The sequence below is a fragment of the Streptomyces sp. NBC_01296 genome (assembly GCF_035984415.1).
Lineage (GTDB): Bacteria > Actinomycetota > Actinomycetes > Streptomycetales > Streptomycetaceae > Streptomyces.
This window is the reverse complement of the sequence record NZ_CP130720.1, coordinates 3,019,189-3,248,676: the sequence shown is the minus strand read 5'-3', so window position 1 is coordinate 3,248,676 and position 229,488 is coordinate 3,019,189. Positions and strand designations below refer to the sequence as shown.

At 71.7% G+C, this 229,488-nt stretch carries 203 protein-coding genes, 1 tRNA gene and 3 pseudogenes (1 of these 207 only partly in view); 119 read left to right on the top strand and 88 right to left on the bottom strand.

Annotated elements, in window-relative coordinates; genetic code table 11:
* Positions 1-24 precede the first annotated feature (24 nt).
* The 4 genes and pseudogenes from OG299_RS14380 to OG299_RS14365 form a co-directional block, all read right to left on the bottom strand.
* Complete coding sequence (locus OG299_RS14380) at positions 25-222, bottom strand: CstA-like transporter-associated (seleno)protein (RefSeq protein ID WP_327361690.1); 198 nt, start codon at positions 220-222, stop codon at positions 25-27.
* On the bottom strand, positions 219-2,372 hold the full coding sequence (locus OG299_RS14375; protein WP_266625648.1) for a carbon starvation CstA family protein: 2,154 nt from the start codon (positions 2,370-2,372) through the stop codon (positions 219-221). The genes OG299_RS14380 and OG299_RS14375 overlap by 4 nt, the downstream gene beginning before the upstream one ends.
* A 196-nt stretch (positions 2,373-2,568) precedes the next feature.
* Positions 2,569-3,366: pseudogene (locus OG299_RS14370) on the bottom strand (RNA-guided endonuclease TnpB family protein); the annotation flags it as partial.
* A gap of 182 nt (positions 3,367-3,548) precedes the next feature.
* On the bottom strand, positions 3,549-4,313 hold the full coding sequence (locus OG299_RS14365) for a GntR family transcriptional regulator (RefSeq protein WP_030153577.1): 765 nt from the start codon (positions 4,311-4,313) through the stop codon (positions 3,549-3,551).
* A 290-nt stretch (positions 4,314-4,603) separates the two neighbouring features.
* Between OG299_RS14365 and OG299_RS14360 the strand changes: the two genes are divergently transcribed.
* From OG299_RS14360 to OG299_RS14345, 4 genes are all read left to right on the top strand, one after another.
* Positions 4,604-5,887, top strand: coding sequence for an extracellular solute-binding protein (locus tag OG299_RS14360; protein WP_266625641.1), 1,284 nt, complete (start codon positions 4,604-4,606; stop codon positions 5,885-5,887).
* Between the two features lie 104 nt (positions 5,888-5,991).
* Positions 5,992-7,008, top strand: coding sequence for a carbohydrate ABC transporter permease (locus OG299_RS14355; RefSeq protein WP_266625639.1), 1,017 nt, complete (start codon positions 5,992-5,994; stop codon positions 7,006-7,008).
* Positions 7,009-7,070: 62 nt separating this feature from the next.
* Positions 7,071-7,907: a carbohydrate ABC transporter permease gene (locus tag OG299_RS14350; protein ID WP_327364519.1), complete on the top strand. Its 837-nt coding sequence runs from the start codon at positions 7,071-7,073 to the stop codon at positions 7,905-7,907.
* A 6-nt stretch (positions 7,908-7,913) separates the two neighbouring features.
* Positions 7,914-9,422 carry a glycoside hydrolase family 3 protein gene (locus tag OG299_RS14345; RefSeq protein WP_266625637.1) on the top strand — a complete coding sequence of 503 codons (1,509 nt, stop codon included), beginning with the start codon at positions 7,914-7,916 and terminating at the stop codon, positions 9,420-9,422.
* A gap of 104 nt (positions 9,423-9,526) precedes the next feature.
* Here OG299_RS14345 and nagB read toward each other — a convergent pair whose 3' ends face one another.
* A complete protein-coding gene (gene nagB, locus OG299_RS14340) occupies positions 9,527-10,312 on the bottom strand; it encodes a glucosamine-6-phosphate deaminase (protein ID WP_266625635.1) in 786 nt (261 codons plus the stop codon).
* Between the two features lie 190 nt (positions 10,313-10,502).
* Between nagB and OG299_RS14335 the strand changes: the two genes are divergently transcribed.
* Positions 10,503-11,558: an SIS domain-containing protein gene (locus OG299_RS14335; RefSeq protein ID WP_327361689.1), complete on the top strand. Its 1,056-nt coding sequence runs from the start codon at positions 10,503-10,505 to the stop codon at positions 11,556-11,558.
* A gap of 21 nt (positions 11,559-11,579) precedes the next feature.
* Here the strand turns inward: OG299_RS14335 and OG299_RS14330 are convergent, their stop codons facing one another.
* On the bottom strand, positions 11,580-12,341 hold the full coding sequence (locus tag OG299_RS14330) for an SDR family NAD(P)-dependent oxidoreductase (RefSeq protein ID WP_266625631.1): 762 nt from the start codon (positions 12,339-12,341) through the stop codon (positions 11,580-11,582).
* Positions 12,342-12,427: 86 nt separating this feature from the next.
* Between OG299_RS14330 and OG299_RS14325 the strand changes: the two genes are divergently transcribed.
* Complete coding sequence (locus OG299_RS14325; RefSeq protein ID WP_266625629.1) at positions 12,428-13,021, top strand: TetR/AcrR family transcriptional regulator; 594 nt, start codon at positions 12,428-12,430, stop codon at positions 13,019-13,021.
* Between the two features lie 422 nt (positions 13,022-13,443).
* Positions 13,444-14,913 (top strand): sensor histidine kinase, encoded by a 1,470-nt coding sequence (locus tag OG299_RS14320; protein WP_053784791.1) that lies wholly within the window; start codon positions 13,444-13,446, stop codon positions 14,911-14,913.
* Between the two features lie 137 nt (positions 14,914-15,050).
* Here OG299_RS14320 and OG299_RS14315 read toward each other — a convergent pair whose 3' ends face one another.
* Together OG299_RS14315 and OG299_RS14310 are read right to left on the bottom strand one after the other, a co-directional pair.
* Positions 15,051-15,308, bottom strand: a complete 258-nt coding sequence (locus tag OG299_RS14315) for a WhiB family transcriptional regulator (RefSeq protein ID WP_004937597.1) — start codon at positions 15,306-15,308, stop codon at positions 15,051-15,053.
* A gap of 321 nt (positions 15,309-15,629) precedes the next feature.
* A complete protein-coding gene (locus tag OG299_RS14310) occupies positions 15,630-16,595 on the bottom strand; it encodes a diacylglycerol/lipid kinase family protein (RefSeq protein ID WP_266625627.1) in 966 nt (321 codons plus the stop codon).
* 84 nt (positions 16,596-16,679) lie between these two features.
* Here OG299_RS14310 and OG299_RS14305 point away from each other — a divergent pair, with 84 nt between their 5' ends.
* Positions 16,680-17,117 (top strand): hypothetical protein, encoded by a 438-nt coding sequence (locus tag OG299_RS14305; protein WP_266625625.1) that lies wholly within the window; start codon positions 16,680-16,682, stop codon positions 17,115-17,117.
* Positions 17,118-17,121: 4 nt separating this feature from the next.
* Here the strand turns inward: OG299_RS14305 and OG299_RS14300 are convergent, their stop codons facing one another.
* The 3 genes from OG299_RS14300 to OG299_RS14290 all read right to left on the bottom strand — a co-directional run bounded on the left by OG299_RS14300 (position 17,122) and on the right by OG299_RS14290 (position 19,031).
* Complete coding sequence (locus tag OG299_RS14300) at positions 17,122-18,141, bottom strand: RNA polymerase sigma factor SigF (RefSeq protein ID WP_442817588.1); 1,020 nt, start codon at positions 18,139-18,141, stop codon at positions 17,122-17,124.
* 11 nt (positions 18,142-18,152) lie between these two features.
* Entirely contained in the window at positions 18,153-18,566 is a 414-nt protein-coding gene (locus OG299_RS14295) for an ATP-binding protein (RefSeq protein WP_030291315.1), read from the bottom strand.
* Between the two features lie 204 nt (positions 18,567-18,770).
* Positions 18,771-19,031 carry a UBP-type zinc finger domain-containing protein gene (locus OG299_RS14290; protein ID WP_266625619.1) on the bottom strand — a complete coding sequence of 87 codons (261 nt, stop codon included), beginning with the start codon at positions 19,029-19,031 and terminating at the stop codon, positions 18,771-18,773.
* A gap of 76 nt (positions 19,032-19,107) precedes the next feature.
* On the opposite strand from OG299_RS14290, the gene OG299_RS14285 reads away from it, so the two are divergent.
* Positions 19,108-20,685, top strand: coding sequence for a Na+/H+ antiporter (locus tag OG299_RS14285; RefSeq protein ID WP_327361687.1), 1,578 nt, complete (start codon positions 19,108-19,110; stop codon positions 20,683-20,685).
* A gap of 75 nt (positions 20,686-20,760) precedes the next feature.
* Complete coding sequence (locus OG299_RS14280; RefSeq protein WP_327361686.1) at positions 20,761-21,552, top strand: hypothetical protein; 792 nt, start codon at positions 20,761-20,763, stop codon at positions 21,550-21,552.
* Here the strand turns inward: OG299_RS14280 and OG299_RS14275 are convergent.
* The 4 genes from OG299_RS14275 to OG299_RS14260 form a co-directional block, all read right to left on the bottom strand.
* On the bottom strand, positions 21,536-22,444 hold the full coding sequence (locus OG299_RS14275) for a 1-aminocyclopropane-1-carboxylate deaminase/D-cysteine desulfhydrase (protein WP_327361685.1): 909 nt from the start codon (positions 22,442-22,444) through the stop codon (positions 21,536-21,538). The two genes, OG299_RS14280 and OG299_RS14275, sit on opposite strands and share 17 nt — an antisense overlap.
* Positions 22,445-22,542: 98 nt before the next feature.
* The gene (locus tag OG299_RS14270) at positions 22,543-23,133 is read right to left on the bottom strand and encodes a peptidoglycan recognition protein family protein (RefSeq protein ID WP_266625611.1); all 591 of its coding nucleotides are present in this window, start codon (positions 23,131-23,133) and stop codon (positions 22,543-22,545) included.
* 152 nt (positions 23,134-23,285) lie between these two features.
* Positions 23,286-24,482: a globin domain-containing protein gene (locus OG299_RS14265; protein WP_327361684.1), complete on the bottom strand. Its 1,197-nt coding sequence runs from the start codon at positions 24,480-24,482 to the stop codon at positions 23,286-23,288.
* A 121-nt stretch (positions 24,483-24,603) separates the two neighbouring features.
* Positions 24,604-25,059, bottom strand: a complete 456-nt coding sequence (locus OG299_RS14260; protein ID WP_327361683.1) for an RrF2 family transcriptional regulator — start codon at positions 25,057-25,059, stop codon at positions 24,604-24,606.
* 235 nt (positions 25,060-25,294) lie between these two features.
* Between OG299_RS14260 and OG299_RS14255 the strand changes: the two genes are divergently transcribed.
* The 4 genes from OG299_RS14255 to OG299_RS14240 all read left to right on the top strand — a co-directional run bounded on the left by OG299_RS14255 (position 25,295) and on the right by OG299_RS14240 (position 28,922).
* Positions 25,295-26,701, top strand: coding sequence for a family 2B encapsulin nanocompartment shell protein (locus OG299_RS14255; RefSeq protein ID WP_327361682.1), 1,407 nt, complete (start codon positions 25,295-25,297; stop codon positions 26,699-26,701).
* Positions 26,702-26,743: 42 nt separating this feature from the next.
* A complete protein-coding gene (locus OG299_RS14250; RefSeq protein ID WP_266625603.1) occupies positions 26,744-27,796 on the top strand; it encodes a family 2 encapsulin nanocompartment cargo protein polyprenyl transferase in 1,053 nt (350 codons plus the stop codon).
* Positions 27,797-27,969: 173 nt separating this feature from the next.
* Positions 27,970-28,593, top strand: coding sequence for a GNAT family N-acetyltransferase (locus OG299_RS14245; protein ID WP_266625601.1), 624 nt, complete (start codon positions 27,970-27,972; stop codon positions 28,591-28,593).
* 101 nt (positions 28,594-28,694) lie between these two features.
* A complete protein-coding gene (locus OG299_RS14240; protein ID WP_327361681.1) occupies positions 28,695-28,922 on the top strand; it encodes a hypothetical protein in 228 nt (75 codons plus the stop codon).
* On the opposite strand, the gene snpA is transcribed toward OG299_RS14240, so the two are convergent.
* Positions 28,919-29,584: a snapalysin gene (gene snpA, locus OG299_RS14235; protein ID WP_266625599.1), complete on the bottom strand. Its 666-nt coding sequence runs from the start codon at positions 29,582-29,584 to the stop codon at positions 28,919-28,921. The genes OG299_RS14240 and snpA overlap by 4 nt on opposite strands.
* A 207-nt stretch (positions 29,585-29,791) precedes the next feature.
* Between snpA and OG299_RS14230 the strand changes: the two genes are divergently transcribed.
* Positions 29,792-30,724 carry a LysR family transcriptional regulator gene (locus OG299_RS14230; RefSeq protein WP_266625597.1) on the top strand — a complete coding sequence of 311 codons (933 nt, stop codon included), beginning with the start codon at positions 29,792-29,794 and terminating at the stop codon, positions 30,722-30,724.
* A 34-nt stretch (positions 30,725-30,758) separates the two neighbouring features.
* Here the strand turns inward: OG299_RS14230 and OG299_RS14225 are convergent, their stop codons facing one another.
* Complete coding sequence (locus OG299_RS14225) at positions 30,759-32,783, bottom strand: transcriptional regulator (RefSeq protein ID WP_327361680.1); 2,025 nt, start codon at positions 32,781-32,783, stop codon at positions 30,759-30,761.
* 107 nt (positions 32,784-32,890) lie between these two features.
* On the opposite strand from OG299_RS14225, the gene OG299_RS14220 reads away from it, so the two are divergent.
* The 3 genes from OG299_RS14220 to OG299_RS14210 all read left to right on the top strand — a co-directional run bounded on the left by OG299_RS14220 (position 32,891) and on the right by OG299_RS14210 (position 35,654).
* Positions 32,891-33,709: an alpha/beta fold hydrolase gene (locus OG299_RS14220; protein ID WP_266625593.1), complete on the top strand. Its 819-nt coding sequence runs from the start codon at positions 32,891-32,893 to the stop codon at positions 33,707-33,709.
* Between the two features lie 102 nt (positions 33,710-33,811).
* Positions 33,812-34,726 (top strand): DUF4097 family beta strand repeat-containing protein, encoded by a 915-nt coding sequence (locus OG299_RS14215; RefSeq protein ID WP_327361679.1) that lies wholly within the window; start codon positions 33,812-33,814, stop codon positions 34,724-34,726.
* Position 34,727: 1 nt separating this feature from the next.
* Entirely contained in the window at positions 34,728-35,654 is a 927-nt protein-coding gene (locus OG299_RS14210; protein WP_327361678.1) for a PadR family transcriptional regulator, read from the top strand.
* A 58-nt stretch (positions 35,655-35,712) separates the two neighbouring features.
* On the opposite strand, the gene OG299_RS14205 is transcribed toward OG299_RS14210, so the two are convergent.
* The 4 genes from OG299_RS14205 to OG299_RS14190 form a co-directional block, all read right to left on the bottom strand.
* Positions 35,713-36,273, bottom strand: a complete 561-nt coding sequence (locus OG299_RS14205; RefSeq protein WP_266625587.1) for a Clp protease N-terminal domain-containing protein — start codon at positions 36,271-36,273, stop codon at positions 35,713-35,715.
* The gene (locus OG299_RS14200) at positions 36,273-36,482 is read right to left on the bottom strand and encodes a helix-turn-helix domain-containing protein (RefSeq protein WP_008741547.1); all 210 of its coding nucleotides are present in this window, start codon (positions 36,480-36,482) and stop codon (positions 36,273-36,275) included. Before OG299_RS14200 ends, OG299_RS14205 begins: the two co-directional genes overlap by 1 nt.
* Positions 36,483-36,549: 67 nt before the next feature.
* Entirely contained in the window at positions 36,550-37,512 is a 963-nt protein-coding gene (locus tag OG299_RS14195; RefSeq protein WP_053691791.1) for a zinc-binding dehydrogenase, read from the bottom strand.
* A gap of 452 nt (positions 37,513-37,964) precedes the next feature.
* The gene (locus OG299_RS14190) at positions 37,965-39,167 is read right to left on the bottom strand and encodes an NAD(P)-dependent malic enzyme (RefSeq protein ID WP_389867927.1); all 1,203 of its coding nucleotides are present in this window, start codon (positions 39,165-39,167) and stop codon (positions 37,965-37,967) included.
* Between the two features lie 523 nt (positions 39,168-39,690).
* Between OG299_RS14190 and OG299_RS14185 the strand changes: the two genes are divergently transcribed.
* The 3 genes from OG299_RS14185 to OG299_RS14175 are packed head-to-tail and all read left to right on the top strand — an operon-like array spanning position 39,691 to position 42,414.
* A complete protein-coding gene (locus OG299_RS14185) occupies positions 39,691-40,650 on the top strand; it encodes an ABC transporter substrate-binding protein (protein WP_327361677.1) in 960 nt (319 codons plus the stop codon).
* A 49-nt stretch (positions 40,651-40,699) separates the two neighbouring features.
* On the top strand, positions 40,700-41,650 hold the full coding sequence (locus OG299_RS14180) for an amino acid ABC transporter permease (protein WP_099889531.1): 951 nt from the start codon (positions 40,700-40,702) through the stop codon (positions 41,648-41,650).
* A complete protein-coding gene (locus OG299_RS14175) occupies positions 41,647-42,414 on the top strand; it encodes an amino acid ABC transporter ATP-binding protein (protein WP_323179023.1) in 768 nt (255 codons plus the stop codon). Before OG299_RS14180 ends, OG299_RS14175 begins: the two co-directional genes overlap by 4 nt.
* Positions 42,415-42,512: 98 nt before the next feature.
* Here the strand turns inward: OG299_RS14175 and OG299_RS14170 are convergent, their stop codons facing one another.
* Positions 42,513-43,268 carry a class I SAM-dependent methyltransferase gene (locus OG299_RS14170; RefSeq protein ID WP_266625576.1) on the bottom strand — a complete coding sequence of 252 codons (756 nt, stop codon included), beginning with the start codon at positions 43,266-43,268 and terminating at the stop codon, positions 42,513-42,515.
* Positions 43,269-43,350: 82 nt separating this feature from the next.
* On the opposite strand from OG299_RS14170, the gene OG299_RS14165 reads away from it, so the two are divergent.
* Positions 43,351-43,980: a CGNR zinc finger domain-containing protein gene (locus OG299_RS14165; protein WP_030291347.1), complete on the top strand. Its 630-nt coding sequence runs from the start codon at positions 43,351-43,353 to the stop codon at positions 43,978-43,980.
* Here the strand turns inward: OG299_RS14165 and OG299_RS14160 are convergent.
* Positions 43,884-44,243, bottom strand: a complete 360-nt coding sequence (locus tag OG299_RS14160; RefSeq protein ID WP_266633224.1) for a S24/S26 family peptidase — start codon at positions 44,241-44,243, stop codon at positions 43,884-43,886. The genes OG299_RS14165 and OG299_RS14160 overlap by 97 nt on opposite strands.
* 243 nt (positions 44,244-44,486) lie before the next feature.
* Here OG299_RS14160 and sodN point away from each other — a divergent pair, with 243 nt between their 5' ends.
* Positions 44,487-44,882: a superoxide dismutase, Ni gene (gene sodN / locus OG299_RS14155; protein WP_266625573.1), complete on the top strand. Its 396-nt coding sequence runs from the start codon at positions 44,487-44,489 to the stop codon at positions 44,880-44,882.
* A gap of 114 nt (positions 44,883-44,996) precedes the next feature.
* On the opposite strand, the gene OG299_RS14150 is transcribed toward sodN, so the two are convergent.
* Positions 44,997-45,182 (bottom strand): DUF6104 family protein, encoded by a 186-nt coding sequence (locus OG299_RS14150; RefSeq protein WP_266625572.1) that lies wholly within the window; start codon positions 45,180-45,182, stop codon positions 44,997-44,999.
* Between the two features lie 132 nt (positions 45,183-45,314).
* On the opposite strand from OG299_RS14150, the gene OG299_RS14145 reads away from it, so the two are divergent.
* From OG299_RS14145 to fxsT, 7 genes and pseudogenes are all read left to right on the top strand, one after another.
* Entirely contained in the window at positions 45,315-47,396 is a 2,082-nt protein-coding gene (locus tag OG299_RS14145; protein WP_327361676.1) for a VMAP-C domain-containing protein, read from the top strand.
* On the top strand, positions 47,368-48,474 hold the full coding sequence (locus tag OG299_RS14140) for a MoxR family ATPase (protein ID WP_266625568.1): 1,107 nt from the start codon (positions 47,368-47,370) through the stop codon (positions 48,472-48,474). The genes OG299_RS14145 and OG299_RS14140 overlap by 29 nt, the downstream gene beginning before the upstream one ends.
* 117 nt (positions 48,475-48,591) lie before the next feature.
* A complete protein-coding gene (locus OG299_RS14135; RefSeq protein ID WP_327361675.1) occupies positions 48,592-51,759 on the top strand; it encodes an SAV_2336 N-terminal domain-related protein in 3,168 nt (1,055 codons plus the stop codon).
* A gap of 60 nt (positions 51,760-51,819) precedes the next feature.
* The gene (fxsA, locus tag OG299_RS14130) at positions 51,820-52,014 is read left to right on the top strand and encodes an FxSxx-COOH cyclophane-containing RiPP peptide (protein ID WP_266625564.1); all 195 of its coding nucleotides are present in this window, start codon (positions 51,820-51,822) and stop codon (positions 52,012-52,014) included.
* 126 nt (positions 52,015-52,140) lie between these two features.
* Positions 52,141-53,379 (top strand): annotated as a pseudogene (locus OG299_RS14125) (FxsB family cyclophane-forming radical SAM/SPASM peptide maturase); the annotation flags it as partial.
* 293 nt (positions 53,380-53,672) lie between these two features.
* Entirely contained in the window at positions 53,673-54,929 is a 1,257-nt protein-coding gene (locus OG299_RS14120; protein WP_327361674.1) for an HEXXH motif domain-containing protein, read from the top strand.
* 64 nt (positions 54,930-54,993) lie between these two features.
* Entirely contained in the window at positions 54,994-58,002 is a 3,009-nt protein-coding gene (gene fxsT / locus OG299_RS14115; RefSeq protein WP_327361673.1) for an FxSxx-COOH system tetratricopeptide repeat protein, read from the top strand.
* A 179-nt stretch (positions 58,003-58,181) separates the two neighbouring features.
* Here fxsT and OG299_RS14110 read toward each other — a convergent pair whose 3' ends face one another.
* The 4 genes from OG299_RS14110 to OG299_RS14095 form a co-directional block, all read right to left on the bottom strand.
* Positions 58,182-58,556, bottom strand: a complete 375-nt coding sequence (locus OG299_RS14110; RefSeq protein ID WP_266625558.1) for a hypothetical protein — start codon at positions 58,554-58,556, stop codon at positions 58,182-58,184.
* Between the two features lie 149 nt (positions 58,557-58,705).
* Entirely contained in the window at positions 58,706-59,422 is a 717-nt protein-coding gene (locus tag OG299_RS14105) for a hypothetical protein (protein WP_327361672.1), read from the bottom strand.
* A 350-nt stretch (positions 59,423-59,772) separates the two neighbouring features.
* On the bottom strand, positions 59,773-60,345 hold the full coding sequence (locus OG299_RS14100; RefSeq protein ID WP_327364517.1) for an HD domain-containing protein: 573 nt from the start codon (positions 60,343-60,345) through the stop codon (positions 59,773-59,775).
* 69 nt (positions 60,346-60,414) lie between these two features.
* Positions 60,415-61,173: a GntR family transcriptional regulator gene (locus OG299_RS14095; RefSeq protein ID WP_327361671.1), complete on the bottom strand. Its 759-nt coding sequence runs from the start codon at positions 61,171-61,173 to the stop codon at positions 60,415-60,417.
* Between the two features lie 162 nt (positions 61,174-61,335).
* Here OG299_RS14095 and OG299_RS14090 point away from each other — a divergent pair, with 162 nt between their 5' ends.
* Complete coding sequence (locus OG299_RS14090; protein ID WP_327361670.1) at positions 61,336-61,575, top strand: hypothetical protein; 240 nt, start codon at positions 61,336-61,338, stop codon at positions 61,573-61,575.
* 896 nt (positions 61,576-62,471) lie between these two features.
* Here the strand turns inward: OG299_RS14090 and OG299_RS14085 are convergent.
* The 4 genes from OG299_RS14085 to OG299_RS14070 all read right to left on the bottom strand — a co-directional run bounded on the left by OG299_RS14085 (position 62,472) and on the right by OG299_RS14070 (position 70,437).
* Positions 62,472-66,377, bottom strand: a complete 3,906-nt coding sequence (locus OG299_RS14085) for a multifunctional oxoglutarate decarboxylase/oxoglutarate dehydrogenase thiamine pyrophosphate-binding subunit/dihydrolipoyllysine-residue succinyltransferase subunit (RefSeq protein ID WP_327361669.1) — start codon at positions 66,375-66,377, stop codon at positions 62,472-62,474.
* 259 nt (positions 66,378-66,636) lie between these two features.
* Positions 66,637-67,716 carry a HAMP domain-containing sensor histidine kinase gene (locus OG299_RS14080; protein ID WP_327361668.1) on the bottom strand — a complete coding sequence of 360 codons (1,080 nt, stop codon included), beginning with the start codon at positions 67,714-67,716 and terminating at the stop codon, positions 66,637-66,639.
* The gene (locus tag OG299_RS14075; protein WP_266625543.1) at positions 67,713-68,453 is read right to left on the bottom strand and encodes a response regulator transcription factor; all 741 of its coding nucleotides are present in this window, start codon (positions 68,451-68,453) and stop codon (positions 67,713-67,715) included. Before OG299_RS14075 ends, OG299_RS14080 begins: the two co-directional genes overlap by 4 nt.
* A gap of 214 nt (positions 68,454-68,667) precedes the next feature.
* Positions 68,668-70,437 (bottom strand): glycoside hydrolase family 3 protein, encoded by a 1,770-nt coding sequence (locus OG299_RS14070; RefSeq protein ID WP_327361667.1) that lies wholly within the window; start codon positions 70,435-70,437, stop codon positions 68,668-68,670.
* A 138-nt stretch (positions 70,438-70,575) separates the two neighbouring features.
* Between OG299_RS14070 and OG299_RS14065 the strand changes: the two genes are divergently transcribed.
* A complete protein-coding gene (locus OG299_RS14065; protein WP_327361666.1) occupies positions 70,576-71,244 on the top strand; it encodes a TetR/AcrR family transcriptional regulator in 669 nt (222 codons plus the stop codon).
* A gap of 468 nt (positions 71,245-71,712) precedes the next feature.
* Here OG299_RS14065 and OG299_RS14060 read toward each other — a convergent pair whose 3' ends face one another.
* Entirely contained in the window at positions 71,713-72,081 is a 369-nt protein-coding gene (locus tag OG299_RS14060) for a hypothetical protein (protein ID WP_327361665.1), read from the bottom strand.
* Between the two features lie 404 nt (positions 72,082-72,485).
* Here OG299_RS14060 and OG299_RS14055 point away from each other — a divergent pair, with 404 nt between their 5' ends.
* The 3 genes from OG299_RS14055 to OG299_RS14045 all read left to right on the top strand — a co-directional run bounded on the left by OG299_RS14055 (position 72,486) and on the right by OG299_RS14045 (position 74,942).
* Positions 72,486-73,766: a glycosyltransferase family protein gene (locus OG299_RS14055; protein WP_327361664.1), complete on the top strand. Its 1,281-nt coding sequence runs from the start codon at positions 72,486-72,488 to the stop codon at positions 73,764-73,766.
* A gap of 100 nt (positions 73,767-73,866) precedes the next feature.
* Positions 73,867-74,706, top strand: coding sequence for a helix-turn-helix domain-containing protein (locus tag OG299_RS14050; protein ID WP_266625533.1), 840 nt, complete (start codon positions 73,867-73,869; stop codon positions 74,704-74,706).
* Positions 74,703-74,942 carry a DUF397 domain-containing protein gene (locus tag OG299_RS14045; protein WP_266625531.1) on the top strand — a complete coding sequence of 80 codons (240 nt, stop codon included), beginning with the start codon at positions 74,703-74,705 and terminating at the stop codon, positions 74,940-74,942. Before OG299_RS14050 ends, OG299_RS14045 begins: the two co-directional genes overlap by 4 nt.
* Here OG299_RS14045 and OG299_RS14040 read toward each other — a convergent pair.
* The 3 genes from OG299_RS14040 to OG299_RS14030 are packed head-to-tail and all read right to left on the bottom strand — an operon-like array spanning position 74,939 to position 76,338.
* A complete protein-coding gene (locus OG299_RS14040) occupies positions 74,939-75,466 on the bottom strand; it encodes a GNAT family N-acetyltransferase (protein ID WP_266625529.1) in 528 nt (175 codons plus the stop codon). The two genes, OG299_RS14045 and OG299_RS14040, sit on opposite strands and share 4 nt — an antisense overlap.
* A gap of 30 nt (positions 75,467-75,496) precedes the next feature.
* The gene (locus OG299_RS14035) at positions 75,497-75,841 is read right to left on the bottom strand and encodes a hypothetical protein (protein ID WP_266625527.1); all 345 of its coding nucleotides are present in this window, start codon (positions 75,839-75,841) and stop codon (positions 75,497-75,499) included.
* Positions 75,838-76,338, bottom strand: a complete 501-nt coding sequence (locus tag OG299_RS14030) for a DUF6232 family protein (protein WP_266625525.1) — start codon at positions 76,336-76,338, stop codon at positions 75,838-75,840. Before OG299_RS14030 ends, OG299_RS14035 begins: the two co-directional genes overlap by 4 nt.
* A gap of 151 nt (positions 76,339-76,489) precedes the next feature.
* On the opposite strand from OG299_RS14030, the pseudogene OG299_RS14025 reads away from it, so the two are divergent.
* The 7 genes and pseudogenes from OG299_RS14025 to OG299_RS13995 all read left to right on the top strand — a co-directional run.
* Positions 76,490-77,347, top strand: a pseudogene (locus OG299_RS14025) (sulfurtransferase); the annotation flags it as partial.
* A 69-nt stretch (positions 77,348-77,416) separates the two neighbouring features.
* Positions 77,417-77,884 (top strand): DinB family protein, encoded by a 468-nt coding sequence (locus tag OG299_RS14020; RefSeq protein ID WP_266633222.1) that lies wholly within the window; start codon positions 77,417-77,419, stop codon positions 77,882-77,884.
* 89 nt (positions 77,885-77,973) lie between these two features.
* The gene (locus tag OG299_RS14015; protein ID WP_327361663.1) at positions 77,974-78,723 is read left to right on the top strand and encodes a DUF4097 family beta strand repeat-containing protein; all 750 of its coding nucleotides are present in this window, start codon (positions 77,974-77,976) and stop codon (positions 78,721-78,723) included.
* A gap of 147 nt (positions 78,724-78,870) precedes the next feature.
* Positions 78,871-79,134 carry a hypothetical protein gene (locus tag OG299_RS14010; RefSeq protein WP_327361662.1) on the top strand — a complete coding sequence of 88 codons (264 nt, stop codon included), beginning with the start codon at positions 78,871-78,873 and terminating at the stop codon, positions 79,132-79,134.
* Between the two features lie 95 nt (positions 79,135-79,229).
* Positions 79,230-79,967 (top strand): VOC family protein, encoded by a 738-nt coding sequence (locus OG299_RS14005; RefSeq protein ID WP_266625517.1) that lies wholly within the window; start codon positions 79,230-79,232, stop codon positions 79,965-79,967.
* 129 nt (positions 79,968-80,096) lie between these two features.
* Complete coding sequence (gene lon / locus OG299_RS14000) at positions 80,097-82,493, top strand: endopeptidase La (protein ID WP_266625515.1); 2,397 nt, start codon at positions 80,097-80,099, stop codon at positions 82,491-82,493.
* 103 nt (positions 82,494-82,596) lie between these two features.
* Entirely contained in the window at positions 82,597-83,049 is a 453-nt protein-coding gene (locus tag OG299_RS13995) for a MarR family winged helix-turn-helix transcriptional regulator (RefSeq protein ID WP_030303537.1), read from the top strand.
* A gap of 60 nt (positions 83,050-83,109) precedes the next feature.
* Here OG299_RS13995 and OG299_RS13990 read toward each other — a convergent pair whose 3' ends face one another.
* Positions 83,110-83,883, bottom strand: coding sequence for a protein phosphatase 2C domain-containing protein (locus OG299_RS13990; protein WP_327361661.1), 774 nt, complete (start codon positions 83,881-83,883; stop codon positions 83,110-83,112).
* A 400-nt stretch (positions 83,884-84,283) separates the two neighbouring features.
* Between OG299_RS13990 and OG299_RS13985 the strand changes: the two genes are divergently transcribed.
* The 5 genes from OG299_RS13985 (at position 84,284) to OG299_RS13965 (ending at position 90,356) form a co-directional block, all read left to right on the top strand.
* Positions 84,284-87,505, top strand: coding sequence for a sensor histidine kinase (locus OG299_RS13985; RefSeq protein WP_327361660.1), 3,222 nt, complete (start codon positions 84,284-84,286; stop codon positions 87,503-87,505).
* Positions 87,502-87,981 (top strand): roadblock/LC7 domain-containing protein, encoded by a 480-nt coding sequence (locus tag OG299_RS13980; RefSeq protein WP_266625506.1) that lies wholly within the window; start codon positions 87,502-87,504, stop codon positions 87,979-87,981. Before OG299_RS13985 ends, OG299_RS13980 begins: the two co-directional genes overlap by 4 nt.
* Complete coding sequence (locus OG299_RS13975; protein WP_327361659.1) at positions 87,978-88,418, top strand: DUF742 domain-containing protein; 441 nt, start codon at positions 87,978-87,980, stop codon at positions 88,416-88,418. Before OG299_RS13980 ends, OG299_RS13975 begins: the two co-directional genes overlap by 4 nt.
* Entirely contained in the window at positions 88,399-89,022 is a 624-nt protein-coding gene (locus OG299_RS13970) for a GTP-binding protein (RefSeq protein ID WP_327361658.1), read from the top strand. Before OG299_RS13975 ends, OG299_RS13970 begins: the two co-directional genes overlap by 20 nt.
* 68 nt (positions 89,023-89,090) lie before the next feature.
* The gene (locus OG299_RS13965; RefSeq protein ID WP_266625500.1) at positions 89,091-90,356 is read left to right on the top strand and encodes a styrene monooxygenase/indole monooxygenase family protein; all 1,266 of its coding nucleotides are present in this window, start codon (positions 89,091-89,093) and stop codon (positions 90,354-90,356) included.
* On the opposite strand, the gene OG299_RS13960 is transcribed toward OG299_RS13965, so the two are convergent.
* The 3 genes from OG299_RS13960 to OG299_RS13950 form a co-directional block, all read right to left on the bottom strand.
* Positions 90,302-92,101, bottom strand: a complete 1,800-nt coding sequence (locus tag OG299_RS13960; protein ID WP_327361657.1) for an NlpC/P60 family protein — start codon at positions 92,099-92,101, stop codon at positions 90,302-90,304. The genes OG299_RS13965 and OG299_RS13960 overlap by 55 nt on opposite strands.
* 539 nt (positions 92,102-92,640) lie before the next feature.
* The gene (locus tag OG299_RS13955; RefSeq protein ID WP_327361656.1) at positions 92,641-93,063 is read right to left on the bottom strand and encodes an SHOCT domain-containing protein; all 423 of its coding nucleotides are present in this window, start codon (positions 93,061-93,063) and stop codon (positions 92,641-92,643) included.
* Entirely contained in the window at positions 93,063-93,452 is a 390-nt protein-coding gene (locus OG299_RS13950; RefSeq protein WP_266625495.1) for a DUF6325 family protein, read from the bottom strand. The genes OG299_RS13955 and OG299_RS13950 overlap by 1 nt, the downstream gene beginning before the upstream one ends.
* Before the next feature lie 115 nt (positions 93,453-93,567).
* Between OG299_RS13950 and OG299_RS13945 the strand changes: the two genes are divergently transcribed.
* From OG299_RS13945 to OG299_RS13935, 3 genes are read left to right on the top strand one after another with little or no spacing between them, the layout of a single operon-like run.
* Positions 93,568-94,959, top strand: coding sequence for an FtsW/RodA/SpoVE family cell cycle protein (locus OG299_RS13945; RefSeq protein ID WP_327361655.1), 1,392 nt, complete (start codon positions 93,568-93,570; stop codon positions 94,957-94,959).
* Positions 94,956-96,434, top strand: a complete 1,479-nt coding sequence (locus tag OG299_RS13940; protein WP_327361654.1) for a penicillin-binding transpeptidase domain-containing protein — start codon at positions 94,956-94,958, stop codon at positions 96,432-96,434. Before OG299_RS13945 ends, OG299_RS13940 begins: the two co-directional genes overlap by 4 nt.
* Before the next feature lie 43 nt (positions 96,435-96,477).
* A complete protein-coding gene (locus OG299_RS13935) occupies positions 96,478-96,939 on the top strand; it encodes a DUF3291 domain-containing protein (protein ID WP_327361653.1) in 462 nt (153 codons plus the stop codon).
* Positions 96,940-96,971: 32 nt separating this feature from the next.
* Here the strand turns inward: OG299_RS13935 and OG299_RS13930 are convergent, their stop codons facing one another.
* Positions 96,972-98,102, bottom strand: coding sequence for a ferritin-like domain-containing protein (locus OG299_RS13930; protein WP_266625487.1), 1,131 nt, complete (start codon positions 98,100-98,102; stop codon positions 96,972-96,974).
* 169 nt (positions 98,103-98,271) lie between these two features.
* Between OG299_RS13930 and OG299_RS13925 the strand changes: the two genes are divergently transcribed.
* Genes OG299_RS13925 through OG299_RS13915 form a run of 3 tightly spaced genes read left to right on the top strand, consistent with a single transcriptional unit; the run spans position 98,272 to position 100,233 of the window.
* Complete coding sequence (locus OG299_RS13925; RefSeq protein WP_266625485.1) at positions 98,272-99,201, top strand: AurF N-oxygenase family protein; 930 nt, start codon at positions 98,272-98,274, stop codon at positions 99,199-99,201.
* 29 nt (positions 99,202-99,230) lie between these two features.
* Positions 99,231-99,947 carry a TetR/AcrR family transcriptional regulator gene (locus tag OG299_RS13920; protein WP_266625483.1) on the top strand — a complete coding sequence of 239 codons (717 nt, stop codon included), beginning with the start codon at positions 99,231-99,233 and terminating at the stop codon, positions 99,945-99,947.
* 10 nt (positions 99,948-99,957) lie between these two features.
* Entirely contained in the window at positions 99,958-100,233 is a 276-nt protein-coding gene (locus tag OG299_RS13915) for a DUF8847 domain-containing protein (protein ID WP_266625481.1), read from the top strand.
* A gap of 15 nt (positions 100,234-100,248) precedes the next feature.
* Here the strand turns inward: OG299_RS13915 and OG299_RS13910 are convergent, their stop codons facing one another.
* The 3 genes from OG299_RS13910 to OG299_RS13900 all read right to left on the bottom strand — a co-directional run bounded on the left by OG299_RS13910 (position 100,249) and on the right by OG299_RS13900 (position 103,064).
* Entirely contained in the window at positions 100,249-101,580 is a 1,332-nt protein-coding gene (locus tag OG299_RS13910; protein WP_327361652.1) for a histidine kinase dimerization/phospho-acceptor domain-containing protein, read from the bottom strand.
* On the bottom strand, positions 101,577-102,350 hold the full coding sequence (locus OG299_RS13905; RefSeq protein ID WP_266625477.1) for a hypothetical protein: 774 nt from the start codon (positions 102,348-102,350) through the stop codon (positions 101,577-101,579). The genes OG299_RS13910 and OG299_RS13905 overlap by 4 nt, the downstream gene beginning before the upstream one ends.
* Positions 102,351-102,461: 111 nt before the next feature.
* Complete coding sequence (locus OG299_RS13900; RefSeq protein ID WP_266625475.1) at positions 102,462-103,064, bottom strand: hypothetical protein; 603 nt, start codon at positions 103,062-103,064, stop codon at positions 102,462-102,464.
* A gap of 182 nt (positions 103,065-103,246) precedes the next feature.
* Between OG299_RS13900 and OG299_RS13895 the strand changes: the two genes are divergently transcribed.
* Positions 103,247-104,119, top strand: a complete 873-nt coding sequence (locus OG299_RS13895; protein WP_327361651.1) for a nuclease-related domain-containing protein — start codon at positions 103,247-103,249, stop codon at positions 104,117-104,119.
* Between the two features lie 23 nt (positions 104,120-104,142).
* Here OG299_RS13895 and ku read toward each other — a convergent pair whose 3' ends face one another.
* Positions 104,143-105,231 carry a non-homologous end joining protein Ku gene (ku, locus tag OG299_RS13890; protein ID WP_327361650.1) on the bottom strand — a complete coding sequence of 363 codons (1,089 nt, stop codon included), beginning with the start codon at positions 105,229-105,231 and terminating at the stop codon, positions 104,143-104,145.
* A 31-nt stretch (positions 105,232-105,262) separates the two neighbouring features.
* On the opposite strand from ku, the gene ligD reads away from it, so the two are divergent.
* The 3 genes from ligD (at position 105,263) to OG299_RS13875 (ending at position 107,662) form a co-directional block, all read left to right on the top strand.
* Positions 105,263-106,162 (top strand): non-homologous end-joining DNA ligase, encoded by a 900-nt coding sequence (gene ligD / locus OG299_RS13885; RefSeq protein ID WP_327361649.1) that lies wholly within the window; start codon positions 105,263-105,265, stop codon positions 106,160-106,162.
* A 204-nt stretch (positions 106,163-106,366) separates the two neighbouring features.
* Positions 106,367-106,657 carry a hypothetical protein gene (locus OG299_RS13880; RefSeq protein WP_327361648.1) on the top strand — a complete coding sequence of 97 codons (291 nt, stop codon included), beginning with the start codon at positions 106,367-106,369 and terminating at the stop codon, positions 106,655-106,657.
* Positions 106,658-106,759: 102 nt separating this feature from the next.
* Entirely contained in the window at positions 106,760-107,662 is a 903-nt protein-coding gene (locus OG299_RS13875) for an ATP-dependent DNA ligase (RefSeq protein WP_327361647.1), read from the top strand.
* A gap of 203 nt (positions 107,663-107,865) precedes the next feature.
* On the opposite strand, the gene OG299_RS13870 is transcribed toward OG299_RS13875, so the two are convergent.
* The 3 genes from OG299_RS13870 to OG299_RS13860 form a co-directional block, all read right to left on the bottom strand.
* Positions 107,866-108,645 (bottom strand): hypothetical protein, encoded by a 780-nt coding sequence (locus OG299_RS13870; RefSeq protein WP_327361646.1) that lies wholly within the window; start codon positions 108,643-108,645, stop codon positions 107,866-107,868.
* Positions 108,646-108,861: 216 nt separating this feature from the next.
* Positions 108,862-111,150 carry a hypothetical protein gene (locus OG299_RS13865; RefSeq protein WP_327361645.1) on the bottom strand — a complete coding sequence of 763 codons (2,289 nt, stop codon included), beginning with the start codon at positions 111,148-111,150 and terminating at the stop codon, positions 108,862-108,864.
* 9 nt (positions 111,151-111,159) lie between these two features.
* Positions 111,160-111,537, bottom strand: a complete 378-nt coding sequence (locus OG299_RS13860) for a hypothetical protein (RefSeq protein ID WP_327361644.1) — start codon at positions 111,535-111,537, stop codon at positions 111,160-111,162.
* Between the two features lie 494 nt (positions 111,538-112,031).
* Here OG299_RS13860 and OG299_RS13855 point away from each other — a divergent pair, with 494 nt between their 5' ends.
* Complete coding sequence (locus OG299_RS13855; RefSeq protein WP_327361643.1) at positions 112,032-112,928, top strand: ATP-dependent DNA ligase; 897 nt, start codon at positions 112,032-112,034, stop codon at positions 112,926-112,928.
* A gap of 79 nt (positions 112,929-113,007) precedes the next feature.
* On the opposite strand, the gene OG299_RS13850 is transcribed toward OG299_RS13855, so the two are convergent.
* Positions 113,008-113,409, bottom strand: a complete 402-nt coding sequence (locus tag OG299_RS13850; protein WP_327361642.1) for a DUF6479 family protein — start codon at positions 113,407-113,409, stop codon at positions 113,008-113,010.
* 143 nt (positions 113,410-113,552) lie between these two features.
* On the opposite strand from OG299_RS13850, the gene OG299_RS13845 reads away from it, so the two are divergent.
* On the top strand, positions 113,553-113,876 hold the full coding sequence (locus tag OG299_RS13845; protein WP_327361641.1) for a plasmid stabilization protein: 324 nt from the start codon (positions 113,553-113,555) through the stop codon (positions 113,874-113,876).
* Positions 113,877-113,906: 30 nt separating this feature from the next.
* Here OG299_RS13845 and OG299_RS13840 read toward each other — a convergent pair whose 3' ends face one another.
* Positions 113,907-114,887 carry an XdhC family protein gene (locus OG299_RS13840; protein ID WP_327361640.1) on the bottom strand — a complete coding sequence of 327 codons (981 nt, stop codon included), beginning with the start codon at positions 114,885-114,887 and terminating at the stop codon, positions 113,907-113,909.
* A gap of 239 nt (positions 114,888-115,126) precedes the next feature.
* On the opposite strand from OG299_RS13840, the gene OG299_RS13835 reads away from it, so the two are divergent.
* Both OG299_RS13835 and OG299_RS13830 read left to right on the top strand, forming a co-directional pair.
* On the top strand, positions 115,127-116,407 hold the full coding sequence (locus OG299_RS13835; protein ID WP_327361639.1) for an alpha/beta fold hydrolase: 1,281 nt from the start codon (positions 115,127-115,129) through the stop codon (positions 116,405-116,407).
* A 260-nt stretch (positions 116,408-116,667) separates the two neighbouring features.
* Positions 116,668-117,402 carry a collagen-like domain-containing protein gene (locus OG299_RS13830; protein WP_327361638.1) on the top strand — a complete coding sequence of 245 codons (735 nt, stop codon included), beginning with the start codon at positions 116,668-116,670 and terminating at the stop codon, positions 117,400-117,402.
* A gap of 69 nt (positions 117,403-117,471) precedes the next feature.
* Here the strand turns inward: OG299_RS13830 and OG299_RS13825 are convergent, their stop codons facing one another.
* From OG299_RS13825 to OG299_RS13815, 3 genes are all read right to left on the bottom strand, one after another.
* Positions 117,472-118,746, bottom strand: a complete 1,275-nt coding sequence (locus OG299_RS13825; RefSeq protein ID WP_327361637.1) for a glycosyltransferase — start codon at positions 118,744-118,746, stop codon at positions 117,472-117,474.
* Positions 118,743-119,327, bottom strand: coding sequence for a tetratricopeptide repeat protein (locus OG299_RS13820; protein WP_327361636.1), 585 nt, complete (start codon positions 119,325-119,327; stop codon positions 118,743-118,745). Before OG299_RS13820 ends, OG299_RS13825 begins: the two co-directional genes overlap by 4 nt.
* Before the next feature lie 450 nt (positions 119,328-119,777).
* Positions 119,778-119,849 (bottom strand) — tRNA-Arg (locus tag OG299_RS13815).
* A 153-nt stretch (positions 119,850-120,002) separates the two neighbouring features.
* Between OG299_RS13815 and OG299_RS13810 the strand changes: the two genes are divergently transcribed.
* The 25 genes from OG299_RS13810 to OG299_RS13690 all read left to right on the top strand — a co-directional run bounded on the left by OG299_RS13810 (position 120,003) and on the right by OG299_RS13690 (position 145,922).
* Complete coding sequence (locus tag OG299_RS13810; protein ID WP_405700785.1) at positions 120,003-120,425, top strand: response regulator; 423 nt, start codon at positions 120,003-120,005, stop codon at positions 120,423-120,425.
* A gap of 68 nt (positions 120,426-120,493) precedes the next feature.
* Complete coding sequence (gene nrtL / locus OG299_RS13805; RefSeq protein ID WP_327361635.1) at positions 120,494-121,429, top strand: ArgS-related anticodon-binding protein NrtL; 936 nt, start codon at positions 120,494-120,496, stop codon at positions 121,427-121,429.
* A 19-nt stretch (positions 121,430-121,448) separates the two neighbouring features.
* Positions 121,449-122,840, top strand: a complete 1,392-nt coding sequence (gene lysA / locus OG299_RS13800; protein ID WP_327361634.1) for a diaminopimelate decarboxylase — start codon at positions 121,449-121,451, stop codon at positions 122,838-122,840.
* A 167-nt stretch (positions 122,841-123,007) separates the two neighbouring features.
* Entirely contained in the window at positions 123,008-124,312 is a 1,305-nt protein-coding gene (locus tag OG299_RS13795) for a homoserine dehydrogenase (RefSeq protein ID WP_327361633.1), read from the top strand.
* Between the two features lie 6 nt (positions 124,313-124,318).
* Positions 124,319-125,389 carry a threonine synthase gene (gene thrC / locus OG299_RS13790; protein ID WP_327361632.1) on the top strand — a complete coding sequence of 357 codons (1,071 nt, stop codon included), beginning with the start codon at positions 124,319-124,321 and terminating at the stop codon, positions 125,387-125,389.
* Positions 125,390-125,707: 318 nt separating this feature from the next.
* A complete protein-coding gene (thrB, locus tag OG299_RS13785) occupies positions 125,708-126,634 on the top strand; it encodes a homoserine kinase (RefSeq protein WP_030295292.1) in 927 nt (308 codons plus the stop codon).
* Between the two features lie 434 nt (positions 126,635-127,068).
* Positions 127,069-129,168 (top strand): transcription termination factor Rho, encoded by a 2,100-nt coding sequence (gene rho / locus OG299_RS13780; protein WP_327361631.1) that lies wholly within the window; start codon positions 127,069-127,071, stop codon positions 129,166-129,168.
* 353 nt (positions 129,169-129,521) lie between these two features.
* Positions 129,522-130,628 carry an LCP family protein gene (locus OG299_RS13775; RefSeq protein ID WP_327361630.1) on the top strand — a complete coding sequence of 369 codons (1,107 nt, stop codon included), beginning with the start codon at positions 129,522-129,524 and terminating at the stop codon, positions 130,626-130,628.
* A gap of 183 nt (positions 130,629-130,811) precedes the next feature.
* The gene (gene rpmE / locus OG299_RS13770) at positions 130,812-131,030 is read left to right on the top strand and encodes a 50S ribosomal protein L31 (RefSeq protein ID WP_030153765.1); all 219 of its coding nucleotides are present in this window, start codon (positions 130,812-130,814) and stop codon (positions 131,028-131,030) included.
* Between the two features lie 111 nt (positions 131,031-131,141).
* The gene (prfA, locus tag OG299_RS13765; protein WP_266625418.1) at positions 131,142-132,221 is read left to right on the top strand and encodes a peptide chain release factor 1; all 1,080 of its coding nucleotides are present in this window, start codon (positions 131,142-131,144) and stop codon (positions 132,219-132,221) included.
* A gap of 62 nt (positions 132,222-132,283) precedes the next feature.
* Entirely contained in the window at positions 132,284-133,129 is an 846-nt protein-coding gene (gene prmC, locus OG299_RS13760; protein ID WP_030008688.1) for a peptide chain release factor N(5)-glutamine methyltransferase, read from the top strand.
* A gap of 49 nt (positions 133,130-133,178) precedes the next feature.
* On the top strand, positions 133,179-133,826 hold the full coding sequence (locus OG299_RS13755; protein ID WP_008738155.1) for an L-threonylcarbamoyladenylate synthase: 648 nt from the start codon (positions 133,179-133,181) through the stop codon (positions 133,824-133,826).
* The gene (locus tag OG299_RS13750) at positions 133,823-134,512 is read left to right on the top strand and encodes an arsenate reductase/protein-tyrosine-phosphatase family protein (protein ID WP_389869309.1); all 690 of its coding nucleotides are present in this window, start codon (positions 133,823-133,825) and stop codon (positions 134,510-134,512) included. Before OG299_RS13755 ends, OG299_RS13750 begins: the two co-directional genes overlap by 4 nt.
* Positions 134,513-134,588: 76 nt before the next feature.
* Entirely contained in the window at positions 134,589-135,818 is a 1,230-nt protein-coding gene (gene glyA, locus OG299_RS13745) for a serine hydroxymethyltransferase (protein ID WP_266625416.1), read from the top strand.
* A gap of 116 nt (positions 135,819-135,934) precedes the next feature.
* The gene (locus OG299_RS13740; protein WP_327361629.1) at positions 135,935-137,257 is read left to right on the top strand and encodes an MraY family glycosyltransferase; all 1,323 of its coding nucleotides are present in this window, start codon (positions 135,935-135,937) and stop codon (positions 137,255-137,257) included.
* Positions 137,258-137,542: 285 nt separating this feature from the next.
* The gene (locus tag OG299_RS13735) at positions 137,543-137,980 is read left to right on the top strand and encodes a Cg1360 family ATP-synthase-associated protein (RefSeq protein WP_266625414.1); all 438 of its coding nucleotides are present in this window, start codon (positions 137,543-137,545) and stop codon (positions 137,978-137,980) included.
* Positions 137,981-138,190: 210 nt separating this feature from the next.
* Positions 138,191-139,030 (top strand): F0F1 ATP synthase subunit A, encoded by an 840-nt coding sequence (gene atpB, locus OG299_RS13730; RefSeq protein ID WP_327364516.1) that lies wholly within the window; start codon positions 138,191-138,193, stop codon positions 139,028-139,030.
* 76 nt (positions 139,031-139,106) lie between these two features.
* Positions 139,107-139,343 carry an ATP synthase subunit C-like protein gene (locus tag OG299_RS13725; RefSeq protein ID WP_030153776.1) on the top strand — a complete coding sequence of 79 codons (237 nt, stop codon included), beginning with the start codon at positions 139,107-139,109 and terminating at the stop codon, positions 139,341-139,343.
* Positions 139,344-139,384: 41 nt separating this feature from the next.
* Positions 139,385-139,924, top strand: a complete 540-nt coding sequence (locus tag OG299_RS13720) for a F0F1 ATP synthase subunit B (protein ID WP_327361628.1) — start codon at positions 139,385-139,387, stop codon at positions 139,922-139,924.
* Complete coding sequence (locus OG299_RS13715; RefSeq protein WP_266625408.1) at positions 139,921-140,736, top strand: F0F1 ATP synthase subunit delta; 816 nt, start codon at positions 139,921-139,923, stop codon at positions 140,734-140,736. Before OG299_RS13720 ends, OG299_RS13715 begins: the two co-directional genes overlap by 4 nt.
* Positions 140,737-140,867: 131 nt before the next feature.
* The gene (gene atpA, locus OG299_RS13710; RefSeq protein ID WP_327361627.1) at positions 140,868-142,463 is read left to right on the top strand and encodes a F0F1 ATP synthase subunit alpha; all 1,596 of its coding nucleotides are present in this window, start codon (positions 140,868-140,870) and stop codon (positions 142,461-142,463) included.
* 20 nt (positions 142,464-142,483) lie between these two features.
* A complete protein-coding gene (locus OG299_RS13705; RefSeq protein ID WP_266625404.1) occupies positions 142,484-143,401 on the top strand; it encodes a F0F1 ATP synthase subunit gamma in 918 nt (305 codons plus the stop codon).
* Positions 143,401-144,843 carry a F0F1 ATP synthase subunit beta gene (gene atpD, locus OG299_RS13700; protein WP_266625402.1) on the top strand — a complete coding sequence of 481 codons (1,443 nt, stop codon included), beginning with the start codon at positions 143,401-143,403 and terminating at the stop codon, positions 144,841-144,843. Before OG299_RS13705 ends, atpD begins: the two co-directional genes overlap by 1 nt.
* A gap of 128 nt (positions 144,844-144,971) precedes the next feature.
* A complete protein-coding gene (locus OG299_RS13695) occupies positions 144,972-145,346 on the top strand; it encodes a F0F1 ATP synthase subunit epsilon (RefSeq protein ID WP_266625400.1) in 375 nt (124 codons plus the stop codon).
* 129 nt (positions 145,347-145,475) lie between these two features.
* Positions 145,476-145,922: a DUF2550 domain-containing protein gene (locus OG299_RS13690; RefSeq protein WP_030295266.1), complete on the top strand. Its 447-nt coding sequence runs from the start codon at positions 145,476-145,478 to the stop codon at positions 145,920-145,922.
* A gap of 185 nt (positions 145,923-146,107) precedes the next feature.
* Here the strand turns inward: OG299_RS13690 and OG299_RS13685 are convergent, their stop codons facing one another.
* The 3 genes from OG299_RS13685 to OG299_RS13675 all read right to left on the bottom strand — a co-directional run bounded on the left by OG299_RS13685 (position 146,108) and on the right by OG299_RS13675 (position 150,004).
* Positions 146,108-147,955: a glycosyl hydrolase family 18 protein gene (locus tag OG299_RS13685; protein WP_399847268.1), complete on the bottom strand. Its 1,848-nt coding sequence runs from the start codon at positions 147,953-147,955 to the stop codon at positions 146,108-146,110.
* A gap of 169 nt (positions 147,956-148,124) precedes the next feature.
* The gene (locus tag OG299_RS13680) at positions 148,125-148,778 is read right to left on the bottom strand and encodes a response regulator (protein WP_266625396.1); all 654 of its coding nucleotides are present in this window, start codon (positions 148,776-148,778) and stop codon (positions 148,125-148,127) included.
* Positions 148,775-150,004, bottom strand: coding sequence for a sensor histidine kinase (locus OG299_RS13675; protein WP_389869326.1), 1,230 nt, complete (start codon positions 150,002-150,004; stop codon positions 148,775-148,777). The genes OG299_RS13680 and OG299_RS13675 overlap by 4 nt, the downstream gene beginning before the upstream one ends.
* Before the next feature lie 178 nt (positions 150,005-150,182).
* Here OG299_RS13675 and OG299_RS13670 point away from each other — a divergent pair, with 178 nt between their 5' ends.
* The gene (locus tag OG299_RS13670) at positions 150,183-150,752 is read left to right on the top strand and encodes a hypothetical protein (protein WP_266625392.1); all 570 of its coding nucleotides are present in this window, start codon (positions 150,183-150,185) and stop codon (positions 150,750-150,752) included.
* Positions 150,753-150,755: 3 nt separating this feature from the next.
* Here OG299_RS13670 and OG299_RS13665 read toward each other — a convergent pair whose 3' ends face one another.
* On the bottom strand, positions 150,756-151,328 hold the full coding sequence (locus OG299_RS13665; RefSeq protein WP_266625390.1) for a cob(I)yrinic acid a,c-diamide adenosyltransferase: 573 nt from the start codon (positions 151,326-151,328) through the stop codon (positions 150,756-150,758).
* Positions 151,329-151,598: 270 nt separating this feature from the next.
* Between OG299_RS13665 and OG299_RS13660 the strand changes: the two genes are divergently transcribed.
* The 3 genes from OG299_RS13660 (at position 151,599) to OG299_RS13650 (ending at position 155,575) form a co-directional block, all read left to right on the top strand.
* Positions 151,599-152,447: a 3-hydroxyacyl-CoA dehydrogenase family protein gene (locus OG299_RS13660; RefSeq protein WP_030295254.1), complete on the top strand. Its 849-nt coding sequence runs from the start codon at positions 151,599-151,601 to the stop codon at positions 152,445-152,447.
* 187 nt (positions 152,448-152,634) lie between these two features.
* Positions 152,635-152,958, top strand: coding sequence for an STAS domain-containing protein (locus OG299_RS13655; RefSeq protein WP_030153791.1), 324 nt, complete (start codon positions 152,635-152,637; stop codon positions 152,956-152,958).
* 193 nt (positions 152,959-153,151) lie between these two features.
* Positions 153,152-155,575, top strand: coding sequence for an ATP-binding protein (locus OG299_RS13650; protein ID WP_327361625.1), 2,424 nt, complete (start codon positions 153,152-153,154; stop codon positions 155,573-155,575).
* Between the two features lie 43 nt (positions 155,576-155,618).
* Here the strand turns inward: OG299_RS13650 and nucS are convergent, their stop codons facing one another.
* Entirely contained in the window at positions 155,619-156,290 is a 672-nt protein-coding gene (gene nucS, locus OG299_RS13645; protein ID WP_266625384.1) for an endonuclease NucS, read from the bottom strand.
* Between the two features lie 220 nt (positions 156,291-156,510).
* Here nucS and OG299_RS13640 point away from each other — a divergent pair, with 220 nt between their 5' ends.
* Entirely contained in the window at positions 156,511-156,903 is a 393-nt protein-coding gene (locus OG299_RS13640) for an SCO5389 family protein (RefSeq protein ID WP_030153794.1), read from the top strand.
* A gap of 106 nt (positions 156,904-157,009) precedes the next feature.
* Here OG299_RS13640 and OG299_RS13635 read toward each other — a convergent pair whose 3' ends face one another.
* On the bottom strand, positions 157,010-158,029 hold the full coding sequence (locus OG299_RS13635) for an LLM class flavin-dependent oxidoreductase (RefSeq protein WP_266625382.1): 1,020 nt from the start codon (positions 158,027-158,029) through the stop codon (positions 157,010-157,012).
* A 229-nt stretch (positions 158,030-158,258) separates the two neighbouring features.
* Here OG299_RS13635 and OG299_RS13630 point away from each other — a divergent pair, with 229 nt between their 5' ends.
* Positions 158,259-158,585: an Rv1322 family protein gene (locus OG299_RS13630; protein ID WP_053784706.1), complete on the top strand. Its 327-nt coding sequence runs from the start codon at positions 158,259-158,261 to the stop codon at positions 158,583-158,585.
* 43 nt (positions 158,586-158,628) lie between these two features.
* Here OG299_RS13630 and OG299_RS13625 read toward each other — a convergent pair whose 3' ends face one another.
* The 7 genes from OG299_RS13625 to mce all read right to left on the bottom strand — a co-directional run bounded on the left by OG299_RS13625 (position 158,629) and on the right by mce (position 169,014).
* Complete coding sequence (locus OG299_RS13625) at positions 158,629-159,477, bottom strand: ABC transporter permease (RefSeq protein WP_266625380.1); 849 nt, start codon at positions 159,475-159,477, stop codon at positions 158,629-158,631.
* Entirely contained in the window at positions 159,474-160,601 is a 1,128-nt protein-coding gene (locus tag OG299_RS13620) for an ABC transporter ATP-binding protein (protein WP_327361624.1), read from the bottom strand. The genes OG299_RS13625 and OG299_RS13620 overlap by 4 nt, the downstream gene beginning before the upstream one ends.
* Before the next feature lie 187 nt (positions 160,602-160,788).
* The gene (locus OG299_RS13615) at positions 160,789-161,562 is read right to left on the bottom strand and encodes an ABC transporter permease (protein WP_266625376.1); all 774 of its coding nucleotides are present in this window, start codon (positions 161,560-161,562) and stop codon (positions 160,789-160,791) included.
* A gap of 2 nt (positions 161,563-161,564) precedes the next feature.
* Positions 161,565-162,587, bottom strand: a complete 1,023-nt coding sequence (locus OG299_RS13610; RefSeq protein ID WP_266625374.1) for an ABC transporter ATP-binding protein — start codon at positions 162,585-162,587, stop codon at positions 161,565-161,567.
* Positions 162,588-162,724: 137 nt separating this feature from the next.
* Positions 162,725-163,663, bottom strand: coding sequence for a coiled-coil domain-containing protein (locus OG299_RS13605; protein ID WP_266625372.1), 939 nt, complete (start codon positions 163,661-163,663; stop codon positions 162,725-162,727).
* A 193-nt stretch (positions 163,664-163,856) separates the two neighbouring features.
* The gene (gene scy, locus OG299_RS13600; protein ID WP_327361623.1) at positions 163,857-168,392 is read right to left on the bottom strand and encodes a polarized growth protein Scy; all 4,536 of its coding nucleotides are present in this window, start codon (positions 168,390-168,392) and stop codon (positions 163,857-163,859) included.
* A gap of 193 nt (positions 168,393-168,585) precedes the next feature.
* Complete coding sequence (gene mce, locus OG299_RS13595) at positions 168,586-169,014, bottom strand: methylmalonyl-CoA epimerase (protein ID WP_030153803.1); 429 nt, start codon at positions 169,012-169,014, stop codon at positions 168,586-168,588.
* Positions 169,015-169,151: 137 nt separating this feature from the next.
* Here mce and OG299_RS13590 point away from each other — a divergent pair, with 137 nt between their 5' ends.
* Positions 169,152-170,348: an acetyl-CoA C-acetyltransferase gene (locus OG299_RS13590; RefSeq protein WP_266625368.1), complete on the top strand. Its 1,197-nt coding sequence runs from the start codon at positions 169,152-169,154 to the stop codon at positions 170,346-170,348.
* Positions 170,349-170,411: 63 nt separating this feature from the next.
* Positions 170,412-171,371 (top strand): methylmalonyl Co-A mutase-associated GTPase MeaB, encoded by a 960-nt coding sequence (gene meaB, locus OG299_RS13585; protein WP_327361621.1) that lies wholly within the window; start codon positions 170,412-170,414, stop codon positions 171,369-171,371.
* A gap of 108 nt (positions 171,372-171,479) precedes the next feature.
* Here meaB and OG299_RS42730 read toward each other — a convergent pair whose 3' ends face one another.
* From OG299_RS42730 to OG299_RS13560, 6 genes are all read right to left on the bottom strand, one after another.
* A complete protein-coding gene (locus OG299_RS42730) occupies positions 171,480-171,554 on the bottom strand; it encodes a 50S ribosomal protein bL37 (protein ID WP_099895366.1) in 75 nt (24 codons plus the stop codon).
* A gap of 94 nt (positions 171,555-171,648) precedes the next feature.
* Positions 171,649-172,218, bottom strand: a complete 570-nt coding sequence (locus OG299_RS13580; RefSeq protein ID WP_327361620.1) for a PepSY domain-containing protein — start codon at positions 172,216-172,218, stop codon at positions 171,649-171,651.
* A 129-nt stretch (positions 172,219-172,347) separates the two neighbouring features.
* Positions 172,348-172,824 (bottom strand): MarR family winged helix-turn-helix transcriptional regulator, encoded by a 477-nt coding sequence (locus OG299_RS13575; protein ID WP_266633215.1) that lies wholly within the window; start codon positions 172,822-172,824, stop codon positions 172,348-172,350.
* 63 nt (positions 172,825-172,887) lie between these two features.
* The gene (locus OG299_RS13570; RefSeq protein WP_266625362.1) at positions 172,888-173,718 is read right to left on the bottom strand and encodes an AIM24 family protein; all 831 of its coding nucleotides are present in this window, start codon (positions 173,716-173,718) and stop codon (positions 172,888-172,890) included.
* Complete coding sequence (locus tag OG299_RS13565) at positions 173,715-174,365, bottom strand: AIM24 family protein (RefSeq protein WP_030295230.1); 651 nt, start codon at positions 174,363-174,365, stop codon at positions 173,715-173,717. The genes OG299_RS13570 and OG299_RS13565 overlap by 4 nt, the downstream gene beginning before the upstream one ends.
* Entirely contained in the window at positions 174,365-175,003 is a 639-nt protein-coding gene (locus tag OG299_RS13560; protein ID WP_266625360.1) for an AIM24 family protein, read from the bottom strand. The genes OG299_RS13565 and OG299_RS13560 overlap by 1 nt, the downstream gene beginning before the upstream one ends.
* Before the next feature lie 195 nt (positions 175,004-175,198).
* On the opposite strand from OG299_RS13560, the gene OG299_RS13555 reads away from it, so the two are divergent.
* From OG299_RS13555 to OG299_RS13540, 4 genes are all read left to right on the top strand, one after another.
* Positions 175,199-175,549: a DUF3817 domain-containing protein gene (locus OG299_RS13555; RefSeq protein WP_266625358.1), complete on the top strand. Its 351-nt coding sequence runs from the start codon at positions 175,199-175,201 to the stop codon at positions 175,547-175,549.
* Positions 175,546-175,836: an MTH1187 family thiamine-binding protein gene (locus tag OG299_RS13550; protein ID WP_030153812.1), complete on the top strand. Its 291-nt coding sequence runs from the start codon at positions 175,546-175,548 to the stop codon at positions 175,834-175,836. Before OG299_RS13555 ends, OG299_RS13550 begins: the two co-directional genes overlap by 4 nt.
* Before the next feature lie 161 nt (positions 175,837-175,997).
* Positions 175,998-177,773: a glycosyltransferase family 2 protein gene (locus OG299_RS13545; RefSeq protein WP_327361619.1), complete on the top strand. Its 1,776-nt coding sequence runs from the start codon at positions 175,998-176,000 to the stop codon at positions 177,771-177,773.
* Positions 177,774-177,776: 3 nt separating this feature from the next.
* Positions 177,777-179,768 carry a radical copper oxidase GlxA gene (locus tag OG299_RS13540; protein ID WP_327361618.1) on the top strand — a complete coding sequence of 664 codons (1,992 nt, stop codon included), beginning with the start codon at positions 177,777-177,779 and terminating at the stop codon, positions 179,766-179,768.
* 53 nt (positions 179,769-179,821) lie between these two features.
* Here OG299_RS13540 and OG299_RS13535 read toward each other — a convergent pair whose 3' ends face one another.
* Both OG299_RS13535 and OG299_RS13530 read right to left on the bottom strand, forming a co-directional pair.
* Positions 179,822-180,871 carry a glycoside hydrolase family 6 protein gene (locus tag OG299_RS13535; protein ID WP_266625350.1) on the bottom strand — a complete coding sequence of 350 codons (1,050 nt, stop codon included), beginning with the start codon at positions 180,869-180,871 and terminating at the stop codon, positions 179,822-179,824.
* Between the two features lie 123 nt (positions 180,872-180,994).
* Complete coding sequence (locus tag OG299_RS13530) at positions 180,995-181,990, bottom strand: ArsR/SmtB family transcription factor (RefSeq protein WP_327361617.1); 996 nt, start codon at positions 181,988-181,990, stop codon at positions 180,995-180,997.
* 251 nt (positions 181,991-182,241) lie between these two features.
* On the opposite strand from OG299_RS13530, the gene OG299_RS13525 reads away from it, so the two are divergent.
* The 5 genes from OG299_RS13525 (at position 182,242) to OG299_RS13505 (ending at position 186,815) form a co-directional block, all read left to right on the top strand.
* The gene (locus tag OG299_RS13525) at positions 182,242-183,534 is read left to right on the top strand and encodes an MFS transporter (protein ID WP_327361616.1); all 1,293 of its coding nucleotides are present in this window, start codon (positions 182,242-182,244) and stop codon (positions 183,532-183,534) included.
* A 21-nt stretch (positions 183,535-183,555) separates the two neighbouring features.
* Entirely contained in the window at positions 183,556-184,065 is a 510-nt protein-coding gene (locus OG299_RS13520; protein WP_266625345.1) for a MarR family winged helix-turn-helix transcriptional regulator, read from the top strand.
* Between the two features lie 113 nt (positions 184,066-184,178).
* Entirely contained in the window at positions 184,179-184,508 is a 330-nt protein-coding gene (locus tag OG299_RS13515; RefSeq protein ID WP_266625343.1) for a DUF3817 domain-containing protein, read from the top strand.
* 87 nt (positions 184,509-184,595) lie between these two features.
* Positions 184,596-186,296 (top strand): coenzyme B12-dependent isobutyryl-CoA mutase large subunit, encoded by a 1,701-nt coding sequence (locus OG299_RS13510; protein ID WP_327361615.1) that lies wholly within the window; start codon positions 184,596-184,598, stop codon positions 186,294-186,296.
* Between the two features lie 48 nt (positions 186,297-186,344).
* Complete coding sequence (locus OG299_RS13505) at positions 186,345-186,815, top strand: hypothetical protein (protein WP_266625340.1); 471 nt, start codon at positions 186,345-186,347, stop codon at positions 186,813-186,815.
* A gap of 27 nt (positions 186,816-186,842) precedes the next feature.
* Here OG299_RS13505 and OG299_RS13500 read toward each other — a convergent pair whose 3' ends face one another.
* Entirely contained in the window at positions 186,843-187,469 is a 627-nt protein-coding gene (locus tag OG299_RS13500) for a TetR/AcrR family transcriptional regulator (RefSeq protein ID WP_327361614.1), read from the bottom strand.
* A gap of 260 nt (positions 187,470-187,729) precedes the next feature.
* On the opposite strand from OG299_RS13500, the gene OG299_RS13495 reads away from it, so the two are divergent.
* The 4 genes from OG299_RS13495 (at position 187,730) to OG299_RS13480 (ending at position 191,931) form a co-directional block, all read left to right on the top strand.
* The gene (locus OG299_RS13495) at positions 187,730-188,734 is read left to right on the top strand and encodes a tetratricopeptide repeat protein (RefSeq protein WP_327361613.1); all 1,005 of its coding nucleotides are present in this window, start codon (positions 187,730-187,732) and stop codon (positions 188,732-188,734) included.
* Positions 188,735-189,342: 608 nt separating this feature from the next.
* On the top strand, positions 189,343-189,981 hold the full coding sequence (locus OG299_RS13490; RefSeq protein WP_266625334.1) for a DUF6230 family protein: 639 nt from the start codon (positions 189,343-189,345) through the stop codon (positions 189,979-189,981).
* 113 nt (positions 189,982-190,094) lie between these two features.
* A complete protein-coding gene (locus OG299_RS13485) occupies positions 190,095-190,667 on the top strand; it encodes a DUF6114 domain-containing protein (protein WP_266625332.1) in 573 nt (190 codons plus the stop codon).
* Complete coding sequence (locus tag OG299_RS13480; protein ID WP_405700755.1) at positions 190,657-191,931, top strand: hypothetical protein; 1,275 nt, start codon at positions 190,657-190,659, stop codon at positions 191,929-191,931. The genes OG299_RS13485 and OG299_RS13480 overlap by 11 nt, the downstream gene beginning before the upstream one ends.
* 129 nt (positions 191,932-192,060) lie before the next feature.
* Here the strand turns inward: OG299_RS13480 and pyk are convergent, their stop codons facing one another.
* The 3 genes from pyk to pta form a co-directional block, all read right to left on the bottom strand.
* A complete protein-coding gene (pyk, locus tag OG299_RS13475; protein WP_266625328.1) occupies positions 192,061-193,491 on the bottom strand; it encodes a pyruvate kinase in 1,431 nt (476 codons plus the stop codon).
* A gap of 61 nt (positions 193,492-193,552) precedes the next feature.
* On the bottom strand, positions 193,553-194,770 hold the full coding sequence (locus OG299_RS13470) for an acetate kinase (protein WP_327361611.1): 1,218 nt from the start codon (positions 194,768-194,770) through the stop codon (positions 193,553-193,555).
* Between the two features lie 61 nt (positions 194,771-194,831).
* Positions 194,832-196,916, bottom strand: a complete 2,085-nt coding sequence (gene pta, locus OG299_RS13465) for a phosphate acetyltransferase (RefSeq protein ID WP_327361610.1) — start codon at positions 196,914-196,916, stop codon at positions 194,832-194,834.
* A 308-nt stretch (positions 196,917-197,224) separates the two neighbouring features.
* On the opposite strand from pta, the gene OG299_RS13460 reads away from it, so the two are divergent.
* Positions 197,225-198,250, top strand: coding sequence for an ATP-dependent 6-phosphofructokinase (locus OG299_RS13460; protein ID WP_030295196.1), 1,026 nt, complete (start codon positions 197,225-197,227; stop codon positions 198,248-198,250).
* A gap of 18 nt (positions 198,251-198,268) precedes the next feature.
* On the opposite strand, the gene OG299_RS13455 is transcribed toward OG299_RS13460, so the two are convergent.
* The gene (locus OG299_RS13455; protein WP_266625320.1) at positions 198,269-198,961 is read right to left on the bottom strand and encodes a helix-turn-helix domain-containing protein; all 693 of its coding nucleotides are present in this window, start codon (positions 198,959-198,961) and stop codon (positions 198,269-198,271) included.
* A 348-nt stretch (positions 198,962-199,309) separates the two neighbouring features.
* Between OG299_RS13455 and OG299_RS13450 the strand changes: the two genes are divergently transcribed.
* Together OG299_RS13450 and trxA are read left to right on the top strand one after the other, a co-directional pair.
* A complete protein-coding gene (locus OG299_RS13450; protein ID WP_266625318.1) occupies positions 199,310-199,726 on the top strand; it encodes a MerR family transcriptional regulator in 417 nt (138 codons plus the stop codon).
* Positions 199,723-200,079 (top strand): thioredoxin, encoded by a 357-nt coding sequence (trxA, locus tag OG299_RS13445; RefSeq protein ID WP_266625316.1) that lies wholly within the window; start codon positions 199,723-199,725, stop codon positions 200,077-200,079. Before OG299_RS13450 ends, trxA begins: the two co-directional genes overlap by 4 nt.
* Here trxA and glgB read toward each other — a convergent pair.
* From glgB to OG299_RS13425, 4 genes are all read right to left on the bottom strand, one after another.
* A complete protein-coding gene (glgB, locus tag OG299_RS13440) occupies positions 200,069-202,390 on the bottom strand; it encodes a 1,4-alpha-glucan branching enzyme (protein WP_327361609.1) in 2,322 nt (773 codons plus the stop codon). The genes trxA and glgB overlap by 11 nt on opposite strands.
* A complete protein-coding gene (locus OG299_RS13435; protein ID WP_327361608.1) occupies positions 202,387-203,910 on the bottom strand; it encodes a maltokinase N-terminal cap-like domain-containing protein in 1,524 nt (507 codons plus the stop codon). The genes glgB and OG299_RS13435 overlap by 4 nt, the downstream gene beginning before the upstream one ends.
* 152 nt (positions 203,911-204,062) lie before the next feature.
* The gene (treS, locus tag OG299_RS13430) at positions 204,063-205,757 is read right to left on the bottom strand and encodes a maltose alpha-D-glucosyltransferase (RefSeq protein ID WP_266625310.1); all 1,695 of its coding nucleotides are present in this window, start codon (positions 205,755-205,757) and stop codon (positions 204,063-204,065) included.
* A complete protein-coding gene (locus tag OG299_RS13425) occupies positions 205,754-207,748 on the bottom strand; it encodes an alpha-1,4-glucan--maltose-1-phosphate maltosyltransferase (RefSeq protein WP_266625308.1) in 1,995 nt (664 codons plus the stop codon). Before OG299_RS13425 ends, treS begins: the two co-directional genes overlap by 4 nt.
* Positions 207,749-208,276: 528 nt before the next feature.
* Between OG299_RS13425 and OG299_RS13420 the strand changes: the two genes are divergently transcribed.
* Together OG299_RS13420 and glgP are read left to right on the top strand one after the other, a co-directional pair.
* Positions 208,277-211,018 (top strand): PKD domain-containing protein, encoded by a 2,742-nt coding sequence (locus OG299_RS13420; protein WP_327361607.1) that lies wholly within the window; start codon positions 208,277-208,279, stop codon positions 211,016-211,018.
* A 234-nt stretch (positions 211,019-211,252) separates the two neighbouring features.
* A complete protein-coding gene (gene glgP, locus OG299_RS13415) occupies positions 211,253-213,907 on the top strand; it encodes an alpha-glucan family phosphorylase (protein WP_327361606.1) in 2,655 nt (884 codons plus the stop codon).
* A 24-nt stretch (positions 213,908-213,931) separates the two neighbouring features.
* On the opposite strand, the gene OG299_RS13410 is transcribed toward glgP, so the two are convergent.
* Positions 213,932-214,936, bottom strand: coding sequence for an Lrp/AsnC family transcriptional regulator (locus OG299_RS13410; protein ID WP_327361605.1), 1,005 nt, complete (start codon positions 214,934-214,936; stop codon positions 213,932-213,934).
* Between the two features lie 159 nt (positions 214,937-215,095).
* Between OG299_RS13410 and OG299_RS13405 the strand changes: the two genes are divergently transcribed.
* Together OG299_RS13405 and OG299_RS13400 are read left to right on the top strand one after the other, a co-directional pair.
* Positions 215,096-216,643 carry an MFS transporter gene (locus OG299_RS13405; RefSeq protein ID WP_266625300.1) on the top strand — a complete coding sequence of 516 codons (1,548 nt, stop codon included), beginning with the start codon at positions 215,096-215,098 and terminating at the stop codon, positions 216,641-216,643.
* Positions 216,644-216,808: 165 nt separating this feature from the next.
* Positions 216,809-217,414, top strand: coding sequence for a hypothetical protein (locus tag OG299_RS13400; RefSeq protein WP_327361604.1), 606 nt, complete (start codon positions 216,809-216,811; stop codon positions 217,412-217,414).
* A 108-nt stretch (positions 217,415-217,522) separates the two neighbouring features.
* Here OG299_RS13400 and OG299_RS13395 read toward each other — a convergent pair whose 3' ends face one another.
* The gene (locus tag OG299_RS13395; protein WP_327361603.1) at positions 217,523-219,793 is read right to left on the bottom strand and encodes a M4 family metallopeptidase; all 2,271 of its coding nucleotides are present in this window, start codon (positions 219,791-219,793) and stop codon (positions 217,523-217,525) included.
* Positions 219,794-220,173: 380 nt separating this feature from the next.
* On the opposite strand from OG299_RS13395, the gene OG299_RS13390 reads away from it, so the two are divergent.
* Positions 220,174-221,661, top strand: a complete 1,488-nt coding sequence (locus OG299_RS13390) for a sugar transferase (protein ID WP_327361602.1) — start codon at positions 220,174-220,176, stop codon at positions 221,659-221,661.
* 25 nt (positions 221,662-221,686) lie between these two features.
* Here OG299_RS13390 and OG299_RS13385 read toward each other — a convergent pair whose 3' ends face one another.
* Positions 221,687-222,631, bottom strand: a complete 945-nt coding sequence (locus tag OG299_RS13385) for a GDP-L-fucose synthase family protein (RefSeq protein ID WP_327361601.1) — start codon at positions 222,629-222,631, stop codon at positions 221,687-221,689.
* Between the two features lie 338 nt (positions 222,632-222,969).
* On the opposite strand from OG299_RS13385, the gene gmd reads away from it, so the two are divergent.
* The 4 genes from gmd (at position 222,970) to OG299_RS13365 (ending at position 228,108) form a co-directional block, all read left to right on the top strand.
* Positions 222,970-223,983 (top strand): GDP-mannose 4,6-dehydratase, encoded by a 1,014-nt coding sequence (gmd, locus tag OG299_RS13380; protein WP_266625290.1) that lies wholly within the window; start codon positions 222,970-222,972, stop codon positions 223,981-223,983.
* A gap of 245 nt (positions 223,984-224,228) precedes the next feature.
* A complete protein-coding gene (locus OG299_RS13375; protein ID WP_266625288.1) occupies positions 224,229-227,006 on the top strand; it encodes a CBM96 family carbohydrate-binding protein in 2,778 nt (925 codons plus the stop codon).
* A gap of 94 nt (positions 227,007-227,100) precedes the next feature.
* Positions 227,101-227,775 carry a hypothetical protein gene (locus OG299_RS13370; protein ID WP_266625286.1) on the top strand — a complete coding sequence of 225 codons (675 nt, stop codon included), beginning with the start codon at positions 227,101-227,103 and terminating at the stop codon, positions 227,773-227,775.
* A gap of 120 nt (positions 227,776-227,895) precedes the next feature.
* Complete coding sequence (locus OG299_RS13365) at positions 227,896-228,108, top strand: DUF6458 family protein (RefSeq protein WP_053784747.1); 213 nt, start codon at positions 227,896-227,898, stop codon at positions 228,106-228,108.
* A 4-nt stretch (positions 228,109-228,112) separates the two neighbouring features.
* On the opposite strand, the gene OG299_RS13360 is transcribed toward OG299_RS13365, so the two are convergent.
* Positions 228,113-229,228: a glycosyltransferase gene (locus OG299_RS13360; protein ID WP_327361600.1), complete on the bottom strand. Its 1,116-nt coding sequence runs from the start codon at positions 229,226-229,228 to the stop codon at positions 228,113-228,115.
* Positions 229,225-229,488 carry the 3' portion of a WcaF family extracellular polysaccharide biosynthesis acetyltransferase gene (locus tag OG299_RS13355; protein ID WP_030295168.1) on the bottom strand. Its footprint extends 276 nt past the window's final position, so 264 of the gene's 540 nt are visible here — the last part of the coding sequence; the start codon falls outside the window, past its right edge — the gene reads right to left on this strand; it ends in the stop codon at positions 229,225-229,227. The genes OG299_RS13360 and OG299_RS13355 overlap by 4 nt, the downstream gene beginning before the upstream one ends.

The following is a 229,488-nucleotide window of genomic DNA, read 5'->3' as shown; positions in this document are numbered from 1 at the left end:
CGAGGCCCTTCGGCTACAAGGCTCTCAGCAGCAGCGGAAGCCCTCGCGGGGGTCCGCCTCGCGCGAGTCCGTGCGGGCGCGCTCGAAGGCGCGGCGGGTCATGACCTCGGCCGCGGGGTCGTGCGTACGGGCGTGGGCCACGTAGCGGTCGTACGCCGCCTCGCCCGAGAACTCCCGTACGAAGTACCGCGCCTTCGCCAGCGCCGCGCGGACGCCGCTCACGCCACCGGCTCCTTCACGCGGCCCCCGCCCGAGTCCAGGCCGGCGGCAGCGAGTTCCGCCCGCTCCTCGGGTGTCGCGATGAGCCCGGCCGGGGCGATGATCTTCGACTCGGTCCACGGGACCTCGGACAGCCTGACCGCCTCCGGGGCGGAGATCGCCTTGAAGCAGGTCCGCGCCGCGTCCAGCAGCACGATGATGATCAGGATCGCGAACAGCGCCGACAGCGCGCCGTCCACCGTGGCGTTGGTGACCACGGTGTGCATCTCGTCCATGTTCTTGGCGGGCGGCAGCACCTTCCCGGCGTCGATCCCGGTCTGGTACTTGTCGCGCTGCGCGAAGAAGCCGACCTTCACGTCGTCGGAGAACACCTTCTGGTAGCTCGCGGTGAGCGTGACGGCCACGTCCCAGGCCAGCGGGACGCCGGTGACCCACGCCCACTTGAGCCGCCCGGACTTGACGAGCAGCGTGGTGCAGACGGCCAGGGCCACCGCCGCGAGCAGCTGGTTCGCGATCCCGAACAGCGGGAACAGCTGGTTGATGCCGCCCAGCGGGTCCTTGATGCCGACCCACAGGAAGTAGCCCCAGCCGCCGACGACGAGCGCGCTCGCCAGCCACACGCCGGGCTTCCAGCTGATGTCCTTGAAGGGCTTGTGCACGTTGCCGAGGGTGTCCTGGAGCATGAACCGGCCGACGCGGGTGCCCGCGTCGAGGGTCGTCAGGATGAACAGTGCCTCGAACATGATCGCGAAGTGGTACCAGAAGGCCTTCATCCCGGCGCCGCCGAGCACGGACGAGAAGATCTCCGACATTCCGAGTGCGAAGGTCGGCGCACCGCCCGTACGGGACAGCAGGCTGGCCTCCTCGACGTCCTTGGCGGCCTGCGCGAGGTACTCGGGCGAGACGGCGAAGCCGAGGTGGGTCACGGCCTGCGAGGCGGTCTCGACGGTGGTGCCGATGACGCCCGCGGGGGAGTTGACCGCGAAGAACAGGCCGGGCTCGATGATGGTGGCCGCGATGATCGCCATGACGGCGACGAAGGACTCGGTCAGCATGGCGCCGTAGCCGATGACCCGGACCTGGGTCTCCTTCTGGATCATCTTCGGGGTGGTGCCCGAGGAGACCAGTGCGTGGAAGCCGGACAGGGCGCCGCAGGCGATGGTGATGAAGACGAAGGGGAACATCGACCCGGCGAAGACCGGCCCGTCCCCGCGGGCGGCGAAATCGGTGACCGCGGGCATCTTCAGCGTGGGCATCGCCAGCACCACGCCCACCGCCATCAGCGCGATGGTGCCGACCTTCATGAAGGTGGACAGGTAGTCGCGGGGCGCGAGCAGCATCCACACCGGCAGCACCGAGGCGACGAAGCCGTACGCGACCATCCAGAGGACCAGGGTCTCCTTCTCCAGCGTGAAGGTGCTCGCCAGTGAGGACTCGGCGACCCAGCCGCCCGCGACGATGGCGAGCAGCAGCAGCGCGACGCCGATGACGGAGATCTCGGTGACCCGGCCCGGCCGCAGCACGCGCAGGTAGAAGCCCATGAAGAGGGCGATCGGGATGGTCATGCCGATGGAGAAGACACCCCAGGGGGAGTGCGCCAGTGCGTTGACGATGACCAGTGCGAGCACGGCCAGCAGGATGATCATGATGGCGAACACGGCGACCAGGGCGGCGGCTCCGCCGACGGGGCCGATCTCGTCCCGGGCCATCTGGCCGAGCGAGCGCCCGTCGCGGCGCGTGGAGAAGAAGAGCGTGACCATGTCCTGGACGGCGCCCGCGAAGATGACGCCCGCGACGATCCAGATGGTGCCCGGCAGGTAGCCCATCTGCGCGGCGAGCACGGGGCCGACCAGCGGACCGGCGCCGGCCACGGCGGCGAAGTGGTGGCCGAAGAGCACGCGGCGGTCGGTGGGGTGGAAGTCGACACCGTTGTCAAGGCGTTCGGCCGGGGTGGCCCGCGTCTTGTCGACCTTCAGGACCCGGTGGGAGATGAAGCGCGCGTAGAAGCGGTAGCCGATGGCGTACGAGCCCAGCGCGGCGGCGAGCAGCCAGGCGGCCGAGATCTCCTCGCCGCGCGAGAGCGCCAGGATGCCCCAGCCGAGGGCCCCGATGAGGCCGACGAGCACCCAGACGGCGATCGCCTTCGGGGTCATGCCTCCCGACGTCATGTCCCCTGCTGCGGAAGGCGAGTCCGCCGCCGTGCCCGGACTCGCCGCGTTCCGTTCTGTACCTGTTGCTTCCGGTTCCGGCATGATCCTCGTCCCCTCGTTGATCATCTGCGTAAGCGCAGGGAATCTACGGGGGCGCGCCCGGTGAACGTAAGCCCCCGTCCGTATAGCGGAACGAGAGTCAAGCACGGATCAGTTGGTCTGACCCAGAGTCGAGCGACGAACTTTTGACGCGACCCTGGTCCGTGCGACCGGATCTTCCTGCTTCATCGCGCGGCGCCGAGGCTCTCGCCCCGGTCTCACCCACGCTCCACGAGGCGTTTCGCCTGTCCGCCCGCCCGGCGGCCAGGGTGTTGATCGCCGCGTTCCCGTCGCGGTCGTGGTCGGCGCCGCACTCCGGGCAGGTCCACTCCCGGACGTGCAGCGGTTTCGGGCCGTCCCGGTGCCTGCAGGAGGAGCAGACCTGCGAGGTCGGCTCGAAGCGCCCGATCTTCCCGAAGCGGCGGCCGCGTCTGGCGGCCTTGTATTCCAGCATGTCCACGAAGGCGGACCAGCCGGCGTCGTGCACCGATTTGGCGAGCCGGGTCCGTCCGAGGGCGTGCACCGCGAGGTCCTCCACGTACACCGCTTGGTTGTCGCGGATGATCTGTGTGGACGTCTTGTGGTGCCAGTCCCGGCGGCGGTCGGCCACCTTGGCGTACTGCCGGGCTACCTTGATCCGAGCCTTCGCCCGGTTCCTCGACCCCGCGGCCTTGCGGGAGAGGCTCTGCTGCAACCGCTTGACCTTCTTCTCCGCCCGCCGCAGAAACCGTGGCGAGCTGATCTTCGTGCCGTCCGACAGGACGGCAAAGGTGGACAGCCCCAGGTCGATGCCGACCTCAGTGCCGGTCTGAGGCAGGTGGTCGACATCGGTCTCGACCACGAAACTCGCGAAATACCGACCGGCAGAGTCCTTCACAACCGTGAGGGAAGACGGTGCGGTTGTAGCGCAGTTGCACACGAGCGACCGTAGAGCCCTTGATCGGGGGAATGCACGGCCAGGCAGGGATATTGCCTGAATTGCTCGAGGCCGGATGATTCGGACTGAAGGAGATCGGGTGGTGGGGTGGTATTGGACGGGCCGGTTCGCCTGAGGCGCGGGGGGCCCGTCCACGTGCTGCGTCAGACGGCGGGGCGCTGGAGCCGCGCCACGAACTTGTAACGATCGCCGCGGTACACCGAGCGGACCCATTCCACCGGTTCGCCGTCGGCGTCCAGCGAGTGGCGGGAGAGCATCAGCATCGGCAGGCCGACGTCGGTGCCCAGCAGGCCCGCCTCGCGCGGGGTGGCCAGGGAGGTCTCGATGGTCTCCTCGGCCTCCGCGAGCCGTACGTCGTACACCTCGGCCAGCGCCGTGTAGAGGGAGGTGTACTTGGCCAGCGAGCGGCGCAGCGCGGGGAAGCGCTTGGCCGAGAGGTGGGTGGTCTCGATGGCCATCGGCTCGCCGCTGGCCAGGCGCAGCCGCTCGATGCGCAGCACCCGGCCGCCCGTGGCGATCTTGAGGAGCCCGGCCAGGGTGTCGTCGGCGGTCACGTAGCCGATGTCGAGGAGTTGGGACGTGGGCTCCAGCCCCTGGGCCCGCATGTCCTCCGTGTACGAGGACAGTTGGAGCGGCTGGGAGACCTTCGGTTTCGCGACAAAGGTGCCTTTGCCCTGAATGCGCTCCAGCCGGCCCTCGACGACGAGCTCCTGGAGCGCCTGGCGCACGGTGGTCCGCGAGGTGTCGAATTCGGCCGCGAGCGTGCGCTCCGGCGGTACCGGCGTGCCGGGGGGCAGCGTCTCGGTCATGTCGAGCAAGTGCCGCTTGAGTCGGTAGTACTTGGGCACACGCGCCGTGCGAGTGGCTGCCCCGCCTTCCGGCTCCGTGGTCGCCCCTTCGGTGGACATCGCCGCCCGCCTTCCCGACTCCAGTTTCGCTGCCGTCACCGGCTCCTCCGATATGTGCGGTCACATCGTGACACGGGTGGGAGGGCAGGCCTCCTCCCTCCCCCAGGTGTCGGTCCGGTAACGGACCGATCACCCGCTCATTAGACCCTTGACACCCCTAAAGGTCTAGGCCAAGCTCCGGTTACTGGTCTAAACCAATATGGATCAGATCCCGGCCCCAGGGCAGTACTTGGTGCATGTCACCGCGGCGGGCGAGGGAAGTTGCAGGCAGCATCCCTGAGGAGGGTGGCGTGAAGCGCAAGCTCATCGCGGCGGTCAGTGTCGCGGGCATGATGGTCGGAGTCGCGGCGTGCGGCAACGGCGGCGACGACAAGGGGAAGACCGACGCGGGCGGCGCCAAGGAGATCACCGTCTGGGTGATGGACGGTTCCGCGCCGAAGGCCTGGATCGACGCGGTCAACGCGGAGTTCTCGGCCAAGCACCCCGGTGTCACCGTCAAGGTCGAAGAGCAGCAGTGGAAGGGCATCCAGGAGAAGGTCACCACGGCCCTCTCCGAGAACACCCCGCCGGACGTCCTCGAGCTCGGCAACACCCAGACCTCCGGCTACGCGGTCACCGGCGGACTCGCCGACCTGACCAAGGACAAGTCCAAGCTCGGCGCGGACGCCTGGCAGAAGAGCATGCTCGCTTCGGCCGAGTACGACGGCAAGCTCTACTCCGCTCCCTGGTACGCGGCCAACCGCGTCGTCGTGTACGACAAGAAAGCCTTCGCGAAGGCCGGCGTCACCCCGCCGACCACCCGTGACGAGTGGATCGCCGGCCTTGAGAAGCTGAAGGCCGCGGACCCCGCCTCGCAGCCGATCTACCTGCCCGGCCAGAGCTGGTACGTCCTCGCGGGCTTCGTCTGGGACGAGGGCGGCGAGCTCGCCGTCAAGGACGGCGGCAAGTGGAAGGGCGGTCTCGGCACGCCCCAGGCCGCCTCCGCGATGGAGTTCTACAAGAAGCTCCAGTCCTACTCCACCGCCCCGAAGGACAAGGACGAGGCCACCCCGCAGCAGTCCACCGACGTCGTTCCCAAGGGCGGCGTCGCGTCCTGGATCGGTCTCGGCTGGGAGGCCGGCGGCGCGGAGAAGGCCCTGAAGGACGCGGGCAAGGAGGCCGACTTCGGCTACTTCCCGATCCCGGGCAAGACCGCCGACAAGCCGGGCACCGTCTTCCTCGGCGGCTCGAACCTCGCCGTGGCCGAGCGCTCCAAGAACAAGGAGCTCGCCAAGGAGTGGCTGGCCCTGGCCGCCGGCAAGGACCAGATGGCGAAGTACGCCGCCGAGACCAAGGGCGCGCTGCTCCCGAACCAGGCCGCCGCGAACTTCACCCCCGCCGCGGGCTCCTTCGCCGAGGCCATGGGCAAGGGCGGCGTCAACGGCCGCATCACCCCGGTCACCCCGGGCTGGGCGAACGTCGAGACCGAGCCCAACCCGCTCAAGGAGTTCATGACCAAGGTCCTGAAGGGTGAGGACGCCGCCAAGGCGGGCGCGGACGCGGACAAGGAAATCGCGAACCGCATCAACAAGTAGCACGTAGCACCGGGGGTGCGGCCGGCGCCCACGCGCCCGCCGCACCCCCGGTCGCGCATCGACAGACCTGTGCGACGCCCGACCGCAGCCGAGGTAACCAAGACATGACCGTGCACTCCCAGGGAGCGGCGACCGCTCCACAGGACGCACCACCGAAGTCCGCCGGACGGCAGCAGACGCCGCCCACCACCACCGGGACCACCCCCTCGTCTCCTCGCCGGGGCAGAACGTCGCTCCCTTCGGGCTGGCTGCCGTACCTCCTGATCGGGCCCGCGGTCCTCAGCCTGGCCACGCTGCTGCTGTACCCGCTGGTCAAGAACGTGATCCTGTCGTTCCAGAAGGTCGACAAGATCGAGTTCATCCAGCGGAAGGCGCCCTTCAACGGGGTCGAGAACTACACCCAGCTGCTGGGCGACGCGCACTTCTGGACCGTCGTCGTGCGCACCTTCGCCTTCACCGCGGCCAACGTCGCGCTGATCATGGTGATCGGCAGCCTCCTCGGCATCCTGCTGAACCGGCTCGGCACGTGGATGCGCCTGGTCCTGTCGATGGCGCTGGTGATGGCCTGGGCCATGCCGATCGTCGCGTCCGTCACCGTCTTCCAGTGGCTGTTCGACGAGCAGTTCGGCGTCATGAACTGGGTCATGCGCACCCTCGGCTTCTCCGGCTACGAGCAGCACAACTGGTTCGAGTCCGGCTTCTCCACCCTGGTGATCGTCACCGTCCTGGTGGTCTGGGGCTCCGTCCCCTTCGTCGCCCTCAACATGTACGCCGGCCTGACCACCGTCAGCGGCGAGCTGTACGAGGCCGCGCGGATGGACGGCGCGAACGGCTGGCAGACGTTCTGGCAGGTCGTCTTCCCGAACCTCAAGCCGTTCTTCCTCGTCACCACGTTCCTCGAGGTGATCTGGGTCTTCAAGGCCTTCACCCAGGTCTACGCGATGAACCGCGGCGGCCCCGACCGTGCCTCCGAGACCCTGCCCGTCTTCGCCTTCGTCGAGGGCCAGAGCCAGGGCCACTACGCGCTCGCGGCAGCGATCTCCGTCCTGACGATCGTGATGCTCGTGATCGTCATGTCCTTCTACTTCCGCCTGATCCTGAAGCAGGAGGAGGAGCAGTGAGCACCACCACCGCGCCGAAGCCCGCACCCGCCGCGCCGGAGCACCCGAAGCCCGCACAGCGGCTGCGCACGCGCCGCCCGCTCCGCCCGGGCACGGTGGCGAAGAACCTGGGCGCCCTCGCCCTGGCCGTGGTCTTCGTCTTCCCGGTCTACTGGATGTTCTCCTCGGCGCTCAAGCCGTCCGGGCAGATCCTCTCCAAGGACCCCGTCTTCGTCTTCACCCCGACGCTCGACAACTTCACCAAGGCCACCGGCGTCGAGCTGTTCTGGACGTACGTGACGAACAGCCTGCTCGTCACCGTCGGCGCCGTCGTCCTCGCCCTGGCCGTCGCCCTCGCCGCGAGCTTCGCCATCGCCCGCATGAAGTTCAAGGGCCGCAAGGGCCTCGTACTCGGCGTGATGATGGCGCAGATGGCCCCCTGGGAGGTCATGGTCATCGCGATGTACATGATCGCCCGCGACGCCGAGATGCTGAACAGCCTCCCGCTGCTGACCGCGATCTACTTCGTGATGGTCCTGCCCTTCACCATCTGGACCCTGCGCGGCTTCATCGCGGCCGTCCCGGTGACGCTGGAGGAGGCCGCCCAGATCGACGGCTGCACCCGCGGCCAGGCCTTCCGCAAGGTGATCTTCCCGCTGCTGGCCCCCGGCCTGATGTCCACCTCGCTCTTCGGCTTCATCACCGCCTGGAACGAGTTCGCGATGGTCCTGATCCTCAACAAGGACAAGACCGCCCAGACCCTGCCCCTGTGGCTGACCCAGTTCCAGACCGCCTTCGGCAACGACTGGGGCGCCACCATGGCCGCGTCCTCGCTGTTCGCGGTCCCGGTCCTGGTGATCTTCGTCTTCCTCCAGCGCAAGGCCGTCGGCGGCATGACCGCCGGCGCCGTGAAGGGATAACGCCACATGACCGTCCTTGCGCACGGCGTCACTGCATCCGATGCGAACGATGACCTGACCCGCGACGCCCTCGCGGTCCTCCAGCCCGGCTTCGAGGGCACCGCCGCTCCGGCGTGGCTGCTCCGCCAGGTCGGCGAAGGCCTCACCGCCGTCGGCCTCTTCGGCCGCAACATCGCCTCGCCCGAGCAGCTCGCCGCGCTCACCGCGCAGCTGCGCGCCGAGCGCGACGACGTCCTCGTCGCCATCGACGAGGAGGGCGGCGACGTCACCCGCCTCGAGGTCCGCGGCGGCTCGTCCTTCCCCGGCAACCTGGCCCTCGGCGCCGTCGACGACACCGCGCTGACCCGGGACGTCGCCCGCGAGCTCGGCCGCCGCCTCGCCGAGTGCGGGGTCAACCTCAACTGGGCCCCGTCCGCCGACGTCAACTCCAACCCGGACAACCCGGTGATCGGCGTCCGGTCCTTCGGCGCCGACACCCACCTCGCCGCCCGGCACACCGCCGCCTACGTCGAGGGCCTGCAGGCCGCCGGCGTCGCCGCGTGCACCAAGCACTTCCCGGGCCACGGCGACACCAACGTCGACTCGCACCACGCCCTGCCGCGCATCGACGTCGACCTGGACACGCTGGCGGCGCGCGAACTGGTGCCCTTCCGGGCGGCCATCGAGGCCGGCACCAAGGCCGTGATGAGCGCGCACATCCTGGTGCCCGCCCTCGACCCGACCCGCCCGGCGACGCTCAGCCCGCAGATCCTGACCGGCCTGCTGCGCAAGGAGCTCGGCTACGAGGGCCTGATCGTCACCGACGGCATGGAGATGAACGCCATCGCCGGGACGTACGGCATCGAGCGCGGCTCGGTCCTCGCCATCGCGGCCGGCGCCGACGCGATCTGCGTCGGCGGCGGGCTCGCCGACGAGGCCACCGTGCTCCGGCTGCGCGATGCACTGGTCGCGGCCGTACGGGAGGGCGCGCTGCCGCAGGAGCGACTCGCCGACGCCGCCGCCCGCGTCCGGTCGCTGGCCGCATGGACCCGGCAGGCCCGGGCCGCCGCCGCGCCGGGCGCGCCGCTGGAGGGGAGCGCGCCCGGCATCGGCCTGGAGGCGGCCCGCCGCGCGGTGGTCGTCTCCGGCGCCGCCGCGCCCGTGTCCGCCCCGTACGTCGCCACGCTCGCGCCCGTCGCGAACATCGCGGTGGGCGACGAGACGCCGTGGGGCGTGGCCGCCGAACTGGCCGCGCTGGTACCGGGAACGGGGTCCGGGGTGTTCCCGGAGGGCGCCACGGCCGCGGACGTCCTGGCGGCGGCGGGCGAACGCACCGTCGTGGCGGTGGTCCGCGACGCGCACCGCCACCCGTGGATGGCGCAGGCCCTGGACGCGCTGGTCGCTGCGCGGCCGGACACGGTGGTGGTCGAGATGGGCGTCCCCCGGGCCGAGCCCCGCGGCGCGCTGTACATCGCGACGCACGGGGCCTCGCGCGTCTGCGGCCGCGCGGCCGCGGAGATCATCGCGGGAGCGTAGGCCGGGCCGGCGTGTGAGGCGCGGGTCCGGGCAGAGCCCGGGACAACGAAGGGCCGGGCCCCGAAACGGGAGCCCGGCCCTTCTTGCGCGTGGCGCGGCGCCGCCTAAAGCCCCTGCCACGCGGGCTTGTTGGCGTAGGCGTGCCGGAAGTAGTCCGCCAGCTTCAGCTTGGACGCGGCGGCCTCGTCCACGACCACCGTCGCATGCCGGTGCAGCTGCAGCGCAGACGCCGGGACCAGCGCCGACAACGGCCCTTCGACGGTCTGCGCGACGGCCTCGGCCTTGCCCTCGCCGGTCGCGAGCAGGACCAGGTGGCGGGCGTCCAGGATGGTGCCGATGCCCTGGGTGATGACGTGGTGCGGGACCTGGTCTATGTCGTCGTCGAAGAAGCGCGCGTTGTCGACGCGCGTCTGCTCGGTCAGCGTCTTGATGCGGGTGCGGGAGGCGAGCGAGGAGCAGGGCTCGTTGAAGCCGATGTGCCCGTCGGTGCCGATGCCGAGCAGCTGGAGGTCCACTCCGCCGGCCTGCGCCAGCGCGCGGTCGTACGCCTCGCACGCCGCGACGACGTCCGCGGCGGAGCCGTCGGGGCCCATGAAGGCGGCCTCGGACAGGCCGAGCGGCTCGACGACCTCGCGGAGCACGACGGCGCGGTACGACTCCGGGTGCCCGGCCGGCAGGCCGACGTACTCGTCGAGCTGGCAGATGCGGGCCCGGGAGGCGTCGGCCTCGCCGGCCTTCACCTTGGCGGCCAGGGCTTCGTAGATGGGCAGCGGGGTGGAGCCGGTCGCCACACCGAGCAGGGCGTCGGGCTTGCGTCGGACCAGGGCGGCCATGGCCTCCGCGATGAGCTCGCCGCCTGCCTTGGCGTCCGGGACGATGACAACTTCCACGCGGGGCCTGCCGATCTGGAGTGGGACGGTGTGGTATAGACCAATCTAGCAGAGGCGGGGCCGCCCCAGGCCGGTCTGCGCCCACTCCCCTCCTTCTCATGGTGATCCGGTTCCCCGCCCCCGGCCTCCCGGCGCCAGGACGTGCAGCGCAGCCCCGGTCGCGGGATTCTGGTACGCGGAGGTGGGGCACATGCCCGCTGTGGAGCGGCACGGGAGCATCATGGCCGCCGAGATCGCACAGCAGCCCGAGGTGTGGCGGCGGCTCCTCACCGACGGGGCCGGGCCCATCGCGCGCACGGCCCGGGCGATCGCCGAGAGGCGGCCGCGGTTCGTGCTGCTCGCCGCCCGGGGGAGTTCCGATCACGCGGCGCTCTACGGGAAGTACCTGCTCGAGGTCGGGCACGGACTGCCCTGCGGGCTCAGCTCCATGTCCACCATCACCGCGTACGGAGCCCGGCCCCGGCTCGACGACGTCCTCCTCGTCACCGTCAGCCAGTCCGGCGGCTCGCCCGACCTCATCGCCTCCACCCTGGCCGCCCGTACCGCCGGGGCGATCACGCTCGCCGTCACCAACAACGCCGACTCCGGGCTGGCCGCGGTCGCCGAGTACCAGATCGACATCCTGGCCGGGCCCGAGAAGGCCCTGCCCGCCACCAAGACCTACACGGCCTCGCTGCTCGCGCTGTTCCTCTTCGCCGAGGGGCTGCGCGACGCGGACGGCACCCGGGCCGCGGCGGCGCTGCCCGGGCTCGCGCAGGAGGTGCTCGCGCGGGGCGGCGAGGTGCGGGAGCTGGCCGCGCGGTACCGGTTCGCCGAGCGGATGGTGGTCACCTCCCGGGGCTTCGGCTACCCCACGGCCCGCGAGGCCGCCCTCAAGCTGATGGAGACCAGCTACATCCCCGCCCTGGCCTACTCCGGCGCGGACCTGCTGCACGGCCCGCTCGCCATGGTCGACAACGTCTCCCCGGTGATCGCGGTGGTCCCCGACGGCCGCGGCGGCGAGGCGCTGCAGCCCGTGCTCGACCGGCTGCGGGCCAGGGGGGCCGACCTGTTCGCCGTCGGGTCGAAGGAGCAGGTCGAGCAGGCGACCACCGGGTTCGCGCTGCCCGTCGACGGCGTGCCCGAGGAGCTGCAGCCCCTGCTGGAGATCCTCCCGCTCCAGCTCCTCGCGTACGAGGTGACCATCGCCCGCGGCCAGGACCCGGACGCCCCGAGAGCACTGGCCAAGGTCACCGAGACCCACTGATCCGGCCTGGGGCCGCGCCGCTCAGAGCAGCGACAGCTGCAGGCCGCCCGTCGCGTCCAGGTGCTGGCCCGTCACCCAGCGGGAGTCCGCCGAGGCCAGGAACGCCACCACGTCGGCGACTTCGTCGGCCGTGCCCACCCGCCCGAAGACGGAGCGGGAGGACGCGTGCGCCCGCGCCGCGGGGTCCGCCAGCCAGGCCGCGTTGAGGTCGGTGTCCGTGATGCCGGGGCCCACCGAGTTCACGGTGATCCCGCGCGGGGCCAGCTCGGCCGCCAGGGACCGGGTCAGCGCGTTCACCGCGCCCTTGGCCGCGATCGTGGCCAGGATCGCGGGCAGGGCGATCTCCGGGGTGCCGGTCACGTTCACGATCCGGCCGCCGTCCCGCAGCCGCGCCAGCCCGTGCCTGATCACGAAGAACGGCGCCTTCGCGTTGAGCGCGTGCACCCGGTCGTACGTCTCCTCGTCGGTGTCCGCGATGCCGGCGAACGTGGCGGCGCCCGCGTTGTTCACCAGGATGTCGACCGTGTCGGTGTGCAGCGGGTGCGCCTCGTACGCCGCCCACAGGGCCTGCGCATCACCCGGAACCCCGAGCTCGGCCCCGATCGCGAACGCCCGTCCGCCGGCCGCCCCGATGGCCGCGACCGTTTCCTTCGCCGCCTCCTCGTTGCGCCCGTAGTGCACGGCGACCAGCGCCCCGTCCCGGGCCAGCCGCTCCGCCACCGCCCGCCCGATACCCCGGCTGCCGCCCGTGACCAGTGCCGTCTTCCCCTTGAGCACGCCCATGACGCGCCCCCCTTCAGCATTTGATAGTGGTCGCTACAGAAAGAGACCGTACCAGATTACGTAACGCTCGCTATAGAATGAGTCCCATGGTGACCGGACAGCGCGGCAGGCCCCGCTCCTTCGACCGCGACGCCGCCCTCGACAAGGCGATGCTCGCTTTCTGGGAGCGCGGCTACGAGGGGACCTCGATCTCCGACCTGACCGCCTCGCTGGGCATCGGCGCACCCAGCCTGTACGCCGCCTTCGGCGACAAGCGCAAGCTCTTCGACGAGGTCGTCGCGGTCTACGGCGGCCGGTACGCCGACTTCGCGGCCGTGGCCCTGGCCGAGGAGCCCACCGCCCGGGCCGGCCTGCGGCGCGTCCTGCGCGAGGCGGCCGAGATCTACACCGACCCGGCCCACCCGCCGGGCTGCCTGGTGATCAGCGCGGCCGTCAACACCACCTCGCAGGAGGTGGCCCAGGCCCTGCGCGAACGCCGCGACGCCGGCCTGGAGGTGTTCGCGCGCAGGATCAGGGCGGACGTCGCCGCCGGCGCGCTGCCCGCCGGCACGGACGCGCAGGCGCTGGCCCGCTACGCGATGGCGGTGCTCGTGGGGATGTCCCAGCAGTCGCGCGACGGGGCGAGCCGGGAAGAACTGGAAGCGGTTGCGGAACTGGCGATGGGGGCCTGGCCGCAGTAGGCGGCCGCGGTATGCGGGCGACGCGCCCCGCGGGCTGCCGCCGAAAAGGATTTCCGCTCAGAAATTCCGCTCAGAAATTCCTCTGGGCCACGGTGCCGGGACGGGACCCTCAGCCCGTCCGGCACCGTAGCCCGGAGTACTTACGGCCGGCGGGTGTGCGGTTCCCTCCGGCCGGTGGGAGGTGCCTGCGCAGTCAGGGCAGAGCGCGCGGCTTACCTCGATCCGTCCTCCTGTGCGGGGAGGGCGGAAGCTTACGCCAATTGTGGACTAGACCATTCTGTTCTGTCCATCCAATGACGGACTCTGCCATCCCGTCACTTCCTCCAACAGTACGCGGACGAAGCCCCTCCTGGATACTCCTGAGTAGTCGCCGTGGGGAAAGTCATGGCCCCTACCCGGGGTACGCTCGCCACGTGCCCTCCATGAACGACCTCGTACGCCAGCACACCGCTCTCAGTGAAACCGACCTGGAGTGGCTCCACCTGCTGGTCTCGGAGTGGCAGCTGCTCTCCGACCTCTCCTTCGCCGACCTCGTGCTGTGGGTTCCCACCCTCGACGGCACCCGGTACGTCTCGGTCGCACAGATGCGCCCCAACACGGGCCCCACCTCGTACCAGGACGACATGGTCGGCCACCTGGTGCCGCGCGGCCGGCGCCCACTGCTGGACGCCGCGCTCGACGAGGGCCGGATCGTGCGCGAGGGCGACCCGGAGTGGCGCGAGGAGGTGCCCGTCCGCGTCGAGTCCATCCCGGTGCGCCGCGAGGGCCGGGTACTCGGAGTGATCGCCCGGAACACCAACCTGCTCACTGTGCGTACACCCAGCCGGCTGGAGCTCACCTACCTCCAGTCCGCCTCCGACCTGGCCCAGATGATCGCCGCCGGAACCTTTCCGTACCCCGGCCAGCAGGTGGACATGGACGCCTCCCCGCGGGCGGGCGACGGCCTGATCCGGCTCGACGCCGACGGGGTGGTCACGTACGCGTCCCCGAACGCGCTCTCCGCCTACCACCGGCTCGGCCTCGCCGCCGACCTCGTCGGCCAGCACCTGGGCACCACCACCGCCGAACTCGCCCCCTCCCGCGGCCCCGTGGACGAGGCGATCGTCAAGCTCGCCAGCGGCTGGGCCCCGCGCGAGACCGAGATCGAGGGCAACAGCGGGGTCATCCAGCTGCGCGCCATCCCGCTCAAGCCCAAGGGCACCCGGATCGGCTCCCTCGTCCTGTGCCGGGACGTCACGGAACTGCGCCGTCGCGAACGCGAATTGATCACCAAGGACGCGACCATCCGGGAGATCCACCACCGGGTGAAGAACAACCTGCAGACCGTGGCGGCACTGCTGCGGTTGCAGGCCAGGCGGATGGATTCCGAGGGCGGCCGCGAGGCGCTCAACGAGGCCGTGCGCCGTGTCGGTTCGATCGCGATCGTGCACGAGACGCTCTCTCAGAACCTGGACGAGCGCGTCGAGTTCGACGAGATCGCCGACCGCGTCATCGCGATGGTCGCCGAGATCTCGCCGGGCAAGGTGGAGTGCCGGCGTACCGGCCGGTTCGGGATCCTGGACGCGGAGGTCGCCACTCCGCTGTCGATGGTGCTGACCGAGATCCTCCAGAACGCCCTGGAGCACGCGTTCACCCAGGGGGAGGGCGGCCGGGTGGAGGTGTCCGCGACCCGCACCGGCACCGGCCGCGCCGACGGCCGGCTGCTGATCACGGTGCTCGACGACGGCTCCGGTCTGCCCGAGGGCTTCGACCCGCAGCGCGCCGGAAACCTCGGGCTGCAGATCGTACGGACCCTCGTGGAGGGCGAGCTCGGCGGCACGTTCGACATGCTCCGGGCCGAGCCGCGCGGCACCAAGGTCGTCCTCGACGTCCCGGTCAGCCCGCAGAAGTAGTCACGCCGTGTGACGAACCGTGCCCCGGACAGCACTGAGCCCCGGACCGAAGGTTCTCGGTCCGGGGCTCAAGAGCACGTTGCTGAGCGCTTGTCAGGTGTTGCTACGCGCTGCGGCTCGAGGCTCGAAAGTCGATGTCAGGCGGTGGCGTTGCGCGCCCGATTGCGAGCGGCGCGGCGCTTCATCGCGCGGCGCTCGTCCTCGCTGAGACCGCCCCAGACGCCGGAGTCCTGACCGGACTCGAGCGCCCACTGCAGGCACTGCTCCATGACGGGGCAGCGGCGGCAGACGGCCTTGGCTTCCTCGATCTGCAGCAGCGCAGGACCGGTGTTGCCGATGGGGAAGAAGAGTTCCGGGTCTTCCTCGCGGCAAACGGCGTTGTGACGCCAGTCCATGGCTGCTCCATCTCCTTGTATTGCGGGCAGGTTGCTTGTGAATGTGAACGCTTTCACGAATCCCCCCGTGAGGGAAGGGCGACCGGCCAGTTTCCTGGAAGGTCAGTCAGGGACTCGTGAGGGGTTCTGGCGGTCTGTGTGGGTGCCGGGTTTTGCGGGCTGTCCCGATCGCCATGAAGAGATTCGCAAACCTCGGACGGGGATACAACCCCTTCCGGAAAGTTTTTTTTGATTCGTCGGTGTCTACTAGGTCACAGCCCTACATCGTGAGGGTGGACCGGCGTGTAAACGTTCGAGTGAAAGGACTTTGGGCCCTTCCACTCACACAATCACACGCAGTGCACGGCGTACGCCTGTGAACCGAACGCTGGTGCGCAGACCGAGGTGGTCTCCGTCCATCTGGAACGGAAGCGGAACCTTCGAATGCAAGGTGAAGTCGGTCAGATCGTGCAGAGACACCGCGTGCTTGCCGTGCGGACCGCGCTCAGGAGTCGAGGTCAGGAGCTGTGTGGCGTAGCGGGCGACCGCCGGAGTTGACAAACGGTTGAGCGCCAATACGTCAAGTGCAGTATCGAACGACGCCTCCGGAGAGGCGTAAAGCGGACGATTGCCCAGATACGTCCACGGCGAGGTGTTGCAGACTATCGACAGCGCCAGGCCGGTGACGGGATCCGCGCCGGGGCGCTCCAGCGTCACCGTGCCGTGGCGCCGGTTCGGGTCGTCCCAGAACTGACGCATCAGCTGTCGTACGTACAGGGCGTGCGTCGAACGCTTGCCGCGCTCCCGCTGCTGCTCGACCCGGCCCACCACCCCCGCGTCGAAACCGAAGCCCGCGCAGAACGTGAACCAGCGCGCCGGAACCGACTCGTCCTCCGTGCCCGGGGTGCCGGCCGCCAGCCCGAGGCCCACCGTCCGCTCGCGCTGTTCCCGCAGTGCGTCCAGCAGGGCGCCGGTCGCCTCGACCGCGTCGTTGGGCAGCCCGAGCGCGCGGGCGAACACATTGGTCGAGCCGCCGGGGACCACCGCCAGCCGGGGCAGCCGCTCCGGATCCGGCCCGTTGTGCAGCAGCCCGTTGACCACCTCGTTGACCGTGCCGTCGCCGCCGAGTGCCACGACGAGGTCGATGCCGTTCTCGGTCGCCGTGCGGCCCAGGTCCCGGGCGTGCCCGCGGTACTCGGTGGTCACCGCCTCCAGCTTCATCTCGCTGGCCAGGGCATGGGTCAGGACGTCGCGCGTGCGCGCACTGGTGGTCGTCGCTGCTGGGTTGGCCACGAGAAGTGCACGCATGACCGCCAGCCTACCGACCCGTTCATATGCAGCCCATACTGCCCGTCCCCTCCGGGGGCGCGGGCGCGCGGCTACCCTGCTGGGGTGAGTACGAAGCCCACCCCCGCCACGGCCCAGCCGACCGCCCCGCTGCCCGGACGGTTGACCGCCGCCGCCGCGCTGACCGCCCTGGAGGGCCTGGCGCTGGCCGGCCTCGGCGTCTACATGCTGTTCGTGGGCATCGCCGGCGACCCCGACTCCCCGCAGCAGGCCGAGACCGGCGGGATCACCCTGCTCGTGCTCGCCGCGCTGCCGTTGATCGCGGCCCGCGGGCTGCGCCTGGGCCGCCGCTGGAGCCGCGGGCCCGCGCTGATCACCCAGCTGATGGCACTGCCGGTGGCGTGGACCCTGTACTCCACGGGCGGGGCGATGATCGCCGCCGCCGTGGCGCTGGCCGTGGCCGCGGTGGCCGTCGTGGTCCTGCTGGTGAACCCGACGGCGACCGAGGCACTGGGAATCGGGCCCGGCGAGCGGACCCGATAACCTCCTACTCCTCGACCAGGAGCTTCTCGCGCAGCTGGGCCAGGGTGCGGGCCAGCAGGCGGGAGACGTGCATCTGCGAGATGCCGACCTCCTGCGCGATCTGCGACTGGGTCATGTTGCCGAAGAACCGCAGCAGCAGGATCCGCTTCTCCCGCGGAGGCAGCCCCTCCAGCAGCGGCTTGAGCGACTCGCGGTACTCGACGCCCTCCAGCGCCTCGTCCTCCGCGCCCAGCGTGTCCGCGACGGCCGGCGATTCGTCGTCGGTGTCCGGGACGTCGAGGGAGAGCGTGCTGTAGGCATTGGCCGATTCCAGCCCCTCCAGCACCTCCTCCTCGGAGATCCCGAGCCGTTCGGCGAGCTCGTGGACCGTGGGGGAGCGGCCGTGCTGCTGGGACAGTTCCGCCGTGGCCGTGGTCAGCGAGAGCCGCAGCTCCTGCAGGCGCCGCGGCACGCGCACGGCCCAGCCCTTGTCGCGGAAGTGCCGCTTGATCTCGCCGACCACGGTGGGCGTCGCGTACGTGGAGAACTCGACCCCGCGGTCCGGGTCGAACCGGTCCACCGACTTGATCAGCCCGATCGTGGCGACCTGCGTCAGGTCGTCGAGCGGTTCACCGCGGTTGCGGAACCGCCGGGCGAGGTGCTCGACCAGCGGCAGGTGCATCCGCACGAGCCGGTTGCGCAGCTCCGCCTTCTCCGCCGAGCCGTCGGGCAGCGCCCGCAGCTCGATGAACAGGGCCCGCGCCCCGCTGCGGTCGCGCGGATCGGGCAGCGCCGTGGACACCGGCAGCACCGGTGCCGACACCGGGACCGGTTCCGGGGCCGTGGCAGCGGCCCCGGGTGGCTGTGAGGATTGTGGTTCTTCGTGCTGGTTCTCGCTCATAGGGCCCGCCCGTCGCTCCGCCGAGTCCAAAAAGCCGTCTTCCGCATCCGCGTCAGCCGGGTGCGGCCGGGCGTGCTGCTGCTCCGGGATGCCGCCGTCGACCTCGTGCCGTACCCGGGGCCGATCCCCGCCCCGCACCGGGATCTCCCCGCCGCTCACGCCGGGCCTGGACCCGCGCCGCGCTGTTTGTAGAGGCTGATGCTCACCGTCTTGTCCTCCTCGACGGTGGACTCGACCTTGCCGGCCAGTGCCGACAGGACGGTCCAGGCGAACGTGTCGCGCTCGGGCGCACGCCCGTCCGTGGTCGGCGCCGAGACGGTCACCTCGAGCGAGTCGTCGACCAGCCGGAACACGCAGCTGAGGACGGAGCCCGGCACGGCCTGCTGGAGCAGGATCGCGCAGGCCTCGTCCACCGCGATGCGGAGGTCCTCGATCTCGTCGAGGGTGAAGTCCAAACGTGCCGCGAGACCGGCCGTGGCCGTTCGCAGCACCGACAGGTAGGCACCCGCAGCGGGCAGCCGGACTTCCACGAAGTCCTGGGTCCCGGGCTCGCCTGCGATCTGGGACACCCTCACCTCCAAGGTGGTACGAGCTCTGTTCGCCGGTGACGCTACCGCGATCCGGGCGATCGTGTCGCGGCACCCCTGATGACGCCCGTTCCAGACACCCCTGCCGACGGCCAGTGACTGATGGTAAGCCCATGGGTACGCACAGTGGCTAGGGGTCTGCGGGCCCAAATCAGGGGAACCGGCGGAGGGTTGACCTACCCCGGTTCAGACGATCGAACCGTCGACAAAACACCACCGCCACGTCTCGCCCGGCTCGTAGCTTCGCATGACCGGATGGCCGGTGCTCTGATAGTGCGCCGTGGCGTGCCGGTGCGGGGAGGAATCGCAGCACGCCACGTGCCCGCACCCCAGGCACATGCGCAACTGCACCGGATGGCTGCCGAGCACCTGACATTCAAGGCAGGTCAGGGCACTCGGGACAGGCTCGGGGCGCGGCAGTTCGGCAACGTGGGTGCACTCGCTCATGATGGCCAGCGTACTGACGAGCGGGCGCCGCAGGACGACATGCCGGTCAGCGACGACGAGCGAGGGTGGATCTTCGATGGAGGTAGTGCCGCTGGTGGCGCTGGTGGCGGGCAGCGCGATCGTAGCCGGGGCCGCCCGCTGGACCCGGGTGCCCGCGCCCCTGCTGCTGGTCGCCGCCGGGCTGATGGCCGCTTACATCCCGGGCGTGCCCTCGTACGCCCTCGACCCGCACATCGTGCTGCCGCTGCTGCTCCCGCCGCTGCTGTACACGGCCGCCGTGGACAGCTCGTACCTGGATCTGCGGGCGAACGTACGGCCCGTCGCACTGCTGTCGGTCGGGTACGTGCTCTTCGCGACGCTCGCCGTCGGGTACGCGGCGTACCTGGTGGTACCGGGGCTGTCGCTGCCGGTGGCGCTGGTGCTGGGCGCGGTGATCGCGCCGCCCGACGCCGTGGCCGCGACGGCGATCGCCCGCAAGCTCGGGCTGCCGAACCGGATCACGACCATCCTGCAGGGCGAGTCCCTGGTGAACGACGCCACCGCGATCACCGCGTACAAGGTGGCGCTGGCCGCGGCGGTCGGGGTGAGCGCCGGCTGGGCGGGCGGGATCGCGGAGTTCCTGCTGGCCTCGGTGGGGGGTGTCGGGGTGGGCCTGGTGCTGATGGTGCCGATCCACCACCTGCGCAAGCGGCTGCGGGAGCCGCTGCTCCAGAACACGCTGTCGCTGCTGATCCCGTTCGTCGCGTACGCGGCGGCCGAGCGGGTGCACGCCTCGGGCGTGCTCGCGGTGGTCGTGGTGGCGCTGTACCTCGGGCACCGCAACTGGCAGGTCGACTTCGCGACCCGGCTCCAGGAGGAGGCGGTGTGGAAGATGGTCGCCTTCATCCTCGAGTCGGTGGTCTTCGCGCTGATCGGCCTCCAGCTGCCGGTGGTCCTGCAGGGGCTCGAGGAGTACGCGGGCTGGGACGCGGCCTGGTACGCGCTGGCGGTGTTCCTGGCGGTGGTGGTGGCCCGCTTCGTGTGGGTGTTCCCGGCGACGTTCGTGCCGCGGCTGTCGGAGCGGATCCGCAACCGGGAGCCGGACACCACCTGGAAGGCGCCGGTGATCGTGGGCTGGGCCGGAATGCGGGGGGTGGTCTCGCTGGCGATCGCCTTCTCGGTCCCGATCAGCGTGCCGCACCGGAACCTGATCCTCTTCCTGACCTTCACGACGGTGATCGGCACGCTGGTGGTGCAGGGCCTGACGCTGCCGCCGCTGATCCGGCTGCTGCGGCTGCCGCCGCGGGACCTGCACGCGGAGACGCTGGCGGAGGCGCAGGCCCAGAGCGAGGCCTCGCGGTCGGCGGAGGACCGGCTGACGGAGTTGCTGGCCGAGCCGGAGAACGCGCTGCCGCCGCCGCTGGCGGAGCGGCTCCGTACGGTCATGGAACGGCGGCGCAACGCGGTGTGGGAGCGGCTGGGGGAGGTCAACCCGGTCACCGGCGAATCGGCGGACGACGTCTACCGGCGTCTCGCGCGGGAGATGATCGCGGCCGAGCGCGAGGTGTTCGTGACCCTGCGGGACCACCGCCGGATCGACGACGAGATGCTGCGGGGCCTGCTCCGCAGACTGGACCTGGAGGAGGCGGCGGCCTACCGCGAGGAGGCGGCCTGATCCCCCTCTGACGGGGGAGCGGGATCGCCCGGCGGGCGGACGCGCGGGGGCGCGGGCCGCGGCGAGGCTCGGGGCATGACACTGATGGATACGGCGGCCGCCGGCTGCCTGGCCGCGGCGGTGGCGGTGGCGGTGGCTGCGGTGGGGCTGCCCGGGCGGCGGCGCGGGCTGCTGTGGGCGGCCTGCGGCCTGTCCGCGGCCGCGGGATGCACGCTGCTGATGGACCTGATCGCGCTGCTGTTCGGGCAGGGGGTGGACAGCCGGCCCGGGGCGGTGCTGCATGCGCTGGGCCTGGCGGGGGCGGTGGCGCTCGGCGCTGCCGCGGGCCGGGGGCGGGCCGCGGCGCCCGCGGCCCCGGGACCGCCGGGGCGGTGGATCCCGTACGTCGGGGTGCTGTGCTTCCTGCCGTACATCGTGATGAAGCTGAACTGGGCGCTCGGCGGCACGTTCGCGGGGATCGAGGGGGCGCAGGTGCTGGCGGCCTCCGAGCGGAACGGGGCGTCGGGGCTGTGGCTCACCCTGGAGCGGTGGGGTCTGGACCCCACGGCCCTGATGGCCTTCGCCGGGATCCTGCTCCTCTTCTGCCTGATCCGGCCGTGGGGGCTGCGCCTGCCGCGGTGGCTGCCGCTGACGCCGGCGCTGATCGGCGTGGGCACGCTGGTGCCGTACGGCCTGCTGGGGCTGGCGTACCTGGTGCCGGCCCAACTGGGCGCGGTGCCGCTGCCCGAGGGGGATTTCGCCTCCCGGGGCGAGGTCCTGGCGGTGGGGTGGATCGGCTATGCGGCCTTCGCAGGCTACGGAGTGGCCCTGATGGCGGCCACCCGCTCGTACTGGCGCCGCACCTCCCCGGTCACGGGCGGCCGGTGACGACGGCGGTCAGGGTCGTGCCCGGCGGGAAGGCGCCCGACTCCGTGAGGGCCGCGAGGGCCCACAGCAGCTTGGCCACGTAGATCCGCTCCACCGCAAACCCGTGCCGCTCCTCGAACTCGGCGGCGAACTCGTCCAGTACCGCGGGGACGCGGGCGTAGCCGCCGTGGTGGAAGCCCTCCGCCAGGCTCCAGAGCCCGGCCGGGCCCCCGAAGGCCGCCTGCTGGAGGGAACGTATCTCCGCCCCCAGGAACTCACCCGCCAGGACGGGGACGCCCAGCGCCCGCTGGCCGGGGGCCAGGCCCGCCGCCAGGCCGGCCAGGGTGCCGCCCGTACCGCAGGCCACCGCGACCACGTCGGACATGCCGCGCAGCTCCCGCCCGAGCTCCGCGCACCCCTGCAGGGCGAGGGCGTTGCTGCCGCCCTCGGGGACGACGTACGAGCCGGTCGCGCCGGCCCCCGCCAGTACCCGGGCCAGCGCCTCGGGCTCGGCCTTGCGGCGGTACTCCGAGCGCGTGACGAAGTGCAGCCGCATCCCGTCCGCCGCGCACCGGGCCAGGGAGTCGTTGAGGGGCCGGCCGGCGAGCTCGTCCCCGCGGACGATCCCGACGGTCGGCATCCCGAGCAGCCGCCCGGCCGCCGCGGTGGCCCGCAGGTGGTTCGAGTAGGCCCCGCCGAAGGTCACCACGCAGGGGAAGCCCCCCTCGACGGCGGCCCGCAGATTCGGCGCGAGCTTGCGCCACTTGTTGCCGGGCAGCTCGGGATGCACGAGGTCGTCCCGCTTCAGCAGCAGCCGTACCCCGTACTGCCCGAACCGCTCGTCACGCACCTCCAGCAGCGGCGAGGGCGGCCGGGGCTGCAGGACGGCGGCGGGGTCGGGGGAGCGGTTCACCCACCCATTGTCCGCCGCCCGCCGGTCCACGGGCGGACCGGCGGCTTCCTGCCCGCCGGGCGCGGGCAGGGGCGACGGGGTGTCGGTCGGGGGGGCGGCTATTTCAGGTGTTCGCCGACGCGGGCGCGGAACGCGGCCATCGTGAAGCCCCTCGGGTCGGGTTTGCCGGGCTGCCATTCGAGGTGGCCGATCACCGAGCGTTCGGTCCAGCCGTGGACCCGGCAGACGGCTGCCGCCGCGCGGGCCATGGCGTCGAGTTGGACCTCCGGCCAGGGGTCGTCGCCGTCGCCGAGGTTCTCGCACTCGAAGCCGTAGAAGTGCCGGTTGCCGTCGGTGTCCGCGTGGCGGTCCGGCGGGAGCCGCTTCTCGGCGATGACTGCCGCCAGGACGTCGGAGTCGCCGAGCCCCGCGTGGTTGGCGCGGCCGTAGCCGACCAGGTGGACCCGGCCGTCCTTGGTGATCACGCCGTGGCAGAGCGGGCCGGGGAGGGCTTCGTCGCCGTCGCGGCAGAGCTCGACGGTGAACTTGGTGCCGTGCGTGACGGTGTGGTGGATCATCACCCCGTTCACCGGGCCCCACGGGCCCTTGTGATTGCGGTTGTGGGTGCGCCAGGCGCCGACCTCGACGACGGTCAGCCCCTCGTTCCGCAGTGCGCCGATGAACCGGTCCGCGGACATGGGTGCGGACATGGCCGCCTCCTCTCCGGGTGCACGATGGTCACTTTATGTGTCCACCTCGTTGCTCTCCGGTGTAGTGGAGGCGGCTCCTCCGGGCTAGTGCCTTCGTACAGTGAGCGAGCCGATCCGGACACTCGTCCCGACCGGCCCACCTGCCACGGGAGTTACACGGACGCCAGCCACAGGTCCGGGCCGAACACCTCGTAGTGGACATCTGCTGCGGGGACCCCCTTGGCCAGCAGCTGCGCACGTACGGCCCGCATGAAGGGGAGCGGCCCGCACAGGTACGCCGTGGTGCCGGGGGCCACCGGGACGTCCGACAGGTCGAGGCGGCCCTCGCCGTCGCCCGGCTCGGCGTCGGCCTCGTACCAGAAGCGGGCCGAGGCGTCGGGCAGCTTGTGCGTCAGCGCCCGGTGGTCGCCGCGCAGCGCGTGGTCGGCGGGGGAGCGGTCGGCGTGCAGGACGGTCACCGGGGCGGCGTGGCCGGTGTCGGCGAGGTGCGCCAGCATCGACAGCATCGGGGTGCAGCCGATCCCGGCCGAGGCGAGCAGGACCGGGGCCGCGGAGTCGCGCAGGACCAGGTCGCCGTACGGGGCCGAGACGTGCAGGGTGTCGCCGGTCGCGATGCGGGCGTGGAGGTGGTTCGAGACCTCGCCGTCGGGGCCCGCGGCCGCCGGGCCGTGGACCCGCTTGACGGTGATCGAGCGGACCGGGGCGCCGGGGGCGCCGGAGAGGCTGTACTGGCGTATCTGGCGGGCCCCGTCGGCCAGTTCGACCTGGACCGAGACGTACTGGCCGGGTTTGAAGGAGGGGGCCGGGGAGCCGTCCGCCGGGGTCAGGTGGAAGGTGGTGCAGTCGGCGGTCTCCTCGACGCGGGCGGCGACCGTCCAGGTGCGCCAGACGTCGCCGGCGATGACCTGCTGCTCGGCGTGGAGCCGCTCCTCGATGGCGATCAGGGCGTTGGCCATCAGCCAGTAGACCTCGTCCCAGGCCTCGGCCACCTCGGGGGTGACCGCTTCGCCGAGGACCTCGGCGATCGCCGCGAAGAGGTGGCGGTGGACGACCGGGTACTGATCGCGGGTGACGCCGAGGGAGGCGTGCTTGTGCGCGATGCGGTGCAGCATCACGTCGGGGCGGGTGTCCGGGTGGGCGACGAGATGGGTCGCGAAGGCGGCGACGGAGCCGGCGAGGGCCTGCTTCTGGAGGCCGGCGTTCTGGTTGCCGCGGTTGAACAGGTCGCGCAGCAGCTCCGGGTGGGCCGCGAACAGCTTCGTGTAGAAGAGCTCCGCGATGTCTCCGATGGCCGCGCCGACAGCGGGCAGGGTGGCACGTACGGTCTCGGTCGACTTCGCGGACAGCATCCGGAGCTCCTCGTCGGTCGTTCTCGGTGAATTGGCATGTGAGATGCGTATTTTTGGGTGCGGGTACACCCGTTCGGGCCGTTGGCGGCCCGCAGCGTGAACCGGCCATCCGGCCTCGGGGTCAGAGCGTTTCGGTCCGCCCCGGCGGGCCGCCCGCAATGCCCAGCAGCAGGGGGCCGGTGGGCGCCTCGACCAGGTCGTTCACCGTCAGCGGGTCCAGTGCGGCGAAGAAGGCCTCCTGGGCCCGGCGTAGCGCGCCCCGCAGGACGCAGGCGCCGCGCAACGGGCAGGGGGTGGTGCCGTCGCAGTCCACGACGTCGCCCGCACCCTCCAGCTCGCGGACCACCCCGCCCACCGAAGCGGCCCGCCCGGCGGCGGTCAGGGTGAGCCCGCCGCCGCGGCCGCGCCGCGCCTCGACCAGGCCGAGGTGCTGCAGCCTGGCGACCACTTTCGCCGTGTGCGTGTACGGGACCTCCATGGTCGCCGCCACGTCGCGCGTGGTCGGGAGGTCCGCCTGCGCGACCGCCAGGCGCATCAGCACGCGCAGCGCCAGGTCGGTGAATCGGGTCAGCCGCATGGCCCCACCCTAGAAAACTCGCATCTTGTATGCAAATTAAGGGGCCGCCGACGGGCCCGAGGGGCCGGATGGCCGGAACCAGTGGGATGGGAGAGGCCTCGAGTGAAGGAGGTGAACTCCAAAGGGTGCCCACGCCCTGACGGAGTAGTCCCACCCTTTTGTGTAATGGTCCCACCACGTTCCGTACTGGAAGGCTGCATCCCGCAGATCCATGGAGTGATCGAAAGGGAAACACATGTCGGTCCAGGCAGGTTCCGAACCCGAGGTCCAGACACCGCAGCGGAGTCTTGCGACATCGGCCGCGCGGAACTTGGCAACCACGACCAAGTCCGCGCCGCAGATGCAGGAGATCACCTCGCGGTGGCTCCTGAAGATGCTCCCGTGGGTGTCCGTCCAGGGCGGCACGTACCGGGTGAACCGGCGGCTGAGCTACTCGGTCGGCGACGGACGCGTGGAGTTCATCAAGACCGGGACCCAGGTCCAGGTCATCCCGGCCGAGCTCGGCGAGCTCCCGCTGCTGCGCACCTACGAGGACCTGGACGTGCTCTCCGAGCTCGCCCAGCGGTGCCGGCAGGTCGACTTCGAGGCCGGCCAGGAGCTGACCTCCTTCGGGAGCACCTCCGACCAGGTGTTCCTGCTCGCCCATGGACGCATCGACCAGGTCGGCCCCGGCCCCTACGGCGAGGACGCGGTCCTGCGGACCGTCGCGGACGGCGCCTACTTCGGCGAGGACTCCCTCGTCGACGAGGAGGCGATCTGGGAGTACACCGCCCGCGCCGTCACCTCCGGCACCGCGCTCGTCCTGTCCCGGCAGGACTTCCTGCTCCTCGCCGACCGGGTCGACTCGCTGCGCGCGCACGTGGAGGCCCAGCGGTCCCTGCCGGCCCAGCGCACCAACAAGTACGGCGAGGCCGCGATCGACCTCTCCGCCGGCCACCGGGGCGAGGCCGTCCTCCCCGGCACCTTCGTGGACTACGAGGCCAAGCCGCGCGAGTACGAACTCTCCATTGCACAAACGGTCCTGCGGGTGCACACGCGCGTCGCCGACCTCTACAACCAGCCGATGAACCAGACCGAGCAGCAGTTGCGGCTCACGGTCGAAGCGCTGCGCGAGCGCCAGGAGCACGAGATGCTCAACAACCGCGACTTCGGACTGCTCCACAACGCCGACTACGACCAGCGCATCCAGCCGCACGACGGCGGGCCCAGCCCCGACGACATGGACCAGCTGCTCAGCATGCGGCGCGGCTCCAAACTGTTCCTCGCCCACCCCAAGGCCATCGCCGCCTTCGGCCGAGAGTGCAACAAGCGCGGCCTGTACCCGGAGACGATCGACATCGACGGGCACCGGGTGCCGTCCTGGCGCGGGGTGCCGATCTTCCCCTCCAACAAGATCCCGATCAGCGACGCCCGCACCACCTCCATCCTCTGCATGCGCACCGGCGAGGACGAGTCCGGCGTCATCGGCCTCCACCAGCCGGGGATCCCGGACGAGATCGAGCCGAGCATGTCGGTGCGCTTCATGGGCATCAGCGAGCAGGCGATCATCTCGTACCTGGTCACCGCCTACTTCTCGGCCGCGGTGCTCGTGCCGGACGCGCTCGGCATCCTGGAGAACGTCGAGATCGCCCGCTGGCGCTGAGCGGCCGGCCGAGCACGACGACGCGGGATCGGGGGACACGCCATGGGCACCACTGAGGCGATCACGACCGGCGAGGGGCAGGAGGCCGCGGCCCTGCTGGAGCGGACAAGAGAAACGGTCAACCCGGAACTGCGCCGCACCGTCGGGAACCTCCCGGGGTCGATGCGGCGCGTGGCGATGTACCACTTCGGCTGGGAGCACGCGGACGGCACCCCGGCCGCGGGCAACGCGGGCAAGGCCATCCGCCCCGCCCTCGTGCTCGCCGCCGCCCAGGCCCTGCGGGGCCCGGACGCCAAGACGGCCGAAGGCGCGGTACGGGCCGCGGTGGCCGTGGAGCTCGCGCACAACTTCACGCTGCTGCACGACGACGTCATCGACAAGGACACGAAGCGCCGGGGCCGGCCCACCGCCTGGACCGTCTTCGGGATACCGGACGCGATCATCACCGGCGACGCCATGATGGCGCTCGCGCTGCGGCTGCTCGCGGAGGATCCGCACCCCGCCTCGGCGCAGGCCTCGGCGCGGCTCGCGACCTGCGTCATCGAGCTGTGCGCCGGCCAGCAGGCGGACTGCGCCTTCGAGCAGCGCGCGTACGTCTCGCTCGACGAGTGCCTGACCATGGCGACGGCCAAGACCGGGGCCCTGCTGGGCTGCGCCTGTGCGCTCGGCGCGCTCTACGCCGGCGCCGGGCCGGACGAGGTCGACGCGATGGACGCCTTCGGGCGGGAGGCCGGGCTGGCCTTCCAGCTGATCGACGACCTGATCGGCATCTGGGGGGACCCGGGGCACACCGGCAAACCCGCCGGGGCCGATCTGATCGCGCGCAAGAAGTCCCTCCCGGTCGTGGCCGCCCTCACCTCGGGCACCGCGGCCGGCGAGCAGCTGGCGGCCCTGTACGCGGGTCCCATGGCCGAGGACGACGTACGCAAGGCCGCCGACGCGGTGGACCGGGCCGGCGGGCGCGACTGGGCGCAGGCCCATGCCGCGGACCGGATGGGCCGGGCGGTGCAGCTGCTGTCCCGCGCCGTGCCGGACCTGGGAGCGGCGGGCGGGCTGCTGGCGCTGGCGGAGTTCGTCACCCGGCGGACCCGGTGAGCCCGTAGCGCGCAGAAGGCCGCGGCCGGGTCCCGTACGCGGGCTGCCCACCCGAGCCCCGTGCGCAAGCCCTGTTCCGGCACTGCATCGTGCCGGAACGGGGCTTTCCGCTGCTTCGGCGCCAACTCTAGGATCGCCCGCGGCAGTTGAAACGTGAGCGAAGGGTGTGACCAGTGGCGCTGGAGATACGTCAGGCGGATCAGTCGGACCGGGACGCGGTGGCGCGGCTGCTCGACGAGGCCTTCCGCACCGACCCGGTGAGCAGCTGGGTCTTCCCGGACCCGGAGCACCGGGCCGCGGTGCACGGGAAGTTCCTGGGCGTCTTCGTGGACGTGGCGCTGGCAGAGGGCCGGATCGACTACGCGGTGGACGGCTCGGCGGCGGCGCTGTGGCTGCGGATCCCGGCCGGGGATCCGGAGGGGGAAGCCGCCGAGGACGAGGTCCCGGCGAGGATGCGCGAGGTCGCCGACCCCGACAACGAACGGTGCGAGCTGGTCGGCAGGCTGACGGGCGCGGTGCACCCGACCGCCGAGGAGCACGAGTACCTGCTGATGATCGCGGTCGCCCCGGGCCGACAGGGCGAGGGGCTCGGGACCGAGCTGATGCGGCCGGTGCTCGAGCGCTGCGACCGCGAGGGCGTGCCGGCGTACCTGGAGGCGAGCAGCGAGCGCAGCAAGGGGCTGTACGAGCGGCTCGGCTGGGAGTTCACGGGCGGGGCGGTGCAGCTGCCGGAGGGGCCGCTGATGTGGCCGATGTGGCGCAAGCCGCAGGGGACGACGTCATCCCGTACGGACTGACCACTGCATGCGCAGTGCTCTGCCCGGGGAGTCCGACCTCGGGTCTGCGCCCGCAAGCGCCGGAACCGGCCGAACGCGCAGAACCGGCCTACCGTGGAGGTATGGCCGGCGAACAGCACAAACAGCATGATCGGCGCCACCCGCATCCGGAGGCCGTGGCCCCGCAGACCGCGCACGAACAGCTCGCGTGCCCGGTCTGCGGGCGCCCCGTCGACACCGTCGTCCGGCGGCGCAAGGCGTTGGGGATCTTCATTCCGGAGTGGGTTCCGGGTCCCTGCCGGAACCCGGACTGCGCGGAGTACGTACCCGAGGTGGGGAAGCTCCCCTAGCTCTTGGTGCCCAGCCCCGACGCGGCCAGCCCGTTGCGCCACAGCTGGTCCACGCGCGAGCGCTCCGCGCTGTTCGGGTTGGGGTTCTGGCACGAGGTGCCCGGGCCGCCGCCCGACATCAGCTCGGAGCAGGGGCCCGAGTAGTGGTCCGGCAGACCCAGCACGTGGCCGGTCTCGTGCGCGGTCACCCGGGTGGAGTTGTACTGCTGGTTCTGCTGGTAGTCGAGGAAGATGTAGCCCCGGCCGTGGCCGTCCGTGCTCGCGTACGAACCGCGCGAGTCGTTGCCCTCGTAGTACGAGAAGTTCCCGCCGGAGGAGACCTCCTGCAGCTTCACGTTCGAGACCGAGCTGTTCCATATCTGCGTGGAGCGGGATATCTGGCTGCGGAAGCTGGGCGCGTTGCGCGTGTTGTACGTGACGGTCACCGCGAGGACGGCCGGGTTCGCGGCGCGCTGCTCGGCGACCGAGCGCTGCACGGCCTCGAAGAAGGCGCGGTTGGCGTCCTGGTTCTCCTGCGAGTGCTCGTACGCCGCGTAGCTGGCGGCATTGCCGACGGGGGCGGGGGCGGCGCTGGCGGTGGGGACCACGCCGAGGGCGGCCGCGAGGCCGAGGCCGACGGTGGTGGCCAGTACGGCCTTTCGGGACATACGGGAGTGGCGCATGTGGGGGGCTCCTACTCGATACCGGTGGGGGGTGGGTCGTTCGGTACCGGAGTCTGCGGGAGCGGGAGCGGCCGGCGGATGATGTCAGCCACCGATAACGCCGGCCTATCGGGGAGTTTTCGGAAGGTCAACTTCCATGAGAATGGCGGGATTCGGTGGGGTATCAGTGGCTGGTGCGGTTCGCTGGGACCGGCCTACTCTCGGGTCATGGAGCTCGAGGTGAGGCACCTGCGCGCACTGTGCGCCATTGCCGACGCCGGCAGTCTGCACAAAGCCGCGCGGCAGCTCGGCGTGAGCCAGCCCTCCCTGACGACCCAGCTGCGCCGCATCGAACGCGCCCTGGACGGCGAGCTGTTCCTGCGTGAGCGCACCGGCTGCCGGCCCACCCCGTTCGGCCGCACGGTCCTGGGCCGGGCCCGCCCGCTGCTGGCCGAGATGGCCGCGCTCGTCGCCGAGGCCCGGGCGCTGGCCCGCGGGCCGCGGCTGAACATCGGCTCCACGGCCAACCGGGCGATACCGGGGTGGCTGCGCCGGATCCACCGCCGGATGCCGGACTTCGAGACCTCGCTGATGGTGGACGTGTCCGCCAACGCCCTGCTGCGGATGGTGGCTTCGGGGCAGCTGGACGTGGCGTTCGTCCACGAGGTGGAGGGCAGCCCGCTGCGGGTGCCGGCCGGGCTGGAGCTGCGGGTCCTGATGGAGCGGGAGCCGCAGTTCGTGTCGATGTCCCGGGACCATCCGGCGGCGCGCCGCCCGGTGGTGGAGTTACAGGACCTGGCGGCCGACCGGTGGACGGTCGACCCCTCCGTGGACGGCGAATGGGACGGCCTGCGCCGGGTGTTCGCCGGGGCCGGGCTGGACCCGCCCGTTCTGCACGCCGACTACCACACCGCGACCTCGCTGATCGTCTCCGGCGAGGCGGTGGCCCCCTGCCAGCCGACCTCCGGGCCGCGCGACGACATGGCGATACGGCCGCTGTCCGGCGACCCCCTCGCGGTCCGGCTGCTGCTGGCCACGCGGCCCGGAGCGCATGCCGAGGTCTTCGAGGACCTCCGGGCGGCCTACCGCGAAGCCGCCCTCCGCACGCCGCCGTACCGGGCCTGGCTCCACCACCACGCCAGCCCCCTCCTGGCGGCGTAGCCGCCGGTGGCGGGGTGACCGGTGCCGATGTGCGTCATGCGGTCCACGGGGAAGGGAAGCGCGGGTCGGGCAAGTAGGCGCAGTAGGTCCCGGTACGGATGGTGCGGTCGAGGTGGTCACCCAGCGCGGGAGAGGCATCACGGAGACGGCCGACGGCCTTGCGCACGGCCTGGGTCACCGCGGCCCGGGCCCGTTCGGACGCCGCACCGGCACGCCGGTCGCGTCCGCCGAGGCCGACCGCACGGGAGAGTTCGGCGACCAGGAAATCGCGTTCGAACTCGGCCTGCGCCTGCCTGCCGATGTCGTGGTCGGCCCGGGCCTCCTCGATGTCGTCCTCGATCTCGGTGAGCCGCCGGCGGTACATGTGCTTGGCGCGGCCGTCCAGGAGGGGACCGGCGTCGTCGGCATGGAGCAGCCTGCCGACGACGGTGGGGTCCTCGCTGTCGGCGGCGACGAGGTCGAGGACGTGGAACTCCCGTCCCGGCGCGGTGAGCAGGCGGGCGAGGTGGTGCATGCCCTTGCTGTCGCGGATGTTCATGTACCTGCCGTCGAAGACGACCCGCCAGTAGTCCCCTTCCCGGCCGAACGTGTTCGGCTCGGTCGTGGCCGGCTGCGACTGATCGACGGCGGGTGTGCCCGCGATCCGCTCGAACTCGATACGCGCCGCTTCCCGCTCGAGGGTCTCGGCCTGGTGGTGGCCGAGGACGCGGTGGGCGTCCGCCAGCCGGAGCCGGCACTGGGCCGTCTCGTACGGTGCGCCGATCTCGCTCCAGACGCGGACGGCATCGGCGAGCAGCGCCGACGCGCCGGCCGCGTCGCCCGCGGCGAGCAGGACCGTACCGCGCGCCTGCCGTGCCGAGGCGCTGAGCGCGCGGCTCGAGAAGCGGTCGGCCACGTCCTCGAGCTCGCGGACCGCCTCCCGCGCCGTCTCCAGGTCCGCGCCGGCCACGGCGATCTCGACCTGCGCGGCCAGCAGCGGCGCCCGGCGCAGCCCGGTGGTGGGGGGAAGCTCCTTCGACGGAACCGGCAGGGGCCGGATCAATGCCTCCCGGATCGTGGCGGCCGCCGCGCCGACGTCGCCGTCGGCGAGCCGGACGAGCGAGAGCCCCGGCTCGGGATCCCAGCCGAGGCGGTGGGCGGCGAGCAGCGCGTTCTGCGCACCGGCCGGATCCCCGCGCCGCAGCCGGATGCGGCCCAGCTCCGCCAGCGGCCAGCCCAGCTCGCGCCGCACATAGGGACGCAGCTCGTCACACGCCAGGAGCACCTGCTCCTCGGCGGCCGCGCACCGACCCCGCAGGCGCAGGATCTCTGCCCGGTGTACGCGGCACCGGCCGTGGATGCTGCCGATCGCGTTCGTGTGGGCCCACCGCTCCATGGCTTCGGTCCACTGCTCGGCCAGGTCGTACTGGGCGAGGCCCTGCAGCGCGCACACCAGCTCGCAGTAGACGACCCCGGTCGAGAGCGGGTCGAGGTCGCCGGACATCGTCGCCGCGCCGGCGTCGTCGAGCAGTGCCAGACCCCGTTCGACGTCGCCGTCGAAGATCACCAGCCGCGCCTGGGCCACCCGCCCGATCGCCGCTGCCGCCGGATCCGTGTCCAGGCCGGTCGCGACCGCCTGCCCGGCCCAGTCGCGAGCGGCGTCGAGGTCGCCGCTGAGGAGACGTTCGTAGGAGCGCACCGCCGCGAACCATGCGTGCGCGGGGGTCGCCGCGGCGGGGTCGAGGAGGCGTTCGGCACGCCGGAGCCACCCCCGTACCGGCGCCATGAGCGCGGTGTCGAACAGCAGGTGCATGGCCACCCGCACGGCGGCGCCGGCCGCGCCGTTGTCCTCGCCCAGGCCGGCCAGCTCGTCATGGAGCCGCTCCCACGTCTCGACCGAGACGTCGAGATGCCCTGCGGCATACGCGACGCCGGCGAACTCGGCGAGATCCGCCGGGCCGAGCTCGCCCGCTTCCTGAGCCGACGCGTAGCCGGCGTAGGCCTCCGCCCACGCGCCCCGTGCTGCGGCGCCCCTGGCCTGCTCCAGCGCGCTGGTCCCATCGCCCGTTGCATCGGTCACGACCGTGTCCCTCGATCCGGGGTCGGGACGCTTACGGCGGTAACCGTCCCGCTTACGCCTCCACAGTGAGCAATGACCACCGAGGAAGAGACACCGAGGAGGACACCATGGACACCGTCACCGTGAACGGCATCCAGATGGAGTACGAGATCCGCGGATCCGGTGAGCCGGTGCTGTTCATCAGCCCGGTCCTCGCCGACGGATTCCTGCCGCTCGTAGCCGAGCCGGCACTTGCCGAACGCCACCAGCTCATCCGCTACCACAAGCGGGGCTGGGGCGGCAGCACCCACACTCCCGCGCCGGTCACCATCGCCGACCACGCCGCCGACGCCATCGCGCTGCTCGACCGGCTCGGCGTCGGCCGCGTCCACGTGGCCGGGCACTCCAGCGGCGCGGCCGTCGCCGCCCAGCTCGCCCAGGACCACTCCGACCGTGTCGCCACGGTCGCGCTGCTGGAGCTCTCCCTGCTGTCGGTGCCCGCCGGCGCGGCGTTCTTCGAACAGGCGGCGCCGGCGTTCGAGGCGTACGCCGATGGGGACGCCGAACGGGCCGTGCGGCTGTTCATGCCCGTCGTCAGCGGGATGGACTGGGACCACTGCCGGACCCTGCTCGACGAGCGGGTACCAGGCAGCGGCGCGCAGGCGGTCAAGGACGCGGACACGTTCTTCGGGATCGAGCTCCCGTCCCTGGCCGAGTGGCGGTTCGGCCCTGATCAGGCCGCGGCGATCCGTCCGCCGGTGCTCTCCGTGCTCGGCAGCGACACCCGGCCGCTGTGGGTCGAAGTCGCCGAGTTCCTCCGCTCGAACGTGCCCGACGTGGAGGAGTACGTCGCCGAGGGCGTGGGCCACCTCCTCCACATCGAGCAGTCCCGACCGGTCGCCGCAGCAATGGCCCGGTTCCTCGAACGTCACCCCATCGCGTCCTGAGCTCCGGAGCAGGCTTGACTTCGGGTATCCGCGATATATCGTGTTAGCAAGAAGACGCGATATGTTGCGTGCCGTGTCCGTACGCCGAGGAGGATCAGCACCATGGCAGAGCAGAAGACGTGGTCGGTCGCCGAACCGCAGAAGCTCACCTTCGAGGAGCCGGTGACCGAGCTCCGCGTCCGCCTGGTCGGCGGCACGGTGAACGTCGTCGCCGACGAGGGTCCGGCCCGCCTCGAGGTGGCCGCCGTCGACGGACCGCCGCTGTACGTCGTCCAGGAGGGCGGCACCCTCACCGTGTCCTACGAAGACCTGCCCTGGAACGGTTCCCAGGACCTCAAGAAGTGGTTCGAGGGCAAGCCCTGGAAGGCCTGGTCCCGCTCCGGCGCCGGCCGCAAGGCCTGGGAGCGCAGGGCCACCGTCACCCTCACCGTCCCCGCCGCCACCCACGTGCAGCTGGCGACGGTCAGCGCCACCTCCGTCGTCTCCGGCATCGGCGCCGACACCGACGTCAACGGGGTCTCCGGCGACGTCACGCTGGTCGGCCTGTCCGGCAAGGCCAACGCGAAGACCGTCTCCGGCAGCGTCGAGGCCCAGTCCCTCACCGGCGGGCTCGGCTTCCATTCCGTCTCCGGCGGCCTGACCGTGGTCGACGGCGCCGGCGGCACCGTACGCGCCGACTCCGTCAGCGGCGACATGCTCATCGACCTGGCCCTCGACGCGGCCGAGCCGCGGCCGGTGGACATCTCCCTCAACTCCGTGTCCGGGCAGGTCGCGATCCGCCTTCCGCACCCTGCCGACGCGCGGGTGGAGGCCAACACGGCCACCGGCGGCGTCTCCAACGCCTTCGAGGACCTGCTCGTCTCCGGCCAGTTCGCCGCCAAGCGGATCACCGGCACGCTCGGCGCGGGCACCGGCACCCTGCGGGCCACCACCGTCTCGGGCTCCATCGCCCTGCTGCGCCGCCCGGCCGCCGACGCCCCGGCCGCCCCTCTCGTGCTCGACAAGAAGGTGCTCTGACATGCCGCCCGTCTTCGCCCACGGCCGCCTCCGCCTCTACCTGCTCAAGCTGCTGGACGAGGCCCCGCGGCACGGCTACGAGGTGATCCGGCTGCTGGAGGAGCGTTTCCAGGGCCTGTACGCGCCCTCCGCGGGCACGGTGTACCCCCGGCTGGCCAAGCTGGAGGCCGAGGGCCTGGTCACGCACGCCACCGAAGGCGGGCGCAAGGTGTACTCCATCACCGAGGCGGGCCGCGCCGAACTGGCCGACCGTGGCGGTGAACTCGCCGACCTGGAACTGGAGATCCGCGACTCGGTCTCCGAGCTGGCCGCCGAGATCCGTGACGACGTACGGGGCGCGGCGGGTGCCCTGCGGCGCGAGATGCGGGCCGCGGCCTCCGCGACGGCGACCCCGGTCGAGGACGCGTCCTGGGCTGCGGCCAAGGAGGAGCTGCGCAAGGCCAAGCAGGAGTGGAAGGAGCAGGCGCGCCGGGCGAAGGACGAGAGCCGCCGGGCCCGCGAGGAGGCCCAGCAGGCCCGCCGCCAGGCCAAGGAGGCGCAGGAGCGGGCCCGCGAGGAGGTCATGCGGATCGCGGGCCAGCTGCAGGACCAGTTCGCGAAGTCCGGCGGGATGCTGGGCAATCTGGCCGGCAGCTGGCTCGGCGGAAGCACGGGCGGCGCGGGCGCCGCAGCCGGCGCGGGCGGTACGACGGGCAGCGCGGGCGGTACGGGTGCCGCCGGCGCGGCGGCGGACTCGCACTGGGCCGAGGACCTCGCCCCCACCGGCGACCCGGCCCGCGACCTGGACCGCCTGCTGGACCGCTTCCGCGACGACGTCCGCGACGCGGCCCGCGACCACGGAGTCACCCCGGCCAGGCTGGCCGAGGTCCGCGCCCACCTCGCGGCGGCGGCGGACCGCCTCGCGCAGACGCTCCGGCCGTCGCGATAGGTCGCGGATCGGCCGGGCGGTCCGGCGAGGCGATCCGGCCGGGGGATCCGGCCGCGGATCAGGCCGCCAGGCCCGCCTCGGCCGCCGCGTACGTGACGCCGTGGTCCGCCAGGACCTCGGCGGCCGTGCCCGGACGGGAGAGCAGCGCGAGCAGCAGGTGCAGGGTGGCGATGTGGCGGTCGTGGCGCCCCAGTGCGATGCGCAGGGACTGCTCCAGGGTCTTCTTCGCCCCCTGGGCGAACGGGACGTGGCGGCTCTCGGGCTCCGGGCGGCCCAGCGCCGAGCGGAGCGAGGAGCCCAGGGTGCGACGGCGTGGGCCTGCCGAGGCCAGTGCGCCCTCGCCGTGGGTCTCCTCGACCCGGGAGACGATCTCGGTGAGGTCGATGCCGAGGCCCGCGAGGGCCTCCTCGTCCGCGCGGGACATGCCGCCCCGGCGGCGGGCCGCGGCGAGGTCGGCCGTCAGCGCGGCGCGGTCCACGCCCAGCGGATCCAGTGCACCGCGGTCCAGCAGGGCCAGGAGCAGGTGCTCCTCGGTGACGGTGGCGGCGCCGGCCCGGCGGGCCTCGGCCACGGCGCCCGTCACGGTGTCCCGGGCGTCCTGCGTGAAGCGTTCGAACATCAGACCCTCCCGTGCTTCTTGTGTACGGCCTGCCGGCTGACGCCCAGTTCGGCCGCGATCTCCTGCCAGGACCACCCCTGCGCACGGGCGCTGCGTACCTGTACGGCCTCCAGCTGCTCCAGCAGCCTGCGGAGCGCGGCCACGGCACGCAGGCCCACGCGCGGGTCGCGGTCCCCGGCCCGCTCGGCGAGATCGGTCGCTTCTGTCATGCCCGTCAATCTAAGTTGACGGGCCCCGCAGTGTCAACCACCGTTGACGCGACGGGAGGGTTTCCGGCTACACCGTCAGGACGATCTTCCCGAACAGGTCGCCGGCCTCCAGCTTCTCGAAGCCCTCCCGTGCCCGGTCGAGCGGCAGGACCTCGTCGATCACCGGCCGCACCCCGGTCGCGGCGCAGAAGGCGAGGAGGTCCTCCAGCTCGTCCTTCGACCCCATCGTCGAGCCGACCACCTTGAGCTCCAGGAAGAAGATCCGGGTCAGCTCGGCGTGCGCGGGGCGGTCCCCGCTCGTGGCGCCCGAGATGACCAGGGTGCCGCCCGGGCGCAGGGACTTCACCGAGTGCGACCAGGTGGCCGCGCCGACCGTCTCGATCACCGCGTCCACCCGCTGCGGCAGCCGCGCGCCCGGCTCGTACGCCTCCACCGCGCCCAGCTCCACCGCCCGCTTGCGCTTGGCCTCGTCCCGGCTGGTGGCGAAGACCCGCAGGCCCGCCGCCTTGCCGAGGACGATCGCGGCCGTCGCGACCCCGCCGCCGGCGCCCTGCACCAGCACCGAGTCGCCGGGGCGCACCCCCGCGTTCGTGAACAGCATCCGGTACGCCGTCAGCCACGCCGTCGGCAGGCACGCGGCTTCCTCGAACGACAGCTCGGCGGGCTTGCGCAGCACGTTCCAGGCGGGGACGGTCACCTGCTCCGCGAAGGTGCCCTGGTAGCGCTCGGTCAGGATCGAGCGCGGCTCGTCGGGGCCGACCCCGTGGCCGCTCTGGCCGATCACGGAGTGCAGGACGACCTCGTTGCCGTCCTGGTCGATGCCGGCGGCGTCGCAGCCGAGGATCATCGGGAGTTTGTCCTCGCCGAGGCCGACCCCGCGCAGCGACCACAGGTCGTGGTGGTTGAGGGAGGCGGCCTTGACGTTCACGGTCACCCAGCCGGGGCGGGCCTCGGGGGCCGGGCGCTCGCCCAGCACAAGGCCGCTCAGCGGCTGGTCACGGTCGATTCGGGCGGCGTAGGCAGCGAACATGCCGCGACGCTACCGCCCGGTAGCGCGGCGGGCCAGCCCTGTCGGGGCTCTGCGGGTGAGGCCTTCGTCGCACGGCCGCCCGTACGGATCGGTGGCCGTCGGCGGGAACCGGGCGGGGGTGTTCCTGCGTCCGTACTGGGCCGTCCGGGGGGTGAGTGGAATGGTTCGTTGCGCGCTCAACTAAGCGCGCCACGTGCGGTCTTGTGTGACCGGGAGGGGGAAGCGGAACGTAAGAATCAAGCCTCGGGTGGCGGTAATATTCACGCCATGCCGCCCGGCTCGTCATGAGCCTGCCATCTTGTGGCCGCATTCTCATTGATGGAGCGTCAGCTTCGTCGAGGCGCTGAGGCGGAGCATCCCCTCCCGGTTCGGGGGCGGGGAGGGTGTGCCCAACAGAAGAGGGCCCGGCCGGGTGAACATCCGGCCGGGCCCTCTTCTGTGCTGCTTCCGGGTCAGACCAGGCGGGCCACGCCGTCGGCCTTGGCGGCCGCGGCGACCGCGGCCGCAACGGCCTCGGCGACGCGCTCGTCGAACGGCGACGGGATCACGTAGTCGGCGGCGAGCTCGTCACCCACGACACCGGCGATGGCGTCGGCGGCGGCGATCTTCATGCCCTCGGTGATCCGGCTGGCGCGGACCTTCAGGGCGCCCGCGAAGATGCCCGGGAACGCCAGCACGTTGTTGATCTGGTTCGGGAAGTCCGAGCGGCCCGTGGCCACGACCGCCGCGTACTTGTGCGCGACGTCCGGGTGGACCTCCGGGTTCGGGTTGGCCATGGCGAAGACGAAGGCGTCCTTCGCCATCGAGGCCACCGCCTCCTCGGGCACCGTGCCGCCGGAGACGCCGATGAACACGTCCGCGCCGTTCAGGGCCGCTTCCAGGGAGCCGGTCTGGCCGGTCCTGTTCGTCAGGCCCGCGATCTCCGCCTTGACGTCCGTCAGGTCGGAGCGGTCCGCGGAGACGACGCCCTTGCGGTCGGTGACGCAGACGTCGCCGATGCCCGCGTCCACGAGGATCTTGGCGATGGCGATGCCCGCCGCGCCCGCACCCGAGATCACGGCGCGCAGGTCGCCGAGCGTGCGCCCGGTCAGCTTCGCGGCGTTGCGCAGGGCGGCCAGCGTCACGATCGCCGTGCCGTGCTGGTCGTCGTGGAAGATCGGGATGTCCAGGGCTTCCTGGAGCCGGCGCTCGATCTCGAAGCAGCGGGGGGCGGAGATGTCCTCCAGGTTGACCCCGCCGAAGGACGGCGCGAGGCGGATGACCGTCTCGATGATCTCGTCCGTGTCCTTGGTGGCGAGCGCGATCGGCACCGCGTCCACACCACCGAACTGCTTGAACAGGATGGCCTTGCCCTCCATCACGGGGAGGGAGGCCTCGGGACCGATGTCACCGAGTCCGAGCACGGCCGTACCGTCGGTGACGACGGCGACCACGTTGGACTTCCAGGTGTACTCGTTCACCAGCTCGGGCTGCTCCGCGATGGCGCTGCAGACCTTCGCCACGCCGGGCGTGTACGCGAGGGACAGGTCGTCCTTGTTCTGGACCGGCACCGTGGCCTGGATGGCCATCTTGCCGCCCCGGTGCAGCGCGAACACCGCGTCCGGGTTGTTGTCCGTCGCGCTGTCGCTGCGAGGATTGACGATCTCCGCTGCCACTTTCTTGGCCCCTTAGGTTTTTGAATCGTTGAGGGTGACCACACCTGGTTAAGGGGTGGGCGGGCACCGCGTCCGTACTCCGCATCGACGGTTGGCCCGTCTCCGCGAAGGGGAGGTTCGTACGCGCGGGCGCGCCGCACGCGCGCCCTGAGCCCCGGATGAGGGGTGTAAGGATCCGTTGTACCCGAAGAACGCTCACCCAGACGAGTCGATTCCAGCTCGACTGGAGACCTCTTGTCCTGTTTTTGGCGAAAGGTCCAAACACCTCTGTCCAATGGGCGAGACGAGCCGCAAATAGTCCGTCAAAAGGGCCAGGTCACAGCGGTTCCTGCGGCGCTGAAGCCCACATTCCGCAGTCCTGTTGGGTACCCCCACCCACCCGTTATCCGATTTTGACCTGACGAACTGCCTGAATGCGTCAGTCCGAATGGCAAGATGCCGTAATCACACGAGGTCGCGACACTCGAAGGTGCGTGCCCGACCGTTCTCGGATGCTCCACCAGCCAGCCGGAGGAACCAGCTCATGACCGCAAGCACCACCCGTCGTACGACCGCCGCCCGGTCCCGGATCGCCGCGGTCGGCGCGATCGCGGTCGCCGGAGCCCTGATCCTGACCGGCTGTGGCGACCAGACGGAGAAGGGCTCCGCGTCGACCCCCTCCGGTGGCACGTCGAAGGACAACAGCGCCCCGCTCTTCTCGGCCCTGCCGAAGAAGATCCAGGACGCCGGCGTCATCAAGATCGGTACCGACTCCGCCTACGCCCCGATGGAATTCGTCGAGGGCGGCAAGATCGTCGGTGTCGACCCCGACATCGCCGAGGCGCTCGGCAAGCAGCTCGGCGTGAAGATGCAGTTCACCGCCGGCACCTTCGACGGCCTGATCACCTCGATCTACACCGGCCGCGAAGACGCGATCATGTCGTCGATCACCGACAACAAGCAGCGCCAGGAAGGCCTGGACGACAAGGGTCAGAAGATCGGCAAGGGGATCGACTTCGTCGACTACTTCTCCTCCGGCCTCTCGCTCCTCGTCAAGAAGGGCAATCCCGAGGGCATCAAGTCCCTGGACGACCTCTGCGGCAAGACCGTGGCCGTCCAGCGCGGCACGACGTACGAGGACGCTTTCAAGGCCCAGGCCGAGAAGTGCGGTGACAAGAAGCTCACCATCCAGGCCTTCGACACCGACGCCGAGGCGCAGACCCGCGTCAAGGCCGGCGGGGCCGTCGCCGACCTGAACGACTACCCGGTCGCCGCCTACACGGTGAAGACCTCCGGTGGCGGCAACGACTTCGAGATCGCCGGCCAGCAGAGCGGCGTCGGCCTCTTCGGCATCGGCGTGAGCAAGGAGAACACCCAGCTCCGCGACGCCCTCAAGCAGGCCCTCGACGCCATCATCAAGGACGGCTCCTACGCCAAGGCGCTGGAGAAGTGGAACGTGCAGGACAGCGCCGTCAAGTCCGCGACGGTCAACGCAGGTCAGTAAGTCGTCCCGCGAAGTCCCTCGCTCCACGCTCCACTGAAGGGCAGTCATTGTGACTGACAAGATCGAAAAGGGTCCGGCCGAGAACCCGCCGGCCGGACCCGGCGCCTCGGGCCTCCCGTACGAGGCCATCAAGGCCATCCCGGTGCGGCACTACGGCCGCTGGGTCAGCGGCGTCGTGGTCGTCGCGCTGCTCGCCTGGCTCGTCTACGCGTTCGCCAACGGCAACGTCATCTGGGCGACGGTCGGCGACAAGCTGTTCGACCCGGCGGTCCTCAGCGGTCTCGGCAACACCGTGATCATCAGCGTCTCGGCCATGGCGCTGGGCCTCGTGCTCGGCATCGTGTTCGCCGTGATGCGCCTCTCCAAGAACCCGGTGACGGGCGCCGTCTCCTGGCTCTACATCTGGTTCTTCCGCGGTACCCCGGTGTACGTGCAGCTGCTGGTGTGGTTCAACCTGTCGCTGATCTTCCAGTACATCAACCTCGGTCCGATCTACAAGAACGAGACCGTCGACGTCATGACCCCGTTCATGGTCGCCCTCCTGGGCCTCGGCCTGAACGAGGGCGCGTACATGGCGGAGATCGTCCGGGCCGGCATCCAGTCGGTCGACGAGGGCCAGACCGAGGCCGCGCACGCGCTCGGCATGCCGCAGACGAAGACCATGCGCCGGATCGTGCTGCCGCAGGCGATGCGCGTGATCATCCCGCCGACCGGCAACGAGTTCATCAACATGCTGAAGACCTCCTCCCTGGTCTCGGCGGTGCAGTACACGGAACTCCTGCGGGCCTCGTCGAACATCGGCAACACGGCCGGTGCCATCATGGAGATGCTGTTCGTGGCCTCCTTCTGGTACCTGGCTCTGACCAGTGTGTTCAGCGTCGGCCAGTACTACCTGGAGCGCCGCTTCGCCCGTGGTTCCACGCGGAACCTGCCGCCGACGCCGTTCCAGCGTCTGAAGGCCAACCTGAACATGTTCCGCCGTACGGAGGTCGCGCGATGACCACTCAGCCGATGGTCAAGGCCGAGGGCGTCCACAAGTCGTACGGCGCCGCCCACATCCTCCGGGGCATCGACCTCGAGGTCGCCCCGCGCGAGGTCTTCTGCCTGGTCGGCCCGTCCGGCTCCGGCAAGTCGACCTTCCTGCGGTGCATCAACCACCTGGAGCGCATCAACTCCGGGCGGCTCTCGGTGGACGGCCAGCTGGTGGGCTACCGCCAGAAGGGCGACAAGCTCTACGAGCTGAAGGACAGCGAGGTCGCGGCCCAGCGCCGCGAGATCGGCATGGTCTTCCAGCGCTTCAACCTGTTCCCCCACATGACGGCCATCGAGAACGTCATGGAAGCCCCGGTCATGGTCAAGGGCGAGAGCAAGATGGTGGCGCGCGAGCGCGCCGTCCGGCTCCTCGACCGCGTGGGCCTCGGCGACAAGGGCGGGAACTACCCCACCCAGCTCTCCGGCGGCCAGCAGCAGCGTGTGGCGATCGCCCGCGCGCTGGCCATGGAGCCGAAGCTGATGCTCTTCGACGAGCCCACCTCGGCGCTCGACCCGGAGCTCGTCGGCGACGTCCTCGACGTCATGCGGGACCTGGCCGAGTCGGGCATGACCATGATCGTGGTGACCCACGAGATGGGCTTCGCCCGCGAGGTCGGCGACAACCTCGTCTTCATGGACGGCGGCGTCGTGGTCGAGTCCGGCCACCCGCGCGAGGTGCTGGGCAACCCGCAGCACGACCGGACGAAGGCGTTCCTGTCCAAGGTGCTGTAACCGCGCAGAACAGCCGAGAGGGGCGGTACGGGAATCCCGTACCGCCCCTCTCGCACGCGTGGCCGGACGCGGAAAGTTCTCACTTTCCCACAAGGGCACTACTTCAGGCCCAGGACCAGCCCGTCGGAGGGCGAGCGCCAGATCGTCCGGGCCTCCGCGAAGCCCGCCTCGCGCAGGGTCCGGGCGTGCCAGGCGTCGTCGGGGGTGTCCCCGTCGGCGTGCTCGCCGTAGATCTCGAACCGGCGCTTCGTCGGCTCGGCGAGCACCGGGTCGGCGGCCGCGAGGGCCCACCAGTCCGCCCAGTCCAGCGCGCCGGCCTCCCGGGCCCGGTCCATCCCGGCGTGCCGGTGGGCGCGCTCGGCGGCGTTGATCCGCGGGGTCGCCGGGTCGGGCATGTGGTCGGCGTTCATGAAGACCCCGCCCGGCCGCACCAGCGGGGCGAGCTGCCCGTAGAGCACCGCGAGGTCCGGGCTGTGCAACCAGTGCAGCGCGGTGGCCGTGAGGACGGCGTCGTACGTGTCGTACGGGAGCGCCGAGGTCCAGCCGGGGTCCTTGAGGTCGGCGGTGACGAACGTGACGCGCCGGTCGCCGTCGAAGTGGCCCCGGGCGATGGTCAACAGCGCCGGGTCGAGATCGACGCCCGTAGTGGTGGATTCCGGGAACCGCTTGAGGACGCGGTCCGTAATACTTCCCGTACCGCACGCCAGATCGAGCACCCGGGGGGTGGGGCCCACCAGTGCCTCGACCATGTCCAGCATGACCCGGAAGCGCTCCTCGCGGTCGGGCATGTACCACTCCTGCTGCCGGTCCCAGCTTTCCTGCCAGGCCTGCCAGTCGGTCGTGGTCTCCGCCATCACTGACCCCTCCAGTCGTAATACCCTCGAATAAGTCTCACCCGTTACCCGAGACACTAATCCGCAGCCGTAAGGACTACAAGTGGAACTGGCCCATTACTCGGACTATGCCGTGCGCCTGGTCAACACCGAGGAGCCGGCCCGCAACAAGGATTCGCTCACCTCGGTGGACGCCGTCCGGGGCCTCTTCGGCACCGGGGTCCAGGCCGCCCGCCGGGTCACCGACGCCGACGTCACGCGCTTCCGCAACGTCCGCGGCCGGCTGCGCGCCGTCTTCGAGGCCGCCGACGGCGGCGACCACGTCCTCGCGGTCGACCTGCTGAACTCCCTGCTCATGGAGTTCCCGGTCAGCCCGCAGGTCTCCGGCCACGAGTACCTCGACGACGAGGGCCACCCGAACTGGCACATCCACCTCGCCGACCACCCCTCGAACGCCTCCGCCGGCTACGCCGCGCTCGCGTCCTTCGGCCTGGCCTTCCACCTCACCGAGCACGGCCCCGACCGGCTCGGCCTGTGCCAGGCCGCGCCCTGCCGCAACGCCTACCTCGACACCTCCACCAACCGCTCCCGGCGCTACTGCTCCGACCGCTGCGCCACCCGGGCCAACGTCGCCGCCTACCGGGCCCGCAAACGGCTGGAAGCCGAGGCGTCCGGCCAGAGCGGCCGCAGCGCCGACACCGCCCAGGACAGCCGCGCCCTCAGCGAACTCTGATCCGCCGCGCGCGGCCGGAAGCGCAGCACCGCCGTCGCCAGCACCAGCTCCTCGGGCACCGTCCCGTAGTCGGTGCTGTCGCCGGTCTCGTTGTACGGGTTGTCCCCGAGCACCCACCAGCCGCCCGGCCGCCGCTCCACCGCCCGCTTCACCACCAGCAGGTCCTGCTGGAACGGGTGCCGCAGCACCACCACGTCACCCGGGCGCACGGCGACCCCGTACCGGACCACCAGCCGGTCGCCGTGCAGCAGCGTCGGCACCATCGAGGGCCCCGCCACCTCCAGCACCTCGAACGCCGCCCGCGAGCGCCTTCTCTCCACCGTGCCCGACCTCCTCGCCCGCTCTCGCCTCAATGCGCATGCTGCCGCACACTCCCGTACGTTCGCTCACCGGTCCCGGCGCCACCCTGGACTTTTGTCCTAAGCCCACGGGGCCGCTCGCGAAATCCCCTTTCCCACGGAGTAATCTCCCCTCTTGAGAAGACGATCACGAGGAGGACCAACTCCATGCTTTCCCGCCTCTTCGCCCCCAAGGCGAAGGTCTCCGCCCACTGCGATCTTCCGTGCGGCGTGTACGACCCTGCCCAGGCCCGCATCGAGGCCGAGTCCGTCAAGGCCGTACAGGAGAAGTACCAGGCCAACGAGGACGCCGACTTCCGCGCGCGCGCCATCACCATCAAGGAGCAGCGCGCCGAGCTCGCCAAGCACCACGTCTCGGTGCTGTGGAGCGACTACTTCAAGCCCCCGCACTTCGAGAAGTACCCGCAGCTGCACACCCTGGTCAACGACACCCTGAAGGCCCTCTCGGCCGCCAAGGCGTCGCACGACCCGGCGACCGGCCAGAAGGCCCTCGAGCTCATCGCCGAGATCGACCGCATCTTCTGGGAGACCAAGGCCGCCTGATCCGGGCCTGCGCTCCTGCACGAAGGGGCCCGACCGTCACCGGTCGGGCCCCTTCGCCGTGCAGGGACTGAGCGTGGATCGTCCGCCTGTGGGACCACTCGTCCGCTGGTGGGACTACTCGTCCTCGTCGTCCTCGTCGTCCAGTCGCGCCAGCCACGTGGCCAGGCGCTCCACCGGAACCTCGAAGTCCGGGTTCAGGTCGACGAAGGTGCGCAGCTGCTCGGCGAGCCACTCGAAGGTGACCTCCTCCTGGCCGCGCCGCTTCTCCAGCTCCTCGATGCCGCGATCGGTGAAGTACAAGTCGGGCTCCGTGCCGTGATGAAGGTGTGCAGGGGATGTTTCCCGCCAGGATAATCCGCATGCCCGGCGACACCTCCCGCCCTACCGGACCCGGCGCTAGCCTGGACTGCCAGACACCTGAGGGGGCAGGGGATGCAGGACCGGCGCACGGGCGGCACCGCGCGCGCCTACGAGCTCCTCGAACCCCTCGTCCAGGCGGCCACCGTGCGCGTCCACGCGGCCCCGGACGGGTATGCACCCCATGGGACCGGTCCCACCTGGGGGAGTGGCTTCTTCATCGCCCCGGGCTGGGTCCTGACGTGCGCGCACGTCGTCGGTGAAGGGGGTGCAGCGGTGCGTCTCGTGGGGCGTGAGCTCGGCATCACCTTCTCCTCCGGCGCCGACGGCGCCACCGGGACCGTCACCGGCCGCGTCGAGTGCGTCCTGCCCGAGCGCCTCGAGGAGCGCCGCCCCGCCCGCCACGCCCTGTGGGACCTGCCCGACCTGGCGCTGGTCCGCGTCCTCGCACCGATCACGCACGCCTGCGTACGGCTCACCGACCGCGCCAGACCCCGCCTCGACGAGGTCGCCTACTTCGGCTGCACCGAGGACCTCGGCACCCCCGAGATCACCGGCCGCACCACCCGCCTGCGCGGCACCGCCGCCGCCGGCGCCGCCCTGCGCCTCGGCGGCGACGACGAGATCGAACCCGGCATGTCCGGCGGCCCGGTCGTGGACCTGGCCCGCGGTGAGGTCGTCGGCGTGGTCAAGGCCCGCCGGCACACCGGCGGCGGCGGACTCGCCGTGTCCGTCGTCCAGTTACGCACCCTGCCGCTGGCCGCCACCGGCCAGGTCGGCCTCTACCGCCGCGTCATGCAGGCCCACGACCTCTACCACTACGACCAGCACCTGAGCGATCTCGGCAGCCGCCGCACCTGGACCGACGTCCACGAGGAGCTCCCGGCCCCCCGCGACCCGTACGAGGGACGCAGACGGCTCACCGCCGCCGAACGCACCACCCTGTGCGGGCTGCTCGCCGAACTGCCCCCGCCGCGCTCCTCCGAGGCCGTCCGCGCCCTGGTCGAGGCCGCCCGCGGCGAGGAGCCGGACCCGGGCCTGCCGGCCCCGCTCAGCTGGCGCGACGGGCTCGGCATGCTGCACGACCCGCCGGCCGGCGCCGGCGAGGCCGCCGCGATGCTCCGGTACGCGACCGACGTGAGCGTGGCCGACCACCGCGAGCCGCCCTCCCCGGGCTCCGACGAAGAGCTGTGGGACTGGGTACGGGCGACGGCCGAGCGGCTGTGGCGGCCCCTGCGGCGGGAGTTGGGCGAGCGCCACGAACAGGGCCTGGTGCAGCGGGACCGGCGCCGGCGCGCCCGGGCCGCCGGTCACACGAACGGGCACGCCCGCCCCGTCGACGGGCTGACCCGCGGGCCGTCGGTGCTGCTGGAGGCGTGGGCGCACGGCTGGGAGGACGTCTACGACTGGCGCGTCTCGGTGCTGGCCGGGCCCGCCCACCCGGGGCGGCTGACCCCGGTGGACTCCGGCGTACGGGTCACCCGCGCGGGCCTCGCGGAGGCGCTGCGGGTCCCGCTCGCCGAGGCCTTCCGGCGCTGCGACACGCACGAGGCGGCAGCCCTCCTCGAAGTCGCCGTGGCGCCCGAGCTGTTCGGCCTGCCCGTGGACACCTGGACCGTGGCGGGCCGGGTGCCGCTGGGCGTCCAGCGGCCGGTGGTCTTCCGCCACCAGGCCGGCAACGGCGACACCCCGCCCGACGACGAGGCCGTCCACCGCCGGGCCGACCGCTGGGCACGCGTCCAGGCCGGGCCGCTGGCCGACGAGCGGGCCGACTGCGCGCGCGGACGCCCCCGGACCCCGGCGCCCGAATGGCTCGACGCCCTGCCGGACAACACCGTGCCCGTGCACTGCCGGGCCGCCGACGCGGAGCCCACCCGCGGCTCCCTCCACGCGGTCCACGACGCCGGGTACGGGGTGGCCGTCACCCGCCGGCCCCCGGCCGATCCGGCGGCCGACTGCGCGCCGTTCCACCGCGGACTGCGCGAGGAGCTGACCGAGGCGGGGCGGGGAGCGCCGCTGCCGGTCCGGCTCCAGGCACTGCGGGCCCGCGCGCACGGGGCCGACCCCGACGCGTACTGGGCGGACGGGATGGCCCTCGTATGGGACGACCCGGCCCGCGCGCTGCCCGATGACGAGCCGCTGCAGGGCGACCTGTGACGGGCGGGAGGGGGAGGGAGCAGCCGTGAACGAGGAATGGCTCATCTACCGGGGGGTCGGCGAACCCCACGACGGGATCGAGGCCCTGCCCGATCCGCCGCCGTGGCGGGACTTCGACGGCGGCCCCGTCGGCGAGCCCGGCGGACTCGCGGACACGGCCGACGGGAACGTGGCCCGCCGCCTCGGGGCGCACCGGCAGGCCGCCGAGCTGCACCGGCCCGAGCCCGAGGAGCTCGAGGCCATCAACGCGGCCCTGTACCTGCGGCGGCCGCTGCTCGTGACCGGCTACCCCGGAACCGGGAAGTCCACCCTCGCCCACGCCGTCGCCCACGAACTGAAACTCGGCCGGGTGCTGCGCTGGCCCGTGGTCTCGCGGACCGTGCTCCAGGAGGGCCTGTACCGCTACGACGCCATCGCCCGGCTCCAGGACGTCCAGATCGCCGCGAGCGGCGGCTTCCCCGGCGCGGCCCGCGCAGCCGGCTCCGCCGCGCCGCCCGGCACCGGCAAGGCCCCGGGCATCGGCAAATACATCCGGCTCGGACCGCTGGGGACGGCCCTGCTGCCCACCGAACGGCCCCGCGTGCTGCTCATCGACGAGCTCGACAAGAGCGACATCGACCTGCCCAACGACCTCCTGAACGTCCTGGAGGAGGGCGAGTTCGCCCTGCCCGAGCTGGAACGGGTCGCCGACACCGAGCCCGAGGTGCAGGTGCTCACCGACGACGGGGCGAAGGTCACCGTCCAGGGCGGCCGGGTGCGCTGCCGGGCCTTCCCCTTCATCATCCTGACCAGCAACGGCGAACGGGACTTCCCGGCCGCCCTGCTGCGCCGCTGCATCCAGCTCAAGCTCGGGCAGCCGGGCGAGAAACGGCTCGCCACCATGGTCCGCGCGCACCTCGGCGAGGAGGCCGCCCAGCTCGGCGCCGACCTCATCCGGGAGTTCCTCAGCCGCTCCCAGTCCGAACTCGTCGCCGCCGACCAGCTGCTGAACGCCATCTACCTCACCCATTACGCTGCCCCGCCCACCCGGGAGGACCTCGCCGACCTGCTCATCCAACGCCTCGACCGCCCGAGGTGAGCGCCCGTGTCCCCCGACCGGCCGACCGTCCCCGAACAGCCTCCGGTCCCTGACCGGCCTTCCGCCCCCGACCGGGCTCCTGTCCCCGACCGGTCTGCCGCCCCCGACCGGCCTCCCGTGCCCGGCTCCTTCGGCCCGCCACCCGTCCCCGCCGCCCTGCGCGACCTCGCCGGGCTGCTGCGCGCCGCCGGGCTCGACCCCACCGCCGAGGAGCTCGCCGACGCGCTGTGGCTGGCCGGGCGGATCGGCCCGCCCGGCCCCGCCGCCCCGGACCGGGACCGGACGGCCCCGCCCCGGCGGCCGCGGACCGCGGGCGGTGCACCGCAGCCCGAGGAGGAACCCGTACGGCCCGAGCCCGATCCGGAAGACCCGGTCCGGCTCTACGCCTCCCGGGTCCTGGGGACCGTGGCGGAGGAGGCCGCCGAGTTCCCCGCCGGCGCCGGAGTGCCCGTACGGGTCCCCGGAGCGGCCGCGCTGCCCCGGATCCTGGAGATCCAGCGGGCCCTGCGCGCCCTCCAGCGGCACCGCCCGCCCGGCCCGCCCACCCGCCTCGTCCTCGACGAGCCGGCCACCGCCGAGGCCAGCGCCCGGGCCCTCGGGCTGGTCATCCCGGTGCTGCGGCCCGAGAGCCGGCGTGAGGCGACCGTACGGCTGGTCATGGACGCCTCGCCGTCGATGGCCGTGTGGCACGACATGTTCGAGGAACTGAGGTCCGTGTGCGAGCGCCTCGGCGCCTTCCGGGACGTACAGGTGCACTACCTGCACCGGCTCGGCGACGGCCGGGCCGCCGTCGGGCGCGGACCCGGCCCCGGCACCCGGCTGCGCTCCGGGGACCAGCTGCGGGACCCGACGGGGCGGGCCCTGACCATGGTCGTCTCCGACTGCGCCGGAGCGCTCTGGCGCGAGGGCGAGGCCCAGCGGCTGCTGCACCGCTGGGCCGAGTGCGCCCCGTGCGTCGTCGTCCAGCCGCTGCCGCAGCGGCTGTGGAGCCGCAGCTGGCTGCCGACCGAGCGGGGCGCCCTCACCCGCGCCGAGGGCAGCGCCGGCAAGCTGCGGTTCCGGCCCGACCGGCCGGCCCGCCACGGGCGGCCCACCGGCGGGCTGACCGTCCCCGTCCTGCCGCCCAGCGCCACCGCGCTCGGCGCCTGGGCCCGCCTCGTCGCCGGGCTCGGCACCGGGCCCGTCCCCGCCGAGGTGGGCCGGGTGCTCGCCGACCACCCCGCGGCGCCCGTCCCGCCGCCGCGCGCCGTCCGCCCGCCGCGCGAGTTGGTGCGCCGCTTCCGCGCCTCCGCCTCGCCCCGCGCCGTACAGCTCGCCGTGTACCTGTCGGCGGCGCCGCTGACCCTGCCCGTGATGCGGCTCGTACAGCGCACGATGCTGCCCGACTCCGAGCCCTCCGACCTGGCGGAGGTGCTGCTGAGCGGGCTGCTGCGGCGCGGCCGGTCCGCCGGGCAGTGGTACGAGTTCGTGCCCGGCGTCCAGGACGTCCTGCTCGGCCCGCTCGGCCGGGACGAGGCCGCGCTCGTGCTCAAGCACTGCTCCGAGTACGTGCTCGCGCACTTCGGGCGGGGCGTACGGAACTTCCCCGCCCTGGCCGTCTCCCAGCTCACCGGCGCCCCGGTGGTCGAGGAGGGCGGCGAGGAGCGGGTCCCCGCCGGGCGGCTCCCGCGGGCCTTCGCCGAGGTCTCGGCCCGCGTCGTACGGCGCTACCTGCCCGGGCCGCCCGCCGAGGCCCCGGCCGTCGCCGAGCCCGTCGCACCCCCGCCCGGCCGGGCCTGGGCGGTGCGCACGGCCCGCGACCGGCTCGCCGCGCAGGACCGTCAAGGGGGCGACGGCGGGCAGCGCGGACTGTACGAGGCCGTCGCCGTACTGCGCCGGGCCGTGGCCGCACCCGCCGGGCCCGAGGACCCGCCGGGCGAGGCGGAGTGCGAGCTGGCCGGGGTACTGCTGCGGCTGTGGGCCGGGCAGCGGGACCCGGAACTGCTCGCGGAGGCCGAGCGGGCGGTGGCCGGCCTCGGCACCCCGCCGGCCCGGGCCGTCCTCGGCCGGGTGCTGTACGAGCAGGCCCTGGCGGCCGAGCCGGACACGGAACTGCTGGCCGCCGCGGAACGGGAGTTCGCGGCCGTCGGCGGCGCCCCCGACCCGGACCTCGACCCGCGGCTGCGCCTCGACTGCGTGGTGTGGCGGGCGCAGACCCTGGTCCGCCTCGGCGAGCTCCGCGAGGACACGGGCGCGCTGCGCGAGGCGCAGTCCGCGCTGGAGGCGGTGACCGGCGGCGCGGCCTCCGACCCGGCGGTGCGGCCGGCCCTCGGCCGGGTCCTGCTGGCCCTGCTGCCCCGCACCCCCGACCCGCAGGAGCGCACCGCCCTGGCCGGGCAGGCCGCCGAGCACCTGGCGGCGGGGCTGGCCGGCGAGCCGTCGGGAGCGGCGGCCGCCCGCGTAGGGGTGGAGCTGGCCACGGCCCTGCGGTACCTGCCCGCGCGGCTGGAGGAGGCGGCCGGGCAGCTGGACCTGGCCCTGGCCGAGGCAGCCGGGGACGCGGAGCTGCGGCTGGCCGGGCTGGTCTGCCTGGCGCGGGTGCACCGGGCCCGGTACGCGCGGGACGCGGATCCGGCGGCGCTGGAGGACGCGGCCGAGGCGTACGGCCGGGCCCGCCGGCTGATCCCCCGCGACGGGGAGGCCTACGGGGAGCTGCTGCCCGAGTGGGGCGACGTACTCCTGGACCGGGCGCGGGCCGCCGACGGGCGGCGGTTCACCTCGACGGCCGTACGGGTGCTGCGCGACAGCCGGGCGGCGGTCCCGCAGTCCGACGCGCGCTCCGCGCAGCGGCTGATGCGGCTCGCGCAGGGGCTGCGGCTGCGGCACGGCTACGAGGGCGACGTGGTGGACCTGCGGGAGGCGGAGTACCTGCTGGAGCTGGCCGTCCGGCAGAGCCGCAGCCCGCTGGAGCAGGCCCGCGCGTGGCGCGAGCACGGCGACGTCCAGCAGGAGATCCACGCGCACACCCGGGCGCTGGACCGGCTCGACCGGGCCGCGGACTCCTACCGCCGGGCCTGGCGGTCCGCGCTGGCCGCCGACCGGGAGGAGCGGCGGGACGTGGCGGTGGAACTGGCCGCGCGGGTGCAGGAGTTGCGCGGCGAGGTGCTGGAGCGCCTGGCGCGGCCCCGGGCGGCGCTGGACGCGTACCGCTCGGCCGTGGAGTTGTGGACCCGGCTCGGGGAGCCCGCCGCGGAGCGGCGCGAAGCACTGCAGTCCCGGGTCCGCACCCTGGAGGCGGGGCTGTAACCCCGCCGACCGGGTAGTGGACCATCGGAGATCACGACTCGACAGGGGGACGGGCAGCCCATGGTGACTCGGCAGCAGGAAGCGGAAGCGGCGGGCTCCGCCTGTTCCGGGCAGTTACCGGACCTCTCCGGCTTCGACCTGGCCGCACTGCGCGGGATCGACCATCCCGTGCTCGCCCGGGTCATCGAAGGCATGGTGCAGCGGGTCACCCACCCCGCCGAGATCCTCAACGCGTTCGATTCCGGAGTGGCCTGACGCCGATCCCTCACGCACCGCATTCCCAAGGATACGCAGAGCAGCCACAGTTGACCCGTTTCCGCCGTTAGCCGGTGCCGTCCGCCGGGCAGGGATGCACCGTCCGCGGCGCGGGAGGTACGAACGATGAGGCAGACCAACACGAGCGATGTCGTGCTGCCCTCCCATCGGATCCACGCGCCCTGGCCGTACGCCCGGCTCGACGTGCCCGCGCTGCGCGCCGCAGGCCACCGGCCGTACCCGATACGGCAGTTCGTGCTCAAGACCCGCAGCCGCTGCAACCTCGCCTGCACCTACTGCTACGTGTACGAGATGGCCGACCAGGGCTGGCGCGGCCAGCCGGCCGCGATGTCCCCGGCCACCACCGCCCGCGCCGCCGACCGCATCGCCGAGCACGCCGCCGCCCACGACCTGGCCCGCGTCGACCTCGTCCTGCACGGCGGCGAGCCCCTGCTCACCGCCCCCGCCGAACTGGCCGCCCCCGTGGACGCCGTACGGGCCGCCCTCGCCCGGACCTCGCCGGGGACCCGGGTGACCGCCACCGTCCAGACCAACGGGACCCTGCTCACCCGCAGCCGGCTCGCGGCGCTCGCCGCCGCCGGGATACGCATCGGCGTCAGCCTCGACGGCGGTCTGCCCGCACACAACGCGCGCCGCGTGGACCACTCCGGGCGCCCCGGGTTCGGCGCCGCCGCCCGCGGCCTGCGCCTCCTGGCCCGGCACCCCGAGAGCTACGCCGGGGTGCTCTGCGTCGTCGACCTCGACCAGGACCCGGTGGAGACGTACGAGTCCCTGCTCGCCTTCGCCCCGCCGGTCATCGGACTGCTGCTGCCGCTGGCCAACTGGAGCACCCCGCCGCCCGGCCACCACCCGCCCGCCGCCAAGTACGCCGACTGGCTCCTCGCCGTCTTCGAGCGCTGGTGGCACGACGCGGTGCTGCGGACCCGGATCCGGATCTTCGAGGAGATCATCGCCCTGCTGCTCGGACTGCCCGCCGCCACCGAGACCCTCGGCCTCGCCCCCGCCACCACCGCCGTGATCGAGACCGACGGCGCCATCGAGCAGGCCGACTCGCTCAAATCCGCCTACGAGGGCGCCGCCGCCACCGGAATGACCCTGGAGCACCACAGCTTCGACGCGTTCCTCGACCACCCCGGGCTCGCCGCCCGCCAGCTCGGCCGGGAAGCCCTCGCCGACGGCTGCCGCGCCTGCGAGCTCGTCGAGGTCTGCGGTGGCGGGCACTACCCGCACCGCTACCGCGCCGGCGAGGGCTTCCGCCGGCCCTCCGTGTACTGCGCCGACCTCCAGGTCGTCATCCGCCACATCGCGGCCGCCCTGCAACAGGCGGCTGCGGGGGACCCGCCCCGGCAGAGCGCGGCCGAAGCACCGCGGGAGCCCCGGCCGCTCACGGCCACCCCGCAGCCGGCCGGCCCGACCGCCGGCGAGGTGCCCGGTCAAGACCCGGGCCCGCTCGGCCCCGCCGCCGGCCCGCCCGGCCCGCTCCCCGCCGGCGAGGTGACCCGGCAGGCGGCAGGCTCGGGCGCGGGCCGTGCCGCGCCGTTCCCCGCCGGGGAGGCGACCCGGCAGGCGGCCGGTCCGGACCCCGGCCTGCCGGGCCCGTTCCCCGCCGGCCAGGCGAACGTGCGGGCGGCCGCCTCATGACCGCCCCCCTGACCGGGTTCGCCGTCACCTCGGCGACCCTGAGTGCCCTCGCCTCCACCGAGCCCTCCGTCGGCGGCACCCGCCTGGTCCGCGACATCCGCCGCTCCAAGCGGCTCGTCCTGCTGCGCGGGGTGCTCGACGCCGCCCCCGGCGGGCGGGCCGGGGAGGCCGCCGACCACTGGGCGCTGCTGGAGGAGGCCGAACGGCACGCCCCCGACGCCGTCCGCGACGTACTGCACTACCCGGCCACCGGGGTGTGGGCCGAGGAGACCCTGCGCCGGCTGCACGCCCCGTACGGGCCCCCGGCCGACCTCGGCCACCTCGGCGCGCTCGCCGTCGCCGCGGCCCTGCGCTCCGGGATCGCCTTCAAGGCCACCCTGCGGCCCCTCCACGGCCGGCTCGTCCTGCCCACCCTCGGGCTGCTGCGCCCCGCCCGGCCCGGCCCGCTCGCCCTCACCGAGTGCTCCTGGGACCCCGACGACCCCGCCACCCTCGCCCTGCACACCCTGCCCGGCGGCCGCACCGCCCTCGACGACCTCGACCCCTACCGGGCCCCCGGCCCCGCCCACCCGGCGCCCGTGCGCCCCGCCCGCCGGCTCACCCCCAAGGGCCACAAGCGCTGGGACACCCAGTGGTCCGGCGCGCTCACGCTGCTCGACCGCTACGACACCGCCCGCGCCGAGGAGATCGGCCTGCTGCTGCGCTCCGTCGTCCCGCTGGGCGGCGGCTCCCGCTCCAGCGGCGCCACCCTGCCCGCGGCCGCCGGGTCCGTGCTCGCCCGCACCCAGGCCCCGCCCGCGCTCGCCGCGACCCTCGTCCACGAGGTGCAGCACGGCAAGCTCACCGCCCTCGCCGACGTCCTGACCCTGCACACCGCCGACCGCACGCCCCGGCACTGGGCCCCCTGGCGCAGCGACCCCCGCCCGCTCGACGGACTCCTGCACGGCGCGTACGCCCACCTGGCCCTGGCCGGGTACTGGCAGCGCGCCGCCCTCTACGGCGCCCGCGGCGCCTGGGCCCAGCACGCCCGGATCCGCGCCCAGGTCGCCGCCGTCCTGCCCGTGCTCCACAGGCATCCGCAACTCACCGCCGCCGGGCGGGAGTTCACCGCCGCCATGGCCGCGGCCGAACGGGCCATGGACGACCTGCCGCCGCCGGGGGACCAGCACGCCGTCGCCCGCCGCGCCGTCGACCGGGAGCGCCGCGCCTGGTGCGTGCAGCACCCCGAACTCGCCCCGTTCGCACAGGGGTGACGGACCGTCCGCTGCGCTACCGTTTCAACCCCGTCCACCGCCCGGATTCCAGGGAGACGGCCGCATGACCACCGGACTTCGGCAGGACCGAGACCGCGACGGAGCCGCGCAGCCGCAGCGCTTCGTCATCAGCTTCGCGGGGTTCAACCGGCCCTGGGCCGTGTGGATCGCCCACCGCCTCGAGGAGCACGGCCACCGGGTCGCCCTCGCGCGCTGGGACCCGCAGTCCAGCCCCGGCCTCGCCCCCGCCCTCGACGACCTGGCCCGCAGCGGCAGCCGGGTCCTGCTCATCCTCAGCGAGCGCTACTTCTCCGCCGCCGCCCACACCGACGAGGAGTGGAACACCGCCCTGCGCACCGTCACCGACCACCACCCCGACAAGTTCGCGGCCGTCTGCCTCACCGACGCGCCGCTGCCCAGCGCCGCCGCCGTGCTGGAGAAGACCGACCTGTGGGGCCTGGACGCGTACGAGGCGGAGTACCGCGTGCTGCGCCGGCTCGAGCTGCCCACCGACCGGATCGGCACCGAGACCGGCCGCCGCGGCCCCCGCTTCCCCAACGACCCGCCCGAGATCTGGGGCCGGATCCCGCGCCGCAACCCGCGCTTCACCGGCCGCAACGACGTCATCGGCCGACTGCGCGCCGCCCTCGCCGATGCCCCGCCCGGCGCGTCGACCGTCACCCTGCTCGGGCTGTCCGGGGTGGGCAAGACGCAGGTCGCCACCGAGTACGCGTACCGCTTCGCCTCCGAGTACGACGTGGTGTGGTGGGTCCCCGCCGAGGACCGGCCCACCCTGCGCGAGCGGCTCGCCGACCTGGCCCCCGCGATGGGCCTGCCGCGCGGCGCCGGCAGCTACGGCGAGCAGATCCGGGCCGTCCTGGAGGCGCTGCGGCGCGGCTCCCCGTACAGCCGCTGGCTGGTGGTCTTCGACGGCTGCGACAACCCCGACGACCTCACCGACCTGCTGCCGTCCGGCGCGGGCGACGTCATCATCACCTCCCGCAACCGCGAATGGGCCTCCCGGCACACCAGCCTCCTCGAAGTCCCGCTGTACGCCCGGCCCGAGTCCATCACCTTCATCCGCCGCCGGGCCCGCCGGCTCACCGGCGAGGAGGCCGACCAGCTCGCCGAGGCCCTGGAGGACTACCCCCTCGCCCTCGACCAGACCGCCGGCTGGCTCGCCGACTCCCCGCTGACGGTGGGCGACTACCTGGCCCTGCTCCAGCGCAGACTGGACTCCCGGGAGGCCGTGACCGTCTCCGACGACTACCCGCTGCCCTTCCCGACCGCCCTCGCGATACTGCTGAACAACGTCCGGGAGAACTTCCCCGACGCGCTCTCCCTGCTGCGGCTGTTCGTGTTCTTCGCCCCCGGGCCGGTGCCGCTGCGGCTGCTGCGCGAGTTCCCCGCCGCCGACGTGCCCGAGCAGCTCGCCGGGCTGATCAACGACCAGATCCGGTGGAACGCCGCCCTCAACAAGCTCGTCCAGTTCTCCGTCGTCCGCCTCGAGTACTCCGACCTGTCGGTGGAGGAGGGCGGCGGCGGGCTGGAGACCGTACAGCTGCACCGCATGGTGCACGGGATCGTCCGCGAGAACCTCTCCGAGGACGAGGCCGAACCGCTCTCCCGCGCCGTCCGGCAGGTCCTCGCAGCCGCCGACCCGGGCCGGCCCTCCGACTCCCGGCTGTGGCCCCGCTACGCCGAACTGATCCCGCACCTGGAGACCTCCGGCGTCCTGACCAGCAGCAACCCGCGGATCCAGACCTTCCTGCTGCACTGCCTGCGCTACCTGATCCTCGCCGGGGAGTACCGCACCTGCCTGCGGCTCGCCGAGCAGACCGACGCCGTGTGGCGCACGATGCTGGGCGACGACCACGACCAGGTCCGCGAGCTCAGCTACCACTACGGCGGCGCCCTGCGGATGCTCGGCCACTTCAAGCGCGCCGAGACCCTCGCCAAATCGGTCGCCGACCGGCTGCTGGCCGAGCGGGGCGACCGGGACCTGGAGACCCTGCGCGCCACCAGCACGTACGCCGGGGTGCTGCTCAGCACGGCCAAGTTCGACCGGGCGCGGGAGCTCTTGGAACACGCCTTCGCGCGCTACCGCGAGCTGCTCGGCGAGGACGACTCCACGACGTTGAACGCCGAGAACAACGTCGCCGTCGCGCTGCGGCTGCTGGGCCGCTACCAGGAGGCGTACGAGGCCGACCTCGACACCCTGCGGCGCCGCGAGCGGGTGCTGCGCGTACGGCACATCGCGACGCTCTCCTCCGGCATCGGCTGCGCCATGGGACTGCGCCTGATGGGCCGCTACCGCGAAGCCCTCGCCCGGCAGGAACAGGGCCTCAAGCTCAACTCCCAGGTCCTGGGCCCCAACCACCCCCAGACCCTGCGCGCCGAGCACAACCTCGGCATGTGCCTGCGCCGCTCGGGGGACATCCCGGGGGCCGGGGCCCGCTTGCGCAGCGTCCTGGAACGCTCGACCCGGGTCTTCGGCGCGGAGTTCCCCTGGACCCTGATGGTGGCCTCGGACTATGCCACGTACCTGCGGGAGTACGGGGACATCGGCGAGGCCCGCCGGATCTCGGAGGAGGTCGTCCGGGGCTACCAGACGCAGCTGGGGCTGGCCCACCCGTACAGCATCGGCACGGTGGGCAACCTCGGCCTCGTCCTGCGCGCCCAGGGCGAGCGGGTCGAGGCCCTCAACCTGGCGGAACAGGCCCTGGTCGGCATGCGCGGCGCGGTCGGCGACCGCCACCCGTGGACGCTGGGCTGCGCCCTGAACGCCACCGGGCACCGCAACATCACGGGGCACTTCGAGGACGCGGTGTCCCTGAGCCGTGAAACCCTCCGGGGCTGCGAGCAGATCCTGGGCCCGGACCACCCGATGACCCTGAGCGCCCAGATCGCCCTGGCGGCGGATCTCCGCTCGGCCCGCGAGGACGCGGAGGCCCAGAAGCACGAGGACGCCGGCCTCAAGGCCCTGACCCGCACTCTGGGCCCCCAACACGTCCACACGGTCTCGGCCCGCCAGCAGAACCGCCCGTACTGGGACTTCGAGCCCCAGCCGTAGGCGGCGGACGCGGTACGCCTGCGTCGCGCCCGGCGCCCGGTCCCGTGGTGGCGGTGTCCACGAGACCGGGCGCCGGCGGGACCCTCAGCCGTCGTGCGAGGTGACGACGGCGCCGGAGTCCTCCGGACCGCTCAGCCGTAATAGGAGGCGAAGGGGTATTTCAGAACGCCCGGTGACGGTCACTTGAGCATGATGCTGGCACCGAAAATGTTGCCGACCTCCGCGCATTCCTTTACGTTGGCCCGGCTGAAATAGGGAGTGCTGGCGGTGCCGGTCAGCCCCTTCGCGGTCGCAGTGCAGTACCAGTTGCCAGCCCCCTTGTACTCCACCTTGTAAACCTCGCTCTTCCCTGCCGCTATGTTTCCCGAGCACTTCGTCGCGACGTCCGTGTGGACGCAGATGTTCGCGATGGTCGCCGAGAAGTTGCTGAGGCGGAAGGCCGCGACCGGCGCCGCCTGGCTCGCAGGCGCGGTCACGAGCATTCCCGCGCCGACGGCCGCCACCATTCCGGCGACCGTTGCCAGCCTGGTGCTCCGCTTGACGGTTCGAGACATGTTTCCTCCAGTTGGGTAATTCCGTGCTGCGATATGTGAATGGACTGGTCTGTGAGTGCGTGACGGGCACATCGGCGGAGCTCTGGCGAATCGGCGCATTGATCTGTAAATCCCCGAGGTGAATGATCTCGGCGGTTCGGGGGCGGTCGTCAGACCTCGCATCGGTGCTGTTCGGCCTGCCGTGCGATCTCGCTGCGCTCCCGGCGGGCCGCGTCCGCCTCCTCGCGTACGCCGTCGAGTCGCTCCTCCAGCTGGGCGACCCGCTCGCGGTAGCGCTCCAGCTCGGCCCGCACGAACGCCACGTCCGCCACCTGCTGCGCGGCCTCCTGGCGGATCTTGTCCGCTTCCTCCTCGAACCGGTGCTTGGCCACGTCCAGTTGGGCGATGGCCAGGTCCGCGGCCTCCTCCGCCAGCGCGGTGCGCTGTTCGGCGTCCAGGGTCCGCTGGGCCGCGGCCTGGGTCACGGTCCGGATGCGCTCCTCGGCGGCGGCCGAGTCCGTGATGATGGCCAGTTCCTCGATGTAGCCCGGCAGGTCCGTGGACAGCTGGGAGATGAGCGCCACGAGGTCGGTGCGAGGGTCGGATCCGTCCGTGCCCGGCATTGCGGCTTCCGCAGCGGACTCCATCGGCGGCTCGATGTGAAGGGCGTCCGCGGCGGGCGCCGTCCCGGCCGCCTTCTTGGCCTCGGCCGCCTGGCGCTTCTCGTCCTTGCGCTGCTGCCGCTTGGCCCGGAACTTGCGGAACGCGCCCAACGCGTTGTGGTCGGGGTGGGCGCAGTACCGGGGCTCGGGACTGCCGGGCGTCGGCGCCTCGGGGTGGTTGGTGCACTCCGGATAAGCGCAGAGGGGAAGCGTCTCGACCGTCATTTTTCCGCCTTCTCACGAAATTTCGGGCTTTCCCGGATTCGAACCGTCATCGGGTGCGGCTCGCGCCGACCGGTCGCACTCGGGGATGTACGAACACGCTAGAGGCAGCAGGGGACTTGTGGGCGTCCCCAGAGGGGGCGTCACGAATCGGTAAGATCATCGGCCGCCCCGGGGCACATCGCCATGGGCTTCCGGGTCGGTGGCGGCTCTACCCGCACGAAACAGCGACCACCAGCCCATCAGGAGCCGCTGATCGCGTCGAATCGCTACGCGCTCCTCGTCGACGGCGTCCGACGGCCGTCCGGGGCTGAGCGCCCCAAGGGCGCGTGAGCGGATGGCCGTCCATGGTGTCAGGCCTTCTCGCCGAGGGCGTTCCGCAGCCAGTCCAACGGTCCTTGTGCGAGCAGTTCGTCGGCCAGTCGCCGCCCTGTCCCAGTCGTGAGCCGCGCCCGGCTGTTGTCGATCCACCGCTGTGCGTTCTCGTAGCCCTGGGCCTTGTACTCGATGCCCTGGAGCATGCACTCCAGCTTGTCCGCGTCACGCGCACAGACCGCCTCGGGTGAGTCCTTCGCCTCGTACTCGGCGACCAGCTCCCGGATCGCCGAGGCGAGCACGTCGGGCATGCCCGCGGTCTGGTCGGCGGTCACGGCCTGCGGGTCGCCGGCCGGCGCGTACTTCTTCCCGAGGTGGTTGACGTCCCCGGTACGGGTCTCCTGGGTGTCGTGCCACACGGCGAGGAACGCGGCACGCGCGGGATCGGCGCCCTCCAGTTTCGCGATGACCGACGCAATGAGCGACGTCCGCCACGAGTGCTCGGCGACGCTCTCGGGGTCGTTGACGCCGGCCATCCACCAGCCGGTACGGCGGGTGTGCTTGAGCGTGACAGCGGTCGGCAGCCCATCGGAGGCAGGGGCGCAGCAGATCGCTACGGTTCCTCCGCGACTGCGGCCGATGGGGGACGAACCCTGCCCGGTGGTTCGACCCACAGTGGATCAGGCGTCGAAGTCGTACTCAAGGACGTAGGAAGCGGAGTCCAGAGTCATCTCGTTGACCTCAACGGCCCGCCCGCCTTCGGCGAAGGCGGTACGGACGATCCGGATCACCGGTGTGCCCATGGCGAGCGAAAGCCGCTCGGCCTCGTCGGCCGAGGGCATCCGGCACCGGATCTCCTCACGGAAGTGGACGGGTTCATGCCCCAGCTCGGCCAGTCGCGCGTACGTACCGCCGGGTCCCGTGTCGACCTGGGTGACAGCAGAGTCCGCGACGATGTCCGACGGCAGGAACGACGTCGCGAGAAGCACGGGTTTGCCCTCAAGCACGAAACGGCGGCTGCGTACCCACGCGCGAGCCCCTGTGGGAAGAGCAAGGGCCCCGGAGATCCGGTCGTTCGCCTCCTCCTCACGCACTTCGATCTGATCGACGACGAGCTCTCGATCCTCGGTATCGGCGGACCAGATGGAGCGCCCTGAGCCCCACTGTTCGTGCGCCAACCGCTGGATACCGCGCCGCCGCAGGGGCCTGAACGCCCGGACGAACACACCGGCACCCTTCCGTGCCTCCGCGATGCCTTCGTTCTGCAGGACGCCGAGGGCCTGGCGTGCGGTCATCCGGGCGACCTCGTACGTGGCCATGAGGTCGTTCTCCCCGGGCAGCCGGTCGCCCGGACCGTACTCGCCCGCCTGGATGGCGGTCCTCAGCGCATCAGCGATCCGCTGGTACTTCGGCCGACGGGCGCTGCCCTGGCTGGTCATGAAACCGATCACTCCTTCTCCTCTCTAGACACCCTAGGGCCACCGGTGGGCCGTCGCATCGCACCAGCGTGGCCACCCCCTTCGGCTGAGATCTCTAGAGATCTCTTGCGGTCTAAGCGTGCATCGGCTGTAGTGCATACATCTCTAGAGAGGAGTGTCTGGATGTCGCAACACTGCGATGCCTCCGGCGCCGACTCGGGGGACGTCATTTCGGTGCCCCACCGTCTCCTGCGCCGCCGGGTCCGTGACATCGCGTCCGGCGTCGAGGGTGAGCTGATGGCCGTGGTCCGGGAGGACGTCTCCGATGACCCGGTCCGCGAGCGCTGGGTGGTACTGGCGTACGTCCGGGGCCCGTCCGGCCGGGAGATCTCCACGGCCGTGGCCAACATCGGGGCCGTGTGATGGAGGCTGCCGACCTGTTCCCGCGGTTGCCGGTCCCTCCGGACTCCTGCGCCGAGTGCGCCGCTCACGTCTCTGCGCGCTTCCAGGCCTATGTCGACCGTGACCGGTCGCGCGTCAGCGACATGAACGTGCTGATCATGAGACACCACCCCGAACTTCGGGCTCGCAGCTGAGCGCTCGGGCCCGTTGGACTCGTGGACTGTTCACGACCAGCCCCTGGCGGGCTGATAGCCGCCAGGTCACCTCAGCCGCGTAGCGATCCGTGTCGGCCTATGCCCAGCCCCGGACGACCGTCGCGTGCAGTCGGCGAGGAGCGCGTAGCGATCAGACGCGACCGGCGGTTCCCGATGGGCCGTTGGTCGCTGTTTCGTGCGGGTAGAGCCGCCACCGACCCGGAACAAGCCTGCTTATGGGCCCCGGGTGGACGTCTCCTCGGGCCGGCCTCCGACCCTGGCCGGCCGGGGTGGTGGGCCTCGGCCGGCCCCAGGGAACCGGGCAGCTCCTCCCTGATCTCCCCGTGTGCCTCTCTCCGACCCGTGCCGTTCTTTTGGGGGCTTCCCGGCAGTCTTCGTATGTCCGGGCCGGGACGGTCTGTCCAGGGTGGCCGGAGGCCATCGCGTAGCGACGCGACCGCAGGGAGCGCCCTTGACAGGGCGGCCCGGACCGGAGAGACGATGAGACTGACGGGAAACCCCCAAACCCTCCCTGATCCCGGGTGATTGGGTGCCGAACCCCGAAGCCACAGGCCCGCCGACGGGGGCGGGTGGGCAACCACCGCTCGGCGGTGGTGGGGAGAGGGGGGGAGAAGGCCCCGAGCAAGCGAAGTCCCCCGGACAGCCGGAAGGCCCGGCCCCCGAGAGGGGCCGGGCCTTCCTTCGTTCGGGCAAGCGCAGCGACTACGCCTCGAAGACCTCGTTCAGCAGTAGCTGCTGCTCCGCCTGGTGGCGCTTCGCCGAGCCCACCGCGGGGGAGGAGCCGTGCGGGCGCGAGATGCGGCGCAGGCGCTCGCCGGCCGGGACCTCCGCGCCGACCGCCAGGTCGAGGTGGTCGATCAGGTTCAGCGCGATGAACGGCCACGCACCCTGGTTCGCCGGCTCCTCCTGGGCCCAGATGTACTTCGCCGCGTTCGGGAACTTGGCGATCTCGGCCTGGAGCTCGGCGCCGGCCAGCGGGTACAGCCGCTCGATGCGGATGATCGCCGTGTCGGTGATGCCGCGCTTCTCCCGCTCGGCCTCCAGGTCGTAGTAGACCTTGCCCGCGCAGAAGACGACCTTGCGCACCGCGGACGGGTCCACGGTCGAGTCGCCGATGACCGGACGGAAGGAGCCGCTCGTGAACTCCTCCGCCTTCGACGCCGCCGCCTTCAGACGCAGCATCGACTTCGGGGTGAAGACGATGAGCGGCTTGTGGTGCGGGTTGTGGACCTGCCAGCGCAGCAGGTGGAAGTAGTTCGACGGCAGGGTCGGCATCGCGACCGTCATGTTGTCCTGCGCGCACATCTGGAGGAAGCGCTCGGGACGCGCGGACGAGTGGTCCGGGCCCTGGCCCTCGTAGCCGTGCGGCAGCAGCAGCGTGACGCCGCTCGTCTGGCCCCACTTCTGCTCCGCCGAGGAGATGAACTCGTCGACGACGGTCTGCGCGCCGTTGACGAAGTCACCGAACTGGGCCTCCCAGAGGACCAGCGCGTCCGGACGGGCCAGCGAGTAGCCGTACTCGAAGCCCATGGCCGCGTACTCGGAGAGCAGCGAGTCGTAGACGTTGTAGCGGGCCTGGTCGTCCGAGAGGTACTGGAGCGGGGTGTAGTCCTCGCCCGTCTCCCGGTCGATGAGGACCGCGTGGCGCTGGCCGAAGGTGCCGCGGCGGGAGTCCTGGCCCGACAGGCGGACCGGGGTGCCCTCCATCAGCAGCGAGCCGAAGGCGAGGGTCTCGCCCATGCCCCAGTCGATCGTGCCCTCGTCGATCATCGCCGCGCGGCGCTGCAGCTGCGGCTGCAGACGCGGGTGCACGGTGACGTGGTCCGGGACGTTGACCTGGGACTCGGCGATCCGCTTGACGACGTCCTGCGAGATCGCGGTGTTCACCGGGACCGGGAACTCCTGCGCGGTCTGCACGGGCGTCACCGGGGCGCCGGCGGCGGGGGAGGTCGCGGCCTCGCGGACCTCCGCGAAGACCTTCTCCAGCTGGCCCTGGAAGTCCTGGAGCGCCTGCTCCGCCTCTTCCAGCGTGATGTCGCCGCGACCGATGAGGGACTCGGTGTACAGCTTGCGCACCGAGCGCTTCTTGTCGATCAGGTCGTACATCAGCGGCTGCGTGAACGCCGGGTTGTCCGACTCGTTGTGACCGCGGCGGCGGTAGCAGATGAGGTCGATGACGACGTCCTTGTTGAACGCCTGGCGGAACTCGAAGGCGAGCCGCGCGATGCGGACCACGGCCTCCGGGTCGTCACCGTTCACGTGGAAGATCGGCGCCTCGATCATGCGGGCCACGTCGGTCGCGTACATCGAGGAACGCGAGGACTCCGGGGCGGCGGTGAAGCCGACCTGGTTGTTGATCACGACGTGGACGGTGCCGCCGGTGCGGTAGCCGCGCAGCTGAGACATGTTCAGCGTCTCGGCGACGACGCCCTGGCCGGCGAAGGCCGCGTCACCGTGCAGGGCGACGGGCAGGACGGTGAAGTCCGTGCCGCCCTTGTTGATGACGTCCTGCTTGGCGCGGACGACGCCCTCCAGGACCGGGTCCACCGCCTCCAGGTGCGAGGGGTTGGCGACGAGCGAGACCTTGATCTGCTCCCCGTCCAGGCCCGTGAAGGTGCCCTGGGCGCCCAGGTGGTACTTGACGTCGCCGGAGCCGTGCATGGACTTCGGGTCGAGGTTGCCCTCGAACTCGCGGAAGATCTGCGCGTACGACTTGCCGACGATGTTCGCGAGCACGTTCAGGCGGCCGCGGTGGGCCATGCCGATCGCGACCTCGTCGAGGCGGGCCTCGGCGGCCGAGTCGATGACGGCGTCGAGCAGCGGGATGACGGACTCGCCGCCCTCGAGGGAGAAGCGCTTCTGGCCGACGTACTTCGTCTGCAGGAAGGTCTCGAAGGCCTCGGCCGCGTTCAGGCGGCGCAGGATGCGCAGCTGCTCCTCGCGCTCCGGCTTGGAGTGCGGGCGCTCGATGCGGTCCTGGATCCAGCGGCGCTGCTTCGGGTCCTGGATGTGCATGAACTCGACGCCGGTGGTGCGGCAGTACGAGTCGCGCAGCACGCCGAGGATGTCGCGGAGCTTCATCATCGACTTGCCGGAGAAGCCGCCGACCGCGAACTCGCGCTCCAGGTCCCACAGGGTGAGGCCGTGCTCGGTGATGTCGAGGTCGGGGTGCTTGCGCTGCTTGTACTCCAGCGGGTCGGTGTCGGCCATGACGTGGCCGCGGACCCGGTAGGAGTGGATCAGCTCGAAGACGCGGGCGGCCTTCGTGACGTCGTCGTCGTGCGAGGCGTCGATGTCGCGGTTCCAGCGGACCGGCTCGTACGGGATGCGCAGGGCCTCGAAGACGTCGTCGTAGAAGCCGTTCTCGCCGAGGAGGAAGTTCGCGACGATGCGCAGGAACTCGCCGGAGGCGGCGCCCTGGATGACCCGGTGGTCGTAGGTCGAGGTCAGGGTCATGACCTTGGAGATGCCCAGCTTGTTCAGGGTGTCCTGGGAGGTGCCCTGGAACTCGGCGGGGTAGTCCATGGAGCCGACGCCCATGATGACCGACTGTCCGGGCATCAGGCGGGGCACGGAGTGGACGGTGCCCAGGCCGCCGGGGTTGGTCAGCGAGACGGTGACGCCGGTGAAGTCGTCCATCGTCAGCTTGCCGACGCGGGCGCGGCGGACGATGTCCTCGTACGCCTGCCAGAACTCGAAGAAGTTGAGGGTCTCGGCCTTCTTGATGCCGGCGACGACGAGCTGGCGGTCGCCGTTCGGCTTCACCAGGTCGATCGCGAGGCCGAAGTTCACGTGCTCCGGCTTGACCAGGGTGGGCTTGCCGTCCTTCTCCGCGAAGGAGTAGTTCATCGACGGCATGGCCTTGATGGCCTGCACCATCGCGTAGCCGATGAGGTGGGTGAAGGAGATCTTCCCGCCCCGGGCGCGCTTCAGGTGGTTGTTGATGACGATGCGGTTGTCGAACAGCAGCTTCACCGGGACGGCGCGGACGGACGTGGCCGTCGGGACGTCGAGGGACGCGTTCATGTTCTTGGCGACCGCGGCGGCCGGGCCGCGGAGCGTCACCAGCTCGGGGCCCGCGGGGGCTCCGGCGGTGGGCGCGGCAGCGGGCGCGGGCTTCTGGGCGGCGACGGGGGCGGCGGAGGCCGGAGCCGGAGCCGGAGCCGGAGGGGCTGCGGCGGCCGGTGCGGCGGCCTGGGCCTGGGAGGTGACAGTCACAGCAGGGGCACCAGAGGGGGTGGCAGGAGCAGGGGCAGGAGCTGACACAGGCGTGGGCGCGGCGACAGGAGAGGGCGCGGCGGCGCTCGCCGCCCCCGTGGCGGCAGCGTCGGAGACCTGCGGAGCGACGGCAGGGGCGGCCTGTGCGGAGGCGCCGTCCGTCGTCGGGGACTTCTTGGGCTCGTCCGGCTTCACCGGAGACGCAATGCCCCCCGGCTTGTAGTCGGCGAAGAAGTCCCACCAGGCCCGGTCGACCGAATTCGGGTCCTGGAGGTACTGCTGATAGATCTCGTCGACGAGCCACTCATTGGCGCCGAAGCCTGAGGCAGGGGTCTTCCCGCCCTCTGCTTCGGTCGTGGTGCTCGAGTTACTGGGGGACTGTGGCGACACGGCGGCAACCGCCCTCTTCCGCTTCACAAGGTATGGACAGCGGGAATAAAGGCTACGCCTCCCTGACCGCTGGATGCAGACCGGGCGGGACTTACGTCATGTAGGTCACACCGAACGGCGGGTTTCGCCGCTCTGAATGGCGGGAAACCAGCCTGGTTCGGGTAGGGGGCAGCGTGGTTGCGGCCCCCATGGCTTCGCACCCCTGACGGACCCCGGGCACGTGTGGCCGAGATCATGTCCTACCCACTCGAACCCTACGTCAATGTGACGCCGGGGAGCTGCCCGGAAGCGTGACGAGGATCCGGCAGCCGCGTGACGATTCGGCCACTCCGATATGCCCTCCGTGCAGGCCGACGGCCCAGCGGGCGATGGCCAGGCCCAGTCCGGTACCGCCGTCGCCGCCGTTCGCGCTGCCCCGGTTGAACCGCTCGAAGACCCGGTGCCGCTCCGCCTCCGGGATGCCGGGGCCTTCGTCCCGTACCTCCAGCGCGAGACTGCCGGGCGCTTCCGCGGCCCGGGCACGGACGGTGACCCTGCCGTGCGGCGGGCTGTGCTTGACCGCGTTGTCGATCAGGTTCGCCACCACCTGGTGCAGCCGCTCGGCGTCCGCGTACGCCGTGAGCTCGGGCGGGAACACGTCCAGGTGCAGGTGCACGTCGTTGCGGGTGTGCCCGCCGGAGCCGGAGAGCAGGCCCGGCCGGCCGGCGGCCGCGAGGCCCGATTCCTTCAGGACCCCCGACAGGTACGGCCACACCTCGAAGCGGCGGGCCTTCAGCGGGACCACCCCGTTGTCCACCCGGGACAGGTCCAGCAGGGTCTCCACGAGCCGGCCGAGGCGCTCGGTCTGCTTCAGCATCGTCCGCACGGTCTCCGGATCGGCCTCGGAGACCCCGTCCACCACGTTCTCCAGCACCGCCCGCAGCGCCGCGATCGGCGTGCGCAGCTCGTGCGAGACGTTGGCGACCAGCTCCTTGCGGTGCTGGTCCACCGCCTCCAGGTCGTCCGCCATCAGGTTGATCGTGGAGGCCAGGTCGCCCAGCTCGTCGCGGCGCCCGGCCCCGCGCACCCGGCGCGTGTAGTCCCCGTGGGATATCGCCCGGGCCACCCGGGTCATGTCGTCCAGCGGCGCCGTCAGGCTGTGCGCCACGAACTGGGTGATCAGCATCGAGGCGATCACCGAGAACACCGTGATGAACCGCAGCTCGGTGTCCGTGCGCAGGGCCACCATCAGCAGGCCCGTCGTGATGAAGACCGAGACCACGACGAGCGTGCCCAGCTTCGTCTTGATCGAGAACGGGGAGAACGGCCTCAGCCCTCCCGGCGGGCGCCCCCCGCTCATGTCTGGGCCGGGGTCTCCAGGGCGTACCCGACGCCGTGGACCGTACGGATCCGCTCCGCCCCGATCTTGCGGCGCAGGGCCTTGATGTGGCTGTCGACCGTACGGGTCCCGGACGCGTCGGCCCAGTCCCACACCTCGGCGAGCAGCTGCTCCCGGGAGAGCACCGCCCGCGGGGTGCCGGCCAGGCACACCAGCAGGTCGAACTCGGTCGGCGTCAGGTGTACGTCCTCGGCCTGCACCCGGACCCGGCGCTGTGCGTGGTCGATCTCCAGATCGCCCAGCCGCAGCGTGGCCCCGCGCGGGGCGGTGGCGGCCAGGGTGGCCCGCTCCACGCGCCGCAGCAGGACGTGGACCCGCGCCGCGAGTTCGCGCATCGAGAACGGCTTCGTCATGTAGTCGTCCGCGCCGACCCCGAGCCCGACCAGCATGTCGGTCTCGTCGTCGCGCGCCGTGAGCATCAGCACCGGCACCGGCCGCTGCGCCTGGACCCGGCGGCAGACCTCGAGGCCGTCGAAGCCGGGCAGCATCACGTCGAGGACCAGCAGCTCGGGCTGCCAGCTCTCGGCCGCGGCGACGGCGGCCGGACCGTCGAAGGCGGCCTGCACCTGGAAGCCCTCGGCGCGCAGCCGGGCTGCGATGGCGTCGGCGATCGTGCGGTCGTCCTCGACCACGAGCACGCGCCGTTGAGCGCCGGGGGTGGCCGCGGCGCCGCTGTGGGTGGTGTGTGTCTGTTCCATTTCCCGCCCCTGAAGATCCGCGTAGTAGGGGTGCAGCGTAGAGGAGCCACCGGCCTGCGGCTATGCGGGGTTCAGACAGGGAAAACAGCGGAAGCAGCGGTTCCGATTATGGCGGGAATGGGGATATGGGCGGTGATGCCGGGTGGCCGTCCCCCCACGGCACGGCCACCCGGTGCGCGGTGATCGTCGGCCACCGCGCGCTTTTGTCGACCCCCTACAGGGCCAGCCCGTGTCCGTGCTCGAACACGGGGTCGATGGTGTCGTTCGGCACATCGGGCCGCGAGGCCTCAACCGCTGCCATCGACCGGGGCAGCTCGAAGGGGAGCCGCCCCTCGGGCACGGCCCGGCCGAACGCCACGTCCAGCAGCGCGGCGTCCTCGGCGCCGTAGTCCGCGATCAGCGCCGCCGCCCGCTCGGCGATCTCCGGGATGACCGCCGCCCGCTCCAGGTTGATGCAGACCAGCGTCGGTACGGCGGCCAGGAGCGCCAGGATCCGCGACAGCTCCGGCTCCGCGAAGGCCAGCGAGCCCGAGTGGAAGTACGACTCGAAGACGTTCTCCCGCGGCTCGTACGGGGTGCGCAGCCGCAGTACGGCCAGATCCGCCGCCCCCGGGTCGGACACCACCTCGCCGTACCCTGCCGCGACGGTCTCGTCCACGCCCTGCACGTACAGCTTCGGGCGCTCGGACACCGGCAGTAGCCCGCCGCGGTTCGTCAGCACCGTCAGCGAGCGGCGCTGGGCCGCCGCCCCCGCAGCCGCGAAATCGGCCCGGCCCACCGTCTCCGCCGCCGCGTCCGGGTCCACGTACGGGTTCTCGAACAGGCCCAGCACGAACTTCTCCCGCAGCAGCCGGGCCACCGACGCGTCGATCCGGGACTGCGCGATCCGGCCCGAGCGGACCAGGTCCACGATCACCTCCGGGCACTGCTCCCCGCCGAACTGGTCGGCCCCGGCGTCCAGCGCACGGGCCGCCCGCTCGGCGACCGTCAGGTGCTCCAGGCCCCAGGCCCGCGCCGGGTGGACCTCGCCGAAGATCGAGGCGTCGTTGAGCAGTCCCCAGTCGGTGCAGACGATTCCCTCGAAGCCCAGCTCCTCTCGGAGCAGGCCCGTGACCACGCCCTTGTTGAAGCCGAAGCCGACCTCCTCCCAGTCCGTGCCGATCGGCTGGCCGTAGTACGGCATCATCTGCGCGCAGCCGGCCGCGACGGCCGCCCGGAACGGCTCCAGGTGGTGCTCGCGCATCCCGCCCGGGTAGACCTGCTCCTTGCCGTGCGCGAAGTGGGGGTCCTCGCCGTCCTTCTGCGGGCCGCCGCCCGGGAAGTGCTTGACCATCGCCGAGACGGACCGGGGCCCGAGCTCCGGGCCCTGGAGCCCGCGGACGTACGCCTGCACCAGCTCGCCCGTCAGCCGCGCGTCCGAGCCGAACGTGCCCGTCTGGCGGGCCCAGCGCGGCTCGCTCGCCAGGTCGATCTGCGGGTGCAGGGCGACCCGGAAGCCGACGGCCAGGTACTCGCGGCGGACGGTGTCGGCGAAGCGGAAGACCAGCTCCGGGTCGCCGATCGCGGCCAGGCCCAGCGCCTCCGGCCAGGCGGAGAACGCGCCGGCGTCGAAGGAGGCGCCGACGTTGTCGGTGAAGGCGTGCCGCGGGTCGGTCGAGAGGGTGACCGGGATGCCGAGCCGGGTGGCCGCGGCCATCTCCTGCACCGTGTTCTGCCACTGCGCCATCTCGCGGGCGCCGTACGTGCCGAGCAGGTTGAAGTGGCTGACGAAGCGGTCCCCGATCAGCTCGGGCGTGGTGAACGGGAGCATCGAGCCGTCGGTCTCGGTGACCGGGGTGCCGTCCGGATTCATCATCAGCATCGAGTGGAAGAGCTGGCCAGCCTTCTCCTGCGGCGTCATCCGGGAGAGCAGGTCCGCCACGCGCAGGTCCACCGGGAGCGAGGCGTCCTTGTACGGGGGGATGGCGTCGGGCGTGGCGTTCATCGGCGTACGGCTCCTGGGTGCGGTCCGGCGGAGGGTGCTCACCGTAAGCGCGAAAACCTTGTACCCACTAGGTTTTGGAAAAGTGACCTGAATCACGCCTTCCGGGGCCGGGGAAAGGCAGCACCTAGGGTGGGCCGCATGGCACAGGACAAGGAGCGCACCGCCCCGAAGGCCACCGGCCGCGGGACCTACGCCGTGGGCGACGCCCGCCGCGCGAAGATCCTCGACACCGCGGTGGAGCACTTCGCGCAGTGGGGCTTCCACGCCTCCTCGCTCGCCCGCATCGCCAACGACTGCGGGATCACCCAGGGCGGGCTGCTGCACCACTTCCGCAGCAAGGAGGACCTGCTCCTGTCCGTGCTGGCGCAGAGCGAGCAGCATGACGTGGAGCGCCTGTTCAGCGGCCCGGAGGAGTCCGTCGCCGCGTACTACGCCACCGTCGTCGCCCTGGCCGCGGACAACGCCCGCCGGCCCGGCCTCGTACGGATGTACAACACGCTGGTCGGTGAGTCCGGCAACGCCGGCCACCCCGCGCACGAGTACTTCACGCAGCGCTACGCCCGGGTGCTCGCCCACAACGTCCGGCTGCTGGAGGCGGGCGTCGCCCGCGGCGAGCTCCGGCCCGGCACCGACTGCGAGGCCGTCGCCCGCGAGACCCTCGCCGTCATGGACGGCCTGCAGATCCAGTGGGTGCTGGCCCCCGAAGCCGTGGACATGCCGGCCCGGCTGCACGGGTACCTCGACCGGCAGCTGCGCGGGATCTCGGCGTCGGGAACGGGCCTGCCGGCCGCCGCCCCCTCGGGCTGAGCCTGCTGCTCGGTCAGCGGAAGTGATGGTGCGCTCGGGTGCCGGGCGGCACCTGCGGTCCGGGCGGCACCTGCGGTCCGGGCGGCACCTGCGGTCCGGGCGGCACCTGCGGTGCCGGCGGGTCATCGGGGATCGGCCGGAGCGGAGGACAACCCTCGCGGTGTCCCTTGCGGCAGTCCTGCCGATGCGGGTCGTGACCGGCGGGGCGGGAGAGATCCGGAGCAGCGGCCACCGCGGCCGCGGCCGGAGGCGGTGAGGCCTGGGCGGTGAACACCCCCACGGCGAGAACCTGGGACAACGCGAGCCCGGCCAGGACGGGGGCCGTGCGCGCAACCACATGCCAACGTCTGCGATACATGGCCGCGACCTTCCTCGCGGGGCGTCCCGGCGGACCTCTGGTGCCGTGGTCGCTCTTCCTTCAGTCAACGGCGGGGCCCGGCCAAAGTCAAAGCGCTCCGCCGGGCCGGATCACCCCGCCTCGAACGGGGGCAGCGCGTCCAGCACGCCCTGCAGGCCCGGCGTCAGCGACCCCTGATCGGCGGCCACCTCGTAGCCGCCGTGCACGAAGGCGTAGGCGAAGCCGTCGAAGATCGTCGCCCCGCCCTTCGGGATCCGCGGCAGGTGCGCGAAGTCCGCCTGCCGGAGCGCGGCGCGCAGCTTCTCGACCCGGTCCGCGGGCAGCTTCCCGGTGCCGACCGGGCGCGCCTGCCCGTCCAGCCGGGTCCACGAGCCGTCGCCCTTGACCAGCAGCGTGCTCGTCCTCCCGGCGAGCCCGCCGGTCCGCGTGACCGTGACCAGGCGCTCCAGCGCCGAGGAGGGCCCCGGGGACACGGGCACGGACGAGGCCGTCGGCGCACTCGTAGGCTGCTGCCCCGGCGGCTCGGCGGTCGCGCTCGAACCGGGCCCGGGAGACGGCTGCGCCGCAGCGGACGCAGTATTGCTGCCGGTCCTGCCGCCGGACGAGGGACTCGCGGTCGCTTTGTCCTGCGACCCGCCCCCCGAACCGCACCCGCTCAGGACCACCGCAGTCAGCACCGCCGCCACCGCTCGTAACGCGCGCACACCCCACCTCCGCAGGTTCTCGGACCGACCCCCGAGTATGGAGGCGGCACCCCCCGCCCGGAAAGCACCAGGAGGACGACATCCGCCGCATCGCCGCCTGGCGCTGGCTGCCGCCGCTGCTCGCCCTCCTCCTCGGCCTCTGGGGCCTGGAGCGCGGCGGCGCGGGCGGCCGCGGCAGCATGTGGCGCGACGAGTCCGTCACCTGGCAGGTCGCGCACCGGCCGCTCGGCGGGATCGGGGAACTGCTCGGGCAGGTCGACGCCGTGCACGGGCTCTACTACCTGCTGATGCACGCGGTCTTCCGGATCTGGGACGGCGGCGGGCCGCAGACCGGCGGCCTGTGGGCGCTGCGCCTGCCCGCCGTCGCCGCCACCGCCCTCGCGGCCGCCGGGGTGGCGGCCGTCGCCCACCGGCTCGCGGGGGAGCGGGCCGCACTGTGCTCCGGCGTGGCCTACGCCGTACTGCCGCCCGTCCAGATGTACGCCCAGGAGGGCCGCTCCTACGCCCTCGTCGCCGCGGCCGTGGTGTGGGCGACGTACCTGATGCTGCGCGAGCGGTGGGTCGCGTACGCCGTGGTCCTGCTGCTCGGCTGCTGGCTGCACGAGTTCGCCGTACTGGCCCTGCTCGCGCACGGGGTCACCGCCTGGCGCTCGCGCGGCTGGCGGTGGAGCGCCGCGGCGGTGGCGGCCCTGCTGCTGCCCCTGGCCGTGGTGAGCGCCCGCCAGGCGGAGCAGCAGCTGGGCTGGCTCGGGCGGCCGAGCTGGCAGGACTGGGCGGCGTACGGGGTGGTCGCGGTCGCGGTGCTGCTGCTCGCGCGCGGCCCCTCGGTCCCGCGTGAGCTCGCATGGGTGGCGGCGCCGCTGGCCCTGCTGCCGCCCGGGCTGCTGATGGCGGTCTCCCTCGTCCACCCCTGGTACGTGGACCGGTACGTGCTCTACGCGCTGGCGGGGCTCGCCCTGCTCGCGGGGACCCGGCTGGCGGCGGCGCGCGGGTGGTGGCCGTGGCTGCTGGTGGCCGCCCTGCTGGTGCCGTTCGGGTGGTGGTCGGTGTGGCTGCGGACCCCGGAGAGCCGCAAGGACGACGTGCTCGCGGTGGCCGCCGCGGTCCGGGAACGGGCCCGGCCGGGGGACGCGGTGCTGTTCATGCCGTCGCGGCGGCGCGAGTGGCTGCTGTCCTCGCCGGAGCTGTACGGGAGCCTGCGCGACCTGGCCCTGGCCCGCACCCCGGCGGCTTCGCACAGCCTCCAGGGCACGGAGCTGCCGACCGCGGAGATCTGGACCCGCCTGGTGGACGCCCCCCGGGTGGTGGCCCTGCTGGACCCTGCGGGCCAGCCGCTGGACCCGTACCCCCGCGAGGCGGTCAAACGCCAGACGCTCGCCTCGCACTTCGACCTCTGCTCGGTGGACGAGGTCCGGGGCGCCCGGATCGCGGTCTACGCCCAGCCGGGGCGCTGCCCGTAGGGTGCCGCTTTTCCGTATTCGCCGAACCGCCGTGCCCGCACGGGTCTACCGTTTTTCGTGACCCTGAGCGGTGCTGCATCCGGTTGAGCGGGGAAGCTGCGTGTCGAAGACGGCGAAGAACAAGGCGACGGCCGGCGGAGCGACCCGCCTGGTCTCCCACCTGGCGCGGGCATTGAGGCAGAGGGCGGGGCTGACCCAGACCGAACTGGGGCACAGGACGGGCTACACCGGCTCGGCGATCAGCGCGATGGAGACCTGCGCACAGCCTCCGAGCGACGAGATGCTGGTCAAGCTGGAGGAGGAGATCGGGGAAGGGCTCGGTGTCTTCGAGCTGGCGAGGGAGTGCGTCCGGTTGGAGAAGTTCCCCCTGCACTTCCAGGACTTCGCTGTGCTGGAGCGGGAGGCCTTGGCGCTGTACTTGTTCGAGACCCAGGCGATCTACGGCCTGTTCCAGACGGAGGCGTACGCACGCGCGCTGATGGCGGGCGGTTTCCCGGTGCTCTCGGACCAGCGAGTCGAGGAGCTGGTTGAGGCTCGGATGGGGCGTAAAGCGGTCTTCGACCGGGACCCGGTTGCGTTCATCGAGCTCATCCTGGACGAGTCCGCGCTGCGTCGGGACATCGGCAGTGGGGCCATCATGCGCGACCAGTACCGGCATCTGGCCGAACTGGCCCAGCGTCGCAACGTCAACGTGCAGGTGCTCCCCCTCGACTGCGGACTCAGCGGTGAGCATTCAGGCATGCGCGGCGGGATGTATCTCGTCGAGACCCCTCGGCATGATCGGCTGGTCTACATGGAGATGCAGGACGAGAGCCTGACGATCAGCGATCGAGCCAAGGTAAGCACTTACTCCCAGCGGTATGCGAAGATCCGCGCACAGGCCCTTGGCCCACGTGAATCTCTGGGCTTCATCGAGAAGTTGGCAGGAGAGAAGCAATGAGCGGCGCCCCGCAGTGGTTCAAGTCCAGCTACAGCAGCGATAGCGGCAGCCAGTGCATCGAGGTGGCCCATAACTGGTACAAGTCGAGCTACAGCAACGACAGTGGCGGCGCGTGCGTCGAGGTGGCCACCTGCGCCCACGCCGTCCGTGTCCGGGACTCGAAGGACCTCGCCGTCCCACCCCTGGCCGTGGCCCCCAGGTCCTGGGCCGATTTCACCGCCTGGGCCGCGCGCTAGCCGCGCAAGTCCTGCATGTAGAACACCTTGTCGTAGCGGCGGTCCCCGACGGCGACGAAGTCGTGCAGGCGGCCGTACTCGGTGAAGCCCAGTGAGCGGTAGAGCCCCAGGGCGGGGGTGTTGTCGCCCCGGGCGTCCAGTGTGAGGACCTCGATGCCCGCGGACCGGGCGTCCTCGATCAGCGCGGCGGTCAGCGCCCGGCCGATGCCGCGCCCGTGGGCGGCGGCGTCCACCGCGAGCTTCTCCAGATCGGCGTGCGGCCGGTGCGTGGGCCGGGCGTAGCGCAGCCAGTAGCCCAGTCCGACGAGGCGGCCGCCCAGATAGGCGACACGCAGGGCCGCATCCCCGGACCGGGCCGCCGCCAGCACGTGGTCGAGCAGCTGCGCGACCTCGTCCGCGGAGGGCGGGTCGACCCAGCCGAGCGCCGCGCCGCCGGTGACCAGGTCCGCCAGGATCCTGTGGACCGGCTCCGGGTCGGGGGTCCACGCGCGGGCGTCCAGGACGGTGATCGTTTCCGGCTCCATGGCCGCACCCTAAGCGGCTGCGGCGGTCTCCTACATGCCGGACAGCGCCAGCACCCGGCGGACGGCCTCGGCCACCGGGACTCCGACCTCGCCGACCAGCTGGGCCACGCCGGAGATGCGCCCCAGCGCCCGGCGGAACGCCCCGCGCTCCACGTTGTCCTCGGTGAGGGTGTCCAGGGACTCGTCCAGGTCTGCGCGGTCGTCCTCCGGGACGCGTCCCCGCAGCACCTGGACCAGGCTGATGAGCTCCTGGAGGGCCGCCTGCGGATCCTGCGGCGCGTTGTTCTGCGTGCCGATCTTGCCGATGTTGTTCGTCCCGTAGACCCGGATGTCGTCGCCGATCCGGCCGATCCGGAAGTCCTCGTTGCCGGTCAATTGCCCACCTTCCCGACGTTGCCGCTGCCGAACACCTTGAAGTTGTCGCCGACCTGGCCGATGTAGTTGTTGACCTGCTGGTGGAAGCTGGCCTGCGGGTTGTCGATCGCCTCCATGATCACGCGGACGAGGTCGTGGACGAGCGTCAGATCGTTGGTGACGAGCGCGGTGTTCGGCGAGCCCGCGGTCTCGATCACCAGCGCGTAGTACGTCTTCTGAAGGATGGCGCCGCCCAGTTGCACCACGAGGAGGCCGAGCAGCACGAGCGCGCCGAGCACCGCCGCGTCCGAGTACCCGTTCGGGAGCACGACCAGGGCGACGACCGCCAGGATGATCACGGTCACGACGGATTTCATGAAGCGCGCGATCGCCTGTCCGCGCGGAGGGTCGACCTTGACCGTGGTCGCCCGGGCGATGTTGCTCAGCGGATACGCCTCCGCGCCGATCCAGAGGACTCTTCGGCTGACGGTGACATCGGTCACGACACTCTTGGCCATGCGGCTCCCCCCAAGCCTTGATGTAGGGCACAGGATCCTCGCCAACTCCCTTACCGGCAACCCGCTTTGCAGGGGCGCGCGGCCCTCGTAGGAGGATGTGTGCGACGGCCCGCTTCGTCTTCGGGCCCGCCGACGCACCCGGAGGTGCCGTATGACCCCGTCCCGCTCTGCCGATGCCGCTGACGCCGCCGCCCTGCCCGGACCGCTGGTCGGAGCCGACTGGCTGGCCGCCCGGCTCGGCGAGCCGGGGCTCGTCGTGTTCGACGCCTCCGTCGGCGCCCACCGCGGCGCCGACCGGCGGATCCCGGGCGCGCGGCCCTTCGACCTCGACGGCGCCCTGTCCGACCACGACGCCCCCGCCCCGCACACCATGCCCGGGGCCGCCGCGTTCGAGGAGGCGATACGCGCGCTCGGCGTGGACGACACCGACGCCGTGGTCGTCTACGACGGCGCCGGCATCTACTCCAGTGCGCGGGCCTGGTGGATGCTGCGCGCCATGGGCTTCGACCGCGCCGCCGTCCTGGACGGCGGGCTGCCGGCCTGGACCGCCGCCGGGCTGCCCGTCGAGGCGTGCGGCCCTGCGTACGAGGGCCCGCGCGGCTCCTTCACGGCCCGGCCGCGGACGGGGCTGCTGGTGGACGCCGATGCGGTCGGGGCGGCCCTCGCCGATCCGGCCGCGGTCGTACTGGACGCCCGTACGCGCGAACGCTTCACCGCCGCCGCCCCGGAACCGCGGGAGGGGCTGCGCGGGGGCCACATGCCGGGCGCGGTGAACCTGCCGTTCGGGGACCTCCAGCGCGGCGGCCTGATGCGGCCCGCCGGGGAACTCCGCGAGGCCTTCGCCGCATTGACCGGTGACCGGGAGCAGCTGTACTTCAGCTGCGGCTCGGGAGTGACGGCGTGCGTCCTGGCCCTGGGCGCCACGCTGGCCGGCTACTCCTCCCTGGCGGTGTACGACGGCTCGTGGACGGACTGGGCCATGCGCCCGGAGCGGCCCGCGGTCACGGGCCGCCGGGGGCAGTTCTTCGGAGCGTCCGAGGACCGGTTCTCGGGGCCCACGACGGGCGACGAGCGGGCCATGCTCGCCGACGTCCTGGGAGCGCAGCGCGCGACGCTGGAGCTGAAGTGCGCCGGCCTGGAGGCGGGGGCCCTGTCCCTGCGGTCCGTGGAGCCGTCCACGCTCTCGCTGCTCGGCCTGGTCCGGCACCTCGCGGACATGGAGCGGCGCTGGTTCCGCCAGGTCCTGGCGGGGCAGGAGGTGCCGGCCCTGTTCTCGTCGCAGGCCGATCCGGACGGCGACTTCGACGGTGCGGTGTCCGGCCCGGAGGCCGTCGCGGCGGCGTGGGAGGCCTGGCGGGAGGAGGTGGCGTTCGCGGAGTCGTTCACGGCCGCCGCGCCCGACCTGGACGTGGAGGCGGAGGACGCGGCGTGGCGGGGGAAGGTGTCGCTGCGCTGGGTGCTGATCCACATGATCGAGGAGTACGCCCGCCACAACGGCCATGCGGACCTGCTGCGCGAGCGGATCGACGGAGCGATCGGCATCTGAGGAGGGGGCCGGGGGTGGTGCTACCACCACCCCGGATTCGGGTGCGGACACCCTCTGCAGGGGGATCACGCCTCGGCACACTGGTGTGCATGCCTTCCCCCAACACGTCATCTCGGTTCGCCCACCAGGCGGTTGTCGCTCTCGCCGCCGGACTGCTGCTCTCCGGATGCTCCCTCGACGACACGGAGCAGAAGACGGAGACCGCCGATACGACGGTCGCCGAGGCCGTCACGGCGGTCGAGGTGAAGGACGCGCGGAGCGGCTCCATCGAGGTGACCCCCGGCACCGGCCCGGGGGTCACGGTCCACCGGACCGTCCACTACCGCGGGGACACGGCGCCGAAGCCGGGCCAGCAGGTGTCGGGAGGCGTCCTCACGTTCACGGACGGCTGCTCCGACACCTGCTTCATCGACTACCGCCTGGAGGTCCCCGCCTCGGCCGCGGTCACGCTGGAGAGCAGCAGCGGCAACGTCACGGTGGCCGGTGTGGCGGCGGCCGACCTCGCTTCTTCCTCCGGCGACGTGAAGGTCGAGGGCATCGCCGGTCCGTTGAAGGTCCGTACGTCGTCGGGTTCGGTCACCGCCACCGGCCTGGCCGGCCCGACGGCGGAGATCCACGCCTCCTCGGGCGACGCCCGCCTGACCTTCGCGAAGCCCCCGACGTCGGTGACGGCGAAGACCAGCTCGGGCGACGTCTCGCTGACGGTCCCGCAGGCCCCGTACGAGATCACGACCGCCACCGCGTCAGGCAAGCAGGAGACCCTCCCCACCACCCCGAAGGCCCCGTCCCACCTCTCGATCCAGACCTCCTCGGGCGACATCCGCATCGCGGGGGCATAGGACCGGTCAAGTGCCGGGGGCGGCACAGAGAGTGCGAGCGGGAGCGCACGCACCGGCCTGCGTGCGCTCCGCAGTGCTTCACCCCATGTGCCAGTTTTCGGCCAACCCCCGATCGCCGCCGCGTCCTCGGTGCCAGCATCGGCCGCCATGACGCCGTATGCGGGTACTGCCCCGTTCACGCCGGAGCACTGGCGGGACGAGGTCCTCCTCAACCGCAGGGCCTCGACGTGCGCGTGGACGACGCTCCTGCTCAGCGGACTCCTCGCGGTGGCCGGCGGGATCGCCGTCGGCATCCCGTACGAGCTCTGGCTCGACATGCCGCACTGGCTGGTCTACGCCCTGGGAGAAGCCGGCCTGCTGATCCCCGGAGCCGTGATCGTCACGGCAGTCCGCTCCCTCCCCCGTGCCTGACCGACGCCGGCCGGTCGCGCATGCCTCCCCTCGCGCAGCGACCGGAGTGAGCTGTCGGCTTCGCGACGTCGGCTGGGGTTTCTAAGATCTGCGGTATGACAACACGACTCGTGCAGATCAACATGAAGGCCCAGGACGACTCCGCGCTCGGCCGGTTCTGGGCGGAGGCGCTCGGTTGGGGTGTCGACAGCGAGGGCCCCGGCGTGACCAACCTCGAACCCGTGGGCTTCGCCTACCCCGATCCCGTGGCCGTCTGCATCGACATCATCGCCCGCCCGGAACCCAAAACGGTCAAGAACCGCGTGCACCTTGATCTGGCCACCACCTCGACCGCCCATCAAGCGGAGTTGGTCGCGCGCTTGAAGGATCTCGGCGCGACGCTCGCCGACGTGGGGCAGGGCGACGTCCCCTGGACGGTCATGGCCGACCCGGAAGGCAACGAGTTCTGCGTCCTGGAGCCCCGTCCGATCTACCGGGACACCGGGCCGATCGCCGCGGTGGTGGTCGACTGCACCGACCCGCGAGGGATGGCCCGGTTCTGGGGCGAGGCGATGGACTGGACGCTGCACGAGGTCACCGACGACCACGCGACCATGCGCTCCGCCAAAGGCGTCGGCCCCTACCTGGAGTTCCTCCGCACTCCCGGCACCAAGAGCGTGTGGAACCGCGTCCACCTCGACGTCTGCCCCTACCCCGGTGACGACCTGGCCGCAGAGGCAGCCCGACTGCGCGCCCTGGGCGCCACCGACCCTGATTTCGATCAGTCCGCAATCTCCTGGACGGTTCTGGCCGACCCGGAAGGCAACGAGTTCTGCCTCCTCACGCCTCGCTGACCTGGGCCACGCCGGACAGCCCCCCGACAACTCCGGGTGTTCGCCGGGGGCGAACGGGCGTTGGGGAACATCGGGAGGCGCACATGCATTGAGTCGGCATAGCTCAACTTCACTGCCGGAGGGAAGATCATGGCTTCGACGTCCGTAACGCTCACTCTGCCCGTGCTGCCGCTCGACGACGAGGTCGTGCTGCCTGGGATGGTCGTTCCGCTGGACCTGTCCGATGCCGAGGTACGGGGGGCCGTCGAGGCCGCCCAGGCGGCGGTGCGGAGCGGGAAGCCCCGGGTGCTGCTCGTACCGCGGGTCGACGGGAAGTACGCCGGCACCGGTGTGCTCGGGACCGTCGAGCAGGTGGGGCGGCTCTCCGACGGGGATCCCGGGGCGCTCATCCGCGGTGTCGGCCGCGTCCGGATCGGGGCCGGGACCACCGGGCCCGGGGCGGCGCTCTGGGTCGAGGGCGAGAGCGTCGACGAGAGACTGGCCGATCCGCTGCCCGGGTCCGTCACCGAGCTCGTCAAGGAGTACAAGGCGCTCGCCACCAGCTGGCTCAAGAAGCGCGGGGCCTGGCAGGTCGTGGACCGGGTCCAGCAGATCGAGGGGGTTTCGGCCCTCGCCGACAACTCCGGGTACTCGCCGTTCCTGACCGTCGCCCAGAAGGTCGAACTGCTCGAGACCGCCGACCCCGTGGCACGCCTCAAGCTGGCCATCTCCTGGCTCCGCGAACACCTCGCCGAGCAGGACGTCGCCGAGTCCATCGCCAAGGACGTCCAGGACGGCGTCGAGAAGCAGCAGCGCGAGTTCCTGCTGCGCCGCCAGCTGGAAGCCGTGCGCAAGGAACTGCGCGAGATCAACGGGGAGAAGGACGGCGAGGAGTCCGACGACTACCGGGCCCGCGTCGAGGGCGCCGACCTCCCCGAGAAGGTAAGGGAGGCCGCGCTCAAGGAGGTCGACAAGCTGGAGCGGTCCAGCGACCAGTCCCCGGAGGGCTCCTGGATCCGCACCTGGCTCGACACCATCCTGGAACTGCCCTGGAACGAGCGCACCGAGGACGAGTACGACATCCGCGGGGCCCGGGCCGTCCTCGACGCCGAGCACGCCGGGCTGAGCGACGTGAAGGACCGCATCACCGAGTACCTCGCGGTGCGCAAGCGGCGCGGCGAGCGCGGCATGGGCGTCATCGGCGGGCGGCGCGGCGGCGCCGTGCTGGCGCTCGTCGGGCCGCCCGGCGTCGGCAAGACCTCCCTGGGGGAGTCCGTCGCGCACGCCATGGGCCGCAAGTTCGTACGCGTCGCCCTCGGCGGCGTCCGCGACGAGGCCGAGATCCGCGGCCACCGGCGTACGTACGTCGGCGCGCTGCCCGGCCGGATCGTACGGGCCATCAAGGAAGCCGGGTCCATGAACCCGGTCGTCCTGCTCGACGAGATCGACAAGGTCGGCTCCGACTTCCGCGGAGACCCGGCGGCCGCGCTGCTGGAGGTGCTCGACCCCGCGCAGAACCACACCTTCCGGGACCACTACCTGGAGGTGGAGCTGGACCTGAGCGACGTCGTCTTCCTGGCCACCGCCAACGTCCTGGAGGCCATTCCGGAAGCGCTCGCCGACCGCATGGAGCTCGTCCGCCTCGACGGCTACACCGAGGACGAGAAGGTCGTCATCGCCCGCGACCACCTGCTGCCCCGGCAGCTCGAGCGGGCCGGTCTCGGCGCCGACGAGGTCGTCCTGGAGGAGGACGCGCTGCGCAGGCTGGCCGGCGAGTACACCCGCGAGGCCGGCGTGCGCACCCTGGAGCGGTCCATCGCGCGGCTGCTGCGCAAGGTGGCCTCCCAGCACGAGCTGGGGGAGCGGGAGTTGCCGCTGCGCATCGGCGCCGACGACCTGCGGGGGCTGATCGGGCGCCCGCACCACGTCCCGGAGTCCGCACAGGACCCCGCCGAGCGGCGCACCGCCGTCCCCGGCGTGGCCACCGGGCTCGCGGTGACCGGCGCGGGCGGCGACGTCCTGTTCGTCGAGGCCTCGCTGGCCGATCCCGAGACGGGGGCGGCCGGGCTCACCCTGACCGGGCAGCTCGGCGACGTGATGAAGGAGTCCGCGCAGATCGCGCTCAGCTTCCTGCGCTCGCACGGCGCGGAGCTCGAGCTCCCGGTCGCCGACCTGAAGGACCGGGGCGTGCACATCCACTTCCCCGCCGGCGCGGTCCCGAAGGACGGACCGAGCGCGGGCATCACGATGACGACGGCGCTGGCCTCGCTGCTGTCGGGGCGGCAGGTCCGGACCGACGTGGCCATGACCGGCGAGGTCTCGCTGACCGGGCGCGTCCTGCCCATCGGCGGGGTCAAGCAGAAGCTGCTCGCCGCGCACCGGGCGGGCCTGACCACCGTGATCATCCCGAAGCGGAACGAGGCCGACCTGGACGACGTGCCGTCCGAGGTGCTGGAGGGGCTTGACGTGCACCCGGTGACGGACGTGCGCCAGGTCCTGGAACTGGCGCTCGCCGCCGACGCGGTCCCGGTGACGGCCGCCGCCTGATCCCCGCCGGATCCGCATGCGGACGGCCCGGGACCCCGCTCCGGCGGGGCCCCGGGCCGTCGCCGTTCCCGCTGCGAAATACTGGTGCCTCAGGACACCACCGATGGGAGCGGACGTGCAGGGTAGTGAAGACCAGGAGTTCCTTGCCTTGGAGCGGGAGCTGTCCGTCTTCCTCCGGCGCGCCCGGGCCTCCTCCGGGGAGATGGCGCGTGCCCTGCACCCCGAGCTGGAGCCCGCCGCGTACGGGCTGCTCGTCCGCCTGGAGGCCGCGGGCCGCCAGCGGGCCACCGAACTCGCCGCGTACTTCGGGGTCGGCAAGGCCACCATGAGCCGGCAGCTGCGGGCGTTGGAGGTGCTGGGGCTGGTGGCCCGCGAGCCGGACCCCGCCGACGGCCGGGCCTTCCTGGTCGGCCTCACGGACGAGGGCCGCGAGCGGTTCCTGCGGGTGCGGGGGGCTCGGCGCGAGCAGTACATGCGCAAGCTGGCCGACTGGGACCGGGGGGAAGTCGCGGAACTGGCGAGACTCCTGAACCAGCTGAACCAGGGCGAGGAGTAGCCCCGCGGACCCCGCGCCTCAAACGCCGGCGGGGCCGGCTTTCCCGGCCGGCCCGGATCGCTACAGCTCCGCGTACGCCGCCGAGGCGTCGTCGTGGCGCTTGCCCCGGGTGAGGGGGCGGGACGGGTCGGATTCCAGGGTGCGGACCCGGCCGATCAGGCCCTGCGCGCCCTCCTTCCGGAGCACCTCCAGGCACTGCGCCCAGTCACCCTCCCGGAACGTGTCCGTCCACCGGCTCGCGCCGTCCGTGAGCGCCGCCAGCGCCCGCACCCCCGCGCGCGGGGTCCGGCCCGTCACCGCGCGGGCGGCCACCGCCGGGTCCGCGGCCGCCGTGAAGAAGCCGCCCTCCACATTGCGCAGCGCGTCCGCCGAGGTCCGCGTGCGCAGCAGCTCGCGCGGGATCCGGTCAAGCCGGTCGTCGAGCACCGGCGTCACCTCGCCCCCGGGCGCCTCGAGGAGCAGTACGGAATCCGAGAGCACGAGGTGCTCCACCGAGGCCTCGTCCCAGCGCACCATCACCACCGTCGCCTGCGGGGTCCGTACGTGAGAAAGGTCACAGGTGTCGCGGTGCGCGTCGGCGGTGCCGCGGATCGCCTCCGCCAGGATCCGGTCCAGCGGCATGTCCCGGCGCGATCCGGACAGTTCGGTCAATCGGCCCCCGAGCCGGGCCGCGAACCAGGGCACGCCGTGCGTACAGCCCACCTCGCCGCTCGGCGGGGTGACCCCGTCCAGGGCGACCAGGACTCCGCCGCCCGCAGCGGGCATCGCCGCCGATAGCCAGTCCTCGTTGGGGCGTTCCGGGTTGCCGGGGGCCGAGGCGAGGTCGATGCGCATACGGGCATTCTGCCCGCCCCGCAGGGACCGGGCGGTCGCGATGGACCGAAAAGTCCGTACCAATGCAGAACCGGCGGGATCGCCGCCACCAGCCCGTCGTCCGAGGCCCTCCACGGCCTCCCGGCGGGATGTGGGCGGGCATATTGCCAAAGCCCCCATCGATCTTTCAACCACCCGGCCATGACGGCCCTCTGACAGCGCCCTGCCGAGTTGGTTGCCAACTCATCCGTGATGTTCACTCGTTCGAGTGGCCGGGTGGGCGATGTCAGGCTCTGTCCCCAACACGCTGCAAAGGTCTGAGGCGGTACGAGGGGGCAGGGGGCGTTTACTTGTTGACCGGCCGTTACCTCGGCCACACGAGTAGACGAGCACGAGCACACGTACAGGATTGCGAGCACCGGTGCAGAAGAAGCGGTCTCGGAAGAACGGCACCGCCACCGACGGACCCGACCCCGCAGGACGCCGCGTCCGCGTGCGCAGCAGGCTCGTCATCGGCGTCGCCGTCGCCGGCCTCACCGTCCTCGCGGCCGGCACCCCGGCCGTGGTCTCCGCGACGCGGGAGCTGAACGACTCCCAGCAGCTGGTCACGCTCGCCGAGCAGACCCAGCACACCCTCACCCTCGCGCACCTCCTCGCCGACGAGCGCGACGCCGTCGTCGAGTACGTGGCCAAGGGGCGCCCCGGCGCACAGGCGAAGGGCCCCGTCCAGGAGCGCACCGCGCTCACCGACCGCCAGCTCGCCGAGGTCCGCGACGAGGCCGACGAGCCGCTCGCGCTCGCCCTCGGCCGCGTCCAGGCCGTCCGCAGCGAGGCCGTAGACGGCAAGGGCAGCGCCCTCGCCGCCCAGCAGGCGTACGCGGGCGTCATCGCGGAACTGCTCGCCCCGGGCGACCGGCTCGCCGAGCTGACCCCGCCGCGGGCCGGCGCCGCCCTCGCCACCAACCGCCCGCTGGCCCCCCTCGGCCAGGCCGTGGAACAGGCCTCGGCCACCCGTGGACTGCTGCTCGCCGCGCTGGCCGTCCCCCGCGGTGAGCAGCTCCCCAACTCCGCGGTCGTGGACGAACTGACCACCGCCGCCCAGCGGGCCCGCGTACGGGAGCAGGCCGCCCTCGACGACTTCACCCGGGTCGCGCGGCCCGACGTACGCCAGACCCTCGCCGCCACCGTCACCGGCCCCGAGGTCAAGACGGCCGACGACTACCTCAAGCGGCTCACCGAGCGGCCCACGCTGTCCTCCGCCGACCGCAAGCTCGACGGCGCCACCGTCGCCCCCGCCCTCACCGCCCGCATCGACCGCATGCGGTCCGTGGAGTCCACCCTCGCCGGGCAGCGGGCCACCGCGCTCGCCACCCTGCGCGACGACGACGTGACCCGGCTGGAGATGCTGGTCGCGGTCCTCGGCCTGCTGTTCCTCGTCGCCGTCGGCTTCTCGACGGCCGTGGCGCGCTCGCTGACCCGGCCGCTGTCCGTCCTGCGCCGCGGCGCGGCCCGGCTGGCGACCCCGGAGGGCTCGGTGGAGCCGGTCCGCTTCACCGGCCGCAACGACGAGTTCGCCGAGGTCGTACGCCACCTCAACGCCGTCCGCGACCAGACGGTCTCCCTGCACACCCGGATCGCCGGCCTCGACGCCGACGCGCGCCGGCTCATCGGCCGCAACGAGGCGCTGGGCTCGGGCCGTGAGGCGCTGGAGGCCGAGCTGACGCAGCTGCGGGCCGGCCTCGAAGAGCACCGCCGCATCATGTCGACGACGTCGGTCTCGCTGTCGCTGCGCACGCTCGGACTGGTCGAGCGCCAGCTCGCGGTCATCGAGGAGCTGGAGTCCAAGGAACAGGACCCGGACCGGCTGGCCACCCTGTTCAAGATGGACCACCTGGCGACGGTCATGCGCCGCCACAACGAGAACCTGCTCGTCCTGGCCGGACAGGAGCACGGCCACGGCGCCGGCGCCCCGGTCCCGCTGGTCGACGTCATGCGGGCCGCGGTCAGTGAGATCGAGCGCTACGAGCGCGTCGAGCTGGCGGCGCTGCCCCCGTTCACCCAGGTCGCGGGGCACGCGGCCGACGACATCTCGCACGTGCTCGCCGAGCTGCTGGAGAACGCGACGACGTTCTCGCCGCCCGAGGCCAAGGTGAGGGTCTCCGGGTGGCTGCTCGACGCCGGTGACGTGGTGCTGTCCGTCGTGGACCAGGGCATCGGCGTCACCGCCGACCGGCTGGAGGCGCTGAACGCCCGGCTGGCCACGCCCGAGGCGTACGACCAGGAGCCGGAATCGGAACACGGCCTGGGCCTCGGCCTGTACGTGGCGGGGCGCCTCGCGGCCCGGCACGGGGTCACCGCGGAGCTCCGCGCCGGGCGGCACGGCGGCACGGAGGCCCTGGTGGTCGTCCCGGCGTCGCTGCTCCCGGCCACCCCGCCGAGCTCGCCGGTGCACACCTTCGCCACGCCGGGCGTGCCCGAGCTCCGGCTGCCGGGCGTGATCGCCGAGGCGAACGAGAACACCATCCCGCCCCGCCGGATGCCTCCGGCGGTGGAACGGGACGCGGAGCCCCAGGCCGAGGCCGCCTCCGCCCCCGAGGCCACGCCCGAGCCCACGCCCGACCCCTTCCGGGACCCGGGCCCGGAGGCGGACGCGGAGCTCCTGCGGAGCATGGAGTGGGACACCGCCGAGGGGCTGGACCCCGAGGCGGATGCGGATGCGGACGCGCTGCTCGGCGAGGCCACGGCCGCCGCCGAGGCGTCGGTCCCCGGCGCGGAGCCGGTCCCGGACCAGGGTGGGGCCGTCGGCGCCGCCGTGGAGGTTTCGGGCGCGGACCTGGCCCCGGACTTCGGGCCGGATCTCGCCGGCGGGCTGGAGCCCGACGCGGACGTGCACGCCCCGGCCGCGGACGGCGGGCTGCCGCCCGCCGAGCAGGTGTTCACGGCTCAGGCGCAGGCGCCGGAGGCGGAGCCTGCCTCGGGCGGCCACGCCGTCCCGGGTCCGGAGGGCGTACTGCCGCCCGCCGACCAGGTGTTCACTGCGGCGAGCGGACCGGCCGAGGAGCTGCTGGCGCGGGTCGTGCCGGCGGAGCCCGAGCTGCCGCCGGCCGATCAGGTGTTCACCGTGGCGGGCCCGGCCGCAGAGGTCCCGGACGGGCGGGATCCCGGCGACGAGCTCCTCGCGCGGGTCGTCCCCGACGCGGGACCGGAGGCCCTCGCGGGGTCCGACCCCGACCCGGCGCCCGCCGACCGGCTGCCCGATGCGGGCCCGCAGGCCGACGTACCGGAACCAGGACTGCCGCTCCCCGGGCAGACCGCCACCGCCGTCGCCCCCGACGGCCCGGCGGAGCCCCACCGGCACGCACCCGACGAGGCCGACTGGGTCCCCCGCCAGGGGAGCCACCCCGACGCGGGACCCGAGGCCGTCACCGACAAGGGGCTGCCCAAGCGGACCCCGCGCACGGTGGCCGCGCGTCGCCCCGAGGCCGTACGGCCGCCCGAGCCGGCGCGCCGCGTCGACGCCGACGAGCTGCGCCGCCGGCTCGGCGGCTTCTACCAGGGGACGCGGGACGGACGGCGCGTCGTGGCCGCCGAGCTCGCACAGGACACCGACCAGGGGGACACCGCACAGGAGGCACGCACATGACCGCGCCCAGTACGTACGGACTGAGCACCCAGGCCCGCAACCTGCAGTGGCTGCTGACCGACCTGGTCGAGGAGGTGCCCGGCGTCAACTCCGTCGCCGTCGTGTCCTCGGACGGGCTCCTGCTGCTGTCCTCCGACCCCGGAGGAGCCGCCGGCGAGAGCCCCGCGCGCACCAAGGGCCCGCGCGGCGCCTCCGCCGACCTGGCCACCATCGTCTCCGGCCTCGGCAGCCTCACCACCGGCGCCGCCGAGCTGATGGACGGCGGCGCGGTCAAGCAGACGATGGTGGCGATGGAGTACGGCTCCGTCTTCGTCATGGCCATCAGCGACGGCTCGCTCCTCGGCGTGCACGCCACCCCCGACTGCGACATGAGCGTGGTGGCGTACCACATGGCCCTGTTCGTCGGCCGTGCCGGCCACGTCCTGACCCCCGAAGTCCGCAGCGAGCTGCGCCAGTCGATGGAGAAGACCCCGTGAGGAGTACGGCCTCGGCGTCGGCGTCCCCGTCCGACCGGCTGCCGATACGCGGAGCCGACCGCCGGCCCGCCCGCGTCCGCCCGTACTCCCTCACGGGCGGCCGCACCCGCTTCACGCAGGTCCTGCACGTGGAGACGTTCGTCGCCGCGCTCGACACCCGGGCATCGCAGCCGCAGATGTCCGACGGCGGCGCGCCCGACGACCTCATACCCGACGACCGCATGCCCGAGATGCCGGCCATCGTCGAGGTCTGCCGCCGCATGCGCACCATCGCCGAGATATCCGCGCTGCTGAAGCTGCCGCTCGGAGTGGTCCGCGTCCTGGTCAGCGACCTCGCCGACCAGGGACGGATACGCGTCTACGGGACGGGGCACGGCCCCGGGCGCCCCGAACGCGCGCTGCTGGAAAGGGTGCTCAGTGGTCTTCGCCGTCTCTGACCCGGTCACCTCGGTGGACGACGAGCCCGTCCAGCCCTGGCAGTACGACCGCTCGCGCGCACCCGTCGCCGTCAAGGTGCTGGTCGCGGGCGGCTTCGGCGTCGGCAAGACCACCTTCGTGTCGTCCGTCTCCGAGATCACCCCGCTGCGCACCGAGGCGGTGATGACCCAGGCCAGCCTTCCGACGGACGACCTGTCGGCCACGCCGGACAAGAGCACCACCACCGTCGCGATGGACTTCGGCCGCATCACCCTCGACGACGACCTCGTGCTGTACGTGTACGGGACCCCGGGCCAGGAGCGGTTCTGGTTCATGTGGGACGACCTGGTGCGCGGCGCCATCGGCGGGATCGTGCTGGCCGACACGCGCCGGCTGCGCGACTGCTTCCCGGCCCTCGACTACTTCGAGAGCTGCGGGCTGCCGTACTCCGTCGCCGTCAACCACTTCGAGGGCTCGCACGCGTACGAGCCGCAGGACGTGCGCGAGGCGCTCACCATCCCGCCGCACGTGCCCGTGGTGATCATGGACGCGCGGCGCCGGGACACGGTCGTCGCCTCCCTGCTGACGCTGGTGGGCCATGCGCTGGACGCGACCCCGGAATAGCTCCGTAGTTCCGTAGCTCCGTAGTTCCGTAGAACCGCCGAACCGCTCACCCGAATCGAGAACGTGAGATGCGCAAGATACTCGTCGTGGGGGCCGGCCAGTCCGGGCTCCAGCTCGCCCTCGGCCTCCAGGCCAAGGGGTACGAGATCACCCTCATGTCCAACCGGACGGCGGACGAGATCCGCACCGGGCGGATCATGTCCACGCAGGTCATGTTCGACACGGCGCTCCAGCACGAGCGCGACCTCGGGCTGAACTTCTGGGAGCGGCAGGCCCCGCGGATCGAGGGCATCGGCGTCTCGGTGGCCGCCCCGGACGGTTCCCGCCCCATCGACTGGCTCGGCCGCCTCAAGGGGTACGCGCAGTCCGTGGACCAGCGCGTGAAGATGGCCGGCTGGCTCGACGTCTTCGTGCAGCGCGGCGGACAGCTGGTGATCCACGGCGCGTCCGTCGCCGACCTCGACTACTTCTCCCGTACGTACGACCTGGTGCTGGTCGCGGCGGGCAAGGGCGAGCTGGTGTCGATGTTCGGGCGGGACGCGGCGCGCTCCCCGTACGACGCGCCGCAGCGCGCGCTGGCCGTCTCGTACGTGCACGGGCTCGAGCCGCGCCCCGAGCACCCGGAGACGGAGGCGGTGCGCTGCAACCTGGTCCCGGGGGTGGGCGAGCTGTTCGTGATGCCCGCGCTGACCGTGTCGGGGCGGGCGGACATCCTGTTCTGGGAAGGGCTCCCGGGCGGTCCGCTGGACGTGTTCCGCGGGGTGAACGACCCGGCGGAGCACCTCGCGCTCACGCTGGAGCTGATGGAGAAGTTCACGCCCTGGGAGTACGCGCGGGCGAAGGGCGTGGAGCTGACGGACGCGGGCGGCACGCTGGCCGGCCGGTACGCGCCGGTCGTCCGCAACCCGATCGGTCGGCTGCCGGGCGGCGGCGTGGTGCTGGGCGTCGCGGACGTGGTCGTCGCGAACGACCCGATCACCGGCCAGGGTTCGAACTCGGCGTCGAAGTGCGCGGCCTCCTACCTGTCGTCGATCCTGATGCACGGGGACAAGCCGTTCGACGAGGCGTGGATGAAGGCCACCTTCGACAAGTTCTGGTTCACGACGGGCAAGCCGGTCACCCAGTGGACGAACGCGATGCTGGGCGTCCCGCCGGAGCACGTACTGAACCTGATCGGCGCGGCCGGGCAGCTGCAGCCGGTGGCGGATCGTTTCGCCAACGGCTTCGACAACCCGGCCGACTTCGACGCGTACTTCTACGACCCGCAGGACGCGGCGGACTACGTGGCGGAGGTCGCGTCGGTTGCGTCGGCCGGCGCCGCGTCGGCGGAGTAACCGCTGTCGTCGCCGCCCGAGGCCTCGGGGACCGGCGGCGCGGTGAACTCGGCGAGCGGGGCCCCGTCGGGATCGGGCCGTACGGCTCCGAGCAGCGGATTGGCCGCGATGGGGGAGACCTTGACCTTCGCGCCGGGCCGCGGGGCCTGGATCACCTTTCCGTCGCCGACGTACAGGGCCACATGGGTGGCGGTGGGGAAGTAGACCACCAGATCGCCGGGGCGCAGCTCGTCCAGGGGCACCTTGGGGAGCTGCGCCCACTGCTCCTGGCTGGTCCGGGGGATGGACCGGCCGGCGTGTGCCCAGGCCTGTGAGGTGAGCCCGGAGCAGTCGAAGGACCCCGGCCCCTCGGCACCCCACACGTACGGTTTGCCGATCTGCTCGGTGGCGTAGGTCAGGGCGGCGCCGCCGGCGGCCGTGGGCGTACGGGGGGTGGTGGCGAGCCGGCCGGAGTCCAGCAGATTCCGCTGCGCGGTGGCGGTGTCGGCGGCCTCGCGGGTGCCGAGCCGGGTGAGCTGCTCGGGGCTGAGCGAGGCGAGCATCCGCTCGACCTGCTTGAGCTTGAGGTCGACCTGCTGCTTGTGCTGCTTGCGCTGCGCGGTCAGGGACTGCCGGGCGTCGAGGGACTTGCGGGCGGCGGTGGCGAGGACGTCGGCCCGGTGCTCGCCGCGGGTGAGGCGGGCCAGCACCCCCGCCCGGCGGGCGCCCTCGCGGGCGGTGAGCCGGCGCTGGTCCTGGGCGGCCTGGGGGTCGCCGGTGAGCAGCATCCGGGCGTACGGGGAGAAGCCGCGGGCCCCCTGGTACTGCTCCCGGGCCATCCGCCCGGCGGCGGCCTTCTCCGCCCCGAGGGCGGTACGGGCCTTCCCGAGCGCGGCACTGAGCCGCAGCTCCTCGTCCTGGGCGGCCTTGAGCGCGACTTCGGTGGCGTTGTAGGCCTCGGCGGCCTCTTCGGCCTGCCGATAAAGCCCCCGCAGCTGCGCCAGCAACCCCCCGACCCCCGCGGCCCCGAGGCCCGCCGCCGAACCGGCGGCGCCTGCGGCCCGGGGGCTCGCCGGGTCGCCGGCATCCGCCGAGCCGGTGGCCCGGGGCACGGTGGCGTCGGCCGCGCCGGGGCTCGCCGGGGCGTCGACATCCGCCGAGGTGCCTGCCCGGGGAGCGGTGGCGTCCGCCCCGCCGGTGGTCTGCGGTGCGGGGGTGTCCGCGGAGCCGGCGCTCGCCCGGTCGCCGGCATCCGCCGAGCCGAGGCTCCGCCGGGCGTCGCCGCCGGGGCCTTGACGCGCGGGCGAGTCTCCGGCGTTGGTGGCCCGGGGCCCGGTGGTGCCTCCGGCGCCCGGAGCCCGCCGGACGGTGGTGCCTCCGGCGCCGGGGGATTGCCGTGGGGTGGCGCCGGCACCCTGGCGGGCGACGGCATCCGCCGGATCGGCGGCCTGCGGGGTGATCGCGTCCGCCGCGCCGAGCCCCTGCGGGGCGGTGCGACCCCTGAAGCCCGGGTTCTGGCGGGCGCCGCCGGGGCCTTGGCGCGGGGGCGAGTCTCCGGCGTCGGTGGCACCGGGATTCTGCCGGGGGTCGGCGTTCGCCCCGCGGGCGGCGTGGCGGGTGACGGCGTCCGCCGCACCGGGTGACTGCCGCGCGGTGGCGCGGGCCGACGGGCTGTCGGGGGCGGGCTTGGCGTGGGTGGCGGGGAACGGCCCGGCCGTGACGACCACGGCGGCGATGCAGGCGGCGCGGAGCAGGCGGCGTGACATGTGATCACCTCCAGGCGGCCGATGCTGCCACGCCCGGTATGACAAATCCCCCACCGGAGACGGCCAGTTCCCCACTCTCACCCTTCCGGCCCAGCACCCGCCGTCCCGCGCCGCGATCACCGCCGGGCTCTGCCCGGACCCGGTCCTCAAACGCCGGACGGGGCTGAAGAAGCCCCTGCACGGCATCCAGCCGCCGGGGACCACCGGCCCGGTTCGCCGCCACCCCGCGAAATCCAGCCCCGCCGACGCGGCGGTTCGGGGGCGCGCCCCCGACAACGGCTCGGCACGGGCGGAGCCCGGTGGCCCGGTGCACCCACCCGGCATGCGTCCGCCCTGGCGGCGTTGGGGGTGCAGGGTTCGGGGGCGGGCCCCCGACAACGGCTCGGCAGGGGGGCGGGCGGAGCCCGGGTGGGGGCACCTCCCAGCGGTAGCTTGGGGAGGGGGAAGGGGTGGGGCGGGGAGCGGCTCCGCGTAGTGGGCCCGCACCGGCCGGGGCGCCGAGCCGGGGGCGGCCGGCGGGGGAGCGGCCTTGCATCCGGTCAGGGGTGGAGGAGGCGGGCCTTGGCCTCCTTGAACTCCTGCGGGGTCAGGAGGCCCTCCCGGGCCAGCTTCGCCAGCTCCGCGAGCTCGGCGGCCAGCCCGCCGGGTGGGGCCCCCGGCCCGGTGGTCGGGCCGCCGGCCCCGGCGCCCGGCCTGGTCCCCGGCCCGGCCCCCTGTGGCGCGCCGGCCACGAACCCCCGCTCGGAGATGGCCGCGGCGCCCGGCTCCGCCGGTTCGGCGCCCGGCTCCGCCCCCGGCTCCGCCCCCGGCTCCGCCGGTTCGGCGTACGGCTCCGGGGTGCGGTCCTGCCAGGGCGAGGGGGTCGGGGGGCCCGCTGCTCGGGAGAGGAGGCCGCGGAGCAAGGGGTGGCCCGAGGGGCGGCGGGCCGGTTCCACTCTCACCCCGACCGGGCGGATGAACATCAGGCCGCCCCCGTCCGCTCCGGCGGGATCCGGACCGAGCCCACGATCCGCCCGCCCGCCGCCCGTACGGCGATCGCCGCGTCCTCGGCCCACACGTGCTCCACCACCAGCAGCAGCGCGCAGCTGCCCCGCTCCAGCAGCTCCGCCGCCTCCCCGATGTCCTCCGCCCCGATCAGCTGCGCGGCCTCACGGTGCCTCAGCAGCCCCTGGAGCTCCATGAACTCGTCGAACTCCGCCGCCATCACCTCACCCGCCGCCGTCTTCGAGACCACGAGCCCGTCGATGAGCCGGACCACCCCCGCCTTGCGCAGCCCCATCACGGCCTCGACCGCCGGCACGCGCAGCTGCTCCTCCGGAAAGGCGAGGACGATGAATTCCACTGGTCCCATGTGCCGCGGCTCCCGTTCGTGCCCTCGTGACCGTTTCTGACGACTCTTCTGACGACTCTTCGGCACTCTATGACATAAGCGGACATACCATCCGTCCGCTTGCTACGTTTCCCGTATGACCGCTCTGACGGCAGAGGTGGCGGAGCCCGCCCCGCCCCCACCCCCCGACGGCTCCGCATCCAAACGCAGGGGCGTCGAGCTGACGCTCCTCGCCGGGGCCGTCCTCATCTCCGTCCTCGGCCACCACTACGTCGGCCTCGCCACCACCGGCCACATCCCCCGGCCCGCCGGCCACTACGCCACCGGCCTGGCCGGCGCCGCCCTGATCGCGCACCTCGCCGTCCGCTTCCGGGCCCCGTACGCCGACCCGCTCGTCCTCCCCATCGCCGTCCTGCTCAACGGCCTCGGCCTCGTCCTCATCCAGCGCCTCGACGTCACCACGCCCGCCCACCTCACCGCCGGGGACCAACTGCGCTGGTCCGCCCTGGGCGTGGCCCTCTTCGTCCTCGTCGTCGTCCTGCTGCGCGACCACCGCGTGCTCCAGAAGTACGCCTACCTCTCCGTGGCCGCCGCCCTCGCGCTGATGCTCGTCCCCGTGTTCTTCCCGGCCGTCAACGGCGCCCACATCTGGATCCGGTTCGCCGGACTCTCCTTCCAGCCCGGCGAGTTCGCCAAGATCCTGCTCGCCGTCTTCTTCGCCGCCTACCTCGCCGCGAACCGCACCGCGCTCGCCCTCACCGGCCGCCGGCTCTTCTGGAAGCTGCGCCTCCTGCCCGGCCGGGTCCTCGGCCCGATCCTCGCGATCTGGCTGCTCAGCGTCGGCGTGCTCGTCCTCGAACGCGATCTCGGGACATCGCTGCTCTTCTTCGGCCTCTTCGTCGTCATGCTGTTCACCGCCACCGGCCGGATCGGCTGGATCGCGATCGGGCTGCTGCTGGCCGCCCTGGGCGCGTACGCCGTCGGCACGTTGGAGCCACACGTGCACAGCCGGGTCGAGGACTGGCTGAATCCTTTCGCCTCCATCGAGCGCGGCGAGGGCCCCGGCCAGCTCGCCCAGTCCCTCTTCGCCTTCGGGGCCGGCGGACTGCTCGGCTCCGGGCTCGGCCACGGCCAGTCCTTCCTCATCGGCTTCGCCGCCAAGTCCGACTTCATCCTCGCCACCGCCGGCGAGGAGCTCGGCCTCGCCGGCCTCACCGCGATCCTGCTCCTCTACGGGCTCCTCGTGGACCGCGGATTCCGTGCCGGGCTCGCCCTGCGCGACCCCTTCGGGCGCCTCCTCGCCACCGGGCTCGCCTCGATCGTCGCGCTCCAGGTCTTCGTCATCGCCGGGGGAGTCACCGGGCTGATCCCGCTCACCGGCATGGCCATGCCCTTCCTCGCCCAGGGCGGCTCCTCCGTCGTCACCAACTGGATCATCGTCGCGCTGCTCGTCCGGCTCGGCGACAGCGCCCGCCGCCCCCGCCCCGCCGAAGGGGCCGCCGAGGCCCGGGCGGGGGACGCAGCGTGATCCGGTACATCCGCTGGTGCGCGTACTTCTGCGCCCTGCTGCTCGTCGCCCTGATCGTCAACGTGGCCCGGGTGCAGGTCTGGGAGGCCGCCGCGTACGGGGCGAACCCGGCCAACAAGCGCCCCGCCATCGAGCGCTACGCCCAGCCCCGCGGGGACATCCTGGTCGACGGCCGGCCCGTCACCGGCTCCCGGGACAGCGGCCAGCTGCTGCGCTACGAGCGGACGTACGCGAACGGGCCGCTGTACGCGCCGGTCACCGGGTTCTCCTCGCAGACGTACGGGACCAGCCTCCTCGAGCGCGCCGAGGACGCGATCCTCTCGGGCACCGACCCCGGGCTCTCGGCCTTCCCGCTCTGGTACGACCTCGCCCGCGGCCGCCCGGCCGGCGGGAACGCGGCGACCACCGTCCGGGCCGGCCTGCAGCGGGCCGCGTACACCGGACTGGCGGGCCGGCGCGGCGCGGTGGCCGCGCTCGACCCCGCCACCGGGAAGATCCTCGCGCTGGTCAGCAGCCCCTCGTACGACCCGGCGGCGCTCTCCGGCACGGGCGCGCGAGTCAAGGCGGCCTGGGAGCGGCTGAACGCGGACCCCGCCAGGCCGATGCTGAACCGGGCGCTGCGCGAGACGTACCCGCCGGGCTCCACCTTCAAGATCGTGACGGCGGCCGCGGCCCTGGACGCGGGCGTGGTCACCGATGTGGACGCGCCCACGCAGACCCCCGACCCCTACCCGCTGCCGGGCACCAGCACCCTGCTGCCGAACGCGGGCACCGGCTGCCGCGACGCCTCGATGGCGGAAGCGGTGCAGTGGTCCTGCAACACGGTGATGGCGAAGATCGGGGTCCAGGTCGGACTGCGCGGGATGGTGGACGCGGCCCGCCGGTTCGGCTTCGACGACGACAGGCTGCGGGTGCCGGCCTGGGTGTCGCGGTCGAACTTCGACACCGACATGAGCCCGGACCAGCTGGCACTGTCCTCCATCGGGCAGTTCAACACGACGGCGACGCCGCTGCAGATGGCGATGGTCGCGGCGGCGGTCGCGAACGGCGGCGAGCTCAAGTCCCCCTACCTCGTGGACCGGACCACCCAGGACGACGGGAGCCAGGTCCGGCGCGGGCAGCAGCGCAGCCTGGGCCGGGCGATGAACCCGGCGACGGCACTGCGCCTGCAGGAGCTGATGGTGCAGGTGGTGGAGAACGGCACCGGGCCGGGCGCCGCGATCCCGGGCGCGGTGGTCGGCGGCAAGACCGGCACCGCCCAGCACGGCGTCGGCAACGCGGGAACCCCGTACGCCTGGTTCATCGGCTGGGCGAAGGCCGAGGACGCGCCGCTGCCGGGGATCGCCGTCGCCGTGGTGGTCGAGGACGCGGAGGCGCGCCGCGGGGACATCAGCGGCAACGGTGCGGCGGCGCCGATCGCCCGCGCGGTAATGGAGGCGGCACTGTACGGGCCGCCGCCCCCGTCCACCCTGTGAAATGCCCTGCGGGGGACTCGGCGCGGCTGATAGCCGTTCGGGCATGACCAACACGACCCACGAACTGGCCCAGGTGAACATAGCCCGGCTCAAATACCCGCTCGAATCAGCGGAATTGAAGGACTTCGTCGACGGGCTCGACCCCGTCAACGCCGTCGCCGACACGGCCGACGGATTCGTCTGGCGCCTCCAGGGCGAGGAGGGGAACGCGACGGACGAGCGGGCGTTCGGCGACGAGTGGATCCTGGTGAACATGTCGGTGTGGCGGGACGCCGACGCCCTGACCGGCTTCATGTACCAGGGGCGCCACCGCGAGCTGATGGCGCGCCGCCGGGAGTTCTTCGAGCAGGTCGCGGAGGCCATGGCGGTCATGTGGTGGGTTCCGGCGGGGGAGCGGCCCACGGTCGCGGACGCCGAGGAGCGGCTGCTCCACCTGCGTGAGCACGGCCCGACCCCGTACGCGTTCACCCTGCGCACGTCGTTCCCGCCGGAGCCGTCGGCGTAGCGCCGGGTCCTACGGAGTGCTCGCGCCGGGTCCTACGGAGTGCCCGCCGGGCCGTCCGGCTCCTCGGCGCCCTCCGCGATGGCCGCCTCCACCTCCGCCACGCGCTCCGCCTCCTCGGCCGCGAACCGTTCGCGGTCGAGGGCCTCGGCGATCTCCTCGTCCTGCGTCATCAGCAGGTCCAGGTTGGAGTCGCCCATCTCGAAGACGCCCATGTCCAGGTACGCCTTCTGCAGCCGCTCGCCCCACAGCCCGATGTCCTTCACGCACGGCACGATCCGGCTGAACAGCAGCTTCCGGAACAGGTGCAGGAACTCCGACTGCTCGCTGAACTGCTCGGCCTCCTTGCGCGCGATGCCGAAGTTCTCCAGCACCTCCACCCCGCGCAGCCGGTCTCGCATCAGGTAGCAGCCCTCGATCACGAACTCCTCGCGCTCACGCAGCTCGGCGTCCGTCAACTGCTTGTAGTAGTCGCGCAGGGCCATCCGCCCGAACGCCACGTGCCGGGCCTCGTCCTGCATCACGTACGCCAGGATCTGCTTCGGCAGCGGCTTGTCGGTCGTGTCGCGGATCATCCCGAAGGCCGCCAGCGCCAGCCCCTCGATGAGCACCTGCATGCCCAGGTACGGCATGTCCCAGCGCGAATCGCGCAGGGTGTCGCCGAGCAGTGCCTGGAGGTTGTCGTTGATCGGGTAGAGCATCCCGACCTTCTCGTGCAGGAAGCGGCCGAAGACCTCGGCGTGCCGGGCCTCGTCCATCGTCTGGGTCGCGGAGTAGAACTTCGCGTCCAGGTCAGGCACCGACTCCACGATCCGCGCCGCGCACACCATCGCGCCCTGCTCGCCGTGCAGGAACTGGCTGAAGTTCCAGGCGGTGTAGTGCCGGCGCAGCTCGCCCTTGTCCTTCTCGGTGAGCCGGGACCAGTGCCGGGTGCCGTACAGGGTCAGCGCCTCGTCCGGGGTGCCGAGCGGGTTGTACGGGTCCACCTCCAGCTCCCAGTCGATGCGCTTGGCGCCGTCCCACTGCTTGTCCTTGCCCTTCTGGTACAGGGCGAGGAGCCGCTCGCGGCCGTCCGCATATTCCCAGCTGAAGCGGGCCGCGCCGGAGGCCGGAACCTGCCAGACGTCCGCGCCCGGGTCCTTGGTGTAGAGCTCGTGCGTCGACACTGACGCCCCCTCGGCTCGTGTACTTCCGTACAGGACTGGATGGTTGGCAGCGTCACACGTTGGTAGACGCGGGGTCAACAAGTCGTGCGCAGGGGATTGACGGTCTTGCTGACAAGCAGTCTCATAAGTGATGACCGCCGGTAACCCGATGAGCGAGGTATCCGAAGCCATGACGACCGTGACCGATCGAGGCGCGCTGCAGGACGCGCTCGGCCTCCTCAAGGACCGCGAAGAGATCGCCGCGCGACTGCTCGAATCCTCGGCCAAGCACTCCTTCGACCCCGACAAGGAACTCGACTGGGACGCCCCGCCCATCGACGGGAAGTACTACTGGCCGCCCGAGCTGCTCTCCCTCTACGACACCCCGCTGTGGAAGAAGATGGGCGAGGAGCAGCGCATCGACCTCTCCCGCCACGAGGCCGCGGCGCTCGGCTCGCTCGGCATCTGGTTCGAGATCATCCTGATGCAGCTGATGGTCCGGCACATCTACGACAAGTCCCTGACCAGCAACCACGTCCGCTACGCGCTCACCGAGATAGCCGACGAGTGCCGCCACTCGATGATGTTCGCCCGCATGATCCAGAAGGCCGGCGCCCCCGCCTACCCGGTCTCCCGCCTCAACCACAACCTCGCCCGGATCCTCAAGACCGTCTCCACGACCCCGGGTTCCTTCGCCTGCACCCTGCTCGGCGAGGAGATCCTCGACTGGATGCAGCGCCTCACCTTCCCCGACGAGCGCATCCAGCCCCTCGTACGCGGCGTCACCCGCATCCACGTCATCGAGGAGGCCCGGCACGTCCGCTACGCCCGCGAGGAACTGCGCCGCCAGATGCTGACCGCCCCGCGCTGGGAACAGGAACTCACGCGCATCAGCTGCGGCGAGGCCGCCCGCGTCTTCTCCCTGGCCTTCGTCAACCCCCAGGTCTACGAGAACATCGGCCTCGACCGGCGCGAAGCCGTCGCCCAGGTCCGGGCGAGCGGCCACCGCCGCGAGGTCATGCAGACGGGCGCCAAGCGGCTCACGGACTTCCTCGACGACATCGGCGTGCTGCGCGGCGTCGGCCGCAGGCTCTGGAAGAGCTCGGGACTCCTCGCCTGAGCCGCCTGTTTCGGGGCTACCCTGCGGGCATGACGACCGTACGCGCGTACCGCAGGCTGAGCGTCGAGGAGCGGCGGGCCCAGCTGCTCGACGCCGCCTTGTCGCTGTTCGCGCACCGGGCCCCGGAAGAGGTCTCGCTCGACGACGTCGCCGAGGCGGCGGGCGTCTCGCGGCCCCTGGTCTACCGCTACTTCCCGGGCGGCAAGCAGCAGCTGTACGAGGCGGCCCTGCGCTCGGCGGCGGACCTCCTCGAGCAGTGCTTCGCCGAACCGCAGGCCGGCCCCCTGACCCAGCGCCTCTCCCGGGCGCTGGACCGCTACCTGGCCTTCGTGGACGAGCACGACGCGGGCTTCTCGGCGCTCCTCCAGGGCGGCAGCGTCGTCGAGACCTCCCGTACGACGGCGACGGTGGACGGCATCCGCCGGGCCGCGGCGCAGCAGATCCTCTACCACCTGGCCGTCCCGGCCCCCGGTCCGCGGCTGCGGATGATGGTCCGCACCTGGATCACGGCGGTCGAGGCGGCCTCCCTCATCTGGATCGACGAGGGCAAGCAGCCGGAGGTCTCGTCCCTGCGCGACTGGCTGGTCGACCAGTTCATAGCCCTGCTGACGGCGACGGCCGCCACCGACCCGGAGACCGCCGCAGCGGCGCGGGCCGCGCTGGCCCTCGAATCGGCGGACGGCCCGGTCGGGGTCCTGGCCCGACGCGTGATCCCCGTGGTCTCCGAGGCCGCCCACCTGCTGTGACACTGGTGGGGTGAGAAGCGAACCCACCCCCTTCGAGGGCGGCCCGATGGACGGCCGGGTCCTTGCGATCCTCGTCGGCCCGACCGGCCACCCGCCGAAGTGGTACGAGATCCCGGTCCCGTCGGCCGACGGCGGCCCCGAGACGGTCCTGCTGTACGAGCGGGTCCCGGCCGGCTATTCGAAGCGGCTGCACCTCCAGAAGGGCTGGAAGTACACGTACGCCCCGTCGGGCCAGAAGCCCAAGGTCCGCTGGCCCTGGAGCAAGCAGACCCCGCCGCCGGCCTGATCGACAAAACAGCCCCTAGGCCTCCGGACCCGCAGGTGCGGGCCGCTCCGGGTCCGCAGGCGCGGGCGGCTCCGGACCCGCAGGTGCGGGCGGCTCCGGGTCCGGAGGCTCCGGGAGGGTCAGGACGGCCAGTGCCCCGCCGCCCTCCGCGCCCCGGAACACCAGCCGCGCGCCGATGACCTCCGCCTGCCCCACTGCGATGGTCAGCCCCAGCCCGTGCCCCTTGCCCGCCCCCACGCCCCCGGTCCGGAACCGCTGCGGGCCGTGCGCCATCAGGTACTCCGGGAACCCGTCCCCGTGGTCCCGTACGGTCACCACCGGCCCGTCCACCGTCAGTGCCACCGGCGGCCGCCCGTGCTTGTGCGCATTGGCCACCAGGTTCCCCAGCACCCGCTCGAGCCTGCGCCGGTCGGTCTCCACGTGCGCGTCCCGGACGATCACCACCTCCGTATCCGTCCCGGACGCCCGCACCACCCGCCGCGCCAGCCGGCCCAACTGGTGCAGATCCGTCTCCACCACCTCACGCCCCGAATCCAGCCGCGAGATCTCCAGCAGGTCCTCCGTCAGACCCCGCATCGTCCGTACCCGCTCCTGCACCAGCTCTGTCGCCCGCCCCTCCGGCAGCAGCTCCGACGCCGCCTGCAACCCGGTCAGCGGCGTGCGCAGCTCGTGCGCGACGTCCGCCGTGAACCGCTGCTCGCTCAGCAGCTTCGCCTGCAGGGTCCCGGCCATCGTGTCGAGAGCGCCCGCCACGATCGCCACCTCGTCCTGGTGCCGCGAGGGGTCCTTGGTCCGCGGATCGTCCACGCGCGCGTCCAGATCGCCCTGCGTGATCCGCCGGGCCACGGTCGCCGTCTGGTGCAACCGCCGCGTCACCCGGGTCACCGCGAAGGCCCCCACCAGCAGCGTCCCGCCGATCGCCAGCACGGACGACCAGATGATCGCGTTGTCCAGGCCCTGGATCGTCCGCGCGCTCTGCGCGTAGTCGACGGCCGTGGCCAGGGCCTTCCCGTCCGCCGGGGCCGCCGCCCACATCGTCGGGCGGCCCTCGTACTCGGCCACCATCGTCGCGCGCTGCCCGGACACCGCCAGCGCCCGCAGCGCCGGCGGCAGGCCCGCCGGGTCGAGCCCCGAGTCGGGCGGGAGGGCCTCGCCGGCCTCGTACTCCCGTGCGACGTCGGCCAGTTTCTCGAGGGCCTTCCCGCGCGCCGTCGCGACCGTCTGGCGGGTCACCTCCACGTGCACCAGCGCACCCAGCGCGGCCGCGAGGGAGCAGCACATCACGACGATGAAGCACCCCGCCTTCCACGTCAGCGTGGCCGTCCAGGCGGGCAGCCGCCCCCTCACGGCGTCCCCTCCGGGGAGGGCTTCAGCGGCTGCGGCGCCGACGGCGAGGCGGCGGGGGCGGTCGTCGGCAGCCGGACGATCTGCTCGCGCGTCGGCAGCATCGTGCGCTGCTTTCCGTCCCAGGACCACACGGTGATCAGCTCGTAGCCCGGATTGCCGCTCGGCACCCGCAGGATCACGTCCTCTCCCGCCAGCTCGACACCGACCACGGTCTGCGTCGTCGCCATGATCCGGTTGAGGCGTCCGTCGGGGTCCGCCGTGTACACCCGTACGGACATCATCCGGTCCGGCAGTTCGATGCCGACGACGAGCTCGTCCCGGCCGTTGTCCGTCAGGTCCCGGTAGTACGGCGTCAGCACCGGGCACTTCCCCGGCGGCTGCCCCTCCTGCCCGCATGCCTCGATCGCGGCGACGGTCTGCGGGGGCATCCCGTCCGCGCCGGCGTCGGTGTTCGGGCCGGCCCGCAGTTCCGCCTGGACGAGGGCCACCGGGTCGACCTCGTGCACGTTCTGGTCCCGCACGGGTGCCAGTCCCTGCACGTACACCGGCGGTGCACCTTCCGGATCGGCGGGCGGTACGGAGGCCCCCTTGCGGTCCGGCCACAGGTGTACGGGCCCGCTCGCGGTCGGGGTCGCACCGGCGCCCACCGGGCCGCCGGTGTCGCCGCAGCCCGCGAGCAGGGGCGCCAGCGCGAGGCCGATCAGGGCGGGCAGGGCGGGCAGGGCGGCGCGGGCACGGGAGGCGGCGGCCGGGAAGGGAAACGCACGCAAGCCGACCGGGCCTCCTCTTCCACGGGTCCACGCGACGCCTCGTGACGTCACTCAACCTTATGCGGAGGTTTGCCCGTTTTTTCGACAGGTTCTCGAGAGGGTCTCGGCGGATCAGCCCTCGGTGCGCCCGCGGCGCAGCATGGCGAACCCGAGCCCGGCGGCGCCCACGGCCGCGATACCGCCGCCCGCGGCGAGCAGCAGCACCCCGTCACCCGGCCCGTCGGCCAGCGTGTCCAGGGTCCCGGAGGCGACCGACCGGGCGTGCGGAGCCGAGGCCTGGACGACCCGCCCGTCCCGGGTCCCGGTCTTGTGCCCGTCGGCGACGGGCGTACCGCTGCCGGCGCCGGTCCCGCCCGCGGCGCCGACCCAGGAGGACAGCCGGCCGTCGGGCCGGAGCGCCACGTGCAGCGGGCCGGATCCGCCGAATCCGGCGGAGCCGTCACTGCTGGTCAAGGTGGCCGCCTTGGCGCCGTCGGCGGCCAGGATGTCGGCCTGGAAGCCGCCCTCGGCGATGCGGTAGACGTTCGCCTTGGACACGCCGTCCGCGAGGCCGAGGGTCTTGAGGAGGGTCCGGGGCGCACCCGCGGAGTGCGCGGCCGAAGCGGCGGGCACCCCTTCGGCGAGGGCGGCCGCGGCGGGCAGCCCAAGGAGGGTTCCGGCGCAGACGGTCACTGCGGCGGCTCGTACGAGAGTGCGGCGGTTGACGGTGCTCACGGGGAATCCTTAGGTCCGGTCCAGTTACGGCAAACCTAGGAGCCTGCTGTGTCAGTACAGCGATGAGCATGTAACAGGAACCCGGCGGAGTCCCGTAGAAGCTGTTACGTGACCGAGAACTCCACCGGGGGATTGCCGCGAGGCGCCCGGGCTGCTCCCATGTACGGCGGGGGGTGAGGTCCATGCGGGGACTCAAGGTGCTGCCGAGCGGCCGCCCCGGCCGCGGCCGGCTCTACGTCAACCTGCCCGACGGCCAGGCGGTGGCCTGGTACGACCGGCAGACCAACCGGATCAGCGTGCTCGCCGACCAGCACCGCGAGGCGGTCCTGGCGGCGTTGCGCCCGTACCTGGCCGGCCCGTACACGGTCGGCCCCCCGCCGGTGCCCACGCCTGCGGACCTGCGCAGACTCGCCCTCCCGCCGGACGAGGACCTGGCCCCGAACCGCCCCGGCGAAGCCCTGCTGGGCGAACTGGAACACGGCTCGGCGGGCAGCCGGGCCCGGCACCGGCTCCGCCAGGACCTGACGGCCCAGCAGCGCATGGGCGACCTGCTGGACTCCCTCGAGCCGGAGGACTGGCGGGTCCTGCACTCCGTGCCGCTCCCGGGCCTGGGCCGCATCGACCACCTGCTCATGGGCCCGGCGGGGATCTTCTGCATCCGTACGCTCCCGGGGCGCAAGCAGCGGGCGGCCGTCGGCGACCTGCTGCTGACGGTGGGCCGCGCCGAGCCGCGCCCGGACCCGCGCTGGATCCGCCGTGCCGCCGCCGCGGCAACCCGGGCCCTGGCGGCCCCGGTGCTCCCGGCGCTGGCGCTGGTCGACGCCTCCCGCATCGAGGTGGCCCCGACGGTCCGCGACATCCGCATCCTCGAACCGGCGACGACCCCGGCGCACCTCGCCGCAGCCCCGACCACCCTCAAACCCCCGGACATCGAAGCCCTCTTCACCCAGGCCCGCACCACCCGAACCTGGCTGCCCCCACACCTCTACGGCCCCTCCCGAACCCGCCGCCGCACCGCACCCACGGGCCTGCGACCCCGCACGAACGGCGCGTAGGCCGTCTCCTCCCGGCCCACCGGTCAGGCCGACGTCCGCTTCCGCGGAGCCGCCTTCTTCGCCGACGCCCCCGCCGCGGTCGACTTCTTCGTCGAAGTCCCGCCCGCGGTCGCCTTCTTCGCCGCAGCCGTCTTCGAAGTGGACTTCGTCGCAGCCGACTTGCGCGACGCCGCCTTCTTCGTGCCCGACGCCGTCTTCTTCGCCGACGCCGTCGAGGCGGTCGACTTCTTCCCGCCCACCGTCTTCGGCGCGGCAGCGGCCGCCGGCTTCCGCCGGATCGGCGTAACCTCCGCATCCTCGGCGGCCCCGGCCGCCCCCGCCCCGACCTCGCCCCGAGACGCCTTCGCCGCCCGCACGCTCTTCTCCAGCGCCGCCATCAGGTCGATCACCTTCCCGCCGGCCGGCTCCACCTCGGCCTCCGCCGGAGGCTCGAACGCGCCCTCCGACTTCGCCGAGATCATCGCCTCCACGGCCTCGCGGTACTCGTCCGTCAGGGAGGACATCTCCACCTCCCCCAACGTCGCCATCAGCGCGTCCGCCAGGTCCAGCTCGGCGTCCCGCACCGACACCTTCCCCTCCGGAGCCACCCCCTCCGGCACCCGGATCTCGTCCGGCCAGAGCAGCCCGTGCATCGCGATCACATCGTCGACGACCCGCAGCATGCCCAGCCGCTCCCGCCCCCGCAGTGCGTACTTGGCGACCGCGACCCGCCGGCTCCGCTTCAGCGCCTCGCGCAGCAGCGTGTACGGCTTCGCCGCCGTCGGCCCGTTCGCCGCGAGGTAGTACGCCGCGTCCATCTGCAGCGGATCGATCTCGTCCGCCGGGACGAACGACACGATCTCGATCGTCTTCGCCGTCGCGATCGGCAGCTGCGCCAGGTCCTCGTCCGTGATCGGGATGAGCGACCCGTCCGCCTCCTCGTACCCCTTGCCGATCTCGGCGGTCGCCACCTCCTCCCCGTCCAGCTCGCACACCTTGCGGTAGCGGATCCTGCCGCCGTCGCTCAGGTGGATCTGGCGAAAGGAGATCGAGTGGCTCTCGGTGGCGTTCACCAGCTTGATCGGGATGCTGACCAAGCCGAAGGAGATTGCCCCGTTCCAGATGGATCGCACGGTTCCTCCCGTTTCATGGCAATCTCATCGTATGACGCCGATCACCATGGTGGAGGGGCGTCGCGTCCCGCTCAGCAATCTCCACAAGGTCCTGTACCCCGAGACCGGCTTCACCAAGGGCGAGGTGCTGCACTACTACGCCACCATCGCGGGTTCGCTGCTGGCCCACATCCACAACCGGCCGGTGTCGTTCCTGCGCTATCCCGACGGCCCGGACGGCCAGCTCTTCTTCACGAAGAACCCGCCGCCCGGCACGCCCGCCTGGGTGAAAACCACCCCGGTGCCCCGCTCCGAGGACCTCTCCGCCGAACAGGTGGTCATCGCGGACCTGCCCTCCCTCATGTGGGCCGCCAACCTCGTCGTCGAGTTCCACACCCCCCAGTGGCCGGCGGGCAGTCCGGCCCTCGCCGACCGGCTGATCATCGACCTCGATCCCGGCGCGCCCGCCACCGTCGTCGAGTGCTGCGCCGTCGCGCTGTGGCTGCGCGAGCGCCTCGCCGCCGACGGCCTGTCCGCGTACGCCAAGACCTCCGGCTCCAAGGGCCTGCACCTGGCCGTCCCCCTGGAGCCGACCCCGTCCGACCGCGTGTCGGCGTACGCCAAGAGCCTCGCCCAGGAGGCCGAGCGCGCGCTCCCCGACCTCGTCCTGCACCGCATGGCCAAGGCCCTGCGCCCCGGCAAGGTCTTCGTCGACCACAGCCAGAACGCCGCCGCCAAAACCACCGCCGCCCCCTACACCCTGCGGGCGCGGGCCCGGCCGACGGTCTCCGCCCCCGTGTCCTGGGAGGAGGTCGCGGCCTGCCATACCCCCTCCGACCTGGTGTTCCTCGCAGACGACATCCCGCCCCGGCTCGAGCGCGACGGGGACCTCTTCGGCCCGCTGACCGACCCCGACCGGGCCCACCGGCTGCCGGGGAAGGCTGGGCCATGATCCACGTCGCCCTCGCCGCCACCGTCCGCACCCTGCCGCGCGCGGCCGGCCTGGCGTACGAGCCGAAGTTCGACGGTTCTCCAGACACTTTGAAATGTCTCATCCGGGTGACTCTCCGAGCCTTCCCGTAGCCGTTGACGTGATCGTCCGTTGGGGTGACTGTCCGGTTCTTCGGAACGATGGCGGCGTCCCTCGGAGGGGTCTGTGCAGCTGTTCTTCACCAACAAGCGGAAGGTCTGGAAGGTCGGTGAGGTCGCCGGCCTGAGTCACGTCCAGCTCACGGATCTTTTCGAGCGACGTCGCATACCCGCCGGTACACCGATCCTGCTCGACTCAGCGATGTGCCGACAGGAATGCCGGAAGCTCCAGGACCAGGTCGATGCCGCTGCCACCGTTATCGCGGCCCTGCTGGCCGAGAACGCGGCATTCCGCGAACAACTGGCCAAGCGATCAGCCGCCGTTATCCCACTGGACCGCGCTCCACGCCATCCGTGAATGACCTTCGAGTCGGGCGGGGTGAGGCTGTTCCGGTGACAGACCGGCCGGACCAGCGAGCCCCACTCCGCCCCAAAGACCGGGCGGACAGACCCTGGCGGAATGGAAGAGAGCTCGCCGACGGTGGTCCTTCACCCGCCCCTCGATGTCATGCGTCCGCGGCCGGCCGATGAGGTCCCTGAGCAGGACAGCATGCCTGGAGGTCTTCAGTACTCCCTCAAGCTGGATGGATTCCGCGCGCTCGCCTTCATTCTGGAGGGCGGAAGAGCGTTCTTGCAGTCGCGATCCGGGAGGGACCTCACCAGAGAGTTCCCGCAGGTTTCCGCGCACCTGCAAGAGAATCTACCGCCCGGAATCGTGCTGGACGGCGAGCTCTGCGCCTACCGAGACGGGCGACTGGACTTCACTGATCTGCTTCGGTCCCGCGCCGATCGCGAGCGGTCAGGAATTCCGGTCTACTACATCGCCTTCGACATCCTCGCCATCCCAGGGACTGATGTCAGGGGCCTGCCCCTGAGTACGCGGTGGGAGCTTCTCGGTCGGGCTCTGGGTGACGCCGAGCCACCCCTTCAGCGTGTGCTGGCCACGCTGGACGAGGAGACCGCGCGCCTCTGGTTTCGCGAGATGAGGGCTGTGGGCGTTGAAGGTATCGTGGCGAAGTCGCTCAGTTCGACCTATCAGCCGGGGGAAACATGGGCCTGGAGGAAGATCAGGCACTCCGATACCCGAGACGGCATACTCCTCGGCGTATTCGGTCCGGAACAGCGACCGCATGCTCTTCTCGTGGAGCTTCCCGACGGCCGAACCGTGAAGACGTCGCCGCGTCTGACGGGAATGCAGGCGCGGCAGGTCGGCGAATCGGTACGCGGCCGCCTGGGAGAGCGGACCGAACATCCCGACCACGGCCTCGTGACCCTACTGATCGAGCCTGTCCTGGTCGAGGTACGCGAGACGGCCGGTCGCCACGAGACAGCGAGGTTCGTGCGCGTCCGGTTCGAGGGGTGATCCGGCGGGTCCTGCATCCGAACGCCGTGCCCGCAGGGAGCACGATAGGTTGACGCATGGCACATCACGGCTTGATCTCGCGGTAGGCGCTGAGCCCGATTCGCTCCACCTCGGCGAGTGACCGTACACCCTCGGTCTTTGACCACCGTGTCGAGGAATGCCGTGAAGAGTACTGTCCGGGCCTGCTGCGCCGGGCAGTTGGGTTACGACTTGGCCTCGCGGTAGCCACTCAGCGCGCTCAGATCCACTTCGGCGACCAGAGCCTGCCGAGTGGACTCGTCAGTGTTCCGCGCCTGGGTCCATGTGCGGGCGATGTCGACTCCTTGGGCGCGGAGGCGGTTGGCCAGTTCCGCTTCCGGCATGTTCCTGAGGCCTTGGAGCCATGTCGCCGTGAGGTAGGCGGCAGGGTCCTCCTGGTAGCCGCCCTGGGCGGCCGGCTCGCGCAGCAAACGGTCGCGGACGGCGGTCCGCCACGCCCGGTCACGGGCGTACCTGTCGGTCAGGCCGTCCAGGATGCCGAGTGCACGGGCGTTTTCCGTCGGCGGGAGCGAGAGGGGGGTCCCCGTCGCATCGCCCGGGACGGCGGCGAGCTGCTTGGCCTCGTACCGGGTCTCCGCCAGGCGCAGGATCGCGTACGCCTGCGGATCCTGGGAGACGGCGCGCACGACGTTGCGGAAGACGAGGTGGCCGACTGCCAGGTGATAGGTGCCGGAGGACTCCCACGGGTCGTCGGCCGGGCCTATCTTGAAGACGTACTGGGAGTCGAGTCCGGCGAGCATCTCATGAGTGTCGCCCGCGAAGTCCGCGAGCACGGTGGCCAGCGGCACGCGGAGGGCGGGATCGATCCGGAGATTCTCCGTGTAGCCGAGTCCGGGGGAGTAGAGCACGTCCTTCACGGCCCGGGCCTGCGCCTGCGAGTGCTTGCCCGGCTCGCTCGCGGCCGTGGCCTTCACAATGGCCCGGCCCAGTGCCGCGCAGTTCATCCCGGCCTGGACACCAGCTCCAACGGACGTTCGTACGTGCTCATCCCCCGCCAGGCCGTTGCAGGGAGCCGCCGTGTCGCGTCCGAAGCCAAGCCACGCCACGAGCCCGCCCAGCAACGCCAGGCATACCGCAAGCAACGACCACATCTTGACCGGCACGGTACGGCGGGCTGTCTTTCCCGTCATGGATGGCTCCACTCCTCTTTGCAACCCGGCTCAGTTGGCCGTGTCCGTCAGGTACTTCTGCGCCGTCGCGTTCCCACGGAGATGTCCTTCGAGCACGTCGCGAGTGAGCTTCCGGACGTCGGCTTCGGGAATGTCGGGCCGTTCCTTCGCCCACTCGCGAATCAGGATGGGCATCTGGTTGTTGACGTCGAGGTACTCGTCGGCAATCGCGGGATTGGCCTTGGCATCGACCGCAGCCTTCATCCTGTTGTCCCATTCCCAGGCCCACGTGTCGACGCCGCGCTGGAGCGAGTCACCGAAGGCGACGGACATGGTGGCGCCGGCAGCACCGACGGGTGTGGTGAAGTACAGCGGGGTCACCGCGCCGCCGATGACGTGGTAGGCGACCTTAGCCTTCCAGTCCGCTGCGCTGTAGCCCGCCATCCGGCCGTCGTTGATCACGTCCTCCCTGATGGAACTGAACGTGCCGAGGGCCGTACCCGCCTCGTTGACGGCGTTCGTCACCTCCGATCCCTGCGCTCCCTTGGGGAGATGTTCCAGCGAGATGTCGATGTACCGGGACTCCGCCTTGTGGAGCGTGCCGTAGGCCTCCGGATCGTCCGAGAGCCCGCGCATGAACTGGACCAGGTCCTTCTGGGACGCCGACATATGGGTGGTGCCGCCCTCCTGGAAGTGGCCGGTGCCCATCGCGGAGATGTAGCGGCTGTCCAGGCCGCCCAGGATCTCGTGGGTGTCTGCCGCGTACGAGCCCAGCGCCCGGGCCAGCGGTTCGCGCAGGTTCGCGTCCACACTCTGGGCGGGGCCGAGCTGCTCGATGACGCTGTGCATGAGCCGGGCCTGCGGGTCGGTGTGCTTGAGGGCGGGCCAGGGGTCCTGGCCGGCGCCCAGCGGCGGGTAGCCGGTGGCGCCCGCTTCGATGGCCGCGCCCAGGCCGGTCCGGTTGCTGGCGTCGACCGTGTCGTGGCCGTGTATTTCGATGTTGCCGCGCCAGCTCGCGGTGTTGGTGATCTCCCAGTCCCGCTCCTTGAGCAGGTAGTGGAGGTTGTCGTTCTTCCCGTCGGGACCCGGATCGAGGTACGAGGTGGAGGCGGCAGGGTAGCGGCTCATGATGCCGAGGAGGCCGTCGAGGGGGTCGTGGGCGAACCAAGCCTTGTCCGTGCCACCGTAGTTTCCGTACCGGTCCCAGATATCCGGATTGCCGCCCTGTTTCTTGTCCTCGGCCTTGCGGATGTCGTCCGCCATGTCGTGCAGGAACGGGGCCGAGTAGCCGTCGCCCTGCTGCATCAGGGTGACCAGGCTCTGGTAGCCGCGGACTTTCTGGCTGTGTCCCGGGGCCACCGTGTTGACGTCCTTGCCGGCCCCCTTGAGGTCGTACGAGGCGAGCCCGGCCTTGTCGAGCTGCGTGCGGAAGTTCTTGTAGAAGTCGGACTTGGGGTCCTGCATCGCGTTCGACAGGGAGTTGGCGAGCCCCTTCTCCACGTCCAGGTAGCGCTGCCTGTTGCCCTTGTCGTCGCCGTACGCGTGGTCGTTGAGCTTGTTCGTGAGCTTCAGCGTGTTCTCCGCGCCCATTCCGTTGAGGAAGGTCTGGGTGAACTCCGGGCGTGAGGCGTTGTCGCGGAAGGAACGGTCCAGCTCGGCGTAGTCGGCGGTGGAGACCTTCTCGCCGCTGTTGATGCGGGTGGCGATGTCCTGGGCGTTACGGGCCTCGTAGACCTCGATGTCGCCCTGCGCGTCGGCGTTGAAGCCATCGAGGGTCTCGTCGTTGCCCTTGCCGAAGGCGTCCTTGTTGCTGTCGACGCCCACCGCGTCGAGGGCGATCTTCACGCCCTGGTCGGCCTCGGGTACAGCCTTCACACAGTCGTTGATGTGCTGTTGCCACTTGGCAACCGCATTGCGGATGGTGGTCTCACCGTCCGGGTCATGGTGGATCGCGCTGCGTTCCTGCGCGGTGAGCTTCGCGTAGTCGTAGGCGACGTTCCCCTGCTCCGAGACGGTCATGCCGGCCTTTATCGCATCGTCCCGCGCACTCTCGACCCGCTTCTTGAGGTCAGTGAACTGGCTGTGCGCGTCGCGCAGCAGGCTGGCGACGGCCTTGGCCTGGATCTGCGCGGCGGAGTACTCGTAGCGGGTGGCGGCGAAGCTCGTATGAGCCACCCCGACACTGATACCGGTCCAGCTCTGACCCATGGTTATCTTCTGGACGCTGTCGCCGTAGCGGCTTTCGACTTTCTTCAGTTCACCGGCCATCGAATCCCACTTGCCTGCCGCCGTCGTCAGCAGGCCCAGGTCCGTGGTCATCACTTCGTGGTACGTCAGCATGGCTTCCCCCTACAGCCCGTTGAGTTTCGACTGGGTGCCGATCGGCCGGAACTGGTCACCCAGGCCGATGTCATTGCGCACGAACAGACCCGAGGCGCCCCGCAGGGCGCTCTTCTCGGAGCCGAGGCGGCCCATCAGGACCTTGACCTGCTTGTCCCACGTGTCCGCGACCTTCTTCAGGCCCGGGGCGGTGTCCCAGCCCTCGAAGCCCTTCACGGCAGTGTTGGTCGCCTCGTCCGCGTGCTCTGTAGCCGTCTTGGTGTTCGGCTGCAGCTCGGTTTCGATCGTGCTCGCCGCCGCCGTCTTCTCGGCCGGCGTGGACCCGAAGCTGCCCGACCCCCCGGGCGCTAACGGCCCTGCGGGAGCGCCCGTACCGTTCAACCGCATGTCCACCTGCTGATCGGCCGCGCCAGCGCGCGACGGAGCCCACTCCCGATCGAAATCCCCCACCATGCGCCTCCCGTCGACATTTCTTGATCATAGACATGGCAACTGCACACATGCCAAGCCCCCAGGCGCCAGTGGCCGTCGATCAGATCGCCGTCTGCCGCGAGGGCAGCATCCGGCCGGTGATGACCCGCGAATACCCGGAGACGATGACCAGCACCGGTGGGCGGCCCGACTGGCCATAGCCGAGCGCTGGCGCCCACCGACGGGTACCACGGGTCGCACGGGGGCAGCTCGCCGGGCTGATAGACCGTCCTGGAGACCGGGTCGACCGGATGACAAGTCAGCCGCAGTTTGCGTACGCATTCCTTGAGGATCGTCGAGTTCCCAGCTGATCCGGTCGGCGATATGTCGCCGCAGAACGCATGCAGCTACCGGGCGGCCACTCTGGGTCGACGGCGAATCTCAGTAGGGCGTCCAGCGGCGTAGCAGTGATGGCGACACGAGACTTCGGTGTGTCTCATGAGACACACCGAAGTCTGGAGAACGACGGCCACCGCCTCGTGGTGGTGCGCACCGCCGAGGACGTCGTACTGCAGGCGCGCTCCGGCCGCATCGTGACCGCAGCCTTCCCCGATCTGGCCGCCGCGGCCCGGCAGTTGCCCGCCGAGACCGTCCTCGACGGCGAGGTCGTGGTCTGGCACGGGGGCCGTACGGACTTCGCGCTCGTCCAGCGGCGGGCGGCGGCCACGGCCGCGCGGGCCGCCGTACTCGCCCAGAGCCTGCCGGCCTCGTACGCGGCGTTCGACGTGCTGGAACTGGCCGGGCTGGACCTGCGCGGACGCACGTACGAGCGGCGCCGCGCGCTCCTCGTCGACCTGCTGCTCCCGCTGGGCCCGCCGCTGCAGCCGGTCCCGATGACGACCGACCCGGAACTGGCCGCCACCTGGTACGAGACGCTGCCCGCCAGCGGGATCGAGGGCCTGGTCGTCAAACGGCTCGACCAGACGTACCCGGCGGGCCGGCGCGGCTGGCAGAAGCTCCGACACACGCAGGTGCGGGACGCGGCGGTGGTCGGCTACACCGGAACCCCGCGGCGCCCCCTCGCGCTGGTCCTGGTGCTGCCGGTCGGGGACGGGACCCCGCTGGTGTCGAGCCCGCTGACGGCCGCGCTGCGGGCGGACGTGGCGGCGGCGCTGGCCTCGCGCGAAGCCCCTGCCGCCGGGGCCACCCGGGCCGGGGCGCCGGCCGGCGGGGCCACGGTGACCGCGATCGGACTCGGCGAGGTCCCGTTCCGCCCGCTCGACCCGCCGCTCGCGGCGGAGGTCCGGCACCCCTCGACCGCCCGGCACCCGCCGCCCGAGGTGCTCAGGCTGCGGACGGACCTCTGACGCCTCCGAGGCTTTTGACGCCTCCGACCTGCGCCGCGGGGTGGCGCAGGTCGCAGGCGTCATGACGGGTCGGACCGGGTCAGGCGTTCCCGCTCGGCTTGTACACCGGAGGCTCACCGTGCGGGGGCTGCTGCGGCCCCGGGTACTGCGGCGGGTTGCGGTACCCGGACTCGCGCTCGGCCCTGACGTCCTCGGGATGGCTGGAGGTGGTGGAGCCGAAGTTCCCGTAGCCCTGCATTTCGTGCGGGCGCAGCCCGCCCTCGGGGATCTCCACCTGATCGCGTTCCTCGCGCACCTCGTAGACCGCGCCACCGTCCGGCAGGTGGGGCTGGCTCTCGGCGGTCGGTGGCGGGGGCTCCTTGGCCCGGACCCGCTGGCCCAGCTTGAAGGCGCCGAGCAGGAAGCCGACCACGGCAATCCCGACGACCAGGAACCACGCGATGTGGGCCAGCGTCTGGTCCAGACTCAAGGTCACGTCCATACGTTGTATTTTCCCGCACTGATTCCGGTTTCACCCGAAAGCCAGGGAGATCCTCCGATTTGCGTACCGGGCGACTACCGTGCCGCATCAGGGGCAGGTGCAGGGACGACCGCCCCGAGAGGCGCCCCGGAAGGAGCCCGATAATGCCCCGCGGATCTTCACCCGAACGAGAACGCCAGTACGAGCACATCAAGGAGAGCGCCGAGCAGCGCGGCGAGTCCGAGCAGCGGGCCAAGGAGATCGCCGCCCGGACCGTCAACAAGGAACGGGCCCGGGCCGGCGAGTCCAAGACCGCGAGCAAGTTGTCTCTGGAGGACATGTCCTCCAGTCGGCGCGGCGGCCTGCACTCCCATTCGGGCGCGCAGGGGCCGACGTACGAACAGCTCTACGCGGAGGCCAGGCGCCGCAACATCCGCGGGCGCTCCGACATGAACAAGACGCAGCTCAAGCGCGCACTCGGCACCTGAGACCCGGCCGCGCCCCGGGCGGTACAGCTTCTAGCGCAGCGGCCCGTCGGAGTCCCGCAGCGCCCGGACCTCGTAGCCCCCGAGCACGGCCAGGATCTCCGCGCAGATGGCCAGCGCCGTCTCCGCGGGTGTCCGGGCCCCCAGGTCCAGGCCGATCGGCCCGTGCACCCGCGCCAGGTCCGCCTCGGACACACCGGAGGCGATCAGCCCCTCGCGCCGCCGCGCGGTGGTCTTGCGGGACCCGAGGGCGCCGACGTACGGAATCCCGAGCGCGAGCGCGCTGCGTACGGTCGGCACGTCGAACTCCGGGTCGTGGCTCAGCATCACCAGGCAGGCGGCGTCCCGGCGCGCGGCCAGCAGCTTCTCGGCCTCCGCGACCGAGCCGACGAGGCCTGCGCCCCACCCGAGCAGCAGGGCCTGCGCCTCGATGATCTCGGCGAGCTCGCCGCCCCCGCCGATGACCACGTACGGCGCGGACGGGTACGCCTCCACGAACACCAGCCCGTGCTCCCCGTACAGCGCGTCCCGCCCCGGCCGGCGCGTGGCCAGCAGCTCGCCGGCCCGCCGCTCGGCGTCGTTGGCGGGCAGGTCGACGGCCCGTACGACCTCGCTCAGGGCCTGCCCCGCCTGCTCGTCGAGCCGGGTCACGAGCGCCACCCCGGCGCCCTCGCCGAGCAGGTCCCACCACTCGGCGGGTACGGCCGACAGCGGCTGCAGCAGGATCTCGGCCCGCCCGCCGCAGGTCAGCTTCGCCAGGGCCGCCTCGTCGGCCCCCACCGAGACGTCGCACACCCGGGCGGTGGCCCCGGCGGCCATGGCTCCGGCCTCCGCCACCAGCTCGGCGTCGAAGACCCCGTGGTACAGGGCCCCGACGCATTCCCCCCGCGCATCGACGAGCAGGGCCCCGGCGGGATCCCGCGGCCCGAACCCCTGCTCGGCCACCGGCCGGGCCAGGAACCCGGCCCGCCCCTCGGCCACCCACTGCCGCGCCGTCTCCACCAGCTCACGCATCGCGCCGCCCCATCCTCGTCGTCAGAGCCCGCCCCAAAGCACCTGGTCAGCGGCGCAACGCGGCCTCACGGCCAACCTATGCACGCACCCCACCCCTACCCATCCCTCAAAACCCACAGACCCGGACCCACCTCCCTCGTACAGACCACCGGACCGGACCGCCCGTTGCCCGACTTGCACGCGGGCGCCGGGAGGCGTTGTTTCGAAGTACGGCAGAGAACGTTGGGGGATGACCCGGAATGCTCTTCACGGACCGCGACGACGCAGGACGAAGGCTCGGTACGGCGCTGCGGATTTACGCGGCGGACGGGCCCGTCGTCCTGGGGCTGCCCCGGGGCGGGGTCCCGGTGGCCTTCCACGTGGCGCACGCCCTCGGGGCCCCGCTCGACGTGATCGTCGTCCGCAAGCTCGGGGTCCCGTACCAGCCCGAGCTGGCGTTCGGCGCGATCGGCGAAGGCGGCGTACGCGTGATCAGCGACGACATCGTCCGCCGCGGCCGGCTCAGCCCGCAGGACATCGCCTCCGTCGAGCGGGCGGAGCAGGCGGAACTGACCCGCCGGGCCGCCCGCTACCGCGCGGGCCGGCCGCAGCAGGACCTCCACGGCCGGACGGTGATCGTCGTGGACGACGGCATCGCGACCGGTGCCACCGCCGCGGCCGCCTGCCAGGTCGTACGGGCGCAGGGCGCGACCCGGGTCGTCATGGCCGCCCCCGTGGCCCCGCCGGAGGCGCTGACCCGGGTGGCCGCGGTGGCCGACGAGGTGGTCTGCCTCTCCACACCGCCGGGCTTCTCCTCGGTCGGCCAGTGGTACCGGGACTTCTCCCAGACCCCGGACGAGGAGGTCGTCTCCCTCCTCACGCAGGCCGTACGGCAGCCCCCGGCCACCACGGAGGACGTCTCCGTCCCCGCGGCAGGACTGCACCTCCCCGGCGACCTGACCCTCCCGCCGGCCGCGCAGGCCGTGGTCGTGTTCGCGCACGGCTCGGGCAGCAGCCGCCACAGCCCCCGCAACCGCCAGGTGGCCAGTTCCCTGAACCGGGCCGGCCTGGGCACCCTGCTGTTCGACCTGCTCACCCCGGGCGAGGAGGCGGACCGCGCCAACGTCTTCGACATCGGGACCCTGGCCGCCCGCCTCGCCGAAGCCACCGGCTGGCTCGCGACCCGCACCTCGGCCCCGGTCGCCTACTTCGGCGCGAGCACGGGTGCAGCAGCCGCCCTCGCCGCGGCCGCGTCCCCGGATTCACCCGTGTACGCGGTGGTCTCCCGCGGCGGCCGCCCGGACCTGGCGGGTCATCACCTCGCCGCCGTCCGGGCCCCCACCCTCCTCGTGGTCGGCTCGGAGGACTCCCTCGTCCTCACCCTCAACCGCGCGGCGCAGGCCCGGCTGCGCTGCGAGAACCGCCTGGAGGTCGTCGAGGGAGCCACCCACCTCTTCGAGGAACCGGGAGCCCTCCACGAGGTGTCCGTCCTCGCCGAGCGGTGGTTTACCACCCACCGGCCGAGTGCCCCCATGCGCTGAGGAACGGAATTCACCGGACGAGCACCTGCCGGTTTCCCACGGAGGGTAATTCTTCGAAATGTGGCCCTCCGTGAATGCCATGCATTGAGGCCGCCCGGGTGATCCTCGCCGGGACATGCGCCGTCACGTAATCATTCGATCGCCGAACGTCAACAATGGCTTCGTTCGTAGCCAGAGGCGAGGTGCCGCGCATTCAAATGAGGCGCACGGAGTGCGCGCGCTTGCGGCGTGACCCCTCCAAGTCCGTGAGGAAGATTCTCTTGAGTCATCGAACGACCCGAACCACGCGCCTGAAGACGGCCACGATGGTGGGGGCCGGCGTACTCGCCGTCGCGCTCAACGTCGTCCCGACGACGACGGCCATCGCCGACGCGATCCACCGTTCCGGCACCACCGACAGCTCCGTGGCACTGCCCGGCCCGGCAGGCGTCGTCGCGGGCGGCGACCACGGCGGCAAGGACGGCGACCACGGCAAGGGCCGCGGCCCGCAGGGCCCGCAAGGCAAGCCGGGCAGGCCGGGCCACCCGGGCCGGCCGGGAGTCCAGGGCCCGCAGGGCTTCCAGGGCTTCCAGGGCGCTCAGGGCAACCAGGGCTTCCAGGGCAACCAGGGCTTCCAGGGCTTCCAGGGCGACCAGGGGTTCCAGGGCGTGCCGGGCACCGGCAGCCAGGGCAGCCAGGGCAACCAGGGCTTCCAGGGTGAGCCGGGCCAGCAGGGCAACCAGGGCAACCAGGGAAGCCAGGGCAACCAGGGCTTCCAGGGCTTCCAGGGTGAGACGGGCACGGTGACCACCTACGTCAACGAGGTCACCGGCACCACGACGGCGACCGCCACGTGCAACGACGACGACCTCGCCACCGGCGGCGGGTTCCAGACCGCCAACGGCACCGTGCGCAGGAGCCGCCCCCTCGGCACTCCCCCGAACGGGTGGCAGGCCACGACCACGGCCGCCCAGCCGATCACCGCTTACGTGGTGTGCGTCGCCTCGACCCCGTAAGTCCTCGACCGAACGACGGGTGCCCCGGGGCTTCGGCCCCGGGGCACCCGTCGTTTCAGTGGCGCCCGCTCAGACCAGCAGCAGCCCGCCGCACCGCGCCGCGCCGTCCTTCATCGCGATGAGGTTGGCGACCACGTACGAGATGTCGTTCTTGGAGTGCCATTCGCTCGGGAAGTAGGTGACCAGCCGCGAGGACTGGAACCGGGCCTCGATGCTGGGCACGAAGGTGCGGTACTGATCGTCGGTGTAGTACCAGAACGAGTTCTCGTTGTAGTACGCCACGTGGGTCGGGTCCTGGTAGGCGCCGCGGCCGTCCGAGCTGGGCGTCATGGTGAGGAGCATCCCGCCGGGCGCCAGCAGCCGGTACATCTCGTTGATCAGCGGCACCTTCGCGGGCACGTGCTCGAGGAAGTCCACCGCCCGCATCAGGCCGACGGAGCCGTCGGGCAGGTCCAGCTTCCCGGGCAGCGTCGCGACGATGTCGACGCCCTTGCCCGGGTACTGGTCCACGCCGAGGTAGCCGGGGGGCTTGCGGTGGGCCGCGCCGAGGTCCAGCGCGAGCAGCCCGCGCCGGTGGGTCCAGGCGAGGGCGTTCGCCTCGATGTACTTGTCGTACAGGACGACCGTCTCGCGCTGGATGTGCGCGTTGATCTCCGGGTCGCTCTGGGTGTTCGCGGGGTGCACCCGCTGGAGGTACAGGCAGCGGTTGACGTGGTGGAAGTCGCCGATGTGGAACAGGCGGCACATCAGGTCCTGGTCGTCCAGGACCGTACGGCCGGCGTCGTACCCGCCGGCCTGCTCGTAGGCGTCCTTGCGGAAGGCCCGCACGTGGTTGGGTGCGTACCAGATGTAGGCGACGTTGTGCGGGGTCGGCGCCATGGAGACGATCTGCTGGAGCTTGCGGCCGTCGACGTCCACCTCCTCGTACTGCCAGCCGCAGGCCTCGTCCCACCGCGAGTCGTCCCGGGCCCCGTCCTCGGTGATCTGCGCGGTGTTGCTGTAGACGAAGACGGCCTCGGGGTTCTCGTCGAACGCCGTGGCGAGCTCCGCCAGACACGACTTCGCCAGCAGGTCGTCGTGGTCGAGTTCCACGAGGATCTCGCCGCGCGCCAGTTCGCAGGCCCTGCGCTTCGCGGCCCCGACGCCCCGGAGCTCGTCCGCGATCTCCACGCGGACCCTCTCGTCGGGTTGCTCCGGCCGCCACCGGGCGCCGTTGTTGAGCAGGACGACCCACTCCCAGTCCGGACAGGTCTGCGCCTGCAGCGTCGCCAGGCACTCGTCGAGGAAACGAGGCCGGTGGCTGGGGGTGAAAACGGAGAACCTCGGGGTCGCGGTCGACGTCATCTGGTGCTCCCTGCTGGGGTCGATGTCGGTGAGGGGCTTGCGAATTCCCGGAACCGCTCCGGTACTTGGGAGCGGAGCGAGGGATCGGCCAGGGCGGCGCGACGGAACGCGCCGCCGGCCTCGTCGGAACGTCCCTGGTCCGCCAGGATGTATCCGAGGTGCAGATGGGCCGTGGCCGCCTTCGGATCGGCGGCGACGGCGCGCTTCAGGAGTCCGGCGGCCCGGTCGGGCTCGGTCGGCTTCAGCAGGATCGCCTCGTTGAAGAGAGCCGACGTGAACGCCGGGTCGATCTTCAGGGCTTTGTCGTACGACACGAGGGCGTCGGCCGCCTTGCCGTCCTGCTGCGCGATGACGCCCAGGTTGTACCAGGCGAGCTTGTTGCGGGGATCCAGCTCCACCACGCGCCGGAACGTACGGGCGGCCCCTTCGGAGTCGTGCCGGTCCGCCTGCACAAGGGCGCCTTGCAGCAGCGCATTTGCCTCTTGGGCCTTCAGGTTCACCGACGGGCTCTTGGATTCCGGGGCGGCTGCCGAATGGGACTGGACCGCCCAGACGGCCACCCCGGCACCCACCGCAGCCACGCCGGCGATTCCGGCCCACCATCGCCTTCGTTTCACTCTGTCACATCTCGTGGAATCGGGAGGGACGGAGATGCGGGCAGCAACCCCCGACAGCGTCGAAGGCCGAACCCCCATCATTTCCGCCGACGTTACGATTCCGCCCGGGTGATGCCGCCGTATGGCAGGCAATTGGGATGCAAGACCACTCGAATGTACGCATGAAAGAACGGGTTAGCCGAATGGAATTCCGCGAATTGTCCTCTCCAATAAGGAGGTTGGATCCACCACTCGGACCCACGGTGCCCACGCAGAGCGCCGCGCCCCGCCCCGCACCCGCGCAAGCCCCGCCGGCCTCGCACCGGGCGCAGCGTGGGGCCCGGCCGCAGGGCGCGCCCGCGGGACGCAGACGCAAAAAGACCCCGTTCTCAGCGTTGCCGCTGATGGCGGGGTCTTCGGGCACTTCCTGCGAAGTGCCCCCGGCAGGATTCGAACCTGCGCACACGGCTCCGGAGGCCGTTGCTCTATCCCCTGAGCTACGGGGGCGTGTCATTCGCGTTGCGGCGACGGGTTGAACACTACCAGCTTCCCCGGGGTGATCAGAAACGAGTTGCGGGGGAGGGGGAGGCGGGTCGCTCGGAGGGGGTGGAAGTGGCAAAAACCCGGACGCGGGGGCTTAGGCGGACCTACTCTCGAGTTGTGTCAGGCGCCTCGGGCCGGGTGCTTGTTGTCGACGACAACAAGGTCATCCGGCAGCTGATCAAGGTCAATCTCGAGCTGGAGGGCTTCGAGGTAGTGACCGCGAACGATGGTGCCGAGTGTCTGGACATCGTGCACCGCGTGTGCCCCGACGTGATCACCCTTGATGTGGTCATGCCCCGGCTGGACGGGTTCGGGACGGCCGCCCAGCTGCGCGCCGATCCGCGGACGCGGCACGTGCCCGTCGCCATCGTCAGCGCCTGTACGCATCACGAGGTGGAGGCCGGGATCGAGGCCGGGGTCGATGCGTTCCTCGCCAAGCCCTTCGAGCCCGCCGAGCTCGTACGGGTCGTACGCCGGCTCATCGAGCGCAAGGACCGGCGGGAGCGGAAGGGAGCCCCCGCGGGGCGGGGGAGAGGGTAGCGGCGGCCGGCTGTTCACATGGCGAAACCGTTCGCGGGATGGGTGGGCTTCTCGCCTAGGCTGGTCCCGTGATCCCCGCCGACCTCTCCCGTACCGTCGTACGCGCCGTGCGCTGCGCCGTCGAGGAGGGGGAGCTGCCCGCCGAGGCGGGTGTGCCCGAGCGGGTCGTCGTCGAGCGGACCCGCCCCGGCGGGGTGGGGGACTACGCGACCCCCGTGGCCTTCCAGGTCGCCAAGACGGCCGGACGCCCGCCCCTCGACGTCGCCGGTGTGCTGGCCCGGCGGCTCGGCGCCGTTCCCGGCATCGAGCGCGTCGAGGTCACCGGTCCCGGATTCCTCAACTTCGTGATGGACCGCACGCCCGCCGACGTACTCGTACGCGAAGTACAGGCGCGCGGGCTGCGGTACGGGTTCACCCCCGACACCGAACTGCGGGCGCGCGTCGTGCGCGAAGCCGTCCTGCGGATCGAGCTCAGCCAGGGCCGGACCGGCGCCGCCCCCGTCAAGGCCGCGCCCGTGGCCCGGCGGGACGGCGACGTCGTCGCCGCGTACGGGGCCGACGCCGCCGGCTGGGCCATGCTCGCCGTCGCGCCGCACGAGACCCCCGCCTTCGACGAGCGGCTGCTCGTGCAGGACGAGTCCAACGAGTTCTTCCGCGTGCGGTACGCCCACGCGCGGAGCCGGGCCCTGTCGCGCAACGCCGCCCGGCTCGGGTTCCGGAGCGGGCCCGGTGACGTCGAGGGCGCCGAACGGCTGGTGAGCGTCCTCGCCGACTACCCCCTCGTACTCGAAGCCGCCGCGCACCGGCGGGCGCCGGAACAGCTCGTCCGGTTCCTCGTCCGCGCCGCCGACGAGCTGCTCGATTTCCAGCACTGCGTCCTGCCCGAGGGGGACGAGAAACCCTCGGCCGCCCACCGTGCCCGGCTGGCTCTTGCCGAAGCCGCCGGGACGGTGCTGGCCGGTGGCCTGGCCCTGCTCGGCATGGACGCACCTGACTGCCTGTGATCTGCGAAGAGAGATACCGATGAGCCGTTCCGCGCACCCCGCCGGGCCCCGCCACGCCGACGTCCTGCCCGAAGGGCACTACTCCCCGCCGCCCGCCGACCTCAACGCGCTCGACGAGAAGGTCTGGGCCCGGACCGTACGACGGAACGCCGACGGTGTCGTGACGGTGGGCGGCATCCCCGTCACCGCCCTCGCCGAGGAGTTCGGGACGCCCGCGTACTTCCTCGACGAGGAGGACTTCCGGGCCCGGTGCCGCGCCTGGGCGCACGCCTTCGGGCCGGACGCCGACGTCTTCTACGCCGGGAAGGCGTTCCTCTCCAAGGCCGTCGTGAAGTGGCTGCAGGAAGAGGGGCTGAACCTCGACGTGTGCTCCGGCGGGGAGCTGGCCACCGCGCTCGCCGCCAAGATGCCCGCCGGGCGGATCGCCTTCCACGGCAACAACAAGTCCGCCCGGGAGATCACCCGGGCCGTCGAGGCCGGGGTCGGTCGCATCGTGCTCGACTCCTTCCAGGAGATCGCTCGAGTCGCGCACATCGCCCGTGAGCTCGGCGTGCGCCAGCCCGTCCAGATCCGCGTGACCGTCGGCGTCGAGGCGCACACGCACGAGTTCATCGCGACCGCGCACGAGGACCAGAAGTTCGGCATCGCCGTCGCCGACGGCAGCGCGGCGGAGGCCGTCCGCCGCGCGCTCGGGCACGACAGCCTCGAGCTGCTCGGCGTCCACTCCCACATCGGCTCGCAGATCTTCGACATGGCCGGCTTCGAGGTGTCCGCCAAGCGGGTGGTCCGGCTGCTGGCCGCCGTACGCGACGAGCACGGCGTCGAGCTGCCCGAGATCGACCTCGGCGGCGGCCTCGGCATCGCGTACACCTCCTCCGACGACCCGCGCGAGCCCCACGAGATCGCCAAGGCCCTGCGCGAGATCGTCGCCCGCGAATGCGAGTCCGCCGGGCTGCGCGCGCCCCGCATCTCCGTCGAGCCCGGCCGGGCCATCGTCGGGCCCACGGCCTTCACGCTGTACGAGGTCGGCACGATCAAGCCGCTCGAGGGGCTGCGTACGTACGTCTCCGTCGACGGCGGCATGTCCGACAACATCCGCACCGCCCTCTACGACGCCGAGTACGCGGTGACCCTCGTCTCCCGCGTCTCCGACGCCGAGCCCATGCTCGTCCGCGTCGTCGGCAAGCACTGCGAGAGCGGTGACATCGTGGTGAAGGACGCCTTCCTGCCGGCCGACCTGGCCCCGGGGGACCTCCTCGCCGTACCCGCCACCGGGGCGTACTGCCGCTCCATGGCCAGCAACTACAACCACGCGCTGCGGCCGCCCGTCGTGGCCGTGCGCGACGGGGAGGCCCGAGTGATCGTGCGGCGCGAGACGGAGGAAGATCTCCTGCGTCTCGACCTTGGATGAACCGCATATTTCCGGGGGAAGCCCCCAGAACCCCAAAATAGGTGCCGATAGGTGTCTCACTCAATGGACCGAGGATGGAAAGTGCTGTCCATTGAGTGAGACTGGTTGAGACTCGGCGCGCAACCCGCGCGCCGGGTGGTGATGGAAGATCGAAAGGCGTAGGTCGAATGATGCGTACGCGTCCGCTGAAGGTGGCGCTGCTGGGCTGTGGAGTGGTCGGCTCAGAGGTGGCGCGCATCATGACGACGCACGCCGACGACCTCGCGCAGAGGATCGGCGCGCCCGTCGAGCTCGCCGGCGTGGCCGTGCGCCGTCCCTCCAAGGTGCGCGAGGGCATCGACCCGGCGCTGGTCACCACCGATGCGACCGCCCTCCTCAAACGCGGCGACATCGACGTCGCCATCGAGGTCATCGGCGGCATCGAGCCCGCCCGCACCCTCATCACCACCGCCTTCGAGCACGGCATCTCCGTCGTCTCGGCGAACAAGGCGCTGCTCGCCCAGGACGGCGCCGCCCTGCACGCCGCAGCCGAGCAGCACGGGCTGGACCTCTACTACGAGGCCGCCGTCGCCGGCGCCATCCCGCTGGTCCGCCCGATGCGCGAGTCCCTCGCCGGCGACAAGATCAACCGGGTGATGGGCATCGTCAACGGCACCACGAACTTCATCCTCGACAAGATGGACTCCACCGGCGCCGGGTACCAGGAGGCGCTCGACGAGGCCACCGCCCTCGGGTACGCCGAGGCCGACCCGACCGCCGACGTCGAGGGCTACGACGCCGCCGCCAAGGCCGCGATCCTGGCCGGCATCGCCTTCCACACCCGGGTCCGCCTCGACGACGTCTACCGCGAGGGCATGACCGAGGTCAGCGCCGCGGACTTCGCCTCCGCCAAGCGCATGGGCTGCACCATCAAGCTCCTCGCGATCCTGGAGCGCGCCGCGGACGGGCAGTCCGTCACTGCTCGAGTGCACCCGGCGATGATTCCGCTCAGCCACCCGCTGGCGTCCGTCCGCGAGGCGTACAACGCCGTCTTCGTCGAGGCCGAGGCCGCCGGGCGGCTCATGTTCTACGGGCCCGGCGCGGGCGGTTCTCCGACCGCCTCGGCGGTCCTGGGCGACCTCGTCGCCGTCTGCCGCAACAAGCTCGCCGAGGCAACGGGGCCCGGCGAGTCGGCGTACACCCAGCTGCCGGTCAGCCCCATGGGCGACGTCGTCACGCGGTACCACATCAGCCTCGATGTGGCCGACAAGCCGGGCGTCCTCGCCCAGGTGGCGACGACGTTCGCGGAGCACGGTGTCTCGATCGATACCGTACGACAGCAAGGACGTCCGGACGGGGTCGGCAACGAAGCCTCCCTCGTCGTCGTCACCCACCGCGCACCCGACGCCGCCCTCTCCGGGACCGTCGAGGCGCTGCGGAAGCTGGACACCGTGCGCGGTGTCGCCAGCATCATGCGTGTTGAAGGGGAGTAAGGACCCATGAGCAGCAATCGCACCCACCAGTGGCGCGGCATCATCGAGGAGTACCGGGACCGCCTGCCGGTGACGGACACGACTCCCGTGGTCACGCTCCGCGAGGGCGGTACTCCCCTCGTCCCCGCGCAGGTGCTCTCCGAGCGCACCGGTTGCGAGGTGCACCTGAAGGTCGAGGGCGCGAACCCGACGGGGTCCTTCAAGGACCGCGGCATGACCATGGCGATCAGCAAGGCCAAGGAGGACGGCGCCAAGGCCGTCATCTGCGCCTCCACGGGCAACACCTCGGCCTCCGCCGCCGCGTACGCGGTGCGCGCCGGGATGGTCTCGGCCGTCCTCGTGCCCCGCGGCAAGATCGCGCTGGGCAAGATGGGTCAGGCCCTGATCCACGGCGCCAAGATCCTGCAGGTGGACGGCAACTTCGACGACTGCCTGGACCTGGCCCGCGCGCTGTCCGACAACTACCCGGTCGCGCTGGTCAATTCCGTCAATCCGGTGCGCATCGAGGGCCAGAAGACCGCCGCGTTCGAGATCGTCGACGCGCTCGGCGACGCCCCCGACATCCACGTGCTGCCCGTCGGCAACGCCGGCAACATCACCGCGTACTGGAAGGGCTTCAAGGAGTACAAGGCCGACGGCCTGGCCTCCCGTACGCCCCGCGTGTGGGGTTTCCAGGCCTCCGGTTCCGCACCCATCGTGCGCGGCGAGGTCGTCAAGGAGCCGCACACCATCGCGACCGCGATCCGCATCGGCAACCCGGCCTCGTGGGACTACGCGCTCGCCGCGCGCGACGAGTCGGGCGGCTTCATCGACGAGGTGACGGACCGCCAGATCCTGGCTGCATACCGCCTGTTGGCCGCGCAGGAGGGCGTCTTCGTCGAGCCCGCCTCGGCCGCGTCCGTCGCCGGCCTGCTCAAGGCCGCCGAGCTGGGCCTGGTCGACCCCGGCCAGAAGATCGTATGCACCGTCACCGGAAACGGACTCAAGGACCCCGACTGGGCGGTCGCCGGCGCTCCGCAGCCGGTCACCATCCCGGTCGACGCGGAGGCCGCGGCCGTCCGCCTCGGCCTGGTCTGACCCGGTCCGACACCGTGGCAGCACCCTGAGTTGCCGGGTTCCGGAAAGCCTTCGGAACCCGGCAACTCGGGTCGTACGGCACAAAAGTCAACGGCATTCAGCGCAATCCACCGGAAGACACCGACACGCATCGTGCGCCTCCTGTGCGCCCTATGTCGCGAGAGAACCTTCCTTCGATACGCTGTACTTACATCCGCCACCGCGCATATGACCGTGGTGCTGCCCAGAGGGCCTTCGGGTGTCGTACGTTCTCCAGTACATTCGCAGCGAGCCAGCGAAGATCTCGTCTCGCACAGTCACAAGGAGTGTCATCGGACGATGGCCGGTCCAGCGTTCCGCGCCGCCGCCGTACGGGTGCGCGTCCCCGCCAGCAGTGCCAACCTCGGCCCGGGTTTCGACGCCCTCGGCCTGGCCCTGGGGCTCTACGACGACGTGGTCGTCCGGGTGGCCGACTCCGGCCTGAACATCGACATCGCGGGCGAGGGCGCCGACACCCTCCCGCGGGACGAGAGCCACCTGCTCGTACGCTCCATGCGCACCGCCTTCGACCTGCTGGGCGGGCAGCCGCGCGGCCTCGAGGTCGTCTGCGCCAACCGCATCCCGCACGGCCGCGGCCTCGGGTCCTCCTCGGCCGCCATCTGCGCCGGCATCGTCGCCGCCCGCGCCGTGACCATAGGCGGAGAGGCCAAGCTCGACGACGCGGCCCTGCTCGAACTGGCCACGGAGATCGAGGGCCACCCCGACAACGTCGCCGCCTGTCTCCTCGGCGGCTTCACCCTCGCCTGGATGGACGGCGGCAGCGCCAAGGCGATCCGTATGGAGCCCGCCGATTCCATCGTTCCGGTGGTCTTCGTCCCCTCCAAGCCGGTCCTGACGGAGACTGCACGCGGCCTGCTGCCGCGCAACGTCCCGCACGTGGACGCGGCCGTCAACGCAGGTCGCGCAGCCCTGCTCGTCGAAGCCCTGACCAGGCGTCCCGAGTTGCTGCTGCCGGCCACAGAAGACCGGCTCCACCAGGAGTACCGGTCCCCGGCGATGCCCGAGAGCGTGGCACTCGTCAACCGGCTGCGGGCGGACGGCATCCCCGCGGTCATCTCCGGCGCGGGCCCCACGGTCCTCGCGCTGGTCGACAACGGTGCGGCCGACAAGGTCGCGCAGCTCGCGGGCGAGGGATGGGCGGCGAACCGGCTCGCCCTCGACGCCGCGGGCGCGAGCGTACTTCCGCTGGGCACCCAGGGCGGCTAGGCCGTATGGGCATACCCGCCAGGGGCGGGCGGTCAGGGCAGGCCGCCCGCGCGGAAGGCGCGATTGCCGGTGATTGAGAGGGGGAATATCTGTTGGATCCGGTAGTGTTACTCTCAAGTGTGCAGCCGAAGCCGCCATGGCTCGGTGCTCAGTGTCCCCATCCGGGACCACCTTTCTTCCGGGAGCCTCCCCGACTGCTTTGATCGCTTCCAGCAGTTTCGAGCACGCTCCGGAATCGGCGTGACATTCCCACGCTTCCAGCTCGGGGGCTTCTCGCCGGAACCACCCATGCACGTTTCTCTCCGCCGTATCTCTACCGGCGGACCACCGCCCCGGCCGCGGTCCATGACCCATCAGGTAATGGTCCGTTGCCGGACAGCACAACCGGTCGCCGAGCCAGACAGGCCGACGTCCGCTCCAGGGAAGGACCCTTCGTGAGCGACACCACCGATCTGATGGGCGCTGCCGACACCAATGTCGACACCAGTGCCCCCGCCGCGGGCGCCGCGGCGACCACTGCCGGACGTCGGCGCCGCTCCGGCACCGGCCTCGAGGGCATGGTCCTGGCCGAGCTGCAGCAGGTCGCGTCGGGCCTTGGTATCAGGGGCACTGCGCGGATGCGCAAGAGCCAGCTGATCGAGGTCATCAAGGAGGCGCAGGCGGGCAGTGGTGCCCCCAAGGCCGCGGCTCCCGCCGCCGACGCCGCCGAGGCCAAGCCGAAGCGCCGCGCCACCAGCAAGGCCCGTACGGGTGAGGCCGCCGCCGAGGCGCCCGCCGAGAAGCCTGCCGCGCAGGCGCAGATCGAGATCCCGGGCCAGCCGGCCTCCGACGACGCCCCGGCCGGCGAGCGCCGCCGGCGTCGGGCCACGGCCCCCTCCGGCAGCCCGGAGACCGCGGCCCCCGCCGCCGTGCAGGTCGAGGCGAAGACCGAGACCACCACCGCGACCGCGCCGGCCGAGGCCAAGGCCGAGGCCGCGACCGCCGTCTCCGCGCCCGCCCAGGAGGGCGAGGGCCGCGGCCGGCGCGACCGCCGCGACCGCGGGGACCGTGCCGAGCGCGGCGAGCGCCAGCGCGACCGCCGTGACCGCGGTGCCAAGGCCGACGAGCCGGGCCAGGGCGCCCAGGGTCAGGGCCAGGGCCAGGGCCAGGGTCAGGCCGGCCAGGGTCAGGGCGGCGGCCAGGGCGGCGGCCGTCAGGACCGCCAGCAGCAGGGCGGCCGTCAGGACCGTCAGCAGCAGGGCCGTCAGGACCGTCAGGCCCCCCAGGGCAACGGCCCCGAGGACGACTTCGACGGCGAGGACGGCCGTCGCGGCCGTCGCGGCCGCTACCGCGACCGCCGTGGCCGTCGTGGCCGCGACGAGTTCGCGCCGAGCGAGCCGCAGGTCGCCGACGACGACGTCCTGATCCCCGTCGCGGGCATCCTGGACATCCTCGACAACTACGCGTTCATCCGGACCTCGGGCTACCTGCCCGGCCCCAACGACGTGTACGTCTCCCTCGCCCAGGTCCGCAAGGCGGGTCTGCGCAAGGGCGACCACACCACCGGTGCCGTGCGCCAGCCCAAGGACGGCGAGCGCCGCGAGAAGTTCAACGCCCTCGTGCGGCTGGACTCGGTGAACGGCATGGCGCCCGAATCCGGCCGCGGCCGACCGGAGTTCCAGAAGCTGACCCCGCTGTACCCCCAGGACCGCCTCCGTCTGGAGACCGACCCGGGTGTGCTGACGACCCGCATCATCGACCTCGTGTCGCCGATCGGCAAGGGCCAGCGAGGCCTGATCGTGGCCCCGCCGAAGACCGGCAAGACCATGATCATGCAGGCGATCGCCAACGCGATCACGGTCAACAACCCCGAGTGCCACCTGATGGTCGTCCTGGTCGACGAGCGTCCGGAAGAGGTCACCGACATGCAGCGGTCGGTCAAGGGCGAGGTCATCTCCTCGACCTTCGACCGCCCGGCCGAGGACCACACCACCGTCGCCGAGCTGGCCATCGAGCGCGCCAAGCGCCTCGTCGAGCTGGGTCACGACGTGGTCGTCCTGCTGGACTCCATCACCCGTCTGGGCCGCGCGTACAACCTCGCGGCGCCCGCCTCCGGCCGCATCCTGTCCGGTGGTGTCGACTCGACCGCGCTGTACCCGCCGAAGCGCTTCTTCGGTGCCGCGCGCAACATCGAGGACGGCGGCTCGCTGACCATCCTGGCCACCGCGCTGGTCGACACCGGCTCGCGCATGGACGAGGTGATCTTCGAGGAGTTCAAGGGCACCGGCAACATGGAGCTCAAGCTCGACCGGAAGCTCGCCGACAAGCGCATCTTCCCGGCCGTCGACGTCGACCCGTCGGGCACCCGCAAGGAGGAGATCCTCCTCAACAGCGAGGAGCTCGCCATCGTCTGGAAGCTGCGCCGCGTGCTGCACGCGCTCGACTCGCAGCAGGCCATCGAGCTCCTGCTCGACAAGATGAAGCAGACGAAGTCGAACGCCGAGTTCCTGATGCAGATCGCCAAGACGACCCCGTCGGGCAAGAACGACGACTGACCGTCGCCGCACCGCATCACCGGGACCGCCCCCACCGCACGCGCGGTGGGGGCGGTCCCGTGTTTTCGGGGTGTTCTCTGACGTTTTGGCATGTTTTCCGCGGGTGCGAGCTTCGCCACACTCGCGGTTTTCGTGAACCTCGCGGCCACTGTGTGCGTCCCCCCGGGAAACCGCAGGTGGGCGCGGTGCCACGCCGTGCTCCTCCCACCCCCGCCGCCGCAGTGCGGCCGGCACGGGGCCCGCGTCGGCCGTGGAACCCTGGAGGGCATTCGGCCGTCTGTGTCAGAGGGCAGTGCGGGGAGGCCACTGGGCCGGGCGTCCGGCCGGGAACGCATTTCAGGACTGAGGAGAGCATGAGCGAGGACAGCAGGGGCAGCGGCCGGCGTGCCGCGGGCCGGCGCCGACGGAAACCCTCGAAGGGGCGCAAGGCCCTCGTCATCGCCGCGTGGAGCGCCGCCGGCGTGGTCCTCGTGGGCGGGGCGGGTCTCGGCTGGTTCTACTTCCACCTGAACGGGAACCTGAAGACGGTCGACATCGACCAGGCGCTCGGCAAGGACCGCCCGCAGAACGTCGACAACGGCTCGATGGACATCCTCGTCCTCGGCTCCGACTCCCGCGGCGGCGCGAATTCCGAGTACGGCCAGGACGACGGCGGCTCGGCCCGCTCCGACACGGCGATGATCGTCCACCTGTACGACGGCCACAAGAAGGCCACCGTCGTCTCGATCCCGCGCGACACCATGGTCAACCGGCCGCCGTGCACGCTGAGCAACGGCAAGACCGAGCGCGGCAGCTCGCGCTCGCAGTTCAACGAGGCGTTCACCATCGGCGGGGCCGCCTGCGCGGTCAAGACCGTCGAGAAGATGTCGGGGATCCGCATGGACCACTACATCGAGGTCGACTTCACGGGCTTCAAGAAGATCATCGACAACCTCGGCGGCGTCCAGCTCACCACCACCAAGCCCATCAAGGACTACGGGAGCCACCTCGACCTCCCGGCCGGCCCCAACAAGCTGAACGGCGAGCAGGCCCTGGGCCTCGTACGGACCCGCAAGACCGTCGGCGACGGCAGCGACCTGGGCCGAATACAGCTGCAGCAGGCGTTCATGAAGGCCCTGATCAAGCAGGTCAAGGGCATCGGCGTCTTCGACAACCCCAAGCGGCTGCTCGACCTCGCCGACACCGGCACCAAGGCGCTCACCACCGACAAGTCCCTCGGCGACGTGAAGTCCCTGATGGGCTTCGCCCAGAGCCTCCAGGGCATCGACGCCCAGGACATGAAGATGATCACCCTGCCCGTGGGTCCGGACGCCCGCGACCCCGACCGGGTCGCCCCGCTGACCAAGGAGTCCAAGATGGTCTGGGACGCCCTGCTGGCCGAGCAGCCGGTCCCCGCCGAGGCCACCGCGAACTCGATGGGTGACAAGGGAACGGCCGGCTCGATCGTCCAGCAGCCGTAAAAGGCCTGCTCAGGAGCGTTCGGCAGCAACGTGGAATAGATGCCGCCCCCGCCCCGTTGAGGGAGGCGTCCTCAGAATTTTGACAGGCAGCCCGGTCCTGGCAGACTGGTCTGTCGGCCCCGGTTCACGCAGTGCGCAATTCGGCTCCTGCGACCCGGCGCCCTCCCGAATCTAGGAGACACCTTGAAGCGCGATGTTCACCCCGAGTACGTCGAGACCCAGGTCAGCTGCACCTGTGGCGCGTCGTTCACCACCCGCAGCACCCTGACCGAGGGCACCATCCGTGCCGAGGTCTGCTCCGAGTGCCACCCGTTCTACACGGGCAAGCAGAAGATCCTCGACACCGGTGGCCGCGTCGCCCGCTTCGAGGCCCGCTTCGGCAAGGCTGCCGGCTCGAAGTAGCGAGCCCCCGGCGCCGGACCCCGGCTGCACCCTGTCCACACGGGGGCAGCCGGACCGGCGCCTTTGTCGTCCCGCAGCCCTTTTTCGTACTTTTCACCCCAGGAGCCCCCGATGTTCGAGGCGGTCGAGGAACTGGTCGGCGAGCACGCCGACCTTGAGAAGAAGCTCGCCGACCCTTCGGTCCACTCGGATCAGGCCAACGCGCGCAAGCTCAACAAGCGCTATGCGGAGCTGACCCCGATCGTCGCGACCTTCCGTGCCTGGAAGCAGTCCGCCGAGGACATCGAGACGGCGAAGGAGTTCGCGGTCGACGACCCGGACTTCGCGGCCGAGGTGAAGGAACTGAGCGCGCAGCGCGAGGAGCTCACCGAGAAGCTCCGCCTGCTGCTCGTCCCGCGCGACCCCAGCGACGACAAGGACGTGCTCCTGGAGATCAAGGCGGGCGCGGGCGGCGACGAGTCCGCCCTGTTCGCCGGCGACCTGCTGCGCATGTACCTGCGCTACGCGGAGCGCGTGGGCTGGAAGACCGAGATCATCGACTCCACCGAGTCCGAGCTCGGCGGCTACAAGGACGTCCAGGTCTCCGTCCGCACCAAGGGCGGCAACGGTGCCACCGAGCCCGGCCAGGGCGTCTGGGCCCGTATGAAGTACGAGGGCGGCGTGCACCGCGTCCAGCGTGTTCCGGCCACCGAGTCCCAGGGCCGCATCCACACCTCCGCCGCCGGCGTGCTCGTCACCCCGGAGGCCGAGGAGGTCGAGGTCGAGGTCAACATGAACGACCTCCGCATCGACGTGTACCGCTCGTCGGGCCCCGGCGGCCAGTCCGTCAACACCACCGACTCGGCCGTGCGCATCACGCACCTCCCCACCGGTGTGGTCGCCTCCTGCCAGAACGAGAAGAGCCAGCTCCAGAACAAGGAGCAGGCGATGCGCATCCTGCGGTCGCGCCTGCTGGCCGCCGCCCAGGAGGCCGCCGAGCAGGAGGCCTCCGACGTGCGCCGCAGCCAGGTGCGCTCGGTGGACCGCTCCGAGAAGATCCGGACGTACAACTTCCCGGAAAACCGGATCTCGGACCACCGGACCGGATTCAAGGCGTACAACTTGGACCAGGTGCTCGACGGCGACCTCGATTCGATGATCCAGGCCTGCGTCGACGCGGACTCGGCCGCCAAGCTGGCGTCCGCGCACTGATCCCCGCCCGACCTGCACCACCCCCGCTCCACCCCCGTACGACAGCAGCCCGGAGGACCAGCGTGAACTTGCTGCTTGCCGAGGTGGCCCAGGCCACCCAGCGGCTGGCCGCCGCCGGCGTGCCCTCACCGCGCTTCGACGCGGAGGAGCTCGCGGCCTTCGTGCACGGCGTCAAGCGGGGGGAACTGCACCACGTCAAGGACGCGGACTTCGACGCCCGCTACTGGGAGGCCGTCGCCCGCCGCGAGGCGCGCGAGCCGCTCCAGCACATCACCGGCCGCGCCTTCTTCCGGTACCTGGAGCTCCAGGTCGGGCCCGGGGTCTTCGTGCCCCGGCCCGAGACCGAGTCGGTCGTGGACTGGGCCATACACGCCGTCCGGGCGATGGACGTCGTCGAGCCGCTGATCGTGGACCTGTGCACCGGGTCCGGCGCCATCGCGCTGGCCATGGCGCAGGAGGTGCCGCGCTCGCGCGTGCACGCGGTCGAGCTGTCCGAGGACGCCCTGCGGTGGACCCGCAAGAACGCCGAGGGCTCCCGGGTCACCGTCCACCAGGGCGACGCCCTGAGCGCGCTGCCCGAGCTGGACGGCCAGGTCGACCTGGTGATCTCGAACCCGCCGTACATCCCGCTCACGGAGTGGGAGTACGTGGCCCCCGAGGCCCGCGACCACGATCCGGAGATGGCCCTCTTCTCCGGCGAGGACGGCCTCGACACCATCCGCGGCATCGAGCGCACCGCGCACCGGCTGCTGAGGCCCGGCGGCATCGTCGTCATCGAGCACGCCGACACCCAGGGCGGCCAGGTCCCGTGGATCTTCGCGGAGGAGCGCGGCTGGGCCGACGCCGCCGACCATCCCGACCTGAACAACCGCCCGCGCTTCGCCACCGCCCGCAAGGCCCTGCCGTGACGGGCGCGACCCACCCCTCCACCCCCCTGCTGCACGAGGAGTCCCGCTGATGGCCCGGCGATACGACTGCAACGACGCGACGGACCGCAAGACGGGTCTGCGTGAAGCCGCATCCGCCGTGCGCCGCGGCGAGCTTGTCGTGCTGCCCACCGACACCCTCTACGGGATCGGCGCGGACGCCTTCAGCGCAGAGGCCGTCGGTGACCTGCTCGCCGCCAAGGGGCGCGGCCGCAACATGCCGACCCCGGTGCTCATCGGCTCCCCGAACACCCTGCACGGCCTCGTCACGGACTTCTCCGAGCAGGCCTGGGAGCTCGTCGACGCCTTCTGGCCGGGCGCGCTGACACTGGTCGCCAAGCACCAGCCCTCGCTCGCCTGGGACCTGGGGGAGACCCGCGGCACCGTGGCCGTCCGCATGCCGCTGCACCCCGTCGCCATCGAGCTGCTCACCGAGGTCGGCCCCATGGCCGTGTCCTCGGCGAACCTGTCCGGGCACCCGGCGCCGGAGGACTGCGACGCGGCGCGCGAGATGCTGGGCGACTCCGTGTCCGTGTACCTGGACGGCGGTCCGACGCCCGGGATCCAGCCCTCGTCGATCGTCGACGTCACCGGGAAGGTTCCCGTCCTGCTGCGCGAGGGGGCACTGACCGCCGAGCAGCTGCGGGAGGTCGTACCCGACCTCGAGGTGGCCCCGTGAGCCCTCAGGGGCGTGGCATAGCAAGCGGGCACACCTCCGGCGCCGACCACGGCTGGGGGGACTCCCACCCGGCAGCGGCCGGAGGGGACACCTTCCGCATCCTCCACGTCAGCACCGGCAACGTGTGCCGCTCGCCCATCACCGAGCGGCTGACCCGGCATGCGCTGGCGCACCGGCTGGGGGGCATCCCGGCGAGCGACCTGATCGTGGAGAGCGCGGGGACCTGGGGCCACGAGGGTGCCCCGATGGAGGCGAACGCGGCGGCCGTGCTCGCGGATTTCGGTGCGGACGCCTCCGGTTTCACCGGGCGGGAGCTGCTGGACGAGCACGTCATACGCGCCGACCTGGTGCTGACCGCCACGCGCGACCACCGTGCGCAGGTCATCTCGATGGGGCACTCGGCAGGGCTGCGCACGTTCACGCTGAAGGAGTTCACCCGGCTGGTGCGGGCCATAGATCCGGCCACGCTGCCGCCGCTGGACGACGGCGTCGCCGAGCGGGCCCGTGCCCTGGTGCGGGCTGCGGCCGCGCTGCGGGGGTGGCTGCTGGCGCCTTCGCCCGACGCGGACGAGGTGTACGACCCGTACGGGGCGCCGATCACCTTCTTCCGCTCGATCGGCGACGAGATCAACCAGGCGCTGGACCCGGTGGTCACGGCCCTGACAGGCGTCACGGCCCGGCGCTGACGGGCATCTCCGCAGGGCGGGATCAGAGCCCCGGGCCTAGAGTGGGCCTATCCGGGACCGGCCACTGGGAGTCGCCATGAGCGTCATCACCCCGCCCACGGACCTGCTGCGGCAGCAGGATCCGCAGATGGCCGATGTGCTCGCGGGGGAGGCGCAGCGCCAGGCCACCACCCTGCAGCTGAGCGCCGCCGAGAACTTCACCTCGCCCGCCGTGCTCGCAGCGCTCGGCTCGGCGCTCGCCAACAAGTACGCCGAGGGCTATCCCGGCCATCGGTACCACGGCGGCTGCGAGTACGCCGACCTCGCCGAAGGGCTGGCCGTCGAGCGGGCCCGCGCGCTGTTCGGGGTCGAGCACGCCAACGTGCAGCCGCATTCCGGTTCCGCCGCCGTGCTGGCCTCGTACGCCGCGCTGCTGCGGCCCGGGGACACGGTGCTGGCGATGGGGCTCGCGTACGGCGGACACCTCACCCACGGTTCGCCGGCCAACTTCTCCGGGCGCTGGTTCGACTTCGTCGGGTACGGCGTCGACGCCGAGAGCGGCCTCATCGACTACCGGCAGGTGCAGGACCTGGCGCGGACGCACCGGCCCAAGGCGATCGTCTGCGGGTCGATCTCCTACTCGCGCCACCCGGAGTACTCGGTGTTCCGGGAGATCGCCGACGAGGTCGGGGCGTACCTCATCGCGGACGCCGCCCATCCGATCGGGCTCGTCGCCGGCGGGGCCGCGCCCAGCCCCGTCCCGTACGCCGACATCGTCTGCGCGACGACCCACAAGGTGCTGCGCGGCCCGCGCGGCGGGATGGTCCTGTGCGGCGCCGAGTTCGCCGAGCGGATCGACCGGGCGGTGTTCCCCTTCACACAGGGCGGCGCCCAGATGCACACCATCGCTGCCAAGGCGGTGGCCTTCGCCGAGGCCGCGGCGCCCGCGTTCACCACGTACGCCCATCGTGTGGTGGCCAATGCCCGGGTGCTGGCCGATGCGCTGGCGGCCAACGGCTTCGCGGTGACGACGGGCGGCACCGACACCCACCTGATCACCGCCGACCCGGCCCCGCTCGGCATCGACGGCCCGACCGCCCGAGGCCGGCTCGCCGCCGCCGGGATCGTGCTGGACACCTGCGCCCTCCCGTACGGGGACCAGCGCGGGATCCGGCTCGGTACGGCGGCCGTCACGACCCAGGGCATGCGGGAGCCCGAGATGGCGCGGATCGCCGCGCTGTTTGCCGCGGCACTGCGCGGGGAAGGCGCGAACACCCGCGCGGAAGTGGCCGAGCTGACGCGCGGATTTCCCCCGTACGGGGAGTAATCAGGACAAGCAGGGCGTACCGCAACCGCGATAGCGCCCCCTCGCGTCCTCGGTGAGGGGTACATCGCAGCTAATGTGTGGGGCTGAGATGGCCGGCGATACATCTGGGGCAGCCCGTGCGTGAATATCTGCTGACGCTTTGCGTCACGGTCGCGGTGACCTACCTGCTCACCGGGCCCGTGCGGAAGTTCGCGATCGCGGCCGGTGCGATGCCGGAGATCCGCGCCCGCGACGTGCACCGCGAGCCCACTCCGCGGCTCGGCGGCATCGCCATGTTCGGCGGACTGTGCGCGGGGCTGCTGGTCGCGGACCACCTGCGCAACCTCAACGGCGTCTTCGAGCTGTCGAACGAGCCGCGGGCGCTGCTCTCCGGAGCCGCCCTGATCTGGCTGATCGGCGTGCTCGACGACAAGTTCGAGATCGACGCCCTGATCAAACTCGGCGCGCAGATGATCGCCGCCGGTGTGATGGTCATGCAGGGCCTGACCATCCTGTGGATCCCCGTCCCGGGCATCGGGACGGTCGCGCTGACCCAGTGGCAGGGCAACCTGCTCACCGTGGCCCTCGTCGTGATCACCATCAACGCGGTGAACTTCGTGGACGGGCTCGACGGTCTGGCCGCCGGCATGGTCTGCATCGCCGCCGCCGCGTTCTTCCTCTACTCGTACCGGATCTGGTTCGGCTACGGCATCGAGGCGGCCGCGCCCGCGACGCTGTTCGCCGCGATCCTGATGGGCATGTGCCTCGGCTTCCTGCCGCACAACATGCACCCGGCCCGCATCTTCATGGGCGATTCCGGATCGATGCTCATCGGTCTGGTGCTGGCCGCCGCCGCGATCTCGATCACCGGGCAGGTGGACCCGGACACCATGGCCCTGTTCGTCGGCGGTGAGCGCAACACTGTGCACGCGATGATCCCGGTCTTCATTCCGCTTCTGCTCCCGCTGACGATCATCGCGATCCCGATGGCGGACCTGGTCCTGGCCATCGTGCGGCGTACGTGGAAGGGCCAGTCGCCGTTCGCGGCCGACCGCGGGCACCTGCACCACCGACTGCTGGAGCTCGGGCATTCGCACAGCCGCGCGGTGCTGATCATGTACTTCTGGTCAGGGCTGATCGCCTTCGGCGCGGTGGCGTATTCGGTGCACTCCGCCTCGATGTGGATCGTGCTCGCCATCGTCGGTCTGAGCGCGCTGGGCCTCGTCCTGCTGCTCCTGCCGCGCTTCACCCCGCGCGCCCCGCGCTGGGCCGAGGGTCTGGTCCCGCCGCGCTACCGGCACAGCGAGCGCGCCGCGGAGGCGGCCGCGCTCGACACCTCGGGCCGGGAGCCGGAGCCCGCCGGTCCGATCCGGGTCGGTGTCTCGGGCGTCAACGGAGCGACCGCGGTAGGCCCCCGTTCGCGCTTCCCCGACCGGCGTAAGGCTGAGTCGGCGCGCTGACGCCCGCGGTACATGTCGGACATGAACCGCCTTTACCACACACAACGGCGGCTTGTCGCGCACACACGGGCGGGTTAGCTCTCATGTGTGACAGTCAGCACACTCCGCAGGTAAAGCTCTCATCAAATAGTTTGTGATACCGTTCACTAAACCCGGCGACAGAGCCGAAGGACCGTAGTGCGACGGCCCATCGGCCCGAGGTTCGATCTCGGACCGGGCTTACGCTCGTCCCGTACGAGTTCCCGTACGAGTCCGTGCCCCCACCACCACGCGGAGCAAACCGCCATGCGGTCAGATGACGTCCGATCCCTCCTGCACGCCGCTGTACCCACGGCTGTCGCCGGCGCTCTCGCCGCCGTCATCAGCGCCGTGGTGGCAGGTGGCGAGGGAGCCCTTGGCGCCGTCATTGCCACGCTGGTCGTGATGCTGTTCATGGGCATCGGATTCATCGTTCTGCAACGCACCGCGAAATCGCTGCCGCACCTGTTCCAGGCCATGGGGCTAATGCTCTACACGGCCCAGATCCTGCTGCTCTTCGTCTTTCTCGCCGTGTTCAAGAACACGACGCTGTTCAACCCCAAGGCTTTCGCGATCACGCTCGTCGCCACCACCCTCGTGTGGATCGGCGCGCAGACGCGTGCTCACATGAAGGCCAAGATCCTCTACGTCGAACCGGACTCGACGAAGGGCGACAAGCCCGAAAATTCGGGGCCGAAGTCGTGAGGGGTAGGGCCGGGATAAGTGAGCGTTCGAGATGCTGCTATCGTCCGGTTCCAACTGCGGCATTGCGGGCGCGGGCATCTGAGCTGACGCCTGTTCCATCGCGAGGCTCGATGCCTGATCGCCGCCCCCACACCCGTAACACCAGTCCAGTGCCGAACAGCGGCTGTGCGCCGCGCCGACACAACGAGGTTGCCGTACCTATGCGCCACGCTGAAGGAGCCCGCGGTGAGTGCTGACCTGACGCAGGTGCTCGCTTTCGAGACCGACTGTCACATCTTCGACGGATGTGGCTTCCCCGGTCCGGGCCTGCACTCGTTCCTCTTCGAGCCGCTGTGGGGCGAACCCGGCCTGACCAGTGTGTACTTCAACAAGCCGATGCTGCTGGCCCTCCTGGGCTCGCTGATCATCGTCGGCTTCTTCTGGGCCGCCTTCCGCAAGCCGAAGGTCGTCCCGGGCAAGCTCCAGATGGTCGCCGAGACCGGCTACGACTTCGTGCGCCGCGGCATCGTGTACGAGACGCTGGGCAAGAAGGAGGGCGAGAAGTACGTCCCCTTCATGGTTTCGCTGTTCTTCTTCGTCTGGGTCCTGAACGTCTGGTCGATCGTCCCCCTGGCCCAGTTCCCGGTGACCGCGATCATCGCGTACCCGGCGATTCTCGCGCTGCTCGTCTACTTCATCTGGATGTCGGTGACGTTCAAGCGTCACGGCTTCGTCGGCGGACTCAAGAACCTGACCGGCTACGACAAGTCGCTCGGCGGCGTCCTGCCCCTCGTCATGGTCATCGAGTTCTTCTCGAACGTCCTGGTGCGCCCGTTCACCCACGCGGTCCGACTGTTCGCGAACATGTTCGCCGGTCACACGCTGCTGCTGCTGTTCACCATCGCCAGCTGGTACCTGCTGAACGGGATCGGGATCGCCTACGCGGGCGTCTCTTTCATCATGGTCATCGTGATGACGGCCTTCGAGCTCTTCATCCAGGCTGTCCAGGCCTACGTCTTCGTGCTGCTGGCCTGCAGCTTCATCCAGGGCGCACTCGCCGAGCAGCACTGAGTCCGGCCCTCCCCCAAACCCCCTGTCGTCCGGTGGCCAACCCCCACCGGTCCGTGAAAGAGAAGGAAGAACTGGCATGTCCCAGATCCTCGCTGCCGCCGATGGCGTCACCGGCTCCCTCAGCTCCGTTGGTTACGGTCTCGCGGCCATCGGCCCGGGTGTCGGCGTCGGCATCATCTTCGGTAACGGCACGCAGGCTCTCGCCCGTCAGCCCGAGGCTGCCGGTCTGATCCGCGCCAACCAGATCCTCGGCTTCGCCTTCTGTGAGGCGCTCGCCCTCATCGGTCTGGTCATGCCGTTCGTCTACAGCTGACGAACCGCGACCACTAGTCCGATTAGACGAAAGGCACTGATGTGAACCTCCTGGTTCTCGCGGCAGAGACGGAAAACCCGCTCTTCCCGCCGATCCCCGAGCTCGTCATCGGTCTGATCGCCTTCGTCATCGTCTTCGGTGTCCTCGCGAAGAAGCTCCTCCCGAACATCAACAAGGTTCTGGACGAGCGTCGCGAGCAGATCGAGGGCGGTATCGAGAAGGCTGAGGCCGCTCAGACCGAGGCCCAGAGCGTGCTGGAGCAGTACAAGGCCCAGCTCGCCGAAGCCCGGCACGAGGCCGCGCGCCTGCGCCAGGATGCGCTGGAGCAGGGCACTGCGCTCAAGGAAGAACTGCGCGCAGAGGGCCAGCGGCAGCGTGAGGAGATCATCGCTGCCGGCCACGCCCAGATCGCGGCCGACCGCAAGGCCGCCTCTCAGGCGCTGCGCCAGGACGTGGGCAAGCTCGCCACCGACCTGGCCGGCAAGCTCGTCGGCGAGTCCCTCGAGGACGCCGCCCGGCAGAGCCGCACGATCGACCGCTTCCTCAGCGAGCTTGAGGAGAAGGCCGAGGCGGCCCGATGAACGGAGCGAGCCGCGAGGCGCTGGCCTCCGCGCGCGAGCGTCTCGACGCGCTGACGGACAACACGTCCGTCGACGCGACGAAGCTCGCCGGCGAGCTGGCAGCCGTCACCGCGCTGCTCGACCGTGAGGTCTCGCTGCGTCGGGTCATCACGGACCCGGCGCAGTCCGGCGAGGCCAAGGCCGAGCTGGTCGGCCGTCTGCTGTCCGGCCAGGTGGGCGGGGAAACCCTCGACCTGGTGTCCGGCATGGCGCGCTCCCGCTGGTCGCAGTCCCGCGACCTGGTGGACGCGCTGGAGGAGCTGGCGGCCACCGCCGACCTCACGGCGGCCCAGCAGACCGGTGCGCTCGACAACGTCGAGGACGAGGTCTTCCGCTTCGGCCGGATCGTCGCCTCGAGCACCGAGCTGCGTTCCGCGCTGACCGACCGCGCGGCCACCGCCTCCGCCAAGAGCCAGCTGCTGCGCAGCCTGCTCGGCGGCAAGGCGAACGCCGTCACGGAGCGCCTGGTCATCCGTCTCGTCACGCACCCGCGTGGACGTAGCCTGGAAGCGGGACTCGAGTCCCTCTCCAAGCTCGCCGCCGAGCGCCGTGACCGCATGGTCGCCACCGTGACCAGCGCGGTTCCGCTCAGCGACGTGCAGAAGCAGCGTCTCGGCGCGGTGCTGGCCAAGCTGTACGGCCGCCAGATGCACCTGAACCTCGACGTGGACCCCGAGGTCCTCGGCGGGATCTCGGTGCGGGTCGGCGACGAGGTCATCGACGGCACCATCGCGGACCGCCTTTCCGAGGCGTCCCGCCGCATGGCCGGCTGACCTCAGCCACCAATAGAACAACGCATTCCTAGCGGCCCGGTTGGGCCGTGCAGAACTTGCAGAAGATTCCTGGGGGTCGCCCCCAGACCCCTAAGAAGCTTCAGGCCCAACAAGGAGAGCAGGGAACCCAGATGGCGGAGCTCACGATCCGGCCGGAGGAGATCCGGGACGCACTGGAGAACTTTGTCCAGTCGTACCAGCCGGACGCGGCCTCGCGCGAGGAGGTCGGAACGGTCAGCGTTGCCGGCGACGGCATCGCGAAGGTGGAGGGCCTGCCCTCCGCCATGGCGAACGAGCTGCTGAAGTTCGAGGACGGCACCCTTGGTCTCGCCCTCAACCTCGAGGAGCGCGAGATCGGTGCGGTCGTCCTCGGCGAGTTCAGCGGTATCGAGGAGGGCCAGCCGGTGCAGCGCACCGGTGAGGTGCTCTCCGTCGGCGTCGGCGAGGGCTACCTCGGCCGTGTCGTCGACCCGCTCGGCAACCCGATCGACGGTCTCGGCGAGATCGCGACCGAAGGCCGTCGCGCCCTGGAGCTTCAGGCTCCGGGCGTCATGGTCCGTAAGTCGGTGCACGAGCCGATGCAGACCGGCTACAAGGCCATCGACGCGATGGTGCCGGTCGGCCGTGGCCAGCGTCAGCTGATCATCGGCGACCGTCAGACCGGCAAGACCGCTCTGGCCGTCGACACGATCATCAACCAGCGCGACAACTGGCGCTCGGGCGACGTGAACAAGCAGGTCCGCTGCATCTACGTCGCCATCGGCCAGAAGGGCTCGACCATCGCGTCCGTTCGCGGCGCCCTGGAAGACGCCGGCGCGCTCGAGTACACGACGATCGTCGCCGCCCCGGCGTCCGACCCGGCCGGCTTCAAGTACCTGGCGCCGTACACCGGTTCCGCCATCGGCCAGCACTGGATGTACGCCGGCAAGCACGTCCTGATCATCTTCGACGACCTGTCGAAGCAGGCCGACGCCTACCGCGCCGTGTCGCTGCTGCTGCGCCGCCCGCCGGGCCGTGAGGCCTACCCGGGTGACGTCTTCTACCTGCACTCCCGTCTGCTGGAGCGCTGCGCGAAGCTGTCCGACGACATGGGTGCCGGTTCGATGACCGGTCTGCCGATCGTCGAGACCAAGGCGAACGACGTGTCGGCGTTCATCCCGACCAACGTCATCTCCATCACCGACGGCCAGTGCTTCCTGGAGTCCGACCTGTTCAACGCGGGCCAGCGCCCGGCGCTGAACGTCGGTATCTCGGTCTCCCGCGTCGGTGGCTCCGCCCAGCACAAGGCCATGAAGCAGGTTTCCGGCCGTCTGCGCCTGGACCTCGCCCAGTACCGTGAGCTGGAGGCGTTCGCCGCCTTCGGTTCCGACCTGGACGCCGCGTCGAAGGCCTCGCTGGAGCGCGGCAAGCGCCTGGTCGAGCTGCTGAAGCAGGGCCAGTACCAGCCGATGCCCGTCGAGGAGCAGGTCGTCTCCGTCTGGGCCGGCACCACCGGCAAGATGGACGACGTTCCGGTGGGCGACATCCGTCGCTTCGAGTCGGAGCTGCTGGAGCACCTGCGCCGCGAGCGCAAGGACCTCCTCACCTCCATCGCGGACGGCGGCAAGATGTCGGACGACACCCTGTCCTCCATCGCGGACGCCATCGCCGGCTTCAAGCAGCAGTTCGAGACCTCGGACGGCAAGCTCCTGGGCGAGGACGCGCCGGCCGTCAACGTCTCCAAGTGACGACGGAAGGGACCTGACTCATGGGAGCGCAGCTCCGGGTCTACAAGCGTCGCATCCGTGCCGTCACGGCGACCAAGAAGATCACCAAGGCGATGGAGATGATCGCCGCCTCGCGCATCGTCAAGGCGCAGCGCAAGGTGGCGGCATCGATGCCGTACGCGACCGAGCTCACCCGTGCGGTGACCGCGGTGGCGACCGGCTCGAACACCAAGCACGCCCTGACGACCGAGGTCGAGCAGCCGACCCGTGCCGCGATCCTGCTCATCACGAGCGACCGCGGTCTGGCCGGCGGCTACTCCTCGAACGCCATCAAGCAGGCGGAGCGGCTCACCGAGCGGCTGCGCGGCGAGGGCAAGGACGTCGACACGTACATCGTCGGCCGTAAGGGTCTGGCCTACTACGGCTTCCGCGAGCGCAAGGTCGCGGATTCGTGGACCGGCTTCACCGACAGCCCGGCCTACGCCGACGCCAAGCGCGTCGCCGGGCCGCTGATCGAGGCCATCCAGACGGAAACGGCCGAGGGCGGCGTCGACGAGCTGCACATCGTCTACACGGAATTCGTGTCGATGATGACGCAGAGCGCGGTCGACGGCCGGATGCTGCCGCTCAGCCTCGACCAGGCTGCGGAGGAGACCGGTGCGAAGGGCGAGGTCCTTCCGCTGTTCGACTTCGAGCCGTCGGCGGAGGACGTCCTCGACGCCCTTCTGCCGCGCTACGTCGAGAGCCGTATCTACAACGCACTGCTGCAGTCGGCCGCTTCCGAGCACGCCGCCCGCCGCCGTGCGATGAAGTCGGCGACCGACAACGCCGGGGACCTCATCAAGAGCCTCTCCCGGCTTGCCAACGCGGCCCGCCAGGCCGAAATCACCCAGGAAATCAGCGAGATCGTCGGTGGCGCGAGCGCCATGGCTGACGCGACCGCGGGGAGTGACAAGTAATGACGACCACTGTTGAGACGGCCGCCGCCACGGGCCGCGTCGCCCGGGTCATCGGCCCGGTCGTCGACGTGGAGTTCCCCGTCGACGCCATGCCCGAGATCTACAACGCCCTCAAGGTCCAGGTCGCAGACCCGGCCGAGGACGGCAAGCTCAAGACCCTGACCCTCGAGGTCGCGCAGCACCTGGGTGACGGCCTCGTCCGTACCATCTCGATGCAGCCGACCGACGGTCTGGTCCGCCAGGCCCCGGTGACCGACACGGGCGAGGGCATCACCGTCCCCGTCGGTGACTTCACCAAGGGCAAGGTGTTCAACACCCTGGGCGAGGTGCTCAACTACCCCGAGGCGAACGCCGAGGTCACCGAGCGCTGGCCGATCCACCGCAAGGCCCCGCGCTTCGACGAGCTCGAGTCGAAGACGGAGATGTTCGAGACCGGCGTCAAGGTCATCGACCTTCTCACCCCGTACGTCAAGGGTGGAAAGATCGGTCTGTTCGGTGGTGCCGGTGTCGGCAAGACCGTTCTGATCCAGGAAATGATCTACCGCGTCGCCAACAACCACGACGGTGTGTCGGTGTTCGCGGGCGTCGGTGAGCGTACCCGTGAGGGCAACGACCTCATCGAGGAAATGGCCGACTCCGGCGTCATCGACAAGACGGCGCTTGTCTTCGGCCAGATGGACGAGCCCCCGGGCACCCGTCTGCGCGTCGCGCTTGCCGGTCTGACCATGGCGGAGTACTTCCGCGATGTGCAGAAGCAGGACGTGCTCTTCTTCATTGACAACATCTTCCGTTACACCCAGGCCGGTTCCGAGGTCTCCACGCTGCTCGGCCGCATGCCGTCCGCAGTGGGTTACCAGCCGAACCTGGCCGACGAGATGGGTCTTCTGCAGGAGCGCATCACGTCGACCCGCGGTCACTCGATCACCTCGATGCAGGCGATCTACGTCCCCGCGGACGACCTGACCGACCCGGCGCCGGCCACCACCTTCGCCCACCTCGACGCGACGACGGTTCTTTCCCGTCCGATCTCCGAGAAGGGCATCTACCCGGCCGTGGACCCGCTGGACTCGACGTCCCGCATCCTCGACCCGCGGTACATCGCGGCGGACCACTACGCCACCGCGATGCGCGTCAAGGGGATCCTCCAGAAGTACAAGGACCTCCAGGACATCATCGCGATCCTCGGTATCGACGAGCTGGGCGAGGAGGACAAGCTCGTTGTCCACCGTGCCCGTCGTGTCGAGCGCTTCCTGTCGCAGAACACCCACGTCGCCAAGCAGTTCACCGGCGTGGACGGTTCGGACGTTCCGCTCGACGAGTCGATCGTCGCCTTCAACGCGATCTGCGACGGCGACTACGACCACTTCCCCGAGCAGGCGTTCTTCCTGTGCGGTGGCATCGAGGACCTGAAGGCCAACGCCAAGGAGCTGGGCGTCTCCTGAAGCCGCGCTCCTCGCGAGCACAGCTGACTGACGGAGAGGGGCGGGTGTGTCCCGTCCCTCTCCCCACGCCCATTAGAATTTGACCCAACACCCGGCTGACCCGCCGGGTGGTGACCCGAGGAGCCACCTTGGCTGCTGAGCTGCACGTCGAGCTGGTCGCGGCGGACCGCAATGTCTGGTCCGGCGAGGCCACCCTTGTTGTCGCCCGCACCACGTCCGGCGACATCGGCGTCATGCCCGGTCACCAGCCGCTTCTCGGTGTGCTGGAATCGGGCCCGGTGACCATCCGCACCAGCGACGGCAACACTGTCGTCGCCGCGGTGCACGGCGGATTCATCTCGTTCGCGGACAACAAGCTGTCCCTGCTGGCCGAGATCGCCGAGCTCGCTGACGAGATTGACGTCCAGCGGGCGGAGCGGGCACTGGAGCGCGCGAAGTCGGAGGCCGATGCGGCCGCCGAGCGTCGCGCCGATGTCCGGCTGCGCGCGGTAACGGGGCACTGAGTCCCGTACCGAAGAGTGTGTGACCTCAGCCGCGGTCCGTGCTGGAATTTTCCAGACCGGGTCGCGGCTGAGGCGATGTACGTCCGTTTTTCGTTGGTGCGTATTCGATGAGCGAGGAGGTCGGTGAAGATGCTCCTCGCTCTGCTTGTGAGCGGCCTGGTCGTAGCCCTGGTGGTGATCGGGCTGTTTGTCTTCGGGCTGCGCCGCAGACTCATCCAGCGTTCCGGCGGCACTTTCGACTGCAGCCTGCGCTGGGGTGTGTCCGAGGAACCCGACATCTCCGGCAAGGGCTGGGTGTACGGGGTCGCCCGCTACAGCGGTGACCGCATCGAGTGGTTCCGCGTCTTCTCGTACTCCCCGCGGCCGCGCCGGCTGCTGGAGCGTTCCTCCATCGAGGTGGTCGCCCGCCGCGCCCCTGAGGGCGAGGAGGAGCTGGCGCTGCTGTCCGACGCCGTCGTGCTCGGCTGTGTCCACCGCGGGACCCGCCTGGAGCTGGCGATGAGCGAGGACGCACTGACCGGTTTCCTGGCCTGGCTGGAGGCGGCGCCACCGGGTCAACGGGTAAATGTTGCCTGAATTCCTTGCCCGTTGGATGGGGGTCCCCCCGGACGAAGTCTGGGGGAGGGCGAACGTGGCCTGAGGGCCGAGCTGCGTCCAGGCGCCGAGCCGTGCGAGTGGCGCGTCAAGAAGGAGAAGCCGGGGAGACAGGGGGCGGACCCTGTCTCCCCGGCTTCGTCGTTCACCGGTCCCGTGCGTGGGGGCTACTGGAGACCGGTGTGGATCGCGTTCGCCAGTTCGCCGTTCGAGGTGTCGCCGCTGAACTCCCAGAAGAAGGCGCCCCGGAGGCCCTGCTGCTTGGTCCAGCTCATCTTCCCGGCGATGGTGGCGGGGGTGTCGTAGCTCCACCAGTTGCTGCCGCACTTGGCGTAGGCCGTGCCGGCGACGGTCCCGGTGGCCGGGCAGCTGCCCTTCAGCACCTTGTAGTCCTCGATGCCCTGCTCGTACGTGCCCGGGGCGGGCCCGGTGGCGGCGCCGCCGGGGGCGTCCTGCGTGACGCCGGTCCAGCCGCGGCCGTAGAAGCCGATGCCGAGGTTCAGCTTGGAGCCGGCGATGCCCTTGCCCTTGAGCTTGGTGATGGCGGCCTCGGAGTTGAAGCCGGCGATGGGGATGCCGGCGTACGAGGTGAGCGGGGAGTGCGGGGCGGTCGGGCCCTTGGCGTCCCACGCGCCGAAGAAGTCGTACGTCATGACGTTGTAGAAGTCGACGTACTGGGAGGCGCCCGCGTAGTCCGCGAGGTCGAGCTTGCCGCCATTGGAGCCGTCGGCGGAGATCGCGGCGGTCACCAGGTTGCTGCTGCCGAACTTGGTGCGCAGCGCGGACAGGACGTTCTTCAGGGAGGCGGCGCCGCTGGTGTCGCAGGACAGGCCGCAGGCGTTCGGGTACTCCCAGTCGATGTCGATGCCGTCGAAGACGTCCGCCCAGCGCGGGTCCTCGACCAGGCTGTAGCAGGAGTCGGCGAAGGCGGCCGGGTTCGCCGCGGCCTGGCCGAAGCCGCCGGACCAGGTCCAGCCGCCGAAGGACCACAGCACCTTGATGTTCGGGTACTTCGCCTTGAGCTTGCGCAGCTGGTTGAAGTTGCCGCGCAGCGGCTGGTCCCAGTTGTCGGCGACGCCGTCGACGCTCTGGTCGGCGGTGTAGGCCTTGTCGTAGTCGGCGTAGGCGTCACCGATGGTGCACTTGCCGCCCTGGACGTTGCCGAACGCGTAGTTGATGTGGGTGATCTTCGCGGCGGAGCCGGAGGTGTCCAGGTTCTTCACGTGGTAGTTGCGCCCGTAGACGCCCCACTCGGTGAAATAGCCGAGCTTGACCTTGCCGCCCGGGTCCGGGGGCGTGGTGCCGCCGCCGGTCGTGGTGACCGAGACGGAGCCGGAGGCCGGGCCCGTCTGGTCGGCGGTGTCGCGGGCGACGACGCTGTAGGTGTACGTCGTGCCCTTGGTCAGGCCGGAGTCGGTGTAGCTGGTGCCCGTGACGGTCGCGACCTTGGCACCGCCGCGGTAGACGTCGTAGTTCTTGACGCCCTTGTCGTCGGTGGCCGCGGCCCAGCCGATGGTCAGCGAGGTGTTGGTGACCCCGCTCGCTGTGGGCGTGCCGGGGGCCGACGGCGGGCTGTCGGTGGGGGTCGAGCCGCCGTCGCAGGAGCCGCCGTTGACCTTGCAGCCGCCGGGGGCGCCGGAGCCGGCGCCGTTGAAGCCGAAGCTGATCGTGGCACCGGGGGCGAGGGTGCCGTTCCAGCCGACGTTCTTGCCGGTCCAGTGGGTGCCGGAGCTGGTGACGGTGGCGTCCCAGGCGGAGGTGACCGTCGTGCCGGAGGGGTAGTCCCACTCCACGGTCCAGCTGGTGAGGGTGGTGGTGCCGGTGTTCTTCACCGTCCACTTGCCCTCGAAGCCGGTGCCCCAGTCGGAGACCTTCGTGTACGTGGCCGTCGCGGAGGCGGCGGCCTGGGCCGGGCCGGCCAGGGCCACGAGTCCGGCGATCGGCAGGGCGAAGGCAGCCACGGTCGCGGCGAGCCTTCTGAAGAGACGGATGCGGGGTGGGGGTGCTGTGCTCAAGGGTGCTCCTCCGTAGGTCCGTCGTGGCCGTGGGGCCGATCACGACATGGGGGTGGGACCTGCGCCGCCCGTGAGCACGCTTGTCATGGCACGCTCACCACAGTTGCCGCGAGCGTAGAAAGGTCTGGACCAACCGTCAAGAGGTCCAGACCTTCGCTCCAGGAGTCCGCTAGAGGCCCAACTCCTGGGCCAGTACGGCCGCCTGGACCCGGCTGCGCAGCTCGAGCTTCCCCAGCAGTCTGCTGACGTGCGTCTTCACCGTCGCCTCCGCCATCTGCAGCCGCAGCGCGATCTCCGCGTTCGACAGACCCTCGCCCAGAGCGCCGAACACCTCCCGCTCCCGACGCGTCAGCGAGGCCACCGCCGCGGCCGTCTCCGGCGCCACGGGCGCCTTCACGGGCCGCGGAGTCGCGAACTCGGCGATCAGCCGCCGGGTCACCGCCGGGGCGATCAGACCCTCCCCGCGCGCGACGGTCCGTACCGCCTCGATCAGCTCCGCCGCGTCGGCGTTCTTCAGCAGGAAGCCCGCCGCCCCGGCGCGCAGGGCGCCGAACACGTACTCGTCCAGGTCGAAGGTGGTCAGCACCAGGACGTCGGCCAGCCCCTCCGCGACCACCTGGCGGGTCGCCGACACCCCGTCGAGCCGCGGCATCTGCACGTCCATGAGGACGAGATCCGGCCGCAGCTCCCGCGCCAGGCGCACCGCCTCCTCCCCGTCCGCCGCCTCGCCCGCGACCTCGATGTCGCCCGCGCTGCGCAGGATCAGGACCAGGCCCGCCCGCACCGCGCTCTGGTCCTCGGCCACCACGACCCGGATGCTCATTCCGCCACCGCCTTCTCGTCCGCGGGCAGATCCGCCCGCACCAGCCACACCGATCCGTCCCGTCCCGCCGTGAACTTCCCGCCCAGCAGTTCCGTCCGCTCCCGCATGCCGATCAGCCCGGCTCCCGAGCCGGGGGCCCGGGGGCCCGGGCGGTTCCCGTACGGGGACTCCACCCGTACGGTCAGCAGCCCTCCGGCCGCGCCGTCGCGGCTCACGCGGACCCGGACCGTGCCCGGGGCGGCGTGCTTGAGGGCGTTCGTCAGCGACTCTTGGACGATCCGGTACGCCGCCAGCTCCACGGGGGTCGGCAGGGGCTCCCCGGCCGGCCGGCCGCCTTGGAGTACGAAGTCCAGCCCGCTCGCGGCGCCGTTGACACGGGCCTGCGCCAGCAGGGCGTCGAGCCCGTCGAGCGAGGGCGTGGCGACCGCCTCCTGCTCCGCGCCCGCGTCCCGCAGCAGCCCGATCAGCCGGCGCATCTCGGCCAGCCCCTGCACGCTGTTCTCCCGGATCACCCCGAGGGCGTCCCGGCTCGTCGCGGGGGAGTCGATGGAGAGCGCGGCGGTGGAGTGGATGGCGATGGCGGACAGGTGGTTGGCCACCATGTCGTGCAGCTCGCGGGCCATCCGGGCGCGTTCGGCGACGACGGCCTGGCTGCGGTCCATTTCGGCCAGCAGCGCGGTCTGCTCGGCGCGCAGCCGGGCGGCCTCGGCGGCCTCGCGGTGGTTGCGCAGGGTGGCGCCGGTCAGGGCCGGGCCGAAGCTCACGATGCCGGTGATCACGCCGATCATCAGGGCCTGCGGGGTGCGCAGCCAGGCCACGGAGGCGATGGTGACGGCGATGGTGACCAGGCCGGTTTGGACCGGGAGGCGCCGGGCCATGGCGGGCTTGCCGTAGACGACGGCCGCGTACATCAGGTCCGTGAAGATCAGGACCGTGCCGAGGTTGCCCACGGTGAACTGGTCGGCGATCACGCCGATCGTGCCGACGATCAGGGTGACGCGGGGCGCGGTGCGGCGCAGCAGCTCCATCGGGCCGAGCACGAGGAGCGGGACCAGGGCCGCCCAGGCGGGGAGGAAGTGCCGGTTGTTCGTGCTGTAGATGCCGAGCGACCAGAGCAGCAGGCCCGCGAGCACGCTGAGCACCGCGAGGAGGACGTCGTCGCGGTGGGGGCGGAAGATCCTGGCGGGCGCCGGGGCGGTGATGGTCGGGGTCACGGTCCCATCCAACAGGGTGCGCCGGCCCCGGGCGTCGCCGCAGGGGCGGAGGCCGGAAGGCGTGGCACTACTCCGAAGGATGCAGTCGCGCTTCGTCACCGGCGACGACGAGGCGGCGCGGATCGGACGGGAGCCTGGATGCAGTGGTCGTCGCCTCGGACGTGCCGACCGGAACGGAAGGGAGATTCCCGTGCTCGTCGCCCTGATCATCGCCTGCGAGATCGCTTTCTGGGTGCTGCTCGCCGGCGGACTGGCGCTGCGCTACCTCGCGAAGATGCCCCGGCTCGGGGCGGCTGTCCTGCTGTGCGAGCCGCTGCTGGAGCTGGTTCTGCTGGTGGTCACCACCCTGGACCTCAAGAACGGGGGCGCGCCGAGCTGGACGCACGGTCTGGCCGCGCTGTACCTCGGCTACACCGTCGGCTACGGCCACTACACGGTGAAGTGGCTCGACCGGCACGCGGCGTACCGCTTCGGCGGGGGGCCGAAGCCGCCCGGCCCGAAGTACGGCAAGGCCAGGGCGGTCCACGAGTGGAAGCTGTGGACCCGCACCCTGGCCGCCGCGGCCGTCGCGCTCGGGCTGCTGCAGGCCGCGATCTGGTACGTGGGCGACGCGGCCGACACCGGCGGCCTGCAGACCTGGCAGTTCGCCGCCCTGCGGGTGCTCGGCATCCAGGCCGTGATCGCGGCCACGTACACGCTGTGGCCGCGCAAGGCCCCCGCGGCGGAGCCGCAGGAGGAGCCGGCCGAGGTCAGGCGGTAGCGGCTAGCGCTCGCCGCCCGGCACCCAGAGCACGTCCCCGACCTCCTTGTTGGCCGTACGGGCCAGGATGAAGAGGAGGTCGGAGAGGCGGTTGAGGTAGGTCGCGGTCAGCGGGTTCATCACCTCGCCGTGCACCTCCAGCGCCGCCCAGGTGGAGCGCTCGGCGCGCCGGACCACCGTGCAGGCCTGGTGCAGGAGGGCCGCGCCGGGGGCGCCGCCGGGGAGGATGAAGCTGCGGAGCTTCTCCAACTGCTCGTTGAAGAGGTCGCAGTCCGCCTCGAGCTTGTCGATGTAGAACTGCTCGACGCGCAGCGGCGGGTACTCGGGCTTTTCGACGACCGGGGTGCACAGGTCGGCGCCGACGTCGAACAGGTCGTTCTGCACCCGTACCAGGACCTTCACGACATCCGCCGGCAGGCCGCCGAGGGCGATCGCCGTGCCGATGGCCGCGTTGGCCTCGTTGGCGTCGGCGTAGGCGGAGATCCGCAGGTCGGTCTTGGCCGTACGGCTCATGTCGCCGAGGGCGGTCGTGCCCTTGTCGCCGGTACGGGTGTAGATGCGCGTCAGGTTCACCATGCGGCCAGCGTAGTGAGCCGCGGCGCGGCGTGCGGCTCCGCCCCGGCCCCGGGGCTCCCGGCGCCAAGAAGGCCGGGGGCGCGGGAGGCTGCGCGACTGCGGGCGATCGGGGCCCGGTTGGCGGCGGCGGGCGGCTCGGCCGGACCGGTGTGATGTCCGTCAGTTGAGACGTGACGCGTGTTACTTCGCGGTCACACGACCCCGCGCGAGCGCTAGTCTCCGCCGGAGAGGCTACGAAGCTGGGCCGACTTGAAGAACGTGGGGTGTGCAGTGGCTGGGAAGCTCGCCGTCATCGGTGCCGGACTGATGGGTTCCGGAATTGCTCAGGTCTCCGCTCAGGCGGGGTGGGACGTCGTACTGCGTGATGTCACCGATGCCGCGCTGACCCGCGGTACCGACGGGATCAAGGCCTCGTACGACAAGTTCGTCTCCAAGGGCAAGATGACGGCCGAGGACGCCGAGGCCGCGCTCGCCCGCATCACGACGACCACCGACCTCGACGCCGTCGCCGACGTCGACATCGTCGTCGAGGCCGTCTTCGAGAAGCTCGAGGTCAAGCACGAGATCTTCCGCACGCTCGACAAGCTCGTACGGGACGACGCGATCCTCGCGTCCAACACCTCCGCCATCCCGATCACCAAGATCGCGGCCGTGACGGAGCGTCCGGAGCGGGTCGTCGGCGCGCACTTCTTCTCGCCCGTCCCGATGATGCAGCTCTGCGAGCTCGTCCGCGGCTACAAGACGAGCGACGAGACCCTCGCGGCCACGCGGGCGTTCGCCGAGTCCGTCGGCAAGACCTGCATCGTCGTCAACCGTGACGTCGCCGGTTTCGTGACGACCCGTCTGATCTCCGCCCTGGTCGTGGAAGCCGCGAAGCTGTACGAATCGGGCGTGGCCTCCGCCGAGGACATCGACATCGCCTGCAAGCTGGGCTTCGGCCACGCCATGGGGCCGCTCGCCACCGCCGACCTCACCGGTGTCGATATCCTGCTGCACGCCACCAGCAACATCTACACCGAGTCCCAGGACGAGAAGTTCGCACCGCCGGAGCTCATGCGCCGGATGGTGGACGCCGGTGACATCGGCCGCAAGAGCGGGCAGGGCTTCTACAAGCACTGAGCCGCCGAGCCGTCCGGGCGCCGAGGCTTTGGGTGCCAGTTCGAATATATGCACCCGCACGGGTGAATTAGGTATCGGTTCGCTCACGGTCGGCAACTTCCCTGCCCGCACGGCAGTCAGTTGCAGTGAGAGTTGCCGACCACGGACCAGTCGGATCCCTACGTACCCAGGACTGCCGGGAGCGCATATGCACATCAGGGGCGACCACGCCGAACTCGCTGTCGGGGGCCGCCTCGACGTGCGCAGCGCGGCGGACGCCCGTACGGCCCTGCACACCGCCCTCGACGACGGCCACGGCGATCTCGTGCTCGACCTCACCGGGCTCGACTCCTGGGACGCGACCGGACTAGGCGTGATCATGGGAGCCCACCGGCGGGCCGGCCGGACCGGCCGCCGCCTCGTCCTGCGCGGAGTGCCGCCGCAGATGCAGCGGCTCCTCGTCGCCACCCGGCTGCACCGCATCCTCGCGATCGAGGGCGGCCTGGAAGCGGAATCCCTCCCGCGGGTCTGACGCGGTCCGCCCCCCCACGTTTCCTGCGGAAACGTAACGGTCCGGTGGTGAAGGCACCCCTGCGGTTCCCCGTACGACCGGGCACCGTCTAGGGTTCGGGCGGAAACCGGACCCGTAGCGACAGCGGAATGTGCGAAGGCCGGACGGTACGACACGACGGCGACGGCGCAGAGCGCGATCGGGGGACCAGGTCATGGACCGCACACAGGGGCAGGCCGAACCGGTGGAGCAGACCGCGGCGCCGTCCGTGGCCCCCGCGGTGGCTTCCGCGGCGGCCGGGCCGGCCGCCGCCCCCGCTCCCGGCCCCGTCGCGCGGATCGTCACGCTCACCGCCGGGGACTTCACGCTGACCGTGAACCCCGTCGACGGCAGCGAGATCGAGCCGCGCCGTCCCGGCACCGGTGGCACCGCCCCCGCCAAGCGCGACGCCGCCGACCGCGCCGCCCGGGACGCCGCCGCACGGCCGCCCGCCCTGCCCGGACCCGCGGCCCCCGCCTCGCCGCTCCTCGCGCGCGAGGAGGAACGGGAGCGGCTCGTACGGCTGCTGGGCCGCGGCCGTTCCGTACGGCTGACCGGCCCCGCCGGATCCGGCCGCAGCGCCCTGCTCGACGCGGTCGGCGCCGACTGCACGGGCCTGGCGCCCGACGGCGTCGTACGGCTCAGCGGGTACGGGCACCAGCAGGCCGGCGAGCTGCTGCACGCGCTGTACGCCGCCGTGTACGAGGCCTCGGCGGAGCGGCCCGAGCGGACCCAACTCCTGGCCCGCGTACGGGACATCGGAGCCATCGTGCTCCTCGACGACCTGGAGATGGGCGGCACCGCCCTCGACGAGCTGCTGCGTGCCACGCCCGAATGCGCGTACCTGCTGGCCGCCACCCCCGACACCCGCGCCCCCTCCGACGACTCGCACCTGGAGGAGGTCTTCCTCGGCGGCCTCGGCCGGGCCGACTGCGTGGAGCTGCTCGAGGCGGGCACAGGACGGCCGCTGACCGAGGAGGAGAACGCCTGGGCGGGAGACCTGCGGTTCGCGTCCGAGGGGCTGCCGCTGCGCTTCGTCCAGGCCGCGGCGCTCCTGCGCCAGCGCGACGAGCGCAACCAGTCCTCCGCCGAGGACGACGACGATGAGCCCGGCGTCTTCGAGGAGCGGCCGCGCGACGCCGCGTTCGTGGCGCTGCCGACGCTGGCCGAGGGCGCGGCCCCCGCCGAGCTGCTGGCCTCCCGGGTCAGCGAGTCGGCGCGGGCGGCGCTGCGGATCGCGTGCGCGCTGGGCGGCGAGATGCCGCACCACGCCCACCTGCCGGCGCTCGTGGGGGACACCCACGCCGACGCGGCGGTCGCGGAACTGCTGGGCTGCGGGCTGCTCACCCCGGTCGGCACGCGCTACCGGCTGGCCGCCGGGGTCGTACGGCAGCTGGAGGAGGCCGGGTTCGCGGACACCGCGGCGGAGGAGGCCCGTACGGCCGCCCGCCACTACGCCTGGTGGACCGGACACGCCTCGGTGACCCCGGAGCGGGTCGCCTCGGAGGCCGACGCGGTGCTGGCGGCTTTGGCCGGCGCCGATGTGGTGGCCGCCGTACTGCTGGCCCGGACCGCGGCCCCGGCGTTCGCGGCCTCGCGGCACTGGGAGGCGTGGGAGCGGGTGCTGCGCTCCGGGGCCGAGGCCGCGCGGAAGGCGGGAGAGGTCGCGGAGCAGGCGTACTTCCACCACGAGCTCGGCGTGCACGCGCTGTGCGAGGGGCGGTTGGACCGGGCGCGGGCCGAGTTGGAGGCGTCCATAGGCCTGAGGGGCGCCCTCGCCGACAAGCGGGGCACGGTGGCCGGGCGGCGGGCGCTCGCGCTGGTCACGGACCGCGAGAAGGCGGGCGTGGAGGTGTCGCCGCCGCTGCGTCTGGAGCCGCCGGCATCGGCGTCCGAGGCGGTGACGACGGTGGTGCCGGCGGTGTCGAAGTCGGCGCCGACGACTCCGATGGCTGCGGTGGCTGCGGTGGCACCGGTGGCTCCGGTCCCCGCGGTGGCGCCCGTCGTGCCGGTGATCGGGCGGGCACAGGCGCCGACGACACTGTCGGAGGTGTTCGAGGAGGCCTTCCCCCTCGACCCGAAGCCGGCGGTGGCCGCGCCGGTCGTGCCCGCGCCGCTGCGGGCTGCGGAGCCGCGCCGGAAGCCGGTGCTGCTGGCGGCGGCGGGAGCGCTGACGGTGGTGGTGCTCGGCACGGTGGTGAGCCTGGCGATGACGGGCTCGGACCCCGAGACCCCGGCGGGCGGGGTCGGCCCGGCGGCGTCCTCGACGCCGACGGCGGGGACGTCGGGCGGTGCGGGCGTGCCGGGGACCGGCGGGAACGATCCTGCACCGGATCCGGGGACGACGGCTCCGGACGCCTCGGAGCCGGCCTCCCCGGAGCCGGGCCTCAGCCCGGACCCGAACCAGTCGCAGCGCACCCCGTCACGCAAGCCGTCGTCGACGCCGCCTTCGCGCACGCCGTCTTCGACGGGGCCGACGGGCACGTCCTCGAACCCGGAGCCGACCCGGTCGGTGCCGACGACGCCTCCGGTGTCGACTCCGACCCCGACGCCCACGCCGACGAGCACGACCCCGGCCAACCCGTCCGCGACGGCCTAGGCCGAACGCCGGCGGGGCCGGGATCGGCCTGCGGGCCCGGGGGTCAGAAGAGGCGGAGCTTGTCGTCCTCGATGCCGCGGAGGGCGTTGTAGTCCAGGATCACGCAGTCCATGCCGCGGTCCGTGGCCAGAACGCGGGCCTGGGGCTTGATCTCCTGGGCCGCGAAGACGCCCCGCACCGGCGCCAGGTGGGGATCGCGGTTGAGGAGCTCCAGGTAGCGCGTGAGCTGCTCGACGCCGTCGATCTCGCCGCGGCGCTTGATCTCCACCGCCACCGTCCCGCCGGAGGCGTCCCGGCACAGGATGTCCACCGGGCCGATCGCCGTCATGTACTCGCGCCGGATCAGCGTGTACCCGTCGCCCAGCGTTTCGATCCGGTCCGCCAGGAGCTCCTGGAGGTGTGCCTCCACGCCGTCCTTGATCAGACCCGGATCGACGCCCAGCTCGTGGGAGGAGTCGTGGAGGACTTCCTCCATGGTGATGATGAGCTTCTCACCCGCCTTGTTGACGACCGTCCAGACGCCGGCCTCGTCCCCGCTCCCCTCCTTGAGGGTGCAGGGGGGCGACATCCAGTTGAGCGGTTTGTACGCCCGGTCGTCCGCATGGATCGAGACACTGCCGTCGGCCTTCACGAGGATCAGACGGGGTGCCGAGGGCAGATGGGCGGTGAGCCGGCCCGCGTAGTCGACGGAGCAGCGGGCAATGACGAGACGCATGGTCGGCAACGCTACTCGACGAGAAGGCCTCCACGCGATTCGCCCCTGAAAGCCCCGTTCGCCGATGGCGCGTTGTATGCGCATTCTCCTGGTGCGCCACCCATGGGGCGCCTACCGTGGTGAGCAGGAGGTTGCGGAGCGTGCACGCTGCGTCGCCGCCTCCGTCCCTGCCCGTAAGACTCCGGCAACCCAAACCGCCGGGGTCGCGAGAGGAGAACCCATGTCGCTCGACGTCTCACCGGCCCTACTCGAACAGGCCGAGCGAGGCGAGGTCGACGAAGCCGCTTTCGTCGACTGCGTCCGGACCTCCCTGCCCTTCGCGTGGGAGATGATCAGCTCGCTGGTGGCACAGCTGAAGGTGGACGGCGGAGAGTTCGCCGACAACCAGACGCCGCCGCCCGACGAGCAGGCGCGTGGCCAGCTGCTGCGCGCTCTCGCGAGTGACGCGATACGTGGTGCGCTGCAGCGGCACTTCGGGGTGCGCCTGGCATTCCAGAACTGCCACCGTGTGGCCGTGTTCCCGCTGGATCCTTCCTCGGACGACCGGCTGGCCAAGTTCACTTCGATCCGCGGCCAGCTGCTCAACCAGTCGCCCGAGCTCCGGGACTGCTGACCAACCGTACGAACCGCATGACATGCACGACCCGCACGACCTGCACGACCGTACTTCGCTGCCGCTCCGTATCGCGGGAGGTGCCATTGATACCGGAGCGGCAGCCTCAGCCGAGACGGGGCAGGACCTCGGCGCCGAGGCGCCGTACGTTCTCCTCCGTCGCGGCGAGATCCCCGGACCCCTCCGTCAGCAGGGCGAACCGCGTGATCCCCGTCCGCTCGGCGGTGGCCGCGAGGCGGTTCGCCGCCAGCCGCGGGGTGCCCACGGGGTGCAGATCGCAGAGCAGCTCGGTGTAGGCGACGGGGTCGCGCATCGCGCGCTCCCGGCCGTCGACCGTCACGTGCGCGTCCAGCCCCTGCTTCAGCCAGCCCGGCATCGCCTTCAGCAGGGCCTCGCGGGCGTCGGCCGTACGGTCCGCCAACTGGCACACGCCCGCCGACACGTGCGGGGCGTCCGGGCAGTGGCCCGCCGCCGCGGCCGTACGCCGGTACAGCGCGACCATGGCCGCCTTGTCCTCGTCCCCGCAGTGCATGCCCAGCAGCATCGGCAGCCCCCGCTCCGCGGCCAGCCGTACCGACGCGGGTGAGGTGCAGGCGACCATCACCTCCGGCCCGGATCCGTCCCCGTCCAGCGCCTCCGACGGGCGCGGTACGACGGCCACTTCGCGGAACCCGTACCGCTCGCCGGCAGCCGCCACCCGCGGCTCGGTGAGCCAGCGCCGCAGCAGGTCCAGGCCCTCCGGGAACTCCTTCTCGTAGGCGTCCAGGCCGCCGCCGAACACCTCCAGGTCCACCCAGGGCCCGCCCCGGCCCACCCCCAGGGTGAAACGGCCGCCCGAGGTCAGGTGCAGCAGCGCCGCCTGCTCCCCGAGGGCCACCGGGTGCGTGCTCGGCAGCACGCTCACCGCCGTGCCCACCCGCAGCCGCCGGGTCCGCCCCAGCAGCAGCGCCGCCAGGGTCACCGCCGACGGGCAGACCCCGTACGGGACGAAATGGTGCTCGGCGAGCCAGACCGAGTCCAGCCCGGCCTCCTCGGCCACCTCTGCGGTCCGCACCGCCCGGTGCAGAGCCTCCCCCTGTCCCTGGCCCGGGAACTGGGCCGCCAGTACAAACGCTCCTACGCGCATCGCCTTTGCCCTCCTCGTGGCTGACGCGGCCTCCCCCAGGTGGACCGGTTCATCTGATGGCAACAACGTCTGACACGTGCCAAAGGCACGGCCTGACAGGAAAGTTATTGGGATTGTCAGGCCAATCGACGTCACCGCATCGCCTCTGTCAGCCACCCTGCGGGTACCCGGCCTCGCTGCGCGTAGTCTGGGAGAAAGTCACTTCCGTCCGCCCATCCGTGAGGTATACGTGTCACCGCGCCACAACCGCCCCAGGGGCGGCGAGACTCCGGACGAACGCCCCAGCACCGGCCTCGACCGGTTCGGGTTGGAGCGCACCGAGGAGTACCAGGGCGAGGAGTGGAAGGTCCGGCACGTCGCGGGCGCGAGCGCGGCGGGCAAGCGCTACCGCTGCCCGGGCTGCGACCAGGAGATCCCCTCCGGCACCCCGCACCTGGTGGCCTGGCCGGAGTACGGCGGCGTGGACGACCGCCGGCACTGGCACAAGGCCTGCTGGAACGCGAAGGACCGCCGCACCTCGCGGGTGCAGCGGTCCAGGAACGCCCCCAAGTACTAGGGGGCGTCCTGCCGATCAGGCCGGGCTCGCGGCGTCCGGCCGCTCAGACGTCGCGGCGGCCGACCACCACGTACGAGCCCGCCACCGCGGCCCCCGTCACCAGCAGGATCATCAGCAGCTGCGCCGCGTTGCCCGGCAGGTTGGCGGTGTCGTTGTTCGGCAGGCCGTACAGCTGCATGAGGGCGACCGGGGCGTTGTACTGGAGCACGGCCCGGCCGAGCGGGGCCATGGTCTCCCACATGCTGAGCATCCCCCCTATCACCGGCGGCAGCGTGACCAGCCCCAGCATCACGGCGATCGCCCCGGCGGAGTGCCGCAGCATCGCCCCGACCGCCAGACCCAGCACGCCGAGCAGGGTGACGTACAGGCAGCCGACCAGGGCGGAGACCCATTCGTGGCTGCCGTGCGGCCCGGCAGCCGTGCCGCCCCGCAGGATCGCGGAGGCCAGCCCGACCACCGCCACCGATCCGGTGACGGTCAGGAAGGCGACGGTGGAGAAGACGAGGTACTTCGCGGTCAGCACCCGGGCCCGGTCGGGGGCGGCGGTGAAGGTCGTACGGATCAGCCCCGTGCCGTATTCGGAGGTGATCGTCAGGATGCCGAGCACGATCACGGAGACCTGGCCCACCAGCAGCCCGAACAGCGCGGGCGCCGTGAGCGGCACGTCCTGGTAGTCGGCGGAGCGGGTCTCGGAGACGGCGAGCAGCCCGATGCCGACGACGAGCAGCACCAGCGAACCGAGCGTCCACACCGTCGAGCGCACCGAGATCATCTTCGTCCACTCCGAGGCCACGGCGTGCCCGAGGTGCGGCCGGGGCGTCGGGAGCGGCGACGTGTAGCTCGTCGGCCGGTCCGCGGTGCTCGTGGGGCCGGTGCTCGTGGGGCCGGTCATCGGGTGTCCTTGCGGGTGTCCGTCGGGGTGTTCTGGGGGGCGCCGGCGAGCTCGCCGGGGCTGCTGGGCATCAGGAAGGGCTGACCGCCCGCCCCGGGCGGCGGGGGAGCGAAGAATCCGGTCTGCGGCACCTCCGGGGCCGGGAGCTCGTCCTCCCAGGCGGGGACGCTCAGCGGCTCCGGTTCCCACAGCTCGGCCCGCGGGTCGTCGGTGGAGGTGTACTCCACGGCGGGCTGCGTCATCCGCATGTAGGCCTCCTCGAGCGAGGCCCGGTGCGGGGACAGCTCCCACAGCCGTACGCCGGCCTCGTGCGCGAGGTCGGAGATGCGGGGCAGCTCCAGGCCGGTCACGCGCAGTGCCCCGTCGGGCTCCTGGAGGACCCGGCCGCCCGCCTTGGTCAGGGCCGCACCCAGTGCATCCCGGCCATCGTGATCATTGTCGGCCGCGCGTACCCGCGCGAATCCGGCCGAGTTGTGCGCGATGAACTCCTGGGTGCCCATGTCGGCCAGCAGCCGCCCCCGGCCGATCACGATGAGGTGGTCGGCGGTGAGCGCCATCTCGCTCATCAGGTGTGAGGAAACGAACACCGTGCGGCCCTCGGCGGCGAGCCGGCGCATGAGGGTGCGGACCCAGAGGATGCCCTCGGGGTCGAGCCCGTTGACCGGCTCGTCGAACAGCAGCACCTGGGGGTCGCCGAGGAGGGCGGCGGCGATGCCGAGCCGCTGGCCCATGCCGAGCGAGAAGCCCTTCGTGCGCTGCCCGGCGACGTCCTGGAGGCCGACCACGGCGAGCACCTCGTCCACCCGCTTCTCCGGGATGCCGGAGAGCTGGGCGACGGAGAGCAGGTGCCTGCGGGCCCGGCGGCCGCCGTGCACGGCCTTGGCGTCGAGCAGGGCACCGACGTGCCGCTGGGCGTTCGGAAGCTGCCGGAAGGGCACGCCGTTGATCGTCACGTGGCCTGCCGTGGGCCGGTCCAAGCCGAGGATCATGCGCATGGTGGTGGACTTCCCGGAGCCGTTCGGCCCCAGGAATCCCGTCACGTGACCCGGCCTGACCTGGAAGGACAGCTGGTCGACGGCGGTCTTGGCGCCGTAGCGCTTGGTCAGGCCGACAGCCTCGATCATTGCTCTGCCTCTGCTCTGCCCCTTGCCAGGACCGGACGGCTTTCGTCCGCGTAAGAGTTAAGAGGATATCGAGTCGCCTGTGGTTCCACCCCGGACCGGATCCCTGAGCTGACCCTGAGCCCGACCCGGGGATGACCCGTAGTACGCGGGGCGTCCGTCCCGGGACGGACGCCCCGCGTCCCGTCCGTCAGGCGTCCCGCTTGTTCAGCACCAGGTAGCCCCCGAGCACGGCGGCCAGCGCCCACAGCGCCATGATCCCGAGGCCGCCCCACGGCCCGTAGGGCGCGTCCGAGCTGCCCGCGGGCACGGTCTGCATGATCGCGGCACCGGACTGGCTGGGCAGGTAGTAGGCGATCTTGCGGGTGGCGTCGACCACGCTGAGGACGATGGGCAGGATCAGGACGAAGGTGATCAGGATCGCGATCGAGGCAGCCGTGTTCCGCAGCATCATCGACGCGCCGATGGCGAACAGGGCGAGCAGCGCCATGTACAGGCCGACGCCGATCACCGCGCGCAGGACGTTCTCCCCGCCCAGTCCGATGCTGTGGTCGCCGAGGATCGCCTGCCCGAGGAAGAAGGACACGAAGCCGGTGGCCAGGCCCACCACCAGGGCCAGCGCGGTCGCGGCGGTGACCTTCCCGAGCAGCAGGCTGCCGCGCCGGGGAACGGCGGCGAGGGAGGTGCGGATCATGCCCGTGCTGTATTCGCTGCCGACCACCATCGCCCCGAAGACGAGCATCGCCAGCTGGCCCAGGAGCATCCCGGAGAAGCTCATCTGCGTGGCGTCGAACGTGACCTGCTGGTCCTTGGGCAGGTCCTCGAAGGTCGCGTTGACCGCGGCACACAGCCCGGCGCCGATGGCGACGGTGATCAGGAACGCGGTGGCGAGGGTCCAGCTGGTCGAGGCGACCGTACGGATCTTGGTCCACTCGGACCGGAGAACGGCGGGGAAGGAGGACATGGTCACTCGCCGCCCTTGCGCGTCGCCTCGTAACCGGAGCCCCACGCGGGGACGTCGGCCGGCCGGGCCGGGTTGTCGGCCGCGTGGCCGGGCCCGGGCAGCATGCCCGGGGCGCCCGGCGCGTGGGCGTGGTACTCGACGGAGTCCGCCGTCATGCGCATGAACGCTTCCTCCAGTGAAGCCCGTTGCGGGCTGAGTTCGTGCAGCACGATCTGGTGCTGGGCGGCCAGCTCGCCGAGCTGCTCCGCGGTCACCCCGTCGATCTCCAGCGTGCCGGTGGCCGGGACGCTGATGGCGTCGATCCCGGCCTCGTGCAGGACGTCCTTGAGCCGCTCCTGCTGCGGCGAGCGCAGCCGGACGTAGCTGCGCGAGTTCTGGTGAATGAAATCAGCCATCGACATGTCGGCCAGAAGCTTTCCCTGGCCGATGACGATCAAATGGTCTGCGGTCAGCGCCATTTCGCTCATCAAGTGGGAGGAGACGAAGATCGTCCTTCCCTCGGCCGCCAACCCCTTCATAAGATTCCTGATCCAGAGAATTCCCTCCGGGTCCAGACCATTGACGGGTTCGTCGAACATGAGGATCTCCGGGTCGCCCAGCAGCGCAGAGGCGATTCCCAGCCGCTGGCCCATACCCAGCGAAAATCCTTTCGACTTCTTCTTCGCCACGGCCGTCAGCCCGACAAGATCCAGTACTTCGGCCACCCGGCTCTCCGGGATGCGGTTCGACTGGGCAAGGCAGAGAAGGTTGTTGTATGCGTTGCGACCGCCGTGCATGGCTTTCGCGTCCAGCAGCGCCCCGATGTGCTTCAGCGGCTCCGGCAGGTCCCGGTAGTGCTTCCCGTCGATCCGGACCGTCCCGCTGGTCGGGTTGTCGAGGTCGAGCATCATGCGCATGGTCGTGGACTTCCCGGCCCCGTTGGGGCCGAGGAAGCCGGTCACCACCCCCGGTCTGACCTGGAAGCTGAGGTGGTCCACGGCGGTCTTCGCGCCGAATCGTTTGGTAAGGCCCTCAAGCTCGATCATGCGGCTCACGCTAGAACGCCCGAGGGCCCCACGCCACCTCAAACAGGTGACACGGGGCCCTCGGGCAGGACATTTCGCTACCAGCGAGTAGCCGGTGAGTGGCCGACAGGTCGACCGCCGGTGAACTGCCCGGCGTACTAGCGGCTCTGCTGCGCCGGAACGCCGCGCGTGACCGGCTCGTCGTCGACGATCGGGTTGGCCGCGGCAACGGCCGCACCGGTCAGCGTCGCCAGCATCTCGCGGACGTTGGTCAGCTGGGCGTTGATGGAGTCGCGGCGGTTGGTGAGCGCCGCCAGCTCGCGCTCGGACTCGCTGCGGATGCGGTCGGCCTTCGCGTTGGCGTCGGCGACGATGTCCTCGGCCTGGCGCTGCGCGGTCTCCACGGTCTGGCGGGCGCGGCGCTCGGCGTCCGTACGCAGCTTCTCGGCCTCCAGGCGCAGCTGCTCGGCGCGGTGCTCGATCTCCGCGAGGCGCTTCTCGGCCTTGGCCTGGCGCGAGGCCAGGTCGCGCTCGGACTGCTCGCGGCGCTTGGCCAGGTTGGTCTCGAAGTCCGCGGCGGCCTGGGCGGCCTTGGCGCGGGTCTCCTCGAACAGGGCGTCGGCCTCCTCGCGCTTGGAGGCGGCGTCCTTCTGGGCCTCGTTGCGCAGGGTGGAGGCGTCGCCCTTGGCCTTCTCGACGATGCGGACGCCCTCGTCCTCCGCCTTCGACTTGCGGTCGGCGGCGAACGACTCGGCGTCGTTGCGGACCTGCTGGGCAGCCGACTCGGCCAGCTCACGGTGCTGCTCGGCCGCGCGACGGGCCTCCTCGCGCAGGTCCTTCGCCTCCTCCTCGGCCAGGCGCAGGATCTTCTCGACCCGGGCGCCGAGGCCGGCGTACGACGGCTCGGCGTCGCTCACCTGGGCCTGGGCGTTCTGCGTCTCGAGGTGCAGCTCCTCGATCCGCTTTTCCAGAGAGTTGATACGTCCAAGGGCGCTGTCGCGGTCGGAGACCAGCTTGGTAATGCGGTCGTCCACCTGACCGCGGTCGTAACCACGCCGCACGAGCTCGAAGCCGAAGGGGGAGGAAGTGTCGCTCATGGGGTTCCTGTCGAATGAGACCGATGAGGTGCTACGTGAGGTGTTAGGGGAATCCTAGGCGCCGAAGCGGCGTGTCTTCGAGTCAATCCACGATTGATCTGGACAATGACACCCCTTTTGAGTGGCAAGGCGGCAGAATGCTTGTCACTCGTTCGCCTGAACCTTCATCAGGAACACACATCTCGCGCGCTGGCTAGCCCTCCGACGACTTGCCACCCGAACGAGTGGAACCCGCAGCAGCCCCGGCCTTCACGCCCCCCGCGCCCTGGCCACCGACCGCGGGCTTCCCGCCGCCCGAAGGCGCCTCGAATGATTCCAACGCCTCAAGAACGTCCTGGACACGGGAGATCTCCGCCTGAATGTCCTCGCGCCTGCGCACCAGAACCTCCAGCTCACGGCGCCCCTCGTCGACCAGACGCTCCGCCTCCGCCTTCGCCTGCGCGAGGGCGCTCTCGGCCTCCCGGGTCACCTCGGCCTTCTTCTGCTCGGCCTCCTTGAGCAGCGCCTCGGCCTTGCGCACCGCCGCGATCCGGACCTTGCTCGCCTCGCTGCTCGCGTCCGACACCAGCGCCTTGGCCTTGGCCTCGGCCTCGACGCTCTGCTCGGTCGCCGCCCGGACCAGCTTGTCCACGCGCTCGCCGGCCGACTTCATCTGCTCGGCCGACTCCCGGCGGGCCCGCTCGTGCAGCTCCTCGACCTCGCCCTCGACGCGGGAGCGCAGCTCCTCCGCCCGCTCCCTTATGGCAGCGGCGTCGCTGCGCGCGCCGACGAGCAGCTCGTCCGCGTCCGTACGGGCCTTCTCCACCAGGGAGTTGCCCTCGACGGTCGCCTCCGAGGAGATCCGCGCGGCCTCCTTGCGGGCCGCGTCGACCATCGCGTCGGCCTGCTCCTCGGCCGCCGTCGTGGCGGCCAGGGCCTGCGCCTGGGCATCGGAGGCGAGCTTGTCCGCCTCCGAAGCGGCCTCGGTGATGAGCCGGTCCACCTGCTCCGCAGCCTCGCTGCGCCGCTTGTTGGCCTCCTCGCGGGCCTCGTCCAGCAGCCGCTCGGACTCCTCGCGGGCCTCCGTACGGGTGCGCTCCGCCGCGGTCGCCGCCTCGGCCTTGACCCGCTCGGCCTCCGACCGGGTACGGGTCGCGTGCTCCTGCGCCGAGGCCAGGGCCTCCGACGCCTCCGCCCGCAGCCGTTCGGCCTCGGCCTGGGCCTCGCCGACCGTACGCTCGTTGTCCTTGCGGGTCTGCTCGGTGAGCTTGTCCGCCTCGGACGCCGCCTCGGTGATGAGCCGGTCCGCCTGCTCGGCGGCCTCGCTGCGCTGCCGGCCCGCCTCCGCGCGCGCCTCGTCGAGGGTCCGCTCGGACTCCCGCTCGGCGCTCGCCAGGGTCTCGTTCGCCGCGACCGTGACCCGGTCCGCCTCCGCGGTGGCCTCGCCGATGATCCGGCCGCCCTCCGCGCGGGCGTCGTCCAGGGTCTGCGCCGCCTCCGTGCGCAGCCGCTCGGCCTCCGCCGCGGCCTCGCCGACGGTGGCCTCGTTGGCCGCACGCGTCTCGTCGACCAGCCGGTCGCCCTCGTTGCGGGCGTCGACCAGGATCCGCGTCGCATCCCGCTCGGCCGCGGCCAGCATGTCGGACGCCTGGCGGGTGAGGCGCTCGGCCTTCGCCGTCGCCTCGCCGACCGTCGTCTCGTTCGCGGCGCGCGTCTCCTCCGTGAGCCGCTCCGCCTCGGACACGGCCTCGGCGATGAGCCGGTCCGCCTGCTCCGCGGCCTCGGTCCGCAGCCGGTTGGCCTCGGAGCGCGCCTCGTCCAGCGTGCCCGCCGCCTCGGTGCGGGTGGCGTCGGCCGCCTCCGCCGCCTCGGCGGTGATCCGCTCCGCCTCCGCGGTGGCCTCGCCGACGGTGGCCGCGTTCGCCGCCAGGGTCTCCTCGGTGAGCCGCTCGGCCTCCGCCGTCGCCTCGGCGACGATCCGGCCGCCCTCGGCGCGCGAGGACTCCAGGGACTCCGCCGCCTCGCCGCGGATCCGGTTCGCGTCGTCACGGGCATCGGCCCGGGTACGGGTCGCGTCGCGCTCGGCCGCGGCCAGCGCGTCCGTCGCCTCCGTACGCACCCGCTGCGCGTACTCGGCGGTGTCGCTGCGCAGCTGCTCCGCCTCGGCGATCGCGTCGCCGACCGTGCGCTCGGCCAGCGCCTTCGCCGCGTCCGTCTCGGAACGCGCCTCGGTGCGGATCCGGTTGGCGTCCTCGGTGGCCCGCTCGCGCTCGTCGTAGGCGTCCGAGCGGACGCGCGCAGCCTCCTCCTCGGCCTCCGTCTTCGTACGCTCCGCCGCGTGCTCGGCGGCGCTGCGCAGCCCGGTGATCTCCTCCTCGGCCTGCTCGTGCAGACCGGCCACGGAGTCGCGCACCTGCTGGGCGGTGGTCTCCGCCGCCGACACCAGCTCCGCTGCGCGCCGCTCCGCCTCCTCGGTCAGGCGGGCCGCCTCGGCCTGCGCCTCCTCGGAGCGCCTGCGGGCCGAGGCCAGCAGCTCCTCGCTCTGCTCGCGGGCCTGGGCCCGCTCGCTGTCCGCGTCGGTCCGGGCCGACGCGAGGGTCTCCTCGGACTCCCGGCGGCGCCGGGCGGCCTCCTCCTGGGCGGCGGCCAGCGCCTCGGCGGCCTCCGCGGCGACCCGCTCGGCGGCGGCCTTGGCCTCCGCACGCAGCCGGTCCGCGGTCTCCTGCGCCTCGGTGCGCACCCGCTCGGCCTCGGACTCCGCCTCGCTGCGCAGCCGTACGGCGACGTGCTCGGCCTCCGCCCGCGCCCGCCCGGCGTCGTCCGCCGCGTCGGTGCGCAGCTGGTCGGCCTCCGCCTCGGCCTGCGCCTGCAGGCTGCGGATCCGCTCCGCCGCCCCGGCGCGCAGCCGGTCGATCTCCTCGGTGGTCTCCCGGCGGATGTTCTCCGCCGCCCCGTGGGCGTCGCGCAGCGTCTGCTCGGCCGTGCCCAGCCGGCTCTCGGCCTCCGAATGCAGGCGGACGAGCTCCTCGTCGGCCTCCGCGCGCTTCGCGGCGATGGCCTGCTCGGTCTCGTCGCGCCGTGCACGGGCCGCCCTGTCGGCCTCGGCCCGTACGGCCTCCGCCTGCTCCTCGGCCTCGCCGCGCAGCCGCTCCGCCTCGGCGCGGGTCCGCTCGAGGGTCTCCTCGGCCTGCTTGCGCAGCGTCGTGGCCCGCTCGACCGCCTCGCCGCGGACCCGCTCGCTCTCGGCGCTCGCCCCGCCGCGCAGCTCGTCCGCGTCCGACTTGGCCTTGCCCAGCAGCTCCTCGGCGGTCCGGGCCGCCTCCTCGATCTGCTGGACCGCCTCGCGGCGGGCCTCGCCGCGGATCCGCTCGCCCTCGGCGACGGCCTCCGCGCGCAGCTGCTCGGCCTCGCCGCGCAGCCGCCGGGCCTCCTCCTGGAGTTCGACGGTGCGGGCCCGGTACTCCTCGGTGTCGTCCTTCGCGGCGCCCTTGAGCTCGTCGGCCGTGGTCGCCGCGTGCAGGCGCAGCCGGTCGGCCTCGGACTCGGCCTCGCGGCGGATCCGCTCCGCCTCCTCGGACGCGGCGCGGGTGGTGGCCCGCGCATCCTCCGAGGCCTTGTTCAGTACGTCCTCGGCCGTGCGGGCGGCCTTCGCCAGCTGGGCGGCCGTGTCCTCGGCCGCCGCCGCGCGGGCCTGCTCCGCGGCCTCCGCGCGCAGCCGCTCGACGCCGGCGCGGGCGTCGGCGAGGATCTGCTCGGCCTCGGCCTTGAGGACCTCGGCCTCCTTGGTGGCCTCGCCGACCAGCCGGGCCACCTGCTCCTTGGCCGTGCGGGTGCGCTGCTCGTTGACGGACTCCGCCGAGGCGAGCTGCCGGGCGGAGCTCTCCTTGGCGTCCGCGAGGAGCTTCTCGGCCTCGGCGCGCGCGGAGCGCAGGGCGCCGTCGGCCTCCTGGACCCGCTGCTCGGCCACCCGGCCGAGGTCGAGGGTCTGCTGCCGGGTCTGCTCGGCCTCGGCGGTGGTGCTCGTACGCAGCCGCTCGGCGTGCTCGGTGGCCTCCTGGGCCTGCGAGGAGGCGGCGGTCAGCAGCCGCTCGGCCTCCTTGCGGGCGCGCAGCAGGGTGGCTTCGGTCTCCGCACGGGCGGCCTCGGCGTCGGCGGCCAGCCGGCGCCGGGTCTCCTCGGCGACGCGTGCGGCCTCGGCGCGGGCGGCGTTCAGGGACTGCTCGGCCTCGGCGCGGGACTCGTCCATGAGCCGGCGGGCCTGGGACTCCGTACGGGCGCGCAGCTGCTCGGCCCAGGCCACGTTCTCGTTGACGTGCGCCTCGACGGTCTGGCGGCGCTCGTTGAGCTCCTGGTCCAGGCGCTGGCGGCGGTTGACGGCCTCGGCGTGCAGCTCTGCCTGCAGGCGCGCCTGGTGCTCGGCGTGCTCCTGCAGGATGCGCTGGGTCTGCGCCCGGGCGTCACGCAGCTCGCGCTCGGCGTCCGAGCGCATCTGGTCGGCCTGGATCTGGGCATTGCGGAGCAGCTGCTCCGCCTGGTAGCCCATGTCCGCACCGTCGTAAGCGGGGCGGGACGCCAGATTGCGGCGTACCTCGTGGAGCTTGGCGCGCAGCACCTCGACCTGGTATCCGAGGTCTTCGGCGTGCTGGACGGCCTTCCCGCGCTCCTTCTTCAGCCGCTCCATCTCGGCTTCGAAGCGCGAGAGATGGTCGGCTTCAGCCTGATGGCTCTCCTGGCTTTCGTAGCCCCGCACAGCGCGGTCCCATCCGTCCCCTGGTCGCAAGCTCACTCCCAATTGAGCATCGCTCGCCCGCTGAACGACGCCCCCGGGGGAATGGTGTCAGATACCGGGGCAGGGGTCACAGGCCCCGACCCCGTCTCCGCACCGAACCCCGGCCGAGCCATGGCCACTCTACCGGCCGGGGAATCGGGCCATCAGTGGTCCATCAATGGTCGGGGTTGGAGGTGACCAGTTCGGTGAGGACTCCGTGGCAGTCCTTGGGGTGGAGGAAGGTGATCGAGGAGCCCATCGAGCCCGTGCGGGGCTGGTCGTAGAGGACCCGGACGCCCTTGCCGCGGATGGCCTCCGAGTCGCCCAGGACGTCCTCGGTGCCGAAGGCGATGTGATGCACGCCCTCGCCGTTCTTGGCCAGCCACTTGCCCACCGCGGAGTCCTCGCGGGTGGGCTCGAGGAGCTGGAGGTAGGAGGCGCCGCCGTCGGAGGTCCCGTTGATCTTGAGCATGGCCTCGCGGACGCCCTGCTCCTCGTTGACCTCGGAGTGGAACACCTCGAAGCCGTACGTGGCACGGTAGAACTCGACGGTCTTGTCCAGGTCGAAGCAGGCGATCCCGATGTGGTCGATTCTTGTCAGCATGGGACCAGTGCACCGCCGAGGAGGGTGGTCACGCAACGTGCCAGCGATCACACCGACTGCCCGGTGACGGCGCGGGTACTGCTCAGTACATTCAGGTAAACCCTCGTTCACTCCTCATCTTCAAGGGGCTGTGCTCCATGTCCGGAACGAACAACACCACGTCAGTGATCGTCGCCGGGGCCCGCACGCCCATGGGGCGACTGCTCGGCTCGCTGAAGTCCTTCTCGGGCGCCGACCTCGGCGGGTTCGCCATCAAGTCCGCGCTGGACCGGGCCGGCATCGCCGGTGACCAGGTGCAATACGTGATCATGGGCCAGGTGCTGCAGGCCGGCGCGGGCCAGATCCCCGCCCGCCAGGCCGCCGTCAAGGCCGGCATCCCCATGAACGTGCCGGCGCTCACGATCAACAAGGTGTGCCTCTCCGGCCTCGACGCGATCGCGCTGGCCGACCAGCTCATCCGCGCCGGCGAGTTCGACATCGTGGTCGCGGGCGGCCAGGAGTCCATGACCAACGCCCCGCACCTGCTGCCGAAGTCTCGAGAGGGCTTCAAGTACGGTGCGATCGAGATGCTGGACGCGATGGCCTACGACGGCCTCACCGACGCCTTCGAGAACATCGCGATGGGCGAGTCCACCGAGAAGCACAACACCCGCCTGGGCATCGAGCGCGCCCCGCAGGACGAGTTCGCCGCCGCCTCGCACCAGCGGGCCGCCGCCGCGCAGAAGAACGGCGTCTTCGAGGCCGAGATCACCCCGGTCGAGATCCCGCAGCGCAAGGGCGACCCGGTCGTCTTCTCCCAGGACGAGGGCATCCGCCCGGAGACCACGGTGGAGTCGCTCGGCAAGCTGCGCCCGGCCTTCGCGAAGGACGGCACGATCACGGCCGGCACCTCCTCGCAGATCTCCGACGGCGCCGCCGCCGTGGTCGTGATGAGCAAGGCGAAGGCCGAGGAGCTGGGCCTGGAGTGGATCGCCGAGATCGGCGCCCACGGCAACGTGGCCGGTCCCGACAACTCCCTGCAGTCGCAGCCGTCGAACGCGATCCTGCACGCCCTGAAGAAGGAGGGCCTCGAGGTCTCCGACCTGGACCTCATCGAGATCAACGAGGCCTTCGCGGCGGTCGCCGTGCAGTCAATGAAGGACCTCGGCGTGACCCCGGAACGGGTGAACGTCAACGGTGGCGCCATTGCCCTGGGCCACCCGATCGGCATGTCCGGCGCCCGTGTGGTGCTGCACCTCGCGCTGGAGCTGAAGCGCCGGGGCGGCGGGGTCGGCGCGGCCGCACTGTGCGGCGGCGGCGGCCAGGGCGACGCCCTGATCATCCGGGTTCCCTGACCTGCACAGCCCGTAGAAGAGCCGTAGCCGCAACCGCAGCGAGAACCGAGGAGCGCAGCACGTATGACGGTGGACGTCCCCCAGCTGGTGGCCCAGGCGCGTGAGGGCAGGCCGAGGGCGGTGGCCCGGCTGATCTCGCTGGTCGAGGGGGCGTCCCCGCAGCTGCGCGAGGTGATGGCGGCCCTGGCCCCGCTGACGGGCGGGGCGTACGTGGTGGGCCTGACCGGCTCCCCGGGCGTGGGCAAGTCCACGTCGACCTCGGCGCTGGTCTCCGCGTACCGCAAGGCCGGCAAGCGGGTCGGCGTCCTCGCCGTCGACCCGTCCTCGCCGTTCTCCGGCGGTGCGCTGCTCGGCGACCGGGTCCGGATGTCGGACCACGCCTCCGACTCGGGGGTCTACATCCGCTCGATGGCCACCCGCGGCCACCTGGGCGGCCTGGCCTGGGCCGCCCCGCAGGCGATCCGGGTGCTGGACGCGGCCGGCTGCGAGGTGATCCTGGTCGAGACGGTCGGGGTCGGGCAGTCGGAGGTGGAGATCGCCTCGCAGGCCGACACCTCGGTGGTGCTGCTGGCCCCCGGGATGGGCGACGGGATCCAGGCCGCGAAGGCGGGCATCCTGGAGATCGGCGACGTGTACGTGGTGAACAAGGCGGACCGGGACGGCGCGGACGCGACCGCTCGGGAGCTGAACCACATGCTGGGGCTGGGCGAGGCGCGGGGCCGGGACGACTGGCGGCCGCCGATCGTCAAGACGGTCGCGGCCCGCGGCCAGGGCATCGACGAGCTGGTCGAGGCCCTGGAGAAGCACCGGGCGTGGATGGACGAGCGCGGGGTGCTGGCCGAGCGCCGTGCGGCCCGGGCCGCGCGCGAGGTCGAGACCATCGCCGTGACGTCCCTGCGGGCCCGGATGGCGGACGTGCACGGGGACGCCCACCTCGACGCCCTGGCGGCCCGGGTCGCGGCCGGCGAGCTGGACCCGTACGCGGCCGCGGACACGCTCCTGGCGACGCTGACGGAGGCCTGAGCGGCCGCCAGGCCCCCCTAGGGGCCCGCCTCCGTACGGCGTACGCACGCGAGAGCCGCGCCCCGTTCTTCCGGGGCGCGGCTCTCGTACGTCTGCGGGGCGGACCGGTCAGGCGTTGGGACGCTTGCCGTGGTTCGCCTTCTTCTTCTTGCGCGCTCGCTTCTTGTTGCCGCGCTTGGCCATGACGCCACTCCCTCGAAGATCGGGGTAATCCGGGCGTTCGCCAGTCTAGGGGCGCCCGATCCGGTCCGCATCGGAACCCGCGGACCGGCGCGTGTCAGTCGTCGTTGTCGTCGCCGTCCGCGTCCGATCCGGACACCGTCGCCTTGCCCGTCGTGGCGTCGACGTGGACGTTCGTGGTCTTGCCGCCGGACTTGACCTCGACGTTCCAGTAGCGGGAGCCGTTGTCGTCATCGTCGTCCCATTCCACGGACCAGACCTGGCCGGGGTGGGCTGCGACGGCCGCCTTCATCGCCTGCTGGGCGGTGACCTTCGCGGCGAGCAGCTCCTTGTTCCCGCCGCCGTCGCCGCTGTCGTCGTCCGCGTTCTCGGTGAACACCTTGCCGCTGCGGGAGTCGACGGTCAGCTCCGCGTGCTTGCCGTCCTTGCCGATGACGTCGACGTGCCAGACGGCGTCGTCCTTCTCGAGGGACTCCACGACGCCCGGGTACTTCTTCAGCGCGGCGGCCGCAGCCCCCTCGGCGTCCATGTCGGCGCGCGCCGGAGCGGACGCGGGGGCGGTTCTCGCCGCGTCGGCCGTGTGTGCGGCGGCGGCCGCCACCGGGCCCCCGAACGCCAGGACCACGGCCGCGGCCGACGCGACGTACGCCTTGTGCTTGCTGTGCATGGCTTGACCTCCTCGGGCCGGCCATGCGCTTACGGTTGCTCGGCGGGCGGCCGGCGAGCGAGCGTTACCACCCATTCTCCGGGCTGCCGCAGGGGACGGCACCCCGGTCGGGCGCCCTCCTGCCCGGTGTCAGGCCTTGCCGCGCTGGTCGCGCAGGTGGCTCGCGACCGGCTCCAGCGAGGCGCGCAGCGCCGCCAGGGCCTCCGGCGGCAGCAGGTCGATGAAGTGCCGGCGGACGGATGCCACGTGGTGCGGGGCGACCTTCCGCATGAGCTCCATGCCCTCGTCCGTCAGCACGGCGTACAGCCCCCGGCGGTCGGACTCGCAGTTCACGCGGACGACCAGGCCGGCCGTCTCCATGCGGGTGATCTGGTGGGACAGCCGGCTCTTGGACTGCAGCGTCGACGTGGCGAGATCGCTCATCCGCATCCGGTGGTCCTCGGACTCCGAGAGGTTCACGAGGATCTCGTAGTCGTTGTTGGTGAGTCCGAAGGGCTGGAGATCCTTTTCCAGCTGGTGCATCAGCAGTCTGCTGACGTCCAGATGGGTGCGCCAGGTGCACTGCTCGGCGTCGGTCAGCCAGCGCGTGGCCGTCTCGGTCTCCATGGTCTCCATGAATGAACTCTACCTAAGAAGTTGAATTACGTACAAAAGATGGATAGCTGAAGATCACAGTCCGAGGCGCCGCTGGATGTCACCCAGCTGCCCCGGCATCCGCGGTACGCCCAGCTGCCCCAGCGGGCCCTGCTGGCCGTGCCCGCCGCCGTAACCGGCCCCGGGCACGCCCGCCGATTCCGCGCCGGCGCCGACCGCGCCGACGGCCTTCTCCGCCATCAGCATCTCCGACGACTGCAGCAGCACCGTCCCGGCCCCGACGAACTCGAACTGGTGCTCCTCGCCGGAGCTGCCGCCGATGCCGGTCAGCGAGCGCAGCCCGCCGATGACACCCGACATGTAGCCGTGGTCGTAGTGGTGGCAGGGGGAGGGGCAGTCCGCCCAGCCCACCAGCGCCTGCGGGTCCACGCGCATCGGCGGCTCCATGAACACCACCGGCCCGTTGGACGCCGCCACGAACTTCCCCGTTCCGATCAGGGTCAGGAACCCCGGCACGATCGACTGCTTCAGGGCGAGCGTGGGCTGGTAGGCCAGCAGGTTGCCCGACCGGATCGTCAGGTTCCCCTGGTCCAGGTCGTACGAGTTCACGTCGAAGGCCCGGTCGGCCAGCAGCATCTTGCCCTGGCCCTCGGCCACCACCCAGTCGGCGGCGTGCATCGGCGAGTGGAAGCTGGTGCGCAGCAGCCGGTCGAAGCGGCCGTTGCCGACGCCGTTGAACTCCATGCGCCCGTAGTAGGCGATCATCTTGCCCTTCTGCAGGAACCACTGGCTCCCCTTGAGCTCCACGCAGAAGGTGTACGCGTTCACGTTGTCGTCGGAGGGCAGGGTGTGCGGGTCGAAGACCGTCGGGCCTCCCGGCCCGCCGATGACAGGACCAAAGTTCACAGCTTCTCCTCCGAGGCCTGCACGTACACGGCTCCCTGGCCCGACAGCTCCAGCTGGAACGCCTCGCCCGAGCCGCGCCCCACCATGTCGCGCCAGCCGAGCGCGGTGGAGAGCTTGTTCCTGACGTCCCCGTGGTGGGCCACGTACGCCTGCGGGTCGACGTGGACCGGACGGTTCGGGGTGATGGGGAGCTCGATGACCCCGCCGTGGGCCATCACGGCGACCGAGCCGTGTCCCTTGAGGGTGGTGGTGAACAGGCCCTGGCCGGTCACCTGACCGCGGACCATGCCCATGACACCGCCCTGCGAGCCCATGAACATCGTGCCCTGCTGCAGGGTGCCGTCGAAGGCGAGCAGCCGGTCGGCCTCGACGTACAGGGTCTCGCCGGTCAGGCCGATCACCTGGATGTGGTGGCCGCCGTGGCCGAACATCACGGTGCCGCTGCCCTCGACCGTCATCAGCGGGGTCTGCTCGTTCGCCACCCGGCGCCCGATCATGCCCATCACCCCGCCCTGACCACCGGTCAGGCTCGGGGTGAAGGAGACCTCGCCGCGGTACGCGAGCATCGCGCCGCGCTGGCTGTACATCCGCTGCCCCGGGATCACCTGGGCCTCGACCATCTTCGAGTTGATCTCGCGGAACGGCATCAGATGTCGCCCCCGATGGTGTTGCGCTCGCTGGGCTGCACGTAGACCAGGCCCTCGCCCTCGAAGCGGATCTGGAACGACTCGCCGGAGCCCTCGCCGATCAGCGTCCGGAAGTTCACCCCGGACTGGAAGGACTGCTGGAGGTTGCCGGTGTGGGCGATGTACGCCCCCGGGTCGACGGAGAGCGGGTACTGGCCGCTGACGCGCAGTACGACGGCCGGGCCGTCGGACATGATCGCCGCCTGGCCGGAGCCCTCGACGGTCGTCGTGAACAGGCCGTTGCCTGACGCCCCGCCGCGCAGCCCGGTGAAGGTCGTGCCGGTGCGCAGACCCGCGTCGGTGCACAGCAGGTTGCTGGACTCGACGTAGAGCTTCTCACCGCGCAGGTTCACCAGGTTGATCTCGCTCGCGCGGTCGGCGAAGAAGCAGGTGCCGTGCCCCTGCACTTCCATCACGGTCATCTGCTCACCCGTCAGTCGACGGGTCACCATGCCCCGGAGGCCTTCGCCGCCGCCGGTCATCTTCTTGAAGGCCATCTGGCCGTCGTACGCAACCATGGAGCCGTTTTTCGCTTTCACGGCATCCCCGGTCAGGTCGACGGCGAGCACCTTGCTGCCTTGGAGTCGGAACTGAGCCACGGGATGACGTTATCGGCAGCGGGCGAAGGCGAACAGGGCCCGGTGGCCGATATCCGGCGACTGCGACATCGAGCACACTCGCGGCACGCACACGGCGCACTCGCGGCGGAGCCCCGGCGGACACCCCCGGTCAAGATCCCGCAAAGCGGCTGAGACACTGGAACGGACCCCCGGCCACCACCCCGAAGGCTCACCGTGGACATCAAGACCGCCTCCGCCCTGCACCGCCTGCGCCTCGTCTCCGTTCCGGAGGCGCTGTCGTTCCCGGCCCTGCTGATCTTCGGCTCGCTGTTGAGCCGGATCTCCGACATCGACTACCTGATGATGCCGCTCGGTGGCCTGCACGGGATCCTGTTCCTCATCTACCTGGTCTTCCTGGCCGATGTCTGGAACAAGGCGAAGTGGCCTGCCAAGAAGGCCGCCCTGTTCTTCGTGCTCGCGCTGGTGCCCTTCGGCGGCCTGTACGGCGACAAGTTGCTCAAGCGCGAGGAGGCCGACAGCGTCCTGGCGGCCCGCGCCCGGCGCGAGGCGGCGAAGGCCGCATGATCGTCGCGTTCTCGGTGACCCCGCTGGGGGTGGGCGAAGAGGTCGGCGAGTACGTGGCCGATGCGGTGCGCGTCGTACGGGAGTCGGGTCTGCCGAACCGCACGGACGCGATGTTCACCTCGGTCGAAGGCGAGTGGGACGAGGTGATGGACGTGGTCAAGCGCGCGGTGGCGGCCGTGGAGGAGCGGGCGCCGCGGGTGTCGCTCGTCCTGAAGGCCGACATCCGCCCCGGGGTGGTGGACGGGCTGACGTCGAAGGTGGAGACGGTGGAACGCCACCTGGCGTAACCCGGCCCACCCCGCCCGGCCCGGCCCCCTGGACCACTCGTACGGCCCTGCCCGGGGGCGGGTGCGCGGACCCCCCTTTCGGCCGAGTCCAGTTCGACATGCTCATGGTTTGTCACCTTTTGTGGTGAAAGAAACCCTGGGCTTCGAGCACTGGAGGGGCCGTGAGGCCGGAAGGCTTCGACTACGAGACCCACAGCCGCCTCGCCGGCCCGTTCACGGAGCCGGACCGCACCGCCTACCGGGTGGGCTACCGCTCCCTGCTCGCGCGCGAGGAGCCCCGCACCCGCATACGCGCCGTCCTCCTCATGGCCCTGGCCCCCCTCGCCGCGGCCGGCCTGCTGCTCTACCTCGTCTGGCCCACGCACTGGACCGTCCGGGAGGGCGGCGAACGCTGGCTCGTCCGGTGCGACACCGCGATGCTCGTGTGCATCGCCCTGATCATGCTGTTCATGCTGGTCAACGTCGTGTCGGTGGCCCACGCCACGCTGGTCGCCCGCGACCCGCTCCCCGTACCGCCCGAACCCGGCACCAAGGTCGCGTTCCTGACGACGTTCGTCCCCGGCAAAGAGCCGCTCACCATGGTGCGGGGCACCCTCCTGGGGGCGGTCGCCCTGCGGCACGACGGTCCGCTCGACGTGTGGCTGCTGGACGAGGGGGACGACCCCGAGGCCCGGGCCCTGTGCGCGGAGCTCGGCGTACGGCACTTCACCCGCAAGGGGATAGCCGGCTGGAACACCCGCAAGGGCGCCCACCGGGAGCGGACCAAGCACGGCAACTACAACGCCTGGCTCGTCGCACACGGCGACGACTACGAGTTCTTCGCCTCCGTCGACACCGACCACGTCCCGCTGCCGAACTTCCTGGAGCGGATGCTCGGCTTCTTCCGCGACCCGGACATCGCCTTCGTCGTCGGCCCGCAGGTGTACGGCAACTACACCTCCTCCGTCACCAAGGCCGCCGAATCCCAGCAGTACCTCTTCCACGCCCTGATCCAGCGCGCGGGCAACCGCTACGGCGCCCCCATGTTCGTCGGCACCAACAACGCCGTGCGGATCAGCGCCCTCAAGCAGGTCGGCGGGCTCTACGACTCCCTCACGGAGGACATGGCCACCGGCTTCGAGCTGCACCGCCGGCGCAATCCCGGCACCGGCCGGTTCTGGAGGTCCGTCTACACCCCCGACGTGCTCGCCGTGGGCGAGGGACCGGCCTCGTGGACCGACTTCTTCACGCAGCAGCTGCGCTGGTCGCGGGGTACGTACGAGACCCTCTTCCGGCAGTACTGGAAAGGCTTCTTCCGGATGCCTCCGGGGCGCCGGCTCAACTACACCCTGATGCTCGTCTACTACCCCATGACGGCCGTCAACTGGCTGCTCGGCATCCTCAGCTGCGTCCTGTTCCTGTGGCTGGGCGCCTCCGGCACCCAGGTCTCCTCCGAGGTGTGGCTCATGCTCTACACCGACGCGGCCGCGCTCCAGGTGGGCCTGTACCTGTGGAACCGCCGGCACAACATCTCCCCCCACGAGCCCGCGGGCTCCGGCGGCCTGGCCGGCATGGCGATGTCCGCGATCTGCGCGCCCGTCTACCTCGCCTCCCTCGGCTCGGCCCTGCTGCGCACCCGGGGCCGGTTCGTCGTCACCCCCAAGGGCGGCGAAGCCAGTCCCGACCGGCTCGTGACCTTCCGGATCCACCTGTTCTGGGCCGCCGTCCTGGCCCTCTCCCTCGCCGCCTCGGTCCGCCTCGGCCACACGCACGCGGCGATGCGCACCTGGGCCGTGCTCGCCCTGCTGATCGCCCTCGCGCCGGTCGCCGTGTGGGGCTGGTCGCTGCTGCGCGAGCGCCCGGCCCCGGCCCGGGCGGCAACCCTCGACATCGGGCTCGGCCACGGGCCGGGCGAGGAGCCGGAGCCGGCCTTCGCCACGCCGACGGGAGGGAACTGAGCCATGGCGTACCGGCCTTCGAAGCAGTTCAAGAACACCGTTCTGGGCACCGGAGCCGTGGTGGTGCTGGTCGCGCTCAACGCGCCCGCCGCGCTCTCCTTCGCGCAGGAGCGCTACCACGCGTACAAGATCGGCCAGTCCAGCTACAAGATCCAGTACGGCTCGTGGGGGCAGGTCCGGCTCCCGGAGGAGTACCGGATCAACGCCATGCACGCGGCCCTGCTGCACACGGGCAAGGTGCTGCTGATCGCCGGCTCCGGCAACAGCCAGAAGAAGTTCGACCGGGGCACCTTCGACACCGTCCTGTGGGACCCGGCGGACGACAGCTTCAGGAAGATCCCCACGCCGGAGGACTTCTTCTGCTCGGGCCACAGCCAACTGCCCGACGGACGGCTGCTGGTGGCGGGCGGGACCGCCCGGTACGAGGTCCTCGGCGGCAAGGTCACCCGCGCGGGCGGCGGCATGCGGGTCAAGAACGAGAGCCCCGACAAGGTGGCCAGGCTGAAGAAGGGCACCCGGTTCCGGTCCCCGTCGGGGGTCGAGTACGTGTCGAAGTTCGACGTCACCGTTCCGAAGGCCGAGCGCGAGTTCGAGATCACGTACGGGCGCGCCGGGCACGTGAAGCCCTGGCGGACCAAGGTGGTCGCCGCGGAGGCACGGGTCTTCGTCGAGGCGGTGGAGGCGGGCGCCCAGGGGCTGACGACCGAGGCCGCGCAGTACCGGGTCGTCGGACTCAAGGGGAAGGACGCCGACAACGTCTACGGGCTCGCGGAGCGGCTGAGCGTCGAGAAGCAGGACTTCCAGGGCATCAGGTCGGCGTACGAGTTCGACCCGAAGGCGGAGAAGTACGTCCCGGTCGACCCGATGAAGGACGCCCGCTGGTACCCCACGCTGGTGGCGCTGCAGGACGGGCGGGTGCTCGCGGTCTCCGGACTCAACGACGTGGGCGACGTGGTCCCCGGCGACAACGAGTACTACGACCCGAAGGCGAAGCAGTGGGCCCGCGGCCCCTTCCGCTACTTCCCGACGTACCCCGCGCTCTTCCTCTTACAGGGCGGCAAGCTGCTCTACACCGGCTCCAACGCGGGCTACGGCCCGAAGGACAAGGGGCGCGAGCCCGGTGTGTGGGACCTGAAGACCAACAAGTGGACCGAGGTGGCGGGACTGGCGGACGCGGACCGGCTGGAGACCTCGTCCTCGGTGCTGCTGCCACCCGCCCAGGACCAGAAGGTGATGGTGCTGGGCGGCGGCGGGGTCGGCGAATCGAAGCTCTCCTCGAGCCGGACGGCGATCGTGGACCTCAAGGAGGACAACCCGGTCTTCCGGTCCTCCGCGCGGCTGCCGCAGGGCACCCGGTACCTGAGCAGCGTGCTGCTGCCGGACGACTCCGTGTTCACCACCGGCGGCTCCCGCGACTACCGGGGCCGGGGCGCCAGCGACATCCACAAGGCGCAGTTCTACTACCCGCGCACCGACTCCTTCGTGGCCGCCGCCGATCCGTCGGTGGGCCGCAACTACCACTCCGAGGCGCTGCTGCTGCCCGACGGGCGGGTCGCGACCTTCGGCTCCGACCCGCTGTTCGCGGACAAGGACAACACCCGGCTCGGCAAGTTCGAGCACCGGCTGGAGGTGTACTCGCCGCCGTACCTGTACCGGGACCCGGCGCGGCGGCCGGTCCTGGGCGCCGGGCCGGCCGAGTTCGGCCGGGACGGGCGGGCCACCTTCGCGGCGGCGCACCCGGAGCGGATCAGGCGGGCCCGGCTGATGCGGCCGAGCGCGGTCACGCACACCACGGACGTGGAGCAGCGGTCGGTCGAGCTCGGGCTGACCAGGGCGGCGGGTTCGGTGACGGTCGAGGTGCCGAAGGACCCGACGCTGGTGCCGCCGGGCTGGTACATGCTGTTCGTGACGGACGCGGACGGGACGCCTTCGGTGGCGAAGTGGGTTCAGGTGCGGGCCCCGAAGCCGGTGCCGGTGCCGGTGCCGGAGGAGTAGCCCCCGGCGGGGTGGCTGCTCCGTACTCCTTGCCTCTTGGCCCCTATTACCCCCTATTCCTTGCTGCGGCTGGCCAGACCGAGTGCGTAGTCCGCCCACCACTTGCCCGCCCCCGGGCCGCCGCGGCAGGCCCCGTCGGATTCGCCGGGCCGCTTGATCCAGAGGTACGCGTCGACGAGCGGGTCGCCCGTCCTGTCGGTCGGCGGGACGCCGAGGGCGCGGCCCGGAGGATTGCACCAGGCCTCGTGGCCGTCGCCCGGGAGCGGGCCCGCGCCGTTGCGACTGGTGTCGATGACGAAGTGCTTGCCGTGGGCGGCCCGGGAGATACGGGCGCCGTACTCCCGGCCGGCCGCGTCGGGCTGGAAGTTGGAGACGTTGAGCGAGAAGCCGTCGGCCTGGCCGAGCCCGGCCTTGTAGAGGGGCCCGACCAGTTTCATCGGGTCCGGGATCCAGGCCGGATTGCCGGCGTCCAGGTAGACCTTCGTGTTCCGGTTCTTCTTCAGCCGGGTGACGGCCTCGGCGAGGAGCCGCAGGCGCTCTTCGTGGTGGTCGGCCTGGGTGCAGCCGTCCACCACGTGCGGGACGGCGTCCGGTTCCAGGACGACCACGGCCTTGGCATTGCCGATGCCGTCGGCGAAGGCGCCGATCCAGTTGCGGTAGGCAGTGGCGTTCTTCGCCCCGCCAGCCGAGTGCTGGCCGCAGTCGCGGTACGGGATGTTGTACGCGGTGAGCACCAGGACCCGGCCCGCCGACCCGGCGCTCTTCGCGGCCCGGCGGATCTCGGGACCGGGGTCGTCGCCGGGCCCCCACAGGGCCATGGGCCGTTCCGAGATCCGGCGCAGGACCTGGGCGTCGCTGTTGCGGCCCTGGGCCTCCCAGGCGGCGACCTGCCGGGCGGCGTCGCTCTGCGGGTCCACCCAGAACGGGGACGCGGCCGGCGCGGCCTGGCCCGGTGCCTCCGGCGGAGCCTCGGCGGCGGCGTGCGAGGCCGAGGACTCGCGGGCGGATTCCGGACTGCCGCAGGCGGGCGCCGCGGCGAGCAGCAGCGCGAGGCCGAGTGCGGCGGTGAGCGGTCTGGGGCGTGGGCGGGGTCGGCCTGGCATCCGGGTTCCTCGGGACGAAGGGTCGGTGCGCGGAATCAAGGACCGGCATATCGTGACATGACGGTCAGTGAGCCCTGCCCCGCGACACCGCAGGTGCCGCCGCCTGGAGGCACCGGAACCCGGCTACGCCGGAGAGGCACCCGTGGTCAGGGCGATGGCGAGTGGGGTGCGCTCGTAGAGGATCCGGTGGCCGTGGCGGGCCGAGATCAGCAGGCCCGCCCCGTGCAGGGCCTTCAGGTGCGCCGAGACCGTGGCCGGTGCCAGGCCGAGCCGGCGGGCCAGCGCCGTCGTGGAGGCCGGCTCGTCCAGCGCGCACAGCACGTCCGCCCGGCCCCGGCCCAGCAGGCGCGCCAGAGCCTGCGGGGTCGGACCCGGCGAGGAGGTCCACAGCGCCCCGATACCGCGCGCCGGGTAGACCAGCGTCGGCTGCCAGGGCGGGTCGTACCCCCCGACCACCTCCGGCCACACGAACGCGCTCGGCATGAGGAGCAGGCCCCGGCCGTCCAGGGAGCGGTCGTGGTGGGTCGGGCGGTCGATGGTGAGCGTGCCGTCCGACCACCGCAGGTCCGGGTGGAGGCCGTCGAACAGCGCCTCCAGCCCGCCGGCCGCCAGCCGCCGCGAGTGGAACAGGATGTCCGCCTCCAGCAGCTCCCGCAGCCGCGGCCAGTGCGGGGCGATCAGCGCGGCCCACGCCTGCTCGTACAGATCGGCCAACTCCCGTACCGCCCTGGCCGGATCCGCGAGCATCCGCCGCCCCGGGCCGCTCTCGGCGGCTCCCGGGGTGCAGACGAGGGCGCGCCGCAGATCCTCGCGCAGCGCCTCCGGATCGGCGGCCGAGGACCGCACCCGGGCCAGCTCCTCCTCGAAGGTGACGGAGGGGCCGACCGGCGGCGGGCTCAGGAAGTCGGGGTTGTGGCCGGTGCGCGGCATCAGCAGCCACAGCGGCCGCAGGTCCAGCCCGTCGGCGGCCGCACGGATCTGCCGCAGCCAGGGCAGGTGGTACGCCTGCCGGGCGGGCGTCATCAGGGTCCGGACCGCCTCCTGGGTCTCCCAGCGGGGCGAGACCGAGAACCGGCAGCGCAACAGGTCCCCGGGCCCGAACCGGAAATGGAACGCCATGCCCCTCCCTCCGGGGTGGTCTGCGGTCTCCGCTGCGCGGAGCCTTCTCCCCGCCCCGCCCTTTCTCCGTATCCCGGGGCGCGCGGCCCCGGCCCCCGCCGCCGTCTGCGGCGCCGTTGCGGGGGCGCTGCCCCCGAGCCCCCGCGCCTCAAACGCCGGCGGGGCTGGTTGGAGCCGCACGGCGGCGAACAGCGATTCGGTGGAGGGCGAATCACTGTCGCGCCCCCACCGTAGCCCTGCAGGGTCACCGCATGTCCACCGCCAACGAGGCCTCGTCCGGCCCGTCCGCAGGCCCGTCCGCTCAGCCCGCCCCGACCGGCCCCGCCGGCGGCTACCGTTCCGTCCTCCGGGTGCGGGAGTTCCGGCCCGTCTTCGCCGCGCACCTGATGTCCGTCCTCGGCATCGTCGTCGCCGAGATCGCCCTCACCGTCCTCGTCTTCCGCACCACCGGCTCGCCCCTGATGAGCGCGCTCACCTTCGCCCTGGGCTTCCTCCCGTACGCCCTCGGCGGCACCCTCCTCGCCGGGATCGCCGACCGCCGGCCCGCCCGCCGGGTCCTCGTCGGGTGCGACCTCGTCTGCGCCGCCTGCGCGGCGGCCATGATCCTGCCCGGCACCCCCGTCGCGGGGCTCCTCGTCCTGCGCTGCGCCATGGCCTTCGTCGCACCGCTGTTCCAGGGCGCGCGGGGCGCCTCCCTCGCCGACATCCTCGGCCCCGGCGACGCCTTCGTCCTCGGCCGCTCGCTGATGCGGATGGTGGCCCAGAGCGCCCAGCTCATCGGGTTCGGCCTCGGCGGCCTGCTGCTCACCGTCCTCGCCCCGCGCGCGGCCATCGCGCTGACCGCCGCCGGGTTCCTGTGCTCGGCCCTGCTGCTGCGCTTCGGCACCCGGGCCCGGCCCGCCCGCGCCGGCGCCGGCCGCACCTCCCCGCTCGCCGGGCTGCGCGCCGTCCTGGGCGAGCGCCGGCTGCGGGCGCTCACCCTGCTGTTCTGGCTGCCGCCCGTCTTCGTCATCGCCCCCGAGGCGCTGCTCGTCCCGTACGCCGACGGCATCGGCGCCGGCACCGCCGCGCTGGGAGTGATGATGTGCGCCCTGCCCGTCGGCACCATCGCGGGTGAACTGTGGGCCGGCTCGGCGCTCGGCCCGCGCGCCCGCTCCCGGCTCGTGGCCCCGCTCGCGGCCGCCGGCCTGCTGCCGCTGCTCGTGTACGCCGTCCGGCCCGGGGTGGTGACCGTACTCGCCGCCCTGCTGCTCGCCGGTCTGGCACACGCCTACACCCTCGGCCTCGACCAGTGGTACGTCGACGCCGTCCCCGACGAGCTGCGCGGCCGGGCGATGACCCTGCTGAGCACCGGCCTGATGACCCTCCAGGGCGTCGGCATGGCCCTGGCCGGGCTGGCCGCCGAGTTCCTGCCGGTGCACGTGGTCGTCACCGGCGCCGCGGTGCTCGGCACGGCGGTGGTCCTGCTCCTCCTCGCCGAACTGCGGTCCGCGAACCGGCGGGAGGGCGGACCGAAGAATGAGACGGGGCCCACGGCCAAATGACCGCCCGGTAGGGTCGGGTACGTGTCCAAGCCGCTCAGCCTCCCCTTCGACCCCATCGCCCGCGCCGACGAACTGTGGCAGCGCCGCTGGGGGCCGGTGCCCTCGATGGCCGCCATCACCTCGATCATGCGCGCGCACCAGATCCTGCTCGGCGAGGTCGACTCGGTGGTCAAGCCGTACGGCCTGACCTTCGCGCGCTACGAGGCACTGGTCCTGCTCACCTTCTCCAAGGCCGGCGAGCTGCCGATGTCGAAGATCGGCGAGCGGCTCATGGTCCACCCGACGTCGGTGACGAACACGGTGGACCGGCTGGTGCGGTCCGGGCTGGTGGCCAAGCGGCCGAACCCGAACGACGGCCGCGGCACGCTCGCGTCCATCACGGACAAGGGCCGCGAGGTCGTCGAGGCGGCGACGAAGGACCTGATGGCGGTCGACTTCGGGCTGCGCGCGTACGACGCCGAGGAGTGCCAGGAGATCTTCGCGCTCCTGCGCCCCCTGCGGGTCGCGGCCGCGGACTTCGACGAGCAGTAACCGACGGGCAGTGGCCGACGGGCAGTGGCCGACGATCAGTGGCCGACGGGCAGTGGCCGCCGTCACCGGGCCCCCGTCAAGATCGCGCAAAACGGATCGTTACGCTCGTATCCATGAAACGAAGCGTGCTGACCCGCTACCGGGTCATGGCCTATCTGACCGCGGTCATGCTGTTGATCCTCTGCACCTGCATGGTTTTCAAGTACGGCTTCGACACCGGCGCCGACCTGACCCTGGCGGTCTCCCAGGTACACGGTGTGCTGTTCATGATCTACCTGGTGTTCGCCTTCGACCTGGGCTCCAAGGCCAGGTGGCCGTTCCCGAAGCTGCTCTGGGTGCTCGCCTCCGGCACGATCCCGCTGGCCGCCTTCTTCGTCGAGCGCAAGGTCCGCGCCGAGGTCGAGCCGCTGGTCGTGGACGCCGTGGCCACCGCCGACGCCTAGAGGCCCGCTCGTCCGTCGGGTGCCCCGGGGAGACTCCCCGGGGTTTCCCATCGACATTTACTAGGACGTCCTAGTAAATTCATGGGTATGGACGCTGACGCCATCGAGGAGGGCCGCCATCGCTGGCAGGCCCGTTATGACAAGGCCCGCAAGCGCGAGGCCGATTTCACCACGCTCTCCGGGGATGACGTCGATCCCGTCTACGGGCCCCGGCCCGGTGACTCGTACGAGGGATTCGAGCGCATCGGCTGGCCGGGGGAGTACCCCTACACCCGCGGCCTGCACGCCACCGGATACCGCGGCCGGACCTGGACCATCCGCCAGTTCGCCGGGTTCGGCAACGCCGAGCAGACCAACGAGCGCTACAAGATGATCCTGGCCGCCGGCGGCGGCGGGCTCTCCGTGGCCTTCGACATGCCGACCCTCATGGGGCGCGACTCCGACGACGCCCGCGCGCTGGGCGAGGTCGGCCACTGCGGGGTCGCCATAGACTCCGCCGCCGACATGGAGGTCCTGTTCAAGGACATCCCGCTCGGCGACGTGACCACCTCGATGACGATCTCGGGCCCGGCCGTGCCCGCCTTCTGCATGTACCTGGTCGCCGCCGAACGGCAGGGCGTGGACCCGGCCCTGCTCAACGGCACCCTGCAGACGGACATCTTCAAGGAGTACATCGCCCAGAAGGAGTGGCTCTTCGAACCCGAGCCGCACCTGCGCCTCATCGGCGACCTCATGGAGTACTGCGCGAAGGGCATCCCGGCGTACAAGCCGCTGTCCGTCTCCGGCTACCACATCCGCGAGGCCGGGGCCACGGCCGCACAGGAGCTCGCGTACACCCTGGCCGACGGCTTCGGCTACGTGGAACTGGGCCTCTCCCGGGGCCTGGACGTGGACCACTTCGCGTCCGGCCTCTCCTTCTTCTTCGACGCGCACCTCGACTTCTTCGAGGAGATCGCCAAGTTCCGCGCCGCCCGCCGGATCTGGGCGCGCTGGATGAAGGAGGTGTACGGGGCGCAGAGCGAGAAGTCGATGTGGCTGCGCTTCCACACCCAGACGGCCGGCGTCTCGCTGACCGCGCAGCAGCCGTACAACAACGTCGTACGCACCGCGGTCGAGGCCCTCGCGGCCGTCCTCGGCGGCACCAACTCCCTGCACACCAACGCCCTCGACGAGACCCTCGCGCTGCCGAGCGAGCAGGCGGCCGAGATCGCCCTGCGCACGCAGCAGGTGCTGATGGAGGAGACCGGGGTGGCCAACGTGGCCGACCCGCTGGGCGGTTCCTGGTACGTGGAGCAGCTCACCGACCGCATCGAGGCCGACGCCGAGAAGATCTTCGAGCAGATCAAGGAGCGCGGCCTGCGCGCCCACCCGGACGGGCAGCACCCGATCGGGCCGATCACCTCGGGCATCCTGCGCGGCATCGAGGACGGCTGGTTCACCGGGGAGATCGCCGAGTCGGCCTTCCAGTACCAGCGGTCCCTGGAGAAGGGCGACAAGCGCGTCGTCGGCGTCAACGTGCACCACGGGTCGGTGACCGGGGACCTGGAGATCCTGCGCGTCAGCCACGAGGTGGAGCGCGTGCAGGTGCAGGAGTTGGCCGCGCGCAAGGAGCGGCGCGACGACGACAAGGTGAAGTCCTCGCTGGACGCCATGCTGGCCGCCGCCCGTGACGGGTCGAACATGATCCCGGCGATGCTGGACGCGGTGCGCGCCGAGGCCACGCTCGGCGAGATCTGCAACGTGCTGCGCGACGAGTGGGGCACGTACACCGAACCGCCCGGCTTCTAGCCGCCGTTCCCGGAAATGGCCGGTCGTGTACGCCGTAGGGTGGCGGGCATGACCGGCCTTCCTGTGCCCGTGCGGGGCGTGAGCGCACGTGTGGTGATGAACAAGGGCGGCTGCGGCGGTCATTACGCCTACGTCGTCGCCGATTTCGAGCCGCCGGGGCCGGAAGGGACCGAGATCCTGAACCTGGCCCCTGAGGAGCGGCTGCCCGCCGAGTTCCTCGCGGCGGTGCGCGACGGCATCGAGTTGGGGCTGGACGGGGTCGAGGCCGCCGTGGTCATCACCGACGGCGGCGTCTACTGGGCGGACGCCCGTGACATCGGCTACCGGACGGCAGGGGCGCAGCTGGGCCGGGGCGCCCTCGTCGCGGCCGGGCTGAGGCCCGAGGAAGAGGCCGACGCGCTGCGCTGGGCGAGCTGGCCGGGCCGCCGGCGGCCCTGGCCCGGCGACAACCCCCGGGCCACCGCGCTGGCGGAGCAGGTCCTGGAATCCCGGCGCCGCGCCGGGGTGTGGACCTTCTGAGAGCAGGACGGGCGGGAGGGGCGGGGCTCAGGCCGCGGCCGGGCCCCGGAGGCCGTGCATCAGGAGGGCGGTGAAGGTGGCCACCCAGAGCTCGTCCACCGGCTCCGAGCTGACCAGTGCACGGTGGACCACCGTGCCCGCGATCACGTCGAAGATCAGGTCCGTGGTGCGGCAGGCGAGGTCCTCGTCCTCCTCGTACGGCAGTTCGCCGCGGGCCTGGGCCCGTTCGCGACCCAGTACGACGAGACGTTTCTGCCGGTCCACGATCGCCGACCGGATCCGGTCGCGCAGAGCTTCGTCCCGGGTGGACTCGGCGACGACCGCCATCAGGGCCGTACGGGCCTCCGGCCGCCGCAGCAGCGCCGCGAACTGCAGGACGACGTTCTCTATGTCGGCTTCGAGGGAGCCCCGGTCGGGGAGCTCGAGGGAGTCGAAGAGCTCCGCGACCGCGTCCACGACCAGCTCGTTCTTGCCCGCCCAGCGGCGGTAGAGGGTGGTCTTGGCGACCCCGGCCCGGGCCGAGACGTCACCCATCGTCAGCTTCGACCAGCCCAGCTCGACCAGCGCGTCCCGCGTCGCGGCGAGGATCGCCGCGTCCGCGGCGGCGCTGCGGGGGCGGCCGGTGCGTCCGGTCGGGGGGCTGGGGTTGGGCATGGCGCAGACCATACCCGTCGGTAGCGGAACCGGAGGCCCCCGAAATGCTGTGCTTGAGATCACGGGGCGCGAAGGGCCGCGAGGAGTTACGCTACGGCTCGTAGCGTAAGAGCGACGACCACGCGAAGGGCTACCGGCGCCAGGTGGGGACCCGGCGCCACACCACACGACCACCGCACAACCGATCGGTCCGACGCGGGCAAGAAGGCATTTCGGCCGATCTTTTTCGTCGGCGCGCACACACGGGGGAGGATGTACGCATGCAGCCCAGAAACATGTCCATGAGCGGCGTCGTCGACCTTGCCGCGGTGAAGGCGGCCGGCGAGGCCAAGGCGAAGGCCGAGCAGGCCCGTGCCGAAGCGACCCGGCAGGCCGCCCAGGGCGGCGCACCCGCGTCCGCGGGTGCCGTGCCCCCGTCCGCGCTCGTGATCGACGTCGACGAGGCCGGCTTCGAACGCGACGTCCTCCAGCTCTCCGCCGAGGTCCCGGTCGTCCTGGACTTCTGGGCCGAGTGGTGCGAGCCGTGCAAGCAGCTCAGCCCGCTGCTCGAGCGCCTGACGATCGAGGCGAACGGCCGCCTCCTGCTCGCCAAGGTCGACGTCGACTCCAACCAGATGCTCATGCAGCAGTTCGGCATCCAGGGCATCCCGGCCGTGTTCGCCGTGGTCGCGGGCCAGGTGCTGCCGCTGTTCCAGGGCGTGGCGCCCGAGCAGGAGATCCGCGCGACCCTGGCCCAGCTGGTCCAGGTCGCCGAGGAGCGTTTCGGGATCATCGGCATCGAGGTGGACCCGAACGCCGAAGGCGCCCCCGCGAGCGCCCCGGCCGCCGAAGCCGAGGCCCCGGAAGGCCCGTACGACGCGCTGCTCCAGGCGGCGGTCGTCGCGCTGGACGCCGGTGACCTGGGCGGCGCGGTGCAGGCGTACAAGAACGTCCTGGCGGACGACCCGGCCAACATCGAGGCCAGGCTGGGCCTGGCCCAGGCCGAGCTGCTCGCCCGCGTCAAGGACATGAACCCGCAGGCGGTGCGCGCCGCGGCGGCCGAGGACCCGAAGGACCCGGCGGCCCAGATCGCCGCCGCGGACCTGGACCTGGTCGGCGGCCACGTCGAGGACGCCTTCGGGCGCCTGGTGGACACGGTCCGGGTGACGGCCGGCGCCGACCGCGACGCGGTGCGGGTGCGGCTGCTGGAGCTGTTCGAGGTCATCGGGGCGGACGATCCCCGGGTGGCGGCGGCGCGTACGGCGCTCGCTCGGGTGCTGTTCTAGAGCCCGCTCCGTGTCCCTTCCGGAAGCGTCCGGGAGGCCGCCGGACCACCGGCGATTTGTTGACACGTAGATAAACAGCGGCCGCACTTTGCCAAAACTTGGCAATTGCGGCCGCTGTTACTCGCAGTAAGAGGAACCCCGCGATCTGTCCGGTGTGTTCATAAATCCGACGCTCTGTCGTGGCCCTTGGTGACACCCTGCGTCGTCACCCGATGGCGCCGGGTCGACCTCCGGTTATCTTGCCGTTACCCGCCAGTAACGAACCCCCTTGTGTCCCGGCCTGGAATGGACCACGATCGGCGACGCTCGGTCCTTCCCGCAGAGCCGCTCATCCGGAGCCGCGGTGGAGGGTCCCCACCGGGCCGGCCGGTGCCCGTGGCACAGGCTGTGGGACAGGGGGGTCTTCGCCACACCGGCGGAGCCTGTCCTCCTGGTTGCGCGAACGCGTGACCCAGTGGTTGTCGCTCGGGGGTGAACGCCGGTGTACCGGACGCGGCTCTGTCGCGGCTCGGCCGCCTGCGCTCCTTCCCGAGGACGTAGCACTTCTCCCATCCCAGGACGGGTACGGCCCGGACCGGAGATGTACGTCCGAGAAGGAGGAACGAATAATGAGTTCTCAGGTTCGTGGCGGGACCAGATGGAAGCGCTTCGCGCTCGTCATGGTGCCGAGCATCGCGGCAACCGCCGCGGTCGGTGTGGGTCTGGCGCAGGGTGCCCTCGCGGCGTCCTTCGCCGTGTCCGGCCAGGACTTCAAGGTCTCGGCCGACAAGCTCGACGGTGACAACCTCATTCAGTACGGCGGTATCGCCGAGGGTCACGACCTCAAGGGCAACGCTGCGCACCACCCGGTGACCATCTCCGGGTTCAGCCACGCCGAGATCACCAACATGTGCCAGTCGCTGGTCACCCCGACCCCGCTGGGCAACATCACGCTGCAGCTGCGGACGGGCCACAAGGGCAAGCCGGCCGTCGCCGACAACATCTACCTGGATGTTGCGGAGCTCGACACCGACGCCGAGTTCAAGAACCTGGACATCGGTGTTGCCGTGGGCGACGCGAGCCACAAGACCAAGCCGCAGGCCGGTACGGTCGCGAGCCCCTACGCGTTCTCCCAGCGCGCCGACAAGGCGATTCTGTCGAACGTGCGCCAGAAGGCGTGGGCGACGACGGCGGGTACGTTCAAGCTGCCCGACCTCAAGCTGCGCCTGCTCGGCGGCGACCAGCCGTGCTACCAGGACGAGAATTAATCGTCCCGGAGCGTGACCGGAGGGGCGGTCGGCGCCGGCTGCAGCCGATTCCGCCCGCCCGTCCGGAGCTCCACCTAGTTCTCCGTACCACCGTTTCCAGGGAGCTGTAGTCCATGAACCACCAGGCCCCGGTCTACGTTCGCCGCTCTGATGACGCTTGGCTCACCGTGGCGTATTACCACTTCTACGCCTGGCGCGGCCGCCGTCCCTTCTGGGCAGGCTTCTTCATGCTCCTCGGTGGTGTCCCGATCGTGTACTTCCCGTACGCGGACATGCGATTGGGCAACGTCACTCTCGCGATGGCGACGACGACCGGATCCGGCTCGCTGATCATCGGCATCCTGCTGATGACGCTGGGCCTGGCCCTCTGGTTCCAGCAGAGCATCCGCGTCTTCGCAGGGGTCGCCTCGATCCTGCTGGCCCTGGTGTCCCTGCCGGTGTCCAACCTCGGCGGGTTCTTCCTGGGCTTCATCTTCTCCATGGTCGGCGGCGCCCTCGCACTGTCGTGGGTCCCCGGCAGCCCGGTGGAAGAGACCGCCGTCCCGGACGGCGGCGCGGGCAAGTCGGCGGCCATGGCGGACAACCCCCAGGGCATCCCGGGCATCCCGGCGCCCCGCGAGACGGAAACGGCATACGCGAGCGAGACGACTGCCCACGCCGATGGCGGGAGGAACAGTGCGGGGTGACGAGACGCAGCGGGGCGTGGCCCCGAGCGCAGAGTCCCGTGAAAGAAGGGGCCCGCGGCACGCCGCGCCCCGGAAGTCGCTGCTGAACAAGATCCAGATACCCGTCGGCAAGACGATGGCGCTGGCGGCCATGCCGACCGCGGTCTTCGTCGGGATGGGCGTGGCCCCGAAGCTGGCCCTGGCCGACGACCATGAGATCCCCTTCGCGCCCGGCCCGTGTGTCACGCGGTCCGACGAACCCGCGGAGTCGGCCTCTCCGAGCCCCTCCACGTCGCCCTCGCCGAGCTCGTCGCCCACCGCGACACCCTCGCCCGGTGCGTCCAAGGCCCCGAAGCCCGGCGTCACCCCGCCGGCCCCGAAGCCTTCCGCCAGCAAGCCGGCCGACACCACCGCGTCGAAGCAGACGGAGCCGTCGGCCCCGGCCGCCACGCCGTCCGCGTCCAAGCCCCCGAACCCGCTGGACCCGCTGGGCGTCGGCGACGCCCTCAAGGGCATCGTCGACGGGATCACCAAGCCGCTCGAGACCGCGAAGCCGCCGGCGACCCCGACGCCCACGCCGTCCAAGACCGCCACGGCGACGCCCACCCCGACGAAGCCCGCCCCGGACCCGGCCACGGACGCGATCCGCGACGCGGCGAAGAAGGCCGGCGTCGACGTCAAGGAGCTGTCGCAGGACGTCAAGGACACCGCGGCGAAGCCGAAGGACGAGACGGGCAAGACGGCGGACGAGGACACGCCGAAGCCCGAGGAGACGAAGGACGCGGACGGGAAGCAACCCTTCCCCTGCCCGACCTACGACGCCAAGGCGCTGGCCGACGCCGAGCTGGAGCCGGGCATCCCGCTCCTGCCGGACGAGCCCTGGTACCTCGACAGCTCGCTGCTGACCCTCTACGGCCTGGACTACCACGGCATCGTCGAGGTGAAGACGGCCGGCGGCAAGACGAAGAAGGTCCTGAAGTTCACGGCGGACTCGCTGGACATCAAGGACCTCTACCAGACGGTCGGCAAGAGCGGGAACGTCGCCCACCTGAAGTCCCGCTCCGGCTCCACCTCCAAGATCCGCGGCGGCACGGTGACGATGTACACCGAGAGCCTCAAGGGGAACCTGTTCGGCCTGATCCCGATCGAGTTCACCCCGAACAGCCCGCCGCCCCTGAACGTCCCGTTCGCGTTCTTCACGAACGTCAAGGTCGTCCAGGCCGGCCAGTTCGGCGGCACGCTCACCGTCCCGGGCCTCAAGAACTACATCGGCCCGCCGGAGTAGTCCCGTACGGGGCGGTCCCGTACGGCCCCGCGCACCGCGTCGCCACGCACCGAGGGCGGCACCCCGGATCCTTCTCAGGATCGGGGTGCCGCCCTCGGTCTCTGTGCGGCAGAGTCACACCGTGCGGTGTCAGCCCTGGGACTGGCCGCCCAGATGGTGGACGCGGACCATGTTGGTGGTGCCCGGGACGCCGGGGGGCGAGCCGGCCGTGATGATCACGGTGTCACCCTCGTTGTAGCGGCCCAGCTTGAGCAGCTCGCCGTCCACCAGGTCGACCATCGCGTCGGTGCTGTCCACGTGCGGGACGACGTGCGACTCGACGCCCCAGCTCAGCGTGAGCTGGTTGCGGGTGTTGACGTCGGTGGTGAAGGCCAGGATCGGCTGCGTGGCGCGGTAGCGCGACAGGCGGCGGGCCGTGTCTCCGGACTGGGTGAAGGCGATCAGCGACTTGCCGTCGAGGAACTCGGCGATCTCGCAGGCCGCGCGGGCGACGGAGCCGCCCTGGGTACGGGGCTTCTTGCCCGGGACCAGCGGCTGGAGGCCCTTGGAGAGGAGCTCCTCCTCGGCCGCCGTGACGATCTTCGACATCGTCTTGACGGTCTCGATCGGGTAGGCGCCGACCGAGGACTCGGCCGACAGCATGACCGCGTCCGCGCCGTCGAGGATCGCGTTGGCGACGTCGGACGCCTCCGCGCGCGTCGGGCGCGAGTTGGTGATCATCGACTCCATCATCTGGGTCGCGACGATCACCGGCTTGGCGTTGCGGCGGCACATCTCGATGAGCCGCTTCTGGACCATCGGGACCTTCTCGAGCGGGTACTCGACGGCCAGGTCGCCACGGGCCACCATGACCGCGTCGAAGGCGTCGACCACGGCCGCCATGTTCTCGACGGCCTGCGGCTTCTCGACCTTGGCGATGACGGGGACCCGGCGGCCCTCCTCGTCCATGACCTTGTGGACGTCCTTGACGTCGGTGGCGTCACGGACGAAGGACAGGGCGACCATGTCGCAGCCCATCCGCAGGGCGAAGCGGAGGTCGTCGACGTCCTTCTCCGACAGGGCGGGGACGTTCACGGCGGCACCCGGCAGGTTGATGCCCTTGTGGTCCGAGATGACACCGCCCTCGATGACGATGGTCTTGACCCGCGGGCCCTCGACCTCGGTCACCCGCAGCTCGACGTTGCCGTCGTTGATCAGGACCTGGTCGCCCTTGGCCACGTCGCCGGGCAGACCCTTGTAGGTGGTGCCGCAGATGGACTTGTCACCGGGGACGTCCTCGGTGGTGATGGTGAACTCGTCACCGCGCACCAGCTCGACGGGGCCTTCGGCGAAGGTCTCCAGACGGATCTTCGGACCCTGGAGGTCGGCGAGGACGCCGACCGCACGCCCGGTGTCCTCGGAGACCTTCCGGACGCGGTCGTACCGCTCCTGGTGTTCTGCCTGGGACCCGTGGCTGAAGTTGAATCGGGCCACATTCATACCTGCCTCGATGAGCGCTTTCAGCTGCTCATACGAGTCGACGGCGGGGCCCAGCGTGCAGACGATTTTGGAACGGCGCATGACTGGATCCTATCGGTTTGTTTCGTAGCGGAATATTCCGTCTGGTGGAAAGTCCAAGTGACTACTGAGTAACGAGGGCGTACGCCTGGGTGGCGATCTCCAGTTCCTCATCCGTCGGGACCACGGCCACCGCCACCCGCGCGTACTCCGGCGACACCAGCCGCGGCTCCGGGGAGCGCACCGCATTGGCCTCCGGGTCCAGGACGAGCCCCAGCTCCGCGAGGCCGTCCACGGCAGCTTCCCGGACCTGGTGCGCGTTCTCGCCGACCCCCGCCGTGAACACCACTGCGTCCACCCGGCCGAGCACCGCCGAGTAGGCGCCGATGTACTTCTTCAGGCGGTGGACGTACGCCGCGAAGGCGAGCCGCGCCGACTCGTCGCCCTCGCCCGCCCGCCGCAGCACCTCGCGCATGTCGTTGTCGCCGCACAGGCCCAGCAGACCGCTCTTCTTGTTCAGGAGCGAATCGATCTCATCCACCGAGAAGCCCCCCGCCCGCGCCAGGTGGAAGACGACCGCCGGATCCAGATCGCCCGAACGGGTGCCCATGACCAGACCCTCCAGCGGGGTCAGGCCCATCGACGTCTCCACGCACACCCCGCCCCGGACCGCCGAGGCCGAGGCCCCGTTGCCCAGGTGCAGCACGATCACGTTCACGTCCTCCACCGGCCGGCCGAGCAGCCCCGCCGTCGCCCGCGAGACGTACGCGTGGGAGGTGCCGTGGAACCCGTACCGCCGGATGGCGTACTTGTCCGCCGTCGCGGCGTCGATCGCGTACCGCGCCACGTACTCCGGCATCGTCGAGTGGAACGCCGTGTCGAAGACCGCCACCTGCGGGAGGTCCGCGCGCAGCGCGCGGGCCACCTCGATGCCGGTCACGTTCGCCGGGTTGTGCAGCGGGGCCAGCGGGATCAGGCTCCGGATCTCCGCCAGCACCTCGTCGTCGATCACCGTCGGCTGCGTGAACCGGGTCCCGCCGTGCACCACCCGGTGCCCGACGGCGGCCAGTTCGGGGGAGTCCAGGCCCAGTCCGTCGGCCGCGAGCTCCGCCGCGACGGCCCGGAGCGCCGCCCCGTGGTCCGCGATCGCGCCGAGCCGCTCGCGCTTGCCGCCCTCGGCGCCCGGACCGGTGAGCGGCTCGTGCACGAGCCGCGAGGTCTCTTCGCCGATCCGCTCCACCAGGCCGACGGCGAGGCGGGCGCAGTCCGCCATGTCGAGCAGCTGGTACTTCACCGACGAGGAACCGGAATTGAGGACGAGTACGCGCGATGCGGTGGTCACGATGAGGGTCTTTCCTTCGGGGTGAGGGCTCGGTGGTGGGGGCCGGGCGGGCTGTGCGGGGTCAGGCGGTGGGGGCCGACGTGCCCTGCGCCTGGATCGCGGTGATCGCCACGGTGGTGACGATGTCCTGCACCAGCGCGCCGCGCGAGAGGTCGTTGACCGGCTTGCGCAGACCCTGGAGCACCGGGCCGACCGCGACCGCGCCCGCCGAGCGCTGCACGGCCTTGTACGTGTTGTTGCCCGTGTTGAGGTCGGGGAAGATCAGCACGCTCGCCCGGCCGGCCACGTCGGAGCCGGGCAGCTTCGTAGCGGCGACCGAGGGCTCGACCGCGGCGTCGTACTGGATCGGGCCCTCGACGGCCAGATCGGGGCGCTGCTCGCGGACGATCTCGGTGGCCTTGCGGACCTTGTCCACGTCCGCGCCGGAGCCCGAGGTGCCGGTCGAGTACGAGAGCATCGCGATCCGCGGCTCGACGCCGAAGGCGGCCGCGGTCGCCGCCGACTGGACGGCGATGTCGGCGAGCTGTTCGGCGCCCGGGTCCGGATTGACCGCGCAGTCGCCGTAGACCAGGACCCGGTCGGCGAGGCACATGAAGAAGACCGAGGAGACGATGGAGGCGTCGGGCTTCGTCTTGATGATCTCGAAGGCGGGGCGGATCGTCGCGGCGGTGGAGTGCACCGAGCCCGAGACCATGCCGTCCGCGAGGCCCTCCTGGACCATCAGGGTGCCGAAGTAGTTGACGTCGGTGACCACGTCGAGGGCCAGCTCGACGGTCATGCCCTTGTGGGCGCGGGCCTGGGCGTAGTACTCGGCGAAACGTTCCCGCAGCGGGGAGGTCGCCGGGTCGATCAGCTGGGCGCCGGAGATGTCGACGCCCAGGTCGCCGGCCTTCTTCAAGATCGCCTGCTCCTCGCCCAGCAGGGTCAGGTCGCAGACCCCGCGGCGCAGCACCACGTCCGCGGCGCGCAGCACGCGCTCCTCGCCGCCCTCGGGCAGCACCACGCGGCGGCGCTCGGAGCGGGCCCGCTCCAGCAGCTCGTGCTCGAACATCATCGGCGTGACGCGCTCGGAGCGGGCCACCGACAACAGACCGCGCAGCTCGGCGGTGTCCACGTGCCGCTCGAACAGGCCGAGCGCGGTCTCCAGCTTGCGCGGGGTCGCGGAGTTCAACCGGCTCTGCAGCGAGAACAGTTCGGCGGCCGTCGGGAAGCTGTTGCCGGCCACCGAGACCACCGGGGTGCCCGGCGCCAGCTTCGAGGCCAGCGTCAGGATGTCGGGGCCCGGACGCTCGTTCAGGGTCAGCAGCACGCCGGCGATCGGCGGGGTGCCCGAGGCGTGCGCGGCCAGCGCCCCGATGACCAGGTCGGCCCGGTCCCCGGGGGTGACGACCAGGCAGCCGGGGGTCAGGGCGTTCAGGAAGTTCGGCAGCATGGCGCCGCCGAAGACGAAGTCCACGGCGTCGCGGGCCAGCCCGGCGTCGTCGCCGAGGAGCACCTCGCCGCCGAGCGCCCGGGTGATCTGGGCGACGGTCGGAGCGGAGAGCGACTTGTCGTCCGGCAGCACGTAGCAGGGGACGGGCAGGCGGGCGGCCAGCCGCTCGGCTATGGCGTCCCGGTCCTCGGCGGCCACCCGGTTGACCACCATCGCGACGACGTGGCAGCCCAGGCTCTCGTACGCGCGGAAGGCGCTCTGGGCCTCGGCGCGCACGGCCTCGGCGGGTTGCTTGGTGCCGCCAACGACGGGCACGACCACGGCCCCCAGCTCGTTGGCGAGGCGGGCGTTCAGCGCGAGCTCGTCGGGCAGGTTCGTATCGGCGTAGTCGGTGCCGAGGACGAGCATGACCTCGTAGTCGCGGGCCACCCGGTGGTAGCCGTCCACCAGGCGGGAGACGAGCTCGTCGGTGCCCTTCTCGGCCAGGATGGCGGAGGCCTCGCGGTACTCCATGCCGTACGCCGCGCCGGCGTCCTGGTCGATCCGGTAGCGGGCCTTCAGGAGGTCGAAGAGCCGGTCCGGTCCGTCGTGCAGCAACGGACGGTAGACGCCGACCCGCGCCGTCTGGCGGGTCAGCAGCTCCATGATCCCCAGCTCGACGACCTGCCGGCCGTCCCCCCGCTCGATACCGGTCACGTACACGCTGCGCGTCACGCGGGCTCTCCGTCCCATGGTCTGGATGTGGGTGCCGCCCGCCGGGCCGGCGGGCGGATCCGAGTCGATTTTCCCCGATAGGGTGGGCTTGATCTCTTGACAATACCTCGGCGGGCAGATAGGGCGCCCGCCGGAAAAAGGAGTGGAGGAGAGGCCGAAAGGCCTGGTGGGCGGAGCACCACAGAACGCGCCGCATCCCCGCCCCGTGGAACAATCGGACGGGGCTCCACCAATACGCCCTTCAGATGTACGGCTGTCCGCCCGCACGCGTACGGCCCGGTACGACCAGGAGCAGGAGACACAGCACGATGCGTATCGGAGTTCTCACCGCAGGCGGCGACTGCCCGGGCCTGAACGCTGTCATCCGTTCGGTCGTGCACCGCGCCGTCGTCGGCCACGGCGACGAAGTCATCGGCTTCGAGGACGGCTTCAAGGGCCTCCTGGACGGCCACCACCGGCCCCTCGACATCAACGCCGTCAGCGGCATCCTCGCCCGCGGCGGCACGATCCTCGGCTCGGCCCGCATGGAGCGCGCACGGCTGCACGAAGCCGCCGAGAACGCGCAGGAATTGGCGACGCGCTACGGCATCGACGCCCTCATCCCGATCGGCGGCGAGGGCACCCTGACCGCCGCCCGGATGCTGTCGGACGCCGGGATGCCGGTCGTCGGCGTGCCGAAGACCATCGACAACGACATCTCCTCCACCGACCGCACCTTCGGTTTCGACACCGCCGTCATGGTCGCCACCGAGGCCATCGACCGCCTCAAGACCACCGCCGAATCGCACCAGCGCGTGATGGTCGTGGAGGTCATGGGGCGGCACGCGGGCTGGATCGCCCTGGAGTCCGGCATGGCCGGCGGCGCCCACGGGATCTGCCTGCCGGAGCGTCCCTTCGAGGTGGACGACCTGGTGAAGATGGTGGAGGAACGGTTCTCTCGCGGTAAGAAGTTCGCCGTCATCTGCGTCGCCGAGGGCGCGCACCCCGCCGAGGGCTCGATGCCGTACGAGCGCGGCGCGATCGACGCCTACGGCCACGAGCGCTTCGCCGGCATCGGCAACCGCCTCGCCACCGAGCTGGAGCACCGCCTCGGCAAGGAGGCCCGCCCGGTCATCCTCGGCCACGTCCAGCGCGGCGGCGTCCCCACCGCCTACGACCGGGTCCTGGCGACCCGCTTCGGCTGGCACGCGGTGGAGGCCGTCCACCGCGGCGACTTCGGCAACATGACCGCCCTGCGCGGCACCGACATCGTGATGGCCCCGCTGGCCCAGGCGGTCACCGAACTGAAGACGGTCCCCGAGGGCCGCATGTACGAGGCCGAGTCCGTCTTCTGATCCGCCCCCGGACACCCCCTAGCGGGCGCCGCCCGCGAAGGCCCAGAAGTGGGCCACGATGTCGGCCAGGAACTCCCGGCCCGCGTCCCCCGCGCCGGCCGTGCCCGAGGCGCCGCCCCAGCTCAAGGTGGCCACCATCTTCGACTGGTAGTCCGCGTGCAGCTGCTCCAGGACCGGCTCCAGGTGCTGCTTGGGCACCGGGAGCAGCTTGGCCAGCGGCTTGACGTACGCCTGCCAGCGGGTGGTCACCGCATTGCGCAGCAGCTCGGCGAGCTCGTCCTGCTTGCCGGTCGCCGCCACGAACTGGGCCAGCGACAGCCCGAGCACCTGCGCCAGGGCCACGGACTGCCGTTCGTTGCCCTTCCAGCGCCCGGTGTCCTCCATCTTCTGGTACGCGCTCGTCTCCAGCCCGATCCGCCGGGCCAGCTCGTCCGCGGCGAGGCCGCGGGCCATCCGGTGCTCCCGCAAGGTCACGGGCTCGGCGAGCAGCTCGCCGGGGGCACACCAGAGCACGCCCGCGAGCGCCGTGAGCTCTGCGGAGCTGGGCGATATCTCGCCACGCTCCCAGGCCATCACGGTCTCGGGCTCGACGATCAGTCCGTACTGGGCGCGCAGGCCATAGGCGACATGACCGGGAGCCATGCCCAGGGCTGCGCGGAGGCGACGCGCGGCGGGGGCATTGAAGGGAGGGCTGGAGTGCACAGGGCACACCGTAGGAGTGCCCAAGGGGTGGCGACTACAGACCGTTCAAACAAGCCCAGAACTCGTAGGAAAGTCCTATGGAGTGAGGCGCTTTGGCCGGGTTTCCCGGCGACCGTCCGGTAATCGGATCGTTTCTAGATCCATTGGCAAGCGTACGGTTCCGGCCGACCGTTGCGATACCCCTGCGCACGATCTCCACGGATCTCCACCGATCTCCCGCACCCGCCCTGAACCGGCCGCCCTCCCCGCACGTGATCCATATCGGGGGCCCTCGCATACGGGGGTGGCGAGGGCCCCACCCCTCACCCCGGAGCCGCTCCTTGCCTTGACCTCGGCGTCAAGGATTACCGTCGGGGCATGCGCATCGGCGAACTGGCGGAGCAGGCGGGGACCACCACGCGGACCCTGCGGTACTACGAGTCGCGCGGACTGCTGCCCGCGCGCCGCACCGGCAACGGCTACCGCACCTACGACGAGGACGACCTGCGGCTGCTGCGCCAGATCCGCATGCTCCAGGACTTCGGCTTCGAGCTGGAGGAGACCCGCCCGTTCGTCGACTGCCTGCGCGCCGGCCATCCCGCCGGGGACTCCTGTCCCGCCTCCCTCGCCGTGTACCGGCGCAAGCTCGCCGAACTCGACGGGCTGATCGGCCAGCTGGCCGACGTACGGGAGCAGGTCGCGCGCCAGCTCACCGCCGCCGAGGAGGCCGCCGGCGAGGCGGCGTCGCCGCGCTGCGAAATGACCGGACCGTTTGAAGGGGAAGGGAAGAGATGATCCACGCCAAGGGTGTCGCCGAAGTGACCGACCTGGACTTCGAGGCGGAGGTGCTCGCCGAGCGGGGCCGGCCCGTCCTCGTGGAGTTCACCGCCGACTGGTGCGGGCCCTGCCGGCAGCTCGCGCCCGTGCTGTCCGCCGTCGCCGCCGAGGAGGCCGACCGCCTCAAGGTCGTGCAGATCGACGCGGACAGCAACCCCGCCACCGTCGTCCGGTACGGGGTGCTGTCCATGCCGACCCTGCTCGTCTTCCGCGACGGCGAGCCCGTGAAGCAGATGGTCGGCGCCCGCGCCAAGCGCAAGCTGCTTCAGGAGCTCGAGGAGGTCACCGGGGCCACCGGCGTCACGGCCTGAACCAGACCGTCGCCAGGGGCGGGAGGGTCAGGCGCAGGCTCGCCGGCCGGCCCTGCGCGGGCACGGGCTCGGGCCGCAGGGGCCGCAGATGGCGTACGCCGCTGCCGCCGTACTGCTCCAGGTCCGTGTTCAGGACCTCCCGCCACGACGGCACCTCCTCCGGGATGCCGATCCGGTAGCCGTGCCGCACCACCGGCGAGAAGTTCGACACGCACAGCAGCGGCGAGCCGTCCTGCGCGTACCGCAGGAACGCGAAGACGTTGTCCTCCGCGGCGTCCGCCTCCACCCACGCGAAGCCCTCCGGCACGGTGTCCCGCTCCCACAGCGCGGGCGCCGCCGCGTACGTGTGGTTCAGATCGCGCACGAGGTCGCGTACGCCCCGGTGGTCGCCGGCCGCCGAATACGAGGAGTCCAGCAGCCACCAGTCAGGCCCGTGCGACTCCGACCACTCCGAGCCCTGGGCGAACTCCTGCCCCATGAAAAGCAGTTGCTTGCCCGGGTGGGCCCACATGAAGCCCAGGTACGCGCGGTGTATGGCCCGCTGCTGCCACCAGTCCCCGGGGATCTTCGACACCAGCGAGCCCTTGCCGTGCACCACCTCGTCGTGCGAGATCGGCAGCACGTAGTTCTCGCTGTACGCATAGATCATCCCGAACGTCATGTCGTGGTGGTGGTACTTGCGGTGGACCGGATCCTTCGTCGCGTACCGCAGTGTGTCGTGCATCCAGCCCATGTTCCACTTCAGCCCGAAGCCGAGCCCGCCCCCGTCCGTCGGCCGGGTCACGCCCTCCCAGGCCGTGGACTCCTCCGCGATCGTCACCACGCCCGGACAGCGCCGGTACACCGTCGCGTTCATCTCCTGGAGCATGGCCACCGCGTCCCAGTTCTCCCGGCCGCCGTGCTCGTTCGGCGCCCACTCGCCCTCGCCCCGCGAGTAGTCCAGGTAGAGCATGGAGGCCACCGCGTCCACCCGCAGCCCGTCCACGTGGAACTCCTGGCACCAGTACACGGCGTTGGCGACGAGGAAGTTGCGGACCTCCTTGCGGCCGTAGTCGAACTCCAGCGTCCCCCAGTCCGGGTGCGCGGCCCGCCGCGGGTCGTGGTGCTCGTACAGCGGCCGCCCGTCGAACTCCGCGAGCGCCCACTCGTCGCGCGGGAAGTGCGCCGGCACCCAGTCGACGATCACCCCGATCCCGGCCCGGTGCAGCGCGTCCACCAGCATCCGGAACTCGTCCGGGCCGCCCATCCGCGAGGTCGGCGCGTAGAACCCGGTGACCTGGTAGCCCCACGAGCCGCCGAAGGGGTGCTCGGCGACCGGCATGAACTCCACGTGCGTGAAGCCGAGCTCCTTGACGTACGGCGGGAGCTGCTCGGCCAGCTGCCGGTACGAGAGCCCCGGCCGCCAGGACGCCAGGTGCAGCTCGTACACCGAGAACGGTGCCTGGTGCGTGGGGCGGGCGCCGCGCTGCGCCATCCACTGCGCGTCCTGCCACTCGTACCGGGACGCGGTGACCACCGAGGCGGTGGCCGGCGGGACCTCCGTGTGCCGGGCCATCGGGTCGGCGCGCAGGGTGTGGCTGCCGTCCGGGCGGGTGATGTCGTACTTGTAGAGCGTGCCCTCGCCCACCCCCGGCAGGAACAGCTCCCACACGCCGCTCGCGCCCAGCGAGCGCATCGGGTAGGCGACCGAGTCCCAGTACGAGAAGTCCCCGGTGACCCGCACCCCCTGGGCGTTCGGCGCCCACACCGTGAACCGGGTGCCGGCCACGCCCTGGTGCTCCATCGGGCGGGCCCCGAGCGCCGTCCACAGCTCCTCGTGCCGGCCCTCGCCGATCAGGTGCAGGTCCAGCTCGCCGAGCGCGGGCAGGAACCGGTACGGGTCGTGCACCTCGAGCTCGTCGCCGTCGTACGCGACCAGCAGCCGGTAGTCCGGCACGCCGGTCAGCGGCAGCAGCCCCGAGAACAGCCCGTCGCCGTCGTCGAGGAGCTCGGCCCGCAGCCCCTTGGCGATGACCGTGACCGACTTGGCGTACGGGCGCAGCACGCGGAAGACGACCCCGTCCCGCCGGGTCCGGGCGCCCAGCACCCCGTGCGGATCGTGGTGGCGGCCCTCGAGCAGCCGGGCCCGTTCCTCGGCCCCGAGCACGGGCGCCGGCCGTACCCCGTGCGCGGGCGCCCGCCGGGCGCGCGGTGCCTGGGCCTTGCGCGGCGCCGCCGCGGCGGGCGCTCCGCGGCCCGGAGCGGCGGCCGGAGCCGGAGCCGGGGCCGCGGACGGCGGGGTGGTGGAGGGTGACTGACGGGCGGGGCTCACGTGTGCGGCCTCCTAGGCGGCTGCGGGCGGGGGTGGGGGGAGAGGGAGGAGAAGCCTTCGCCGGGACCGGGCCCGGGGCCCGGGCCGGGTCCCGCGGCGGCGCCGGGGCCGGGCCGGTGGGACGGTGTCGGACGGGCTGCGGACCCGGGGCCCGGCAGCGCACGGCCGAATCCCCGGTCCGCGCCGGAGGCGAGCCGCCGGATCGCGGCCATGGGGACGTGCAGCCAGTCGGGGCGGTGCCGGGACTCGTAACGCGCCTCGTACACCGCCTTGTCGGTCTCGTACGCGCGCAGCAGTACGGGGTCCTCGCGCGGGTCGCGGCCGGTGGTGCGGGCGTAGCCCTCGCAGAAGGCGGCCCGGCAGGCGTCCGCCCAGGCGGGGGCGAACGGGCGGTGGGAGCGGGCCGCGTAGTCGAACGAGCGCAGTATCCCGGCGATGTCGCGGACGGCGGGTTCGGGGCGGCGCCGGTCGGCCAGCGGCCGGGCCGGCTCGCCCTCGAAGTCGATCAGCGCCCAGCTGCCGTCGGCGGTCCGCAGCGTCTGGCCCAGGTGCAGGTCCCCGTGGATCCGCTGCGCGGGCACCCCGGCCCCGCGGGAGGCGGCCAGCGCGTCGAACGCCCCGCGCAGCCCCGCCTCGTAGGGCCGCAGCGCGGGCACCTCGCGGGCGGTGGCCGCCAGCCGGGCCGTCATCCCGGAGGCGAGCCGGGCGGTCTGCTCCGGGCCCAGCGCGACCGTGGGCAGGGCGACGGCGAGCGCACTGTGCACCTCGGCGGTGGCCCGGCCCAGCGCATGCGCCTCGGCGGTGAAGTCCGCCCCGGCGCCGAGCCGGCGCAGCGCGAGCTGCCAGCCGTCGTCGGAGCCACGCAGATAGGGCTGGAGCACGCCCAGCGTCAGCGGCTCCGCGCCGGGCAGCTCGGCCTCGTACCAGGCGACCGGCGCGGGCACGCGGGCGCATCCGGCGGCGGCCAGCGCCCTGGGCAGCTCCAGGTCCGGATTGACCCCGGGGCCGACCCGGCGGAACACCTTCAGGATGTGCGAATCCCCGTAGATCAACGAGGAGTTGGTCTGTTCCCCGGACAGCGGCCGGGGGGTGAGCGCCGCCGGGATCAGCGCCATCGGGTCGCGGTCGAACCGCAGCGGGCCGAGGGTGCCGGGCGCGCGCAATCGTTCCAGCAGCAGGGCCGCCAGCCGCGGGTCGCCGAGCCCCTCGTACACGTACTGGCCGGCGTACGGGCCCTGCTCGGCGCGCCCGATGAGGGCGGGCGCCAGGGCCGGCGGCAGCGCGGCGCGGACGCCGAGCAGCAGTTGGTAGCAGTCGCCGTCGACATCGAGGAGCAGGTGGACCAGCCTGGGGGAGGACCCCGGCGGCAGCAGATCGGCCGCCGAGATCATCCGGAGCCGGCCGATGCGCCGGCCCTTGCCGGCGAACCAGCGCTGGACCGGCAGCCAGTCCCGCAGCATCGGCTCCAGCGGACTGAGTCCGGTCGTGTTCGTCGTCCCGGCGGATGCAGCCTCCGACATGGCGTCGCGTCCTTTCCCCGGGCCGTCACAGAATGCGGAGAGTGTCCCGGATGGCTTCAGTGCTTCTCCGGTGGTGTACGAGTGTCGGGTCAGGATGATCCGTACAGGGGCGGGCGATTGACCCATTCGCGCGCCCACCCCGTACTCGGCGGCTACTCGCCCAGCAGGCGGAACCAGTAGAAGCCGTGCCCCGCGATGGTGAGCAGGTACGGCCACTCGCCGATCGGCGGGAAGCGCACGTCACCCGTGAGCTCCACCGGGACCCGCCCGTTGAACGACCGCAGGTCCAGCTCGGTGGGCTGCGCGAAGCGGGAGAAGTTGTGCACGCACAGCACCAGGTCGTCGCCGTGCTCGCGCAGGAAGGCGAGCACCGCAGGGTTGGACGACGGCAGTTCGGTGTACGAGCCGAGTCCGAACGCCGGGTTCGCCTTGCGGATCTCGATCAGCTTGCGGGTCCAGTGCAGCAGTGAGGAGGGCGATGCCATCGCGGCCTCGACATTGGTGACCTGGTACCCGTGGACCGGGTCCATGATGACCGGCAGGTTCAGCCTGCCCGGATCGCAGGAGGAGAAACCGGCGTTGCGGTCCGGGGTCCACTGCATGGGCGTGCGGACGCCGTCGCGGTCGCCGAGCCAGATGTTGTCGCCCATGCCGATCTCGTCGCCGTAGTAGAGCACCGGCGAACCGGGCAGCGACAGCAGCAGGGCGGTGAACAGCTCCATCTGGTTGCGGTCGTTGTCGAGGAGCGGGGCGAGCCGGCGCCGGATGCCGATGTTGGCCCGCATCCGCGGGTCCTTGGCGTACTCGGCGTACATGTAGTCGCGCTCTTCGTCAGTGACCATCTCGAGGGTGAGCTCGTCGTGGTTGCGCAGGAAGATGCCCCACTGGCAGCGGTCCGGGATCGCCGGGGTCTTGGCCAGGATTTCGGAGACGGGGTAGCGCGACTCTCTTCGTACGGCCATGAAGATGCGCGGCATGACGGGGAAGTGGAAGGCCATGTGGCATTCGTCCCCGCCCTTCGTGAAGTCGCCGAAGTAGTCGACGACGTCCTCGGGCCACTGGTTGGCCTCGGCGAGCAGCACGGTGTCGGGGTAGTGCGCGTCGATCTCGGCGCGGACCCGCTTGAGGAGCTGGTGGGTGCGCGGCAGGTTCTCGCAGTTGGTGCCCTCCTCCGCGTACAGGTAGGGCACCGCGTCGAGTCTGAACCCGTCGATCCCGAGGTCCAGCCAGAACCGGAGGGCGGAGACGATCTCCTCCACCACGGCCGGGTTCTCGTAGTTGAGGTCGGGCTGGTGCGAGAAGAACCGGTGCCAGTAGTACTGCTTGCGGACCGGGTCGTACGTCCAGTTCGAGGTCTCGGTGTCGATGAAGATGATGCGGGCGTCCTGGTACTGCTTGTCGTTGTCGGCCCACATGTAGTAGTCGCCGTACGGCCCGTCCGGGTCCTTGCGGGACTGCTGGAACCACTCGTGCTGGTCGCTCGTGTGGTTCATGACGAAGTCGATGATCACCCGCATGCCGCGCTGGTGCGCGGCGTCCACGAACTCCACGAAGTCGGCGAGGTCGCCGAACTCGGGCAGGACCGAGGTGTAGTCGGCCACGTCGTAGCCCCCGTCGCGCAGCGGCGAGGCGAAGAACGGCGGCAGCCAGAGGCAGTCGACGCCCAGCCACTGGAGGTAGTCGAGCTTGGCGGTGAGTCCCTTCAGGTCCCCTACGCCGTCTCCGTTGCTGTCGTGGAAGGACCGGACGAGCACCTCGTAGAAGACCGCCCGCTTGAACCAGTCGGGGTCGCGGTCCTTCGCGGGGGTGTCCTCGAACGTGTCGTGGACGGGATCGTTGATCATCATGTGGTGGGTGACCCTCCGGTGGGCGGGGACGGTCGCAGAGCCGCCAGTACGTGCGCGGGCGTGCGGCCCGGTTCCAGGCGCACGTAGTTGGCCCTGCCCCAGTGGTAGGTCTCGCCGGTGAGCTCGTCGCGCACCGCGAGGGACCCGTGCCAGTCGAGGCCGAGTACCGGCATGTCCAACGAGACCGTCGCCTCCTGGGTGTGGTGCGGATCGAGGTTGACGACCACCAGTACGGAATTGGCGCCGGCATGCTTCGAATAGGCGATCACCTGGTCGTTGTCGGTCGGGTGGAAATGGATGTCGCGCAGCTGCTGCAGCGCCGGGTTGCGGCGGCGCATCCGGTTCAGGGCGGTGATCAGCGGGGCGATGGTGCGGCCCTCGCGGTCCGCGGCCGCCCAGTCCCGCGGCCGGAACTCGTACTTCTCGGAGTTCAGGTACTCCTCGCTGCCCTCCCGGACCGGGGCGTTCTCGCACAGCTCGTAGCCGGCGTAGACGCCCCAGGTGGGGGAGAGGGTGGCGGCCAGGACGGCGCGCACCTCGAAGGCCGGACGGCCGCCCCGCTGGAGGTACTCGTGGAGGATGTCGGGCGTGTTGACGAAGAAATTCGGCCGCATGACGGCGGCGGAACGGGTGTCCGCGAGCTCCGTCAGGTACTCGGTCAGCTCGGCCTTGGTGTTGCGCCAGGTGAAGTACGTGTACGACTGCTGGAAGCCGACCGCGGCGAGCGCGCGCATCATGGCGGGCCGGGTGAAGGCCTCCGCCAGGAAGATCACGTCGGGGTCGGACTTGTTGATGTCCGCGATCACCTTCTGCCAGAAGACGACCGGCTTCGTGTGCGGATTGTCCACCCGGAAGATGCGGACGCCGTGGTCCATCCAGTACCGCAGGATCCGGACCGTCTCCTCGACGAGGCCGGCCATGTCGGTGTCGAAGTGGATCGGGTAGATGTCCTGGTACTTCTTCGGCGGGTTCTCCGCGTACGCGATCGTCCCGTCGGCCCGGTGGCGGAACCACTCGGGGTGCTTCTCCACCCAGGGGTGGTCCGGGGAGCACTGGAGTGCGAAGTCGAGCGCGATCTCCATGCGCAGCTCGCGGGCGCGGGCGACGAAGGCGTCGAAGTCCTCGATCGTGCCGAGTTCGGGGTGGACCGCGTCGTGGCCGCCCTCGGTGGAGCCGATGGCCCACGGCACCCCGGGGTCCCAACTTCCAGCCGAAAGGGTGTTGTTCGGGCCCTTGCGGTACGTACTCCCAATGGGGTGGATCGGTGGCAGGTACACCACGTCGAAGCCCATCGCGGCGATGGCCGGCAGCCGGTCGGCGGCGGTGCGGAACGTGCCGCTCACGGGCTGCTCGCCCGGCTCGAGGACGGCTCCCTCGGAGCGCGGGAACATCTCGTACCAGGAGCCGAAGAGGGCCCGCTTGCGCTCCACGACCAGTGGCAGGGCCTTGGACGCGGTGACCAGCTCCCGGTACGGCCGCCGGGCGAGCGCGACCTGCACCGGGGCTGCGAGGGCGGCGGAGTACCGCAGCGGCACCGGGCGGTCCTCGTCGCGCATCGCGGTGGCGGCGGCCAGTACGTGCTCGCGCCCGTCCTTCTTGGGGATCCTGGAGCCCGCCCGCTCGTAGAGCTCGGCGCCCTCGAGCAGGGTGAGCCCGGGATCGATGCCCGCGGGGATCTTGATGGCGGCGTGGGCCTGCCAGGTGCCGACCGGGTCGCTCCACGCCTCGACGGTGTACGTCCACCTCCCCTCGACCTCGGCGGAGACCCGGGCGCCCCACCGGTCGGTGCCGGGCGCCAGCTCGCGCATCGGCACGGGGGGCCGCAGCCGCCCGCTGGGATCGCGGAGTACGACATGGGCGGCGACGGCGTCGTGGCCCTCGCGGAACACGGTGGCGGAGATCTCGAAGACCTCTTCCACGACCGCCTTGGCGGGTCTGGCTCCGCAGTCGACGGCGGGGCGGACGTCCAGCACGGGAATGCGACCGATCATGATGGGATCACCTGGGGGCAGTTCGCAGGACTCGGTGACAACAGCCCAGCCGGAGCACCGGCTGGTCGTGCACGCTCTGTTCGCTCTGTTTCTAGCCGCTCAGAAGACGGCTGGGCTGCGGGCATGGCCGCTCCTGTCCGCGTTCACTCGGGTGGCGGGAGAGGTGGTGGGGCGGGGTGCCGTGCGTGTACGCGGGGAGCCCTGCCCACTCTCACCCCGCCCAATCCGTGCGCTTGGTTAACTACTCGTACGTAGTCGCGCGGCCCAGACCAAGCCCCTGGCCGACATCCGCCGAGGCTCAGTCAAGTCGGTCAGGACTAACGGATGTACGTCGTGACACCCCCGTCCCACCAGCACCACAGACCCCGTTCGCGACTGGGGATTTGGGGCGGTGAGGGCGGAATATCCGGAGTGACAGCGCCCTCCGGAGGAGAGATCATGGGGGTCGTCTCTGTGAATATCCTGTGTGCTTCCGCCCGCCGGAATGTCCTGAATTCACATCGCTCTTTTTTTGAAGGAACCTTCCTGTTGCGTCCCACTCGTACGGTGGTCCTGCTTGCCGCGGGCCTCGTCACCCTTCTCGGTGTCCCGGGCGCTGCGGCCGCCGATACGCCACCCTCGCTGTACGTCGACAATGTTGACGCCGGCTGCTCCGACGCCGGATCCGGTGCACAGGCCGCCCCGTTCTGCACGATCTCGGCGGCCGCCGGGATCGTCCGGCCGGGCCAGACCGTGCGGATCAAGACCGGCAAGGTCTACGAGGAGGCGGTCACCATCGACCGCTCCGGCGAGCCGGGCAAGCCGATCACGTTCGTCGCCGATCCGGTCGGCCAACCCGCGCCGCAGGTTTCGAAGCCCCTGACCCTCAGCGGTGCCTCTCATGTGGTCGTCCGCGGGCTGACCACCACCGCGGGCGTCAGCGTCAACCGCTCCGCCGATGTCGAGCTGGACCGGATGGACATCCGGCGGGGCAGGCTCGAGGCACTCGTCGTCGGCGAGGGCAGCACGGACGTGCGGGTCAGCCGGACGCGGCTGAGGGGTGGCGTCAAAGTCGAAGGCGGCTCCCGGGGCACCGTCCTCAGCCGGAACCTCATGTTCGACGTCTACCGGTCGCCGCTCACGGTCGTGGACGCGCCCGGCACGGTCGTCACGAACAACACGCTCGATGGCCTCTGCGCGGCGACCGTCTCGGTCGGCGGCGGCTCGGCCGGCTCGGCGCTGTTCAACAACGTGCTGTACACCAACGCGACTTCCACCGCATGCCAGTCGGCCGAACCGCGGGCGGGCCTATCGGTCGCGCAGAGCGCGGCGGAGGGCACCCGCGCCGACTACAACCTGATCACCGGACATACCGCGCTGGCGGCCGCCTACACCTGGTCCGGCGCCGTCTACCAGACGCCCGCCGCCTTCCGGGACGCCACCGGCCGGGGAGCGCACGACATCCTGACCCCGTCGCGTGAAGGCGTCGGCGAGATGGCCGGCTCGCCCACCGTCGACTCCGCCGACCCGACGGCGCCGGGCGTACTGCCGAGCGACTTCTCCGGGGACCCGACCGCCGACGACCCGGGAGTCCCCAACACCGGCAAGGACGGCGGATACCTGGACCGGGGCGCCCAGGAGACCCAGGACGGTCTGAGCCAGGTCTGGATGACGATCGACCGGACGTACGCGCCGGCCGGTACCCCGGTGGTGGTGCAGGCGGTTTCGAACAGCCAGTGGCCCACCGTCATGGCCTATGAGGTGGACTTCGGCGACGGGACCGCTCCCGTCGTCACGCGCCAGGGCAACGGCGCCAACGCCACGGCCACGCACGTCTACAGCGGGCCGTGCACGTGCACGGTCAAGGTGACGGCGATCAACGGCGTCGGGGCGAAGGCCTCCACCGAGCAGACGACCAAGGTGACCCCGGCCGGTCCGCTGACTGCCGCCTTCACCACCGAGCCGGTCCTGCCGACCACCGACGGACCGTTCGGCGGCACCCGCCCGCTGACCATTCGTGTCGACGCCGGAGCCACCAGCGCCCCGTGGCCCGTGGAGCGCATGTACATCGACTTCGGCGACGGCAGCCCCGAGCAGCACTACGAAACCCAGCACACCTACGCAGCGCCCGGCGAATACAAGGTGGCGGTCACCGTCGGCGACTCCCAGGGGGCCTGGTCCACGGCCACCCGGAGCGTGAAGGTCGACTACTCGGCGTCCGGCTACGTGCCCACCGCACCGTTCCGCGTGCTGGACACCCGTCCCTACCCCGGCGCCTTCCAAAGCGGTGGACGTACATCCGTGGTCCTGCCGGTCGGCACGGCGATTGCGGACCACCACCTCTCCGGCAGCATGGCCGCGGCCGTCCTCAACGTGACCGTCACCGGCGCCACCGAGGACACCCACGTCACCGTGTGGCCCTCCTGGCAGCCGCGCCCGGCGACCTCGAACGTCAACGTCCGGGCTCGCGGTACCTCCTCCAACACGGTCACCGTCCCGGTCGGCTCGGACGGCAAGATCCAGGCCGAGATCAATTCCGGCCGGGCCGACCTGATCGTCGACTTCGTCGGCTACTACCAGCCCGGCATCGGGCAGCGCTTCAGCCCGATCGCGCCGACCCGCCTCGCCGACACCCGTACGACCGGCGGCGCGCTCGGCGGCGGGCAGAGCCGGACCGTCAAGGTCGCCGGCGTGGGCGGGATCCCCGCCGACGCCACCGCCGTCGCGGTCAACCTGACCGGTACCGCCAGCACCGAGAACGCCCACGTGATCGCCTACCCCGACCCGGCGAACCGGCCCGCGACCTCGAACCTCAACCTGGAGCCCGGCAAGGACAAGTCGAACCAGGCCATCCTCCCGGTCGGCCCCGACGGCACCGTCACCCTCTACACCAACACCGGCTCCACGCACCTGATCCTCGACGCCGTCGGCTGGTACGGCAAGGACGGCCAGGCCCTGTTCACCCCGACCGTCCCGCGCCGCCTCGCCGACACCCGCACCACCGGCAAGCTCGCCCCCGGCGCCACCACCACCGTGACCGGCCTGCCCGCGGGCGCCGTCGGCGCGGCGCTGAACGTCACCGCGACCGAGTCCACCGGCCCCGGGTTCCTCACCGTGTACGGATACGGGGCCACCCGCCCGGACGCCAGCAGCCTCAACACCCGTCCCGGTGACACCGTCCCCAATCACGTCACCACCCCCGTGGGTGACGGCCGCGTCAACATCACCAACAGCTACGGCGGCAGCACCCACGTGATCACCGACCTGCTCGGCTACTTCACCCGGCCCTGACCGGCCGAACCCGCCACACACAGCCGCCCCGGCCACCCGTGCAGCGCACGCGGTGCCCGGGGCGGGGTCGTTCCGGCTCCGTTTCGGCGCCGTCCCGCGTCGCTCGGCGGCTCTCGGCGCCCGAGGCACCGTGGCAGGGCGGGGCGCAGGGAAGCTAGCCTTCCCGGGGTGATGCGCGGACGCACAGCGTGGTGCGGCCGCTTCGATCCGTAATCGCCTGCGAAGGTAGAACGTGTGAAGGCTATCCGTCGATTCACCGTGCGCCCCGTTCTCCCGGAACCATTGCTGCCGCTCGCCGACCTCGCGCGCAATCTGCGCTGGTCGTGGCATGCCGAGACCCGCGAACTCTTCCAATCCGTCGACCCCGAGGGCTGGCAGGCCGCCGGCGGCGATCCCGTCCGGCTGCTCGGCGCAGTCTCCGCCCCCCGGCTCGAGGAACTGGCCGGCGACCGGCGGTTCCTGCGCCGGCTCGCCGTCGTCGCCGCCGACCTCGACGACTACGTACACGGCGGGAGGTGGTACCAGAGCCAGGAAAACGGCGCCGAGCTGCCCGCCGGGATCGCCTATTTCTCCCCCGAGTTCGGGATCACCGCCGCCCTGCCGCAATACTCCGGCGGGCTCGGGATCCTCGCCGGGGACCACCTCAAGGCCGCCAGCGACCTCGGCGTCCCGCTGATCGGCGTGGGACTGCTCTACCGCCACGGGTACTTCCGCCAGTCCCTCTCCCGTGACGGCTGGCAGCAGGAGCACTATCCCGTCCTCGACCCCAACGAGCTCCCCGTGTCCCTGCTGCGGGACACCGAAGGGGCACCGGCCCGAGTGTCCCTGAGCCTGCCGGGCGGCCGAGCCCTGCACGCGCACATCTGGCAGGCCCGCGTCGGCCGGGTACCGCTGCTGCTCCTGGACTCCGACGTCGAGGACAACGACGCCGGCGCCCGGGAGGTGACCGACCGGCTCTACGGCGGCGGCAGCGACCACCGCCTCCTCCAGGAGATGCTGCTCGGCATCGGAGGCGTGCGTGCGGTGCGCACGTACTGCCGGATCACCGGGCACCCCGACCCCGAGGTGTTCCACACGAACGAGGGGCACGCCGGATTCCTCGGGCTCGAGCGCATAAGGGAACTGGAGGGGGAGCAGGGGCTCGGTTTCGACGCCGCCGTCGAGGCGGTGCGCGCCGGGACCGTGTTCACCACGCACACGCCGGTGCCCGCCGGCATCGACCGCTTCGAGCGGGCCCTGGTCGCCCGGCACTTCGGGCCCGGCGCGGAGCTGGCCGCCCTGCCGGTCGACCGGATCCTGGAACTGGGCGCCGAGTCCTATCCCGGCGGCGACCCCGGGGTGTTCAACATGGCGGTGATGGGGCTGCGCCTGGCCCAGCGCGCCAACGGGGTCTCGACCCTGCACGGGGCGGTCAGCCGGGGCATGTTCGCCGGGCTGTGGCCGGGCTTCGACCCGGCCGACGTGCCCATCACCTCCGTGACCAACGGCGTGCACGCCCCGACCTGGGTGGCCCCCGAGGTCGTCCGTCTCGGAGTCCGCCAGATCGGCGCCGGGCGGACCGAGGACGCGCTGTCGGTGGGCGGCTCCCAGCGCTGGGACGCGGTCGCCGACATCGCCGACCAGGACATCTGGGACCTGCGGCGCGTGCTGCGCGAGCAGCTGGTGCAGGAGGTGCGCGACCGGCTGCGGGCCTCGTGGCTCCAGCGCGGGGCCGCCGGAGCCGAACTCGGCTGGGTGGACTCCGTGCTCGACCCGGACGTGCTCACCATCGGGTTCGCCCGCCGCGTGCCCTCGTACAAGCGGCTCACGCTGATGCTGCGCGACCCCGACCGGCTGCGCAGGCTGCTGCTCGACCCGGAGCGGCCCGTGCAGATCGTCGTCGCGGGCAAGGCGCACCCGGCCGACGACGGGGGCAAGCGGCTCGTGCAGGAGCTGGTGCGCTTCGCGGACGACCCGCGGGTGCGGCACCGGATCGTCTTCCTGCCCGACTACGGCATGGCCATGGCACAGAAGCTCTACCCGGGCTGCGACGTCTGGCTGAACAACCCGCTGCGGCCGCTGGAGGCCTGTGGGACGAGCGGGATGAAGGCGGCGCTCAACGGCTGCCTCAACCTGTCCGTGCTGGACGGCTGGTGGGACGAGTGGTTCGAGCCGGACTTCGGCTGGGCCATCCCGACGGCCGACGGGCTCGGGACGGACGAGGACCGGCGCGACGACCTGGAGGCCAATGCCCTCTACGAGTTGATCGAGGGCCGGGTCGCGCCGCGGTTCTACGACCGGGCGGGCCGCAGCGGACTGCCGGTGCGGTGGATCGAGATGGTCCGGCGCACCCTCGTCTCCCTGGGCCCCAAGGTGCTCGCGGGGCGCATGGTGCGGGAGTACGTGGAGCGGCTGTACGCGCCGGCCGCGCGCGCCCACCGGGCCCTGAACCCCGATGCGGCACGGGACCTGGCCTGGTGGAAGGGCCGGGTCCGGGCGGCCTGGCCGCGGGTCGTCGTCGAGCACGTGGAGGCGCTGGCCGCGGCTCCCGTGAACGGCACCGCCGAGCTCGGTGCCACCCTCACGCTGCGGGTCCGGGTGGCGCTCGACGCACTCACCCCCGAGGACGTGGAGGTACAGGCCGTCGCCGGCCGGGTGGATCCCCAGGACGTGATCCGCGACGGGCGGACCTTCCCGCTCAAGCCGGCCGCCGGGCCCGACCTGGAGGGGCGCTGGATGTACGAGGGCCCGCTCGCCCTCGACCGCACGGGGCCCTACGGCTACACCGTGCGCATCCTGCCCGCGCACCCGCTGCTGGCGACGCCGGCCGAACTGGGGCTGGTCGCGGCCCCGGCGGAGGCCGACGCGGCCGGTGACACGGGCGCGGGGGGCGGCGTACTGCTGCGCTAGTCAGGGCGCTCGTCAGGGCGTTTGTCAGGGGGCGGGCGGCGGGTCCACCAGCCGCCCGCCCTCGACCAGCATCCCGGCCCGCTTGATGTTGCGCAGGGTCGGGATCACCTCCACGTGCCGCAGGCCCGGCACCGAGCCGATCCGCTCGGTCATGTACGTGTACAGCGCGTCGGTGTCCCGGCACACCACCGCGGCCATCAGGTTGGCGGTGCCGGTCACCGCGGCCGCGAACGGCACTTCCGGGTGGCCGGCGAGCGCGGCGCCCGCCTCCGCCAGCCGGGCCGGCTCCGCGGTCAGCATCAGCGTCGCCTCCGCCTCGAAGCCCAGGGTCGACGGGACGAGCTCCACGTCGAAGTACAGCGCCCTCAGCTCCCGCAGCCGGTCCAGCCGGCGGCGCGCGGTGGACTCCGACAGGCCGGAGGCGCGGGCCAGCTCGGGATAGCCGGCCCGGCCGTCCTGGGCGAGCACCGCCAGCAGCCCGAGCTCGGCCTCGTCCAGGGCGTACCGCTCCTGTCCGGGCGCCGCGGGGGGCCGCGTCAGCGCCGCGACCTGTTCAGGCCGCAGGGTGTCCAGGCCGCACCACTGCGTCGGGCCGCCGATGTACACGCGCAGGATGGTGTGGGCGCTGACCCCGGTCACCCGGCGGGTGCGCGGGAGCTTGTCCAGCAGCAGGCCGTCGCGGTCCTGCCGGGTGCGGGCCTTGGTCAGACAGTTGATCTCGGTGCCGCCGGAGCCGAGCTTCACCCAGGAGATGTCCGGCCGCCGGGCCAGCGCCTCGGCCACCGCGAGCGCGGCGTCGGGCGCGCACTGCACGCGCAGCCAGGACTCGAACAGCCCGACGCGACTGCCCAGCGGCAGCCCCACCACCCGGATCAGCCCCGAGGTCCGCAGCCTGCGGTAGCGGCGCACCACCGTCTGGTCGGAGACCTCGAGCACCTCGGCGATCCGGCTGAAGGGGGCCCGGCCGTCGATCATCAGGGCCTGCATCAGCCCCTGGTCGAGGGCGTCCAGGTGTACGGGTGTGGTCATGGAATCCATCATGACAGGGGCTGTCATGGGTGAAATCCGGCAGCCGTGGGGGTGTGGATGGGGGATCGGCCGTGCGGCTGAGAGTTTGGAGCCACCGCCAACCCCCTGCCGGCTCTGCCCGGCCCCTGCCGGGCCTTCGGGTCCCCAAGGAGAACCCACATGCGTAAATGGCTCCCGCTGACCGCGGTGTGCCTCGGGGCGTTCATGCTCCTGGTCGACGTCACGATCGTGATGGTCGCCCTGCCCGACATGGCCGCCGACATGGACACGTCCTTCTCCGCACTCCAGTGGGTCATGGACGTCTACGCCCTGGCCCTCGCAGCGCTGCTGCTCGGCGCCGGCTCCCTCGCGGACCGGATCGGCCGCCGCCGCGTCTACCTCGGCGGGCTCGGGCTCTTCGCCGCCGCCTCCCTCGCCTGCGGGCTGGCCGGCGGACCGGCCGCGCTGATCGCCTTCCGCGCCGTCCAGGGCATCGGCGGCGCCGCGATGTTCGCCACCACGATGGCCCTGCTCGGCAGTGCCTACCAGGGGCGCGACCGCGGGATCGCCTTCGGCGTCTGGGGCGCGGTCAACGGCGCCGCCGCGGCGGCCGGCCCGATCATCGGCGGGCTGCTGACCGAGCACTTCGGCTGGCGCTGGATCTTCTTCGTCAACCTCCCGGTCTGCGCCCTGGCCGTGTACGTGACCCTCCGGTCGGTCGCCGAGTCCCGGGACCCGCGCGCCAAGGGCCTCGACCTGCCCGGCATGGCCGCCTTCACCACCGGTGCGGCGGCCGTCACGTACGCCCTGATCCGGGTCGGCGAGAACGGTTGGACCGGCGCCGCCACCCTCGGCCTGTTCGGTCTCGGTGCGGCCGCCTCCGCCGCCTTCGTCCTCATCGAACTGCGCAGCTCCCGCCCGATGCTGGACCTCTCGCTGTTCCGCAGCCGCACCTTCGTCGGCGTCATGGCCGGGGCGCTGCTGCTGTCCGGCGCCGCGTTCTCGTACCTGATGTACGTCTCCCTCTGGCTGCAGTCCGCCGAGGGGATGGGCCCGGTCTCCGCCGGCCTGGTGCTGGTGCCGCTGAGCCTCGCCGCGTTCGCCGTCTCGGCGGTGGCAGGCCGGATGCTGCACGGGGCACCGGCGCGGCTGACCATCGGCGGCGGGCTGCTGCTGATCGGGGCGGGCGCCCTGCTCCAGGCCTGGATGACGGATGCGGGCGACGGCTGGTCCGCACTGGTCCCGGGTCTGGTGGTGACCGGCCTCGGCGTGGGCATGGCCACCCCGGCGCTGGCGGCCGCCGCGTTGGGGGCCGTGGCCCCGGCCCGGGCGGGCATGGCCGGCGGGGCCCTCAACACCGCGCGGCAGCTGGGCATGGCGCTCGGCATCGCGGTGCTCGGCGCCGTCTTCCAGGCCGGGCTGAAGGACGGGCTCGGCGGCTCCGGCCAAGGGCCCGGCACCGCCGAGGCGCTGGCCTCCGGCCGGGCCGGGGAACTGCTGGCCGCGGGGCCGGCCGCCCGGGTCTGGGTGGAGGAGGCCTTCGCGAGCGGGCTGCGGGGGACGTTCCTGGTCTCGGGGCTGATGGGGCTGGCCGGCGCGCTGGTGGTGCTCGTCCTGGTCCGCACGGCGGCGCAGGCTCCGGCTCCCGTCCCGGCCGCCGCTGCGGTACCGGCTCCGGCGGGCCCGGACGGTGAGGCCGCTCCGGCGTCCGAACGCGCGTCCGCATAAGCGCTGCGGGGCGGGACCGTACGGGCGCAGGCCGCCGATCCGGGAGGGTGAACCTTCGAACGCGCTGCGCATGCCGAATCGTTTCCCCGTGGGGGGTCGCTCCTACGCTGCCCGCTGGATGCCACCGGACCGGCACCCCTTGCCCACAGAACGGACTGTCTCCCCATGCGTCTTCGCCCCACCGCCGCAGCGCTCCTCGGCGCCCTCGCCCTCGTCCTGCCCACCGCCGGCCCGTCGATGGCCGGCGGCAACGACGACCTCGGCCGGCTGGAGTACATCATCGACAACGACGGGCGCGCACAGATCCGCCCGTCGGACAACGACACCTGCTACGAGCTGACGGACACCTCGAGCAACCGCCCCGCGACGGCGGTGCACAACGACACCGAATCGCGAGCCGTGCTCTACCCGAACCACGGCTGCAACGGCCGGGTGGAGCGGGAGCTGCAGCCGGGCGACACGGTGCACAACGTCGCGGTCCTCTCGGCGACCTTCGTGCCGGTCCACGGCCGCCGTGACGACTTCCGCGACGACTTCCGCGACGACGACGACCGCCGCGCCAACCGCATGCCGATGGACCAGCCGGAGCAGGAGCAGGGGCAGCAGGAGGAGCACGGGAAGGGCGAGGAGCACGGCCAGGAGGAGGAGCACGGGAAGGGCGAGGAGCACGGCCAGGAGGAGGAGCACGGGAAGGAGCACGGCGGGCGCGACGAGCACCACGGGCACAAGAAGCACGACCTCTTCGACTTCATCTTCAAGGGCATCCGCTGACCTTCGGACCCGATGAGCACATGGAACAGGGCCGCCCGGGAGGGTCTCTCCCGGGCGGCCCCGCGTTTTCATGGGGTCAGCCGCTTGGCTTCACCTGCCCCGGTGGGGTCAGAAGGTGAGCTTCCAGCTGTTGATGTAGCCGGTGTCCAGGCTGGCGAGGTCCGCCACGCGGAGCTTCCAGGTGCCCTGGGCCACCTCGGACGAGGCGTTCACGGTGAAGCTCTGGACGATGTTGTCCGCGCTGCCGCCGGTGCGGTTGCGCAGGTTGTAGACGGTGCCGTCGGGGGCGACCAGGTCGACCCGGAGGTCACCGACGTAGGTGTGGACGATGTTCACGTCCACCTTGAGGGTGCTCGGGGCGTTGCCCGTGCGGGTCACGGCGAGCGGCGACTCGACGGTCGCGTTGTCCGCGATCTGGTAGTCGTTCGTGTTCTCGAACACGTTCTGCTGGGACGTGCCGACGGTCCAGGTGAAGGACGCCGTGCCCGTCTTGCTCGCCGAGTCGGTCACCGTCACGGTCACGTTGGACGTGCCCGCGGTGGTCGCCGTGCCCGAGATCAGACCGGTCGAGGAGTTGATCGACAGGCCGGCCGGCAGGCCGGTCGCCGCGTAGCTCAGCGCACCCGGGTTGGTGCTGGTCGCCTGGACCTGAAGGCTCACAGCGGTGTTGATCTGGGTGGTCTGGTTCGGGATCGCGGTGACCGAGACGCCGGACTGCGGCGGCCGGGCTCCGACGTTGATGCCGGCCCAGGCGTTGGCCACGTTGTTGTACGTGACCGAGTTCGCGCCGTACAGGTCGGCGGCGGCCTGGAGGGTCGCGGTACGGGCGGCGGCGTAGTTGGTGTTCGACTTGAAGTAGCCCACCGTCAGCGCGCGGAACCAGATCTTCGCGGCGGCGTCGCGGCCGATCGCGGTGACCGGGAGGTTGTCCGAGGTCGGCGAGTTGTAGCTGACGCCGTTGATGACCTTGGCACCGGAGCCCTCGGACATCAGGTAGAAGACGTGGTTGGCCGGGCCCGAGGAGTAGTGGACGTCGATGCCGCCGATGCCCGAGTACCACGCGTCCTTGGAGCCGCCGTCCTTGCTCGGCTTGTCCATGTAGCGCAGCGGGGTGCCGTCGCCGTTGATGTCGATCTTCTCGCCGACCAGGTAGTCGCCGACGTCCTGCGGGTTGTTGGCGTAGAACTCGACGGCCGCCGCCATGATGTCGGAGGTCGCCTCGTTCAGGCCGCCGGGCTCACCGCTGTAGGTCATGTTGCCGGTGACCGAGGTGAGGCCGTGGGTCATCTCGTGGGCGGCCACGTCGATGGACGTCAGCGGGTGCGTGTTGCTCGTACCGTCGCCGTACGTCATGCAGAAGCAGGAGTCGTCCCAGAACGCGTTCACGTACGCGTTGCCGTAGTGGACCCGGCTGTACGGGGCCACGCCGTCGTTGCGCAGACCGTTGCGGCCGTGCACGTTCTTGTAGTAGTCCCAGGTCAGCTGTGCGCCGTAGTGCGCGTCCGCGCCGGCGGTCGCCCGGTTGGACGCGGCGCCGTTGCCCCACACGTCGGTCGTGTTGGTGAAGAGGCTGCCGGTGCCGGAGCTGCCGCCGTTGAGGTCGTACGTCTTGTGGCCACCGCGGCCCGCGTCGGTCAGCGTGTAGTTGCTGCCCGACTGCGAGGTGCCCATCGTGACCTGGCCGCTGTACATGGTGTTGCCGGTGCCGGTCTCGATGGCCTGCCACTGGGTGATCTTCGCGCCGGTCTTGGCGTCGGTGACCACGTGCAGCTCGCTCGGGGTGCCGTCGTCCTGGAGGCCGCTGACGACGGTCTCGTAGGCGAGGACGGGGGCGCCTTCGGCGGCCCAGATCACCTTGCGGGCGTTCTTGGAGGCCTTGGCGTCCTTGGAACCCGCGGAGTTCGCGGCGGAGACGGCCTGGCCCTCGGCGGCGGTCGGGGTGACCGTGGCCGTGGTGTCCGCAACCTTGATCTCGTGGTTGGTGGCCTTGGTGATGCTCTTGGTGACGCCGGCCTTGGCATGGACCGTCAGGTCGCCGCCGAGCACGGGGAGTCCGCCGTAGGTGCGCTCGTACGTGGTGTGCGTGGTGCCGTCGGCGTCCTTGACGACGTCCCGGACGACCAGCTTCTCCTGCTCGCCGAGGCCGAGGGCCTTGGCCGCCTGGACGGTGGTCGAGTTGGCGTCGGCTATGAGCGTCGCACGCTCGGAGGGGCTGAGATTGACGGCTGCCGCGCCCGGGTTGGGCTGAGCGGCGTTGCGGGCCTGCGACGCGGTGGCGTCGGCGGATGCGGTGCCGGCCTGGATGCCGACGGCGAGCAGCGCTGCGGCGGCAACGAGCGCGCCGGCCGCGGTGGCACGCCTGTGGGGGGTCGGACTCAACGCAGACTCCTTCTGCAAGGGGGTTCCGGACGGCTGGGTGGGCCTCCGGGCAGAGCAGGCTGGTGCGATGAACGGATCGAAGAGTGCCAGCTGCGGGCTGCAATGTCAGGGCCGCGTCAAAAGGTTGGCTGGAAACGGTTCGTTGACCGATGAGACGTATCCGGTATCCGAACCATTCACCTTCGCGTGCGAAGGGGGGCTCCGGTATCTGGAACGGTTGGTACCGGTTGCTAACACTTGCGCAACAAGAGATCCCGTTCGGGCAATCGGCATTTGTCGTACGGGTGTTTGTCGTACTGTTTCCCGGTGCGCCAGTTGTCCGTTGCCTGGGGAAGCCATGGGCACGCGCCACTGTCATAGACCACGTGCCAGGGGGGCCCATGAGGCATGTCCATTTTCCTGCGCAAAGACTGGCTGCAGGAGCCGCCGATTCGGCGCGGCGCGCGGCCGCCCCGTCGAGGCGGCTCGGCGACAAGGCCCGTTGGTACCTGCCTGCCGCCCTCACGGCCGACTTCCTGGGCGCCGCGGTCCCCGTAGGGCTCGTCTTCCAGGCGGCGCAGCAGGTCCGGCCGGTGTACTGTGCCCTCGGCGCGGCCCTGGCCTGGACCGGTGTGCAGGCGGTGCGCCGGCGGTACGCGGCCCGCGTGCTCGGAGAATCGCGCGGTGTGCTGCCCGTCGTACACGACTGGCTGATTCTGATCGGTGTCCTGGCTGTGGCCCGCGTGGTGACCGGTGAGAGCACCCCCCGGCTGTCCGCGCTGGGAGCCCTGCTGCCCGCCCTGCTCATCACCGTGGCCTGCCACAAGCTGACCTACCGCCACCTCTCGGCGGCCCGCCGCGAGGCGCACGCCGTCAGCCGGGTCCTGGTGGTCGGCGAGCCCGGCGCGGCCGAGTCCGTCATCGAGCACCTGGCCGCGCGCACCGACCATCCGTACGTCGTCGTCGGCGTGGTGCCGGTCGGCGCCGGCCCGCTCGAGGGCGGGGTGCCCGTCGCGGCCCGGCTCGACGCGGCCGCGCCCGAGGCCCCGAACGCGGACTCCGCCGCGGTGCTCGGCGCCGTCCGCAGCCACCACGCCGACCTCGTGCTGGTCGCCCCGGGGGCGCGGATCACGGGGGAGCGGCTGCGCAGGGTCGCGTGGGCGCTGCACGACGCGGGCCTGGAACTCGCCGTCTTCCCCGGCCTCGTGGAGGTCTCCGTCAAGCGGCTGGAGACCCTGTCCGCGGGCGGGCTCGCCGTGCTGCGGGTGGCGCCTCCGGTGAGCCGCGGCATCCAGACCCTGCTCAAGTCGGTCCTCGACCGCACGGGGGCCGCGCTCGGGCTGCTGCTGCTGTCCCCGGTCTTCCTCGGCATCGTCCTGGCGATACGGCTCGGCTCCCGCGGCCCGGCCTTCTACCGCCAGCGGCGCATCGGGCGCGACGGGGTCCCGTTCGTCATGTGGAAGTTCCGCACCATGGTCGTGGACGCGGACCGGCTCAAGAACGAGCTGTCCGGGGCCAACGAGAACGACGGCCTGATGTTCAAGATCCGCCGCGACCCCCGGGTGACCCGGGTGGGCCGGCTGCTGCGCCGCACCTCCATGGACGAACTGCCCCAGCTGTTCAACGTGCTGAGCGGGCGCATGTCGCTCGTCGGCCCGCGCCCGCCGCTGCCGGAGGAGGTGGCGCAGTACGACGAGGTCGAACTGCGCCGGCTCACCGTGCGGCCGGGCATGACCGGGCTGTGGCAGATCAGCGGCCGCTCCGACCTGTCCTGGGACGAGACGATCCAGCTCGACCTTCAGTACGTGGACAACTGGTCCTTCACCAGCGACGTCGACGTCATGGGCCGTACTCTCCGCGCCGTAGTCGACGGTCGCGGAGCGTACTGAGGGGCCGCATCACGTGCCGTCGCGTTCAGCCCTGCTCGCGCCACCACCGGTAGGTGGCGGCGATGCCGTCCCGCAGCCCGATCTCCGGCTTCCAGCCGAGCGAGGTCAGGCGGGTGACGTCCAGGAGCTTGCGCGGCGTGCCGTCCGGCTTGGACGTGTCCCAGACGAGTCGGCCGCGGAAGCCGGTCACCTCGGCGACGGTCTCGGCGAGGGCCTTGATGGTGAGGTCCTCGCCGCACCCGATGTTGACCGGCTCGTCGCCGTCGTAGCTGCCCAACAGCACCGCGCAGGCGGCCGCCAGGTCGTCCACGTGCAGGAACTCCCGGCGCGGGGTTCCGCTGCCCCACAGGGTGACCTCGTCGCGCCCCTCGGCGGCGGCCTCGTGGAAGCGCCGGATCAGGGCGGGCAGCACGTGCGAGGTCTCGAGGTCGAAGTTGTCGCCCGGCCCGTAGAGGTTCGTGGGCATCGCCGAGATGTACGAGGCCCCGTACTGCTTGCGGTACGACTGGACCTGGACGATGCCGGCGATCTTCGCCAGGGCGTACGCCTCGTTGGTCGGCTCGAGCGGGCCCGTCAGCAGGGCGTCCTCGCTGATGGGCTGCGGGGCGAGCTTCGGGTAGATGCACGAGGAGCCCAGGAACAGCAGGCGGCCGACCCCGGCGGCGTGCGCGCCGCCGATGACGCTCAGCTGGATCTTGAGGTTGTCCTCGAGGAACTGCACCGGGTAGGTGCTGTTGGCCATGATCCCGCCGACCTTGGCGGCGGCCAGCACGACGGCGTCGGGGCGCACGTCGTTCAGGTACGTCTCCGTGGCGGCGGCATCGCGCAGGTCGAGGTCGGCGCGGCCCCGGGTGAGCACCTCGTGGCCGTCGGCGGTGAGCCGGCGGGCGACCGCGGACCCCACGAGGCCGCGGTGGCCCGCGACGAAGACCCGGGCGTTCGGGGGCAGGAGCGGCAGCGAACTTGTCATACCGCCGATGATGCCAGTCCGCCGCCGCGGGCAGCAGACGAGGTCCGACCCCGCCGCCGGCCGCCGGCCCGGCGCGCCCGGGCCTGCGCCGGCTCGGTCCGGCAGGCGCAATCCGCCCGAAGGGGGCGGGGGAATGCCGTGTACGGTACGCATCCAGCCCCTTGGGCCCCGCGGCCGTACGCGCGCCGTCAGGTCCGGCGCGAAAACCGGGGCACGGCGGCGGCCGGGCGGGCGGGGGCCCGTCACCCGCGAGGTACGGCCCCACCGGCGGGCCGCACCGCCGCCCCCGAGGCCCTGCCTCACCAGAACAGACCGATACGACCCCCAGGGGGACCCACATGGGCAAGACCGCACTGATAACCGGCGTCACCGGGCAGGACGGCTCCTACCTCTCCGAGCTGCTGCTCTCCAAGGGCTACACGGTGCACGGCCTCGTGCGGCGGTCCTCCAGCTTCAACACCGAGCGCATCGACCACATCTACCAGGACCCGCAGACCGCCAACCGGTCCTTCGTCCTGCACCACGCCGACCTCTCCGACGGCGTGGCGCTCGTGAACCTGCTCCGCGAGATCAAGCCCGACGAGGTCTACAACCTCGGCGCCCAGTCGCATGTGCGGGTGTCCTTCGACGCCCCCCTCTACACCGGCGACGTGACCGGCCTCGGCGCCCTGCGCCTCCTGGAGGCGATCCGGGCCAGCGGTGTGGACACCCGCATCTACCAGGCCTCGTCCTCGGAGATGTTCGGGGCCACCCCGCCCCCGCAGAACGAGAAGACCCCGTTCCACCCGCGCAGCCCGTACGGCGCCGCCAAGGTCTTCGCGTACTGGACCACGGTGAACTACCGCGAGGCGTACGACATGTTCGCCGTCAACGGGATCCTCTTCAACCACGAGTCCCCGCGCCGCGGCGAGACCTTCGTGACCCGCAAGATCACCCGCGCGGTCGCCCGCATCAAGGCCGGCCTGCAGGAGCACCTCTACCTCGGCAACCTCGACGCGGTCCGCGACTGGGGCTACGCCCCCGAGTACGTGGACGCCATGTGGCGGATGCTCCAGCAGGACGAGCCGACCGACTACGTCGTCGCCACGGGCGTGGCCGCCACGGTCCGCGAGTTCGTCGAGTCGTCCTTCGAACACGCGGGCCTCGACTGGGCCGAGCACGTGCGCTACGACCCCAAGTACGAGCGCCCGAGCGAGGTCGACGCCCTCATCGGCGACGCCTCCAAGGCCAATGAACTGCTTGGCTGGAAGCCGACGGTGTTGGTGGCCGAGTTGGCGCGCATCATGGTCGACGCCGATATCCGGCAGGTCGAGGACCAGTTGGCGGGCGTGACGGTCCGTATCGACCGCTGACGGCCTTATATTTCCCCTACGATTTGCCGTGTCCCGGTCATCTCCACTGGTATCGGTGGGTGAGGCCGGGGCAAACCTGCCGTATGTCCGCTGTGCGCCCTCCAACCTGAACCGTTCATTCCAAGTTGGTATGCAATGGGTCAAGGGAGGTGACCAGGTCCTCGCACGAGCCCTAGTCTGCGCCAGTACATATGGCTGTTCGGATAGTTCAAGCCATCAAACCGGGCGATTGCCCTGGGGGGCTCATGCGTAGATCCAGAGGGCTGACTGCTGCCCTCGTCCTGTCACTGGCCGGCGCCGGCACCGGCATAGGGCTGGTGCTGATGCCCGAGGCGTCCGCCATCACGCCTCCCGTGGCATTCACCGCCGACGAACTGCCCACCTGGCAGCCGAACGGCATCGTCTTTGCGATGGCCCAGGCGAACGGCACCGTCTTCGCGGGCGGCACCTTCTCGGCCGTCCGTCCGCCCGACGGCACCGGCGGCGCAGAGCAGGAAGCCGTGAACTTCGTGGCGCTCGACGCCGCGACGGGCAAGCCGACCTCGTGCAAGCTCGCCTTCACCATCGGCGACGGCAGCGCGACCGTGCGGGCGCTGGCAGTCTCCAAGGACAAGAAGACCCTGTACGCGGGCGGCTACTTCGGCGCCGTCAACGGCACCCCGGTCTCGAGCCTCGCCGCGATCGACATCGAGAGCTGCACCCCCAAGGCCGCCTTCCACCCGGGCTTCCCCGCCACCGTTCGCGACCTCGCCGTCACGGACGACACCCTGTACGCGGCCGGCGACTTCGGCACTGTCGAGGGCCAGACCCGCGAGCGGTTCGCCGCGGTCGACGCCGGCTCCGGTGCGCTCAAGCCCTTCGTCGCCAACGCCGACGAGCCCGGCCGCGCGGTCGAGGTCACCCCGGACGGCAAGAACGTGCTCCTGGGCGGTGACTTCTTCTCGGTCAACGGCTCCAACACGCACGCCCTGGCCGTCGTGAACGCCACCACGGGCGCGGTCGCCAAGACGTACAGCAACATCCCGTCGAACTCCGTGGTCAAGGACATCGCCACCGACTCGACCGGCTTCTACACCGGCAACGAGGGCTCCGGCGGCGGCGTCTTCGACGGCCGCATCGGCCTCAAGCTGAGCGACTTCAGCGAGAAGTGGCGCGACCGCTGCCTCGGTGCGACCCAGGCCGTGCTCCCGTACGACGGTGTGCTCTACAGCTCCTCGCACGCGCACGACTGCTCGCTCGAGGGACAGTTCCCCGACGGCAAGCGGAACTTCTTCAACGCGCAGCTGACCAACTACGAAGGCGCCTCCCCCGCGCCCGTGGACGGTTTCGTGCGCAGCCCGCGCAAGCTCGGCTGGCACCCCACCGCCAACGACGGCCTCGGCGAGGGCATCGGCCCGCGCGCGATGACCATCGCCGAGAAGGGCGACGTCAAGTACATGTGGGCCGGAGGTGAGTTCACCGCCATCAACGGCAAGCCGCAGCAGGCGCTCACCCGTTTCGCCTCCACCGGCGACGTCGGCGCCCCGACGACCCCGGTCGCGAGCGCCGGCAGCGTCAAGCCCGGCGAGGCCCAGGTCCGCTGGCGCACCAGCTACGACGCGGACGACAGCAAGCTGACGTACCGGATCTACCGCAACGGCTCCGCCAGCCCGATCGCCACGGTCGCCGCCGAGTCCCTCGAGTGGGAGCGCCCGCAGGCCGCCTGGAACGACACCACGGTCAAGGCCGGCCAGTCGTACACCTACCGCGTGACGGCCACCGACGCGGCGGGCAACACCAGCGCCCTGTCGGCCACGGCCTCGGTCACGGTCCCGAGCTCGGTGCAGTCGTACCCGAACCAGGTCCGCGCCGACGGCGCCAACCTGTACTGGCGCTACGACGACACCGTCAGCCCGTACGTCGCCGACTCCTCCGAGAGCGGCAACACCAGCGGCATCCAGCTCAACGCCCCGGCCCTGCGCCAGACGCCCGGCGCGATCAGCGGCGCCAGCACGGCGATGGGCTTCAACGGCACCAGCCAGCAGGTGTACAGCGACCACCGCCAGACCGTGGGCAGCGCCTTCTCGGTCGAGACCTGGTTCAAGACGAACACCACGCGCGGCGGCAAGCTGATCGGCTTCGGCAACAACACCGCGCGCAACAGCGGTACGTACGACAAGCAGATCTACATGACCAACACCGGTCGTCTGGTCTTCGGCGTCTACAACGGCTCGAACCGCACCGTCTCCACCGGTCTGTTCGACACGTACAACGACAACAAGTGGCACCACGTCGTCGGGACCCAGGGTCCGGGCGGCATGGAGCTGATCGTCGACGGCCAGAGCAAGGGCACGCTGAACGTCACCAGCTCCATCTCGTACGAGGGCTTCTGGCACGTCGGCGGCGACAACCTCGGCGGCGTGCCGACCAAGCCGACGAGCAACTTCTTCGCCGGCCAGATCGACGAGACGGCCGTCTACCCGAAGGCGCTCACCGCGGCCCAGGCCAAGAACCACTACGACCTGGCCAAGGCGCCCTCCGACACGGTCTCCAAGGTCTCCGCGACCGAGGACACCTACATCAACCAGGGCGCCCCGAGCGCGGCCAACGGCGCGACCACCTCGCTGGCGGTCCGCGGCACCTCGGCGTACGAGACGTACCTGCGCTTCAACCTGCCGGCCGCGCCGGCCGGGCAGGTCCTGAAGTCCGCCGCACTCCAGATCAAGACGTCGACCCAGGCGAGCGCCGGTACGGCCGACAAGGTGTCCGTGGTTCCGGTCACCGGCACCTGGAGCGGTGCGAGCACGACGTTCAACAACAAGCCGACCCTGGGCACCACGCCGCTCGGCTCGTTCGCGAGCGTGCCGGACGGCTCGGCGGTCCAGAGCACCCCGCTGGACACCGCCGCGCTCTCCTCGGTGCTGGGCAGCAGCTACAGCCTGGCCCTGACGAGCACGGGCACCGACCCGCTGTGGATCTGGTCCATGGAGTCGACGGCAGCGGACGCCGCTCCGCAGCTCGTCCTCACCTTCGGCCCGAAGTAACCGTCTGACGGATGCGGGGCCCGGCGCGAAAGCAGCCGGGCCCCGCACCCCTATACCACTCGATCAACCGGCACGTAATACAGGAGCCCTAGAGATGTACCGACGCTCCGCCGCGGCTGCTGTTCTGCTGGCCGCAGCTCTGACCCTGACCGCCTGCAGCTCGGGCGGCGACGGCAAGGCCGACGCCGCGGCGAAGCCGAAGCCGCCGGCCTCGTCGGCCGCCCCGGACCCGGCGGACGCCGCGGCTGCGCCGGCCTCGCCCGACGCCAAGCCGACGGGCCCGGTCCTGCCGGACGCGAAGCTGACCCCGAAGACGGGCAGCTTCAAGCCCAACGAGAAGCAGTACCTGAGCGGGCGGGTTCCGGAGAAGATGGACCCGGCGGCGGTCCTGCAGACCGGCCAGGAGTCCTGCCAGCGGGTGGAGCGCACCGCGAAGCGCGACAAGGACGCGGCGACCGGGTCCATCGTCGCGGGGGAGATCCCGGCGGCGAAGGACGCGATCACGTACCTGTGCCCGGAGCAGAAGCCGATCCTGGACGCGGCGTCCAAGGGCTTCGCCGACGGCACCCGCGAGTCGCCTGCGGCGGGCACGTACCGGGCGCTGACGCAGAGCACTTCGTGCACCTGGGAGGCCAAGGGCAAGGACGGCGCCGTCCTGGCGTCGGGCCCGGAAACCGCCCCGAAGGCCGGCGACAAGATCACGGCCACGATCCCGTCGGGCACGGCGACGTTCACGTCGGCGGGTTGCTACGCCTGGATCCCGGCGTAGCCTGCCCGCACGTACGAGGACGCCGCCCCCGACCCGGACTCCGGGCCGGGGGCGGCGTTTTCGTATGCGCTTCCCGGGTAGCCGCGGGGTCAGACGACCACGACTGTGGAGGCGGATCACATGGGAGGCATCGGCGGCTGCATCGCGCTGATCGTGGTGGGAGCCATTCTCACCTTCGCAACGGACTGGAAGATGGAGAGCGTCAACCTCGACGTCGTCGGCCTGATCATGATGGCCGCCGGCGCCATCGGACTCGCCGTCTACGCGAGCGTCTTCAAACGCCGCCGCACGGCGGCCCTCCCGGTGGTGGACGAAACCCACCGCGAGGTGTAGCGCGTCAGCGCAGGGCCGCCTCGTAGACCGGGAGCAGGGTGTCCAGGACCGCGTCCATCGAGAAGGACTCCGCGGCCAGTTTGCGGGCCGACAGGGCGGCTTCCGCGTTGGACTGCGGGTCCAGGAGGGCGAGGACGGCCTCCGCGACACCCGCCGGGCCCGGGGCGACCGCCCGGCCGGCGCCCGCGGACGCGATGTCGCGGGCCAGGCCGTTGGAGTGCGTGACCACCGCCGGGACGCCCACGGAGAGGGCCTCGAGCACCGACATCGGGAACGGCTCGTCCACCGAGGGGAGGACGTAGACATGGGCCCGGCGCAGCTCCGCCAGGACCTCCTCGGCGGACAGCGCCCCCGGGACCGTGAAGCGGGACGGGAGCCCCAGCTCCGCGATCCGCGCGCGGACCGCCGCCAGTTCGCCCTCGTCCGGGCCGGCCACCACGAACTCCGCGTCCGGGTGCGCCGCCAGGACCGCCGGGGCCGCGTCCACGAAGTCCACCGGGCGCTTGCGGGCCTGCAGGCGCGCCGAGTACAGGATGCGCGGGGGACCGGCGAGCGCCGGCCGCTCCTCCTGCGCCGGGGTGCCGTTCACCAGCCGGACCGCCCCCGGCAGCGGGGCGCCCACCACCGCGTCGAGGCCCTCCCGTTCGTGCGGGGTCAGGTACAGCACCGCGTCCGCGCCGCGCAGCAGCCGGCGTACCGCCACCGCGTCCAGCACCTTGGCCAGCAGCTTCTCGCTCGGGTCCACCATCCCGTGGGTCTGCAGCACCAGCGGCTTGCCGGCCCGCAGCGCCGCCAGGGCCACCGGCAGGGTCACCAGGTCCCGTGCGAGGTGGACGTGGACCACGTCCGCGTCCCGGACCAGCCGGCCCGCCGAGGCCAGCAGGGCCGGCGAGGTCATCCCGCTGAAGCCCAGCGGCAGGATGCGCCGGGCCGGGAACAGCTTCGCCGGCACCCCCTCCACGGAGGTCGGCCACGGATCCGGGAAGCCTTCGCCGAGCGCCAGCAGGCCGGCCTCGTGGCCGCGCGCCCGCAGCCCCTTGGCCAGGTTCAGCGCGACCCGGACCGGCCCGCCGAAGGCGTGCGAGGGCGAGTGGAGCGTGACGGCGTGCAGGACTCTCACTTGGGCTCCTCGACCGGGCGGCGCTGCCCGTCCATCGTCTGCAGGGTCAGTGCAGGAAGGTTTCGGTGGACCACCGAACCGGCGCCCGCCACCGCGCAGCGGCCCATCGTGACCCCGGCCAGCACGGTCGCCCGTACGGCCACCCAGGCGCCGTCCTCGACCACGATCGGAGCGTTGCGGTACCGGAAGTCGGCGGCCCGGTGGTCGTGCGAACCGGTGCACAGCATGGCTTCCTGCGAGATGCACACGTTCGCCCCGAT

Bases quoted from the DNA above. Each gene is read 5' to 3' on its own strand.
- OG299_RS13925 (WP_266625485.1), top strand. From the start codon at position 98,272: ATGACGACCGTGACCGATCGAGGCGCGCTGCAGGACGCGCTCGGCCTC.
- OG299_RS14185 (WP_327361677.1), top strand. From the start codon at position 39,691: ATGACCGCAAGCACCACCCGTCGTACGACCGCCGCCCGGTCCCGGATC.
- OG299_RS13550 (WP_030153812.1), top strand. From the start codon at position 175,546: ATGATCGTCGCGTTCTCGGTGACCCCGCTGGGGGTGGGCGAAGAGGTC.
- nucS (WP_266625384.1), bottom strand. From the start codon at position 156,290: ATGCGTCTCGTCATTGCCCGCTGCTCCGTCGACTACGCGGGCCGGCTC.
- OG299_RS13635 (WP_266625382.1), bottom strand. From the start codon at position 158,029: ATGCGCGTAGGAGCGTTTGTACTGGCGGCCCAGTTCCCGGGCCAGGGA.
- OG299_RS14310 (WP_266625627.1), bottom strand. From the start codon at position 16,595: ATGCGTGCACTTCTCGTGGCCAACCCAGCAGCGACGACCACCAGTGCG.
- OG299_RS13535 (WP_266625350.1), bottom strand. From the start codon at position 180,871: ATGCCAGGCCGACCCCGCCCACGCCCCAGACCGCTCACCGCCGCACTC.
- glyA (WP_266625416.1), top strand. From the start codon at position 134,589: ATGAGCGTCATCACCCCGCCCACGGACCTGCTGCGGCAGCAGGATCCG.
- OG299_RS13665 (WP_266625390.1), bottom strand. From the start codon at position 151,328: ATGGTGAACCTGACGCGCATCTACACCCGTACCGGCGACAAGGGCACG.
- OG299_RS14345 (WP_266625637.1), top strand. From the start codon at position 7,914: ATGACCGTCCTTGCGCACGGCGTCACTGCATCCGATGCGAACGATGAC.
- OG299_RS13775 (WP_327361630.1), top strand. From the start codon at position 129,522: ATGAGCGAGGACAGCAGGGGCAGCGGCCGGCGTGCCGCGGGCCGGCGC.
- prfA (WP_266625418.1), top strand. From the start codon at position 131,142: ATGTTCGAGGCGGTCGAGGAACTGGTCGGCGAGCACGCCGACCTTGAG.
- OG299_RS13610 (WP_266625374.1), bottom strand. From the start codon at position 162,587: ATGATCGAGCTTGAGGGCCTTACCAAACGATTCGGCGCGAAGACCGCC.
- OG299_RS13500 (WP_327361614.1), bottom strand. From the start codon at position 187,469: ATGCCCAACCCCAGCCCCCCGACCGGACGCACCGGCCGCCCCCGCAGC.
- OG299_RS13540 (WP_327361618.1), top strand. From the start codon at position 177,777: ATGGCGTACCGGCCTTCGAAGCAGTTCAAGAACACCGTTCTGGGCACC.
- OG299_RS14055 (WP_327361664.1), top strand. From the start codon at position 72,486: ATGTGGCGCGACGAGTCCGTCACCTGGCAGGTCGCGCACCGGCCGCTC.
- OG299_RS14280 (WP_327361686.1), top strand. From the start codon at position 20,761: ATGACACTGATGGATACGGCGGCCGCCGGCTGCCTGGCCGCGGCGGTG.
- OG299_RS14320 (WP_053784791.1), top strand. From the start codon at position 13,444: ATGAACGACCTCGTACGCCAGCACACCGCTCTCAGTGAAACCGACCTG.
- fxsA (WP_266625564.1), top strand. From the start codon at position 51,820: ATGGTGACTCGGCAGCAGGAAGCGGAAGCGGCGGGCTCCGCCTGTTCC.
- OG299_RS13855 (WP_327361643.1), top strand. From the start codon at position 112,032: ATGGCGACACGAGACTTCGGTGTGTCTCATGAGACACACCGAAGTCTG.
- OG299_RS13655 (WP_030153791.1), top strand. From the start codon at position 152,635: ATGCACATCAGGGGCGACCACGCCGAACTCGCTGTCGGGGGCCGCCTC.
- OG299_RS14285 (WP_327361687.1), top strand. From the start codon at position 19,108: ATGGAGGTAGTGCCGCTGGTGGCGCTGGTGGCGGGCAGCGCGATCGTA.
- OG299_RS14045 (WP_266625531.1), top strand. From the start codon at position 74,703: ATGAGCGGCGCCCCGCAGTGGTTCAAGTCCAGCTACAGCAGCGATAGC.
- OG299_RS13575 (WP_266633215.1), bottom strand. From the start codon at position 172,824: ATGGAGACCGAGACGGCCACGCGCTGGCTGACCGACGCCGAGCAGTGC.
- OG299_RS13580 (WP_327361620.1), bottom strand. From the start codon at position 172,218: ATGCACAGCAAGCACAAGGCGTACGTCGCGTCGGCCGCGGCCGTGGTC.
- thrC (WP_327361632.1), top strand. From the start codon at position 124,319: ATGAGCAGCAATCGCACCCACCAGTGGCGCGGCATCATCGAGGAGTAC.
- OG299_RS14315 (WP_004937597.1), bottom strand. From the start codon at position 15,308: ATGGACTGGCGTCACAACGCCGTTTGCCGCGAGGAAGACCCGGAACTC.
- OG299_RS13365 (WP_053784747.1), top strand. From the start codon at position 227,896: ATGGGAGGCATCGGCGGCTGCATCGCGCTGATCGTGGTGGGAGCCATT.
- OG299_RS13875 (WP_327361647.1), top strand. From the start codon at position 106,760: ATGGAAGAGAGCTCGCCGACGGTGGTCCTTCACCCGCCCCTCGATGTC.
- OG299_RS13625 (WP_266625380.1), bottom strand. From the start codon at position 159,477: ATGACCGGCCCCACGAGCACCGGCCCCACGAGCACCGCGGACCGGCCG.
- OG299_RS13965 (WP_266625500.1), top strand. From the start codon at position 89,091: ATGCGCAAGATACTCGTCGTGGGGGCCGGCCAGTCCGGGCTCCAGCTC.
- OG299_RS14375 (WP_266625648.1), bottom strand. From the start codon at position 2,372: ATGACCCCGAAGGCGATCGCCGTCTGGGTGCTCGTCGGCCTCATCGGG.
- OG299_RS14010 (WP_327361662.1), top strand. From the start codon at position 78,871: ATGACGCCGTATGCGGGTACTGCCCCGTTCACGCCGGAGCACTGGCGG.
- gmd (WP_266625290.1), top strand. From the start codon at position 222,970: ATGGGCAAGACCGCACTGATAACCGGCGTCACCGGGCAGGACGGCTCC.
- OG299_RS14065 (WP_327361666.1), top strand. From the start codon at position 70,576: ATGGCACAGGACAAGGAGCGCACCGCCCCGAAGGCCACCGGCCGCGGG.
- OG299_RS13400 (WP_327361604.1), top strand. From the start codon at position 216,809: ATGCGTCTTCGCCCCACCGCCGCAGCGCTCCTCGGCGCCCTCGCCCTC.
- OG299_RS14110 (WP_266625558.1), bottom strand. From the start codon at position 58,556: ATGTCTCGAACCGTCAAGCGGAGCACCAGGCTGGCAACGGTCGCCGGA.
- OG299_RS13565 (WP_030295230.1), bottom strand. From the start codon at position 174,365: ATGCCGTTCCGCGAGATCAACTCGAAGATGGTCGAGGCCCAGGTGATC.
- atpD (WP_266625402.1), top strand. From the start codon at position 143,401: ATGACGACCACTGTTGAGACGGCCGCCGCCACGGGCCGCGTCGCCCGG.
- OG299_RS13920 (WP_266625483.1), top strand. From the start codon at position 99,231: ATGACGACCGTACGCGCGTACCGCAGGCTGAGCGTCGAGGAGCGGCGG.
- OG299_RS13935 (WP_327361653.1), top strand. From the start codon at position 96,478: ATGACCAACACGACCCACGAACTGGCCCAGGTGAACATAGCCCGGCTC.
- OG299_RS14240 (WP_327361681.1), top strand. From the start codon at position 28,695: ATGGCCGGCGAACAGCACAAACAGCATGATCGGCGCCACCCGCATCCG.
- OG299_RS13950 (WP_266625495.1), bottom strand. From the start codon at position 93,452: ATGGGACCAGTGGAATTCATCGTCCTCGCCTTTCCGGAGGAGCAGCTG.
- OG299_RS13410 (WP_327361605.1), bottom strand. From the start codon at position 214,936: ATGACCACACCCGTACACCTGGACGCCCTCGACCAGGGGCTGATGCAG.
- OG299_RS13960 (WP_327361657.1), bottom strand. From the start codon at position 92,101: ATGTCACGCCGCCTGCTCCGCGCCGCCTGCATCGCCGCCGTGGTCGTC.
- OG299_RS14290 (WP_266625619.1), bottom strand. From the start codon at position 19,031: ATGAGCGAGTGCACCCACGTTGCCGAACTGCCGCGCCCCGAGCCTGTC.
- OG299_RS13715 (WP_266625408.1), top strand. From the start codon at position 139,921: ATGAACGGAGCGAGCCGCGAGGCGCTGGCCTCCGCGCGCGAGCGTCTC.
- OG299_RS13385 (WP_327361601.1), bottom strand. From the start codon at position 222,631: ATGACAAGTTCGCTGCCGCTCCTGCCCCCGAACGCCCGGGTCTTCGTC.
- OG299_RS14095 (WP_327361671.1), bottom strand. From the start codon at position 61,173: ATGACCAGCCAGGGCAGCGCCCGTCGGCCGAAGTACCAGCGGATCGCT.
- mce (WP_030153803.1), bottom strand. From the start codon at position 169,014: ATGCTGACAAGAATCGACCACATCGGGATCGCCTGCTTCGACCTGGAC.
- OG299_RS13375 (WP_266625288.1), top strand. From the start codon at position 224,229: ATGCGTAGATCCAGAGGGCTGACTGCTGCCCTCGTCCTGTCACTGGCC.
- OG299_RS13650 (WP_327361625.1), top strand. From the start codon at position 153,152: ATGGACCGCACACAGGGGCAGGCCGAACCGGTGGAGCAGACCGCGGCG.
- OG299_RS14170 (WP_266625576.1), bottom strand. From the start codon at position 43,268: ATGGCGGAGACCACGACCGACTGGCAGGCCTGGCAGGAAAGCTGGGAC.
- OG299_RS13530 (WP_327361617.1), bottom strand. From the start codon at position 181,990: ATGGCGTTCCATTTCCGGTTCGGGCCCGGGGACCTGTTGCGCTGCCGG.
- OG299_RS14355 (WP_266625639.1), top strand. From the start codon at position 5,992: ATGACCGTGCACTCCCAGGGAGCGGCGACCGCTCCACAGGACGCACCA.
- OG299_RS13840 (WP_327361640.1), bottom strand. From the start codon at position 114,887: ATGCGTGAGCTGGTGGAGACGGCGCGGCAGTGGGTGGCCGAGGGGCGG.
- thrB (WP_030295292.1), top strand. From the start codon at position 125,708: ATGGCCGGTCCAGCGTTCCGCGCCGCCGCCGTACGGGTGCGCGTCCCC.
- OG299_RS14205 (WP_266625587.1), bottom strand. From the start codon at position 36,273: ATGTTCGAACGCTTCACGCAGGACGCCCGGGACACCGTGACGGGCGCC.
- OG299_RS13980 (WP_266625506.1), top strand. From the start codon at position 87,502: ATGACCGCGCCCAGTACGTACGGACTGAGCACCCAGGCCCGCAACCTG.
- OG299_RS13860 (WP_327361644.1), bottom strand. From the start codon at position 111,537: ATGCGGTTGAACGGTACGGGCGCTCCCGCAGGGCCGTTAGCGCCCGGG.
- ligD (WP_327361649.1), top strand. From the start codon at position 105,263: ATGACGCCGATCACCATGGTGGAGGGGCGTCGCGTCCCGCTCAGCAAT.
- OG299_RS13525 (WP_327361616.1), top strand. From the start codon at position 182,242: ATGTCCACCGCCAACGAGGCCTCGTCCGGCCCGTCCGCAGGCCCGTCC.
- OG299_RS13735 (WP_266625414.1), top strand. From the start codon at position 137,543: ATGCGGTCAGATGACGTCCGATCCCTCCTGCACGCCGCTGTACCCACG.
- OG299_RS14250 (WP_266625603.1), top strand. From the start codon at position 26,744: ATGGGCACCACTGAGGCGATCACGACCGGCGAGGGGCAGGAGGCCGCG.
- OG299_RS13640 (WP_030153794.1), top strand. From the start codon at position 156,511: ATGTCGCTCGACGTCTCACCGGCCCTACTCGAACAGGCCGAGCGAGGC.
- OG299_RS14075 (WP_266625543.1), bottom strand. From the start codon at position 68,453: ATGGAACAGACACACACCACCCACAGCGGCGCCGCGGCCACCCCCGGC.
- lysA (WP_327361634.1), top strand. From the start codon at position 121,449: ATGAGCCGTTCCGCGCACCCCGCCGGGCCCCGCCACGCCGACGTCCTG.
- OG299_RS14040 (WP_266625529.1), bottom strand. From the start codon at position 75,466: ATGGAGCCGGAAACGATCACCGTCCTGGACGCCCGCGCGTGGACCCCC.
- OG299_RS14105 (WP_327361672.1), bottom strand. From the start codon at position 59,422: ATGACGGTCGAGACGCTTCCCCTCTGCGCTTATCCGGAGTGCACCAAC.
- OG299_RS13370 (WP_266625286.1), top strand. From the start codon at position 227,101: ATGTACCGACGCTCCGCCGCGGCTGCTGTTCTGCTGGCCGCAGCTCTG.
- fxsT (WP_327361673.1), top strand. From the start codon at position 54,994: ATGACCACCGGACTTCGGCAGGACCGAGACCGCGACGGAGCCGCGCAG.
- OG299_RS13825 (WP_327361637.1), bottom strand. From the start codon at position 118,746: ATGACGTCGACCGCGACCCCGAGGTTCTCCGTTTTCACCCCCAGCCAC.
- OG299_RS13620 (WP_327361624.1), bottom strand. From the start codon at position 160,601: ATGATCGAGGCTGTCGGCCTGACCAAGCGCTACGGCGCCAAGACCGCC.
- lon (WP_266625515.1), top strand. From the start codon at position 80,097: ATGGCTTCGACGTCCGTAACGCTCACTCTGCCCGTGCTGCCGCTCGAC.
- OG299_RS14015 (WP_327361663.1), top strand. From the start codon at position 77,974: ATGCCTTCCCCCAACACGTCATCTCGGTTCGCCCACCAGGCGGTTGTC.
- OG299_RS13460 (WP_030295196.1), top strand. From the start codon at position 197,225: ATGCGTATCGGAGTTCTCACCGCAGGCGGCGACTGCCCGGGCCTGAAC.
- OG299_RS13435 (WP_327361608.1), bottom strand. From the start codon at position 203,910: ATGTCGGAGGCTGCATCCGCCGGGACGACGAACACGACCGGACTCAGT.
- OG299_RS13755 (WP_008738155.1), top strand. From the start codon at position 133,179: ATGGCCCGGCGATACGACTGCAACGACGCGACGGACCGCAAGACGGGT.
- OG299_RS13390 (WP_327361602.1), top strand. From the start codon at position 220,174: ATGAGGCATGTCCATTTTCCTGCGCAAAGACTGGCTGCAGGAGCCGCC.
- trxA (WP_266625316.1), top strand. From the start codon at position 199,723: ATGATCCACGCCAAGGGTGTCGCCGAAGTGACCGACCTGGACTTCGAG.
- OG299_RS13425 (WP_266625308.1), bottom strand. From the start codon at position 207,748: ATGATCGGTCGCATTCCCGTGCTGGACGTCCGCCCCGCCGTCGACTGC.
- OG299_RS13835 (WP_327361639.1), top strand. From the start codon at position 115,127: ATGCTCTTCACGGACCGCGACGACGCAGGACGAAGGCTCGGTACGGCG.
- OG299_RS13505 (WP_266625340.1), top strand. From the start codon at position 186,345: ATGACCGGCCTTCCTGTGCCCGTGCGGGGCGTGAGCGCACGTGTGGTG.
- OG299_RS14140 (WP_266625568.1), top strand. From the start codon at position 47,368: ATGACGAGCCGCTGCAGGGCGACCTGTGACGGGCGGGAGGGGGAGGGA.
- OG299_RS13615 (WP_266625376.1), bottom strand. From the start codon at position 161,562: ATGTCCTCCTTCCCCGCCGTTCTCCGGTCCGAGTGGACCAAGATCCGT.
- OG299_RS13515 (WP_266625343.1), top strand. From the start codon at position 184,179: ATGAAACGAAGCGTGCTGACCCGCTACCGGGTCATGGCCTATCTGACC.
- OG299_RS14080 (WP_327361668.1), bottom strand. From the start codon at position 67,716: ATGAGCGGGGGGCGCCCGCCGGGAGGGCTGAGGCCGTTCTCCCCGTTC.
- OG299_RS13795 (WP_327361633.1), top strand. From the start codon at position 123,008: ATGATGCGTACGCGTCCGCTGAAGGTGGCGCTGCTGGGCTGTGGAGTG.
- OG299_RS13955 (WP_327361656.1), bottom strand. From the start codon at position 93,063: ATGTTCATCCGCCCGGTCGGGGTGAGAGTGGAACCGGCCCGCCGCCCC.
- OG299_RS13865 (WP_327361645.1), bottom strand. From the start codon at position 111,150: ATGCTGACGTACCACGAAGTGATGACCACGGACCTGGGCCTGCTGACG.
- OG299_RS13850 (WP_327361642.1), bottom strand. From the start codon at position 113,409: ATGGACGTGACCTTGAGTCTGGACCAGACGCTGGCCCACATCGCGTGG.
- OG299_RS13590 (WP_266625368.1), top strand. From the start codon at position 169,152: ATGTCCGGAACGAACAACACCACGTCAGTGATCGTCGCCGGGGCCCGC.
- OG299_RS14325 (WP_266625629.1), top strand. From the start codon at position 12,428: ATGGTGACCGGACAGCGCGGCAGGCCCCGCTCCTTCGACCGCGACGCC.
- OG299_RS14230 (WP_266625597.1), top strand. From the start codon at position 29,792: ATGGAGCTCGAGGTGAGGCACCTGCGCGCACTGTGCGCCATTGCCGAC.
- snpA (WP_266625599.1), bottom strand. From the start codon at position 29,584: ATGCGCCACTCCCGTATGTCCCGAAAGGCCGTACTGGCCACCACCGTC.
- OG299_RS14220 (WP_266625593.1), top strand. From the start codon at position 32,891: ATGGACACCGTCACCGTGAACGGCATCCAGATGGAGTACGAGATCCGC.
- OG299_RS14330 (WP_266625631.1), bottom strand. From the start codon at position 12,341: ATGGGCGTGCTCAAGGGGAAGACGGCACTGGTCACGGGCGGCAGCCGG.
- meaB (WP_327361621.1), top strand. From the start codon at position 170,412: ATGACGGTGGACGTCCCCCAGCTGGTGGCCCAGGCGCGTGAGGGCAGG.
- OG299_RS14090 (WP_327361670.1), top strand. From the start codon at position 61,336: ATGTCGCAACACTGCGATGCCTCCGGCGCCGACTCGGGGGACGTCATT.
- OG299_RS13990 (WP_327361661.1), bottom strand. From the start codon at position 83,883: ATGCGCATCGACCTCGCCTCGGCCCCCGGCAACCCGGAACGCCCCAAC.
- OG299_RS14270 (WP_266625611.1), bottom strand. From the start codon at position 23,133: ATGTCCGCACCCATGTCCGCGGACCGGTTCATCGGCGCACTGCGGAAC.
- OG299_RS13450 (WP_266625318.1), top strand. From the start codon at position 199,310: ATGCGCATCGGCGAACTGGCGGAGCAGGCGGGGACCACCACGCGGACC.
- OG299_RS13485 (WP_266625332.1), top strand. From the start codon at position 190,095: ATGAACCACCAGGCCCCGGTCTACGTTCGCCGCTCTGATGACGCTTGG.
- OG299_RS13895 (WP_327361651.1), top strand. From the start codon at position 103,247: ATGCGGGGACTCAAGGTGCTGCCGAGCGGCCGCCCCGGCCGCGGCCGG.
- OG299_RS14120 (WP_327361674.1), top strand. From the start codon at position 53,673: ATGACCGCCCCCCTGACCGGGTTCGCCGTCACCTCGGCGACCCTGAGT.
- sodN (WP_266625573.1), top strand. From the start codon at position 44,487: ATGCTTTCCCGCCTCTTCGCCCCCAAGGCGAAGGTCTCCGCCCACTGC.
- OG299_RS14265 (WP_327361684.1), bottom strand. From the start codon at position 24,482: ATGCTGTCCGCGAAGTCGACCGAGACCGTACGTGCCACCCTGCCCGCT.
- treS (WP_266625310.1), bottom strand. From the start codon at position 205,757: ATGATGATCAACGATCCCGTCCACGACACGTTCGAGGACACCCCCGCG.
- OG299_RS14070 (WP_327361667.1), bottom strand. From the start codon at position 70,437: ATGAACGCCACGCCCGACGCCATCCCCCCGTACAAGGACGCCTCGCTC.
- OG299_RS14200 (WP_008741547.1), bottom strand. From the start codon at position 36,482: ATGACAGAAGCGACCGATCTCGCCGAGCGGGCCGGGGACCGCGACCCG.
- OG299_RS13995 (WP_030303537.1), top strand. From the start codon at position 82,597: ATGGGAGCGGACGTGCAGGGTAGTGAAGACCAGGAGTTCCTTGCCTTG.
- OG299_RS14365 (WP_030153577.1), bottom strand. From the start codon at position 4,313: ATGTCCACCGAAGGGGCGACCACGGAGCCGGAAGGCGGGGCAGCCACT.
- OG299_RS13605 (WP_266625372.1), bottom strand. From the start codon at position 163,663: ATGAGCGACACTTCCTCCCCCTTCGGCTTCGAGCTCGTGCGGCGTGGT.
- OG299_RS14145 (WP_327361676.1), top strand. From the start codon at position 45,315: ATGCAGGACCGGCGCACGGGCGGCACCGCGCGCGCCTACGAGCTCCTC.
- OG299_RS13945 (WP_327361655.1), top strand. From the start codon at position 93,568: ATGACCGCTCTGACGGCAGAGGTGGCGGAGCCCGCCCCGCCCCCACCC.
- OG299_RS14020 (WP_266633222.1), top strand. From the start codon at position 77,417: ATGCTCGCCGACGTCCTGGGAGCGCAGCGCGCGACGCTGGAGCTGAAG.
- OG299_RS13690 (WP_030295266.1), top strand. From the start codon at position 145,476: ATGCTCCTCGCTCTGCTTGTGAGCGGCCTGGTCGTAGCCCTGGTGGTG.
- pyk (WP_266625328.1), bottom strand. From the start codon at position 193,491: ATGCGCCGTTCCAAAATCGTCTGCACGCTGGGCCCCGCCGTCGACTCG.
- OG299_RS13680 (WP_266625396.1), bottom strand. From the start codon at position 148,778: ATGAGCATCCGGGTCGTGGTGGCCGAGGACCAGAGCGCGGTGCGGGCG.
- OG299_RS13845 (WP_327361641.1), top strand. From the start codon at position 113,553: ATGCCCCGCGGATCTTCACCCGAACGAGAACGCCAGTACGAGCACATC.
- OG299_RS13495 (WP_327361613.1), top strand. From the start codon at position 187,730: ATGCAGCCCAGAAACATGTCCATGAGCGGCGTCGTCGACCTTGCCGCG.
- OG299_RS13725 (WP_030153776.1), top strand. From the start codon at position 139,107: ATGTCCCAGATCCTCGCTGCCGCCGATGGCGTCACCGGCTCCCTCAGC.
- atpA (WP_327361627.1), top strand. From the start codon at position 140,868: ATGGCGGAGCTCACGATCCGGCCGGAGGAGATCCGGGACGCACTGGAG.
- OG299_RS14210 (WP_327361678.1), top strand. From the start codon at position 34,728: ATGCCGCCCGTCTTCGCCCACGGCCGCCTCCGCCTCTACCTGCTCAAG.
- OG299_RS13510 (WP_327361615.1), top strand. From the start codon at position 184,596: ATGGACGCTGACGCCATCGAGGAGGGCCGCCATCGCTGGCAGGCCCGT.
- OG299_RS14195 (WP_053691791.1), bottom strand. From the start codon at position 37,512: ATGTTCGCTGCCTACGCCGCCCGAATCGACCGTGACCAGCCGCTGAGC.
- OG299_RS13870 (WP_327361646.1), bottom strand. From the start codon at position 108,645: ATGAACTGCGCGGCACTGGGCCGGGCCATTGTGAAGGCCACGGCCGCG.
- OG299_RS14215 (WP_327361679.1), top strand. From the start codon at position 33,812: ATGGCAGAGCAGAAGACGTGGTCGGTCGCCGAACCGCAGAAGCTCACC.
- OG299_RS13490 (WP_266625334.1), top strand. From the start codon at position 189,343: ATGAGTTCTCAGGTTCGTGGCGGGACCAGATGGAAGCGCTTCGCGCTC.
- OG299_RS14255 (WP_327361682.1), top strand. From the start codon at position 25,295: ATGTCGGTCCAGGCAGGTTCCGAACCCGAGGTCCAGACACCGCAGCGG.
- OG299_RS14005 (WP_266625517.1), top strand. From the start codon at position 79,230: ATGACAACACGACTCGTGCAGATCAACATGAAGGCCCAGGACGACTCC.
- OG299_RS13405 (WP_266625300.1), top strand. From the start codon at position 215,096: ATGCGTAAATGGCTCCCGCTGACCGCGGTGTGCCTCGGGGCGTTCATG.
- OG299_RS14175 (WP_323179023.1), top strand. From the start codon at position 41,647: ATGACCACTCAGCCGATGGTCAAGGCCGAGGGCGTCCACAAGTCGTAC.
- OG299_RS14260 (WP_327361683.1), bottom strand. From the start codon at position 25,059: ATGCGGCTGACCCGATTCACCGACCTGGCGCTGCGCGTGCTGATGCGC.
- OG299_RS14160 (WP_266633224.1), bottom strand. From the start codon at position 44,243: ATGGTGCCGACGCTGCTGCACGGCGACCGGCTGGTGGTCCGGTACGGG.
- OG299_RS13705 (WP_266625404.1), top strand. From the start codon at position 142,484: ATGGGAGCGCAGCTCCGGGTCTACAAGCGTCGCATCCGTGCCGTCACG.
- OG299_RS14030 (WP_266625525.1), bottom strand. From the start codon at position 76,338: ATGGCCAAGAGTGTCGTGACCGATGTCACCGTCAGCCGAAGAGTCCTC.
- OG299_RS14335 (WP_327361689.1), top strand. From the start codon at position 10,503: ATGCCCGCTGTGGAGCGGCACGGGAGCATCATGGCCGCCGAGATCGCA.